Below are 230,686 nucleotides of genomic sequence, written 5' to 3'. Positions count from 1 at the left end.
CATTTCCAGCGTGCGCCGAAGCCTGACGCCAAGATCGTCCGCTGCAGCGCCGGCTTGATCCACGACGTCATCGTCGACATCAGGCCGGAGTCTGCGACGCGCGGCGAGGTCTATGCCTGTGAGCTCGGTCCCTCGACGGCGCGGATGCTCTACGTCCCCGCGGGCTTTGCCCATGGATTCCAGACGCTGACCGACGACGTGACGGTCGAGTATCTGATGGGCGAGGATTATGTCGAGGAGCTCTCGGACGGTTTCCGGCACGACGATCCGATGATCGGCATCCGATGGCCGCAGCCGGTGACGGTGTTGTCGGCCAAGGATGCTGCCTGGCCCTCGCTTGCCGAACGGGGGCTGTGGTGAAGCAGCACGGCGGCAGCGAGGTGTCTTGGGGGAGGAATCTGGCGGCTCCGGAGCGGCCCGATCGCCTCGAAGGTTCTGACGATTTGTCGAGGAGGATCACGGAATGACGAACATTTTCGTTGATGCCATCATGCCCGATGACGAGCGGCGCCAGAAACTGTACGAGGGTGCGCTGTTCCTGTACTCGCCGACGCCTTCGCTCGATGCGCTGGTGGCGTTCGCCAGGGAGCTGATCGAGGAGGCGTTTCATCCTTACGATCCGCGGACGGCGCAATTCGAGCTTCCTGTCGAGCGCTACGTCGAGATTCTCGTCAGGCTGAAGCCATTCTTCATTCATCACGCCCGGTCGAAGGAGCTGGTGCAGGGAGCGCTCCGCGAGCTTGGCTGCGATCCCGAGCTGACCTATTTCGACGTGCCGCGGCTGCGGTCGGCAACGAGCGACGACTATCTCACCACCGGGATCGCATTCGCATTCCACCCTCATCGCGACACCTGGTACTCGGCGCCGCCGTGCCAGCTCAATTGGTGGCTGCCGGTGTATGACATTGCGCCGGACAACGGCCTTGCATTCCACCCGCGCTATTTCGACGAAGCGATCAAGAACGGCTCCAGAAACTATAACTATTACGAGTGGAACCGGACCTCACGCGCATCGGCGGCGCGGCACATCAAGACTGATACACGGGTGCAGCCGAAGCCGGAGCAGGAGATTGCACTGGATCCACAGATCCGGGTGATCGCGCCGAGCGGCGGCGTCACGATCTTCTCCGGAGCGCATCTGCATTCGTCGGTGCCGAACACCTCGGGCGTGACGCGGTTCAGCATCGATTTCCGCACCGTGCATTTTGCCGACGTCAGCGTCCGGCGCGGCGCCATCAACGTCGATTCGGAGTCGACAGGCACGAGCCTGCGCGACTTCCTGCGGGTGACCGATCTTGCGCGGCTGCCTGAGGAGGTCGTCGCGCCATACGATCAGGTGGAAGCTCCCGCGGAGTATCTGGTCTACCAGCCGACGATCGTGCCGCTGCCGACCGGCGATCTCGCAGCCGATGCCGCCCAGGCGTCGGCCTGAATGATGGTGTAGGGTCGACGCGCCATGTTGGACATCCTCAAATCCACGGCTGGTCCGAGAATGCCGGCGATCGATCTCCACGATCTGGTCGCTGAGCTGTTTCCGATCAATCGCAGCCTCACCGGGGCGGGTGTCCGGCAGACGCTCGGCATTGTCGCGCGTCATGTGGGTCTTACGATTCACGAGGTACCCTCCGGGACGCCCGTCCTGGACTGGCATGTGCCGGCGGAGTGGAACATTCGTCGCGCGACGATCTCGACCCTGTCGGGCCGCGTTCTCGTCGACTTCGCCGACAACAATCTGCACGTGATGGGCTACAGCAAGCCGGTCCAGGCGGTGCTCAGCCGTGCCGAGCTTGCCAAGCACGTCCATAGCTTGCCGGATCAGCCTGATCTCATTCCATACCGGACCGGCTACTATGCCGACGATTGGGGCTTCTGCCTGCCGGACCGTCTGTGGCGGGAAATGACGGAGGACAGCTACCGCGTCGAGATCGACAGCGAGCTCTCGCAGGGATCGTTGACCTATGGCGAATTCTTCGTCCCTGGACAGACGGACAAGGAAGTCCTGATCACCTGTCACATCTGTCACCCGAGTCTCGCCAACGACAATCTCTCAGGGATTGCCGTCATGGCGGCGCTGGCGATGCGGCAGGCGCAGCGGACACACCGGCTCGGGTACCGATTTCTGTTCCTGCCGGCAACGATCGGCGCGCTCGCATGGCTCGACCGCAACGAGCGGAATCTCGGCCATGTCGAACACGGCCTCGTCCTCACCTGTCTCGGCGATCCCAGTGGATTTCACTACAAGCAGAGCCGGAGCGGAGCGAGCATCGATCGCGCCGTCGCCCATGTCCTGAAGCACGCCGGCCATCCGCATGAGATTCTGCCATTCAGCCCCTATGGATATGACGAGCGGCAGTTCTGCTCACCGGGATTCGATCTGCCGGTCGGGTGCCTGATGCGCGGCGTGCACGGCACGTTCCCCGAATATCACACCTCGGCCGACAATCTGAATTTCGTCAAGCCGGACTGTCTCGACCAATCCTACGCGGTCATCGAGGAGGTGCTGGATCTGCTCGATCGCGACTGCATCTATGAGCGCGTCGATGGGCGAGGGGAGCCGCAACTGGGACGGCGCGGCCTGTATCGCGCGATTGCCGGCCAGCGCGAGGCAGGCGGTGCGACGCAAATGGACCTCCTGTGGGTCCTCAACCTTGCGGATGGCAAGCACAGCCTGCTCGACATGGCGATCCGGGCCGACGTTCCGTTCGCGCGCATCGATGCCGCCGCACGGATCGCGCTGGACGCGGGTCTCATCCAAACGCCGGTTTCATCGTCGTGACGTCGCCGCCTTCTCCGCACAGCACCGTGCAAGTGATCCAACAACACCAGAGTGAGGCGTCATGAGTTCGCAGCCGGGCAAGCCCCGCATCGCCGTCTTCTCACTTCGAAACATCTTCGGCAAAGCCCTCAATCGCGGTCCTCACGTCGAGTTCGAGGACATCATCTGCGAGGTCGATTCAGCCGAGATGTTTGCGCCCGTGCTCGACCCGTCGAGCCGACGGGCGAGCTTCGCCACCCGGCTGGGCTACCACGCGCCCGTGCTGTTGAATCCCGGGCTGGCGCGGATCGAGCCGCAACAGCAATACGACGTTCTGTTCGCGATCTGCGGATTCCCGCAGGACCTGATCATGTTCGATGCGATCGAGGATCTGAGAGGCGCGTGCAGGACCTCGGTGTGTCTGCTGGATGAGCTCTGGGTGAAGGAGATCGCCAAGCACCGGCATTTCCTGAAGATCCTCGCCAAGTTCGACGTCGTGATGCCGTTCCAGATCAGTACGGTGAAGCCGCTCAGCGAGGAGATCGGCAAGGCATGCGCGCATCTTCCGCTCGCCATCGATGCGATCCGGTTTTGTCCCTATCCCGATCCGCCCGCAAGGGTCATCGACGTCTTTAGCATGGGACGCCGCTCCCGTGTCACGCACCAATCACTGCTCGCGATGGCGCGGGACAGCGGCCTGTTCTATCTCCACGACACGATCGGCGGCAGCCAGGCCATCGATCTCCGGGAGCACCGGACGCAGATGGCAAACCTCGCCAAGAGGAGCAGGTATTTTCTGGTCAATCCCGGCAAGTTCGACGAGCCGCAGGAGACCGGGCGGCAGGTCGAGTTCGGCTATCGGTATTTCGAGGGCGCGGCGGCGGGAGCCATCATGCTCGGCGAGCGTCCCGACAACGAGCTGTTTCCGCGGCTGTTCGATTGGCCCGAGGTGATGATCGACGTGCCGCATACATCGCCCGACATCGACCGGGTCATCAGGGAACTGGACGACGATCCGGTCCGCCAGGACCGGATGCGGCGAACCGGCATGGTCCAGACGTTGATGCGGCATGACTGGGTGTATCGGTGGGAGACGATCCTGGAGGCCACGGGTCTGCAGCCGATGCCGGGCCTCGCTGCCCGCAAGGATCGGCTGAAGAGGCTGGCCGCGATGGCGGCCGGTCCGGCGATCACGCGCGAGCAGGAGTTAAATCGCAAGCCGGTATTGTTGGCGCAGTGACGTTTCAATCCTTTTCTCCGCCACAAGGAGACGTCATCGCTCCCCGCGGCCTCCGATCTCGGCCGCGAACGATTCTATACCGGCTGCATTTTCGATGGTCGGATTTTCATGGCCCTGGACGGATCTGTTTGGCCCGTGACTGGGAATCGGAAGGTTGGTTACGATGATTGAAAGCGATTGAACGGATGTCGGAAGCCGTCGCCGCCTATTTCGAGGAACATCGGGAGTCGAGCGATCTCGGACGCCGCGCGCTGCGCGGCGGCCTGATTTCCATCGTCATCCAATACGGCAATTCCGTGCTTCAGATCGGAGCGGCCATCGTTCTGGCCCGGCTGCTTGCGCCGGAGGATTTCGGGCTCGTCGCCATCGTCACCGTGCTGACGAGCTTCGCGCCGCTGCTGATCGACTTCGGCCTGCTCGATGCCACCGCCCAGCGCAGCAGGATCACTCCGGCCCAGGTCAGCGGTCTGTTCTGGGTCAGCACCGGCATCGGCGTTGCGGTGGCGATCGTCGTCGCGGCATCCAGCCCACTGATTGCCTGGATCTACGGTGATCCGCGACTGGAGCCGATCGCGCTCTGCGTCGCGATCACCTTCGTGCTGTCCGGGCTGACCAACCAGCACATGGCGCTGCTCCGGCGCACGCTGCAGTTCGGCCGCATCGGCCGGATCCAGCTGTTCGGCACGCTGGCCGGGACGGTTGCCGCCGTGGCCATGGCGTTCGAGGGCTACGGCTATTGGGCGCTGGTCATTCGCCCCGTCGTGACATCGATTTGCGTCGTGGTCGCCGCGTGGTCGGCCTGCCGTTGGCGGCCCAGCGCGCCGGTGTTCGACGCCGAGGTGCGATCGATGGTGCGTTTTGGCCTCCACGTCGTCGGATTCACGGTGGCCTATACGTTGTCGCGGGCGGTGGACCGGATCGCGCTCGGTCTGCTCTACCGGCCCGATCAGGTCGGGTACTACCAGAATGCGATGAACCTCTACGACAACTCGATCTATGCGGCGCTCAATCAGACGCATGCGGTGGGAAGCTCGGCGCTGAGCAAGTTCCAGGCAAATCCGGCCGCGCTTCGGCAGAAGTATGAGGCGGCACTGTCGATCCTGGCCTTCTTCCTGATGCCGGCGGCGGCGATCCTCTCCGTCACGGCGGAGGACCTCACCGTCGTGCTGTTGGGGCAGAAGTGGCAGGCTGCGGGAGCGCTGCTCAGCATCATCGCGCTGCGCGGCATTTCGCACGTCGTCGAGGGCTCGCAGGGCTGGCTGCATCTGTCGCTCGGGAGGGCGGACCGCTGGCAGACCTGGGGCATCATCTCTCTGGTCGCGCAGGTCGTCGCGGTGCTGGCCGGGCTGCCGTTTGGTCCGGTCGGCGTGGCCTGGGGCGTCGTGGCCGGATACTCGCTGATCGCTTTGCCGTCGGTGATGTATGCCGGACGTCCGATCGGGATCGGTGCGGAGCTCGTGGTCCGGGCCGTCGGAGCGCAGACCATCGGCGCCGTCGCGACCGCAGCGACCGGCTGGTGGCTGCAAGCGACGTTTCTCGGAGCCTACCCCGCGCTCGTGCGCATGATCCTGTCCGGCTGCTTCTGCGGCTGTCTCTATCTCGCGATCGTCGTCGGCGTGTTCCGGGTCCGCGAGCCGCTCAGGATCGCAGGTACGATCGTCCGGGACTTCATCGGCAAGCGTTGAGAGGGAGCGAAAGGAGCCCGGAACCCCGCCCTCGTGCCGCGATTAACTATCGCGATCGTTAAATGTTACATATAAAATATCCCGTGATTTAAATGTTTTAAATGGTCATGACCAGCGACAACCACCCAGGCTTGGATGTGATGGAGGCGGAGCCTGCGCCGTCGGCGCAGCGCGACCCCGAATGGTCCGCGTCCGGTTTCGCCGATCGCCGGCGGCTCAGCATCCTCAGCGTCTCGCACATGCCGGCGAGCCCGCCGCGGTTCGGGGCACAGGCGCGCATGCACGGGCTGATGACCCAGCTCGCGCGCCGCCACGACCTCACGGCGGTGATGATGGTCGATGACGCCTTCGACATCGAGGAGTGCCGGCGGGCCATGCAGGCCTATTGCCGCGACGTGGTGCTCGTGCCGAACCCTTACGGCCGTGACGGTCTTGCGAAGCGGCTGCTGCAACTGCGCTCGCTGGTCTCGGTGCGGAGCTTCGACCGGCTGCGCGTGGCCCTGCCGGAATTGCAGCGGGTGCTGGATCGGGTGCTGCGGACCACGCGGTTCGACGTCGTCAATCTCGAATTTCCCTATCTGGGCCACTGCCTGTTCCGTCAGGCGCCGGCCGGCGCGATGCCGCCGCGGCTGATCATCGACTCGCATGAGATCGCCTACGATCTGGCGCGGCAGTTCGCCGCCACGGGCGCAAGCCTGGGCCGTCGGCTCTACGCCGGTGCGAACTGGCGCAAGCTGCGCCGCGAGGAGATCGCGGCCTATCGAAAAGCCGATGGCGTCTATCTCTGCAGCGCGGACGACGAGAAGCGTCTGCATGACGACATTCCGAACGCCCGCACTGCGGTCATCCCCAACGCCGCCGATGTCGAGTTCTATCAGCCGCGCAGCACCGACCCCGCGCCCGACGGCCGTACGCTGGTCTATTTCGGCCTGCTGTCGACGGTGCCCAACATCGATGCGGTCACGCATTTCGTACACGACATCTGGCCTCGTATCGCCGCCCGGCACCCGGATGCGCGCTGCAAGATCATCGGCGGCCGGCCGCCGCCGGCGTTGACGGCGCTGGCCGGGCCGCGGATCGAACTGACCGGCTTCGTGCCGGACCTGCGGCCGCACCTCGCCGCGGCAGCGGCGGTGATCGTCCCGCTGCGGCTCGGTGGCGGCACGCGGCTGAAGATCGTCGAGGCCATGGCGATGGGCAAGGCGATCGTCTCGACCAGCCTGGGTGCCGAGGGCATCGAGGCGATGCCCGGACGCGACATCCTCATCGCAGACGAGCCCGACGCCTTTGCAGATGCGGTCAACGGGCTGCTCGCCGAGCCCGATCTTGCGGTGCGGATCGGCGGCGCGGCGCGGCAGGTCGCGGTCGAGAAATATGCCTGGAGCGCGGCCGCACAAGCGCTCGAAGACTTCTATTGCGAGATCCTGGAGACCCGTTCGTGATGAAGGCCGTGCTCATCGGGGCAGGGCAGATCGCCCGCCAGCATCTCGCCTGCCTCAACACCTTGCCGGGCGTTCAACTGGCCGGCATCTGCGACCTGTCGCCGGCAACGGCGGAGGCCGCGGCCGAGCGTTACGCGATCCCGTCCTGGTTCACCGATCATCGCACGATGCTGCAGACGGTGCGGCCCGATGTGGTGCACGTGACGACGCCACCGACCTCGCATTTTCGACTCGCGATGGACGCGCTCGAGGCCGGCGCGCATGTGATCGTCGAGAAGCCCGCGACCTCGACCTTCGACGAGCTGCAGACCCTGACCTTGCGCGCCAAGCAGACCGGCCGCCATGTCGTCGAGGACTACAACTACGTCTTCAACCGGGCGCCGCAGGAGATACTCCGTCGCATCGAGACCGGCGAGTTCGGTGCCGTGACCCATGTCGACGTGCTGATCTGCCTCGACATCCTCGGCCCCGACGGCTTTGCCGATCCGAATTCGCCGCATCCGGCGCTCAAATTGGCGGGTGGTGCGATCGCCGACTTCCTGCCGCATCTCGCCTCGCTGTCGCATGCCTTCGTCGGCCCACACCGCAAGGCGGAGACGGTCTGGAGCAAGCGCAAGGCCTCGCCGCTGCCGTTCGACGAGTTTCGCTGTGTGGTCGAGGCCGAGCGCGGCACGGCGACGCTCGGCTTCAGCGCGAGCGCGCAGCCCGATGCGTTCTGGCTGCGGGTCTATGGCGAGCGGATGCAGGCGACCGCCAATCTGTTCGAAACGCGGTTGACCTTCGATGGCCCGCGCAACGTGCCGAAGCCGCTGCGCCCGTTCTTCAGCGGACTGGAGGAGGGCCGCGACATCCGCCGCGCGGCGCTTTCGACCTTGCTGCGCAAGTTCAAGGGCCCAGGCGCCTATGAGGGGCTGTGGGAGTGCCTGGCGCGCACCTATCAGGCGCTCGGCTCGGGAACGGCCTTGCCGATCACGATCGAGGACGTCCTGGCCGTCAATCGGATGGTCGAAGCGATGAAGCCGACGGAGCAGGCGGACATGAGGAAGCTGGCGATATGAAAGCCCTGGTCACTGGCGCCAACGGGTTTCTCGGCCGGCATGTCGTCGATGCGCTGCTGGCCCGCGGCATCGAGGTTCGCGCCATGGTGCGTCCGGCGACGCGCGTTGACGCCCTTGGCTGGCCGTCGTCGGTCGACATCGTCAGGGCCGACCTGCGCACCTCGCGCGACCTTGCTCGCGCGTTCGAGAATGTGGATGTGCTGATCCATCTGGCGGCCGTGGTCGCCGGCGGCGAGGACGCGCAATTCGCCGGCACGGTAGGCGGCACCGAGCGGCTGCTCGAGGCGATGGCAGGCAGCGCCTGTCGCAGGCTCGTGCTGTGCAGCAGCTTCTCGGTCTACGACTACACTGCGACCCGCGACGTCCTCGACGAAAGCGCGCCGCTGCAGCAGACGCCCGACGTCTACACCCGTGGCGGCTACACCGTCGCCAAATGGTGGCAGGAGCGGGTGACGCGCCGCTACGTCGAGAAGAACGGCTGGGATCTCACCGTGCTGCGTCCCGGCTTCATCTGGGGACGCGGCCACGGCTATCTCGCCGCGCTCGGCCAGCAGATCGGACGCCACCACGTCGTCATCGGGCCGCTGACCCGCATCCCCATGACCCATGTCGAGAACTGCGCCGACGTCTTCGCGCTGGCGGCGACGGATTCGCGGGCGATCGGCCAGACGCTGAACATCGTCGACGGTCCCGGCGAGCGGGTCTGGACTTATCTGTCGGACTACATGCGCGGCACCGGCGAGCGCGGCCTCCGGTTGCCCATCCCGCATTGGCTCGCCAGCAGCATCGTACGGCTGGCGTTTGCGACCGTGTTCAGGCGGGCGACCAAAGTGCCGGCGATCCTGACGCCCAAGAAGTTCGACGCGATGCTCAAGCCGCTGCGCTTCGACAACCGCAAGCTGAGGGAGACGCTTGGCTGGACGCCGCCGCTCGACTACGAACAATGCCTGGCGCGGACCTACGGTCCGCTGCCGGCTGCGGCGCCAGCGCCGGCGTCCTGGTCGTCCGGAACGGCTGCTTCCATTTGAGGGCCGAGATGGTCCTGCGATGCCCGAGGTCTGGTCGCACGCGATCTCGCGCGCGAGGCCGTTCCGTGTCGTCGGTCATTTTGACGTCGCGCGTCTCAAACGGAATGTTCTGATGTGTGGCATCGCTGGGATCATCGGACGGGTTGACGACCACAACCGCGCAGCGCTGCAGCGGATGAACGATGCCATGCTCCATCGCGGTCCGGATGCCGGGGGAGTCTGGACCTCGCCCGCGGACGAGCGTGGCTGGGGCGCGCTGCTGGCGCACCGCCGGCTCGCGATCCTCGATCTGTCGCCCGCCGGTGTGCAGCCGATGACCGATCCGGTCACCGGGCATGTCATCGTCTTCAACGGCGAGATCTACAATTTTGCCGACCTGCGGCAGCGCCTCGTCGCCGGCGGCCAGCAGTTCAGCTCGACCGGCGATACGGCGGTGATGCTGCGCGCGCTCGGCCTGCATGGGCCGGAGGCGGTGGCATGGTTGCGCGGCATGTTCGCGTTCGCCTGCTGGGATCCGAAGGAGCGCCGGCTGCTGCTGGCGCGCGATCCCCTCGGCATCAAGCCGCTGTACGTCGCCCGCGCGTCGAAACCCGACGCGGGCTGGTCGGTGGCCTTCGCATCCGAGCTGCGTGCTCTCCTGGCATCCGGCCTTCTGGGCAGGGCCCAGCTCGATCCGCAGGCCGTCGCCAGCGGCGTCTGGAACGGCTTCGTGGTCGGTCCCGGCACGGCGGTGAAGGGCGTCGAACTGCTGCCTCCAGGCCATCTCACCACGTTCGACGGCGTCGGCAACATCATCCGCGATGAGGATTTCTGGTCGATCCCGGAGCGGGCTCCGGACCCGACGATGGACGAGGATCATCTTGCCGAGATCCTCGAGGAGGGGCTGAGGCTGCATCTCGCCAGCGACGTGCCGCTCGCAGTGTTTCTCTCGGGCGGCATCGATTCCTCGGTCATGGCCAATCTGGCGCAGCGCGCGGCCACGGGTCCGATCCACACCTTCACGCTTGCTTTCGAGGAGCAGGAGCTGAACGAGGGGCCGATCGCGCGCCAGATCGCCGCCGCCATCGGCACCGAGCATCACGAGGTGGTGCTGACGGAGCAGCACTTCGTCGACAACCTCGATGCCGCGCTCGACAGCCTGGACCAGCCGACCTTCGACGGCCTGAACTCATACTTCATGTCGCACGCCATCCGCGGCGCAGGCTTCACGGTGGCACTGTCGGGGACCGGCGGCGACGAGCTGTTCGGCGGCTATACGTCGTTTCGCGACCTGCCGATCCTGCAGCGATGGTCGGAGCGCACGGCCTGGGTGCCGGCCGGCGTCAAAGCCGCTGCGGCGAAGCTGGCCGCGCAGATGCTGTCGCCGTCGCGCGGAACGGTGGCGCCGCAGACGCGCTGGGCCAAGCTTCCGGAGATGGTTCGACGCGGCGACGATCTTCTGGCGCTCTACCAGATGGCCTATGCGCTGTTCCTGCCCGGTTTTCAGCGCGAGCTGCTCGCGCCTGATCTCGTCGATACGCTGACAGATGGGCTGCCGGCCGCGATGAGAGCGAAGATCACCGCGGAGACGCGCGCGCGCACTCCGCTGTCGGCGATCAGCGTCATGGAGCAGCGCCTGTTTCTCGGCGAGCGCCTGCTGCGCGACAATGACGTGGCGAGCATGGCGGCCTCGCTGGAGCAGCGGGTGCCGCTGGTCGATCAGGTGCTGTTCGAAAGCGTCGACCGGCTGCCCGATGCGACGCGCTACGCGCCGCTGCGAAGCAAGGCGATGCTCAGGCGGATCGGCCTGCGTGGCCTCGATCCGTCGCTGTTCGACCGGCCGAAGAGCGGCTTCGTGCTGCCGCTCGATCGCTGGATTCGGCGCGGCCTGCAGGATGCAATGGACCGGACCCTGCGGGACCCGCAGGCCGTTGCGCCGGTGGGGCTGGACCCCACGGCCGTGGAGCGCCTCTGGCGCGCCTTCCTCGATGGGGCGCCGGGGATCTATTGGTCGCGCATATGGTCGATCTACGTGTTCGTGCGTTGGTGCCACCGTCATCGCGTCTTCCGCTGACGCGCGATCGACATCACGAGAATCGGCCGCATCGAGGCGCGCGTGCTCAGGCCTCCGGCATGACGACTCCGCCGCACACCGGCACGCGAACGCCGGTCACGAAACCGGCGAGGTCCGAGGCCAGAAACGCGATCATGTTGGCGACGTCCTGATCGTAGCCGCGCCGTCCGAGCGGCACGGACCGCTCGTAGAGCGGCTGCACCTCGTCACGGTCACGACGGTCCTTGTCGGAGACGACCCAGCCCGGGGCGACCTGATTGACCGTGATGCCATGCGGTCCGAGCTCCCGCGCCAGGGACCGCAGCATGCCGTCCATGGCGCATTTGGCCGCCGTGTAGGGCGCGCGATTGGGCAAGGCCAGGCTCGTCATCTCCGTGCCGAGAGAAATCAGGCGTCCCCATTTTCGCTCGATCATCGGGCCGGAAAACACCCGCGCGGTCGCCCAGGCCTGCAGGACCGAGGAGCGAAACACCTTGTCGAACTGGTCGGGCGTCTGCTCGACGACGGGACGTTCGTCGTACCATGTCACCGCATTGTTCACGACGATGTCGACGGGGCCGAGCACACCCTCGGTGACGCGGCGCATGGCCTGCACATCCTCGAGCTCGGCAACGTCACCCGAAATGGTGCAGGCGTGCTGCGGCTGGAGCTCGTTCAGCTCCTCGCACAGCCTCTCCGCAGCAGCGCGCGCCGTCAGATAATGGATGGCGACCTTTGCACCACAGGCCGCCAGTGTCCGGGCGATCGGGCGGCCGAGCTCTCCCGCCGCTCCCGTGACCAGCGCGACCTTGCCCGAGAGATTGATCTGGAGCGGGGACCTCAACGGTCGCAGTGCCGGATCGTCCGGCAGGGGACCGAGCGTATGTCGTCGAATTCGTCGTGCAACTGCGCTCGCGATCCGCATCCACCCGTCCCCGAAAGTATTCATTGGTCGGGGTCGCAGTATTAAATGCGGGACTAATTATTTAAACTGCACAATTTGACGCATTTGTGCAGCAGGCGATGGAGCGGTGAAGGGGTGCCGATGCGCTCAGGATGCGCGCGGCGTCGGACTCTCGGCGAGACGGTTGCCGAGCCGCCAGTCTGCGCCGGACGCGTCCTGCGCTGCTCTCGCAGCAGGCGCCGGCCTGAACTTGCGCCGGAGCTGTCTGAAATACGGCTCGATGAAGCGCTCGATCGCCGCCGCGTAGATGACAGAGATCAGGAGCGCGAGCGGAAACAGCAGATAGGGCTTGGCAGCGATCGCGGGCAGGTTCTTGTCGATCGTCCGGATCACGACGTTGTGGATCAGATAGATCGCATAGGAATAGGTGCCGAGCGTCATCACCCAGGAGCGGTTGAGATGACGAAACAGCGGCGCGTCGGCGAAGCGGACTGCGAAGTAGAACAACGGCATCAGCGCCAGCCCCTGAAGGCTGTAGCGGGCGGTCTCCCGGAACACCGCATCACGGTAGACGAGCGAGACCAGCAGCGCCGCCGCGGCGACGGCCAGCAGCGCCCATTGCGCCGCCGACATCCGCCCCGAGGCAGAGCGCTGCCGCACCGGGTTCATGACCAGCGCCAGAATGCAGCCATAGGCGATCGAGTCGATGCGGGTGTCCGAGGCGTAATAGGTGCGGTCGGAGAAGAACCCAGGGGCATGCACGAGATGGATGCGCCAGGCGAGGACGCCGAGGCAGACGAGCCCGAGCAGCGCGCCGATGGTGCGCGGCCGCAGCGCCGATCCGAGCAGCAGCGTCATCAGCAGGGGATAGACGATGTAGAAGTGCTCCTCGACCGCGAGCGACCAGAGAATGCCGGTGCCGTCGGGCACCGTATTGCCGGGATCGAAGAACAGACCGTAATAGTTGGCGAAATACAGCACCTGGGCCGCCAGGCCCTTGACGGTCATTCCGCCGTCCAGCAGGCCGGCGGCGGTGAGGCCGTAGGCGATCGCCAACGACAGCAGCAGAGGCGGCATCAGCCGGAACACGCGCCGCGCATAGAAGCTGGGAACGTCGAGCGCGCCGGTGCGCTGATGCTCGGCCAGCATCAGCGTGGAGATCAGGAAGCCGCTCAGGAAGAAGAAGATGGTGACGCCGAAGCCGCCGGGGACCATGGCCTGAAGCCCGGAATGACCCAGGACCACGATCAGCACCGACAGCGCGCGGATGCCGTCGAGTGATGGAATGAGCGGGGATGCGCTGCCATGGGCGTTCGTGCTGCGGGACGCTGCCGGCGCGGTCGCCTCGCCGCCAGGCGCCGTTATCGGCGGCACGGCGGAAGCGGCACGAAAGCGGCTGAGCTCGAGAATCTTGGCCATGTTGTCCAGACGGGGTCGGAGAAACACGTAGCTTCGTCGTCGTCGTGTCAATGCCGCGGCGATCGGCCGCCGAGCGTCATCGCGTGTCGGCCGCGGCGTGGCTGGCGCGCCAGAGTTGGGCCCGCTCCGCGTTGATCCGGGCCGTGGCGGCGCGCTTGCCCAGGCGCAGGCAGGCATGCTGATAGGCGCGGAGGAAGCGGCGGAATTCGAGATCGTCGTAGCGCGGCAGGCCCGTCAGCCAGCTCCGGAAATAGCCCCACAGCATCGCGGTGCTGCCGATCAGGGCGGGATAGGCCGGCAGGTGATAGACCGCCACCGCGAGCTGATACAGCGGCGACGTTCCCATGAAGTACTGGCCGAAACCCTTGCGCAGCCGTCCGGTCCAGATGCCCTTGTGACTGGCGCCCTGCGGCCGCAAATGGATGAAGCGCAGCGCTTCGGTGTCGATGCTCTCGGCGATCCAGCCGAGCATGCGGCAGCGGTGGCAGTCGATGCCGTCCCACATGACCTGGCGCACGAAGCCGCCGATCTCCTGGAAGCAGGCGACGCGGTAGAACTTGGTCATCCCGACCGACATCTCGTCGCCGCAGACCTCCGGCTCCAAGGCGCCGGTCTGCGGGTGGACGAACCACGGCTTGCCCGAGGTGGTCCCGACCCGCGGATCGCTCTCCATCCGCTCCATCAGCAGCTCGAAGTAGCGCGCGGGCAGATCGAGGTCCATGTCGAGCTTGCAGAGATAGTCGAAATCCTCCAGCCGCACGCTCTCCAGGCCGGCATAGAATGCCTCGATCACGCCGGGTCCGACCTTGCGTCCGCCGCGGTCGGCGCGGCGGATCACGCGCAGATAGGGCAGGCGCTGGGCGTACTCGTCGAGAATGGCCGGGGTGTCATCGGTCGATCCGTCATCCACCACGATCCACAGCGCCGGCGGCACCGATTGCGCAGCGACGCTGTCGAGAGTCCGGCGGAGATATTGGGCCTCGTCCCGGCAGGGCGAGATGAGCAGGTAGCGGCGCGATGGCGTCACGTATCAAATCCCTTGCCGAAGGCGGAAGATTGGGACGAAGCTCTGCCGAGCAGGGCGTCGCCGGCCGCCTTTCAATAAATTAAATCGTGATTTAATATTATGTCATGGCGCGTGTCAAAGTCATGGTGTTTTTAAATCGGCGCCCGTTTTGGCTGTGTGACCGGTCCTGCGAGAGGTTCTCATGGATGACATCGGCCTCGTGATCCCCGGCTGCACCCAGGCTTCGTCCCGGCCGGTCGCGCGCGTGACGCGCCGGATCGACGCCGCCTGCATCCGTGCGCTGTTCACGGCAGCGCTTGCCCTGCTGTTCCTTCGCGGCGTTGCCGCGGCCGCCGAGCCGACCGCGTCCACCGGGCCGTCACTGGCCGGCAATCTGCTGCCGGTGGAGCGTCTCGCCGCCTGGAATCCCGGGCTGATGTCAGCCGGCGGTATTCCGAACCGGACCATCATTTACCGCACGCTGTCTCCGAGTGGGAGAGACGACAGCAGCGCGATTCAGGCTGCCTTGACCGCTGCACCCGCCGGCCAGGTGGTGATGCTCGGCCCCGGGACGTTCATCGTCAACGAGCCGCTCCTGATCAGCCGGCCAGTGACGCTGCGCGGCGCCGGCGCAGGCGCGACCAGGCTGGTGAAAACCAACGGTGCGCGGGCACGAACGCCGGTCGTGATTGCCGGCACCAAGGGAATCCTGACGCCGGTCGACCCGAGCTCGTACAGCTACGACGCCAAGCCTGTCATCATCGTCGGACCTTCGCGCTGGAACAATGGCCCCGACAGCAGCGCGTCGCAGGACCTGTTGGCGGACGGCGATCAGGGGACGTCGACCGTCGCCCTCGCCAGTGCCGCGGCCTTGAAGCCGGGCGATTTCGTTCTGCTCGACGAGGTCTCAGGCGCATCGTGGCAGGCGACGCCGGCGGGTTTTCCAGCGGGAGCGAAGGTCTGGCAAGGCGACCGCGTCGCCTGGAACATGCACTATCCGGTTCAGCCGGGCGACGACAATGCCGGTGCCAATGCCGGAGGTCCCTATGACCAGGCTCCCGGCGTGTTGCCGAAGTCGATGTCGTGGTTTGCCCGGACCGACCGGGCGACCGCCGAGATCAAGGAGATCGCCTCGGTGACCGGCAGCACGGTGACATTCACCTCGCCGCTCACGATCAGCTATCGCCGGGATCACCAAGCGCAGCTCACGCCTTATAGCACCGACCCGAACAGCGGTCGCCACGCCGCCAACAATCGCGACATCCACGTTGCCAAGGTGGGCGTCGAAGATCTGAGCATCGTCGGCGGGGCGGACGGCGCGTTGCGGTTCGAAGCCGCTGCTTATTCCTGGGCCAGATCCGTCGAGGTGACGCAATGGCTCGGCGAGGGCGTGGCGATCGACAATTCGTTCCGGGTCGAGCTCCGCGACTCCTACATCCACGCCGGCTCGTGGCCGCAGCCGGGCGGCGCCGGATACGCGATCAGCCTGGCGACGGGCTCCTCGGAGGTCCTGATCGAGAACAACATCCTCGTCGACGTCTGCAAGAACATGGTGTTCCGGTCGTCCGGCGCCGGCAGCGTCGTCGGCTATAACTATGCCGACGACTCGTTCGATTTCGACAATCCCGGCTGGGTCGAGGTCGGCATCAACGCGTCGCACATGGCCGGCGCCCATCACGTCCTGTTCGAAGGCAATCTGTCCCACAATGCCGACAGCGACTACACCCATGGCAACGCGATCTATCTGACCTTTTTCCGCAACCATCTCACCGGCCAGCGCCAGCGCTTCGTCGATCGTTCGGGCGTTCGAGCCGTCGGTCTCGCCTATGGCTCGTGGTGGGATTCGTTCGCCGGCAATGTGCTGGGCCGACCTGGACGCATGAGCGGTTGGAGCTACGACGATCCATCGATGCGGGCCGGAACGGCGGTTTGGGGGCAGGGCGGTGTCGGCAACGTCTGGGTGCTTGGCTACGACCCGGAGCGATGGACCATGGCGCCTGATCCGAAGACGCTGGCCACGGTGATCCGCGGCGGCAATTTCGACTATCTCACCGGCAAGGTGGTCTGGACGGACGCTCTCGCGGCGCAGCCGCTGCCGGCGTCGCTGTATCTGAGAGCCAAGCCCGGCTTTTTCGGCAGTCATCCGTGGCCCTGGGTGGACCCAACCGGGGATACCAAGCTGCATACGTTACCGGCCAAGGCGAGATTCGATGCGGGCGCGCCATTCGCGGCGGCGCCGGGATCAACGCAATAGCGCTGGCGTGACGCTTCAACGGGCCTCCCGTCAGGTGCGGACGCCGAGCCGTGGCCGCCAAGCCGGCCGTGTACGGCTCCAACGAGCCGACCGCCTGTTCGCCGGCTGAGCGGCGGGCATGCTCTGTTGCGACCTCCGCCAGTATCGCGCGGCCTCGACCGTGACGAGCACGAATACCACCCAGGTCACGTCGAACGCGCGCAGCCACAGGGTTTCGAGCAGGTTATAGAGCATGACGAACAGCGCGACGGACAGCAGGATCCACGCCCGCTTGTAGTCGTGCTTCATCACGCGGCCGATGACGTGAACGGTGGCCGCCAGAAACACGAGGAGAAAGGCAAAACCGACATAGCCAAGTTCCAGCATCGCATCGTAGTAGCCGTTGTGGGAGTTCGGCATGGCCTTCACCCAGCCGGGTGCATCGGTGATGCTTGGTGCGTCGGCACCGACCAGCCAGAAGCTCTGATAGCCCCATCCCAGGAGCGGCCTCTTCGCGATCTCCAAGTTAGAGAAGGCCCATATGGTGGTTCGGCCGGTGAAGCTGGAATCACCCGTCAGCAGATAGGCGATGCGGCTGGTCGTGAAGCCCGCGAGCTCGCCGACCACGAAGTAGCCGAGGATGATCGCCACCAGGATCAGAAGCGGTGCAACCCGCAGCGTTCTCGCAAGCGCCAGCGTCAGGATGGCCAGGATCGGGGCGACCAGAGCGAGGCCGAGCGCGGTCTTCGAGCTCGAGAAGAAGATCAGGACGATGGCACCGACGGCAACGACGATCCCGAGCGCGCGGCGCGTTCCGGGATAGAGCAACTCGTGAACCGAGAGCAGGAACGCAATGGCGGCAAACTCGCCCAGCAGGTTCTTGCCCGAGAAGTAGCCCTGGTAACCGATGTCGACCAGCGCGTTGCCGTACTGCGCGTAGGTCGCGTAACCGCCGGGGATCAGCAGAACATTGAGGATCACCCCTGCTGCAAAGCAGAGGAACACGCCGCGCAGGATGTCGGCGCTCGGCCTCGATAGCAGGGCGGGCAGCACGATGGCGGTGAGGACCATCGCTTCCTGGACGAAACGGACGAAGGCGAATTCGGGTTTGAATGCCCACGCGATGCTGGCGCCGGCCAATCCAAAATAGACGCAGAGACTGATGATGTTGGGCGCAGCGGCAAGCCGCTCGCCGCGGGCGAGGCGTTGCATCGCAACGACGATGGCGATGGCCGCGAGGACAGGCCAGAAGATCCGGTTCTCGATCCGGCTCTCGAGCAGGCCCTGGAGCCCGGGCGACGGCGGGAAGCCAAAATAGATCAGCGGCTGAATGAGGGACGAGTAGGCGAAGGCGAGGACCGGAATCAGCGCGCAGACATCGAACGTCCCCGCGGAGGCGCGCGGCCCGGCCGACATCGACGTCGTCGCTGAAATTCTCGGCATCGATCTCACCAGGATATTCGAACGGCGCGGCCCCGGCAGCCGCCGGGAATACCGTCCGTGAACATTATCCGGAGATGCAATTAAATAAAAGGACTTCGACGTGCGCCGGGAAGATATTGCTGCAGCCGCGCCGCAAATCTGCCCTGGCATTTACAAATAAACCGTATTAAATAAATGGTATGATTTAAAATTAAATGGTGGCTTTTGGGTCGCACGTTATTCGGTCGGGGAGGTGCGGCAGGGATCCGCAACCCGGAATCCTCGTGCGGCGGGCAGATTGAGGGAGAGCGGCGGATGCTGACCACGCATGAATTGCAGGAGCCGGGATCCCCCCTTTATCGCGTGGGGCGCTCCGGGGCGGGTCGCGATCGGCCGGAGGTCGATGCTGCCGCCCTGGCCGACGCCGCGATTCCCGACGACCTCGCGCGCGACGTCTATTGCGTCCTCGGAATACCGGTCGATGCCATCGGCATGCGCGGCGTACTGCGCCGCATCCGCGACGCTGCCCGACGCAGGAGCCGGCTTCTCATCTCGACTCCCAATCTCAACTTCCTGGTCGCCAGCCAGTCGAACAGGAGCTTCAGGGAGTCGCTGATCCTGAGCGATCTTTGCACGGTGGACGGCATGCCGGTGGTCTGGATCGCTAGGCTGCTTGGGATTCCGATCAAGAGCCGGACGGCCGGCGCCGATATCTTCGACGCGCTGAAGTCGGAGGCCGCGCCGGCAAACGCGCTGAAGCTCTTTCTTTTCGGTGGCCCGGAGGGGGCCGCCGAACGGGCCGCCCGGACGCTGAACGGCCAGTCGGCGGGATTGCAGTGCGTGGGCTGGTTGAACCCCGGCTATTTGTCGGCCGAGGAGTTGAGCCGGGATCACATCATCGACGAGATCAATGCCAGCGGGGCGGACTTCCTGGTTGCCTCGCTCAGCAGCGTGAAGGGACAATCATGGCTGCAGCGCAATCATGAGTGCCTCGAGATTCCAGTTCGCGCCCACCTCGGCGCCGCGCTCAACTTCCAGGCCGGGACGGTGAAGCGCGCACCGGCGATCCTGCGCCAATCAGGCTTCGAGTGGCTGTGGCGCATCAAGGAGGAGCCCTATCTCTGGCGCCGCTATTGGAACGATGGCACGGCGATGCTCGGCCTCATGCTCACCCACGTGTTGCCGTTCGTGGTGTGGACCTGGTGGATGCGCCGCACGCATGAGCGGGGTGAGGCGCTGACCATCACGCAGGACTATGGGACGCGCGCGGTCACGCTCAGCCTGTCGGGGCCCGCCGATGCGCGCCACGTAGACCGGGCCATTCCGGTGTTCCGCGCCGCTTCGGCGTCCCGCAAGCCGGTCACGATCGATTTCTCGAACGTCTGCGCCATGGATGCGCGCTTCCTCGGATTGCTGCTGATGCTGAGGAAGCAATTGGAAGCCCAGGGCTGTACCGCGACCTTCGTGGGCGTTTCGCCGCTGATGGCCCGCATCTTCCGCTTCGGCGGTCTGGACCAGCAATGAGAGGGGGAGGCCTGTCATCGGTCGCATCACGGCTTCAGCAGTCGGTGGTTCGATGATCGCCGCCGCGACGCTTGCCCGCGTTGCGAAGGATTGCCTGAGCCGTCAGTCCGACCGGCGCCCATCGGCTGACCGTCGCCCATGGAGCGACGTGTATTCGGAGATTGAGCGGTGAGCGCAGCAGGCCAGAAGAGGCGCGAGCTTCTGATCGACTTCTATCGAAGCTGCGCGATGTTGTTCGTATTCTATCATCACACGGCCAACGTCTTTCCGGACTCCGTCGATCTGTTCACGAAATTCAACCCCTTCGCCGAACTGTTCGTCGTGATCTCGGGGTTCATGGTCGGGTACGTCTATCTGCACAAGGAGAGGCACGGAGAGCTCCTCGCCCGCGGCTTGAAGGTGCTCGCCGCCTATTTCGTCATCTCGGTGCCGGTCGCGGTCGGCATGGCTGTTCTGGGGAACAAGCGAGAGCCGGTGGGGCAGGCGATTTTCGACGTGCTGACGTTTCAGTCCGAGCCGACCGCCATCACAATCCTCAAGTTCTACGGGCTGATGTTCCTGCTGCTGCCGGTGATCCTGCCGATGTTCAAGCGCGGCAGGCTCCTGGTGCTCGCGTCGTCGGCTGCGATCTTCGTGGCCTCCACCTGGTTCAGCAACACGAGCACGGCAGCCAAGCTCGAGAGTCCCGCCATCATTCTGTTGCTGTTCTCGCTCCAAGCGCAGATGTTCTTCGTGATCGGTATCTGGCTCGGAGATCTCCATCGGTCCAACCGCTTGATCGGACCCGCGTTCTATACGGCGCTGGCGGGGATCTTCACCTTCGGGCTGCTGCTCGATTACAGCCTCGGCTTTCCCAGCAACGGCGAAAAATACCCCTATCGGTTCGACAAGCTCCTCAACCTGCTTTGGACATTGCCGCTGCTGTTGGCGCTGCTGTGGGCGGTGTTCGCGCGCACCCGGCGATCGCCGGCGGTCTCGCTCATCCTCAACGTCGGCCAGAACTCGCTGATCGCGTTCCTCGGGTCGGAGGTGGTGCGGCAATCGGTCAAGCTCGCGCTCCTCCTGGGCGGCGTCCACCCGCAGGTTTACGGCCAGACCGTGATGGGCCTGTTCGATGTCGTCCTGGTCACCGCGGTGCTTTGGCTCTACCGGGCGCACTGGCTGAACCGCCAGACAATGCTGCACCCGCTCAGCGGGCCGTAGCCGCATCTTTCGCCTGAAAGTGTTGCCCTGATGCGCTTGTTCGAATCCTCCCGGGCGGCTTAGCTCATCGCTAACCAATGGCCGCTAGCCTCTCGAAACGCCCGAGGAGGCATGAACTGATGTGGGTGATCGCGCTTCATTTTACAGCCGGGGTGGTTGCCGGGACGATGTTCACGGTTCGCACGCTGCTGGCGCTCGCCGCGATCGTCTTCATGGAGTGCATCGCGGCGTCGATCATCAGCGGGCTGCCGGCCGTGCTCTATGCCGGCGCCGGTCTGATTGCAGTCCAGGTGGGCTATCTCTCGGGCGTCTATGTCCGCAGCGCTCTGGAGCGTGCCGGCATCGCCCATCCCTCCATTCGCCCCGAGCACCAGCGCTGACCGTCGATCGATTTCCGTTGCCGGCCGCGGCCCATGGCGCGCACCGGCCGGCGCGCGCTGATCGACCTACTCGGCCATCACGCTCCCGTAACGGGCGTAATATTTGTGGTTGTAGTAGTCGCCGAAATGATTGGCGTAGCGCTTCAGCGCCTTCATGTTCGTCTTGTTGAGCACGACGCCGAACAGAGCATCGTAGACGTTGGGAGCCGTGTTCAGCGCGTGCTCGACCACCTCGGCCGGCGTGCGCCCCCATTCCACGACGAGGACGAAGCTGTCGAGCAGCGCGGAGATGGCGCGCGCGTCGACAACGGGCGCGAGCGGCGGAAGATCGACGATGACGTAGTCATAGGCTGCCCGCAGCTGCTCGAACAGCTTGCGCATCTGCTCGTTGCCGAGGATGTCGCTGGTGTCGCGCTGCATGGCACCCGTTCCCGGCAGGAAATCCAGGCGCGTCAGCGGGTCGGTCCAGACTGCGTCTGCGAGCTGGCATCCTCCCAGGACGATGTCGGCGATCCCAGTGCTGGCATCGGGGGCCAGCATGGCGGAAAGCGACGGATTCCTGAGGTCGCAATCGACCACGATCACACGCTTGCCTGAATTTGCGATGAGCTGAGCCAGCGACGCGGCGATGATCGACTTGCCTTCGTTGGGCAGGGCGGACGTCAGTCCGAAGACCTTCCGCGACGTCGGGCTTGGATCCTGGTCGATGGCGACTTTCAACGAGCGGATGGATTCGGCGAAGCGCGATGTGGGCATGGCGGATGCGGCCCAGCAGGTTCCGGGGCCTCTCGTCACCATTCGCGGGCTGGAATCGGGTTCGACCTTGGAAACGGCGTTGACTGTCGCCTTCTTGGTGAACCGGTCGACCTCGCCTCGTTTGAGCAGAGGGACGACCGAGAGGCAGGGCAGGCGCAGGCGATCCTCGACCTGGTCGGTCGTCCGAAAGCTGCGGTCCTTGACTTCTGCGAGCAGGCCGAGGCCGCCGCCGAGCGCCAGGCCCCCGAACAGGCCGAGCGCCATCAGCACGATGGACTTCGGCTTGATCTTCTTCTTCGGCGGCGTGGCCGCTGAGATCACCCGCGCCTTCGCAATCGGGAAGGAGCCCTGCTGGACTGAGCCCATGTAGCGCTGAAGAAAGGTGTCGTAGAGCGTGCGATAGCTCTTGGCGCTGGTCTCCAGCTCGCGGAGGCTGAGCTCGGCCGCCCTGGTATCCTGCGACCGGACAACGGCCTGTGCAAGCTGCTTCTCGATCTCCTGCTGCTGCTGCTTGGACTCCTCGTAATCGTGCTTGGCGACGTCGGCAAGGCGCCGCACCTCGTCGACGATAGCCTGGCGGATGCTCTTCATCGTCGCGCGAATATTGACGACCGCGATATGATCCTTGCCATATTTGGCGGAATACTCGTACTCGCGCTTGGCGTTATCGAGGTATTGCTGACGCAAGCTGTTGATGATGAGCGTGCTGTTCGAATTGCTCAAGGAGAGACCGTCGGGCGGATTGACATTGCCGCTGAGCTCTGCCGGGGAGAAGTCGGAGACCGCGGCTACGCGGTCGATCGTCATATCGGCACTGCTCGTCGCGAGCATGTCGTCGAACCGATTGAGCCGGGTCATCAGCGAGGCGGTACGCGTGCGCACTGCCACCAGACGGTTGGTGAGCTCGGTGACCTGCTGCTGGTCCATGAACCTGCCGTCGGCCGAGACGATGTTGTACCGGCTTTTCAGCTCGTTCACGGAACGTTCGGTCGCGGTCGCGTCGTTGCCGAGATCCTGCAGGCGGTCGTGAAGCCAGGCGGTGATTGTGCGGTGCTCGTTCGCGTCCGCCTTCAACTGCTGATCGAAATACTCCTTGACGATGGCGTTGGCGATCATCGCCGCCCGATTGGGGTCGCTGGCGCTGAAATCGACCTCGACGACCGTGCTCGTGCCAATTCTGAAGGCGTTCATTCTGCGCTGGAATTCGTCGAGGAGATCGTCCATCGAGGGCGCGTTCGGCTGCGGCGCCGAACCCACGAGACGGCGAACCGCATCAACCGCACCATGCAGCGGGCTGGCTTTGCCGTTGAAGTCGGGATCGTCCGCCAGATTGAGCTTGTCGATGACCGCTGTCGCGATCGACTTCGATTTGAGAATCTCGATCTGCGATTCCATGTCGAGCGGCGGCTCGTCCTGAACGGGCGGTTGCGGCTGGACGACTGCGGCCTTCGAGGTGGTGCCCAGCATGATCTTGACGTCGGCCGAGTAGGTGGGCGGCAGGATTTTCAGCAGGGCGAAGCTCGCCAGGAGCGAAAGCACGGTGGTGATCGCAATCACCAGATAGTGCCGGCGCAGGAATCCCAGCGCCATGTCGAACGGTCCGGGTCCGCTACGTTCCCAACCTTGCTCCTGTGGGGAGGGGTAGGTAACCGTGCTCGCGTTGGGATTGTGCAGCATGTTTGTGGGGCTTTTCAGTTGCGCTTCGGACGTCAGAGCCGCCCGGTTTGCCTGCGAGAACGAGGATCTTGTTTTATAACCATTAAATGATCTGGGAGTGCCGCGCGATTTAATTTATATTAAATCTGATTTTGCTCAGCAAGTGGCTCTGCAAAATTAAATGTCGCCGGCGTGCAGGACATGCCTTGCGCCTGCGGCGGCCTTCTCGGCCGGCCAATGCCGGCGCCGCGGTCGGCCGCATACCGGTATTTAGCTGCCGCGTAACGGCTTGTAACAGTCGCTCCCGGCCCATTGCCAAGCTACGGGTTTTGGGCATCAGTCCTGGCGATGAGCATGCCTGCGGCCACGCTTTTGATGGTGGAGGACGACCCGGAGATCAGCCGGCTCGTCAGCGATTTCATGCGCCGGGAAGGGTTCGAGATCGAGGTCGCCGCCACGGCGCCGGCGATGGATGCCGTGCTGCGGCGGCTGCGGCCCGATCTCATCATTCTCGACCTGATGCTGCCGGGAGAGGACGGGCTTTCGATCTGCCGCCGGCTGCGGCAGAGCGACGACATTCCCATCCTGATGCTGTCGGCCAAGAGCGACGAGATCGATCGCGTGGTCGGGCTGGAGCTCGGCGCCGATGATTACATGGTCAAGCCGTTCGGGCCGCGCGAGCTATTGGCCCGCGTTCGGGCGCTGCTGCGGCGCACCCAGGCGAGCCCACCGCGTGACGCGAGCCGGCGTTTCGGTTTCGACCGGTTCGTACTCGACGTCGATGCCCGCAGCATCGAGATCGTGGATGCGCAGGCCGCGCCGATCCAGCTGACCTCGGCGGAGTTCGACCTGCTCGCCTGCTTCGTGCAGCGGCCACGGCGGGTGTTGAGCCGCGACCAGATCCTGGACTGGACGCGCGGCCGCTCCGCCGAGCCGTTCGACCGCACCGTCGACATGCTGATCTCGCGGCTGCGGCGCAAGCTCGATGCCGCAAGCCCGGGAACGAACCTGATCACCACCGTCCGCAACGGCGGATACCTGTTCACGGCGACGGTGAGGCCGGTGGCGTGATGATGCGGCTGACGCTTGCGATGCGTATCGGCCTCATCGTCATCATTGGTCTGCTCGCGATCTGGATCGTCACCCTGGCGCGATTCTACCGCGCCCGGACCGCGGACCTCGAAGGCGCGACGCCGCCGCCGACGCGGCTGGCCGCGCTCGCCGAACTGATCGAACGAACACCCGGGGCTGAGCGGGGCAGGGTCGTCGATGCCGTGTCCTCTGACCGCTTCGAGGTCCGGCTGGTCGGACCCGACGCGGCGGTCCGCCTTCCGCGCACCGAGCCCGCGCCGGTCCGGTCCGGATTGCGCGACGCCTATGCCGGTGCGCTCGGTGCGCGCCCGCTGACAATCACCTTCGTGCCGGAGCCGGAGGGACGGTGGTTGCCCAGGCTCGCGCGGACGCCGCAGAATGCCCTGGAGTTTCGCATTGGCCTGAACGGCGGCGATGTTCTCGTCGTGGACTCGCGCGCGTCGCTGGTGCTGACCCAGCAGGGGCTGCCGATCGGCTTCGGCGCGGGCCTGTTCGGTACGCTGGTCGCGCTGTTTGCGCTCCTGATCATGCAGCGTGAGACGCGGCCGCTGGCGCGCTTGGCGGCCGCCGTCGACCGGGTCGACCCCGGCGGGGCGGCGGTGCCGCTGCCGGACGTTCGCCGCAATGCGCCCGAGGTTCGCGCCGTGGTGACGGCGTTCGGGCGACTGCAGGACCGGCTTGCCGATCTGATGCAGGCGCGCATGGCGCTGGTCGGCGGCATTGCTCACGACGTTCGCACCTTTGCCACGCGGCTGCGGCTGCGCGTCGACCAGATCCCGGATGACGCCGAGCGGCAGCGCGCCGTGATCGATATCTCCGACATGATCCGCCTGCTCGACGACGCGCTGCTTGCGAGCCGGGCGGGTGCCGGCGAACTGCCGCAGGAGCTCGTTGCCTTCGACGAACTGGTGCGCGCGGAGGTCGAGGATCGCCGCGCGCATCAGGCGCGGGTGCGCTTCGACCATGCAGGCGACGGGCGCGAGCAGCTGATGCTGGGCGACCGCGTCGCGCTGCGTCGTATCGTCGCCAACATCATCGACAACGCGCTCAAATATGGCGAGGCGGCGCATGTCTCGCTGCAACGCCAGCCGGAGCACGCCGTGCTGACGGTCGACGACGAAGGGCCGGGGATTCCCCGCGACCAGCGCAAGGCCATGCTGGAGCCGTTCACGCGCCTGGACACGTCGCGCAATCGCGGCACCGGCGGAGCCGGGCTCGGACTGGCGGTGGTGCGGACGCTGGTGGAGGCCCATCGCGGCAGCATCGCGATCACCGACGCGCCGCGCGGCGCCCGCATCGTCGTGCGGCTGCCGCTGTTTCTCGACGGGCCCGGCGACGTGCATTCCGATCTGACGTGATCGACGGCAGCGTCGCGATCGGGGCGCTGTCTTTAAGCGGTGGCAGCCCGTCGTTCTTCTCGTAAAAGTTGAGACGACGACGTAGCCGGTGGGAACGATGCGGCGGCCTCGTCTTCGCCTGACGCGATGTCGACGATGCGCCCGCTTGATGATCGCGTGGAGATTGTGATAGGTATTCGATGCATCCTCATTCCATCGCCACGCGGATTGAACTGGGCGTGGCGCCGATTTTGTAAACCCATAGTACCGAATGTCATTCAACCGCACGGGCCGCGCGGATCGCGGACCCGTGCGCCGATGGACGACGTCGTTCCGGCTCGCCCGGGCGAGAACGTCCGAGGTCAGGGGATCATCGACATGGCAGCAACAAAGACCCGCGTGGCGATATTGGGCGGCGGCATCGGCGCGTTGAGCGCGGCCTTCGCCTTGAGCGAGATCGATCCGCGCGGCGAGCGCTACGAGATCACTCTCTATCAGCTCGGTTGGCGTCTCGGGGGCAAGACCGCCAGCGGACGCAACGCCAAGCAGGGCCAGCGCATCGAGGAGCACGGACTGCATATCTGGGCCGGCTTCTACGAGAATGCCTTCACCATCCTGCGTGCCGCGCTGAAGGCACTCGATGCACCGCCGAGCGATCCGATCAGGACGATCGATGATGCGTTCAAGCGGCAGAACGAGATCTTCTACGCCGAGTACACCGACGGCCAATGGCTGCCCTGGCCGTTCTGGTTTCAGCCGGATGTCGATGAATCGGTCTATCCCGGCAGGGATAGCCTGTGGGCGCCCGCCGACAACATCGTGCCACCGCTCTCGACCCTGCTGCTGCGGACCATCGCGAGCATCATCTTCAACCTGAACTACTATCTCGAGGACTGGCCGGGCGACCAGAATGCCGAGCTGGCGAAGGCGATCGCCGCCATGCCCGCCGAGCGGCAGGTCCGGCTGGCGGCCGTCTCGCCTGATGGCAAGGGCCATCCGCTGCTGCTGCTGGCCCACCGCGTCGGCGAGAAGCTGCACAGTGACGTCGAAGCGATCCGCCGCGATGCCCAGGGCGACATGGCGGCGCTGCTCCATGCGTTCCGCGGCATCGTCAAGGAGCACCAGACGATCGACGGCCTCGAGGAGGGCCTGCGCCGGCTGTTGATCCTCGCCAATCTCGGCATCTGCATGCTGCTCGGCATCATCGAGAACGACTGCCTGACGGACGGGCTGGAGGTTCTCGACAGATACGAATTCCGCAGCTTTCTGGCGCAGCAGGATGAAGAGGCCGCCAACAACGCCATCGTGACCGCTCTCTACGAATACATCTTCGCCTTTCGCAACGGCTCCCGCGAGCCGTCGCAGCAGCAGGTGTCGGCCTGCTCGGCCGTTCAGGGACTGCTGCGGCTGTTCTTCACCTACAAGGGGGCGTTCTTCTATAAATCCGTCGTCGGAATGGGGGATACGATCTGCACTCCCATCTACCAGCTCCTGGCGCGGCGCGGCGTGAACTTCAAGTTCTTTCACAAGGTCACGAGTCTCGAGCCGACCAAGGACGGCAGCAACATCGCGACCATCCACATCGACAAGCAGGTCGAGTTCGTCGATGGCAGATATGATCCCCTGGTCCTGGTGAAGGACTACTGGTGCTGGCCGTCCGAGCCCAAATGGCAGGAGATCGAGAACGGCGAGTACTACGCGCTGAAGGGCTACAATTTCGAGAACGCCTATGGTCCCCCCAACCCGCCGCAGCCGCCCCCGGCGGCCCGGCTCAGCCTGCAGCTCGGCGAGGATTTCGACCAGGTGGTCCTCGGCATCTCGGTCGGCGCGCTCGATGAGATCTGCCGGCCATTGATGCAGCAGAAGCCGGCCTGGGCCGACATGGTTGGCAATCTCCCCACCGTGCGCACGATGGCGCTGCAACTCTGGCTCGACTGCGCGGTCGGAGATCTCGGAGGTCCCTATGTGGCGCCTGGACCGTCGCTCGAGACGATGGGACCGATCGTCACCACCTGCAAGCCGCCGCTCGACACCTATTCCGACATGTCGCAATTGCTGCCGGCCGAGGACTGGCCGGCGCCGGGGCCACGTTCGATCGCTTATTACTGCGCCATCATGAGTGACGACAGCGCGCCGAACGACGAGCAGCTTGCCGCGGACTATGTGAAGAACGCATCCAAGGACTGGATGACGTCCTGGCTCGATACGCTGTGGACCAACATCGGCAGCGGCAGCACGTTCCGCTGGGATCTCCTGCACGCGCCGAGCGACATCAGCGGATCGGCGCGGCTCGACTTCCAGTTCTGGCGTGCCAACATCAATCCGAGCGAGCGCTATGTGCTGAGCCTGCCGGGCACGCTGCGGCATCGCATGGAGCCCGGCAAGTCCGGCTACGACAATCTCTTCCTCGCCGGCGACTGGACCCGTGTGCCCGAGATCAACGCCGGATGCGTGGAGGTCGCGGCGATGTCCGGCCTCGCCGCCGCCTCGGCACTGTCCGGCGTCTACATTCCGATCGTCTCGACCAGTGCGGAACCCTACATCACGAACGCCTACGTCAACTACGCCGGATGGATCACGCTTCCGCCGGCGCCCTATATCTGCAACGACTCGACCTTCTACGGCTTCGCCATACCGGCCGACCTCGGCGCCTGCCAGCGGTTCCTCGACCGCTCCTTCAACCGCGTCGCGGGCCGCGACCAGTTCCGCGTGATGCTGGACATGGCCTTCGTCAACGTCATCCAGGTGCGCAAGAGCCAGGCGGCCACGCCGCCCTTCGCGGAGCAGGGCACGATGTCCGAGACCGATGTCGGGCTGTGGCTCCTGGTCGGCAGCTATGAGCGCGGCGCGGTGCTGCCGAAAACGATCGGCTTCGTGCCGGCCTATCTGTTCGTCGACAATGCCTGGTCGGTCGTTGCGGGGCAGGAGGTCTGGGGCTTTCCCAAATATCACGCGACGATCGCCCAGCCCGCCAGCGCGCCATCGAACGATCCGTTCGACGTCTCGGGACTGGCGATTGCCAGCTACGGGCCGGAGGCCCATGCCTCCCAGCAGCGCATCATCCGAATCGAAGGCACGGCGGGATCGACCCCGACCGCGGCGGCCTCTCCGGCGGATGCATTCCGGCAGCTCTGTGCCGGGGCCGACCAAGAGCGAATGAAGCAGCTCACGACCGGGCCGGGCATGGCGTCGTTCCTGGGCGGCGTCTGGGGCCTGCCGATCCCCGTGTTCTATCTCAAGCAGGCGCGGTCGGCGGACAGTCTCACCGCGGCGAGCTACAAGACGCTGTTGAACGGCGCGCTCGACCTGACGGGGCTGCGCACCTGGCAATTGCAGTCGGGCAACTGGTCGATCGAGATGAGCGCGCTCGATAGCCTGCCGTTCATTCGCGATCTCGGGCTCGGCACGCCCGTCGACGGCAAGCTCGTGCTGACCGCGACCACGCGCATCTGGGCCGAGATCGATTTCACCGTCGCCAGGGCCAGCCCCGTGGCCTGAGCAGGTCGTCACGCCGATTGTCGCCTCGGCGCGTCATCGTCGATGGCGGCGAGCCGCGCCGCCGCCCGGCGCAGGAACGCCGACGCGCCCTGCGCCTCGGCGACCGCGACGGCCTCGCGTAGCGCGGCCGTCACCTGGCCGGGTGCGGTGTCGGGGAGGGCGGCCAGGATCTCGGCGCGCCGCCGATGCAGCGGCGACAGGAAATAGCCGTCGCCATAGCGCCGCGCGGCGTCGATCGCCGCGTCGATCGTCTGCATCGCCTCGGCCGTCTTGCCGACGATCAGTTGCAGACCGGCGACCTCGCCGAGATAGAAGCAGGAGAAATGCATCATGCCGAGCGTCTGGAACGCCGGCAACGCCTCAGATGCCGCCGCCAGCGCCTCGTCTGGAGTCCTGCCGAGATGGCCGCGGGCATGCGCCTGCAGGCTGCCCGCCACCAGCTGATAGAGCGGATAGCCATGGTCACGGCAGATGCGCAGGGCCTCCTCGGTGGCGAGGAGGACATCCTCGTAGTCGCCGCGTGCGAGCTGATAGAAGGCGAGCCACGACAGCGCCCAGGCGAGGTCGAACGGACGTCCGAGCCGGCGCGCATGCGCGATGAGATCGCTGGCGACGGCGGCCGCGCCGGCATCGTCGCCCATCGCATGCAGCACCTGCAGCAGCGAGGCCTGGCCGGCGACCAGCGGATCCTGGGAGGACAGTTGCGGCAGCCGCGCGCCGTCCGACGCCTGATAGAGCTGCACCGCGGCGGCCAGCAGCCGGCGCGCGGCGGGGAGGTCGCCTCTGGCGAAGAGAATGTAGCCCAACGCAACGCCGCTCTCGATGCGATGCTCGGGAAGGCCGGTCTGCTCGCCGATTCCCAGGCACAGATGCGCCATCTCCTCGGCGCCATCGAGATCGCCCGCGATGATCAGGAAACTGCAGATGCCGCGCAGCACGGCAAACAGGCCGGCGGTGTTGCCGAGTGCGTCGCAAATCGCCCGTGCCTCGGACAGCGCCTTGCCGACCTCGGGCACGGTGTAGCCGCGCGAGGCAGCGAGGCTGACGGCAAGCCCGATCAGGAGCTCGAGCTCCAAGTCGGCGCGCTCGCCGTCGGCGGATTGATGACGCAGCAGGTCGAGCGCCGTTTGCAGATGTCGCGCCGCTTCGACATGCGCGGCGCGCGAGGCGGCGCGCCGGCCCGCGTCCGCCCATAGCGGGATGGCTTCGGCGATCGCGCCACTCTCGGTGAAATGGTAGGCCAGCAACTCCGGCTCGGTGTCCCGCGTCTCGGGAAAGCGATCGCGCAGCACCGCGGCGATCCTGCCGTGCAATGTCTGGCGTTCGCGCCGGAGCAGGGACTCGTAGGCGGCGTCGCGGATCAACGCGTGCTTGAACGTGTAGAGGCTGTCGGGCGGTGCGCCGCTGCTCTCCACGAGGCCGGACTTGACGAGCTGATCCAGGCTCTCGCCGAGCCTGGCTTCGGGCTCCGCCACGATGGCCGACAACAGATCGTAGCTGAAGCGGCGGCCGATGGCGGCACCGAGATTGGCAATCCGGCGCGCCGGCCCCAATCGGTCGAGCCGCGCAACCAGGGAGTCCTGCAGCGAGGCGGGAATGGCCACGCTCGCATGGCCGTCCCGTGCGGGCGCCGCGGAGGCTTCGACGACGTACTTCGCCAGCTCTTCCAGGAACAGCGGAATGCCTTCGCCACGGTTGACGATCTGGCGTAGCGTCGCTGCCGGCAGCGCGGCCGAAGCGGCCACATGGGTGCAGATCCGCTCGGCGTCGCCGTGACTCAATCGCCCGAGCGGGAGCCGCGTGACCTTCGGGCTCGCGGCCCAGGGCGGCTCATATTCGAGCCGGGCCGTGACCACGATCAGCCAGCGGCGTTGTGCGGCGCGCTGGATCGCCCGATCGAGCAGCTCGAGCGTGGTCGTGTCGCTCCAATGCGCGTCTTCCAGCACCAGCAGCGCAGGCCCGGTCGGCACCATCATGTCGATCAGCCGGAGCAGCGTCTCCCGCGTGACCTCCGAGCGCTTCTCGACGGTCATCGTCTGCAGCGGATTGTCCGGTTCGGGCGCGACGCCAAGGACGTCGGCGAGCACGGCGCGCGCGGTGGTGTCGGTGACGCCGTGCGCGTTCATGAAGCGATCGAGCTTGTCGCGGCGCGTCGCTGCGCCGTCGGTGCGGTCGAAGCCGGCGATGAGCGCGAGCTGTTCCGAGATCGGATACAGCACGCTGTCACAACGGGTGGGGCTGCAGTGCCAGATCATCTGCAGCTGGGAGACGTCGGCCACGCGCCGCCGCAGCTCCTCGACCAGCCGCGACTTGCCGATGCCCGGCTCGCCATGGAGCAGCACCACCTGTCCGCTGCCGAACCGCGCCGCCGCCCAGCAATCGAACAGACGCGCCAGCTCCTGGTCGCGCCCGACCAGGGGGGAGCTTTCGCCGCGAATGCGGGCGTGGAAACGGCTCGCGACGGCGGCTTCTTCCAGCACCTCGAACGCCTCGACCGGTGCGGCGAATCCCTTCAGCGCGAACGTGCCGAGATCGCGGAAGTCGAACATGCCGCGCGCGATGCGCTCGGTCGTCCGGGCCACGACGATGCTGTCGGGGGCGGCGATCGATTGCAGCCGCGCCGCGAGATTCGGCGTCTCGCCGACGATGTCGACCGGGCGGCCGTCGGCGCGGGGCATGAGGTCGCTGACCACGACGAGGCCGGTGGCAATGCCGATGCGCAGACGCAGTGGCTGGCCTTGCGGGGCATCGAGCCGGCCGACGGCGTCGCGCAGCGCGATGGCGGCGCGGATCGTGGTGGCCGCATCGTCTTCCCCCGCACGCGGATAGCCGAAATAAGCGAGCACGCCGTCGCCGGCATATTGCGTGATGGCGCCGCCATGGCGGCCGATGACGTTTTCGCAGGTCGTCAGGAAGGCGTCGATGACGCTGGTCATATCTTCCGGATCGAGCCTGACGGTGAGCGAGACGGAGCCGACGAGATCGCAGATCAGCGCCGTCACCTGCCGCCGCTCGGCGCGATGCATGCCGAGCAGGCGCGAACTCGTCGTCGTATCGGATGACGGCTGTCGCAACACCCCGCCACACCCGCCGCAGACATCCGAGCCCGGTGGATTGGGCCGGCCACAGGTTTCACAATCCATCTGCGTTCGGGCTCCCGGACACGGCTACGGAATGCGAATGAGCGCGAAGCGCGGAGCTGGCGATATGGGCGCGATCGCGGCGCCCGTATCGACCGACGTCGCGCGCCGAGCGCGAAGCATCGGTTTGCGGTACTGGCATTTCGCGTGCGACCAGGACCGGCTGATCATGTTCAACTCATAGCGCATTCGTGGCAGGGTAGCAACGGTGCCGCCATACTCGCGATGGCTCCGGGGAGCGGGGACGATATCGGACGGCTCCCCCGGGTGTCCTCGATGCTGGCGGGACCGTTCAAGCCTGCGACGATTTGACATCAATGTGAAACATCAGGTCGTCTCCCTTGCGGACAGGCGCGCGTGATCGCGCCATCCCGCGGCGGGCGACCCGTCCGGGTGATGCATCGTGAAGCCCTCGCGAAGCGTGAGGGCGCAGGGAAGGCCGGACCTCGACTGAGGCCCGTGGCCCGCCTGCGAAAAAAATGCAGGCGGCAGGTACCACAGGTCAGCCGGAAACCCGGCCCTCCCTGCGCGATGGCTGAACGGCTGCTTCGCGTTCTCCCTGGTGCGCCGGGCTTTCTGGCCACCATCCCCACGCGAAGCGAAGCCTCAACGTGAGTTGACATCAGCATCGGGATATCAGGACCGCGCGACTTGACCGTGCGTGGCGAATTGTTCGTCGGCGCGGGCAACCCGCGCTGCAATCCACCACGCCCATCGCTCCCCGCCTCGCGTCTCGTGACGACCGCGATACGCCCCTCATCTCGAGACGGGATGTGGGAATAGAACCATGATTTCCGAAAAAACGAAATAGGAATATTTTCGGCGCGGGGACTGGACAGGCCAAATCAGCTTGATCGCGCAGCGGAAATCAGTTTCCCGGCGCATTGAGCATCCAGGGTTGCGCCGCCCGTGCGAACTCGGGATTTGCTGGTCCGACGCTGACACGTCGTCCTGGACTGTCAAAGAGGACGACCGAGGCGCTTGGCTGCGCCGCGCCGTCACGGCCAGTCGGCGAAGTTGAGCATGGTCCGTGACTGGCCTTTGGTCCGCTGCGACGAAACACCCTTGCGCCAGGCGCCCGGTGATTGACCGGTGTGCCTGACGAAGAAACGGTTGAAATAGGCGCTGTCCTTGAAGCCGAGCGCGAAGGCGATCTGCTTGATCGTCGCGGTGGTGGTTTCGAGCCGGGTCGCCGCCTCCTGAATGACGCGCTGCTGAATCAGCGCGCTCGGTGACCGCTGCAGCACCCGGGTGCACAGCGCGTGCAGGCGATCCGGCGTGACGCCGAGCAACGCAGCATAGTCGGCGACCCGCAACTGCTGATGAAAGCGTTCCTCGACGAGCCGGCGAAAGCGGCTCAGGATCTCGGCGCTGGAGCCTTGCGCCTCGCCGGCGCTCTCGTCGGCAAACAGCCGCCAGAAGCGCAGCACGCACAGGGTCAGCTCCGATGACATGATCGAGGCCGCGCCGCGCCGTGAGGGATTTTCGATCTCGGCTGCAATCGCCGCCATCGAGCGCGCTATGACCGCGGCGAACTCAGCCGTGACGGAGAAGGCCAGGACGGCCTCGGTGCCTGCGAGGTCGAGATAGGCGGGCTCGGCCGAGGAGGGCAGGTGGCGGTGCCAGAGCCCGGAGCGCAGCCGCAGGAGATGCCCGGCGGAACCTGCCGCGACGTCGAGATGCTCGGCCCCTCCCGCCGGTACCCAGACCAGCGCCGCACCGGCCCAGATCTGGATTTCTTCTTCGGCGAAGCGCACCGAGGCCGTTCCGGCGGTCAGGCAGAGCAGGTGGACGAACGGCCGCGCGGCATCCGAGCGCAGGGCCCAGCGCCGTGCCTCGAAATGCGAGGGAATGGCTTCGGCCCCGAGCGCTGCCGGGGTGCCACGGGCCGCCGGCGGCAGCGTCCGAGGCGCGGCATTACGCGCGGTCGTCACCCCAGAAAAGTGCACTCTTTTACCGGAACTGTCCATTGCGCCACCCAAGCCTGCGGTGTTTCCCTCGTCAAGTCCCGACGACCGCAAACAAAAAACCGCGGACGACGCCGGGGCAGAGGAACGTCACCGATTCACCCGCGCGGTCCGCGCGCGTGAACATGGGAGGAGGACAGAGAGATGACTTCGACCAACCGTCGTCAGGTGTTGCGGATCGCGGGGGCGGCGATCGCAGCCGGCTTTGCCGTATCGGCCGCCCAGGCCCAGCAGGACAAGATCCGCATCGGTTATGCGATCTCGAAGACCGGCCCCTATGCCGGCGGCGCCGGCATCACGACGCTGCCCAACTATCAGCTCTGGGTGAAGGACGTGAACGCGGCCGGTGGCATCAAGCTCGGCGACAAGCGGCTGCCGATCGAGATCGTCGAATATGACGACCGCAGCTCGTCGGAAGAGGCGGTGAAGGCGATCGAGCGCCTCGCCAACCAGGACAAGGTCGACTTCATCCTGCCGCCCTGGGGCACCGGTCTCAACCTTGCGGTCGGTCCGACCTTGAACCGGCTCGGCTATCCGCATCTCGCGGTGACGTCGGTGACCGACAAGGCGCCAGAACTCGCCAAGCGCTGGGCCAATGCCACCTTCTGGCTCGGCACGTCGGCGCAGATCTCCAATGGGCTCGCCGAACTGCTCGGCAAGCTGAAGAGCGAGGGCAAGATCGGCGGCACCGTCGCGATGGTCAGCGTGGCCGACCAGTTCGGCATCGAGCTGGCCGCCGCCGGGCGCGAGGCCTTCAAGAAGGCCGGACTGACCGTCGCCTACGACAAGACCTATCCGATGGGCTCGCAGGATCTGCAGCCGCTGCTCAAGGATGCGATCGCGAGCAAAGCCGATGCCTTCGTCGCCTTCAGCTATCCGCCGGATACGATCGGGCTGACCGAGCAGGCGCAACTGCTCAAGTACAATCCGAAGGTCTTCTATGTCGGCGTCGGCACGGCGTTCCCGCTGTTCAAAGGCAAGTTCGGCGCAGGCAGCGACGGCGTGATGGGCATCGGCGGCTGGAACGCCGACTCGCCCGCGCTCAAGGACTATCTCGCCCGCCACAAGGCGGCGACCGGGCAGGAGCCGGATCGCTGGGCGAGCCCGATCACCTATGCCAGCCTGCAGGTGCTGCAGCAGGCGATCGAGAAGGTCGGCAAGGTCGACCGTGCCGCGGTCGCCAAGGAGATCCGCGAGGGCTCTTTCGACACCATCATCGGCAAGGTGAAGCTGAAGGACGGCCTGCTGCAGGAGGTCTGGAGCGTCGGCCAGTGGCAGAACGGCGAGTTCTACGCCGTGGCGCCGGCCTCGCTGCCCGGCGCACGCGCCGCGGTCGTGCCGAAGCCCGAGTGGAAATAGCCGGAACGAGGTCGTGAGCTTGCGGACGCGCGTCAAGGCGCGCGCGTCCGCGGGCCTCGCGCAAGAGGCACCATCCCATGCTGCTGTTCGACATCCTGCTGCCCGGTCTGGTGCTGGGGGGCATGTATGCCCTGATCGCGCTCGGCCTGACGCTGCAATATGGCGTGGCGCGCATCATGAACCTGTCCTATGGCGAGTCGCTTGTCGCGGCCGCGTTCGGCACGCTGTCGCTCTATTCCGGGCTGCAACTGAGTCCGCTGCTGGCGCTGCTGCTGGCGATGCCCGCCGCGGGACTGCTGAACTGGCTGCTCTACAGGCTGTTGCTGCAGCGCCTGATCCGCCGCGGCAAGGACGCCGGCGCCCAGGAGGTCGACAGCATCCTCGTCACCTTCGGCGTGCTGTTCGTGATCCAGGGCATCATGCTGGTCGCTTTCGGCGGGCAGTATTACAGCTACAGCTATCTCTCCATTCCCGTGACAGTGCTCGGCTCGACGCTCGCGGTGAACCGGCTGGTCGCGCTTGGTTTCGCCGCACTGATCGGCACCGGCGTCTATCTCGCGCTGACGCGGACAAGGATCGGCACGGCCGTGCGCGCCGTCGCGGTCGATGCCAATGCCGCGCGGCTGGTCGGCATCGATGTCGCTTGGCTCGCAGGATTGGCGTTTGCGTTCGGCGGTGGCCTGGTCGCGGCCGGCGGCGTGCTGGTCAGCATGTTCCTCACCTTCAACGCCTCGATGGGCGTCGTATTCACGATGAAGGCGCTGGTGGTCGTGATCATGGGGGGCGTCGGCAACGTCATGGGCGCGCTGGCCGCAGGGCTGCTGCTCGGCGTCGTCGAGACCGCGGTGGCGCGGCTGGTCGATCCCGGGCTGACCTTGGCCGCGACGTTTGCGATGTTTCTCGCCGTGCTGCTGATCCGGCCGACCGGACTGTTCGGAAAGGCGGCGTCGTGATCAGCCCCGGCAAGATTCTGGCCTGGTGCATCGGGCTCGTCGGCGTTGCCGCCGCGGTGACGCTGCCGCTCTATGCCAACGGCTACTATCTCGCGCTCGGCATCAGCATTCTCTATTTCACCGTGCTGGCAACCGCATGGGCCATGTTCTCCGGGCCGACCCGCTACGTCTCGCTGGCGACGGCTGCGTTCTTCGGCATCGGCGCCTATACGGCGGCGGTGACGGGCGAGACGCTGAGCTGGCCGCTGCAACTGATGACCGCTGCGGGTGTCGGCGCTGTCGTCGCGGCCATCACCGGCCTGTCGACGCTGCGGCTGTCCGGCATCTACTTCATCATCTTCTCGTTCGGCCTGGCCGAGCTGATCCGCCAGCTCGTGATCTGGTACGAGGTCAACATCCACAAATCGGTCGGCCGCTATCTGTTCAGCGACATCACCCAGGAGATGCTATACTGGCAACTCTGCGCGCTGACGGCGCTGGTCTTCCTCGCCGGCTTTCTGCTGACGCGCTCGCGCTATGGCCTCGCGCTGCGCGCGATCGGCGCCGACGAGACCGCCGCGCGCCATTCCGGCATCGATGCGACCGCGGTGAAGCTCGGGGTCTTCATCCTCAGCGCGGTGTTCATGTCGGTGACCGGCGCGATCATGGCGCCGCGCTGGACCTATATCGATCCGGCGATCGCGTTCAACCCGATGATCTCGTTCCAGGTCGTGATCATGGCGCTGCTCGGCGGTGCCGGCTCGCTGATCGGCCCGGTGCTCGGCGTCATCCCGCTTGTGCTGCTGTTCGAGGTGCTGACAGCCGCGCTGCCCAACCATTTCAGCATCGTGCTCGGCCTCATCTTCATCGGCATCGTGATGGTGCTCCCGAGGGGCGTGATCGGGTTGGTCGATCGGGTCGGGCGGCGCGAGTCCAAGGTGGTCGGCGCCAAACCGGAGCAGGGCGGAACCCTGCTCACGGCCGAGACTGTCGGCAAATCCTTCGGCGGCCTGCGCGCCGTCGACAAGGTCAGCCTGGACGTCCGCGCCGGCGAGATCCTCGGCGTCATCGGCCCCAACGGCTCCGGCAAGACGACGCTGCTCAACATGCTCTCGGGCGCGCTCGTGCCCTCGGCCGGCACGATCCGCTTCGGCGGCACCGTCATCAGCGGCCTCGCGGCGCACCGGATCGCGCGGCTCGGGCTTGCCCGCACCTTCCAGTTGGTGCGGGTGATGCCGGACCTGACGGTCGCCGAGAATGTCGCGGCGGCGGCGTTGTTCCGCACGCGCCAGACCGGTGCGGCCGCAGAATCGATCCATGAGCTGCTCGCCCTGGTCGGCCTCGATGGCATGGCGGAGATGCCGGCGGGCGATCTCACTTACATCGACCAGAAGCGGCTGGAGCTCGCCCGCGCGCTGGCGCTGCACCCGCGTCTTGTGCTGCTCGACGAATGGCTGGCTGGGCTCAATCCGACCGAGCTGGAGACCGGCATCAGGCTGATCGCCTCGCTGCGCGACCGCGGCATCACCATCGTGATGGTCGAGCATGTGATGGATGCGATCCGCGCGCTGTGCGACCGCTGCGTGGTCATGAGCGCGGGCGTCGTGATCGCGCGCGGCACGCCGGACGAGGTGCTCGCCGATCCCGCGGTGATCACAGCCTATCTCGGAGAGCCCGATGCTTGAGATCAAGCGGCTGTCGCACGCCTATGGCAAGCACCAGGCGCTCACCGATGTCGCGCTCGAGGTCGCGCGCGGCGAGATCGTCGCCATCCTCGGCGCCAATGGCGCCGGCAAGTCGACGTTGCTGAAGGCGATCGCGGGACTGATCCAGCCGTCGCCCGGAGCCGTGATCCGGCTCGGCGGGACGGACATCGGCTCGCTCGCGCCGCATCTGATCGTCGAGCGCGGCATCGCGCTGGTGCCGGAAGGCCGCGGCGTGTTCGGCGATCTCACCGTCGCCGAGAACCTCCAGCTCGGCGCCTATCCTTCGCGCGCCCGCGACGGCGAGGCCGCGCGGCTGGCGCACGTGCTCGCGCTGTTTCCGCGTCTCACCGAGCGCATGGGGCAGGCGGTGCGCACCATGAGCGGCGGCGAGCAGCAGATGGTCGCGATCGGCCGCGCGCTGATGTCGCGGCCCGACCTGCTGCTGCTCGACGAGCCGTCGCTCGGCCTGTCGCCGCTCTTGAGCCGCGAGGTGTTCCGGGCGCTGAGAACGATACGCGGCGACGGCGTCGGCATCCTGATGGTCGAGCAGAACGCCCGCGCCAGCCTCGACATCGCCGACCGCGTCTACCTGATCGAGCAGGGACGCAATGCCGGCGAGGGGCCGGCGCCCGAGATGAAGAACAATCCCGACATCCAGCGCGCCTATCTCGGCCAGTCGCGCGCGCCGGCTTCCGCAACCGCAACAACCCCATCGACCTAGGAGCGCCCCATGAACGCGATCAATCTCCTGATTGGCGGCAAGGACCAGTCCGCCACCAATCAGCGCACCTTCCAGCGGCTCAATCCGATCAGCGGCGAGATCGCAACCATCGTTGCGGCGGCGTCGATCGATGACGCGCTGCGCGCCGCCGATGCCGCCGCGGCGGCGTTTCCGGCGTGGTCCCGGCTCGGCCCGGGCGAGCGCCGCAAGCGGCTCAATGCGGCTGCGGATGCGCTGGCGCGCAACGCCCCGGAGTTCATCGCGCTGATGATGGCCGAGACCGGCGCCACGGCGGGCTGGGCCGGCTTCAACGTGCATCTCGCCGAGGGCATGCTGCGCGAGGCCGCGGCGATGACGACGCAGATCGCGGGCGAGGTGATCCCGACCGACGTGCCCGACAACATTGCGCTGGCGCATCGCCAGCCGGTCGGCGTCGTGCTCGGCATCGCGCCGTGGAATGCGCCGGTCATCCTCGGTGTCCGCTCGGTGGCGATGCCGCTCGCCTGCGGCAACACCGTGGTGCTGAAGGCCTCGGAGATGAGCCCGGGCGTGCACCGGCTGATCGGCGCGTGCCTGGCCGAAGGCGGTCTCGGTGACGGCGTCGTCAACGTCGTGACCAACGCGCCCGAGGATGCGCAGGCCGTGGTCGAGGCGCTGATCGCCCATCCCGCGATCCGGCGCGTCAACTTCACCGGCTCGACCCGCGTCGGCCGTCTCATCGCCATGGCCTGTGCCAGGCAATTGAAGCGCGCGCTGCTCGAGCTCGGCGGCAAGGCGCCGCTGGTCATTCTCGACGATGCCGATCTCGACGCCGCGGTGAATGCCGCCGCGTTCGGCGCCTTCATGAACCAGGGCCAGATCTGCATGTCGACCGAGCGCATCGTGGTCGACGACAAGGTGGCGGATGAATTCGTCGCAAAGTTCGCGGCCAAGGCCAACAGCCTGCCTTACGGAGATCCGCGCAAGGGCGATGTGGTGCTGGGCTCGCTGGTCAGCGCCGCCGCCTGCGACCGTGTCGGCGGCCTGATCGAGGACGCGGTGGCCAAGGGTGCCGTGTTGGCCGCCGGCGGCCGCGGCAGCGGGACGATCATGCCCGCGACCATCGTCGATCACGTCACGCCGGCGATGCGCATCTATGGCGAGGAGAGCTTCGGTCCCGTCGTCACCATCGTGCGCGTCAGCGGCGTCGACGAGGCCGTGCGCGTCGCCAACGACACCGAATATGGCCTGTCGTCGGCGGTGTTCGGCCGCGACATCGCCCGCGCGCTCGCTGTCGCCAAGCGAATCGAGTCCGGCATCTGCCACGTCAACGCGCCGACGGTGCATGATGAGCCGCAGATGCCGTTCGGCGGCGTCAAGGCCTCGGGCTATGGCCGCTTCGGCGGCAAGGCCGCGATCGACGAGTTCACCGAGCTGCGCTGGATCACGGTGCAGACCGGCGAACGGCACTATCCATTCTGAGACGGCGTTTGCGGCCCGGCCCTGGCGCATCGTCGGATGCAGCCAGAGCCGGTCGTATTCCGCGCGGCCACGCGGAAGCGATTCCATATGTATCCGGGCATCGCGCAAGGGCGGCTTCGGCGCGCGCCCTCACGGCGGCGACACGCGCCGTCCGTGAGCACCGACGGTGCGAGGTGCGATCGAAATTCACGTTGCAGCTCCGCTGGTTGCGGCGGACAGGCGCGCTACCTTAAAGAAATTCCAACGGCTTTAGATCGATTCAGTTTGCTGCGGCCCTTCTCTTGCCGGACGTTCGGCTCATCACGTGCAACGTCGATGACGAAGGGTGGGTTCGGGCGCATGCGGCTGTGGGTTCAGGTTCACACGTGGACGTCGCTGATCAGCATGATCTTTCTGCTGATGCTGTGCCTGACCGGGCTTCCGCTGATCTTCCATGAGGAGATCGATCATCTCTTCGAGGATGAGATCGCCGCGCCGGCGATGCCGGCCGACACGCCGCTGTTGCCGCTCGACCGCCTGATCGCGGCGGCCAAGCAGCAGTTGCCGGAGCAGCATGCGCTGTTCGTGAGCCTGAAGCAGGCGGAGCCGCTGATCGTGGTCGCGATGTCGCCGACCGCCATTCCGGTGCCTGGGCAGTTTCATCGGCTCACCGTGGATGCGCGCACCGGCGTCGTTCTCGGCGAGGAAGCGCCGCATCAGGACGTCATGGACGTGATCCTGCGCATCCACCGCGACATGTTCACCGGCCTGCCGGGCGAGCTCTTTCTCGGACTGATGGGACTGGTGTTCTCAGCGTCCATCGTCTCGGGCGTCGTCGTATACTGGCCGTTCATGCGTCGCCTGCAGTTCGGCACGGTGCGGGATCGCTCGGCGCGGCTCAAATGGCTCGACCTGCACAATCTGCTCGGTATCGTCACGGTGAGCTGGGCGCTCGCGGTCGGCTTGACCGGCACCATCAACACGCTGGCGGTGCCGCTGTTCGACCTCTGGCGCGCGAAGACCATGCCGGCACTGCTCGCGCCCTATCAGGGCAAGCCGCTGGCGGAAGCGAAATCGGTCGAGGCCGCCGTTGGCGCCGTCCGCACCGCGTTTCCGGACCGGCTGGTGACGTCCATCACCTTGCCGACGACGACGCGGTTCGGCAGCCCGCAGCATCTGATGATCTGGACCAAGGGCCGCACGCCGTTTACTGCGCGCATGTTCAAGCCGGTCCTGGTCGATGCCCAGGACAGCAGCAAGATGGTCGCGCCCGAGCTCGCCTGGTATCTCACCGCGTTGCAGGTATCGCGGCCGCTGCATTTCGGTGACTACGGCGGGTTGCCGCTGAAGATCATCTGGGCCGTTCTCGATCTCATCACGATCGTCGTGCTGTGCAGCGGACTCTATCTGTGGGCCGCCAAGCGGCGGGGCTTCCGCAGGAAGGTGTCCGGCGTCGTGACATCGGCAGCGCCTGCGGTGGTGTCGCCATGAGCTCCTCCGCGGCATCGGCGAGGCCATCTGCCCGCGCCGCGCAACTCTCGACCTGGCAGGTGTTTCGTGCGCCGCTGCTGATCGGTCTGGTTGCCGCAGCCGGGCTCGCCTTCGGACTGTTCGGCGACGGGCTCTGGGACGGCCTGTGCTGGCTCGGGCTGTCGATTCCGATTCTGCTGTCGCTCGCCTACGGGACGAGACGGAGCCGCGGCGCGAAGGCCGAAGCGCAAGGCGCTCGGGCCGGGACGCAGGATAGGCCGCTCTGAGCGCTGACGTCCGCCGCCGGTCGGCGGAAGATAGCCCGCATCATTGATCTCGATCCGCGCTGCTGGACTACGCGCTCGGCCAGCCAACGATCCCACGCATCTCTTGTCTTACGTGTCTTCTCTCGCGCGACGCGTCATCGCGATGGCAGCACGCTGCGTCGGCTGCGCGCGATCGATCTCGCGCAGCGAGCGCCGACGCGAGCGGCGTCGCTCCGGCCTGGAAACAAGCAGATACAAATGTCTCGATGCCTTCTCCGATCTGCGCGTGGCGCGGCGGAGATGTGGCGCATTTGAAAGCAAAGATTGATTCAAAAGTGGCAATGTGATTAGTTATCATCGTACGATTGATCGAAATTATTTCGATGAGTTCGAGACGATCGGTGTCGTGGGTTGTATCAGCCGACGCGATCGCATCGCTCTTCCCCGCGACATGCGCTTCTTTTGAAGGCTTCAAAGAAGCGGAGGGAAAAGAATCTCGTAGTAGCGACAACCTATTGAGCTGATCGATTCGGCGAAGCTGTCGCTCGTTAGACGAGTTCTACGTCGCGCGACGCCGTCCTCAAATACCTGTGTGTTAGGACCACCGACGAGCCGAGTTGGAACTTGGAATGATCGGGGTGTCAGGATGGTCTGTCGCATTTGGGATAAAGACATTGGATTGACGATGTCGTTGGGACTTGTGAGCTCATTGGCGCTCACGCTGAATGTCGGAGGCGTTCAATCGGCCTCTGCGCAGACCAAGCTCCCCGATGTGACCGTCGACGCGCCGAAGCCGAAAGTCCGGCAGACCGCCTCGAGACCGCAGACGACCGCGACGCGGACCGCTCAGCAGCGCCGCGTCGCTCCGCGCAACCTGCCGCCGACCGCCCCGGTGGCCTATGTGACGCCGTCGACAGGAACGGTCGGCGCGCCGCCGTCGCCCTATGCCGGCGGCCAGGTCGCGAGCGGCGGCGGCCTCGGGCTGCTGGGCAACCGCGGCGTCATGAACACGCCCTTCAACCAGACGAGCTTCACCTCGCAGCTGATCCAGAACCAGCAGGCGCGCACGATCCGCGACGTGCTGATCAATGATCCCTCGGTGCGCACGATCCAAGCCGCCGGCGGCGGCGCCGACAGCCTGTTCATCCGCGGCTTCTACTACGACAGCGGCGACTACGCCCTGAATGGCCTCGCCGGCATCGCGCCATATTATTCGACGGGCGCCAATTTCATCGAGCGGGTCGAATTGCTGAAGGGGCCGGCGGCTCTGCTCAACGGCATGACGGTCGGCGGCACTGGCGCCTCAAGCGGCGGCGCGGTCGGCGGTAGCGTCAATCTCGTCACCAAGCACGCGCTCGACACCGACATCACGCAGCTAACGGCGACCTATGCGTCCAAGACGCAATTCGGCGAGCAGATCGACGTCGGCCGCCGCTATGGCGAGCACAAGGAGTGGGGCGTACGGCTGAACAGCAAGTATTCGAACGGCGATACCCCCTGGAACCGGCAGACCGACGAGTTCGGCAACGCCCACCTCGCCGTCGACTATCATGGCGAGAATGTCCGAATCGATGCCGATGTCGGCTATCAGGCGGACAAGCTGAATCCGCCGCTGCGATTCTTCGGCGTGGGTACTGCTGTCACCAGCATTCCGTCGCCACCGTCGTCCGGCACCAATTTCCAGGTGCCGTGGGCGTATTATGCGCCGACCGATTTCTTCTCGACGGTGAAAGGCGAAGTCGATCTCAACGATCGTATCACCGCCTATGCCGGATTCGGCTATCACGACAGCAACATCAACTACCGTTATCCGTCGCCGGTCCTCTCGAGCAACGCTGGCCTGTTGTCCGGGACTCCTGGAACGGGAAGCGAGACGTACAAGACGTACGCCGGGGAGGCTGGCCTGCGCATGACCGCCGATACCGGCCCGATCAACCATGCCGTCAATGTCGGCTACTCCATCACCGACCGCACCTATACCCAGCAGGTGGTCTCCGGCAAGATGCCCAACTGGAGCCTTTACAGCGAGCCGACCAACATCGCGTTGCCAAGCTTTCCGACGCTCCAGGCCAATCAGACCGTCGGCGCAAATCTCTGGAGCATCGGCGTCTCCGACACGATGTCGCTGCTGAACAAGCGGATTCAACTGACCGTCGGTGTGCGCAGACAAACGGCGGGAACGGAAGTCACGAATCTCGTTACTCCAGCATCGAGCCGCCCGTTCGAGGACACCTCGGTGTGGACGCCAGCCTATGCGCTCGTGGTCAAGCCCGTCGAGTTTGTGTCGCTGTATGCCAACTACATCGAGGGCCTGCAGACCCCGACCGTCGTTGCCGCCGGCTATGCCAACAGCGGCACGGTCTTCCCGCCAGGGCAGACCAAGCAGGTCGAGACCGGCATCAAGGTCGACTTCGGCCGAATCACGACCACGGTCAGCGCATTCGATATCTCACGCCCGAGCGTGATTACCACGAGTTCAGGGGGAGTGCTGACTCAAGAGCTGAATGGCCGGCAGCGAAATACGGGCGCCGAGTTCAACGTATTCGGCGAGGTCACGCCGACGCTGCGGCTGTTGGGGGGCGTGGCGTATATTCACGGCGTGCAGGAGAAGACTTCGGGCGGCCTGACGGACGGCAAGCGGGCGATCGGCGTGCCCGAGCTCACCGTGAATCTCGGCGCCGAGTGGGATACACCGTTCGTGCGGGATCTGACGCTGACGGGGCGAGTCGTCTACACCGGTGCACAATATGTCGACGCGGCCAACAAACTCTCGCTGCCGGATTGGACACGCGTCGACCTGGGCGCCCGCTACACCTTCACCTCGCCCTGGAACGGCAAGCCGATCGTTCTGCGGGCGAGCGTCGAGAATGTATTCGACAAGGCGTATTGGGCGTCGGCCTATAGCGGTGTGATCACCCTGGGGGCGCCGCGCACCTATCTCGTTTCCACGACGTTCAATTTCTAGGACGTCGATACGCGTTGGCGATGATGAGGCCGCCGCATGACCATTGTGCGGCGGCCTTGTTAGTCTGAGCGATGCGGACGGCGTTCAATTCCAATCTGATAAAGATTTGCGTAACTCATCGATCGCGTTGAGGCGTGATCATATCCGCGGTTACAACGCGATCGGGTCAGCAAATCATCTCGTTGGAGCCGATGCATCCTGATGTTGAATCGTCACCTACGTGTCACCTTGGAGAGATTAAAAACTTCGATCGGCGGTATCCTTTTGACTGTCATTATCAACTGCATTACTCGTAGTTCATCAACGTCGTTTGTTAGTAGGAGTAGCCGGGCATGATGGTCTTCGACAGAGATGACGTCACCTTCACCGTCGTCGTGAATCACGAAGAGCAATATTCGATCTGGCCAACGTTCAAGGACATCCCGAACGGGTGGACGGCCGTCGGCGTGACCGGGAGCAAGAAGGAGTGTCTGGACCATATCGAACAGGTGTGGACCGACATGCGGCCGCTCTCGCTGCGGAAATTCATGCAGGAGAACGCCCAGGCCTCTGCCGAATCCTGAAGCGAAGGAGGCTGGATGCCATGCGGCTGATCTGTTTGCCCTATGCCGGCGGCAGCGCCATGGTCTATGCGCGCTGGAGGAGAGCTCTTCCGTCCTGGATCGAAATCGTGCCGCTGGAGCTGCCCGGACGGGGCGCGCGGATGGACGAGCCGCTGCAAACGGACGCGGCAGCATTGGCCGATCAGCTCGCGTCCGAACTGATCGGGACGCCGTTGGCGGAGCCTTACGTCCTGTTCGGGCACAGCCTCGGCGGCTTGCTCGCCTTCGAGCTGGCGCACAGGCTGCTCGCGCTCGGCGCGCCAAAGCCGCAGATGCTGCTCGTGTCCGGAACGGAGGCGCCGGCCGTGCGCGACGGCAGCCGCTGGCGCGAGCCGCTCGGTGACGACGCATTGCGCGAAGAGCTTCTCAGGCTGAACGGCACGCCGCCGGAGGCGTTGCAGAGCATGGAGATCATGCGCGGCACGCTGCCGATCCTGCGGGCCGATTTCCTGATGTGCGGGAACTACGTCTATCGGCGGCGTCGGCCCTTGCCGTGTCCGCTGCACGTGTTTGGCGGAGATTTCGACGAGACGCGTGCCGAGGCACTGGAGGCGTGGCGGGCCGAGACCTCCGGCGCGTTCGGTCGCGACATGCTGCCGGGCGACCACTTCTTCATCCATAGCCGACAGGCGGATCTGCTGAAGCTCGTTGCCGCATTGCTGGCACGTCGGGCATGGCCGGGACTCGCCGTTGCTCGCGCGGGGCCTTGAGCGGCGTGCCGAAAGCACGACCCAGCCGGAAAAGCCGGCCGGTGAAGAAACTTCGATGCTGAAATCGACGGGAGACGGGGAGAAGTCATGTTCGCAATACAATCTAAAATAGAACAAGAATCGCTACCGTTCCTTCTGCGGGCCAGCCGCAGGCAGCAGCCGCTGATGGAGGCCGTCAGCGAGGTCCGCGACATGATCGAGCGCCAGCTCTATGCGTGCGGCGGAATTCTCTTCCGTGGCTTCCATCTCGACGGCGCCGAGGCGTTCAGGAGCTTCGCCGCGAGCTTCGGCCATCCGCTGCTGTCCTATGATTTCGGCTCGACGCCCCGATCGCAGGTCAGCGCCGGCGTCTACACCTCGACCGAATATCCGCCGCACCAGAGCATCCCGCTGCACAACGAGCAGGCCTATACGCGCGACTGGCCGATGAAGATCTGGTTCTATTGCGAGCAGGCGGCACAGCAGGGCGGTGAGACGCCGGTCGCCGACAGCCGGTCGATCCATCGCGACATGCCGGCCGCGATCCGTAACCGCTTCGCCGAGCGGGGCGTCATGTATGTCCGCAACTACGGCAGTGGACTCGATGTCGACTGGCGACAGGTGTTCGGCACGGAGTCGAAGGCCGAGGTCGAGGCCTATTGCGCCTCCCATGCAATCGCCTGCGAATGGAAGGATGGCGACGAGCTACGGACGCGGCAGGTCTGCCAGGGGACGGCGGTGCATCCCGTGACCGGGGACATGGTGTGGTTCAATCAGGCGCATCTGTTCCACGTCTCCAGCCTCGCGCCCGAGGTTCGGGAAAGTCTTCTCGACATCGTCGGCGATCCGCTCGAGCTGCCGCGCAATGCGTTCTACGGCGACGGCGCGCCGATCGAGGACGAGACGCTGGCCACGGTCAGAGCCGTGCTCGACCGGCACAAGATCGTCTTTCCCTGGCAGACCGGCGACGTCGTCATGCTCGACAACATGCTGACGGCGCACGCGCGCGAGCCATTCAAGGGGCCGCGCAGGGTGATCGTCGCGATGGCGCAAGCCCATCGCGTCAATTGAGCCTGCGGCATCGATCCTCACGTTGTCATCGGACCTTTGGAAAATGCCGACACAGACCCTCGTCGAACGACTCCGCGAGCATGCCGCCTCGCGTGCTGACCATCCGGCGCTGCGCTTCATCGAAGGCGACGATGTCGTCCACGAGCTGAAATTCGCTGCGCTGGACCGGCGCATCCGCGCGCTTGCGGCGCATCTGCAGGAGCTCGCGCGTGCCGGCGAGCGCGCCGTGATTCTGCTGCCGAACGGTCCGGATTATGCCGTCGCATTCTACGCCTGCCTCTATGCCGGGGTCATTGCCGTGCCGGCCTATCCGCCGGAGACCGGCAAGGAGCGCTACGCCAGCCGCCTCGATGGCATCCTGCGCGATGCGGCGCCACGACTCATTCTCACCCAGGCGCGGCTTCGCGACGTCGTCGTCGCTTCGGTCGGCGAGACCGATGCTCATGTTGTTGCCGTCGACGAGGTGCCGGTCGATGCCGCCGCATCCTGGCGCGAGACGGACTTGCACGGCGATGCGATCGCCTTCCTCCAATATACGTCGGGTTCGACGTCGCAGCCGAAGGGAGTCTGCGTCACTCACCGGAACCTGGTCGCCAATGAGATCGCAATCGAAGCGGCGCTCGGCGGGACCAGGGACGACGTCTTCGTCAGCTGGCTGCCGCTCTATCACGACATGGGATTGATGGGCGGATTGCTGAATCCGCTGTTCACGGGCTTCACGGCGGTGCTGATGTCGCCGCGCAATTTCCTCGAGCAGCCGCGACGCTGGCTCGACGCCATCCACCGCCACGGCGGCACCTGCAGCGGCGGGCCGGACTTCGCGTTCGCGCTCTGTGCGGACCGGATCTCGGACGAAGCGATCGCGCGCCTGGACCTCAGCCGATGGCGGTTCGCGTTCTCCGGCTCGGAGTTCGTGCGCCGCGCGACGCTGGATCGATTTGCCGCGCGCTTCCGGCCGGCGGGCCTCGATCCTCGCGCGCTGACGCCGTGCTACGGCCTGGCCGAGGCGACCTTGTTGGTGACGGCGGGCGACCGCGCGAGCCGGGCGGTTTGTCACACGCTCGATCCCGCGGCGCTCGCGGGTGGCCGCGTTGCGGAGGCCGGCGAGGGCACGGACCTGATGGCGTGCGGCGCCGTGGCGGACGGCCATGCCGTGCGCATCATGAGGGTCGATGCGTCCGCCGACGCCGGGACGAATGAGGTCGGCGAAATCTGGGTCGCAGGTCCGAGCGTCGCGCAGGGCTATTGGAACAATCCCGAGGCGACGCAGCAGACATTCGTCCTTCGCGATGGCGCGCGCTGGCTGCGGACGGGCGACCTCGGCTTCGTCCGCGACGGCGATCTCGTCGTCACCGGCAGGCTCAAGGATCTGCTGATCGTCCGCGGCCAGAACATCTATCCGTTCGATCTGGAGCAGGCCGTCGAGACCGAGGTGGCCTCGGTGCGGAAGGGACGTGTCGCGGCCTTCCCGGTCGAGATCGATGGCGTCGAAGGCATCGGCGTCGCCGTCGAGTTCGGCAGGGCGGTACTGCGGCGAACGCCGGCCGACGTGCTGATCAAGGCGATCGGCGATTCGGTCATGCGGCAGACGCAGGAATATCCGGCGGTGGTCGTGCTGCTGAACCCGCAAGGCATGCCGCTGACCACCAGCGGCAAGCTGCAGCGGTCCGCCTGCCGCGCCAGGTGGGCGCAGGGCACGCTCGACAGCTTCATGGTGTTCGAACGGCGACGCGAGGCGACGGACCCCTCGCCGTCACCGGAGCTTGCGACGGCGACCGAACGCCGTCTTGCGCTGATCTGGCGGGATGTGCTGCGGCGCGCGACCGTCGACCGCAACGACGACTTTTTCATGCTCGGCGGCAATTCGGTCGCGGCCGCTCAGATCGCGGCGATGGTGCGCGAGCAGTTCGGGGTCGAGCTCGCGCTGCGCGGCTTCTTCGATGCGCCGACGCTCGTCGCGCTCGCAGCGCTCATCGATGCGGCCGGCGCGGACGCGACAATGCTCCCGCCGCTGCAGCCCGCACCGGCGGGGCTGCGCGAGCTACTGTCACCCGCGCAGGAGCGGCTGTGGTTTCTCTGGAGCATGGATCCGGCCGGCACGGCCTACACCATCGCTTGCACGGTTCATTTCGACGGCCCGCTCGATCAAGCACGGCTGGTGCAGGCGCTGACCGAAATCGTCGCCCGCCACGAGACGCTGCGCACCACCTTCTCTGCCCCGGATGGCCGCGTCGTGCAGGTCATCCATGCGTCGCCGGACATTCCCGTCGCGGTCGAGGATCTGCGGCGCAGCCCGGCGGCGGAGCGCGCGTCGCGCGTCGCGGCGCGGACACGCGAGGAGCTGGCGCGGCCGTTCGATCTCGTCAATGGCCCGCTGCTGCGCGCCGTGCTGATGCAGCTCGCGGACGACCGCCACGAACTGCTGCTGTCGGCGCATCACATCGTCGCCGACGGGCTCTCGCTCGACGTGCTGCTGGCCGAGATCGCCGCGCTCTATGACGGGCTCCGGCGCGGGGCAGGGGCGCTGCCGCCGCCGTCCGCGATCCAATATGCCGACTACGCCGCATGGCAGCGGGATTGGCTCTCCGGCCCCGAGGCCGCGCAGCAGCTCTCCTACTGGCGCGAGCGGCTCGGTGATGCGGATACGCCGCTTGCATTGCCGTTCGACCGGCCGCGGCCGCCCGTACAGAGCTATCGCGGCGACACCATCCACGTGGAGATCGCGCCAGATCTGGTGCTGAGGCTCCGCGCGCTCGCCAGGGAGCATCGCGTCAGCATGTTCATGCTGCTGCTCGCCGCCTATCAGCTGCTGCTGTTCCGCTACTCCGGCCGCTCCGACCTGCGCGTCGGTGTGCCCGTCGCCGGGCGCCGCCAGGCCGAGCTGGCGTCGCTGATCGGCTGCTTCGTCAATACGCTGGTGCTGCGGGCCGACGTGACCGACGGCATGAGCTTCGCCGAGCTGCTGGCGCGGGCGAAGGAGGAGGTGATTTCCGGGCTGGCGCATCAGGATCTGCCGTTCGACCGTCTCGTCGACGCGCTGAAGCCGACTCGCTCCGGCGGCCACAATCCGCTGTTCCAGGTCAAGTTCAACTACATGGCCGCGCCTGACGGACTTGCGCTCGGCGATGGCCTGCACGCCCAGCCACGCATCGTCGATCTCGCCGGCTCGCATTTTGATCTCGCGCTCGACATCGTCGACGGCCCGACGGGCATGAATGCGAGCCTGAATTTCGCAACCGATCTGTTCGACGTGACGACGGTCGAGCGGATCGGGAACCAGCTCGTCGATTTCCTGCGGCAGATCGCGGCCGCCACCGACCGGCCGCTGCGCGACTTCGCGATCGCGCGCGGCGTCGAGCAGACCGTCGTGGCGGAGGCGACGAGCTTCCCCGCGACCGACATCCTCGATCTGATCGGTGTTGCGCTCGCGCGCCGCGATGATCGGATCGCGCTGCGCCAGGGACGGGACACCGTCAGCGCAGCCGAGCTCGTGCGCTGGTCGGACCACATCGCGGGTGTGCTCGTCGCGGCCGGCATCACGCGCGAGGCGCCGGTGGCGCTGTGGATCGAGCGGTCGCCGGCCTTCGTCGCGGCGCTGCTCGGCGTCCTCAAGGCGGGCGGCTCCGCAGTGCCGCTCGATCCGGCATGGCCGGTGGCGCGCGTCGATCGCATCCTTCGTGGCGGCGGCATCGGCACGCTGGTCGCAACCGGCGAGCACTTGGCTGCGGCGAGGGCGCTGGAGTGTCATACGCTCGACGGTGAACTGCGCGGCGATGCGTCCTCCGGCGCGTTCGATGCCCCGCGGCCGCATCCAGCGCAGACCGCCTACATCATCTACACGTCGGGCTCGACCGGTGCGCCCAAGGGCGTCGCCGTGTCGCACGGCGCGCTCGCCAACTACGTTCAGGCGCTGTTGTCCCGGCTGCAGCCGCGCGCCGGCGCCGGCATGGCGATGGTCTCGACGGTCGCCGCCGATCTCGGCCATACCGTGCTGTTTGGCGCGCTTGCGAGCGGCGTGACCTTGAATCTGCTGCCGGCCGATGCCGCCTTCGATGCGGATGCGTTTGCGCAAGCGATGCGCGACGGCGAGGTCGGCGTCCTCAAGATCGTGCCGAGCCATCTGCGCGGCCTGTTGCGGGCACGGCGCTCGGCCGACGTTCTGCCGCGCGACGTGCTGATCCTTGGCGGCGAGGCCTGCGATCCCGGCTTGATCGAAGAGGTCCGCCGGCTGCGGCCGCACTGCCGGATCGTCAATCACTACGGCCCGACCGAGACGACGGTCGGCGTGACGACCCATGAGTGGACGGACGCCGAAGCCAAAGGTGTGCTGCCGGTCGGATTGCCGCTTGCGAACCTGCGCGCCTACGTTCTCGACGATGCGTTGAATATCGTCCCGGCCGGAGTCGCCGGTGAACTCTATCTGGGCGGCGCCGGGCTGGCGCGCGGCTATCGCGGTGCGCCTGGACAGGCGGCCGAGCGCTTCATTCCCGATCCGTTCGGACCTGCAGGCGAACGCCTCTACCGGACCGGCGATTTGGTGCGCTGTGATCGAGCGGGCCGGATCGTGTTCCTGGGCCGGCGCGATGATCAGGTGAAGCTGCGCGGCTACCGCGTCGAACCCGCCGAGATCAGCCGCGCCGTCTCCTCGTTGAACGGCGTCGCCGATGCCGCCGTCGTGGCGCGCGCCGTCGACGCCGAGCAGGAACGCCAGGAGCTCGTGGCTTATTGCGTCGCCGCGGCCGGCGTCGTGTTGCAGCCGGAGGCGCTGCGGCAGCAACTCTCGGCGATGCTGCCGGACTACATGGTGCCGTCGCGCATCGTCGTGCTCGAGCGGCTGCCGCTGACCGCCAATGGCAAGCTCGACCGCGCGGCGCTGCCGCAGCCGGACGATGACGCCGTGCTGTCGTATGTCGCCCCGGTCGGCGCGGTGGAGCAGGCCATCGCCGCTGTCTGGCAGGACGTGCTGGGCCGCGAGCGGATCGGCCGCAATGACAATTTCTTCGAGCTCGGCGGCGACTCCATCCTCAGCCTGCAGATCATTGCACGGCTGCGCAAGCGCGGCGTCATGCTGACGCCGAAGCAGATGTTCGCGCAGCAGACGATAGCGGCGCTGGCCGGTGTGGTTGCGACCACCTCCGCGCCGGCCATGACGCCGCCGGCAGCAGCACGCAACGCAATGAACGCCTGCGCTGCGGAGCTGCTGCCGATCCAATTGCGCTTCTTTGCCGAGGCAATCTCCAACCGCGATCACTTCAACCAGGCGGTGCTGCTGATCCCGCGGGACCGGATCGACTGGAGCGTGCTGCAGCGGGCGCTCGCTGCCGTCGTGAGGCATCACGATGCGCTTCGCATGACGTATCGGCGGATCGCGGGTGAATGGCAGGCGGTGCCGTCCGACCTGCCTGCTGCGCCTGAGCTGCTTTGGCTCCGCACGGCAGTCGAGCCGTCCGACGTCAGCGCGATCGCGTCGGGGGCGCAGGCGAGCCTGTCATTGGCATCGGGATCTCTGCTGCGCGCCGTCGGATTCGACATGCGCGACGGCAGCCAGCGGCTGCTGGTCGCCATCCATCATCTCGCCGTCGATGGCGTGTCATGGCGGATCCTGCTCGAGGACATCGCGTCGGCCTACGAACAGGCGGCGGGGCAGGAGGCCGCCGTCAGCCTGCCGCCCACGAGCTCCGCGCCGTCTTCCTGGGCGCAGCGACTGCGCGCGCATGCGGCCTCCGATCGGCTCGCAGGCGAACTGCCGTTCTGGCTCGCGTCCTCCCGCGGCAGCGAGTTGCCCTGTGACGACGCTCATGGTGGCACCGACGTCGAGGCCGACGCCGAGGAGGTCGTGCTGAACCTCGAGGCGGAGCTGACCGAACGGCTGCTCGATGCCGCGCCTGCGGCCTATCGCACGCAGGTCAACGACCTGCTGCTGGCCGCGCTGGCACGCGCGCTCTGGAGCTGGAGCGGGATCGAAGGCGTCGTGATCGAGCTGGAGGGCCACGGCCGCGAGGATGTCTTCGCGGACGTCGATCTCACGCGGACGGTGGGCTGGTTCACGAGCGCATTCCCGGTGCGTCTCGACGGCGGCAGCGAGACCGATCGTGCGCTCATCACCCGCGTCAAGGAGACGCTGCGCGCCATGCCCGATCGCGGGCTCGGCTATGGCGTCCTGCGTTATCTCGGCGCGAAAGAGCATCGCGACGCGCTGGCGGCGACGCCGAACCCGCGTATCGTCTTCAACTATCTCGGCCGCTTCGACGGCCAGCTCGGTGCGGCCGCGCCGTACCGGATCGCGGCGGAGAATCCGGGATCGATGCGGGCCGCCGACACGCCGTTGCGGGCCTGGCTCAGCATCAACGGCGAGGTGCGTGACGGGCGGCTGCGGCTCGGCTTCCGCTATGGAAGCCGGCGGTATCGGCGCGCGACCGTGGAACGGCTCGCCGAGCTCTATCGCGCGGCGCTGCATGGTCTCGTCGATCATTGCCTCCGCGGCGCCGGCGGTCTCACGCCGTCCGACGTTCCGCTCGCGGGGCTCGATCAGGCGGCGCTCGACCGGCTCTGCGCGACCGTTGACTGTCGCTCCGTCGAGGACATCTACCCGCTGTCGCCGATGCAGCAGGGCTTGCTGTTCCATGCGCTGCGCGACGGCGCTGATGACGTCTATGTCAACCAGCTCTCGATCGAGCTTCGAGGTGTGACGCCGGCGCGGTTGCGTGCGGCATGGCAGACGGCGAGTGCGCGGCATGCGGTGCTGCGGACCGGGTTCGCCTGGCAACAATTGTCCGGAGCAGCCCAGCAGATCGTCTACCGGCAGCTCGACGTGCCCGTCGTCGACGAGGATTGGCGCAGCCGTATCACGGGCGGGGCTGCGGCGGCGGAGATCGATGCGGCGCTTGCGGAGGCGGCACGGCGCGAGCGCGAACTCGGCTTCGACATTACCCGGCCGCCGCTGCAGCGGCTGCGGCTGATCCGGCTCGGCGAAGACAGGCTGTGGCTGATCTGGACGCATCATCACATCGTGATCGACGGCTGGAGCTCGGCGCGGCTGCTCGCCGATGTGCTGCAGCAGATCAGCGGCGCCGCGCCGTCGGCGGCGCAAGGCGGCTACCGCGACTACATCGCCTGGCTGCAGACGCGCGACCAGGCGGCAGCCGCTGATTTCTGGCGCGAGACGCTGCGCGATTTCGAGCCCACGCCGCTCGCCGACGCCTTGCGTGCGAGCCGCGCGATCGACGCTGCGAGCGGCCATGGCCGGCTGACGCTGCGCGTGGACGGTGATCTCGCGGCTCGCCTGCGGCGGTTCGCGACGCAGCAGCGCATCACGATGAATACGCTGCTGCAGGGGACCTGGGCCCAATTGCTGCGGCAATATACCGGGCAAAGCGCGGTCTGCTTTGGCGTCACGGTCTCGGGCCGTCCGGCCGAGCTTGCCGGCGCCGAGAACATGGTCGGCCTCTTCATCAACACGCTGCCGCTGATCGATCGCGCGCATCCGCAGACCGCGACCGGCGACTGGCTGCGCGCCCTTCAGGCGCAGAGCGTCGCGGCGCGCGACTATGAGTGGCTGCCGCTGCACGAGATCCAGCGTCTGGCCGGCAGGGCCGGGCAGCCGCTGTTCGACAGCCTGATGGTATTCGAGAACTATCCGATCGATCAGTCGCTCACCGCGCGCGACGGTGCCGGGCCGCAGATCGGGCGGGTCGAACACGTGACGCCGACCAACTATCCGATCGCGGTCATCGTGTTCGATGGACCCGAGGGCCTGCGCCTCGACTTCAACTACGATCGCGCGCAACTGGACAACCATGCGGTTCGCCGGGTGAGCGCGTCGTTGCGAGACTGGCTGACGCGGATTTCGGCGGATGCCACCCGTCCGACCGGCAGCCTTCGCATGGTCGACGGAGAGGCGCTGGCGTGCGTCCTGCGCTGGAGCGGAGCTGCGATCGGCGAGACGTCACGCCGACCGTCGTCGATCGGCGCGGCGCCTGGCCTCGTGGCGCAGATCGAGGCGCGGGCGAAGGCCGTCCCGGACGCGGTTGCGATCGTCTGCGGCGACCGCCGAATCAGCTACGGCGAACTGAATGCGCGGGCAAACCGGCTGGCGCGGCGACTGCGCGCGCGCGCGATCGGCGCCGATGTCGTGGTTGGACTGGCGCTGGAGCGCGACGCCGAGATGATTGTGGCGCTGCTCGCCGTGCTGAAGGCCGGCGCCGCCTACCTGCCGCTCGATCCGGACTATCCGGCCGAGCGTCTTGCCCACATGCTCGGCGACAGCGGCGCAAGACTGCTGCTCACGCAAGCCGAGCTGCAAGATCGGTTCACGCCCGCGCTGGCCGACAGCGGAGCCGAAGCCTGGCTGCTCGATCGCATCGACGATGGAGGCGACGCCGGCAACCTCGACCTCGCCATTCATCCGGAGAGCCTCGCCTACGTCATCTATACCTCGGGCTCGACCGGCCTGCCCAAGGGCGTGATGGTGCGTCACGGCGCAGTGACGAATTTTCTGGCGACGATGGCCGAGCAGCCGGGGATCGCATCGGACGACCGCGTGCTGGCATTGACCTCGCTGTCGTTCGACATCGCGGTGCTGGAGCTGTGGCTGCCGCTGACCCGGGGGGCCCGTATCGTGCTGGCCGACCGCGCCTCCGCGCAGGATCCGACGGCGCTGAAGGCGATCGTGGCCAGGCACGGCGTGACCTTGATCCAGGCGACACCGTCGAGCTGGCGCATGCTGCTCGATCATGACGGGGCCGCCGCGCTGCCTCGTCGCTGTCGCGTGCTCAGCGGCGGCGAGGCGCTGGCTCCCGATCTGGCACGGCGGCTCGTCGCGCTGAGCGGCGAGGTCTGGAACATGTATGGGCCGACCGAGACCACGGTGTGGTCTGCGCGCCACCGGCTCGATTGCAATGATCCCATGCCGGTGCTCGGTGGTCCGATCGGCAATACCACGCTCTACGTGCTCGACGCCAATCTCAATCTGGCGCCGCCCGGGGTGGCCGGCGAACTGTTCATCGGCGGCGAGGGGTTGGCGCGCGGCTATTGGAAGCGGCCCGGGCTCAGCGCGGAGCGGTTCATTCCGGATCCGTTCGGCGGCCCCGGTGCGCGGCTGTACCGGACCGGCGACCTGGCGCGCTGGCGTGCCGATGGCGCGCTCGACTATGTCGGCCGCGCCGATCACCAGGTCAAGATACGGGGGCATCGCATCGAGCTCGGCGAGATCGAGGCGCGGCTGCGCGCGCTGCCCGGCGTCCGCGACAGCGTCGTGGTCGCGCAGGATGTCGGTGGCGGTAGCAACCTGATCGGCTATGTCGGCAGTGAGTGCGCGCTCGATGGCGGCGAGCTGCGCGCGGCGCTCGCGACGGCGCTGCCGGACTACATGGTGCCGTTGCGCGTCATCGTGCTGCCGCGGCTGCCGCTGACGCCGAACGGCAAGGTCGACCGCAAGGCGCTGCCGCTGGCCTCACAAGGCGACGCGGGGGCCCACTATCAAGCTCCGGTCGGCGAGATCGAGATCACGCTGGCCGGCATCTGGGCGGAGCTGCTCGGCCTCGACCGGGTCGGGCGGGGCGATCACTTCTTCAATCTCGGCGGCCACTCTCTGCTGGCGGTACGGCTGCTCAGCCGTGTCGCGCAGGAGTTCGGCACATCGATGCGATTGTCCGAGCTGTTCGTTCATCCGGAATTGGCGGAGTTCGCGCGCGTCCTCTCCATCAGACTGATCGAGCAGCAGTTCGCCGAAGGTGAACTCGAGGACCTGATGACAGCGGAGCTATCATGAGCGGACAATCAGGACAGCCTCTTCTGCACAACCTCGATCCGGAGGCGCTGCGCCGGTTGGCATCGCGCGCGCGACAGCGCGGCCGCAATGTCCCCAGACGCGATACAAACACGATCCCGATCGCCGATCGCGGGGGCTCGCTGCCGCTCTCCTTCGCGCAGCAGCAGCTCTGGCTGCTGGCCCAGCTCGAGAATGGAAGTACCAACTATCACATCGATGTGGCGCTGCGGCTGCGCGGCCGGCTCGACATCGGCGCATGGCGCCGCAGCCTCGACCGGCTGTTCTCCCGCCACGAGGCGCTGCGGACGGTCTTCGTCGCCGAGCAGGGCGAGCCGCGGGTCGCGCTGTTGCCGCCGGACACCAGCCTGCCGCTGGAGGTGCACGATCTTCGCGGGCGGCCGGACCGCGAAACGCGGCTGGCCGATCTGCTGAATGAGTGTACGCGCGCGCCGTTCGATCTTGCGCGGGGTCCATTGATCCGCAGCCATTTGATCGACCTGGGCGATGATGATCATGTCCTTCTGCTCAGCCAGCATCACATCATCTCCGACGGATGGTCGATGGGCGTCATCGTCCGCGAGCTCTCGGCGCTGTATGCCGCCTTCGTTGCAGGCGGCAATGATCCGTTGCCGCCGCTGGCGATTCAGTATCCGGACTATGCAGCATGGCAGCGCCATTCGCTGACGGCAGATCGGCTGCAGCGGCAGCTCGATCATTGGATCGCCGTGCTGCGCGACGCGCCGTCCTTGCTGGCACTGCCGACGGACCGGGCGCGATCTGCACCGCGATCCAACGCCGGCGCCGCGGTGCCTGTCGAGATCGACGACGGTCTTTCGGCCGATATCAGGCAATTGAGCATCGCGCTCGGCGCCACCCCGTTCGTCATCGTGCTGGCCGCCTGGGCCCTCGTGCTGTCGCGGTTGGCCGGCCAGCAGGATCTCGTCATCGGCACGCCGACCGCCAATCGGATGCGTTCGGAGCTCGAAGGCCTGGCCGGCTTCTTCGTCAACATGCTGGCGCTGCGGCTCGACCTCTCGGGCGGTCCTGCTGTGGCCGAGTTGATCGAGCGGGTGAAGACGGCCGTCCTTGCGGCGCAGGATCATCAGGACCTGCCGTTCGAGCATCTTGTCGAGGCGCTCCAACCCCCGCGGCATCCGGAATACACGCCCGTGTTCCAGGTGGTGTTCGCATGGCAGAGCGATGATATCGGCTCATTGGCGCTGCCCGGCCTGGCGGTCGAGCGCCTTGCGACCGAGCAGCACAAGATCAAGTTCGATCTCGAGCTCGATCTCAGTGAGAGCGGTGGACGCATCTCCGGCAAGATCAACTACGCGACGGCGCTGTTCGACGCCGAGACCGTGCAGCGCTATCGCACCTATCTGCTGGCGGTGCTGCGCGCCATGGTCGCCGACACCAGCCAGCCGGTCGATCGCATCGAGCTGCTGCCAGCCGAGGAACGTGCGCTGCTGCTGGATGACTGGAATCGCACGCGCTCGTTCACGCCGCCTGACTGCTGCATTCAGGATCTCGTTGCCGAGCAGGCGCGCCGCCGGCCGTCGGCGGTGGCGCTGGTCCATGACGAGGTCAACCTGACCTATCGCGAGCTCGAGCTGCGCGCCAATCGCCTCGCGCATCATCTCGTCGCGCTGGGCGCTGGTCCGGACCGGCTGATCGCGATCTGCCAGCAGCGCGGCATCGATGCGATCGTCAGCGTGCTCGCGGTCCTCAAAGCGGGAGCGGCCTATCTGCCGCTGGATCCCACCTATCCGCCGCAGCGGCTGCGCGAGACCGTGGCCGATGCCCGGCCGACGCTGCTGCTCTGTGACGGCGCGAGCGCCAGTACGCTCGGCAGCGTGGCATGTCCGGTCGTGGATGTGGAGAGCGATGCGCCGGCCTGGAGCGGGCTGCCGGAGGGCGCACCGGATGTTGTTGCCCGTGGCCTGACGCCGCGCAGCCTCGCCTATGTCATCTATACCTCGGGCTCGACCGGACAGCCGAAGGGCGTGATGATCGAGCACCACGGCCTGGTCAATCTCGCGCAGGCCCAGATCGGGCTGTTCGACACCGGTCCGCACAGCCGGATCGCCCAATTCGCCTCCTTCAGCTTCGACGCGAGCGTGTGGGACATCGTCATGGCGCTTTGCGCCGGCGCCGAACTGCATCTGCTCGGAAGCCGCGAGCACCGCGATGCGGCGGAGCTGGTGAACTATCTCGCCGAACATCGCATCACCCATGCCACGTTGCCGCCGGCGATGCTGCAGGGCCGCTCGGACCTCGCGCGGCTCTCCGGGCTCGACGTGCTCGTTCTCGCTGGCGAGTTGCCAAAGCCGGAGCTGTTCGAGGCCCTGCCGTCGGAGATCGCGGTCTTCAACGCCTACGGCCCGACGGAAACAACCGTCTGCGCCACCGCATGGCGCCGTCCGCCCGGCTTCGCCGGCGGTGTCGTCCCAATCGGTCGCCCGATCGCCAACGCGCGGATCTATCTGCTCGACGCCCAGGGCATGCCGGTGCCGCGCGGTGCCGTCGGCGAGATCTGGATCGGCGGGGCAGGGGTTGCCCGCGGCTATCTCAACCGTCCCGATTTGTCGGCGCAGCGCTTTGCCGTGGATCCGTTCGGGCTGTCGTCCGACGCGCGGATGTATCGAACCGGTGACCTCGGCCGCCATCTCGCCGACGGCAACATCGAATTCCTGGGCCGCAACGACCATCAGGTGAAGATCCGCGGCTTCCGCATCGAGCTCGGCGAGATCGAGCATCGGCTGAATGCGCAGGCCGGAGTGCGGGACTCGGCGGTGCTGGCGCGGCGCGATGCGCAGGGCGATCTCACGCTCGTCGCCTATGTGGTGCCGGCGGACGATGCAGGTGATCCCAGCGCATGGGCTGCGCGCCTGCGCACGCATTTGCAGGCGTGTCTTCCGGACTACATGGTTCCCTCGGCGATCGTTCGCCTCGATGCGTTTCCGCTGACACCCAACGGCAAGGTCGACCGGCAGGCGCTGCCGGCGCCGGACGACGAGGCGTTCGGCCGTGGCGCCTATGATCCGCCCCACGGCGAGATCGAGCAGGTCCTCGCTGCTATCTGGCGCGAGCTGCTGGGCATCGAGCGCGTCGGTCGCAACGATCATTTCTTCGAGCTCGGCGGCCATTCGCTGCTCGTCGTCCGCATGCTGGACCGGCTGAAGCGCCATGCGCTGACGATCGATGCGCAGATGGTGTTCGCCAAGCCGGTGCTGCGCGATCTCGCGGCCAGCCTGCGGCAAAGCGAGGAGACCGCAATTCCTGACAACCCGATCACGGCGCAGAGCCCGGTCATCACGCCGGACATGCTGCCGCTGATCGCGCTGAGCCAGGGCGAGATCGACCGCGTGGTGGGCCGTGTGCCGGGCGGCGTCGCCAACGTCCAGGACATCTACGCGCTGTCGCCGTTGCAGGAGGGAATCCTGTTCCATCATCTGCTCGCGACCGAGGGCGACCCCTACGTGCTGGTCGCGCAGATGGCATTTGCGGGCCGTGATCTGCTGGATCGCTATCTTGCGGCCGTTCAGGACGTGATCGACCGGCATGACGTCCTGCGGACGTCGTTCCTCTGGGATGGGCTGTCGGTGCCGGCGCAGGTGGTCTGGCGCCAGGCACCGCTAAGCGTCACCGAAGTTGAGCTCGAAGGCAACGAGCCGGCCCAGGTCGAACTGGCGCGCCGCTTCGATCCGAGGTCCTGCCGGCTCGACCTGACCCAGGCGCCATTGCTGCGTCTCATTGTCGCCCGCGACCCACGAAATGATCGCCTGCTGCTGCTGGTCCTGCTGCATCACATGGTCGGCGACCATACCACTCTGCAGGCGCTGCACGAGGAAGTGCAACTGATCCTGGCGGGCCGCCGCAGCGCTCTCCCTCCACCGATTCCGTTCCGCAACCTCGTGGCCGAGACCCGCAAGGCCGGAGGGCAGGATGCGCAGCAGCGCTTCTTCCGCAGCATGCTCGGCGACATCGATGCGCCGACGGCACCATTCGGATTGATGGAGGTCCGCAGCAACGGCGACGGCGCGCGCGAGGCAAGGCTGCCCGTGCCGGCTACGCTCGACGCGCGGCTGCGCGCGCAGGCGCGGCGCCTTGGCGCGAGCCTCGCCAGCCTCTGTCATGTCGCCTGGGGCCAGGTGCTGGCGCGCAGCAGCGGACGTGATCAGGTCGTGTTCGGCACCGTGCTGCTCGGCCGCATGCAGGCCGGCCACGATACCGGCCGCAGCCTGGGCCTGTTCATCAACACGCTGCCGTTGCGGCTCGATCTCGACGGCACGTCCGTTGAGGAAAGCGTTCGCGCAGCGCACGGGCGGCTGGCGGAGCTGATGGCGCATGAGCATGCCTCGCTGGCAATGGCCCAGCGCTGCAGCGGCGTCGCGCCGCCGACGCCGCTGTTCTCTGCGATCCTGAACTATCGGCACGGCAGGAGACAGGATGCGCGGACAGATGCAGAGTCCCTGCAAGGCGTCGAATGGCTCGGTGGCGAGGAGCGTACCAATTATCCGCTGATGCTGGCGGTAGACGACGACGGCCATGGGCTTCACCTGACGGTCCAGGCCGTGGCGCCGGTCGCGCCCGAGCGGGTCGGCGCGATGATGCAGCACTCGCTCGAGCAGCTGGCGCTTGCGCTGGAAGCGGCGCCGCACACGCCGGTGCGCCGGATCGACGTCGTTCCAGTGGATGATCGCGCGAGGCTGCTGCGGGCCTGGAACGCGACGGCGACCAACGATGCAAATGTGCTCTGCGTGCACCGGCAGTTCGAGGCCCATGTGGCGCGAGCTCCCGATGCGGTCGCACTGGTGCATGGGCAGGAGATGATCAGCTACGGCGCGCTGAATGCACGGGCGAACCGGCTGGCGCGGCGGCTCCGGGATCGTGGTGTCGGGCCGGACGTGGTGGTCGGGCTGGCGCTGGAGCGCGGCGTCACGATGATGGTGGCGCTGCTCGCGGTGCTCAAGGCGGGCGCGGCCTATCTGCCGCTCGATCCGGACTATCCGTCCGAGCGTCTCACGCACATGCTGAACGACAGCGGCGCCAAACTGCTGCTGACACAGGCCACGCTGCATGACCGGTTCGCGCCGGTGCTGGCCCGGAGCGATGCCGAGGCCTGGCTGCTCGACGTGGCGGCCGGCGATGGCCTCGGCCAGACCGATGATCTTTCCGTCGACGTGCACCCCGAGAACCTCGCCTACGTCATCTACACCTCCGGCTCGACCGGGCTCCCCAAGGGCGTGATGGTGCGCCACGCCGCGGTGACGAACTTCCTGGCGACGATGGCCGAACAGCCGGGCATCGCGGCCGACGACCGCGTGCTGGCGCTGACCTCGTTGTCCTTCGACATCGCCGTGCTGGAGCTGTGGCTGCCGCTGGCCCATGGCGCCCGGATCGTGCTCGCCGACCGCGCCGCGGCCCATGATCCGGCGGCGCTCAAGGCGCTGGTCGCACGGCACGGCGTGACCATGATCCAGGCGACGCCGTCGAGCTGGCGCATGCTGCTCGATCACGATGCGGCCAATACCAGCGAAACCGCTCCATGGCTTCCGAAAGGCTGCCGCCTGCTGTGCGGCGGGGAGGCGCTGGCCTCGGATCTGGCGCGGCGGCTCAGCGCGCTGAGCAGCGAGGTCTGGAACCTGTATGGGCCGACCGAGACCACGGTATGGTCGGCGCGTCGCCGCCTCGATGCGACGAATCCGGTGCCGTTGCTCGGCAGCCCGATCGGCAACACCCGGCTGTACGTGCTCGACGGCGAACTCAACCTGGCGCCGGTCGGCGTCACCGGCGAGCTCTTCATCGGCGGTGACGGACTCGCGCGCGGCTATTGGAAACGCGTTGCGCTGAGTGCCGAGCGCTTCATTCCGGATCCGTTCGGCAGCGACGGTGCGCGGCTGTACCGGACCGGCGACCTCGCGCGCTGGCGAGCCGACGGTGTGCTCGACTATGTCGGCCGCGCCGATCATCAGGTGAAGATCCGCGGACATCGGATCGAGCTCGGCGAGATCGAGGTGCGGCTGCGGGAGCTGCCGGGCGTGCGCGACAGCGTCGTCGTCGCGCAGGAGCTCGGCGGCGGCCGTCAGTTGGTCGGTTATGTCAGCGGCGAGGCATCGCTCGATGGCAGTGACCTCCGCGCCGCGCTCGCAACGGCGCTGCCGGACTACATGGTGCCGTCGCGCGTGATCGTGCTGCCGGAACTGCCGCTGAACCCGAACGGCAAGATCGACCGCAAGGCGCTGCCGCGGCCGGACGCGAAGCCGCCGGGGGCGCACCGAGTCGGCCCGCGCAATCCGACCGAGGCGGCGCTCGCGACGATCTGGGCCGAGCTGCTGCACAGGCCGGAGGTCGGCGTCACCGACAACTTCTTCGAGCTCGGCGGCGACTCGCTGGTGGCCGTCCAGCTCGTCGGCCGCATCAAGCGCGATCTTGCGCGGGAGCTGCCGCTGAAGCGGTTGTTCGAGCTGACCACGGTCGAGGCCATGGCGTCCGCGCTCGCCGCGGAACCGCCGACGAGCAGGCGCAGCGACGACATCGCCGCCATGTTCGATCTGCTTGAGGAAGTCGAGTTCGCCAATGAATGATCAGTCGGGACTTCAGACCCAGCAGCTCAGCGAGATCGCGCGCCGGTTGGCGCGTCTCGATGCGCCGAAGCAGCGCGCCTTCCTCACGCAGTTGGCGGCCAAGGGCATCGATCTGTCGATTTTGCCGATCGCGCGCCAGCATCTGCAGCGCGCGCCGTTGTCGTTCGCGCAGGCCCGCCTCTGGTTCCTGTGGCGGATGGATCCGGGCGGCTCCGCCTACAACATGCCGGTCGCGATCCGCCTGCGGGGTCGTCTCGACGCCGCTGCGCTCCACAAGGCGCTCGACGGACTCGTCATGCGCCATGCCGCGCTCCGCACCACGTTCCGGCAGGACGGCGGCGAGCCGGAGCAGATCGTAGGCAAGCCGGCGCCGGTCGCGCTTCGCCGTATCGAGATTGCGGGCGACGATCGCGAGCAGCAGGCGCGCCGGCTGCTGCGTGAGGAAGCGGCGCTGCCGTTCGATCTCGAATCCGGACCGCTGCTGCGCGCGGCGCTGCTCGGGCTCGGCGAGCACGAGCATATCCTCTCGGTCACGCTGCACCACATCGTCGCCGATGGCTGGTCGATGCAGGTTCTCACCGAGGAGTTCTGGCAGCTCTATCGCGCTGCCGTCCGCGGCGAGACCGCCTCACTGCCGGCGCTCGAGATCGACTACGCCGATTTCGCCGCCTGGCAGCGACTGCGGCTCGGTGCCGTCGAGGAGGAGCGGCAACTCCGGTACTGGACCGACCGGCTGCACGACACGGCCATGCTACAACTGCCGTTCGATCGCCCCCGATCGGCCCAGACCGACCAATCCGGCGATGCCATACGCCAGTCGCTCGGCGCCGAGCTTTCCGATCGTCTGCGCGGGCTCGCCCGACAGCATCACACGACGCTGTTCGTCGTGCTGCTCGCGGCGCTGAAGCTGGTGCTCTATCGTTACAGTGGGCAGGGCGACATCTGCGTCGGCGTTCCGCTCGCCAATCGCGACCGGTCGGAAACGCGGCGGCTGATCGGGCTGCTGGTCAACACCCAGGTGCTGCGCACGCGCATCGACAGCCGGAGCACGATCGCCGACGTCATTCACGCCCTGCGCGAGGCCTCGCTCGAGGCCCAGGATCACCGGGATCTTCCGTTCGAGCGGCTGCTGGACGTGCTGCAGCCGCAGCGCAGCCAGAGCCAGACGCCCCTGTTCCAGGTGCTCTACAACCATCAGCATCGGCGCGAGGCGGCACATGCGCCGGCTGCGTCCGAACTGCAGATCGAGACGATCGCGGCAGAGATCGAGACGGTGAAATTCGACCTCGCGCTCGATAGCGAGGAAGCGCCGTCGGGAGACGTCTCGGCGCTGTTCTCCTTTGCCACCGCGCTGTTCGACCGGTCGACCATCGCACGGCTCGCCGGGCATTGGCTGACGATCCTGCGGGCAACGGTTGCGGATCCCATGCAGCGGATCGCGGCGCTGGAGCTGTTGTCGGACCGGCAGTGCGACGACGTCAGGCAGTGGAATGCCTGCGCGCCCGCACTCGCGGGGTTCCAGCCGGTGCACCGGATGCTCGCGCGGCACGCAAAGGAGAGGCCGGGCGCGACAGCTCTGGTATTCGGGACCGAGACGATCACCTATCAGGCGCTCGATCGCCACGCCAACGCGATCGCGCAGCATCTGTTGGCGCTCGGCGTTCGTCCCGGCAATCTCGTCGGACTCTCGATGCAGCGCTCGCCCGATCTCGTCGCAAGTCTTATTGCCGTCCTGAAGGCCGGCGCGGCCTATCTGCCGCTCGATCCCGATCATCCGCCGGCGCGGCTCGCCGCCACCGTTCGGGATGCCGGCGCGCGCGTCGTGCTTGTCGATGCGGCGGGACGATCGCAATGGCCGCCGATGCCGGGCATCGCGGTCGTCGATCTCACCGCGATGCCGGCCGAGACGACGGCGACCGACCCGACGGTCGATGTCCATCCGCAGAGCCTTGCCTATGTGATTTATACGTCCGGCTCCACCGGCGTGCCGAAGGGCGTCGCGGTCGCGCACGGACCGTTCGCGATGCATTGCGACGCCACCGCAGGTCTCTACGAGATGGACCGGCAGTCGCGCGAGCTGCACTTCCTCTCCTTCACCTTCGACGGCGCGCATGAGCGGTTGTGGACCGCGCTGAGCTGCGGCGCGACCTTGGTGATGCGTGACGCCGATCTCTGGTCGGCGGAGAAGACGCTCGACGTGATGGGCGCGGAGCGCGTGACCAATGCCGGCTTTCCGCCGGCCTATCTGCAGCAACTCGCCGACTTCGCGGCGTGGCGCGGCGATCCGCCGCCCGTGTCGCTGTATTCGTTCGGCGGCGAGGCCATGCCCAAATCGGGCTTCGACAAGGTCAGGCAGGCGCTGCGGCCGCGCAAGCTGATCAACGGCTATGGTCCGACGGAGACAGTGGTCACGCCGCTGGTCTGGAAGGTCGACGTCGATGCCGAGATCGACTGCGCCTATGCGCCGATCGGCCGTCCGGTCGGCCGGCGCTCGGCCTATGTTCTCGACGGCGATCTCAACATCGTTCCGGTCGGCGTCACCGGCGAGCTTCACATCGGCGGCGAGGGGCTCGCGGCCGGCTATTGGAATCGGCCGGCGTTGACGGCGGAGCGCTTCATCCCCGATCCGTTCGGCGCACCGGGCACGCGGCTGTATCGCACCGGCGATCTGGCGCGCTGGCGCGCCGATGGCGTCATCGACTATGTCGGCCGGTCCGACCACCAGCTCAAGATCCGCGGCTTCCGCATCGAGCCGGGCGAGGTCGAGGCGCGGCTGACGCGGCAGGCGGGTGTTCAGTCGGCGGTGGTGGTGGCACGCGAGATCGGCGGACGCCAGCAGCTCATCGGCTACGCCTGCGGCGAGGATGGCCTCGACGAGACCGGGCTGCGCGCGGCGTTGTCCGAGGAACTGCCGGACTACATGGTTCCGGCGCGCATCGTACTGATGTCGCGGATGCCGCTCACGGCGCATGGCAAGGTCGATCGCGACGCCTTGCCGGCGCCCGAGCAGTTGTCTGCTGAGGCCGACTACGTCGCACCGCAATCCCCGGCTGAGCTGGAGCTGGCGGCGATCTGGGCTGAATTGCTCGGCCATTCGCGGGTCGGGCTGACCGATAACTTCTTTGAGCTCGGCGGCGATTCCATCATTTCATTGCAGGTGGTCGGACGTGCGCGCCAGCGCGGGCTTGCCATCGAGCCGCGCGACCTGTTCCGGCATCAGACGCTGCAAGGGCTGGCGCAGGTCGCGCGCCGCGATCGGGCGGCGGTCGTCTTCGCCGAGCCGCTCGCGCGCGATGGTGATCCGGTGCCGCTGTTGCCGATCCAGCGCCGCTTCTTTGCCGAGGACGCCGGCGAACGGCATCACTGGAATCAGGCGTTGATGCTGGTGCCGTCGGCACGGCTCGACTGGCGGGTGTTGGCGCCGGCGGTCGAGGCCGTGGTGGCGCATCACGAGTCCCTGCGACTGCAATTCCTCCAGAGCGACGGCGCTTGGCAGGCGAGATATGGCGCGATGCCGGCGAGCGCCGATCTGCTCTGGACCCGCGCTGTTCAGGATGCGGCGGAGATCACCTCGGTTGCCGCCGCCGCGCAGGCAAGCCTGTCCCTGCAGGGGCCGTTGCTGCGCTTCGTCGGCATGGACGTCGCGGACGGCAGCCAGAGGCTTCTCATCGTCGTGCATCACCTCGTCGTCGACGGCGTATCCTGGCGTGTGCTGCTCGAAGACATCATGTCGGCGCATCGACAGGCGGCGCAGGGCGCGGTTGCGATTGCGTTGCCCCCCAAGAGCCAGTCCATGGCGTCGTGGAGCAGGAGGCTTGAAGACTACGCGGCGAGCGAGGAGCTGGCCGATCAGCTCGACTATTGGAGACAGCGCAGTGCCGCCGGCGGCCTGCCATGCGACGACGATCACGGTGAGACCGATCGTGTCGCCGATGGCGAAGACGTCGTCGTGTCGTTCGATGCCGACATGACCGGGCAACTGCTCAAGCAGGCGCCCGCTGCCTACAGGACCCAGGTCAATGATCTGCTGTTGGCGGCGCTGGCCCGCGCCGTCAACCGCTGGTGCGGACTCGATGAATGCCTGGTCGAGCTCGAAGGCCATGGCCGTGAGGATCTGTTCGAAGGCATCGACCTGTCGCGCACGGTCGGCTGGTTCACGACTGCATTTCCGCTTCGCCTCTCCGGTGGCGCGGGCGACGATGCCACGCTCATCAAGTCGATCAAGGAGGAATTACGGACCATCCCGGCGCGTGGGCTCGGCTATGGCGTGCTGCGCTACTGCGGCAGCCCTGAGCAGCGCGCCGCCCTGGCGGGCGGAGCCGAGCCGCGGATCGTCTTCAACTATCTCGGCCAGTTCGGCGCCGGCCCTGACCCTGCCTTCGCGCTCGCGCCGGAAGGCGCGGGGCCGTCACGCAGCGCCAGCGCGCCGCTCGGGCGCTGGCTCAGCATCAACGGCCAGGTGCTCGACGGCCAGCTGAGGCTGACATTCAGCTTCGGCCGCCGACGCTATCGCCGCGCGAGGATCGAGCGGCTGGCCGCGTGCTATTCCGCGGCGCTGCGCGAACTCCTCGCGCATTGCACGAGCGGCGTACATGGCCTCACGCCGTCGGACGTTCCGCTGTCGGGCCTCAGCCAGCCGGAGCTCGACCTGCTCGGAGCCTCGCGCGATTGGCGCGATATCGAGGACATCTATCCGCTGTCGCCGATGCAGCAGGGCATGCTGTTCCACGCGCTGCGCGATGGTGACAGCGGCAACTATGTCAGTCAGATCGCCGTCGACGTCAGCGGCGCCGATGCGGCGCGTTTACGCGCGGCGTGGCAGGCGGTGACGGCGAGACACGCGGTGCTGCGGACCGCGTTCGTGTGGAAAGAATTGTCGGGCGCACCGCAGCAGGTCGTCCATCGGCAGGCTCCTGTTCCCTTCGTCGAGGAGGATTGGCGCGACCGTGTGGACTCGATGGATCAGGCCGCGCGTGACGCGGCGCTGGCCGAGGTGGCGGCAGCCGAATGGCGCGCCGGTTTCGACCTGTCACGGCTGCCGCTGCAGCGGGTCCGTCTCATCGATCTCGACGGCGGCGTTTTCCGCCTGATCTGGACCCATCATCACATCCTGCTCGACGGCTGGAGCGCAGCAAGGCTCATCGGCGAGATCATGCAGCATGTCGGCGGCGCGTCGCTGGGCGCACCGCGCGGCCGCTATCGTGATTACATTGCCTGGCTGCAGCGACAGGATCGCGAGGCGTCGGGCATGTTCTGGTCGCGCTCGCTCTCGACGCTCGGCGAGCCGAGCCTGCTGGCCGATGCGCTGGGCGGGCCGGCCGCACCTGCCGACGGCCATGCCTCGATCGATCTCGTGATCGATGCGGTGGAGACCGAGCGGCTGCAGGTCGCGGCACGGCGCGAGCGGGTGACGTTGAACACGCTTCTGCAGGGGGCGTGGGGCCAGTTGCTGCGGCGCTTGACCGGCCAGGATGTCGTCTGCTTCGGCGCCACGATCTCCGGCCGGCCGCCCGAGATCGCGGGCGTGGAAGAGGCGGTCGGCCTGTTCATCAACACCGTGCCCGTGCTCGAGGACGCGAGACCTCAAACGCCGGTTGGCGAGTGGCTGCGCAGCTTGCAGGATCGCAACGTCGACCTGCGTGAGCACGGCTGGATGCCGCTCCACGAGATCCAGCGCCTTGCCGGGCGCGGCGGCAGGCCGCTGTTCGACACCATCTTCGTGTTCGAGAACTATCCGGTCGACGCGGCGCTGCGCGATCAGGCCGGCGGGGGGCCGCGCGCCAGCCGCGCCGAGCAGATCTCGATCACCAACTATGCGCTGACGGTCGCGGTGTTCGTGACCGACGCCGGCATCCGGCTCGGCTTCCGTTACGATCGCAGCCGGTTCGACCAGGTGCAGATCGAGCGGATACAGGCGGCGTTCGCCTGTCTGCTCGGGCGCATCGCCGACGACAGCAGCCGCCCGGTCGCGGAGCTGCATGGCTTGGATGCCGCCGCTTTGCAACGGGTGCTCGGCTGGAGCTCGGGACCCACCGCGCCGACGGTGAAGGACGGCTTCGTCGACGTCGTGACGCAGATCGAACAGCAGGTCGCACGGTCGCCTGCGGCCATGGCCGTGATCTCCGATCAGGAGAGGATCAGCTACGCCGAACTGAATGCGCGGGCGAACCGACTGGCGCGACAGATCACGCAGGCCGGCGTCGCTCTGGATGCCCCGGTCGGCTTGGCATTCGAGCGCAGCGCCGACCTGGTCGTGGCTGTGTTGGCCGCTCTGAAGGCCGGGGCCGGCTACCTGCCGCTCGATCCGGATTATCCCAGCCAGCGGCTCGCGGCGATGCTGGGCGACAGCGGCGCGCGGCTGGTGCTGACGCAGCCGCAGTTGCGTGATCGGCTGATGGAGATCACGGCAGGGGCGGGCGCCGAGTTGATCGCCGTCGGCGACAGACGCGCCTCGCAGGACACGGGCACCGGCAGCTTGGATCTCCAGAGTCCGACCCACGCCGAGAGCCTCGCCTATGTGATCTACACGTCCGGCTCGACCGGCGTGCCTAAGGGCGTGGCCTGCACGCGTGGCGCGCTGGCAGCGCGGCTCGCCTGGATGCAGCGGGAGTACGGGCTCGATCCCGGCGAAACGCTGTTGCAGAAGACGCCGTTCAGCTTCGACGTCGCGGTGTGGGAAATCCTGTGGCCGTTGACGGTCGGTGCGCGGCTTGCGATCGCGGCGCCGGGGGCCCATCGCGAGCCGAAGCGGCTGGTCGATGCGGTCACTGCGCATGGCGTGACCACGCTGCATTTCGTGCCGCAGATGCTCGCGCAATTCGTGGCTGAGCCGGAGGCTCAGCGATGCGTGACGTTGAAGCGCCTGTTCTCCGGTGGCGAGGCCCTGCCGGTCCCGCTGAAGGACCAAGTCTACGCGGTATTCCCAGCAATCCGGTTCGACAACCGCTATGGGCCGACCGAAGCGCTGATCAATGCCAGCTTCTGGAACTGCCGCACGGCGAGTGGGGCGCGCGTGCCGATCGGCTTTCCGATTCCAGGCACGATCCTGCGCATTCTCGACACCGACCTCAATCCGGTCGCCGAGGGTACGACGGGCGAACTCCATATCGGCGGGGACGGGCTGGCGCGCGGCTATCTCGGGCGCGCCGGGCTGACGGCCGAGCGCTTCATCCCCGATCCGTTCGGACCTCCCGGTGCCCGGCTGTACCGGAGCGGCGACCTGGCGCGCTGGCGCAGCGACGGCGCCATCGACTATGTCGGCCGGGCCGATCACCAGGTGAAGGTTCGCGGCTTCCGCATCGAGCTCGGCGAGATCGAGGCGCGGCTGCTGCAGCAGCCATCGGTCACTGCGGCCGTCGTCATCGCGAGGGAGTTCGGGGCTGGCCGGCAACTGGTCGGCTATGTCTGCGGTGACGGCACGCTCGATGGCGAGGTGCTGCGCGACGCGTTGTCCGCGACGTTGCCGGACTACATGGTGCCGGCGCGGATCGTGGTCCTCGACCGCCTGCCGCTGATGGTGAATGGCAAGGTCGATCGCAACGCGCTGCCCGCGCCGGAGGCGCCCGCTGCAACGATGCGGATTGCGCCGCGGACGACGGCCGAGGCTGCGTTGGCAACCATCTGGGCCGAGCTGCTGCATCAGCCCGATGTCGGCATGACCGACAATTTCTTCGAGCTCGGCGGCGATTCGATCATCTCGCTGCAGATGGTCAGTCGTGCGCGGCGGGCCGGCCTTCTGATCGAGCCACGAGATGTGTTCAAGCATCAGACGCTGGAAGCCCTGGCGCGCGACGCGCGGCAGGTCGTCCGGCTGGAGACGACGGCGGAGCAGGGTCTCCTCTCCGGGCCACTCCCGTTGCTGCCGATTCAGCTCCGTTTCTTCGAGCAGGAGCTGGAGGCGCCCGATCACTGGAACCAGGCCTTGCTGCTGCGGCCGCAGCAGCGGCTCGACTGGGACGTGCTGCGGCGCGCGGCAGTGGCCGTCGTCACTCATCACGATGCGCTGAGACTGCGCTTCGAACGCATCGACGGCATCTGGCGCGCCGAGCACGGGCCGGCGCCGGCGGTCTCCGACCTGTTTCGGTCGTGCGAGCTGGCCGATGGCGAGGCGGTCACCGCGCTCGCCGCTGAGGTCCAGGCGAGCCTTTCGCTCGCGGAGGGACGTCTGGTGCGGCTGGTCGGCATCGATCTGCCGGAGGGCGGGCAGCGCCTCCTGATCGTGATTCATCACCTCGTGACCGACGGCGTGTCGTGGCGTGTGCTGCTGGAGGATCTCGCGGCTGCCTATGAGCAGCTCATGCGTAGACAAGAGGCGACGCTGCCGCCCAAGACGCACGCCTATGCCCAATGGGGCGCAGCGCTGCGCGCGCACGCGGCCTCGGATGTGCCGGCTGCAGAGTGGGATCATTGGTCCGGTCTCCGGCAGACGGAGGACGTGCCGTGCGATTTCGATCATGCGGATCGGGATACGATTGCGGACGCCGACGACGTACCGCTCGCGATCGACGCCGAGCTGACCGCGCGTCTGCTGGGCACGGCGCACGGGGCGTACAGAACCCAGGTCAATGATCTGCTGCTGTCGGCGCTCGCGCGTGCGCTGTGGCTGTGGTCGGGCCGGGAGATCATGGCAATCGAACTCGAGGGTCACGGCCGCGAGGATCTCGGTGGCGGGCTCGACCTGTCGCGAACCATCGGCTGGTTCACGACCGCGTTTCCGGTACGACTGGCGGCTGGATCGCAGCCGCCTGCGGTGCTGATCAAGACGACCAAGGAGATGCTGCGGTCCGTCCCCAGCCGGGGACTTGGCTACGGTGTCCTGCGCTACCTGGGGTCTGATGCCCAGCGCGCGGCGCTGACGACGGGCGTGCAGCCGCGCATCGGGTTCAATTATCTCGGACAGGTCGATGGCAGCGCGGACGAGACGGCGCTGTTCTCGATCGCGCCCGAGAGCGCCGGCCCGTCGCGCGCCGCATCGAGCCCGTTGCGCCACCATATCGCGATCAATGCGAGGGTGCTCGACGGTCGTCTGGAGCTGTCGTTCGGCTTCAGCGGGAAGCGTCAACGCCGCGAAACGATTGCGCGCCTGGCGGACTGTTTTGAGGCGGCGCTGCGTGAGCTGGTCGATCACTGCACGAGCGGCGTCCATGGCGTGACGCCGTCCGATGTGCCGTTGTCGAAGCTGAGCCAGGCCGAGCTCGATGCGCTGGCGCTGGATTGGCGCGAGGTCGAGGACATCTATCCGCTGTCGCCGATGCAGCAGGGCATGCTGTTCCACGCGTTGCACGACGACGGCACCGGGGTCTACGTCAACCAGGTTGCCGCCGAGACCCGCGGTCTCGACGCCGGCAAGCTGCAAGCCGCGTGGCAGGCGGTCAGCAATCGCCATACCGTGCTTCGCACCGGTTTCCTGTGGCGTGAATTGCCGGGACCACCGCAGCAGGTCGTCCATCGCAGTGCCGACGTTCCCTTCGTCGCGGAAGATTGGCGGGAACGTGCGGCGCAGCTCGCTCCGGCCGCTTTGGATGCTGCGCTCATGGCGGCGGCAGACCGCGAGCGCGCCGACGGCTTCGATCTCTCGCGGCCGCCGCTGCAGCGCGTAAGGCTGATCCGGATCGCCGACGACCGGCATTGGCTGATCTGGACTCATCATCACATTCTGATGGACGGCTGGAGCTCGGCCCGATTCATCGCCGAGGTGATGCAGCACGAGGGGCAGGGGGCGCTGCAAGGACAGCCGCCGCGCTACCGCGACTACATCGCATGGCTGCAGGCGCAGGACCACGGTGCTGCGGCCGAGTTCTGGCGAGCGGCGTTGGCCCGCCTCGACGAGCCGAGCCTGCTGTCGCGGCCTGCGGTCGACGCTCGCGTCGGCCATGGCTCGCTCACCATGGCGGTGGACGCCGATCTCAGCGAGCGGCTGCAACGCTTCGCGACCCGCGAACGGGTAACGCTGAATACGGTGGTGCAGGCGGCATGGGCGCAATTGCTCCGTCGGTTCACCGGGCAGGATACGGTCTGCTTCGGCGTGACGGTGTCGGACCGGCCCGCTGGGCTCGCTGGCGCCGAGGAGATGGTCGGCCTGTTCATCAACACCTTGCCCGTGGTCGATGCCGAGGATCCGCAGCGGCGGGTTGGTGCGTGGCTGCGCGACCTGCAGGATCGCAATCTCGCCCTGCGGGATCATGGCTGGATGCCGCTGGCCGACATTCAGCGGATCGCGGGTCAGGCAGGGCGTCCGCTGTTCGACAGCATCCTGGTGTTCGAGAACTATCCGGTGGACGAAGCCTTGAAGACCCGAGACGGCCGCGTGAGCGTCAGCCGGACGAGGATCCTCGAAACGAGCAACTACCCGCTGTTCGTGAGCGTCGGTCTCGAAGCAGAGCTGCGGCTGGTGTTCAATTTCCAGCAGCAACATTTCGACGAAGCCCAGATTCGGCGGCTGCAGAGGGCGTTCGTGCAACTGCTCGCGGCCATCACTGGCGATGCCGAGCAGGCGGTCGGCTGCCTTGCGGCTGATGATCCCGCGGACATCGCGCTGCTGGCGCGGGTCAACGCAACGGCCGGGGCCGTGATAGCGCCGGGTGTCGTCGCTCAGTTCGAGGCCCAAGCAGGGCGCGCGCCCGATGCGATTGCGCTCGTGCACAATGAGGAGACGATCAGTTACGGAGCGCTGAATGCGCGCGCGAACCGGCTGGGCCATAGGCTCAGGGAGCACGGCGTCGGTCCCGATGTGGTGGTGGGACTGGCGCTGGAGCGCAGTGTCACGATGATGGTGGCGCTGCTCGCGGTGCTCAAGGCGGGCGGAGCCTATCTGCCGCTCGATCCGGACTATCCGGCCGAGCGTCTCGCGCACATGCTGTCCGACAGCGGCGCGAAGCTGCTGCTGACGCAGGCGACGCTCCACGACCAGCTCGCGCCTGTGCTGGCGGACGGCCACGCCCAGGCCTGGCTGCTGGACGAGGAGTTTGGAGAAGATTCGGTCGGCGTCGGCAATCTCGACGTCGCCATCCATCCAGACAACCTGGCTTACGTCATCTACACCTCCGGTTCCACCGGCCTTCCCAAGGGCGTGATGGTGCGCCATGGCGCCGTGACGAATTTCCTGGCGACGATGGCTGAGCAACCGGGCATCGCGCGCGATGACCGCGTGCTCGCTTTGACCTCGCTGTCATTCGACATCGCGGTGCTTGAGCTCTGGCTACCGCTCATTCATGGCGCGCGGATCGTGCTGGCGGATCGCGCCTCGGCCCATGATCCGGCGAGATTGAAGGCGATCGTCGCCCGTCATGGCGTGACCATGATCCAGGCCACGCCGTCGAGCTGGCGCATGCTGCTCGATCATGACGATGGTGCGCGCGGCTGGCTGCCTCAAGGCTGCCGCTTGCTGAGCGGCGGCGAGGCGCTGGCGCCCGACCTGGCGCTTCGGCTGCTCGCGCTCGGAGGCGAGGCCTGGAACCTGTTCGGGCCGACCGAAACCACGGTGTGGTCGGCGCGCCATCGGCTCGACGCACGCGATCCCGCACCCGTCCTGGGCGGCCCGATCGGCAGCACCACGCTGCATGTGCTCGACGGCAATCTCAAACCCGCCCCCGTCGGCGTGACAGGCGAGCTCTTCATCGGCGGCGAGGGCCTGGCCCGCGGCTATTGGCGGCGAGCGGCGCTCAGCGCCGAGCGCTTCATTCCCGATCCATTCGGCGATCCCGGTGCGCGGCTGTACCGCACCGGCGATCTGGCGCGGTGGCGCGCCGACGGTTTGCTCGACTATGTCGGCCGTGCCGACCATCAGGTGAAGATCCGCGGCCACCGCATCGAGCTCGGCGAGATCGAGGCGCGGCTGCGCACGCAGACCGGCGTGCGCGACAGCGTCGTGGTGGCGCAAGAGCTCGGCGGCGGCCGGCAGCTCGTCGGCTATGTCAGCGGCGACGATGCGCTCGACGGAGCCGAGCTGCGCGCGACTCTCGCGTCAACGCTGCCGGACTACATGGTGCCGTCGCGCGTGATGGTGCTGCCGCGGCTGCCGCTGACACCGAACGGCAAGATCGATCGCAAGGCGTTGCCGTTGCCCGATACGCGGCTTGGGCAGGGACAGCGCGTCGCGCCACGCAATCCGACCGAGGCCGCACTTGCTGCGATCTGGGCCGAGCTGCTGCACCAGCCGGACGTCGGCGTCACCGACAATTTCTTCGAGCTCGGCGGCGACTCGATCATCTCGCTGCAGATGGTCAGTCGCGCACGCCGGGCTGGTCTCGAGCTGGAGCCGAGAGACGTGTTCCGGCTGCAGACGATCGAGCTGCTCGCGCCGGCCTGCGTGGCGGCGCGGAACGACCAGCCCGCAATCACTCGCGCGCGCGGCGCATTGTCCGGGCTGACGAGCGAGGAGCTCGCGCGGCTCGGTGTCGACTGGGACCGCATCGAGGACGTCTACCCGCTCTCGCCGATGCAGCAGGGCATGCTGTTCCATAGCCTGCGCGATGCCGGAAGTGGCGTCTATGTCAACCAAGTCAGCGTCGAGATCCGCGGGCTGGACGTCGAGCGGCTGCGCACCGCGTGGCAGGAGGTCTCTGCCTGTCATCCGATGCTGCGTACCGGATTTCTCTGGCGCGAGCTGTCCGGCGCACCGCTGCAGGCCGTCCATCGCGCGGCCAGTGTGCCGTTCGCAACGGAAGACTGGTGTGGGCAAGCTGTCGATGAGGCGCGGCTGTCGTCAGCGCTGGCCGCGGAGCGTGATGCCGAGTTCGATCTCGCGGTGCCGCCACTGCAGCGTGTCCGCTTGTTGCAGCTCGACCACGATCGTCATCGCCTGATCTGGACCTACCATCATATCCTGATGGATGGCTGGAGCTCGGCCCGCTTCATCGGCGAAATCCTAGGGTGCTATGCCGGGCGGGCGCTCCCGGCTCTTTCGGCGCACTATCGCGATTATGTTGCCTGGCTGCTGGCCCAGGACGCGCAGGCCGCCGAGCGCTTCTGGCGAGGACAACTCACGGCCTTCGACCAGCCGACGCAACTGGCCGATGCCTTCGGCGCGCGGCGCTACGACGCGCACGGACACCGGCGCTGCTACACCCGGCTCGACAAGGATGCGACCGCGGCATTGAAGGCGTTCGCCCGGCACGAGCGCATCACCCTGAACACGCTCATCCAGGGCGTCTGGGCGCTGCTGCTGCAACGCTACACCGGCCAGCAGACCGTTACATTTGGAGTCACCGTCGCCGGCCGTCCGGCTGGTCTCGACGGGGCCGAGCAGATGATCGGCCTGTTCATCAATACGCTGCCCGTGATCGAGACGCCTTCGCCGGCCGCAACGGTCGGTGACTGGCTGCGCGCCATGCAGGACCGCAACGCGGCGATGCGCAACTTCGAGCAGACGCCGCTCTACGACATCCAGAGCTGGGCCGGGCGTGCCGGCGAGACCATGTTCGACAGCATCATCGTGTTCGAGAACTATCCCGTCGACCGAGGCCTGCTGCAGGGGGACGGCTCGCTTCAATTCGGCGAGCTGCGCAACGTCGACGTCACGAACTATCCGATGGACCTGTCCGTCATGGTTGAGGATACGCTGCAGGTCGAATTCACCTATATGCCGAGCCACTTCACGCCGGAACAGGCGGAGCAGGTGAGGGCGCAATTCGAACATCTGCTCGCGGCCATGCTACGAGGTCCGGAAGCCAGGCTTGGCGCGATCGATGCGTCCACCGCTCAGGATGTGCAGCGCGCTGATGCCTGCAATGGCCGAGCGGCGTTTGCCGCGATGCGTCCACTCGTCCACGAGATGATCCGCGATCATGCAAAGCGCGATCCGGAACGTGTCGCCCTGACGATCGGCGGCCGGAACCTGTCCTACGGTGAGCTCGATCGTCGCGCCAACCGGATCGCGCACCACCTCGTCGAGGCCGGGCTCGGGCCCGACCAGCGCGTCGGCGTCGTCGTCGAGCGCAATGAAGCGACGATGGCCGCGCTGCTTGCCGTGCTGAAGGCGGGCGGAGCCTATGTCCCGCTCGATCCCGAGCTGCCGCCGGACCGCGTTGCTCATGTGATGCGCGATTCCGGGATGAGGATGCTGCTGTCCGGCGCGCGTGACATCTCTGTTATCGAAGGCGTTCAGGCGATCGATCTGGCCTCGTTCGATTTCGCCAGCGGTCCGAACCATGCGCCGGATCCACGCCTGCATCCGGAGAGTCTCGCTTATGTGATCTACACGTCCGGTTCGACCGGGCGGCCGAAAGGCGTCGCCGTCGCGCATGGACCGCTGGCGATGCATTGCCGAGCGACCGCTGCGCTCTACGAGCTCGACGAGCACGCAAGCGAGCTGCATTTCCTGTCGCTGGCCTTCGACGGCGCGCATGAACGGTGGCTCACGGTGCTGTCGCAGGGCGCTCGGCTGGTCATGCGCGATGCGGAGCTGTGGACGCCCGAACAGACCGTCGCCGAGCTTCATGCGCAGCGGATCACGCATATCGGCCTGCCGCCGGCCTATCTGCAGCAGGTCGCAGAGTGGGTGGAGCAGGCTGGCAATCCGCCGCCCGTTAGGCTGTATTCGTTCGGCGGCGAGGCGATGCCCAAGGCCGGCTTCGACAAGGTCAGGCGGACGCTGAAGCCGCAAATCCTGATCAACGGCTATGGACCGACCGAGACCGTCGTGACACCGCTCGTGTGGAAGGTCGACGGCAACACGGCGTGCGACAAGGCCTATGCGCCGATCGGGATTCCCGTCGGCCGCCGCACCGCCTACATCCTCGATGGCTCGCTGAATCTCGTTCCGGCAGGCGCAGCCGGCGAGCTCTACATCGGCGGGTTCGGGCTTGCGCGCGGGTACCACGCCAAGCCAGGCATGACGGCGGAACGCTTCGTGCCGGATCCATTTTCGGCGGACGAGGGCGCACGCCTCTACCGCACCGGCGACCTTGCGCGATGGGATGCGAGCGGCACGATCGAATATCTCGGACGCAGCGACGATCAGGTCAAGGTCAGCGGCTTCCGGATCGAGCTTGGCGAAATCCAATCGGCTCTGCTGAGCGACCCAGCGATCGCGCAGGCTGCCGTGCTCGCCGTGGTGGGTGCGGGAGGAAATCAGCTCGTGGCCTATGTGGCGCCACGGGCGCCAGGCGACGCCGCCGCAGCTGCGGCCGAGCGGCTGTCTGCAACGCTGACTGCCGCGCTGCGCCGGACTTTGCCGGCCTACATGATTCCATCCCGCATCATCGTGCTCGAGCGTCTGCCGACGCTGTCGAGCGGCAAGGTCGATCGCAAGGCGTTGCCCGCACCTGATATCGCAGCCGGGCGCGCGTTCATCGCCCCGGAAAGTCCCGCCGAGGTCGCGATGGCGAAGCTGTGGGCGGAGATCCTCGGTGTTGCGCAAGTCGGCGTCACCGACAACTTCTTCGAGCTCGGCGGCAACTCGATCCTGAGCCTCAATGTGATCGCGCGCCTTCGCCGTGCCCCGATCCTCGATGGCGAGATCAAGCTGCGGGATCTTCTCCAGAAGCCGACCATTCGCGCCTTGCTCGGCACGCCCGCAGCATCATCCATGCGGCCGTCGGCGCTGCTGCCCCTGAGTTCGCCGATCGATGGCACGCCGCCGGTGTTCTGTCTTCACGGCGGCTTCGGCACGGTGTTCGACTACGCGCCGCTGGCGCGGCGTCTGGAGGGACGGAGGCAACTGATCGGACTGCAGTGCCGGACGCTGATCGAACCGTCCTTCACCGACGAGTCGCTGACGGCAATGGCCGTGGACTATGTTGATGAGATCGCGCGGAAGCAAAGCAAGGGACCCTATCATCTGATTGGCTGGTCGCTTGGCGGACTGGTCGCGTGCCTGGTTGCTGCCGAACTTGAGCGGCGCGGTGAGCGGGTCGAGCGCCTGGCGCTGATCGACAGCTTCGTTCCGCATGGTGACGAGCAGCCGTCGCCCGGGCGGCATTGGACCGACGACTTGCTGGCGCTGCTGTCGGTCGCGGCGCCGGGCGTGCAGCCTTCAGCCATTGCGTCGCAGGTGACGGCGATTCGTTCGGGCGATGCGCCGGTGACGGACGAGGTGATCCGGCGCCTGGTCGTCGATGCAATCGGCACGGCGCCGCTGCAGCCGCGCGACGGTCTTCTCGGCGTCGACGACATCGTCTCGGCCTTCAGGGTCGGGCGCCACCTCGCGCAACTGGCTCGGGCGGCCGAATGGCCGGCCGATCTCGTTGCAGCGCCCGGCTGCTGGTGGACCTCCGGCCGGCTTCGACAGCGCGATCGGCTCGCGGCGGGACTGCCGCAGGCGGCAGATTTGGGCGTGGTCGGCGACGACCACTTCTCGATCCTTGGCAACGAATCCTTCCTGGCGGCGCTCGGCGTGTGGCTGGAGCCGGACCAGGCGGCGCAGACATCACCGGCTCTGCAGCCGGAACCGGCTGAATGAGGTGACCATGGGCCTTCATCCTGATATCGCGGCACTGCTCGAGATGATCCAGCTCGGAACGGAATCGGGCGCGCGCATTCCGTTTCCGCAACTGACGCCAGCGCAGGCGCGTGCCGATTTCGACGCCTCCTCGCCGCTGCTGGATGTCGATCCGCCGCCGCTCGCCTTCGAGAGGCAGCTTGCGCTGCCGATGCGCGACGCGACGGAGATCGCCGGGCGCCTCTATGCAGCGCGGCCGTTGGACGTCGCCGATCCGATGCCCGTGCTGCTCTACATGCATGGCGGCGGCTTCGTCGTCGGCAGCCTCGACTCGCACCAGCCGTTGTGCCGGGGCCTTGCCGATGACAGCGGCGCGGCAGTGCTGTCGATCGCCTACCGGCTGGCGCCGGAGCACCGGTTTCCGACGGCATTCGAGGACTGCGTCGATGCCCTCGCCTGGATCGGGCGCGAGGGGCCTGCACTTGGCCTCGACCCGCGGCGGGTCGCGATCGGCGGCGACAGTGCGGGGGGCACGCTGGCCGCGGCGCTGGCGATCGCCGCGCGCGACGACCGGGCCTTACCGCAGCCTGTCCTTCAGGTCCTCGCCTATCCCGGGCTCAGCCCGCAGCAGGTCTCGGACTCCTACGAGAAATACGGTTCGGGTTATCTGCTTGAGCGCGAGACCGTGGACTGGTTCTTCGACCACTATCTCCGCCATGACGCCGATCGCCACGACTGGCGATTTGCGCCGCTGGCCGCGTCCGATCTCACGCGCGTCGCGCCCGCGCTGATCGTGCTCCCCGAGTTCGATCCGCTGGCGGACGAGGGAAGGGCCTATGCCGCACGCTTGCGCGCGGCCGGCGCCGCCGTGGATCTGAAGGTCTATCCCGGCATGATCCACGAGTTCCTGCGCATGGGCAACGTCGTTCCGGACGCTTTGCACGCCCGCGCCGACATCGGCGCCAAGCTCGCCGCTGTCTTCGCCACGCGAATGGGAGCCGGCAATCCATGATGACGCCATCCAATCCAGGCGTTGCCAGCGTCGGAAGCCTGCTGCGGCCCTATTGGCTGCTGCTCGCCGCAGCCATTCTGCTCGGTCTCCTCGGCGGCGCCAGCGTTGCGGGCCTGCTCGCCGTGGTGAACCGCGGCCTCTACGCAGGGGCAGGCGACGTCGGTGGCCTCGTCGCCTCGTTCGCGGGTCTCTGCATTCTGATCGTGATCGGGTCGGTCGGCTCTGACATCAGCGCGAATGTCGTCGGCCAGCGGATCGTGGCCTCGTTGCGCAAGTCGCTGGCCGCCAAGATACTGATGGCGCCGATCGACCAGCTCGAATCCTATCGGTCGCACCGCCTCATCCCGGTCTTGACCAAGGATGTCGACGCCATCAGCGATTTCGCGTTCTTCTTTCCGGCCTTCCTGGTGTCGGGCGTCATCGTCGCCGGCTGCCTGATCTACTTGGCGGTGCTATCGTGGCCGCTGTTCCTGGTCACGGCAGCCTTGATCGCGCTCGGGTCGTTCGTCCATTATCTCGCCCGCAAGCGCGGAATGATGGGCTTCACTCTCGCGCGCCAATACGAAGACGACCTGCAGAAGCATTACCGCGCGATCTCCGAAGGCGCCAAGGAGTTGCGCCTGCATCGCCCGCGCCGGCGCCACGTCCATGTCGATCTGATCGGGCGGACGGTCGACCGGATCGGCAACGTGCAGATCAAGGCCATCAATCTGCTCGTGACGGCGCGTGCGCTCGGAACGGTTCTCCTGTTCCTGGTGATCGGGACCGCTCTGGTGCTGCGTCCACTGCTGTGGCCCGACAGCCCGGCCTCGGTGTCCAGCGGCTTCGTTCTGGTGCTGCTGTTCATGCGCGGACCGATCGACCAGTTGATCGGCATGCTGCCGTCGCTCGGCCGCGCGCAGGTCGCGATGCGCCGGATCGCCGAGCTGTCGGACCGTTTCACCGCCGCAGAGGCGGGCCTGCTCGATGATCCGCAGGATCGAACCGCCGACCAGATCGAATCGATCGAACTGCGCGGCGTCTCCTACGCCTTCCCGGCGTCGTCGTCCGAACGCCCCTTCACCATCGGACCGATCGACCTTCGCATTCGCCGCGGCGAGATCGTCTTCATCGTCGGTGAAAACGGCAGCGGCAAGACGACGCTGATCAAGCTGCTGCTCGGCCTCTATGTGCCCGACCGCGGCGTGCTGCTGCGCGACGGCAGCCCGGTCGTCAACGAGACCCGCGACGACTATCGGCAGCTCTTCACCACAATATTCTCGGACTATTTCCTGTTCGACACCTTGGCGCAGCAGAGCAGTCAGCGGCCGGAGCTCGCGCAGCGCTATCTCGACCGTCTCGAGCTCGCCCACAAGGTCTCGATCGATGGCGGCGCATTCTCAACCACCGACCTGTCGACGGGCCAGCGCAAGCGGCTCGCCCTGATCAATGCCTGGATCGAGGGACGCCCGGTGCTGGTGTTCGACGAATGGGCGGCCGATCAGGACCCGGCGTTCCGTCAAATCTTCTACACCGAGCTGCTCGCCGACCTCAAACGTCTGGGCAAGACGATCATCGTGATCTCACACGACGATCGCTACTTCCACTGCGCCGATCGGATCGTGCGCCTGCGCGACGGTCGGATTGACGCCAGCGACGCCGCTGAACGCCGCGAGCCGGCACAAAGGCCACGCACGCTCACGACCGTTATGCAGGAGCCCGCTCCGTCGCTTGGAGCATCGAATCCGTGAGCCGCATCTTTGTAGTTAATCTAAAGACAGCGCTACAGACTTTGTTGTCTTCGTCGTGCCGGCCGATCTACATCCTGAGCGGGAGTGGACAGAGATGGCGCCCGTGCAGATCAATGAGAGGGAAGGAGTTCGCATGAGCGCGACTGCGAGCGCTAGGGGTAGTGTCCGGACATTCCCCGTCGCAACCGATGCGACAATGTCGGTCGTTCGCGACGATGACGGGCTCCGGGTGATCGCGGACGGCGCGCCGTTGCTGTCGCTTCGGCCGGATGGCGAACTGACGCGTCTGATCGTGCACGACGGGATCGATGATTGGCGCCGGGTGTCGCGCGGAGTGGCGGCAATGGCCGAAGCGGTCTTCGGCTGGGCGCCGTCGCTCGAGAGGCTCGTCATCACGCCTGACGACAACCCGGCAGCAGCATCGGCGTTGGCGAAAGACGGCGTTGCGGTCGTGACCGACGGCAGGCTGACGCTGTATCCGGACATGGTGATGCAGCTTCGCGAGAACTGGCTGACGGGCGCCGCGCGCCCGGCGTTTCCGCTGTCCTACGCGATGACCGACGGCAGGCGGCATCCGCGGCGGCCGCCCAAGCCGGTCGGCACCGTCTACGCCCGCTTCATTCCCTGGCTGTCCGACGTCGTCAGTTTTCGCGTCGTCGACATCGCTCACGATCTCCTGCTGGTCCACCGCTGGCTCAACGATCCGCGGGTGGACTCGTTCTGGAACGAAGCGGGGGACATCGACAAGCACCGACAGTATCTGTCGCGGATCATGTCGGACCCGCACATGGTGCCGCTGATCGGCTCCTTCGGTGATCAGCCGTTCGGCTATTTCGAGCTCTATTGGGCGAAGGAAAATCGCATCGCGCCGTTCTACGATGCGGCGGACTATGATCGCGGCTGGCACGTGATCGTTGGCGAGGACGGCTTCCGGGGCCGCCGCTTCATCACGGCCTGGCTTCCCTCGCTCATGCACTACATGTTCCTCGACGATTGCCGCACCGAGCGTATCGTCGGCGAGCCGGCGGCGGCGCATTCGCAGCAGCTGCGCAACCTGGATCTGGCTGGGTTTGCCCGGCTCAAGAACTTCGATTTCCCACACAAGCGGGCAACCCTGGTCATGTTGCTGCGCGAGCGCTTCTTCGGCGACCGGCTGTGGCAGCCGGCGACCAAGGAAGCACCCACAGAAGCCTAGCGCGGACGGAGCATCACCATGTCGTATCATCCTGCCCCTGACTATGATGTCGTCGGCATTGGCTTCGGGCCATCGAACCTCGCACTGGCGATCGCGCTCGACGATTGCGCGAGACAGCAGCGCTTGAAATGTCGGTCCCTGTTCCTGGAGAAGCAGCAGGACTTCAAGTGGCATGGCGGCATGCTGCTGCCCGGCAGCAACATGCAGATCTCCTTCCTCAAGGACCTCGTATCGCTTCGCGATCCGACCAGTCCGTTCACCTTCGTCAACTACCTGCACAAATCCGGGCGGCTGCTCGACTTCACCAACTGCAAGACGTTCTATCCGAGCCGGATCGAGTTCAACGACTACCTCCGTTGGGTCGCCGGTCAGTTCAGCGGCATGGTTGCGTATGGAGAGACGGTCGAGGCTGTCGAGCCCGTGCACGCCGGCCAGTCCGTCACCGCGCTCCGCGTGCTCACGCGCATGGCTGACGGGAAAGAACGGTCACGCGTCACGCGGCACCTCGTGGCCGCCGTCGGCGGCGTGCCGCACATCCCGTCGGTATTTCGAGCGGTCGCGATCGATCCGCGGGTCGTGCACACCAGCGGCTATCTCGGCTCGTCGCTTGCGGCAGGATCGAACAGCCGGTCGCCGCGGGTGGCGGTCGTCGGCGGCGGGCAAAGTGCGGCTGAAGTCACGCTCGATCTCAGCGAACGGGTTCCCGACGCCCACATCGATCTGGTCTTCCGCGGGCACGCCCTCAAGCCGGCCGATAGCAGCCCGTTCGTGAACGAGATCTTCAACCCGGACTACACCGATTATTTCCATTCGCGGTCCGACAGCCAGCGCGAGAAAATCGTCCGCAGCTTCCGCAATACCAATTATGCGGTGGTCGACCCCGACCTGCTCGATCAGCTCTACCGGATGACGTACCAACAGCGTGTCGCCGGGGCTCGGAAGCTGACGCTCCATCCGCGTAGCGAGATCGTCGCAGCTCATGCCGTCCCGGAGGGGATAGAGCTCGAGTTCGTCAACAAGGACGAGGAGGTCCGCCGCCGGGCAGTGTACGATGCCGTCGTGCTCGCCACCGGCTACGAGCGATCTCCGGTCCCGGCGTGTCTCGATCCGATCAGCCGCTACATCGAGTCGGCGTCGCTCGATCGCGACTATCGTCTGCGGACAAGCCCGGCGTTTTGTCCACAAGTCTATGTCCAAGGCTGCGCCGAAACCTCGCACGGCCTGAGCGACACGCTGCTCTCGGTGTTGCCGATGCGGGCTCAGGAGATCACGAAGTCGCTCGTGTCGACAACGGGGAGAGACCAGGATGCAGCGCCGTCTCGCGACCGGGCGGAGCGCGTGTACTCGTGATGGAAAGTCGAGTGCAGAGCGACGATGAGCGCGCCGCGCGCGGCGTCGTGGAATGAGGCGAAAGGATATCGTCGCGGCGACCGGGCCGTCCCTGGCGTGTCACGGTCGAATTGTGATCGGGGGGCGCCGTGCCTGCATTTGCCGGATTGCCGACCTTTCGGGTCGGCCGGCGGGCACGGTGGAGTGCAGGATTGGAAATGGGTGAGCCGCATCTGCCTGAGCGGGTCGTAACCTTGCTGGTATCGAGTGAATACGCGCGGCTCGTCGGCCGGACCATGTCGGAGCGGCTCGACTACATCGTCGACATCGCCTCGCTGCATACGCGTGAAGAGCTGGTGCGGCGGCTGGACCTCGGCCGCGTGGTCGTGCGGCAGGTCGAGAAATGGCTCGCGTTCCACGGGCGCCGCGTTCGGCGCCCGAATGAAAGCATCGATATCGTCATGTGCGGGTTGGAATTCCGGAAGCGGCGCGTCCGTCGCTCCCGGGTGACGGTACGATCGCGACGACTGAACGCCAAGACGAATCCGAGGGAGCCGGGCCGAGGCAGTTGAGTTGCTCGGGCTCTGCAGCGGGGCGAGGTCGCCGACCGCGCCTGCCGGGGACTGACGGGACCGCGACGCACGCGGAATGCATCACGCCCTTATCGCGTCGCATCATGGAAAATGAGACTCGTCGTCAAGGTCGAGGCCAGGCGGGTTGCACGCGCGCTCGGCTCATCCGGTAGCCTCCGCGGTCGATGGGGACTGACCGTCGCTCGTCAGAGATGACGCGAGGCGCCGGGAAGGTCCGCTGCCAACATGGCCAGAAAAACAGTGGCCGGCACACGCTCGTGTGCCCCGGCAATGGGCGACAAGGGAGGAGTTCGATGCACATGCGAAGTGTAGGTATCGCCGTGTTCACGGCGCTTTTGCTGTCCGGCACGGCATTCGCGCAGGAAAAGATCAAGGTCGGCGTCACGGCGACGCTGGAGGGCACCTATACCGTGCTCGGTGAGGACGGGATGCGCGGACACGTCACCGCGCTGAACGTGCTCGGCAAGAAGGTCGGCGACAAGGAGCTGGAATTCGTCGTCGCGTCGACCGACGCCACGCCGGACTCGGCCGTCCGTGCCGTGCGCAAGCTGATCGAGCAGGACAAGGTACAGATCCTGCTGTCGCCGCTGTCGGGCGACGAGGGCATCGCCGTCAAGAACTTCGCCAAGACACACCCTGAGCTGACCTTCGTGAACGCCGCGTCCGGCGCACAGGAGACGACCTATGTCGATCCCGCGCCGAACTTCTTCCGCTTCAACATGGACGGCGCCCAATGGCAGGTCGGCCTCGGCAAATATGCCTACGAGACCAAGGGCTATCGCAAGATCGCGACCGTCGGCGAAGACTATTCCTTCATCTACACCCAGGTGTTCGGCCTGGCGCTGGAGTTCTGCGGCCTGGGCGGCAAGATCACCAGCCGGCAATGGGTCCCGCTCGGCACCAAGGATTTCGCGTCGGTGATTGCGGCGCTGCCCGATGACGTCGATGCGATCTATCTCGGTCTCGGCGGCGCCGATGCCGTCAACTTCCTCAACCAGTATCAGCAGGCCGGCGGCAAGGCGCACCTGATGGGCGGCTCGATCATGATCGACCAGACCATCCTGTCGTCCAAGGGAAATGCCAAGAACGCCCTGATCGGTACGATTGCGGCGTCGGGTCAGGCCGATACCTGGGAGGATCCGCGCTGGCAGAAGTTCGTGAAGGCCTATCAGGACTCGTTCCCGCCGGAGAAGCGCTTCCCGAGCCCGTCGCTGCTCGCCACCAACTACTATGGCTCGACCATGGCGTTGATCCTGGCGCTGCGCGAGGTCAATGGCGATCTGTCGAACAACCAGGCCAAGCTCAAGGCGGCGCTGGCGAAGATCGAGATCGATGCCCCCAACGGCAAGATCAAGCTCGACGCCAACCGCCAAGCCATCGGCACCAACTTCGTCACCGAGGTCGTCGACGACGGCAAGGGCGCGCTGTTCAGCAAGGTGGTGAAGGTGATTCCCGACGTCAACCAGACGCTGGGATATGATGCCGCCACCTTCGCCAAGATCGGCCTGCCGAGCCGCACCGTGCCTGAATGTAAGAAGTACTGACCTTTCTGCAGAGGGCGACGCGGCTCGAGCGGGCTCGGGCCGCGTCGTCGCGTCCCTTGCTTTCTGCCAAGCGATGATCGACGCTGACGAATAATAAGAACCATTTCGGTGAGGAAGTGATGAGTAGGGCGCTCGCCGTCTTTCATGCTCGCTTCGGCCGTGCGACGGTTTATCAGCTCAATCGGCCATTCAATGTGCATGCCCATCGCGAGGGACATCTGATCTTTCACGTTGGCGGGACGCCGGCCGATATTGACGTCTGCGATCAGCATTATCAGATCGGCGAGAACTGGATCGTCGCGGTCAATCCGTGGGAACCGCATAATTTCCTGCCGAACGATGTCGGCAACGGCGCCATCTTCTTCGTGCTCTACGTCAATGCGGAGTGGTTCACGCCATCGGCCGCGCGCGAGCAGGGCTTGCGGTTTGGTCGTACCTGCTTCCGGCGGACCGCCGCGCTCGATCGCTGCATTCGCCGCGCCGCAGCGTTGGTATGTGGCGCGCCATCGCTCGGTTGCCTCGACGGCGAGCTGCGGCAGCTGATCGACAGTTGCTACGAGGAAAGCTGGCGCGTTTCGGAGCAGATGCCCGAACGGCCATGCGCGGAAGTGACGGATTTTCGTGTTCGCAAGTGCATCAAGCTGATGTCGGACAGTCCATGCGCCGAGATCGAGCTCGATCAGATCGCCCGCGAATCCGGACTATCGCGGCCGCATTTCTATCGGCTGTTCCGCAGCCAGACCGGAGTGACGCCCAATCTCTATCTGAATACGCTGCTGATGGAGCGGGCGCTCGATGCCGTCGTGGCAACGGAAGCACCGATTGCCGACATTGGGTTCGATCTCGGATTCACCTCCCAGAGCGGCTTCACGCGCTTCTTCGCCGGCAATGTCGGCATGGCGCCGACCGACTATCGCCGCGCTGCAAAGGTGCTGCGCGCCTGATGTGCTGCTGCGCGTCGCGCGAAAAGAGACTGTCGATCAAGTGCGCACTCTCGTCTGCCGCTACACTCTGGGCAACGTGATCCGCAAAAGGATCCGACGAGGGAGGACGAGCGATGGCCGGCAGACCCGGCGATCTTCGGCTGAATGCGCCTTTCCGCTGTGACGACGGATCCGTCCCTCTTGTCGTGAGGGAGGGACGATGAGCCGCTTCATCGAGCGTCACCCGATCTGGTCCCTCATCATTCTTCTCGTCTTGGCGCTGCTGGCGTGGCTGATTTTCGCCGTCTGGCCGCCGGGGCTCGAGGAGGCGATCGGCCGCAAGAAGGTGTTCCTGAGTGCGGTGTTCAACGGCATCACGCTGGGCGGGCTGTATTTCCTGGTCGCGAGCGGGTTCACGTTGATCTTCGGCCTGATGCGAAACGTCAACCTTGCGCACGGCTCGCTCTATCTGCTCGGCGGCTATGTGGGCTACGGCGTGTCCGCCGCGACCGGGTCATGGATCCTCGCCTTCGTCGCCGCCTTCATTGTCGTCGCGGCCATCGGCGTTCTCCTGCAGCTGCTCGTCTTTCGCCGCATGGAGGGCCAGGACCTGCGCCAGACCATGGTGACGATCGGCCTCTCGATCGTGTTCGCCGATCTGATGCTGTGGGCGTTCGGCGGCGACTTCTATCAGATCCAGACGCCAGCCTGGCTGATCGGGCCGGTACAGCTGCCGCTGATGACGGCGATGAAATCGTCGGGCGAGGCTGTGTTCCTGCAGTATCCGCTGGTGCGGCTGGTGATCTTCTGCGGCTCCGTCGTGATCGGCGTCGCGATGTGGCTCGCGCTCAACCGCACCCGCGTCGGCATGATCGTGCGCGCCGGCGTGGATGATCGCGAGATCCTGGCGGCGACCGGTGTGCAGATTCAGCTCGTCTTCGTGCTGGTGTTCGCACTGGGCGCGGGGCTGGCCGGCATTGCCGGCGTGGTCGGCGGAACCTTCCAGTCGATCTCACCCGGCGAGGACACGCGCTTTTTGCTGGCCTCGCTGGTCGTCGTCATCGTCGGCGGCATGGGATCGATCCCGGGAGCCGCGCTCGGCGCGCTGATCATTGGGCTTGCCGAGCAGCTCGGCTCGGTCTACATCCCGACCTATGCGATCGTCGTGACCTTCCTGATCATGGTGCTGGTGCTCGCGCTGCGGCCCCAGGGCCTCCTGGCGAGGCGATGAGATGTCGCTGATCCAGGAGGCACGTGCGCGGGAGAGCATGCTGGCAGGCGGCGCCGCACGGCAGCCGGCCGCATGGTCGGCCACCGAGCAGCCCTGGGCCTGGGCGGTCTCCGCGCTGCTGCTGATCATGCCGCTGATCGCCAACGGCTTCTTCCTGATCGAGATCTTCGGCACGACCCTGATCCTCGGAACCATCGCGTTGAGCCTGATGTTCCTCGCCGGCTATGGCGGCATGGTCAGCCTGATGCAGCTGACGATCGCGGGCTTTGCCGGCTACATGGTCGCCGTGTTCGGCGTCAGCGGCAACGCCAATATCAGCCTCGGATGGCCGTGGTGGTTGGCGCCGCCGATGGCCCTGGTGCTCGCGGTGCTGTTCGGCACGCTGGGCGGCGCGCTGGCGGTACGCACCGAGGGCATCTACACCATCATGATCACGCTCGCGATCGGCGCGGCGTTCTATTATTTCACCAATCAGAACTGGGCGATATTCAACGGCCACACCGGCATCAACACGATCGCCACGCCACATTTTCTCGGCGTCGATTGGCGCATGGACGTCGCGTTCTATTACCTGACGCTGGCGGTGGCCGCACTGTGCTATTTCGCTGTGCTCTATCTGTCGCGCGCGCCGTTCGGCCTGGCGCTGCAGGGCGTGCGCGACAATCCCAGGCGCATGGCCGCGCTCGGCTTCAACGTCAATGCACATCGCATCGCCGCCTATGCGTTCGCGGCCCTGATCGCCGGCATGGGCGGTGTGCTCCAGGTCTGGAACTATCGGCAGATCTCGCCCGGATCTGTCGCGGTCGAGCGCTGCATCGACATTCTCATCGTCGCCGTCGTCGGCGGCATCACCCGGCCGGTTGGGCCCTATATCGGCGCCTTCATCTTCGTCATCCTGCGCACTTTCGCGCTCGACTTCCTGGTGAAGGTCGGGCTCGACGGCAACCGGTTCCGGCTGCTGATCGGGCTCGGCTTTCTCGCTATCGTGTTCTGGTCCTCCGACGGAGTCATCGGCCTCTATGAGCGGTGGCGCCGTCGCAGCGAGGCTTCGGAGCCGCGGTCGCGCCCCGGAGGTCACGGCCATGGATAGGGTCGCTGACCGGCTCTCGGCGCTCGGCTCGACTGCAGCCCTCGAATTGCGCGGTGTCACGCGGATGTTCGGTGCGCTCGCCGCGCTGACCGACATCACGATCACGGTGCGGCCCGGCGAGCGGCGCGCGGTGCTCGGCTCGAACGGCGCCGGCAAGACCACCCTGTTCAACTGCGTGACCGGCGACTTCCTGCCGACCTCAGGCACGATCCGCTTCTTCGGCGAGGACATCACCGCCTTTCCGCCCTACGAGCGGATCCGCCGCGGGCTGCGCCGCACCTACCAGATCTCGGCGCTGTTCCTCGGCCTGTCGGTGCGCGACAATGTCTATCTGGCATGCCGTGGCGTCTCGCGAGCGCGCTTCTCGATGCTGCGTCCCAGCGCCAATGACGCCCTGATGCAGGCGGCCGAGCGCCTGATCGAGGCCGTGCATCTGACGTCCGTGCGTGATCAACTGGTTTCGGAGCTCGCCCATGGCCAGCAGCGGCAGCTCGAGATCGCGCTGGCGCTGGCCGGCGCGCCCCGATTCATCCTGTTCGACGAGCCGGCGGCGGGTCTGTCGCCGACCGAGCGGCGCGAGCTGGTCGAGATCCTGACGTCGCTGCCGCCGCACATCGGTTACATCATCATCGAGCACGACATGGACGTGGCGCTGCGCGTCGTCGAGAGCGTGACGATGATGCACAACGGCCGCATCTTCAAGGAAGGCGCACCGCAGGAGATCGAATCCGATCCGGAGGTGCAGGAGCTCTATCTCGGAGGCGGCCATGAATGACGTCCGCCGCTCCGCGCCTGCGCTCGAGGTCCGCGGCCTCGACGTGTACTACGGCCATTCGCATGCGCTGCAGGGCGTCGATCTCCGGCTCGACAGCGGCGTCTTCTCGCTGGTCGGCCGCAACGGCATGGGCAAGACGACGCTGTGCAAGGCCATCATGGGCCTGCTGCGGCCGTCCGCCGGCACGGTGCGTCTGCGCGGCAATGATATCACCGGGCTCAATCCGGCGCGCATCGCGCGGCTCGGCGTCGGCTATGTGCCGCAGGGGCGGCGTCTGTGGCGCTCGCTCAGCGTCGACGAGCATCTGCGACTCGCCGCCGGCCTGCGCCGCGGCGCCTGGACCGTCGAGCGCGTCTACGAAACATTTCCGCGGCTCGCCGAGCGCCGCAACAATGGCGGCGGCCAGTTGTCGGGCGGCGAGCAGCAGATGCTGGCGATCTCGCGCGCGCTGCTGACCAATCCGCAGCTCCTGATCATGGATGAGCCGACAGAGGGCTTGGCGCCGGTCATCGTCGCCCAGGTCGAGGAGATGCTGATCCGGCTCAGCCAGGACGGCGACATGGCGGTGCTCGTGATCGAGCAGAACATCGGCGTTGCGACCGCGATCTCGTCCCGCGTCGCGATCATGGTCAATGGCCGCATCAACCGTATCATCGACTCGGCCCGGCTCGCCGCCGACCGCGAACTGCAGCAGCGCCTGCTCGGTGTCGGCCAGCATGCCGGCGACGAGACCGATCTCGGGACGGGCGAAGTTCAGGAGAGGCCCGCCGCACGTGCGGCGGTGTCAACGACGCCGAAAGCTGCGCCCGTCAAGGTTTACGTCTCTAATCCCGTGCTGCCGACGCGCTGGTCGCAGCCGGTGCCGATCGCGCAGATCGAGGCCAAGGCGCGCACGCTCTCCACCAGCGTCAGCCGACTTGACGAGGCCGCGCGCCAGGGCCGCGAGCGCGCCGCGCCGATCACGTCAGGTCCGCCCGCGGTGATCGTCGCCGGCACGCTCGACACCAAGGGTGACGAACTGCGCTTCATCCGCGATCTCGTCGCGAGCCACGGGCTGCGCACCCGGCTGGTCGACCTCTCCACCAGCGGACGCCATACGAGCTGCGACGTCTCGGCCCAGGAGATCGCGCTCAATCATCCGCGCGGCGGTCCCGCCGTGTTCGGTGCCGACCGCGGCGCATCCGTCACCGCGATGGCGGAGGCGTTCGGGCGCTGGCTGCGCCGGCAGGACAATGTCGCAGGTATCATCTCGGCGGGCGGCTCCGGCGGAACGTCGCTGGTCGCGCCGGGCATGCGCGAGCTCCCCGTCGGCGTGCCCAAGCTGATCATCTCCTCTGTCGCATCCGGCGACGTCGGCGCCTATGTCGGGCCGGCCGACATCGCGATGATGTACTCGGTCACCGACGTCCAAGGACTCAATTCGATTTCGCGCGCGGTGCTGAGCAATGGCGCGCATGCGCTTGCCGGCATGGTGATGGCCCGCCAGCGGAAGCCCGCTATCGCTGACAGCACCCGACCGCAACGTCCCGCGATCGGCATCACCATGTTCGGCGTGACCACGCCGGCGGTGCAGAAGCTCACGGCCGAGCTGCGCGACGACTACGAGTGCCTCGTCTTCCACGCCACCGGCGTCGGCGGCCGCTCGATGGAGAAGCTGGTCGATTCCGGCATGCTCGCCGGCGTGATCGATCTCACCACGACCGAGGTCTGCGACCTGCTGATGGGCGGTGTGTTTCCGGCAACCGAGGATCGCTTCGGCGCGATCATCCGCAGCCGCGTGCCCTATGTCGGCTCGGTCGGCGCGCTCGACATGGTGAATTTCGGCGCGCCCGAGACCATTCCCGAGCGCTACCGCGGCCGCAAATTCCACGTGCACAATCCGCAGGTCACGCTGATGCGGACGACGGCCGCGGAGAACGCGCAGATGGGGCGCTGGATCGGCGAGCGGCTCAATCGCATGGATGGATCGGTCCGGTTTCTCCTGCCGGAAAAGGGCGTCTCCGCGCTCGATGCGCCCGGGCAGCCGTTCTTCGATCGCGAGGCGGATGAGGCGCTGTTCCGCAGTCTCGAGCAGACCGTACGGCAGACCTCGAGCCGGCGCCTGATCCGCGTGCCGCATCACATCAACGACAATGAGTTCGCAGCAGTGGTCGTCGGCGCCATCCGGCCGATGCTTGGGCGGCTGCCGGCGCGGCGCAGACAGGCGAGGTGATGGTCATGCCGAGATATGAGCGCGCACCGCTGCTGAAGAAGTTTCGCGACATGGTGCGCCGTGGCGTGCCGATCATCGGCGGCGGCGCCGGCACCGGCCTGTCGGCCAAATGCGAGGAGGCCGGCGGCATCGACCTGATCGTGATCTACAATTCCGGCCGTTATCGCATGGCCGGCCGCGGCTCGCTCGCCGGACTGATGGCCTATGGCGACGCCAATGCCATCGTGGTCGAGATGGCCAGCGAGGTGCTGCCGGTGGTGAAGTCGACCCCGGTGCTCGCGGGCGTCAACGGCACCGACCCGTTCCGCGACATGGATGTGTTCCTCGATGAGCTGAAGGCGCTCGGCTTCTCCGGTGTGCAGAACTTCCCGACCGTCGGCCTGATCGACGGCACTTTCCGCGCCAATCTCGAGGAGACGGGCATTTCCTACGCGCTGGAGATCGACATGATCGGGCGCGCGCATGACAAGGACCTGCTGACGACGCCTTACGTCTTCAATGAAGCCCAGGCCGCGGGCATGGCGATCGCGGGTGCGGACATCATCGTCTGCCATCTCGGTCTGACAACCGGCGGCTCGATCGGCGCGCAGACCGCGCCCAAGCTCGAAGACTGTCCCGGCCTGATCGACAGCTGGGCCTCGGCCGCGCTCAGTGTCAACCCCGAGATTCTAGTTCTGGCGCATGGCGGCCCGATCGCGGAGCCGTCCGACGCCGACTTCATCATGAAGCACACCAAGAACTGCCATGGCTTCTACGGCGCCTCCTCGATGGAGCGGCTGCCGGTGGAGCGCGCACTGACGGAGCAGGTACGACATTTCAAGGCAATCAGCGCGCGGCCACGCCGCGTCTGAGGCGACAACACGAGATCCGGCAGCAGCGGCGCTGAGGCGCCGCATTCGCCGGACGAGAGACTGAGGGAGAAATGAGATGTCCGGGGCTCTGATCGGTGAGCTGATTCTTTGGCTGATCATTGCGATCATCGTCATCGTGGTCGCGGTCTACATCGTCAACTGGCTGTATCACCGCTCCTCGAAGGAGGTGTCCTTCGTCCGCACGGGCTTCCTCGGGGAGCGCGTCGTGATCAATGGCGGCGCCTTCGTGCTGCCCTTCATTCACGACTATACGCCGGTGAACATGAACGTGCTGCCGATGGGTATCACGCGCGCGCGGCAGGACGCCGTCATCACGCGCGACCGCATGCGGGTCGACGTCGAGGCCGACTTCTACGTTCGTGTCCAGCCGACGCGCGAGGCGGTGTCGATCGCGGCGGCGACGCTCGGCCGTCGCACCCTCGAGCCGGAGCGGCTGCATGCGCTGCTGTCCGGCAAGTTCATCTCGGCCATGCGCTCGGTTGCCGCTGAAATGACCATGGAGCAGATGCACGAGCAGCGCGGTGACTACGTGTCCCGTCTCAAGGCGGCCGCGGCCGAGGCGCTGGCCCAGAACGGCCTGGAGCTGGAATCGGTGGCGATCACCGATTTGGACCAGACAGATCTCGAATTTTTCAACCCCTCGAACCGGTTCGATGCCGAGGGCCTGACGCGGCTGATGGAGGACATCGAGAGCAAGCGCAAGCTGCGCAACGATATCGAGCAGGACTCGATGATCAAGATTCGGACCCGCAACCTCGAAGCCGAGCGCGAGGCGCTCGATATCGAGCGCGAGAGCGAGACGGCGCGGCTGGAGCAGGAGCGCGACATCGAGATGCGCCGCGCCCTGCAGCGGACGGAGGTGGCGCGCGAGCGGGCGCTGCGCGAGACCGAGGCCGAGCAGGCACAGATCATGGCGCGCGAGGCGATCGAGAAGGCGCGGATCGCGAACGAACTGACGATTGCCGAGGCCCGAATCGCTGCCGAGCGCGACACGCGGCAGCGCGAGATCGAGCGGACGCGTGCCGTCGAAGAGAGGGAGCTGCTGGCGCGCGAGGACATCGAGAAGGCGCGGATCGCCAACCAGCGCGCGATCGACGCCGCGCGCATCGAATCTGAGCGCGAGGTGCGCCAACGCGATATCGAGCGGACCCGCACCATCGAGGAAGCCGAGATCGCCGCGCGCGAGGCGGTGGAGAAGGCCAGGATTCAGCAGGACCGCGTCGTCTCCGATGCGCGCATCGCCAATGACGAGGAGACACGCCGCCGCGAGATCGAACGCACCCGCGCGATCGAGCAGGCGGAGATCGCCGCGCGCGAGGCGACAGAGAAGGCGCGCATCGCGCAGACCATGATCGTCAATCTGGAGCGCATCAGCTCCGACGAGCGCACCCGCGCCACCGAGATTGCCCAAGTGCGCAACATCCAGGAGGCTGAGATCGAGGCGCAGAAAGCGGTCGAGGCCGCCCGGATCGCGCGCGAGCAGGCATTGTCGGCGGAACGGATCGCCGCCGAGCACGCCACGCGCAGGCTGGAGATTGAGCGCAACCAGGGCATCGAGATCGCCGGCATCGCCGCGCGCGAGGCCACCGAGGCCAGCCGCATCGCCCAGGAGGAACGCGTGCGTGCACTGGAGATCGCGCGCGTCAGGACCATCGAGGAGGCCGATATCGCCTCGCGCGAGGCGATCGAAGCGGCCCGCATCGCCCAGGAGCTGGCTGTAGCAGCCAAGCGGATCCAGTCGGAGAAGGAGACGCGTAGCCTGGAGATCGAGCGCACGGAGGCCGTCGAGGCCGCCGATCTGAAGCGTCGGGAGGCGGTCGAGCGGCGCCGCATCGAGGTCGAGCTGGCGCTGGAGGCCGAGCGCATTGCTTCGTCGCGGACGCGCGAGGTGCTCAACATCGACCACAAGAAGGCGATCGAGCTCGCCGACGAAACCCGCGTCATCGAGCTCGCCGCCAAGCGAGCCGAGCGCATCGATGCGGATCGTCAGGTCAAGGAAGCCGAGATCGTCGCGCGCAGGCAGGTCGAGACCGCCGATGTCTCGCGCGAGCAGGCGCTGGAGGCCGTCCGGTTGGAGCGTCGCCGGGCGATCGAGCAGCTCGAGGTCGCGCGCGTCCAGTCGCTGCAGGAGGCCGAGATCGCGGCCCGTGAGGAGGTCGAACGCGCCCGCATCGCCTCGGATCGTGGTCTCGACGAGGCCCGCATCGGCCGCGAGCGCGAGCTGCGTAAGCTCGAAGTGAACCGCGAGAAGGACGTCGAGACTGCGCTGATGGAGAAGGCCATCGCGCTGTATCAAAAATCGCTGGAGGAATCCGCGGCCAAGGTCGCGGCCGAAGAGGCGCGCTCGCGTGCAACGGAAGCGGCGGAGAAAGTCGTCACGGCGCGCGAGAGCGAGATTGCCCGCCGCCGTAAGACGGTCGAGGTGCTGCTGGCCGAGAAGCAGGCCGAGGAGACGCGGATCGCCGCAGAGGCCGAGCGGGTTCGTGCCGCGGTCGAAGCGGAGGCGCAGAAGCTGCTCAACGAGGCCGAGAACGTCCTGACCGACCAGGCACGCTACTCGCTGTTCCGGCGCAAGCTGCTCGACCGCATCGAGGGCATCGTGCGCGAGAGCGTCAAGCCGATGGAGAAGATCGAGGGCATCCGCATCCTGCAGGTCGACGGCTTGAACGGAAATGGCGGCAACGGCAATGGCGGCCGCAGCGCGACCGACGAGGTGATCGACTCCGCGCTGCGCTACCGCGTCCAGGCGCCGCTGATCGACTCCATTCTCTCCGATATCGGCGTCGAGGGCGGCAGCCTTGCCAAGATGCCGGGCCTGATCCGCGAGGCCAGGGACATGCAGGGAATCCGGAAAGAAACCTCGGCGCGCAAGGAGACAGGCGGCGGCGCCGGATCGGGCGAGGGCAGCCCGTCCGAGCCGCCGACCGATCGCGGTCCGCGCAAGAAGGGTTGATGCGAGATGGCGAGGGTTTACGTCTCCACCGTCGTGAGTGCCCGCAACGATCGGGTGTGGGCGCGCGTCCGCGACTTCAACGGCCTGCCGAACTGGCATCCGGCGATCGCCGAAAGCCGGATCGAGGGCGGCGAGCCCGCCGACAAGATCGGCTGCGTCAGGGATTTCCGGCTTCGCAACGGCGACCGCATTCGCGAGAAGCTGCTCGGCCTGTCGGACTACGACATGTTCTGCACCTACTCGATCCTGGAATCGCCGATGGGCGTATCGAACTACGTCGCGACCCTCAGGCTGACACCGGTCACGGACGGCGACAAGACGTTTCTGGAGTGGACCGCCGAGTTCGACTGCGCGCCGGAGCGCGAGGCTGATCTGGTGGCTTCGATCGGCGGCGGCGTGTTCCAGGGCGGCTTCGATGCGCTCAAGCGCGCGTTTGGGGGCTGACGCCGTGCCGCACGTGGTCAAGAGCACCATCATCGATGCGCCGACCGAGGCCGTGTGGGAGGTGCTGCGCGACTTCAACGGTCATGATCGCTGGCACCCGGCGGTGGCGACCTCTGCGATCGAGCGTTCGCAGACGTCCGACAAGATCGGTTGTGTCAGGCGCTTTCGTCTGAAGGACGGCTCCGAGCTGCGCGAGCAGTTGCTGGCGCTGTCCGATCTCGAGCAGAGCTTCAGCTACTGTCTGCTCGATACGCCGGTCCAGCTGTTCAACTACGTCGCCCATGTCCGGCTGCTGCCGGTCACCGATGGTGATCGCACCTTCTGGCACTGGGAGAGCCGCTTCACGACGCGGCCCGAGCTGGCCGAGGCGCTGTCGCGCATGGTGGCAGAAGACATCTACCAGGCCGGCTTTGAGGCGATCCGATCGCATCTGAAGCAGGCGGCATGAGGACGAGGTGAATCGATGCCAGTCACGGTGAAGACGTTTCAGGCCGCGAGCGAAGCTGCGTCTGCGCTGTCGTCGGACCGCGCGGCGCGCTACCTGGGCGGCGGCACGCTGGTCATGCGCGATCTCAATGAGGGCGACGTCTCGATTGCGACGGTCATCCGCGCCACCGACCGGACCTTGCAGGGCATCGATGCGGCAGGCGCGCGCATCAGGATCGGCGCCGGCGTCACCTTCGCCCGCGTGCTGGCCGAGCGCGATCTCGCCTTCCTGCATCCGGCGGCGCGCTCGATCGGCGGCCCGGCGGTGCGCAACATGGGGACCGTCGGTGGCAATCTGTTCGCTCCGGCGCCGTTCGGCGACTTCACGGTGGCGCTGCTGGCGCTCGACGGCATCGTCTCGCTGCAGGGCAGCTTCGGCGTCAGGGACATGCCGATCGAGGAGTTCCTGCAATCGCGCGACCGCCAGGCCGGTGCGCTGGTGGTCGGCGTGTCGTGCATCCGTCCTGCGTCGGCGGATGCGTTCCGCTATCGCAAGATCGCCCGGATCAAGCCGAAGGGCGGATCGGTGATCACGCTTGCGGCGCATCTTCCACAGAGTGGCGGCCGCGTGACCGGCGCGCGGATCGCGCTGGGATCGATGGCCCCGACCGCCATCCGCGCCAAGGCGGCCGAGCGCGCGCTCGAAGGGCGGCCGTTCGACGCCGGCGCGATCAGTGCCGCCGCTGCTGCGGCGGCCGAGGGAACGGCACCCACCGACAATTCGCTGGCCAGCGCGTGGTATCGCCGCGAAGTGGTCGGCGTCCATCTGCGGCGGCTGTTGTCGGGACAGGAGAGCTAGAGCATGGCCAAGACCCCACTTCAGTTCCGGCACAATGGTCGCGATGTCGCGCTGTTCGTCGACGGCGGCACCAATCTGCTGGTCGTGCTGCGCGAGATGATCGGCGACCTCACGCCGAAATTCGGTTGCGGCCAGGGCGGCTGCGGCGCGTGCACGGTCCTCATCGATGGCGACGCGCACCTGTCTTGTCTGACGCTCGCCGAAGCCGTCGAGGGCCGCGCGGTCGAGACGCTCGACGGCATCAAGAGCGGTCCGAATTTGCATCCGCTGCAGCGCGCCTTCGCCGAGGGTTTTGCCGCGCAATGCGGCTATTGCACGCCGGGCATGCTGATGGCGGCGAAGGCGCTGCTCGACAAGATCCCGCAGCCAAGCCGCGAGCAGGTGGTAGAGGCGATTTCGGGCAACATCTGCCGGTGTACCGGCTACGAGCCGATCATCAATGCGGTGCTGGCGGCGGCCGCGTCGCTGCGCGCGAGTGCGTGAGGAGAGATCGCCATGCTGGAACTGCGCAAGGACATCTTCGCCGACGAGCGCGACGACAATCTCAACGAGGTCGGCAAGGGCACCCAACGCCAGGACATGCTCGGCCATGTCACGGGGACCTCGACCTATTTCAACGATCACAAGCTGCAGGGCATGCTGCATCTGAAGGTCGTGAGGTCGACGCAGCCGCATGCCCGGCTGCGCCGCATCGAGACCAGCGAGGCCGAACGGAGCGAGGGCGTGCGGCGGATCATCCGCGGCAGCGACGTGCCGCGCAATCTCAACACGCTGCTCAGCCTGATCAATTTTGGCAAGGACGATGAGCCGACGCTTGCCGTCGACAAGGTACGCTACCGCGGCGAGCCGATCGTCGCCGTCGTCGCCGAGACGCCGCGCGCGGCGGCCGAGGCGGCGGCCAGGGTACGCGTCGACTATGAGATCTTGCCGGCGGTGTTCGACGTCGAGGAGGCGCTGAAGCCGGGCGCGCCCACCGTCAACGAGACCTATCCGAAGAATACGTTCACCTATCACGACCGCTACGACCACCAGAAGTTGCGCTTTGGCGACGTCGAGCGCGGCTTTGCCGGCGCCGATCATGTCTTGGAACAGCGCTACCAGATGTCGCCGATCGAGCACGCGCCGGTCGAAACCAACGGCTCGATCGCCGCGCCCGACACCAACGGCCGCTACGTGGTCTATACCTCGACCCAGGCGCTGTTCTTCTCGCTCGACACCTGCGCCAAGATCCTCGATCTGCCGTCGAACACATTCCACTTCATCGGCGGCACGGTCGGCGGCGGCTTCGGCGGCAAGGTCGACACGCTGACCGAGCCGCTCGCCATTCTCGCTGCGATGTTGACGGGGCGCCCGGTGCGCTACGTGCTCGGACGAGAGGAGGAGATGCAGTTCGGGCCGCCCCGCGGTGCCGAGCGCATCTACATCAAGGACGGAGTCATGCGTGACGGCCGCATCGTGGCGCGCCAGATCCGCGGCTATTTCGACTCTGGCGCTTATACGCGGCTGTCGAGCTACGCGGTGGTCAAATGCGCCGCGCACCTGCCGGGGCCCTACACGATCCCGAACGTCCATGGCGACATCTACTGCATCTTCACCAACCGCACGCCGGCCACCGCGATGCGCGGCTTCGGCATCACCGGCATGGACTTCGCGCTCGAATGCCAGATGGACAAGCTCGCGCATCTGATCGGCATGGACCCGATGGAGTTTCGTATCCTCAACGCCTATCGCGACGGCGACATGAAGGCGCATCGCCGCGAGGCCAAGAACACCGCGCTGATCGAATGCGTCCAGGTCGCGGCCGAGAAGGCCAAATGGCCGATCCGCGAGGAGTTCCGGCGCATGTCCTCGCGCAAGGATGGCGGCGGGGCGCGGGCGGCTGTTCCCTCCACGCCACGAGAGCCGGTGAGCGCGCGGCCTGCGCCGGCGCAGCAACGCACCAGCTACGATCGTGGTCTCTCGGCGCCGCCACAACCCGAGCCGCCACCACCTCCGCCAACGAGCCCGGCGCCTTCGCCGGGGCACGGCGCGACGCGGTTCTCGTCGGTGTTCGGCACGAGGAGGCGCTGACATGACGAGGCACCGCGGCCGCGGCATGGCGGCGATCAACTATCCCATCGGCATGAATCTCGGCGGCGATCCGAGCCAGGCGCTGGTGCATTCCAACCCCAGCGGCAAGTTCACGGTGGCGCTGTCGTCGATCGATCTCGGGCAGGGCATGAAGTCGGTGACGCGGCAGATCTGTGCCGAGACGCTCGGCGTGCCGGTCGAGGACGTCTATGTCGACACCGCCGATTCCGACACCGGCCCGCATTGCATGGGCTCGTTCGCTTCGCGCGGCACCCATCGCGTCGGCAATGCCGTGATGGCGGCGGCCAAGGAGGCGCGTGGCGTCATGATGGAGGCCGCGGCCGAGGAGCTCGAGGTCAACGCCAGCGATCTCGAAACGGATGGTCGCGGCAACATCCACGTCAAGGGCGCGCCGCATCGCTCGATCTCGGTGAAGGACGTCGCCATCGCCGCGCAGTTCCGCCAGGGCAAGACCATCTCCGGCCGTGGCATCTTCCTGGTGCCGCTGTCGGAGGTGGATCCCGAGACTGGCGAAATGTCCCCGGCGACCTGCTACGCGCATGCCTGTCTCGTCGCCGAGGTCGAGGTCGATGACGAGACCGGCGAGGTCGGCGTGGTCAGGATGGACAGCGCCTATGAGCTGGGACGCGCGCTCAATCCCCGCCTCGTCGAGCAGCAGCTGGTCGGCGGCGCCTGGATGGGCATGAGCCACGCGCTCTACGAGACGACGGAGCCGTACTACCCGGACCCGAAGCAAGGACCGCGCGACTTCGTGGAATACCTGATGCCGGGACCTGGCGACATCTGTCCGCACGACATCGCCGTGCTGGAGCGGCCGGCGCCCGACGGACCGTTCGGCGGCAAGGGCCCTGGCGAGATGTGCGCCAATCCTGTGCTTCCTGCCATCGCGAATGCGATTTTCAACGCCGTCGGCGTGCGCCTCGACGAACTGCCGATCACGCCAGAGAAAGTGCTGCGCGCGATCAAGGCCCAGGGCGGCGCCCGGCCGCAGACGCGGCGGTGACGCAGCATGGTGGTCCGCAGCAACATCGTCGGCATCGACTCGCCGCAGGCGCTGGAAAAGGCACTGCGCGCGGCGTACTATCTCGCCGATGACGGGCTCTCCACCGCGGCCTATCTCGCGCTCGCGCTGGGCAAGCCATTGCTCTTGGAAGGCGCGCCCGGCGTCGGAAAAACCGAGGCGGCGAAGGCAATCGCCGCGGTGCTCGGCCGCAAGCTGATCCGCCTGCAATGCTACGAAGGTATCGACGCTGCTGCGGCGCTCTACGAGTGGAACTATCCGCGCCAGATGCTCGCGATCCGCCAAGCCGGCGAGGAGAGCATCGACATCTATGGCGAGAGCTTTCTGATCGAGCGGCCGATGCTGGCCTGCCTGCGCGCGCCCGATGCGACCGTGCTGCTGATCGACGAGATCGATCGGGCCGACCAGGAGTTCGAGGCGTTCCTGCTCGAATTTCTCTCCGATTTCCAGATATCGATCCCCGAGCGCGGCACGGTGCGCGCCGCGGAGCGGCCGATCGTGGTGCTGACCTCGAATCGGACCCGTGACCTGCACGAAGCGCTGCGCCGACGCTGTGTCTATCATTGGATCGACTATCCCGATGCGGAGCGCGAGGCGCGCATCGTGATGATGCGGGCCTCCAGTGTTGCCGAAGCGACCGCGCGGGCCGTGGTGGCTGCAGTGGCGAAGCTGCGGCGCGAGCCGCTGAGCAAGGCGCCCGGGATTGCCGAGGCGGTCGATTGGGCGGAGGCGGCGACGCTGCTCAACCAGACCGGCGCGCGCTGGCCCGATGCGTTCAAGCGCGCGATTGGCGTCGCGCTGAAGGATGAGGAGGATCTGTCCTTCATCGCGCCGCGGCTCGACGCGCTGCTCGCGGAGGCGATGACATGAGCGAGCCCCGCCTGCCGCAGGCGACCGAGATCTTCGTGACATTCGCTGCGCTGTTGCGGCGAAACGGCTTCGCAATTGCGCCGGAGCAGACCACCGCCTTCCTCGCTGCGATCGAACTGCTGGGGCCTGTCAGCATCGAGGATATCCGTCGTGCCGGGACGGCGACCCTCGCGCCGCCTCCGGAGCGGCTCGCGACCTACAATCTGCTGTTCGACGTCCATTTTGGTGTCGCCGAGGCAACGGCCTTCAGCGAGAGCGACAGGCAGGACGATGTCGTGCGTCTCCAGGAGGAAGGGGACGGCGCTGTCGGTCCCGATCTCGCCGAGGAGCAGAACGAGTCAGGTCTGGCTGCGACGCGCGTTGAAGCGCTGGTCGCCCGCCGCTTGGCTGCGACGACGGGCGGCCATGCCCTGCAGCGCCTCGCGCGTCAGGCGCGTGCAAAACTGCCGAAACGGCGTGGCCACCGGCGCATGCGCGCGCGGCGCGGCAGCTTCGTGGACCTGCGCCGGACCCTGCGCGAGAGCATAAGGCGCGACGGTGAGGTGCTGTCGCTGCGGCGGCTGAAGCGGCGACCTCGATTGCGACGATTGCTGCTGCTGATCGACGTCTCCGGCTCGATGAAGGCGCGGACCGAGGATAACATGCGGCTCGCCCACGTGCTGGTGCAGGCCGTACCCCAGGCCGAGGTGTTCACGCTTGGCACACGGCTGACACGCGTGACGCGGCCCTTGCGGCTGAAGCGGCGCGAACAGGCGCTGCTCGCTGCCTCGCATCTCGTCAGCGACTGGGACGGTGGCACGCGCATCGGCGAGGCGCTGCAGGCCTTCCTCGCGGTGCCGCGGTTCTCGACCTACGCGCGGGGCGCCGTCGTGCTGGTCATCTCGGATGGGCTCGAGCGTGGTGACCATCATGTGCTCCGTGACGCCGTGTGGAGGCTGTCGCTGCGCGCCTGGCGCCTGAGCTGGCTGACGCCGCTCGCGACGGGGCCCGGCTTCAAGCCGCAGACCGAGGCGTTGCAGGCGATCGCGCCATTCGTCGACGACATCGCAGCCGGCGGGTCGGACGAGACCATCGTCGCGCATGTTCTGTCGCTGGCACAGAGGAGGGCGGCATGACCGGTTATGTCGATGCGCATCACCACATCTGGCGTCAGGCCGATCTGCCCTGGCTGGTCGGGCCGATGCAGCCGCGGATTTTCGGCCCCTATGAGCCGATCAGGCGCGACTACACGATCGAGGAGTATCTCGACGACATCGCCGGCAGCGGCGTCACGCAATCGGTCTACGTCCAGACCAACTGGGCCAAGGACGGCTTCGAGGACGAAGCCGCCTGGGTGCAGCGAACTTCTGAGCAGCACGGCTTTCCGCACGGGATCGTCGCCTATGCCGATCTGAGCGTCGAAGATGCGCGGCCGCAGTTCAACCGGCTGGCGCGCTATCCCCTGCTGCGCGGGGTCCGGATGCAGCTGCACTGGCATGAGAACCCGCTCTATCGTTTCGCTTCGTCCCCAGACCTTTGCAGAGATACCCATATCCGCGCCAACATCGCGCGGCTCGCCGACTACGGCTGGTCCTTCGACCTGCAGGTCTTCGGGCCGCAGATGGCGGGCGCCGCAGCGCTCGCCGAGAGCTGTCCGTCCGTGACCTTCATCCTCCAGCATGCCGGCATGCTGGAGGATCTGTCCACGCGCGGTCGCGATCGATGGCGAGCCGGCATGCAGCGGCTGGCGAGCTGCAGCAATGTCGTCAGCAAGCTCTCGGGCCTCGGCACCTTCATTCGCCGCAACGATCCGGCGCATGTCGCCGACGTGGTGCGGGAGACGGTCGGAATGTTCGGCCCCGAGCGCTGCCTGTTCGGCTCGAACTTTCCGATCGAGAAGCTCTGGACCGACTACCGCGTACTGGTGGGGGCCTATGAGGCTGCCATCCGGGACCTCGACGAGCATGCGCGCGCGCAGGTCATGGGAGGGACGGCGCAGCGCGTCTATCGGCTGGGATGATACCGCCTGCAACGACAACAAAAGCAACAGGGAACGCTCATGGCGCTGGAAATCAAGGTTCTCGACTATGGTGATATCGAATTGGAATCGAGCTTCCTTGTGCTCGGCCGTGATTGCGGCCGCACCCGCCGGGTGCTGACGCTCGGCTTCCTGATCCTGGGCGGGCCGTATCCGGTCGTGGTCGATACCGGCTACCGCTCCAACCAGATCATGGAGACGCTGGGCATGCGCGGGCTGCAGTACCATGAGAACATGATCGAGAACCAATTGGCGCGGCACGGCGTGCGCATGGGCGATGTCCGCTACGTCTGCCACACCCATCTGCACATCGATCACGCCGGGAAGGACGATCTGTTCCCGATGAACACGACGGTCGTGCTCAACCGCCGCGAGCTCGAATACTCGGTTTCCGGGCTGATGCATCCGCAATATCCGGCGCCCGACATCAAGCATCTGATCGACCGGCTGCACACCAAGAGTGCGCTGCGTTTCCTCGACCTCGAGCTCACCGGCCCGGTCGAGCTGATGCCGGGCGTCTATTGCGACGCTGCGAATGCCCATACCGAAGGCTCGATGAACATCCACGTCCACACTGCCGATGGCATCGCTACCATCTGCGGCGACGTCATCTACGACTTCAACGACCAGATCGTGACGCCGTTCAACGAGATCCAGGATGGCGAGCCGCGCACCACCGGCAATCACGGCACGACAAAACGCGCCGAGAAGGCAGCGATCAAGAAGCTGCTGTCAAGTTCGCGCTATCTGCTGCCGGTGCACGATCGTCCCGCCAAGATCGAAGGCGGTGTGGTGGTGGGACGGCTGCACGACCAAGTGCCGGGGCCGCTGGTGCAGTCGCTGCCGCAGCGGCACTGGTTTCCGGCGTGAGCAGCACAAGGTGCCCCCATGACCCACGTGACGTTGCGCAGTGAGTTCGAAACTCTGATCGATCCGTATGCGCCGGTGGCGCAGGTCGCGACCGGCTTCGAGTTCACCGAGGGGCCGATCTGGCATCCCGTCGAGCAGTTCCTGCTGTTCTCCGACATGCCGGCTGATGTCCGCCGCCGCTGGGACGCGAAGCGCGGCGTGGTGGAGATGCGGCGGCCGTCGAACAAGTGCAACGGCATGACCTATGATGCCGAGCTCAATCTGATCGTCTGCGAACACGCGACGTCGTCGCTGGTGCGCGAGCGTCCCGACGGCCGCCGCGAGATCCTGGCATCGCATTTCGAGAACCAGGAGCTGAACAGCCCCAACGACGTGTGCGTCCATTCCAGCGGGACGATCTACTTCTCCGACCCGTGGTATGGCCGCATGCCGGTCTACGGCGTGGAGCGGCCGCGCCAGCTCGGCTTCCAGGGCGTGTACCGGGTGCCGCCGGGCGGCGGTCCGCCGCGGCTGCTGGTTGACCGCCATCTGTTCGACCAGCCCAACGGGCTGTGCTTTTCCCCGGACGAGAAGCTGCTTTACGTCAACGATACGGTGCAGGCGGTGATCCGCGTGTTCGACGTCGGCGGCGATGGTGCGCTGGCGAACGGGCGCGTCTTTGCCAGCGGCATCCGCTCCGAGCTCGAGCCAGGCGTGCCCGACGGCATGAAATGCGACCAGCGCGGCAATGTCTGGGTCACCGCACCCGGTGGCGTCTGGGTCTATGCGCCTACGGGCGAACTGCTCGGCAAGGTGCGCGTGCCGGAGCTCGTCGCCAATCTCGCCTGGGGCGGTCCCGAGTTTCGCACGCTCTATCTCACCGCGACCCATTCGGTCTATGCGATCGCGACCAAGGTCGGTCCGCGCCACGAGCCGTATATGAGCGCGCGAAGTCGAGGGGCGTCAACGGCAGGTCTGGCGATGTCCAGCGCGACGTCCGCGCCATCGGCGCCGCAGCTGGCATCTGGTGACATGCAGCTCGATCCGCGCCGCTGCGCGATGATCATCCAGGATCTGCAGAACGACGTCATCATGGACGGTGGCGCCTTCGCGGATTCCGGCGCGCCCGGTCATGCCAAGCAGCAGCGCGTGGTCGACAATGTCCGGCGGCTCGCCGAGGTCGCGCGTGCGCGCGGCGTCGTCATCATTCATGTCTGGTTCGTGGTCGAGCCGGGCGCGCCCGGCGTGACCTTGAACGCACCGCTGTTCGAGGGGCTGGTCGACAGCAAGGCGATGGTGCGCGGCAGCTGGGGCGCGGCGCCTGTCGCCGGCCTGGAGCCGCGCAGCGGCGACTTCGTGGTCGAGAAGATGCGCATGAGCGCGTGGGAAGGCACGCGGCTCGAGACGATTCTCAAGGCCACCGGGCGCGACGTCCTCATCAATACCGGCGCCTGGACGAACATGTCGGTGGAGCACACCGCGCGCACCGGGGCCGACAAGGGCTATTTCATCGTGGTGCCGGAGGATTGCTGCTCGACCATGAACGCGGACTGGCACAATGCGTCGATCAACTTCGCCATGCAGAATGTTGCTGTCGTGACCACGGCCGACGCGGTGATCAGGGCGCTGGGGTGAGGCATGCCAAAGCTGCTGCATCTCGTCGCCTCGCCGCGGGCAGATTCGGAATCCAGCGCCGGCGCGCGCGCCTTCCTGGACCGCTTCAGGCAGGCGCGGCCGGGTTGGGACGTCGACGAGATGAATCTGTGGCGCGAGAGTCTGCCCGAGTTCGACGGCGAGATCCTGCAGGCGAAATATGCCCGCATGGGCGGCCGCGCCTTCACCGACGGCCAGCGCCGGGCGTTCGCTGTGGCCGAGCGCATGGCGGTGCGGCTCGATCTGGCCGAGCGCGTCGTGATCTCGACGCCGATGTGGAATTTCGGCGTTCCCTACAAACTCAAGCACTGGCTCGACATCATCAATCAGCCGGGCCTCACCTTTCGCTTCGATCCGTCGCGTGGCTACCTGCCGCTTCTGAAGGATCGTCCGACGCTGGTGATCCTCGCCAGCGGCGGCGACTTCACCACCGGCATCAGCCGGGGGCGTACTGACCTCGCGACGCCCTATTTGCGCGAGGCGCTGCGCTTCATGGGCCTTCGCGACCTGCACTTCGTGGCGATCGGGCCGACCAGCGGGCCGGCGGCGCACACCGGCGTGGCGCGTGAGCGGGCGCACAGGCGGCTCGTCGAGATGGCCGCGCGATTTTGACGAGGCAGCCGCGCGGCGCGCATCAGGTCCTAGCAGCAAGCGGTGCGGCCTTCGACCGGCGACCGTCGTCCTCTAGCCGCGCTCTCGACTGATTCGGCCGCGAATTCAAGCGACAAGCTCGACTGTCGCTCCGGTCGCGTCGATCAGGTGAACACGTTCGACCTCGGTGCGGGGCAGCAGGGCACGAATCTCAGGCTCCGACATCAGGCTGAAGGCGGTCGAGAGCGCGTCTGCCGCCGTTGCATTGCCGGCGACCGTGGTCACGCTGCGATAGCGCTGCGCACAGCCGCCGTCGTGCGGATCGAACAGATGATTGAAGCGGCCTCGCGGATCGAAGCGGAAGCCATAGGCGCCCGATGTCGATACGGCGCGATCGATGATCGGAAGCAGTGCAGCGGTCCGGTCGGGAATGTCCGGATCGGCGATTGCGATCTCCCAGGGCCGTGCATCCGGCCGTGCGCCGATGGCGCGGGCTTCGCCCATGTCGACCAGGCTGTGCTGCACGCCCTCGCTGCGCAGGAGCTCGACGATCCGGTCCGTGACATAGCCCTGCGCGATGCCATTGAGGGTGAGCGCCATGCCGCGCGGCATGACGATGCGATCGCGGCTGACGCTGAGCCGCTGATGGCCGACCCGCGCCAGCGCCTCTTGCACGGCCGCTTGCGGCGGCCCGTCGGGATTGGCATGCGGGCGCGAAAAATGATCGGCATAGAGCGTCCACAGCGGTTGCACCGTCGGGTCGAAGCGGCCGTCGGTCATCGCGGCGTAGCGCTGCGAGCGTGTGAGGATGTCGACCAGCTCGGGCGCGGGGTCCACCAGCACACCGGTGCGGTTCAGCGTCACCAGCGCCGATTGCTCCAGATACAGGCTGAACAGGCGCTCGAGCCGCCGGGCTTCGCCGATCGACACCGTGATCAGCCGTTCGGCTTCCTGCCGGTCGCGGTGATGAAGCTTGATCGTGGCGACGGCGCCGAGCAGCGTGCCGCGCCATTCGACCGATCCGCTTGTGCTGTCGGCCGCCTGCGCCCAGGAAGGAGCAACCGCGAGACCCGCCAATGCGGCGCTGATGCGGATGAAGCGCCGGCGCGAGAGGTAAAGTGTCATCGCTGGACTCCCGTGGTTTGCTTCGAACCCGGCTCGGCCAGACCGGCGTTGTCGTCGGCGGAGCTCAGCACGTAGTCGCGGGGCACCTCGGTGAAGCCGACGATGCGGCCGCCGTGCTCGGCAGCGAACCGCTCGGCCGCGGTCCGATCCGAGAACGGCACCGCCTCGTCGCTGCCCATGCCGCTCCTGACCCGGCTGCCGATCACGAACACCGCCTTGCGCGCCTCGACCCAATTGTCGGCGCCCGGATTGTCCCAGCTCGCGGCTTTGCCCATGTCGGAGACGTAGATCGCCTGGATGTCCTTGGGCTCGTCGGGCAGCATCGTGAAGGCGATGGCGTCACGCGCGGAGGAGAACCAGACCGGTTCGATCAGGCTGGCGGCGAAGATCTGTCCCTTGGGGCCAGAATGCTCGAGCAGATTCATGCCGCAATAATGCCCGATCGCCTCCGCCGTCAGCTTGATCGGCGGCGGCGGCGCGGCCGCCTGCCTGTCGTTGCAGGCGGCAAGCGCAAAGGCGGCGATGAGCAAGCCGGCGAAAGCGAGGCGTTTCATAGCTCCCTCCGGGAGAAGGCCAGCGCGGCGCCGGCGAGCGGCACCAACGTCCAAAGCACCAGCGCTGTGAGCAACACCTGCACCGACAGCGTGCTGCTGCCGGCGAGCCCGGCCATGCCGGAGAACAGGCTGACATTGGCGAAGCCGGTCAGGTTGAACAGCCGGTAGGCGTCGGTCGGGTTGAGCAGCAGCAGCGCGCTGAGCACGCCGCCGGAAACGTTGCGGCCCTGATCGATCACGAGAAGGCCGAGCAGCGCCATGTCGTAGATCAGGACGAGCACGAGCCACAGGCCGATGCTGACCCCCGCTGCGGTGCCGCGGTCGCGCACCACTGCACTGACGAGATAGCCGATCGCGACGAACACCGCGCCAAGCAGAACGGAGGAGCCGATCATCGCGGCGAAGGCCGCGAGCCCGTCACTGTCGAAGTGACTGCCGGCGATCAGCAGCGCTACGGCAGCGGCGCCATAGCCGAGGCAGGTCGCGAAGGCGAGCACCGCGAGATGACCGAGGAACTTGCCGAGCAGCACCTGCCAGCGCGCCACGGGATAGCTGAGCAGCAGCAGCATGGTGCCGCGCTCCATGTCTCCGACGATGGCGTCGTGCGAGATCAGAAGCGCGATCAGCGGGATCAGGAAGATGGTCAGGCTCGACAGGCTGACGATGACGACGTCGAGCGCGCGCGCGCCCACGGTGCCGGTCGGTGCGCTGCCGAGAAAGGTCAGCGACAGCGCGAGCCCCGCCAGCAGCAGGGTCGACGCCAGCACCCAGCGATTGCGGATCGCCTGCTGGATTTCCTTCGCGGCGATGGTGATCACGGCATTCATTGCGAACGCTCCGCGTGGCGCAGGAAATGCGCGTAGAGCTCGTCGAGATTGGGCGGGATGAGCTCGAGATCCTGCACGGCGGTGCCGTCGGCCGTCGCACGGCGCAGCAGAGCGATCTTCTCGTCCTGCGCTGCGTCGATCTCGACGATGTGGCCATTGACCCGACGATAGGAGGTCGCCTCCGGCAGCCAGGAGGGCCGGCCGGATGGCGGCAGCTCAGCGACCTTTACCCGGATCCGGGTCGGCAGTCGCGCGAGGCGGCGCAACTCGTCGAGCGTGCCGTCGGCGACCTTGAGTCCCTTGTTCATGATGATGACACGGCCGGCCCGCTCCTCCAGCTCGGTCAGCGCATGCGATGACAGCAGCACCGTCGTGCCCTCGGCGGCGAGCTTCTGGATCACCTCGTAGAACGTCTGGCGCAGCTCGGGATCGAGACCGGTGGTCGGCTCGTCCAGCAGCAGCACGCGTGGCCGGCCGATCAGCGCCTGTGCCAAGCCGAGGCGCTGGCGCATGCCCTTCGAGTAGGTATTGACGCGGCGTCCGGCAGCGTCGCCCAGCCCGACGACATCGAGCAGCGCCAGCGCGCCCTTCACAGGCTCGCGCTTGAGGCGGGCGTAGAAGCTCTGCGTCTCGCGGCCGGTGAGCGCGGCATCGAAGGCGACGTTCTCCGGCAGATAGCCGAGCCGACGCCGCGAGGAGAACTCGCCCGCGGCCGGGTTTTCGCCGAGCAGCGCGATCGCGCCCTTGGTCGGTCGGATCAGGCCGAGCATCATCTTCATCAGCGTGGTCTTGCCGGCGCCGTTGTGGCCGATCAGGGCCACCATCTCCCCGGCCGCGAGATCGAACGACACGCCCTTGACGGCTTCGACCTTGCCGTAGTGCTTGATCACGTCGGCGATATGGACGGTCGCGCTCATCGGGCGCTGCTCCTAGCGGCAGTGCGGCGCGCCGGCGGTGGCGACATCAGCGGATGGCTGTCGACCACGCCGCCGGGCAGGATCGCCGGGAACTGCGCCTGTGCCCAGCGGATCACCTGCACGGCCGGACTGTTGATCAGGACCTTGGCGGCCGGCGCGGTCCACAGCACGCGGTCGATCAGATCATTCGGCCGGTAGGCGGTGTCGGCAACGCCGTCGCCGTTGAGGTCGAAGCCCGGGTTGTCGCTCCAATAATTGCCGCGGCCGTCTTTCGACCAGTCGAGATGGCGGGTGCCGACATACTTGATCTGGCTGGCATTGTTGACGAAGGCATTGCCCCTGATGTCGTTGCCCTCGGAGCCGGCGGTAAAGTGAACGCCGATCTCGCACCCTTCGAACCAGTTGTCAGTGATATGGTTGTTGTTGGTGTTGTAGATGAACACGCATTTCTCGGGACCGGGACGGGCGCCGGCGGTCGGCGTGGCCGTGCTCGCATCGGCCTGCGGCACGCCTTCGTCGGTGCCGCGGTTCTCCGCGGTGGCCCAGCGCTCTGCCGGCTGCAGCCCACCGATCACGCTGTTGCCGGCGATCTGCGAGCCGTTGGCCGCGTTGAACAGCAAGCCGCGGTCGCGGTCGTGATCCGAGACGTTATCCCTCACGACGAGCGCCTTGGAGAACATCATCGCATAGCCGATGATGTTGCGGGTCGAGACGTTGCCGGAGATTTCGCTGTCGTTGGTGTACATGAAGTGGACCGCGAAGCGCAGGTCGCTGAAGCGATTGCCGCTGAAGACGTTGTTGCGGCTGGTGATGGCGAACACGCCATCGCGGCCGTACCGGAATTGGTTGTCGATCACCTTGGCGCCCGGCGCGTTCCAGACGGAGACGCCGTTGCCGGTGACGCCGCCGCGCGTCGCGCGCAGGCCGATGATGCTGTTGTGACGGACCATGGCGTTGGCTGATCCGTGCAGATAGACGCCGAACAGATTGCCCTCCATCTGGTTGTTCTCGATCAGCGTGTCGTGCGCGCCCTGGTCGACGAAGATGCCGGAATCCATCTGCTCAAGCGAGCGGCCGGAGCCTTTGATGACGAAACCTCGAATGACGGTACCCGGTGCCATGACGGTGATGACGCTCCCACGGCCGTCGCCGGTGATCACGGCGCCATGCGCGCCGGTCAGTGTCAGGCGACGGGTGATCCGCAGCGGCCCGTGATAGGTGCCTGCGGCCAGCGCGATCTCATCGCCCTCGGCCGCGCGATCGAGCACGTCCTGCAAGTCGGCAATGTCGGCCGCGACCGCTCGTGTCGCCGCTGTTGCGCGGAAGGGCAGGCTGGCGACGACGAGCGCCGCCAGCCCCAGAGTCTTGATATGGCGCATGCGCCGCATCGCTCACGCGTTCCGCGGCGAGACCAGCATGCGTCCGCGCATTTCCATGTGCATGGCGTGGCAGAACCATGTGCAGAAATACCAGTACACGCCGGGCTTGTCGGCGATGAACGTCACCGACGAGGTCTGCTGCGGATCGATCTCCATGTTGACGCCGTAGTTGACGATGCAGAAGCCGTGCACCAGATCCTCGACGTCGTCGATGTTGGTGACATAGACCGTCACCTCGTCGCCCTGCTTGACCTCGAACTTTTCGAGCGCGTAGGCGGGCGCGCTGGACCACATGTAGACGCGCACCTTGTTGCCGTCGCGGATCACCTTGGCGTCGCTCTCCAGCGTGACGCCGTCGGCTGCGGCCTGCTTGCGGGCGTCGGCGAAGAACGGGTCGTCGCGTTTCCAGATCGAGGTCACGCGGCCCTCGAGCTTGGAGCGGTGCACGATCACGGCGTCATGCGGCTCAGCGAAGCTCGGGCCGTCATGCACCAGCTCCATCTTGTCGCCGGAGATGTCGATCAGCTGGTCGTTCTCCGGCTTGAGCGGGCCGACATTCAGGAAGCGATCCTTGGAGAACTTGTTCAGCGACAGCAGCCATTTGCCGTCGGCTTCCTTGGTCTCGCCCATCGAGGCGTGGTTGTGGCCCGGCTGATAGTGGACGTCGAGCTTCTGGATGATGGGGTTGACCTTCTCGCCCTTGAAGGCGCGCTTGGCGAGATCGAGGCTCCATTTGCAGACCTGGCTGTCAAGGAACAGCGTGGTGTAGGCGTTGCCCCGGCCGTCGAAGGCGGTGTGCAGCGGCCCGAGGCCGAGCTCCGGCTCGGCCACGACGACGTCGCGCGGCTTGATCTTGTCGTCGAACAGGTTGTCGATCAGGCGGACGTCGATCACCGTGACCGTCGGCGCCAGCTTGCCATTGGCGACGACGTGGATGCCATCGGGGGCCGTGTTGAGGCCATGCGGACTGTTGGAGACCGGCACGTAGCGCGTGTAAGGCGATCCTTTGCGGCCGTCGATCACGGGAACGCCGTTCATCTCCTTGAAGTCGCCCTTCTTGACGGCCTCCTCGATGCGCTTGATGTTGAAGATCGTGACCCAGTCCTGTTCGCTTGCCGTCATCTCGGCCAGGGTGACGCCCTTCTCCGAGTTGTAGCAGGTCGAGAACGCATATTTGCCCTGGTAGTCGCAGTCGGTGTTGTCGAGATTGCCGTCGACGATCACCTGCCAGGCGACCTTCATGGTGTCGCCGTCGACGGCCGAGAACATCGACCAGTATTTCGACTTGTCGTCGAGCACCTTGCCGTCGTTCGGCAGCGGCACCTCATATTCGCCGTTGCAGAAAACGTAACCGGTGCGCGGGAACTTCTGCGGACGCATGCCGTGGATGGTGTACTGGTTCGGCAGCTCGATGATCTTGTCGCATTTCATCACGTCGGTGCGAATGCGGGCGAGCCGGGTGTTGGCCTTGTCGTTGATGAAGATGTAGCGGCCGTCATATGTGCCGTTGGTGAACGACATGTGCGGATGGTGGCAGTCGCCGTTCATCCAGATGCCGAGCCGGTCCTTGAGCCGTTCGCGCGTCTCGGGCAGCAGCCCCTCGGTCATGATCTTGCGGCTCTCGTTGGTCTGGCCCCAGCCGGTGGCGCTGCACCGGTTGAAGACCGGAATGCGCATCAGCTCGCGCATCGAGGGCATGCCAACGATCCGCAACTCGCCGGTCTGGCCGCTGGAGAAGAATACATAGTACTCGTCGAGCTGGCCGGGCGCGACCTCCGCCTTGCCGGCGCCTTGCGCCGGTCGCGACTGTGCGGCGGCCGGCGTGGTCTCGACGCTCTTGCCGAGGCCGATGCTGCCGGCAACGCCGGCCGCGCCGAGCGCGGCGGTGCCGACGATTTGTCGGCGGCTGAGTTTCGTCTGGTCGTCGTCGTGCGCCATCGTCGTCTCCTTATGATGGATGAGTGAGATCGTTGGATTGAGCCGGCGCCGTCGTCGGCCGACCGGCATGGGTGATCACGGTCTTTGGACCGGATTTGGCGGCGCGCATCGACGGCGATGACATCGCCTCGAACTTCTCGCGCTTGAGCCGGACCTGGATCATGTGCGGACAGCGCTGATCGTCGTAGTAGAGCTCCTGGCAATGCATGCAGTAGATGCATTCATTGACATTGATGTGTCCCTCGGGATGGATCGACTGCACCGGACATTCCTTGGCGCAGCGCTGGCAGGGCGAGCCGCACTCCTTCCAGCGACGCAGCCATTCGAAGGTGCGGATGCGTCCGGGAATCGCCAGCGCGGCGCCCAGCGGGCAGAGATAGCGGCAGAAGAAGCGTTCGATGAACAGGCCGATGCCGAGCAGCGCCGCGGCATACAGCACGAACGGCCAGCTGCGCGAGAATTTCAGGATGATCGCGGTCTTGAACGGCTCGACCTCCGCGACCTGCTCGGCGAGCGCGACCGAATACAGCGACAGCCCGAACAGGCCGAGGAAGATGATGTATTTGATCGGCCACAGCCGCTCATGCAGCCCCCAGGGCACCGTGATCTGCGGCACCTTGAGCCATTTTGCCACTGTGTTGGTCAGCTCCTGCAGCGCGCCGAACGGACAGAGCCAGCCGCAGAACGGCCCGCGGCCCCAGAACAGCAGTCCAGCCGCCGTTGCCGCCCACAGGATGAAGATCAAGGGCGCCGCGAGGAAGAACTCCCAATGGAAGCCGGTCAGCAGCGCGTTGACGAAGGTGACGACGTTGACGACCGAGAGCTGGGCGTTGGCGTACCAGCCGAGCCAGACCAGCACGAACAGCAGATAGGTGCGGCGCACCCAGGTGTAGAGCCGGGGACGGCGCACCAGAACGTTCTGGAAGAAGAAGATCCCTGTGAGCGCGGCCAGCGCCAGCGCGGTGATGCCGATGGAGACCGTCTGCGAGCGCCAGATGCGCATCCATAACGGCTCCTCGGTGTCGTCGGCGACCGGTTGCGCCGTGGTCGGGGCGGGACGCGCGGACGTCGCCTTCGCTGCCGACACAGCGGGGCGCGTCTGCTGCTTCAAGTAGGCGTCGGGCACCGTGTAGTCGACATCGAATGTCAGGAACGCCTTGTCGTGGCTGCCTGTGCTTCGTTGCACCAGGAGCTGGAGCTGCCATGGCTCGGTCGGGTCGAACGTGAATTCGGGCGGCGTGATGAACAGTCCGATCTCGCGCAGGGCAGGGGCGCCGGCGGCGGTCAGCGCACCGAGTCGCATGTGGTTCTTGTCGCGGAACCGTGTGCTTCCGCCCTCCTGCAGCACCTCGATACGGTCGAAGATGCCGCCTCGGACATAAGCGGAGCCCTTGAACGAGTAGACGCCGTCGCCGGCGACGACGATCGCCTGCTGTCCGGGCTGCAATCGCTGCTTGAGTCGCTGATAGCCCTCGTCGCCGAGCAGGCTGCGGCCGATCGTGGGCACGCTGGCCATGGCCACATAGAGATCGATGAAGGTGTCGCCGGCATCGCCGGGCTCCGGATTCTGCGCGGCCGCCGCATTGCCCGACTTGGCGAACGCGTCGTTGACGTCGCCGATGCTGAGATGCAGGCGCCGCACCGAGCCGTCGCCGAGCAGACTGCTCCAGTCGCGGATCTCGCTCTTGTCGGGATCGACCGTCTTGGTCACGCCGGGCTGCGCTGCGGCGGCGGTCGCCGCTGAGCCGGCGCCGATGCGGCCGCTGCGGATCAGGCGCGTGGCGGCGCGCACGATGCTGTCGTGCATCACCAGCACGGTGACCGTGGCACCTGAGACGATGTCGGCCTGCGGCGCATGTTCCGCGCCTTGCGCAATCGGCATCATGTCCTTGCCGAGCAGGCCGTTGAGTGCGGCAACGATGCGTGGCTGGGGAATGCCGATCAGCACGATGGGCTCTTTGTGATCGACCAGCTTCAGCCCGGTGATGACGCCCTTGGGATCGATGCCGACGAGGATGTGGATCGGCTTGCCCGAATAGCCGACGGAATTGGCGAAATCGGAGTTGAGATAGACGTAACCCTTGAGCTGATCGCCGCGATACACCGGCATGATCGGCGGCTCGCCTTGCGGCTCGCCGAAACGATCCGCATCCGGGAACAGCTCACCCGGCGTGATCTTCGAGAGGTAGGTTGCGAGATCGCCGGCCGCATGTGCTGCGCGCGGGGCCGCGATCGCGCAGAACCCGATGAGGATTGCTACCAGGATAGCAGGCATGCGCCACCGATTGGTGGCGACATCACTCGCAACCATGATCACCTCAAGCGGAACGGACGGCCCGCGAAGGGGCCGTATTCCAGTCAGGACTGTTTCGGGGAAGGAAGGATCGTCGCCATTGACAATCCCTGAGCAAATAGAGTCGGGTTAAATTGACTCCTTATCGTGCCGGTTGTCTAGTGGGTCGCAATCCGACGGACGTTGCGCTGGATCAAACAAGCCAGGACAATCAGGCGGACCATCATATGTTGTTGACACGCACGCTCTCGCTCAAGTCGGAACCGGCCGGGAACCTGCATTCGATCGACGAGCTGTTCGCGCTCGCCAATGCGATGGAGCAGGAGGCGGCCGATCGCTACGACGAGCTGTCCGGAGAGATGCAGCGTCAAGGCCGGCTCGATCTGGCCGCTGTCTTCGCGAGGCTGGCCGCGGCCGAGCGCGAGCATGTCGACAGTGTCGCGCAATGGTCGCAAGCGCGAACGGGGCGTGCCCCCGATGCGTCGCTGGTGCGCTGGCAACCACCGGAGACCTTTGAGCCCGGCGTGGCACGCGAAATCCAGGACTCGCGGCTGATGACGCCGTACCGCGCGCTGTCGATGGCGGTGCGCAACGAGGAGCGGGCCTTTGCGTTCTGGTCCTATCTTGCGGCATTTGCCGATGATCCCGAGGTCAAGAGGGCGTCCGAGGCGATGGCGCGAGAGGAACTCGGTCATGTCGCGACGCTGCGCAAGGAGCGGCGCCGTGCCTATCATCTTGAGACCGACGCCAGGCGCGCGGCGTCGGTGGCGTCGGACGCCGGCACGATCGACGCCGGCCGGCTGGAGCGTCGACTCGCCGAGTTGCTCGACGCGATGGCTGTGCGCGCCGCTGGCCGCCCGGCGGATCGCGTGCGCGAGCTTGCGCAGGAAGCCGCGGCAATGGCATCGGAGGTTGCGGACCTGTTGCGCCTGCCGGCTGGGCTCGCGCAAGCCGATGCGGCCGTGCTGGCGGAGGCGCTCGCGGACGCGTATCTGGAGCATGCGGAGCGAGCGACCGAACCGGACCGGCTCGATCTGATGCAGCGGCTGGCGTCGCAGGCGATCGCCCGGCTGGCCTGGCTGCGGTCGCTCGGTTGAGTCCGACTCCAGAACTCCGCGAAAGAGGCGAAAGACAAGGGTCGCCCAGCCAAGCTGGACGACCCGATCATCATGAGGCTCAGTTGCGGGTCGGCGCCGGCACGGCGGTGCGGTTCGCTGGCACCGTGACGGGCTGGAAGGAGAACACGTCGCGACTGCGCGGATCGACGGTCACCTTGAGCCAGCGCACGTCGTTGTTGCCGTTGCCCTGATTGTCGCCGAACGTTTCGACGCGAACGAAGTTCTCAAGCCGCTGGCCGGCACTGTTGAGGAAGGGCTGGTCGATCCGGAAGTAATGGGAATCGCCGTGGACGTAGGCGACCGGCTTGCGGAACGCCTCGACTTCGGTGCGCAAGGCGGTCAGAAAGCTGACGAAGCCATCGGGCTGCCCGTCGGCTTCGGCGAGCGTCCTGGGATCGCGCAGCGGCGCGCGCGTCGGATCGGCCTGGTCCCAGCCCGGGTTGCCCTGGGTGATGAACATCACCGCGGCGGAGTTGCGCCTCTTGGCTTCCGCGAAGGTCTGTTGCATCCACAGAATCACGGCCGCGTTGCGCGCGTTGTATTCGTCCGGATCGGGATTTGTGTCGCAGAGATTGTTGCAGGATCCCTGGATGTTGAGGGTCGCGTAGGTGACCCGGCCAACGGTCCAGCGGCGATTCTCGACGCAGCCGACCTTGGTGCCGTTGGCGCTCAGACACAGCGGATCGGTCTGCACCTCCTGGCGCAGCTTGCGCTGGCCGAGCGAAAACGGCGTCGAGAAGAACACCTTGCGCTCGTAATCGAGCCGGTCGCGCGAGTTGAAGCCGCCATTCGAGGGGCGATCGCAATCGACCCAGTCATTGTCGCCCGGGGTGAACATCGCGGGCGCCTCGAGGCTGTTGAAGAAGGCGAGCGCCTGGGCGTAGAGGCCGGCGTCGCAGGCGGAATTGGAGCCCTGCTTCAGGTCGCCATCGTGCGCCGTGAATTTCAGCCGATGGGCGTTCATGTCGGCGATCAGGTTGGGGACGCCGACGGTGGCCTGCAGCGTGGAGTAGGGCAGGTCGCCCCACAGGCCGATGGCGTAGCTGTCGTCATCGTCGTCGAAGCCATGGTCGTGCGCAAGGCTCGGCGCGGCAGAGGAAAACGCCAGCAAAGACACCGTGACGGACAATGTGAGCAATTCATGAAAGGCAGATTTGAACGATGATCGAAGTGACATTCTGCAAGATCCCCCAAGACCTCGGTTGCAACGCGCCGCTTCGTTCAAGCGGCGGCGGGACGATGCGGAGGCTCGATAACGGGGGCGTGACGATCGGCTGACAATCCGCTGACGGCGTCACGATGTTGCAAATCGGTACACCATCAATCTCGTCGCCGCGCACAATGCGCAGATGGCCCGCCGCAACGTGTGCGGCGGGCTGTTCTTGACAGCGGCAGACTCCCGGTCGATCAGCGGTCGTCGCCGTATCCGTGCTCACCGTGGTCGTGATGATGCCAGCCGCCGTCGTGATCGTGATCGCCATCGTTATCGCCGAAGGCGAACAGATTCATCAGGTCGCCGATCGCAGGACGGTTCTTCGGCACATAGCGGTTGCCGTCCCGGTCATGGATCGGATTGGGGAGTCGGTCGCGGCTGACGGCGGAGATCGTGGGCAGCCGCCAGTTGCGCTCGATGAATTTCAGCAGCGAGACGTGATCGTAATAGGTGTGGTCGACATGACCCTTCTTGGCCAGCGGCGAGACCAGGATGAAGGGAATGCGGGTGCCGTCGCCGAGGAAGTCCACCGGCTGGACATAGCCGGAGTCATAGTAGCCACCGCCCTCGTCCGTCGTGATGAAGATCGCGGTCTTGGCCCAGAGCTGCGGGTTGGCCTTGACGCGATTGATCAGGGCCTCGAGGAATTTTTCGTAGAGGTCGGTGGTCGAATCGGCGGGATGCCCGGCGAGCGCCTCGAACGGACGCACGAATGACACTGCGGGCAGCGTGTTGTTCTGCACGTCCTTCACGAAGGCGCCGTAGTTCTGCAGCTTGGCTTCCTCGGCGGGGTTCTTCATGATGTTGTTGAAGCCGGTGAGCGGGTCGCAGATGCCGCAATAGGAGTGGAACAGCAGCGGCACGCCGTCGACGCTCTTGGCGAAGGTGGTGGCATCGTCACCGCGGTCGGCGCTGTAGTATTTCCAGGACACGCCTTTTGCGGTCATCACGTCGGCGATGGTCGGCGCGCTCTGCGGCGGCAGCACGAATTTGTCCGAGCCGAGGGCATTCGGCTTGGCGCTGGTCTGGTTCCAGAACATGCTGTAGTTGTTGACGAGATAATAGTGGTTCGGCGCGCAGTTGTTGCTATAGACGCCGTTCTTGAAAAGCTGCTCGTTGACGGCGGCGACGCCGGGCGCGCTGGGGTCCGAGCAATTGACGTAGGAGCCGCCGCTGTAACCGTCCTGCTTGTAGTAGTTGTTGGTGCCGGGAACCGGATCCGGATTCTCGATCTGGTTGGCGTAGGGCACGGCGGGGGCGCCGTTCAGCGTCTCGGGATTGGTGAAGAACGCGGCGTGGCCGGTCACGAGCGCCTGGAAGTTGGCTCCGGTGCCGCCCATGATCGCCTGATGATAGTTGTCGCTGATCGCATACTCGTCGGCGAGCTGCTTGAAGAACGCTGCGTCACCGGGCTGGGCCTTGCCGGCGGCGTCGGTGAACGGGTTCATATTGTAGAAGCCCATCGAGATGGCGCCTTCCATCGGGTTGAACCCGCCGGCCGGATAGGGCTGACCGTTCGAGCCGGTGCCGATGGTCTGCTCGACCCATACGAATTTGTCGTGCTTGCCGCCGTCGATGTCCTGCCACATCTGGAAGAAGCGGTGCACTGGATCTCCGGTGTAGGCCGCATAGGAGACGTATTTCGAAATCTGGTACGGGCCGTTGGGAAGATTGGCCGGGAAGCGGGTGTCGAGGACGTTCTGCGGCAGGCCGATCCCGTAGGTGGTGTAGGGCTGCGGTAGTGTCGCATAGGCGCCGGTGGACGCGGTCTCGGCAGTGTAGCGAACCTCGTCGCGGCCGATCCGCTGCTCCGCCTTCTTGAAATGCCGGCCCGGCGTGCCGTCTTCGTTGACGATGCCCTTGCTGAGCAGATTGTCGATCGTCTGACCCGCCTTCGGCTTGTAGGTGCCGAACAGATTGTCGAAGGTGTGGTTCTCGCCGACGATGATGATGACATGCTCGATCGGCGTACTCGTCGCCGGTTCGGCGAAGGCTGGCGCGACGCTGGTCGCGGTGAAGACGGCGGTGGTCGCAAGGGCGAGCGCCTTGGACCGTGTGACTGTTCTGGTCATGAGATCTCCGGACGGAGGAGGGTGGTGGCGCGCGCATGCTGATGGCCGCTTGCCTGCGACGATCTATCGCGGCAACAAATTGCAACGTGGTGTCGGTCTTGCTTCGGTTTTGTGAAATGCGCCGAGCAGCGCGGATACTGGACACGCACGTCACAGCACCAGCTTGGCAGCGCGTGTGCCGCCGGGGGCTTGACTCCATTGCTGTCGGGAGCCAGCGCTCGCCGGGCTATGGACCGGTGATACTGGTCAGAGCTGGCCGGGCACCCAGCTCAGCGCGAGGGCTTGGCCTTGCGCGATCTGGCTGGCCGACATCTTGGATGCGACGGCGTTGCGAAGCCGCAGGAAGTAGCTGCGCTGGGTCGACTTGGCATGTCCGGCAGCAAGGTTCAGCCATTTGTAGGCGAGCACGACGTCCTGTGGAACGCCATGACCCTTGTCGTACATCAGGCCGAGCATCGCTTGGCCGAACGGATTGCCGGCTGCGGCGGCCTGGCAATAGAGATCGCTCGCGACCTCGTAGGCCTGCGGGGTTCCAAAGCCGTTTTCATACATGAAGCCGAGCATCGCCTGAGCGCGTGGATCGCCGCGCAAGGCAGGCGGGGTCAGCACGCGCACGGCGCGGACGAAGTCGCCGCGCGCATAGGCGATGCGTGCGGTGCTGACCGAATCGGCGCGAACGGGCGAGGCGAGTGCTCCCAGCAGCAGGATGGCTGCGGTGCAGGCGATGGTGAGGCGCCCCATCGTCGGCCGGATCACGTGGCTGGGGTCAACGGGTGGTGCGGACACGCAAATCATCCGTGATGCTCGCTCCGACTGATCCGCGGAGCTTGGAACGGAGTTCTTCTGCCACCTGATGCGCATCGCTGCCGTCGCGAATGATCTGCGGCCGGATGAAGATGATGAGCTCGGTGCGTGTGCCCTTCTTGCCCTGATGCGAGAACGCATCGCCAAGAACCGGAATCTCGTCGAAGCCCGGAATGCCGTTGCGATTGCCGGTCTGCTGCTCGCTGATCAGGCCCGCCAGCAGCACGGTCTGGCCGTTGGCGACCGAGATGGCGCTCTTGACCTTGCGCTGCGACACCGTCGGCGTGAGACTCGTGGCGGTCTGGGCCGCGACGTTGCTGATCTCCTGCTCGACCTCGAGCCGCACATTGCCGTTGGCGGCGATGCGCGGCACGACGCGCAGGATGATGCCGGTGTTGCGATAGTCGATGGTGTTGACGACAGTATTGCTCGACGACAGTACGGTCGCGCTGCCGGTCGATACCGGCACGACGTCGCCGACCTGCAGGGTGGCGGTCTGGTTGTTGATCACGACCAGCGAGGGATTGGAGAGCACCTTGACGCTGGTGACAGTATGGAGTGCGTCGAGGATCATGTTGGGCGAGGCTTCGTGTCCGATCAGGAAGTTGAAGCCGGGCAGAGCGCGGTTGATCAAGGCCGTCGTCGCCGCGGATGTCGTCGCTGTGGCGACCGACGTGGCTTGCGTATTGGTGATCGATCCTTTGTCGGTCCCGAGGCCGAGCACCTTGCTCGAAAGATAGGCCTGCACGCCGTAGGACAGCTCGTTGGTGAGCGTCACTTCGGCAATCGTGGCGTCGATCCCGACCTGCAGCACCGGCTGGTCGAGCTGCTGCAGCGTGCTGGAGATGATGCGGTAGTTCTCGCGGTCGGCATAGATGAGCAGCGAGTTGTTCACCGTGTCCGGGGTGATCCGGACATTCGGCATGATGGCCTGGCCTCCGCCAGCACCACTGCTGCGTGGCTCCAGCCCGGTCGAGGACGGCGTACTGCTGGAGGACGATGTGCTCGAAGATGACATGCTCGAGAGACCACCGGCTTGGGACCGGCTCGTCGGATTGGCGCTCGAACCCGATGATCCCGCTGCATTTGTGTTGAAGGAGAGCCGATCGGCGACCGATGTCGTCGTGCCGTCGGACCCCGGCGCGGTCTGGCCGTCGGCGCCGTCGGTGGAGGACGAGCCGGCGCCGCCGAACATGTCGGTGAGCACCTTGGCGAGCTGGCGCGCGTCGCCGTAGCGGACCCGGTAGACGTGGACGCTGGTGCGCCCGGAGTCGGCCTGATCGAGCCGGCGGATCCAGGTTGCCGCGCTCTGCAGCAGCGCTGGCTTGCGCGTCACGACCATGATCGCGTTCAGGCGATTGACGACCTGCAGCTTGACGAGATTCTGGCTCAATCCGTTCTCACCGGAGTCCATGATCTTCTCCAGCTCCGCCATCAAAGGCTCTGGCGCCGAATTGCTGACCGGGAAGATGCCGACGGACTGGCCGCGCATCCAGTCGACGTCGAAGCTCATCACCGTTTCGATCGCGGAGCGTCGCTCGGCTCCTGTGCCCTGGATCAGAAGCAAGTTCCGGGTAGTGTCGGCGCGCACGCTGCCGGCGCGAGTCGCGAAGCTGTCCATCAGCTTGAGGATCGTCTGCGCACCGACATATTGCAGCGGCACGACGGAGACGCCGTAGCCGGGCTCGGCGCGGCCGGCCTCGCCGTCGACGCGTCCGGCGCCGATGGCGTCGCCGAGCGGGGTCAGCTTGTAGCCGCCGCCTTCGCGGACTAGCACGACGCCGGACAGGCGCAGCGCGCTCTCCAGCACGAACAGGATGTCGGATTTCGGCACCGGCCGCGCCGACACCAGGCTGACGCTGCCCTGCACGCGGGGATCGATCGAGTAGCCCGCGCCGAGGATGTCGCCGATCACGACCTTCGCAACCACTGCGATCGGCGTGTTCTCGAAATTGAGGTCATAGCCCTTGCCATCGGCCGCCGGAAGCGGCCTGACCTCGGCGACCTCCTGAACCGTGGTCCCCTGATATGTCCGCGCGCTCGCGCGCTCGACCTCGGGGCGTCCCTGGATCGATGCGACCGGTCCACTGTCGCGCGGCAGGATATCGAGCGAGCGCACCTTGTCGATGACGTCGACATCGGCCGGCGCGCTGGCCTGGGAATTGAGCGTTGCCATGTTGCAGGAGGCGAGCAGCACCGCAATCGCCAGCAGCGAGGCAGGTCTGACAACCGCAGCGGACTGGCTTCGATTGCCGATACGAAACATGGACTTACCGATCTACTCGTGTTGACCGGCCGAAACGCAGCAGCGCCTCGTTTAGACCGCGCAGCCTGCATAGCGGTCCAATATGACACTTATGTATAATTGGCGGCTGCCGCCCGACCTTTGCGCCGCATGTGTGTCGGAAATGTCGGCGCCTCCGGCATTCGTACAGCCGTCATGTTCGCGATCAATAACGTGGGTCACCAGTAGCGGCGTGCCGAGACGTTGGGCCCGGCACGGGCGCCACCCGGATCACGCCATGAGCGGTACACTGTCGACCCAATTTCATGCCTATCTTCGCGAGCGCCATCCCCAGCTGGCGGGCGAAGGCGGAGCTGCGGGCGAAACGCAGATCGCGCTCTGGGACAGGTTCGGCCTGACCGCTGACGTTTTCGCGGAGGAGGTCGCCGGCTTCACCGGACTGGAGCGCGTCGCGCTGCGCGAACTGATGGCGGCACTGCCCGCGGTGAGCGAGTTCTCCGACCGCTTCCTCCGCGAGGTGCTCGGCTATCCATACAAAGATTCTGACGGCGCCGCCGTGTTCGCGATGGCCGATCCGACCGATCAGGCGGTGCGGCGGGCCGCCGAACTGGTGCTCGGCCCGCAGACTCTCTTCAAGGTCGCCTCGCATGAGGATATCGCCGTCGTCCTCGACCAGCGGCTTGGCGATTCCGACGACGCCGAGATCTCGCCGGCACAGGAGATCCGTGACGACGACATCGAAAGTCTGCGCGATCTCGCCAGCGGCGCGCCGGTCGTCCGCGCGGTGAACGATCTGATCGAGAAGGCGGTGGAGATGCGCGCCAGCGACATCCACATCGAGCCGTTCTCGACCGGCCTCGTGGTCAGGCTGCGTGTCGACGGCCTGTTGCGTCCGATCGCGGCGCCCTCAGGCGTGCTGCCGCAGGCAGTGATCTCGCGCATCAAGATCGTCGCCGGTCTGAACATCGCCGAGCGGCGCCTGCCGCAGGACGGCGCGGCGCGCATTCGCGCCGGCCGGGCCGAGATCGACGTCCGCGTCGCGGTCATGCCGACCCAGCACGGGGAATCGGCGGTGCTGCGCATCCTGCCGAAGGATCGCTCGCAGCTGGTTGCGAGCCGCCTCGGCCTCGCGACCCGCGACGACGCTGCACTCCGGCGCCTGATCACGCTGCCGCACGGCATGATCGTGATCACGGGGCCCACCGGCAGCGGCAAGACCACGACCCTGGCGACGATCCTGTCCATGCTCAACACGCCGGAGCGCAAGATCCTCACTGTCGAGGATCCGGTGGAATATGAGATCCCCGGCATCAATCAGTCACAGATCAAGCCGGCGATCGGGCTGACATTTGCGAGCGCGCTGCGCTCCTTCGTGCGTCAGGATCCCGACGTCATCATGGTCGGCGAAATCCGAGACAGCGAGACGGCGCATGTCGCCGTCCATGCTGCGCTGACCGGCCATCTGGTGCTGACGACGCTGCACACGGAAACCGCCGCGGCGGCGGTGCCGCGCCTGCTCGACCTCGGCGTCGAAGGCTTCTTGTTGCGGTCGACCCTGCGCGCGGTGATCGCGCAGCGGTTGGTGCGCCAGCTCTGCGATCACTGCAAGACGCCGAAGCCGCTCGATGACGAGGCGTGTCGCGATGACCCGCGCTTCGGTCATCTCGGCCTCGTCCCCGGCGACATCACCTGGCACCCGAGGGGATGCGAGCGATGCGGCCAGAGCGGCTATCGCGGCCGGGTCGGCGTATTCGAGCTGCTCGAGCTGACAAGCAGCCTGCGCGAGCTGATCGCTGACAGTGCCGACGGCCTCGCGATCGATCGGCTGGCGATCCGGGAAGGCATGACGACCATGCTCGATGACGGTGTCGCCAAGTGCCGTGCGGGTGTCACGTCGGCCTCCGAGCTGCTTCGTGTCCTCGTGGCGCGGTGAGGTGGATCGTGCCGAGCTACCGCTATCGCGCCCTGACGCAGTCCGGTGAGATCGTCGTCGGCTCCCTCGTCGCGCCGTCGCGCGGCGAGGTCGAGCGGCGCATCTCCTATCTGCAACTGCTGCCGATCGAAACCGTGGAGGAGAAGGAGCGGACGGGGGCTGCGTCCGGGCTCTCGTTCGGCGCTCCGTCCGCGGCTGAAGTGACCACGTTCACGCGCGACCTGGCCCTGCTGCTCAAGGCCGGCGCGCGGCTCGACGACGCGCTCGACCTGCTGTCCGGCGACTCCGACGTCGGCCGCCTCCGTCCCGTGGTGGCGCGGCTGCGCGCGGCGATCATGGCCGGCGAAAGCTTCGCGGACGCGGCGGCTGCCCAGCCGCGGCTGTTCTCGCCGATGTATGTCGCGCTGATGCGCGTCGGCGAAGCGTCGGGAACGCTCGACCACGTGCTGACTGCGCTGGCCGGCGAACGCGAGCGTTCCGAGGCGACGCGACGCAAACTGACCGACGCGATGCAATACCCCGCCTTCGTCTTCCTCGCGGCGATCGGCGTGATGCTGTTCTTTCTCGTGGCCGTGCTGCCGAACTTCTCTGCCGTGCTGCGCGACTTCGGCGGCCGTGCCGATACCGCGCTCGGCTTCTTCATGACGATGTCGGATCTGCTGCGCGCCAATGCAGTTGCGATCGCGCTCGGCTGTGCGGCGCTGCTTGCGGCAGGCTGGTGGCTGTTGCGTCAGCCCGCGGTTCGCGCCGGCCTGACCAGTGTGCTGGCGGTGACGCCCGGCATCGGCAGCCTCCTGCTGTTCTATCGGACCAGCCTGTTCTGTCGCAATCTCGGCCTGCTGCTCGGCTGCGGCGTCAATCTGAGCGCGGCCCTGCGCATCCTCGTTGACGTGATGGCGGTGACGTCGTCGCGCGCGCCATGGTCGGCGGCGGCGGATCGCGTCCGTCACGGTGGCAAGCTGTCCCAGGCGCTGTCGGCCGACAACATGCTGCCGCCGATGGCGCTGCGCATGCTGCGGCTCGGCGAGGAGACCGGCCAGTTGCCGACGCTGTCGACCCGGATCGCCGAATTCTACGAAGCCAAGCTGCAGCGGGGACTCGACCGTGTCGTCGGCATCGTCGGTCCCGCCGCCATTCTGCTGATCAGCGTGGTCGTCGGTGGCCTGATCGTCTCGATCATGACGGCCCTGCTTTCGGTGACGCAACTGGTCGGCTGACCGACATCAAGGAGAACGATATGAGATCAGATACGCAGATCGAGCCGGCCACGAGGGCCGGGCGCGAGCAGGAGCGCGGCTTCACGCTGGTCGAGATGCTGGTCGTGATCACGATCATCGGACTGATCATGGGGCTGATCGGTCCGCGCGTTCTGAACTATCTCAGTGAATCCAAGACCAAGGCGGCGCGGATCCAACTGCAGAGCTTCTCGGCGGCGCTCGATCTGTTCTATCTCGATGCCGGCCGCTACCCCTCGACCTCGGAAGGTCTCGGTGCGCTGGCGCAACGGCCGGCCGGACTGAGCGCCTGGAACGGCCCCTATCTCAAGGGCGGTGCCGTGCCGAAGGATCCGTGGAATACGGCCTATGTCTACCGCGCGCCGGGCGACCACGGCCCGTATGACATCCTGTCCTACGGTGCCGATGGCCAGGAGGGCGGCAGCGGAACGGCGGCGGACATCGTCCTGGGAACGCCGACGCAGACGAGCGCGCGCAGTGAGTGACGACGGCCAGCGCGGCTTCACGCTGCTCGAGATGGTCTGCGTGCTCGCGATCGTCGCGCTGCTGGCGTCCGTCGCGCTGCCTTATCTGCCGCGACAGACGTCGCGACCGCGGCTGCAGGCCTATGCGCTGCAGGCGGCGACGCTGTTGAAGTCGGATCGTGCCTCGTCGATGCGGACAGGTACGCGCGTCGACACTGAGATCGACACGTCGCGCCGCTTGATCCGCTCCGGTAGCGGCGCGGCTGCGTTGAAGCTGCCCGACGACGTCGCGTTCCTGGCGACGTTGCCGCGCAGCTGCCAGCATCGGCCGGTGCTGGCGACGATCAGCTTCTTTCCTGATGGCCTGTCCTGCGGCGGCGCGATTACCTTGTCGCGCGCCGATCTGAGCCTGGAGATCAGGGTGAACTGGCTGACGGGGAGGATCGACATTGTCTCGCGCGCGCTTGCCAATGGTTGATATAGGCGACCGGAGTGACGCAGGCTTCACGCTGATCGAGGTGCTCGTCGCGCTTGCCATCGTCAGCGTGTCGATCATCGCCATCGGCGCCGTGGTGTCGCGCAACGCGGCCAGTGTTCGCAAGCTCGAACAGCATGTCACCCTGGTCACCGACATGAGGCTGGCATTGGCAACGGTGCTGGCTGATCGCAGCCGGCTGCAGCCGGGCAGGATCGATCAGCGCTCCGGCTCTGGGGCGGTGGTGCTGCAAGTCAGGCCGCTCGGTGGTGATTGGAATGAGCCGGCCGGGCAGACCGGGTGGATTCCGGAGGCAGTGACCTTGCGTGTGAAGACCGGCTCGGGCGCCGTCGCCGATGTGCAGACGGTTCGCCTCGCGCGAGGAGCGCGCTGATGCGCGTCCCACCCGATCGACCGAAACAGCAGGGCTTTGCGCTGATCGAGGCGCTGGGCGCGCTCGCGATTGCCGGAATCGTGTTGTCGGCGCTGGCTGCGGTGACGTCGCAATGGCTGCCGGCATGGAAGCGCGGACTGGATCGCGTGCAGCGCGCCGAGATGGTGGCCGCCGCGCTGCGGCGGGTCGGCGATGATTTCGCTGCCGTGCAGTTTGTTTCGGCCAATCGCGAGCAGAAGGGACCGCTGTTCGTGGGCGACGAGGTCTCGGCGATGTTCGTGCGCGCCGAGTTTGGTCCGAATGCGGGACATGGCCTCGATATCGTGCGCATCGGCGAGGAAGGGGGCAGGGGCGAGCGCGCTCTGCGGCGATCGCGTGCCGCGTTCGAGCCCGTGTCGGTCGGCCAGCCCGTGACCGAGCATTTCAAATTCGTCGATCCCGTGGTGCTGCTGTCGGCGCCGTTCCGGATGTCGTTCGCCTATGCCGACAGGACGATGGCCTGGACGACGGAATGGCGCGATGCGACCAAGCTGCCGTCCGCCGTCCGCATGACGATCTACGACGACAGCCGTGGCGGCGCGGCCGTACTGGTCAGCGCAGTCCGTATTCAGGTCGATGCGCCGGGGGGCGGTTTTGCCGATACGGGAGCGGGCGGCACCGCGAACCAGCCAGCCGTGGCCGAGCCGGCCCAACCGAACAAGAGCGAGCCGGTCGACTGATGCCCGTTCGCTTCTTCAGCAATGGCTCTGCCGACCGGCGCGGCGCGCAGGATGGCTTCATCCTGATCGCTGCGCTGTGGATGCTCGCGGCGCTGGCGGCCCTCGTCGTGGTCGTCTCGCAGCAGCTGGGCAGCTCGGCGCGGTTGCTGCGGCTCGAAGACGAGGCGGTCGAGGCCGATGCGCTGATCTCGGCGGCCATCGAACTGTCGGCCTATCGTTTGCTGCTGTCCAAGGATGAGGAGCGGCCGCGGCAGGGCGGTTTCCGCCTGGCCCTTGCAGGCAACGACATCGCAGTCTCGTTCGTCAACGAAGCGGCGCGGATCGATCTCAACACGGCCTCGAAGGACATGCTCGAAAACCTCTTCGTCACGCTGGGCGTCGACCGGGATGCTGCCAAGGATCATGCCGAGCGGGTGGTCGCGTGGCGCTCCAAGCCGTCCGATGCAGCCAGGGCCCAGGCGGAGGAGGCGCGCTATGCGGCGGCCGGTCTCAAGCGTGTCCCGCGCCTGGCGCCGTTCGCACATGTCGGCGAGCTGTCGCTCGTCCTCGGCATTCCCGCATCGCTCGTCGATCGGGTCCTTCCGCTGGTGACCGTCTTCAACGGCTCTCCCGGAATCGATCCGACGATCGCTGCGCCGGAGGTCGTTGCAGCGTTGCCGGGAATGACGCCGCTGATCTTGAAGGATTTCCTCAACGCAAGGGCGTCGCTGTCACAGGATGCCGATACGCTGGCCCAGACGCTCGGTCCTGTTGCGAAGGATGCCGCCAAGGGCAAGAGCAAGGCCTATCGGCTGCGCATCGTCGTCAGTCCGGCGGGCGGGCTTCGTCATGCGGCGACGGCGGTGATCGTTCCCGGCGAAGGCGAGGAGCCTTATCGGCTGCTGGCGCGCCAGGACGAGGGGCCGCAACCGAGGGGAGCGCTTCAGGCGCGGAGGATGCCATGAAGCTGACCGAAGCGATCGAGCGCGGACTGACGGCATGGACGGCCAGCGTCGCGACAGCGATCGAAGCCGTGGCCGATCGGCAGCTCAGACGTCCGCAGGTCCAGGTCCGCCATGACCGAACAGAAAGCGTCGTCTTGACGATTCAGGCGCGACCGAAGGCGAAGCCGATGCCGGCGCCGGCAAGGGTGAATCCGGCGGCCGGCGCTGCGCAGGCCGGGCTCTCGCCGGAGTGGCTGCGAACGTTGCGCGGCGCCGCGCTGGAAATCCATCTGGCCGCCGAGAGCGTCCTGGTCCGCCCGCTCGACTTTCCGAAGCAGGCCGAGCCGTTTCTCGACGGCATGATCCGGACGCAGATCGGCAGGTTGACGCCGTGGAATCTCGATCAGGTCCTCTACGGTTGCAGCGCCCCGCGCGCAGTCGGGGATCGGATCGCGCTGACGCTCGCGGCGACGCCGCGCGCTCTGGTCCAGCCCTTGCTTGCCTTGGCCGATCAGGTCGGCGCCGCCAGGCTCGTCATCACCGCCGATGTCGGCTCAGCCGATGGCGGCCAGATCCAGATCTTCAAGACGTCGCTGCGCTCGTCGCTTGCCGGCGGGCGCGATCTCGGGCGCGTGCTCAAGCTCGGCTGGCTGTCGGTTGCTGCGACCACGGCCGTGCTGCTGATCGCGACGACATTGATCGGCGGATATCTCGATGGCGAGCTCGAAGATGCGCAGGCGCAGGTCACGCGGCTGCGCGCGGCGCTGCGGCCCGCGATGGGCGCCACCGCCGCCGACGGGCTGCTCGCCAAGCGCAAGCAGACCAGTCCCGCCAGCGTCATCGTGCTCGACACGCTGTCGAAGATTCTGCCCGACGGGACGTATGTCGTCGAGATGCATGTCGAGAACGATCGGCTGCAGATCTCCGGCCTGACCCAGGACGCCCCCGCGCTGATCCGGCTGATCGAGCAGTCGCCGCAGTTCAGCCGCGCCACCTTCTATGCGCCGACGACGCGCACCGCCGGGGAAGCGGGCGAGCGTTTCCATATCGAGGCGCGCATCAACGCCTATTTCGGGGACCGGGCATGAACTGGTCGACATCGCTGCGCCGGATCTTCGTGAACTCGCCGGCCGCTTCTGCGATCCTCTATGCGACGACCATCGTCGCGCTGCTCTGGCTTGGTGCTGCAGCGGTCGCCGATCTCGTCGCCAAGCGCGACCAGCTCAATGACACCAACGCGCAACTGGCGCAGTTTTCGGGACGCAAACGGCCGGCCAGCAGTTCCTCCTCGGACAGCGCGACGGCTCCGGGCGGATCGGTGTTCGTCGAGGGACGAACGGTCACCATCGCGGGCGCGGCGCTGGTGCAGCGCCTCACGGAGGCGATCAGCAAGGCCGGCGGCAGCGTGCTGTCGACCCAGGTCGAGCTACCGGCGGCGCGCGGCAACGAGAACCTGATCAGCGTCGTCGCCAGCTGCGAGCTCGAACAGCCGGCGCTGCAGCAGTTGCTCTATGATCTCGAAGCGGGATTGCCGTTTCTCTTCGTCGATCAGCTGCACGTGCAGCAACCGCTGGCGGCCGCGGCCGGCGGTGTGGGGCGGCTGACGGTGCTGGTCACCGTGTCGGGCCAATGGCAGGGAAAAATGTGATGCGATCGTTCGTCGGTTCAGGTCTCGTCACCGTTGCGACCGTATGCGTGCTTGCAGCTTCGCTCGGCCGTGCCTGGGGTGAGACGGCGGATGGTCTCGAGCCCGCTGCGCCCGCGCAGGCCGCGCCCGGCGCCTCCGACCCGCCGGCCGTTTCCGAGGCGCCCAGCGCGCAAGTCCCGGGGCGCAGGAGTGCCAACCCGCTGTGGGATGTTCCGATCAGTGCTCTCTCGGCGACGCGCGACCGTCCGATCTTCTCGGCCTCGCGCCGGCCGCCACCGGTTGCCGCACCCGTCATGGTCATGCGAGCGCCGCCGCCTCCGCCGCAGCAAGAGCCGGAACGACCAAACCTGCAGCTCGTCGGCACGGTGATCGGCGACGAGGAGAGCTTCGGCATCTTCGTCGATGCCTCGTCGCAGGCGTCGCTGCGCTTGCGGGTCGGCGCCTCGCATGAGGGATGGGTGCTGCAGTCGCTGCGACCGCGTGAGGCCTCGCTGCTGAAGGCGCCGGAGACCGTCACGCTGCAAATGCCGCAGCTCGGCACAGCCGGCAGCGGCGACGTGCAGGCGGGACCGATGACCCCGCCTGCGCCGCCGGGCGGACGCGAGCGGATGGCGCGGCGGGCGCGTTGAGGTCACGGCTTACCGCATTCAGAAGGTCACGAGCAATTCGCTCCCGGTGGCCTGCAGAGCGAGTACGGCAAGCAGGCCGAGGACGAGGAACGGGCCGAACGGCAGCGCCGTTTGGCCTGTCAGCCGGCGGCCCATGATGAAGAGGACGAGCGCTGCGGCGAGTGCCGTCGTCGCGGCGATGAGCAGCAGGATCGGCATATTTGGCAGGCCGGCCCAAAGCGTCGCAGCCATCAGAAACTTGACGTCGCCGAGGCCCAATCCTTGGCGGCCGCGGGCCATTGCGTAGAGCAGCCGCAGCAGCAGCAGCGCCGAGCCGAGGGCGAGGGCTGCGGCGCAATTCCACAGTGCCTCGGGGAGATCGACAAGCGTCGCCAGTCTTGCGAAGCCGCTGGCGGCGACCAGTGCATTCATCCAGTCCGGCAGCAGCCCGCTGCGCAGATCTGTCCAGATCAGTCCGGCGCAGGTCAGGAGCAGCACGACGATCGTAACGATGTTGATGGCGTCGGTCACGCAGCCCTGGAATTCGCGGGGTCGGATCGCCCGAGCATAGGCCAGCTCAGGCTGCGAGCGATAGTCCCGCCATCATCAGGCCGATTGCGGCGACCCAGCCACCGACTGCGCGCACCGCGATCCCGCGCCAGCTCGATACCGGCTCGGTCTCGGGACGCCTGAAGGTGACCGCCAGCGCCATCACGAGGGTGATGGTGACGTAGCCCGCACTGGCGAGACCGGCGGCATAGAGGAGGCGGTCGGTCTGCGGCACGAGCTCGCCGGCATTGGCGGCGCCGCGCATCACGCCGAGCACGAATGCAATCATGCTCAGCAGGACCACGGGAATGCGCAAGGCCGCCGCCAGCAGCAGCCCGAGAATCAGAATGGTCGCGGCATCGCCGAGTGGAGACACCGCCGTTGCGCCAGAGCCGGCGGCGAGTGCAAGCCCCGTGCACAAGCCGAGCGGGAACACCACGACGAGCCAGCGTCCGCTCGCCGTACCGAGCGAGCCGGCCAGCAACCCGAGGGCGACCCAGACCACGACGTCCTGCAGCGCGAGCAGCGGGTGCAGGGCGCCGGCGTAGAAGTCGCCGAGCCGGGCCGACACGATATGGGCATCAGCGAGCTGCGCTTGCGTCAGCAGCAGCGCCGATGCGAGCAGGGCGGTCCGGCGGTACGTGCTCATGCCGCGACTCCGAGGCTCGCGACCAGGAAGTAGCCGCCGAGCGCGGCGATGGCTGCTCCGACGCCTTGGATGATGCGCTCGCCGCCGGGCCAGCGCGCGAGCGCGCCGATGGTGATGCCGCAGGCGTGGAGAAGACCGGTCGCGACCACGAAGCCGCAGCCATAGGCCAGGGGATTAGCCGCCGTCGGAAGCTCGACGCCGTGCGCGTGGCCGTGAAAGATGGCGAAGATCGCAACGATGATGGCCGCAACTGCAAACGGGACACGGATGCGGATCGCGACCGCGAGCCCGAGCACCAGCGCCGACAGCGCGATGATGAGCTCCGGGACGGGCAATCCGACCTTCAGGATTCCCAGGACGGCCCCGAACGCCATCACCAGCGGGAAGACGACCGGCAGGATCCAGATCGCCGCGCCGCCGAGCTGCGCGCCCCAGATGCCGACTGCAACCATCGCGATCAGATGATCCAGCCCCGTCAAGGGATGCAGCAGGCCGCTGGCGAGCCCGCCGCCGACGCCCGTCTGCTCGTGGGCAAGGCTCGGATTCGCTGTCAGCAGCGAGAGCAGCGCCGCACCCAACACGGCGTGCAGGAGTTTGCGCGCGATCATGTTCGTCCCATTCGTCATCATGCGGCCGCCAGAACCCGCACCAGGCGGCCCAGGAACCAGAACATCGATACCGAGCCGATTGCATAGGCCGGCAGCTCGGCGCCCCAGCGCGGCAGCGCCGCGCCGAGGCGGCGATGTGCCCAGATCAGCGCCAGCACCAGCAGCACGAACAGGACCTGTCCGATCTCGACGCCGACATTGAAGAAGAGCAATGCCGCAGGCAGGATCCGTCGTTCGAGCCCGAGGCCTGCGAGCGCACTGGCGAAGCCGATGCCGTGCACCAGACCGAAGCTGAAAGCGACAGCCCATGGGTAGCGGGCGGTCAGCCCGGTCTCGCCGCGCTGCTGTTTGACGATCTCGACGCCGACAAACACGATGCTGAGCGCGATGCAGGCGTTGAGCGGCCCTTCGGCGACGCCGATCCATCCGAACGCCGTTGCGGCCAGCGAGGCGCTATGGCCGATCGTGAAAGCCGTGATCGTCTTGAGCAGGCGCCAGCCGCCCTGGACGATCCAGATCAGCCCGAGCACGAACAGCAGATGATCGGCGCCGAGCAGGATGTGGTCAATGCCGAGATTGACGTATGTCTTGGCGAGCTCGAGCCAGGTGTCGAGCGTCGGCGCATCGGTGCCCAGCACGGTCACGACCGGATTGGCCGCAGAGATCGTGTAGCTGCGCGTCTCTCCAGCGAGCGACGTCACGCGGATGATGGCGGCCGACATGTCCTCGCCGAGATTGGCGATCGTCATCTGCCCGACGAGGCCCTTGTCGCCGCAATTGAGCTCCGGCAGGCGCAGGTAGCAATGCGGAGGCATCTTGAGATCGATGCGGTTGACGCCATCCTTCGGCAAGGTCGTCCATCGCCCGATATACGCGCCGGGGCGCATCTCGCGAAACTCGAGCACGGCGATCGTCGCCTGATGCGCAGCCGCCGGCCGCCCGGGCAGCAGCGCTGCGAGCGCGAGCACGATGGCGATCAGGGCGCGCGCGCCGGTCACGGCTCGTACCTGATCGTGTAGTTGGCCTTGAGCCGGCTCACCGCCTCCCAGGCCCGTTTCCGTGTCTCTTCGGTGTGCCAGATCTTGGCCGCCTCGGCGCGGATGTCCTCGAGCTTCGCCGGAGCGCCCGGCTTCCGGGCGTCGAGACGAACCACGTGCCACCCGTCCTTCGACTGCAGCAGGGTCCATTCCTGGAGGGGCGCCTTGAGCAGGCCGTCGCTGAAGCCGTCGCCGAAGCCGGCGGCCAGGCTCGGCACCGGTCGGTCGAGAATCGCGCGCGTCTGATCGCGCAGCTCCTCGGATTCGCGCTGCTCGCGAATGTCGTCCAGATAGCGCCGCGCCGTCGCCTCGTCGCTGGGTGGCGTCATGAAGAAGCTGACACGCTCGGGCTCGTCGAACCGGGCATGATTGTCGGCGAACCAGGCGCGCAACTGCTCCTCGCTCGGCTGTGGCACGCGCACCTGATCGAAGATCAGATATTGCAGCTTGAACGCGACACGGTCGCGGATCATCTCGTCGCCGCGGTCGACGCCGAGCGTCTTGCCTTCCCGATAGAGGATTTCGCTGGCGACCCAGGCCTCGACCATCTTCTGCAGCTCGGCCTCGCTCGGGGTCCGCTGCTTGTCCTCGTCGAACGTGTCGATGAAGGACTGGCGCAGGGCCTTGGTCACGGTGATGACCTTCTCGTCCTTCGCCGGCGGGTGGATGATGGCATCGGCCGCGAAGATCAGGCCACCGAGAACGAGGAAGTGCAGGAGTGGCTCCCTGCTGAGCCGGCGCAGGGCGGTCACGGATGATGATCGCGCAGGGGAAGAGCTGTTGCCATCTTGCTGATTGGAGCGTGCAGAGGCGCTCTCGAAGGTCTGCGCCGCATTCGACATGGCAGGGGCTGACATACGTTCTTTACAACTCGGACCGCGCTCGTTGCGCGGCGCGTATATGCAACGGCACACTTGCCGTTGTCACCGGGCAAACGTCAGTGTCACAAAAATTTCGCAACGACGGCCGACCGCGATGTTCGTGGGGAAGACGCCAGCAAAAATAAATCCTTCAACAAACTGTCTCCGAGTTTTGGTTTGGTCGCGCCGCGAATGACGACGGCGCATCGGTCGCGTTGTCATCTCGGTTTGGAGATCGATCGAATTCTTTAGGGGCGACGATAATGGTTCCATCTACCAAGACAATCCTGCTGACAGCGGCCTCGGTCTCGCTGGCCCTGTCACAGAGCGCCGACGCTGGGGAGCGTTGGGGGGAAACGACCAAGAACAATCCGTATGTCGCGGGCGACATGCACAACCACAACACCTGCACCGACGGTTCGGTTGCTGCCGGCTATGCGATCGACCGCTCGGTCGGCAAGGGCACCGCGGCGGCTGGCGGCAACAATTTCGATCTCGACTGGTTCACGCTCGGCAACCACGGCGGTTCGGGCAACCGCGATTGCCGCTTCAGCGATGCGAGCGCCAACATCCCGGGCGACAATACGACGACGTATTGGAGCCAGACGCTCGGGAAGACCATCGACGGCATTACGATCACCAGCCTGAAGGGCACGCCGAACGGCACCGATACCGGCGCCAAGATGTGGCGCTGGCAGTCGATCAAAGAGATCGAGTACCCAACCATCGTCAATCGCACCGCGACCTACAACAAGGTGCTGGTCGAGGGCCTGGAGTGGATCCTGCCCGGTCACGAGCATGGCGACGTCGCCGTGATCGCCGGCCAGAACCCGCGCGGTTACGGCAATGCCGACAAGATGGCCGAGTTCGAATATCGCTTCGACCGCGCCGACACCGACGCCATCGGTCCGGTCGATGCCAGCAACAACCCGGTCTGGGCCGGCAAGGACAATGTCAACAATTCCGGCACGGCCGGTCACCAGAAGGCCGTCGCCGGCATCGCCTGGCTGCAGGCGAACCACCCGCTGCAATCCTATGCTGTGCCGACCCATACCGAGCGGCAGGGACCGTTCAATCCGAACGGCTCGGCCGGCTACAACATCGAGCACTTCCGTGACTTCAACAACGCCGGCCCGACGGTCGCGTTCGGCATCGAAGCCCCGGGTCACATGGCCGAGGGCGGCGTGAACGGCGGCTCGGGCTCCTATGGCTCGGGCGCAGTCGGCGGCGGCACCTACGGCATGCAGGGCGTCTACACCGCCAAGGTTGGCGGGCTGTGGGACGGTCTGCTCGGCGAAGGCCGCAACTTCTTCCTGTTCCAGAGTTCGGACTGGCACAGCCGCGGCGTCTATGGCGCGCGCGATCCCGGCACGACGGCGGACTTCATCCCCGGCGAGTACACCAGGCTGTACGTGCCGAACGAGCGGCGCTTCTCCCAGCAGTCGATCATCGACGGCATGCGCTCGGGTAATTCCTACTCGGTCAACGCCGACATCATCGGCTCCGACATGGAGTTCCGTGCGAAGGGTGAGTGGGACGACGACTGGAAGACGATGGGCGAGACGCTCGTCGTGCGCCCGGGCGAGAAGGTCACGCTCGAGATGGAGATGACCGTTCCGGCCTCCAACAACAGCCCGTACGGCTTCAACAACCCGCTGCTGCTGCCGGTCGGCATCAAGCAGCCGTTGAACAAGCCCTATCTCGACCACGTCGATCTGATTACCGGCGACATCACCGGTCCGATCGCGCCGGGCGCCCCTGGCTATGCGGTGGCCAATGCCAAGGGTGTCGATGGTGCGGCCATCGTCTACAACACGTCGGCCAAGATCGCGAAGCAGATCCCGGCGACCAAGATGCGGAGCCACAAGCTGCGCGACGGTTCGACCCGCCTCAGCTTCACGACCACCTTCATCGCCGGCCAGACACCGTTCTACATCCGCGCCCGCGGCACCAACATCCCGCCGGCGACTCCGAACGTGTCCGACAGCGCCGGCAATCCGCTGCTCGATGCCAACAACGCCACCGTCAGTTGCACAGATCCGGCATGTCCCTCGCACCTCGGCACGGTCGGCGGCGTCAAGAAGGTGACCAACGACGTGCAGGCCTGGTCGAACGTCTGGTTCTACGCGAACCCGATCTTCGTCCGAACCTACAGCACGCCCAAGCTGCTGGTCGAAAAGAATCAGGAGCTGGCCCGCAAGCTGGCTCACGAGCATCACCACTGGCACGATTGGGACCACTGGGGTCACTGGGGCCACTGGGGTCGCTGGGCGTTCAACCGCGACTGATTGATCGGCACCAATCCGGCGGGACATATCGTCCCGTCGGATCCTGCTCACTCCGAGCGCCAGTTTGCGAACCGGCGCTTCGTCTTTGAAACCTGCTTTTCCCTGGGGTTCGTCGAGGTGATGTCGCGTTTGTCCGCCGTGAGTCTCGCCGTTCTAGTCCTCACGATCGCAGTCGCATCGGCGCATGACGAGGAGCCGACGCAGGAGGTCTGCGACGCCGCAGTGGCGGAGGCCCGCGCACAGGCGGCGACCCTGCCGGCGGACGACGTGTCGCGTTATTTCGCCGAGCGGGACATTCAGCAGGCGCTGGTCGAGGCCGGCAATGGCGAGTTCGATGATTGTGTCGAGAAGGCCGAGAGGGCCGTGCTGGAAGTGCGCGACCGGCCCCACAGCCTGAGGCCCGGCGAGCGGCTCAACATTCTCAGTGCCGACGAAATGCCGACGCGCTGACGGGCGCGCACCGCGTCTCCACTCTCGTCATCCGGCTGTCATGCAAGTCGGCAAATTGTCGGTCCCGTTGCGGCGCGTGCAAGGCCTTGAGACATGGACCAGATCGAAGCTCTTTTTCCGATACCGTTGTTGCGTTCGCCTGGGCTCTTGAGCGCCGAGCTCAAGGACGCGGCGGTGGCAGCCATCCGCCATTCGAAGATCGAGAACAACCTGCGGTCCGGACAACTGTTCCACACCGAGGTCGCCGATCCCCGCGCCAATAATCTGTTTCAGACCATCGCCGAGCTCGCCGTGCCCAAGCTGATCGATTTCGGCGAGCTGCTGTTCGGCGAGAAGCTGCGCTGGACGGTCAAGGAGATGTGGACGAACATGCTGGAGACCGGCGGCAACCAGACCCTGCACGCCCACGCCAACAGCTTCATCTCCGGCATCTTCTATCTGACGCCGTCTCACCCCGGCAGCCGCACCGTGTTCGTGCGGCCGCCCGGCGGCAGCGACTTCTCGTTCCGCCATCACACGCGCAGCGCCGCGGTCGGCCCGTTCAATGCCGGCAAATACGTGCTGCCGGAGGCGGAGCCCGGCGATCTCGTGCTGTTCCCAAGCTATCTCTACCACGAGGTGCCGCGCAATCAGGGCGACCAACGCATCACGATCGCTTTCAACGCGATTCCTGATCATCTGGATTGCTGGGGCTACCGCGTCAGCTTCGCGTCCTGACGCTCTATCGTTCGAACTCGCGCGACAGCAGGTCGCGCGCTTCGCGTCGCGACGGCGCGGCGGAGTCGATTGCCCGAAGCAGGCGTTCAGCAGCCGCGCGATCCGATGCAAGCAGCGCTTTTGCCATGCTCATCAGCGGCGCATAGGCCGGCTCGAACTCGGCGCTGGCGCGAATGGAATCGAGGAGACCGGGCGCGGCGGCTGCGATGAGCGCCGGCCCGCGCGGTTCGCCGGTCAGCGCCGCGCCGACCTGGATGAATTGGTTGCGGGCCCGCCAATAGGCGCCGAGTCGTTGCTCCCACATTCCGCGTTTCGAGTCTTCCAGCAAATCGGCCGCGTCGGTCTTTGTCTGGCTCAGGACCGTCAGCAGCAATTGCCATGGGGCCGCCGAGAGAGCGTGGACGTTGCTGCGCGCGTCGAACGTGACGAATGGGAAATCGTCGGTGTTGCGCGGTCCCGGACCGGCGAAGCTCGCGAGTGCTTTCGCGCCGGCGACATACTGGCCCAGAAGGTCGATCGGCTGATCGAAGCCGAGAGGTTGAATGATCGGGTGAAGCTTCCGGTCGGAGAACCGTGCGGCGACGAGTTCGGGGGCGATCGGGCTCGGGGCGCCTGATCCGATCAGAGCCAGCATCGGCGTGCGCACGCTGTAATGGTTCAGCCAGGCGGACCCTTGTGGAAAGACTGCGAGAAAGCTCCTGATGATCGCGCGCAGCGACGGCGCATCGAGCTGATAGAGCGGCAGCCACTGGCAGAACACGCCCTCGGCCGCCAGTCGCCGCTTGACGGCCGCGAAATGTTCGACCGTGTACAGCGCGCCGCTGCCATCGAGCGCCGGGTGGAACAGGTCGGCCACGATCACGTCGTAGCGTCCGTCATCGGCGATGATGAAGCGCCGGGCATCGGCAACGGAGATCGGCGGCCTTTCCTTCTCGGCCGCGGGGTTGTCGAACCAGGGCAGCAGCGCGACGACTTCGGAAGAGAGTTCGACCGCGCGCACGTCGAGATCCGGCATCTGCGCGGCGCCGAGCACGGTCGCGCCGGTGCCGACACCGAGGAAGAGGGCCTTGCGCGGCGCTGGATGCAAGAGCAACGGCAGCATGGCCTGGCGGAAATCGGATCGGACCGAACTGGTGCCGCCCATGCGAAAGTGGCCGTTGACCTCGAGATAGCGTGCTCCTGAGGCGTCGTCGACGACGCTCGCGGTCGCCATCGGTCCCTCGCGCACGGCCAGAAGCTTGCCGCCCGGCGGGACCCTGATGAGCAGCGGGGCGGGAAGCCACAACAGCGCGAGTGCAAGCAGAGCGGGCGCCGCCGCCCAGCGCAGCGCAGCGCGTCGGGGCTGCAGCAGCAGAAGATATCCGACGGCAACGAGGACCAATGCTCTCCAAGTGCCGAAAGCGGGAATCAGCAGCTGTGCCGCGACCAGCGGCGCAATGGCTGCGCCGAGGCTGTTGATGCCGACGGCCCAGCCGACCGATCCCCTGACGTTGCGGACATCCTGCATGAGCTGGCCGAACAAGGCGCCCATCGCCATCGCAGGCAACAGGAACAGCGCCAGCGCAATGCCGAGCTCGCCGACGACGCCGAGGCTCGCAGCGCTGTCAGCGAGGCCGCCCAGCAAGGGCGTCACGAGCGCCGTGCCGAGGCAGACGAGCGCGGTGCCGCTGATCAACGCGGTTCTGCCGCGCGCAACCGTGTGCCCCACGCGCTGCCAGATCATGCCGCCCATCGCAGTGCCCAGCAGGTAGGCGGCCAACAGACAGGCGAAGCTGTAGACCGTGTCCTGCATCATCTGCGCGGCCAGGCGCACGACCAGCACTTCGAACACGATGCCGAGCAGGCCGGTGACGAACAGGGTTCCTGTCAGGCGGAGGCCGGCGACAGCACGCCTGCGATCGTCGCGCGCGCGAGCGTCGACCTGCGGGGCTCGGCCGAGGCGAAGCGCTGCGAGCGCGCAGGCCGCGTTGACGGCTGCCAGGCAAAGCAGCGTCGCCGACAATCCGAGCGCGGGGATCAGCACGAAGGTGGACAGCAGCGTGCCGGCGACGGCGCCGGCGGTGTTCGCGGCGTAGACGCCGGCGCTGACGGGCCGCGTGCCATGCGCCGCGGACGTCATGCGTTCCAGCGCGGTCAGCGTGCCGCCCATCGCCACCGTCGCCGGCAACAGCACCAGCGTCGGCAGCAGGAAGCTCGCGCTCCACAACAACACGTTGGAAGGCGCCGTGCCGAGCAGCGGCGCGAGGGCGCGCGCGCACGCGGGAAGCAGCCAGACCGCACACAGCCCCCACACGCCGATGACCGTTTCGAGGACGGCATACACCCGGTGCGGATTGGCGGCGCGGCGGATCCGGCCATCGAGGACGAAGGCGCCCACCGCCAGCCCGGCGAAGAATCCTGCGATGGCGCCGAGCACGGCCATCATCTCCGTGCCCAAGGCGAGGGCGAGCTGGCGCGTCCAGACGATCTCATAGCCCAGCCCGGCGAGGCCGGATGCTGCAATCAGCAGCTTCAGCGTTCTCAGCTGAGCCATGCTCTGGCGGGCGACGAGATCGACGCCGGAAGACCGGGCGCCTTGCTTCTCCGCGACCAGATCATTGTCGCGCGGGTCTGCGTGGCGTGCCTCGGTCAAGATTTGGTACCTGCAATTCCCGTGATCGGTCTTCGGATGCAGCGCGCCGTGCGGGATACTGCTCCGGGCGCGGGATCAAGCTCGGCTGCATGGGCCGCCAAGGTCGAGATCGTTTCCTTGTGTTCGTGTTTCGTGACGGTGGTTTGACAGAAGCTGTGGGAGCACGCGGCTCGGCGCAGATGGTTGTATCGCATGAGACCCGTCAGGGAGCGATGACCAGACGCAGCCGCGATCTGCGGAACGTTGTGGTTGAATTCGGTAAACCATCGATCCTCTCCGATCCGACATTGTTGTGCTGCGCACGAAAAACGGGTCGAAATCGGTGGAAACCGGTGTAAATGCGCGGTGATCGGGTGGCTCTGGTACACTTCCAATGGCTGATGTCTCGAATAAAACAGTGGAATCAACGACTTGGCGCTTCTCCGTGGCGCCGATGATGGATTGGACAGAGAGCTTTTTGAAATCAAATAGTTAGGTGAAGGGCGTGTGCAAATCCTGTGCACGCATGTTCTACTATTCTTTCGCTTTCGTTCTCACGAAATTGCCGCCGGCGCTCGCCGAAAACTGTCGGTCCTGCATTGAAGCTTTGTCGGGACGCTGCTCTTGGCCGTCATGGTGTCGCGGAAATGCCGAGTGGCTGGCGATGTGAACGAACGCCTTGTTCGTCTGCACATCCGTTTGCGACGTCGAGGGTCGCCGGCGGGGTTGTTGTGCATGAGCGCAACGGCGCAGCTAAATAACTGACAGAACGAGAACTTTGGAAGATGCCCCATCAACGGGGGACGGAGAGTGGGGACGGTAGCGCGCGACAAATCGTGATCATCACGCCTGATCATGCCCAGTCACCGGCGACCGTCCTGGCGCACGGCAGGACACCGTGTTTCTCTTGTCCCACGCGTCGAGTTCACCAATCGGATATAGGACCGCTTTCCCGATTTTGACGAAGGCCGGCCCAACGCGCATTGCTCGCCAGTTCCGGAGTGTTCCGACGCTCACTGCGCCACGGTAGCGATCCGAGACTTCCTCCGGTGTCAGGTATTTTCGATCCTCCATTGCATCACTCCCGATCACGCGACCATGAATGCAGTATTTTCCGGTCCCAGCGGCGCTCGATAGCCAGACGTACTCGTGGATAGTGAAAGAGAAAGCGAACGGCGGTACAAAGGCGTATCGTCCACTTCGATCTAGCGTCGCGATGTCCGGTGTGCTCAAGAAACCGCATCTCATTTCGATGAGTGATATCGTCAGCTTCAGGCCAGAAGCACACCTCAGCGATCGATTGACGGGTCGTAAAGCTGCGCTCTCACTCCGGCAGGCCCGCCAGCCGCAGCCCCTTCTTGAACGTAGCCCGATGCTCAGGCCGCTGGATCGGTATCCAATTCTCCAGATTGGACATCCGAAACGCGGGATGCAGCTTGAGCAAATGCGCGGCTGCGTCTTTCGCCTGCTCCATCCGCCCGGCAAGCGCGTGCGACGCGATGATGATCAGCACGACGAACCCTGAACTCGGCAATTGCCGGAACGATCGTTCGGCCCAGGACAGAGCCAGCTCGAAGCGCTCCGCGAACAAATGCGCCATCGCCATCCCGGCCTGCATCCGGAACATCTCTGGATCGAGCGGGCTGAATCGCATCGCACGTGTGAAGAAATCGATAGCGCTCTCGGGATCACCGCGCAAAACCCGCAGGAAGCCGCCCAAGAACCAGGCCGCCGCCAGATTGGGGTTGAGCAGCAGCGCCCTGTCGAGCAATGCAACCGCGCCCTCCAGATCACCGTCCAGATGGGCCAGCGTATGCCCCGCGCGGGTCAGCGCGACGGCGTCATCCCTGCCCAATTCGATCGCCGAACGAGCCAGCCGGATCCCTTCGGCGAACTCCAGGGACTGATCGGTCATCCAGCCGTTGATCTTTCGCAGGCAATAGCACCACGCCGCCATCGCATGGGCCGAGGCAAAACTGGGATCGAGCGAAAGCGCTTTCTGAAACAGAAGCGAAGCCTCGTCGATCGCGTCGCGCGTCCCGCGGTGCAAATGCGGCATCGCGCGCAAATAGTGATCATACGCGCTCAGATTCCCCGTCGGCTTTCGCCGGGCGCGGTCGATTTCCGCGCGCTCGAGTTGTGAGGCGATCACGCCGACGATGCTGGTTGCGATCTGGTCCTGAAGCTCGAAAAGGTCGTCGATCGTCTCTTCAAACCTATCCGCCCACAGATGAGTGCCGGTGGTCGCGTCCACGAGTTGCCCGGTGATGCGTACCCGGTTCGCGGACTGCCGCACACTGCCTTCGACGACGTAGCGCACGCCGAGCTCGCGGCCGACCTGCTGCTCATTCACGGTGCGTCCCTTGTAGGTGAAGCTCGAATTGCGGGCGATCACGAACAGCCAGCCGATCCGCGACAACGCAGTGATGATGTCTTCGACGACGCCGTCCGCAAAATAGTCCTGCCCGGGATCGCCGCTGAGGTTACGAAACGGCAGCACCGCGACGGAGGGAGCATCCGGGAGTGACAGCGTCGGCCGCTGGTCGCCCGCCGAAGAATGCGATCGGGCGTCTACGGCGGTGGCGGACACCTCGTCCTGCCGGACCTGCCCGATGAAGCGCATTCCCTTGCGCGAAATCGTCCGGATCAGGCGCTGCTCCTTGCCGCTATCTCCGACTGCCCGGCGCACGGCGTTGACGTGACTCGTCAATGTCGATTCGGAGACGATGCGACCCTGCCAGACGGCGGTCAGCAGATCGTCCCGTGTCACCACCTGATCCCTGTTGCGGACCAGGTAGAGCAGAAGGTCGAAAACTTTCGGCCCGACCGCGACGAGCTGCGAGCCACGGGTCAGCTCGCGCCGCTCCGCATCCAGGCAAAAATCTTCGAACAGGAAACGCAAAGCCGCTCCGCTTGGACGAAAATCCAATGAGAATTGAAGGCCGATTCAGCCCGTCCGCAAGGCTTTCCTGCCCGCATCAGCTCATCCTCGCCGTCGCAATAAGGCCGTCTCCGGCTGGAAAAGTCGAGGAAAATCAGCATGAAGATCGTTGTCGTCGGGGGCACAGGCCGGATCGGGACCAAGCTTGCCGGCTTGCTGCGCCGCAAGGGGCACGATGTCGTTCAGGCCTCCCCCCGCACGGGTGTCGACGCCGTCACCGGTGACGGGCTCGACTTCGCGCTGTCGGGCGCGGACGTTGTCGTCGATGTCGCCAATTCACCGTCGTTCGAGGACGGCGCGGTTCTGGAATTCTTCACGAGGTCCACCCGCAATGTCCTTGCGGCCGAAATCGCCGCGCGCTTACAGCACCACGTCGCACTGTCCATCGTCGGGACCGATCGCCTTCCGGATTGCGGTTACTTCCGCGGCAAGCTCGCCCAAGAGCGTCTGATCCGGAATTCGGGGCGTCGTTACAGCATCCTCCGCGCCACACAGTTTTACGAATTTGCCGACGATATCGTCGCGACCTCCACGCATGGACAAGTCGCCCGGCTGTCGCCGGCGCTGTTTCAGCCGGTCGCCGCGGACGATGTCGCTGCCGCGCTGGCCGCCGTGACGCTGGCCCCGCCGATCGACGGCATCATCGAACTGGCCGGCCCGGAGCAGCTCAGCCTCGACGACTTCGGCCGCAGATACCTCGCCGCGATCAACGACCCGCGCAAGGTCGTCGCCGATATCCACGCCCGCTATTTCGGCGCGGAGCTGGACGACCGATCGCTCACGCCGGGCGACCATCCGCGCCTCGGCGTCATCCGCTTCGCCGATTGGCTTTCCTCCCTTCGCCAGTAACGCAGCGCGGCCGGCGGAGCTCTCCGGCAACCGCCACGCCGTCCTCGTGCGAGATGAACATGACCAAGGCCGTTCCACACGATCTTGAGGGAGAGGAGACGGCGGCAGCGCCCGAACCGCGCGAAGCCGTTCGCCCGTCGGCCAACCGCCCTCTCGCGGACGCCGAGATGGCCCGCGTGCTCGGCACCGAGCCATTTCGCATGGCACTGGACGCGACCGGCGGCGGGGTGACGCACTGGAAGCACGACCCGCTCCACGACGTCGTCGAGCCGATGACCCACCACGTCATCATGGCCTACAACGGCGTGGTTCAGCGCATGGAGCGGCGGTCGGGACGTTTCGTCTCGGCGGGCACGTTTCGTCCCGGCGTCGTGATCATCATTCCCGAGGGCGCGAGCTCGCGATGGGACATCCCGAAGCCGGTCGATGTCGTGCAGCTCTATCTTCCGCACAGCACGCTGGTTCGTGTGGCCGACGAAGCCGAAACCAACAGGCCGGCCGATCTCCTGGAACGGACCGCGCATCCCGACCCGATCACGTCCCGCCTGCTGCTGAGCGCGGCGGACGTCCTGGAAGGCAGCGAGGCCCTGGATTCGCTGTTCAGACAGCAACTCACCGACCTCCTCGCCACGCGTCTGCTGGCCGCGCACACCGGGGCGCCGACCGCGGTCCAGCCCATCGTCGGCGGTCTGGCGCCGAGAGTGCTGATGCGCGCCATCGAGCGGCTTCGCTCCGAGAGCGACGCGGACGTCTCGCTTGCGGCGCTCGCCGCGGACGCCGGCCTGTCGCGCTTCCATTTCTGCCGCGCCTTCAAGGAAAGCACCGGGCTCTCGCCGCACGCCTGGCTTCGCCAGCGCCGGCTCGAGCAGGCGATGCAGATGCTGCGCGACCCGGACGTGTCCGTCGTCACGGTCGCGGCCGCGCTCGGCTACGCCTCGCAGACCGCGTTTGCTGCTGCATTCAAGCGGCTGACCGGGGACACCCCTACCGATTGGCGCCGGCGGGCGCGTTAGCAGCAATTGCTCTTTAGTCGCCGCAACCGCGCTGGGGCACCAGCACACAGGGTTCGTTAGATCATCATCGTGTCCAAGCCCACCAATCGGAGATGACCAATGCCCTTGAACAAGCCGCTCAATCGGATTGTGAACACCACGCGCCGGAAGATCCTCGCGACCTCGGTGATGTCCGCGGTCTCGCTCAGCGTCCGTTCCACGACCGCGATCGGCGAGGAGTCAAGAAGCTCGACCTTCGCCGCGCAAGCGGTGGATCCGACGGCGTTCGTAACGACCAAAGACGGCGTGAAGATCTTCTACAAGGACTGGGGGCCGAAATCGGGTCAGCCGATCGTCTTCCATCACGGCTGGCCGCTCTCGTCCGACGACTGGGACACTCAGATACTGCATTTCGTCGGCAAGGGGTTTCGCGTGATCGCCCATGACCGCCGCGGTCACGGCCGTTCGAGCCAAGTCGGCGAAGGCCACGACATGGATCACTACGCGGCCGATGCTGCCGCGGTCGTCGACCATCTGGACCTGCGAAATGCGGTCCATGTCGGACATTCCACCGGCGGCGGCGAAGCCGCCCGCTACGTCGCGCGTCACGGCCGCGGCCGTGTCGCGAAGCTCGTGCTGATCAGCGCCGTGCCGCCGCTGATGGTCAAGACGGAGAACAATCCCGGCGGCTTGCCGATCGCCGTTCTCGACGATGTGCGCCGGCAGCTCGCCGCCGGCCGGGCGCAGTTCTATCTGGAATTCGCGAGCGGTCCGTTCTTTGGCTACAACCGCCCCGGTGCCACGGCGTCGCAGGCCGTGATCTGGAACTGGTGGCGTCAGGCCATGAGCGGCGGCGCCAAGGCGCATCTGGACGGCATCAAGGCGTTCTCCGAAACCGACTTCACCGAAGACCTCAAGGCCATCGCGGTGCCGACCCTCGTCCTGCACGGCAGCGACGACCAGATCGTGCCCGTCGCGGACTCGGCGCCGCTTTCGGCGAAATTGCTGAAGAACAGCTCGCTGAAAATCTACGACGGCCTGCCGCACGGCATCTGTACCACCCATGCAGCGATCGTGAATGCCGACCTGTCGGCCTTCATCGCCGGCTGATCCTCTGCATCGATCCAATCCAATCACAGGAGACACAAAATGCGACTGGTCGTCATCGGTGCCGGCTTCGCCGGTATGTATGCGGCATTGTCCGCCGCCCGGCTGCGCGACATCCACGGCGTTTCGCCCGAGGCGCTGGAGATCGCGCTGATCGCCCCGGAGTCGACCTTGGTTGTCCGTCCGCGGCTCTACGAACCAAACCCCGAAACGCTGACGGCGCCGCTGCTGGATGTGCTCAAGGCGATCGACGTGGTCTATGTGCAGGGCACCGCCGAGGCGATCGATGCTGCGGCGCGCGAAGTGAGCATAGCGGCACCCGGGGGCAGACGAACGCGGCTCGCCTACGATCGTCTGGTCGTGGCCACCGGCAGCCGGCTGTTTCGTCCGAGCATTCCCGGCCTTGCCGAGTACGGTTTCAGCGTCGACTCGCTGGACGACGCGGTGGCCCTCGACAGGCACCTGCACGGACTGGCCGGCCGGCCGGCCGGGAATGGCCGCGACACGGTCGTCGTCGCCGGCGGCGGGTTCACGGGCATCGAGGCAGCTACCGAGATGCCCGCGCGGCTCCGCGCCATTCTCGGCCCCGATGCGCGGCCGCGCGTCGTCATCGTCGAGCGCAATCCGGTCATCGCCCCCGACATGGGCGAAACCGCGCGTCCCGTCATCGAGAACGCATTGAAGCGGATCGGCGTGGAGACATGGCTGGGAGTCGGCGTTGCGTCGCTCGACCAGTCCGGCGTGACCTTGTCGGGTGGCGAGCGCATCGCAGCCGAGACCGTGATCTGGGCTGCCGGCATGCGTGCCGCGCCCCTGACCGCGCAGATTCCAGCCGAGCGCGACAGTTTCGGCCGGCTGCTGGTCGACCGCGACTTGCGCGTGCCGAGCGCGGCGGGCATCTTCGCGACCGGCGACGCTGCGCGTGCCGCCTGTGATGATGCCGGCAACTACGCGCTAATGTCGTGCCAGCACGCCACGCGGATGGGCGCTTTCGCCGGCAATAACGCCGCCGCCGAACTGCTCGGCGTTCCGACCGCGCCTTATCACCAGGCGGCCTACGTCACCTGCCTCGATCTCGGCGAGGCCGGCGCTTTGTTTACACGCGGCTGGGATCGGACGATCGAGATGGTCGGCGACCAGGCGAAGAAGACCAAACGCGAGATCAACACCGCCTGGATCTACCCGCCGCTTGCCGAACGTGCCGCCGCGCTCGCCTCCGCCGATCCGGAACGCGTCACCGATCTCTGACCGCCTCACCGAACGAGCCGGACGTCTTCAGGGATGAAACCAGCCTTCAATAACCTGCAACAGGAGACCAACATGAATCTGCAAAACACCTCACACCTCGTCACACCGAAGCCGGATGAACTGGTGCCGTCGCGCTATGCCCTGAAGGTCGGCGAGATCGACGTGCTGGTGATCAGCGACGGGGTGCTCCCGCTGCCGACCACGATGCTCGGGCACAACGCTGCGCCGTCGGCGCGGGCCGCTTGGTTCAAGGACATGTTCCTGCCGACCGACGCCTTCGATTGGGCCCTGAATGCCGTCGTCGTCCGGAGCGGCGGCAAGACCATCCTGATCGACGCAGGGCTCGGGTCGGATCCCGACCTGAACCTGCCGCGGGCCGGACAGCTGATCAAACGCCTCGACGCCGCCGGCATCGATCTCGCGTCCGTCACCGACGTCGTGCTGACCCATATGCACATGGATCACGTCGGCGGCCTGCTGGTCGAGGGCGTGAAAGACCGGCTGCGGCCGGACCTGCAGATCCATGTTGCGGCCGCCGAAGTCGAATTCTGGCGGGCGCCGGATTTCTCGCGAACGGCGATGCCGGAAGGCTTCCCGGACGCGCTGCGCGCAGCCGCGAAGCGCTTCGCGAGGGAGTACCACAACCAGATCCGGCAGTTCGACGAGGAGCACGAAGTCGCGCCGGGCGTCGTCGTCCGCCGCACCGGCGGTCACACCCCGGGACACAGCATCGTCCGCCTGACGTCCGGCGGCGAAGCGATGACCTTCGCGGGCGATGCCGTGTTCACGGTCGGCTTCGACCATCCCGACTGGCACAACGGCTTCGAGCACGACCCGGACGAGGCAACGCGCGTTCGCGAGGGATTGCTGCGGGACTTGGCGAAGACGGGCGAGCTACTGGTCGCCACCCATATGCCGTTCCCGTCCATCGGACGCGTCGGGCGCGAAGGTAACGTGTTTCGGTTCGTGCCGATCTACTGGGACTACTAATCGTTCACCGGATTGAAGCCGGGCTGCGGCGCAGGACATCACCAACGGAGTGTGCCTGCGCCGCAGTTTGCAAGGCTGGTCAGCCGGCTTCGCCGATCGCGCTTAGGCGCGAGCTCTAACTGGTTCCGGTGATCCGGCAGCGGTCCTCCATGGGCTCACGGCTAGGTCTTCCCAATTTTGCGAACCGGTTCGCTAGGCTGCGATTGGTGCCATCCGGCACGTTGATCTCTCAGGTCTTTCTTCTTCTAGCAACACTGTGGGTGTCGGAGCAGTGCCATACTGCAATAAGTGAGCAACAGAACTTACGACCGCCGAATCTACGCCGCGGAGAGGCGCTTTTATCTTGCCGGAGTAATCGGGCGTCTCTCCGCCTTCTTCTTCGACATGATCGTCTCCTCTGCTTCATACTATACGGCTGCACCCGAGCGGTCGACAACATGACAATGGTCCGGCTTTCGTCGTGATCTTGCGGTGATGACATCTGGTGGTCCATGCAGGAGTCCGTGCTCAGCCCCGCTCGCCATGCGGGCGCACATGTCGTCGTCAGGATCGCGGGGCAACACAGGCACTCACGCGCGCTCGCAGCCTCGATCGGGCTGTCGTCGCCGGCAAGATAGCGTGCTCTCCACATCCGCTTCGATCCACCAAACGCCTTTCCGCCGATCAGCGGAAACTCAGCCATTCTTCTGTCGTCGAGCTGTCTGCCAGACGGCGCTCGCCAGAGCTCTCACATTGCGGCGGCGAGCGCCGTCGGGTTGCTTAAATCCGGTTCAGCGGGGCTTTTATCTTCGGCTGCGAACCGGAACACAGATCCGTCGATCCACATGCGATGCATCACCACTGCCAGCTTGCGTGCAACGGCCACCACCGCGCGCTTGTGGCCTCGCTTAGCTGCGACCCGGACACCCCAGGCCTTGATGCCGCACCATTGCTTGGAGCGCACCAGCATCGCGCTCGCCGCCTCGTAGAGCACGGTGCGCACCTCCCCGTCGCCGCACTTCGAAATGTGCCCTTCGATGTCGATGGATGTGCCCGTCTGGATACGCCTGGATGTCAGTCCGAAATGCGCGCCGACGGTCTTCGACTTGCTGAACCTGTGCGGATCATCGATGGCCGCCTTGAAGGTCAGTGCCGTCACCGGGCCGACGCCGGGAATGGCGCAAAAGCGTCGACAGAGTTCGTCCCGGCCGACCATCTGCACCAGCAGATCATGCAGCTTTTTGTACTCGGCCCACAGTGCTTCCCACGCTCTCAACACGCAGTCTGTCACGCCGGCGATAAGCCGGTCACAAGCCACCAACTCGTGCACTCGCGCTACAAATGTCGCGCGCTGGACCCGCGGTCCGACCATCAATCCGAAGACCTTCAGGGACTGTCTGATCTCGTTCTCTATGTCGAGCAATTTTCGCTTCAGCGTTCGCCGGTGTCCCAGCAGAAGCCGTATCTTGTGACTCTCCTGACTCTTGACATGAACCGGTCGATACCAGCCCGCACGCACGAGGTGCGCCAATCCTCGCGCGTCATTTTTGTCAGTCTTGTTGCGCTGGGCTTCCAGCGCAGCCGCGGCCTGCCGCGTTTCCAACAGGACCATGGGCAGGCCAAGAGACACGAGCTCGCGGTGCAGCCACGGTGCTACACTTCCTGCTTCATGGCCGACCTTGTCGAGCCGTGGCAGGTACGGTGACAACGCTTCGAAGATGATCGCAGGATCGGTCGCCACGCTGGCTTCGAACACGACGGCGCCGTCACGGCTGTTCACAACGCAGATTGCGGTCTTGGTGCTGGATGTGTCGAGTGCTGCTGAGAGTTTCATCGGCGGACGTCCTCTTCGGCGAATCATTTTTGATTCCCCGCGATGCTGCGCCTTTGTTGCCGCGACTGTCTCATCTCGCACTCGCCCGATTACGCCGCCAGTCGAACCCGCTCTACGCTCGCTCCTCTCAAATCCAAGTCTGAACTGCGCTCAGACACCGTGCGGTGGCTACACGAGGAGTGAGTCTCAGGCAGCATCTCTGCTGCGGCTCTGGTCTGACCGTTGGCATACGGCCGCGGGGTCTTGGCGATCTATCGACAGAAACCAGAGCGATCGAACTGCATCGGCGATGCAATTCGTCCGCAGATCCGAGATGGAAAGTCGGACGGCCCGCTAGCATCAGTTCAACACGGACCGGTCCAGCATCGAGGAAAACTGGTGTTAAAGCCGCACGCAAATCGCCCACACGGATGGACCAGACTGAGTGTCGAGCGGCGGCAGCTCGGCAGCAACGGCGCGCATCGTGGCCGTTAAGGGCAGGGCTGTAGCGTGCGACGTCGCGCAATTCGGCCGTTCCGCTCTGGCCTCGGACGTGCCACCTTTGCGGGACACCTGCGCGGAGGGCGGGGCTCGCGAGCCTTGATCCGCTTTCGCCAACCGTCGGGCAGAATCGTCCGCCATCCGGCACCGCTACGCCCAGGCCTCTCCGTATTCTCTCCACGGGGCGAGCAGAAGAGATGACCGATCCCGGTCCGGGCAGGCAGCTCCCCGTTCCGGCCACTGAGTTCTGCGTTATCGTTTTGGAGCAGCCGGCCTTTGGCGTGCCTCCGAACGCGCGGGGCCGAGACGCAAGGAGCAGCATCTGATCATGACCGAGTCCGTTCCGCCCCATCCATTCGATGATATGGAGGCGCTGGCTTGGCTGCGCTCTCAGCCCGACGGACGCGTGACGGTCAGCGCCGCGGAGCTCGGACGTCAGTGGGGCTGGAACAGGATGCGGACCAGTCGTCGCCTGAAAGCCTGGGAGCACGCGGGCCTGATCAGTCGTAACGCTGAAGCGATCAATGTAACGGGGACCGCGACGTCGATCGTTACAGATGGTACTGCCGTCGCTACGGACGCCGCCGGCGTTACAGGGATGTCCGGAGCGGAGGAAGGCCGTCGTTCCCTGACACGCGTCAAGCTCGCTGCTTTGATTGTGGCTCTGGCGCTGGCTTGTGTATCGGCTGCCTTTTCTATCGACGGCCTGACCGCGATCTTCGCCGGGGCTTTCTGGCCTGTCATCATGATGGGCGCCGTGCTGGAGGCCGGAAAGCTCGTGGCGGCGGCCTGGCTGACGGAGCATTGGACGTCTGCGCCGTCCCTCTTGAGGTTCGTCCTCGTCCTGATGATTGGTGTGTTGATGGGCCTGAACGCCATTGGCGTATTCGGCTTCCTCACCCGCGCTCACCTCGACCATATGGCATCCAGAGATCTCACCCTTGCCGACAGAACCGCAGACGTCGAGGCCCGCCTCGGGATGCAGAGCCGAGTGGTCACCGACATTGACCGGTGTATTGCCCAGATCGACGCGGCCGTCGACGAGGCGACGCGCCTTGGCAGGCCAGTCGGAGCGATGACGATTGTTGACCAGAGGCGTCGCGAACGTGCCGACATCGCTGCGGAACGGCAGCGTGAGTCCCAGGCTCTCGCCAATCTACAGATCGAAAAAGCCAAGATTGACGCGCAGCGCCGGCGCGCCGAGGCTGAGGTCGGACCGATACGCTATCTCGCCGAGCTGATTGGCATACCCGCCACGGACTTCGAGCGAGCGGTCCGGCTGCTCACGCTGGCGCTGGTTGCCGTCCTTGATCCGATGGCAGTGGCGCTGCTGCTCGCTGCCGGAGTTCACAGCAGGCGCGCTGGTTCATTCTGACTTTGCCGTTTCGTCTAAGCAAGCTCATTGCGCGATACGGGTCTGCCCCAAATCGGTGAGCAGCAAACCTGCGTACGCGCAGACTTCCAGCCGAAGGCCAGAAGAACAAAGCAAGGCCTTCTCACACCCTATGCACCTGTGGTGCTGACGCTTCGCGGGCCGCATGCGGCTATCTCATTGGGTGAAGCCAGCAATTCCGCTGAACACGTATTTACATAAGACATCCTGAGTGAATACAGCAGTCTTGCCGATTGATCGACAAATCGAATATCGTCAATAACTTGCCGGCGTTTGGGCGCGCATACGAATGGAATTGCCCGTCTCGTTCTCGATCGGTGGTGAGTTTGCGTCGGTTTAGGGGCCCCGAAAGCTGTCGGCTCTCGCGATCTGAATTGAAGTTCTCGCTTCCTGAGGGCTGCAGATTCATTGCGAGGCGCGCAGGGGCTCTGCCAGCCGGCAATCCCGTTGCGCGATCCTTCGGCCTCCGCAGGCCCAGGAAGCAACGTCCACGCGGCATAGGCGGCTCAATTCCGTCTGATATTTCTCAAGCTCAAGGGCCGATGACAGGCCGGGTCCGTTTGGACGCATCGATCCGCGCGTGGTTCGTGCGGCTGATACCGCCCGGCCGGATTGAACGATGCGCATCCTGGTCACGGGAGCCGAGGGCCCGACGACCCCCGCTGCCGCTTCGCATCATGGCGGTTATCATCAGGCGTTGCTGACACAACGGGGCGGTGTGAGCTTACGCAGGTTGTTCGCGAATGATGAGGTGTTCGCAGCAGCTTATTTAGAACGCAACGGCAAAGCCGCATTGTCCTCGGTGAGATACGGACCGCGGTGGGGCCGGATGCGGCAAAGGTGGTTGGTGGCATGTGCTGCCATTCATCATGGGCAGTTCAGGCTCACTGTGGGCGCCGGCTCCAGACATGTCCCTTGCGCAATGTTTGTTTCGCATTGGTCACGACGGTCTCGGCCGCCACGATATCGATGCCCAGCACCCGCAGGATGGCCTGGGCCGCCATTGCTGGAATCGAGTCGTCTCTTTTGACCAATGCTTCGCGCATCGAGGCGCTGACGATGGCCAACAGCATCGCATACAGGGCCGGCGAATCGACCGTCTTAAAATAACCCTGGCGGATGCCGATGCCGACATCCTTGCGAATGCCCGCAAAGATCTGCTCACGAAATTCTCCGAGATCGGAGAGTGCGTGGACGATCAGGCGCCCCCATATCGGATCCTGCAGACCGCGTTCGATGAACAGCATCGTTGCGAGCGCAACCCGCTCGGTGCCCTGCTCAATTCCAGAAATCGCCTCGTCGACCTCGCGGACCAATGCGGCCGCGACGGCGCCGGCAACGGCCTCGACCAGCTCCGTCTTGTTTCGGAAGTGATAATAGAAGCTTCCGTTGGAGAGCCCGGCCTGCTCGGCGACTTCCATGACGGACGTGCGTTCGATTCCTTTTTTGGCCATGACCGCGATAGCCGTGTCCAGGATCAACGCTCGAGTCCGCAGGCGCTTGGTGTCGTCCTGACTTGCGTCCTGAAAGTGACGGCTCTTCTTCGTCCGGGGCGAGTACGTGCTCATGTCACGGCAATAGCACGGTCAGGCTGCGGCGGCACCGATTATCCCATCCAATGAGCGCTGAATCATCTCCGTATATTCCGCCGCAGACGGGTGGTAGCGTGCGGTCTGGTTGAAGGGGCTCGCATGTGCGCGCGAACCCAAAGCTGAGACGTCGGCCCCCCGGTAACCAAGTTCGGCCAAGGTCGCCGGCAGGTTCAAGGTCCGCATCAACACGGCGATTGCCGCGGAAAGCGACGCTCCGGGGGAGAGTCCCATCGCCCCCGCAATAGCCGCGGCCCGATCGGAGGCGTGACAGCAGACGGAGTCCAACGAGCAGACCAGGCCAATGCCGCTCAACAGTCCATGATGGAAGCCCTGGTCGCCGCAGGTGATCGCGATGGCGTGCGCCGGTCCTAGGCCCATGCTGATGGCTACGCCGCCTGCATAGGCCGCGGCCATCATCTCCGATCGTGCGCGAAGGTCGCCGCCGCGTTGGGTTGCGTCTCGGATGGCCGCCATTGCTCGTCGGATGCCGTCCAATGCAAGCGCGTCGGCAAAGGGTAACATTCGGCTGGAAAGATAACCTTCCACGCAGTGTGAGATCGCATCGATTCCGGTGGCCGCGGTGAGCCGGGGCGGCAGCGTCAACGACAGCTCCGGATCGAGCATCGCAAAATGCGGCACGATGGCGGGCGAACTCATTCCCGTCGAGGCGGTCGTGGCGTCCGGGTGGATGCCGGCATCGGGCGATGCCTCGCTTCCTGTCCCGGCAGTGGTCGGAATCACTGCAAGCGGGGCGCATCGCCGAGGCTTGGCCGTGGGATTGCCGGCATAGTTGGTTACGCTTCCAGGGTTGGTTGCGAGCAGCGCGATGTATTTGGCCGTGTCGATCACCGAGCCGCCGCCGAGCGCGATCACGCCATCGCAATTGCTTGTTCTGTAGAGCGCCGCACCCCGGTCAGCGTCCGAGAACAGGGGATTTTCGGTCACGTCGTTCAGGATCGCCGCGGCCGGGCCCCGTTTGAGCGCAGCGGTGACGCGATCGACCAGGCCGACCGTCGTGATCCCGTGGTCGGTCACCAGCATCGGCCGCCTCATGCCCAGACGATCGAGCTCCTCGTCGAGGCAGGACAGTGCACCGGCGCCGAACACGGTGCGGGGAAGTTGCAGTGATGCGACCATCTGCAATCCTGTGATCATTTTCCGGCGAGGACCATGCGCAATGCTCTCACAACGAGAGCCCAGCTCAGAAACCTGTAGCCGGCCCGCAGCTCGTTGCCGCGAAGGACGCCCTTCATCGGCATGGCGCCCATGATCGTGCCGCCGATGACAAGCCCGTCCTCCGTTGCATCGACGCTGGTGATCGTCATCAGCTCGGTCCCTTCCGGTGTGAAGATCCGCATCGCCTCACCCGATCAAGCTGTCGAAGTTGATCTTCAGATCCTGGCATGCCCTGATCGCGGTCGCGCGGCCTGCGCCGCTGACGCTCGATACGTTGATCGCGGTCCCCGTGAGATAGAGGTTCTCGATCCCCGGTATCTTCAGTTTCGCGAGCTCGGGATTGGGACGGTGGCCCCCGATCTGGTGCAGATATTCGCCGGCCCCGCTCACGTCGCCCTTCTGGAACATCGATGAATGCCGTGACACTTCCAATGGCGTATCGAACCGGCGGCCGATGATGTTCTCATGGGTGACGTTGGGCGCATATTCGCGGTAACGCTCCAGCAGCCAGTCGCCGATTTCCCATTGGCGCTCGTCCCAGGATGCCGCACCGGTCCGCAGGTCGAACGGACCGAAGCCATAGACGGTGATCGCGGCCTTGCCCGGGGGACATTGGGTCTCATCGAACTGGCACTGCATATGCGAGGCAAGAATGGTGTCGGTCGATCCTTCGCTCCACATATCGCCGTAGCGATAATTGTCGAAGACGCGCAGAAATCGCTCGAGCGTGGGCGGTGCATAATTGGCGAGGATCACCCGGCCGGCCTCGGCGCCGGCCTTGTATTTTGGGGGTTCGTTAAGCGCGAGATGCTGGGGCATGATGGAGAAGGCGCCGGTCTTGACTCGCCTGGCACGGGCGACGACATCCGGCGCCACTTTCTCGACCATATCGCCGATCAGCCAAGGATGAATTTGGCCGATAACAGCTGCACGCGCCTTGATCTCTTCGCCGGACGCCAGACGGACCGAGGTGGCGCGGCCGTTTTGGACCAGTACCTTTTCGACCGGTGCTTCCGTCCGAAGCTCCGCGCCATGATCCTCAAGGCAGGCGACCAATGCGTCGACCAGTGCGCCGCTGCCGCCGACCGGGACGCCGATCGGATACGTGTGAACCATCCCAGGCATGGTGTAGAGGATGAATCCAGTGCCCATGTCCTCTGGCGCGGTCAGCGTCTCCGCTGCGAACTTGAGCAGGTGAATGATCAGCTTGTCGCTCTCGAACCACTCGCGGCAGATGTCGAGCTTGCTCATCTGCAGAGCGCGGAAAATCTCCTGTCCCTCCACGCTCTGGTCGAGCAGGGCGTAAAACGGCCCTTGCTGCGGCGCGGGCGTGAACAGGCTCTGCGTCACCATCGGCACGATCTTCATGCTCATCGCCGCAAAGCGGCGGTAGGCCTCGGCGTCGCTGGGCGAAATCCTGGCAATGCTCTCGCAGGTCCGGTCAACATCCTTATAGGTGACGAGGGAGGAGCCGTCCTCGAACATCGTCGAATAGACGGCGTCCGGGTAAAGATATTTCAAGCCGTATTTGGACTGAAGCTTCAGCTCGTCATTCCTGATCAGTGGATTGGCCTGGATGTTGACGTGCAGCGACGAATGCAGGTCGAACTTGAAGCCGGGCGCCAAGATTTCCTTGGTCACCACGCCACCGCCGAGCCAGTCATTCTTTTCCAGTACGAGCACGCTCAGGCCTGCCTTGGCCAGATAGGCTGCGGTCGTCAGGCCGTTATGGCCGGACCCGATGACCACGATGTCGTAGCTCTTGGACATTGGATGTTCCTCGCGATCGCGGCAAAACGGTCAGATCGGATAGTGCTGGTTGGGATCCTCGACGGAGATCCACTGCACGTCGGTGAATTCATGGATGCCCGGGGCACCGCCGAACCGGCCATACCCGCTTGCCTTCATGCCGCCGAGCGGCATCTGAGCCTCGTCGTTGACGGTCGGTCCGTTGATATGGCAGCAGCCAAAATCGAGCCGCTGCGCGATCACCATCGCAAGACCGACATCCCTGGTGAAGATCGCGGAGGAAAGACCATATTCCGTGTCGTTGGCGACACGGATGGCGTCCTCGATGTCATTGACGCGCACAATCGTCGTGACCGGTCCAAAGGACTCCTCGTAGTAGATGTTCATGCCGGGCCTGACGTGATCGAGCAGCGCCGCATTCATGAGCGCGCCGTCCGCGTCGCCGCCGGCAAGCAGCTTTGCGCCTTTTCCAACCGCGTCCGCGATCAGTTCCTGCACGCGATGAACGGACTGGACGGAGATCAATCCGCCGAGCGGAACATCGCTGGTCAACGGATTGCCAGCGACCAGAGTCCTGGCCTTCGCCGCCAGCTTGTTGGCGAACTCGTCGGCGACGGCATGATCGATAACCACGCGCTCGGTCGACATGCAGATTTGACCCTGGTGCATGTAGGCGCCGAACGCGGTCGCTGCGACCGCGGCGTCGATATCAGCATCTCTCAACACCAGAATCGGAGCTTTGCCACCGAGTTCGAGCAGCGCCGGCTTCAGATAGCGGGCACAAGTTCCGGCGACGATCCTGCCCGTTCGCGTCGAACCGGTGAAGTTGACGCGGCGGACGGCCGGATGAGCGATCATCGCCTCGGCGACGGCTCCGGCATCCTGCGGCTTGTGAGTGATGAAGTTGAGGACGCCCGGTGGCAGCCCCGCATCGTGCATCACCTGCGCGAGCTTGAACTGGGTCCCGGGGCTAAGCTCGGAGGCCTTGAGAATTACCGTGTTGCCGCAAGCAATGGCCGTGCAGAACGCCCGCACGGCCAGGATCACGGGTGCATTCCACGGCGCAATCGCCAACACCACGCCAGCCGGGCGTCGTACCGCCATCGAGAACATTCCCGGCTTGTTGCTCGGAATGATCTCTCCCTTCACCTGGGTGGTAAGACCGGCGGCTTCCCGCAACATGCCGGCGGCAAGTTTCGCGTTGAATACATACCAGGGCTTCGATGCTCCGGTCTCGCCGATCATGACGTCCCTGAACTCGTCAGTGCGCGCTTCGAGCAAAGCGGCAGCTCGTAGGAGAATGTCGCGCTTGGCGGCGGGGGCCGTCGCGGCCCAGGCGGGAAAAGCCGCCGCGCAGGACTCGACCGCCTTGACGGCTTGTTCGGGTGTCGCTGCGGCTGCTTCCGTGACCAGATCGCCGCTGATGGGGCTGCGCCTTTCGAACCGTCCGGCGGCGCCGGGCCACTCCACGCCGTCGATGATCAATGATGCCTCGAGCACGCATTCCTCCCAAAACCGTCGGATGCCCTGGTTCAGTCCCCGGGCCCGCGCTTGTTGTTTTTCGAGACTACTCTCGAAATTGTCCGCAAGTCAAACTGAACATCGCATGAAGCGAAGAGCACGGACCGGATCTTTGATCCGAAGAGGAGGCAGAGGACCGCCGCACTGCGCGACGGGTGGGTATCGACAACGTCGATACATCTCATCGATACAATCTGTTATGTGATTTGAGGGCCCATCCATAAAGTACATATTCGGAAAATCAAAAAAAGAGTGGTTGATGGAGGGATGCTTCGCGTGGGTGGTGTCGACGCCGCTATCGCCAGCTCAACTGATGGGCTTTCGATTGCCGTCCTCAGGAGTTATCTCCCGCACGAGGGGCGGATAGACTTCGCGAAACCCAGCACTGCATTTCCACCGTGTTTGAGGGCCGGCCGTCCAGCCGTGCATCGGAAATCGCTCGCCCGATCATGGAGCGACGCCGGTTTCGATGATCCCATCGTGTCGTTCTCGTTGTGAAAGGAAATCGAAATGAACGAACATGTCGGGCCGGCGGAGGGGATGCAGTTTCCGGATGATATCGTCTTCCAGGGACACGCCGCACCCGTTCGCATCGAAGGCAGCGTTCACGACCTGGAAGTGGTCGGTGCCATTCCTCCCGAACTCGAAGGCGTCTATTACCGCAACAGCGCGGACCATGCCTATCCGCCGCTGCACGGCCGCGACATTTTCCTGAATGGCGACGGCATGGTGCACATGGTGCGGTTCGAGCGCGGGCACGCCGACCTCACCACGCGCTACGTGCGCACGCGCAAGTTCGAGTTGGAGCGGGCGGCCAGGCGAGCGTTATTCGGTGCATACCGCAATTCGTTTACCGACTCCTCCGAAGTTGCGGGCGAGGACGCCAACACGGCGAACACATCCGTGATGTGGCACCACGGCAAGCTGTACGCCTTGAAGGAATCCGGCAGGCCGTACGAACTGGATCCGATCACCCTGGAGACTCGCGGGCAGAGCGACTTTGGCGGCCAGTTGAAGAGCCGTACCTTCACGGCTCACCCGAAGTTCGATCCTTTGACCGGCGAATGTATCGCGTTCGCCTACAATTGCGAGGGCGTGGCCAGCGACGAAATCGAGCTCTACCGAGTCGACCGCGAGGGCTGTTTCACTCGGACCGAACGCTTCAAGGCGCCGTACTGCTCCATGGTGCACGATTTCCTGGTCTCGCGAAACTACATCGCTTTCGTCATCTGTCCGATGGTTTGCGATTGGGAACGCGTCAAGCGCGGCGAGCCGTATTGGCATTGGGACAGCTATCGCAAGACCTATATCGGCGTGATTCCGCGTGAGCAGGGCGTCGACGCTATCCGCTGGTTCACCGCGCCCAAGCTGGCGATGCAGACGCACACGTTCAACGCCTGGGAAGACGGCAGCAGGCTGGTGCTCGATCATTTCGTGACGGAGTCGGGCTGGCTGAGCCAGTTTCCTGATCTGCACAATCCCAACGCCCATGAAATGCCGCCATTCGGCGAGCGCTGGATCGTGGATCTCGCAAGGGAAGCCGATCACGTCGAGATCAGGCGGTTCATCTCGCATATCGGCGAGATGCCGGTGATCGATCCGCGCTTTGCGATGGGCCGCGCCCGGCATTACTGGTTCGGGACCAACAATCCGAAGCTGGGACCCATGCTGCCGTCCGGCCCGAAGGGGCCGCCCTTTACCTGCTTAGGCCACTTCGACGAGAGGACCGGAGCCCTGGATTTCTATTACGCCGGCCCCGACTCGTCCCCCGAGGAGCCGTACTTCGTTCCCCGAAGCGCCGACGCAGCCGAAGGCGACGGATGGCTGCTGTCAATGGTCGGCCGGAGAGCCGAGAACCGGACCGACCTCGTGATCCTCGATGCTCTGCATCTGAGCCGTGGGCCCGGTGCCGTCGTGAAGTTTCCATGCCGGGTGCACGAGGGCTTTCACGGTACCTGGGTCAGCCAAAAAGTACTTGAGCGGTCGCTGTGATGCGCTCGCACCGATCTCAGCACGACGGAGGAATCTGGCAGTGATAAAGCTCTACGGATCGCTGCATTCGCGCGCCCTTCGGAATGGGTGGATGCTCAGAGAACTCGGGTTGGAATGGGAGAACGTGCCGACCAATTTTCAGGATGGCAGCACGCGTACACCGGAGTTTCTCGCCATCAACCCCAATGGCCGTGTCCCTGCGCTCGAGGACGACGGCCTGCGACTGTGCGAGTCGCTTGCGATCAATCTCTATCTCGCTCGCAAGTATGGCGGACCGCTCGCGCCGCGCACGAGGGAGGAGGAAGCGCTCGCAACCCAATGGAGCTTCTGGGTGATCGCCGAAATCGAGAAGCCCCTGCTGCTGGCTGCGGCCAACCGAGTTCTGTTCGAGCCCGCGAGTGCGCGACGCGAGGCTGAGGTCGATATCGCGCTCGGCAAGCTCGCGCGGCCCTGGGGCGTCCTCGACGCTCATCTACAGAAGCAGGCTTATCTAGTGAATGAGGACTTCACCGTCGCCGACCTGAACGTTGCATCGGTCATGACGCTTCTACCGCTCGCCGGGATCGATATTGAGGCGTGGCCGGCCATGCGACGTTGGTTGCTTGAATGTTTGGAGCGCCCTGCGATCGCAGACTGGAAGGATGTCAGCTTCAGGATCCCTCGTTCGGAAACGCCGCTCGAGATGCTGCGGATGTTCGTTTGACGCGTGATGCTGCACTGGGCCGGTGAAACGCGGTCGTCACAGCGCCGTTCCGATCTGACTTGCGAGCTCTGACTTGCAAGACAGGGCGGGTCTCCGGGATCGGATGCGTGATCCCTGGAGATCAATGCAGATACATAAAAGCGATCGGGGAGCGAAAGATGAGAAGGGACCGGTGAGCAGGACGAGATCGTTGCGCTCAGTGCTGTGGCAACCCTGACTTAGGCCGAATCTCATCGACGATCCTGCGTTCGAATCACAACCGACCAGTTGTTGATTGCGCGTATCGCCTGTGCGACGCCTTGCAGGCGATCGCCTGCTGCAATCGAACAGAGGCGGGAGCAATCCGAAGCGCTACTATCAAAAACGACGATAGCTGATATCGATTGATTTTGTTTGTTTAGGAAGCGTCTGCTCTCCAGGATCGCGATGTTTGCGCCAAGCTCTTGAGAGAGCCCGTTCGGCCAAGGTTCCGAAGAGGATCGCAAGCCGCGGAAAACAAAGGGGGGATACATGGCATTTCGTTGCCACTTGCTTGCGTCTGTCATCATCGTTCAACTGAGCGCCGTTGCCAATGCCGCGGACTTGGCCGTCAAGGCCAATCCGCCGCCGGATCAGCCGTTCTTCTTCGTGGTCGACGATCGCGCGACTGTCTCATGGATGCCGAGCGGGACGACACCCGGCCAGTTCAGTGTCGGCCCCAATGGGACGGTCAACGGCACGACCGCCAAGCAGGTCTATGCGCTCACGCACTTCGACGCGTGGGCCTACGGTACCAACTTCGTCAATATCATGATGCTCAAGTCGGGTCACAATGACCCGGCGTCGCCCTGCATCAACGCGGGCGTCACGGTCAATTTCACAGCAGGAGATTGTGCGGGGGCGACCGAGTTCTACGGACTGTTTCGAAGCACCTTCGGATGGAATCAGATCTTCAACACCAATGCATTCAGCGCCGGGCCGTTGCATAACGTTTCCTTCGAAATCGGCGCGGATGCCGAGACCGCCAACATCTTTCTTGCGCCGGCCAAGCGACAGGTCGTCGCCGGCCTGCAATTTGCGTTTGACCTGCCGTACAAGGGATACTTCAACGTCGCGCCCCTGGTGTCCTGGGAGTTCTCCAACCACAACGCATTCACTCAATGCGGAACCGCTTTCGCAGGCGGGCCGATCGCGGGCGTTAGCTGTAACGCCAGCGGAAACATCAGCTTTCGGCCGACATGGGCAGTCGAGGTGAACTACTACATGGACCTGGGCGTCCTGCCTCTGTCCCTGCAATTCTTCTCGATCAGCGGACGCGCCGGATGGTATGGGGCCAAAGGGGACTCGAATGGCTTGCCCGCTCTCTCAGGCACGGGACGGTTCAGCACCGCGAGCGCGGTCGAGTTCAACAGCGAGCCCATCCGGCTGACGTTCGACGCCAGTAAGGCGGTGATGGGTCCTAAATACTCGCATCTTGTGGACGTCTGGGTTGCCTACCGATATTGGCAGAACAAGTTCGGCCTTGATCACAACGCGGCGCCTGGGGTGTGCACCATCGCCGCGACTGGCCAAAGCACGAATTCCTGCACGGAAAAGACCGTCTATAGCGGTATCACCGTGAAGTTCTAGCTGATCGCCCGTATGCATGGCCTCGAAGCGGCGGTGCGATGCTCGCGTAGCGCCGCTCAGGACAGGGGGAGGCCGACAGGTTCCGAAACGGACCATCGTGCCTCCACCTCGGCTGCCGACGCCTGGATCATGTCGCGCAGCCACATGTTGGCGGGATCCTTGTCGAGATGCACAGGCCACTGCAGCCTTTCGGTGATGGTCGGGAGCTCGAAATCAGTCCGCAGAATACGAAGCGGCAGGCGCTGCGCGCGAGACAGGACCAGGCGCAGCGGGAGAATCGCCATATATGGCGTGCCGACGATGAACTCGGGCACCAGGAGGAGGCTCTGTAGCCGGATCGTCTTGGTCCGGCTGATACCCATGGACTGAAAGAACTGATCGACGATCCGGACGTTCAGTCGCTCGTCGAGCGCAACGGAAACGTGGGTGAAGGTCGCAATCGTGTTCAGCGAGACAGCGGCCGACGCCGCCGTATTGCCGGACCAGACAACAGGAACGAACCGCTCCTCCCACAGCATGCTAGTATTGACGGCGGTATCGAAGGGAACGTTGGAGCCTATGAAGACATCGAATTGGGCGACCGAGGCACGCTCGCGCGACTCCGGAAGCGGCAGCTGGGAAATTGAAATACCAGGCGCCACCTGGGCGACCCGCCTGATGAGATTGGACAGGAGAAGGCCTGCCACGTAATCCAGTGCGACCACGGAAAAATCGTGCTCTGCGGTTTCCGGCGTGAACTCGGTGCGGGCCAGCGCGATCGTGCGGGCGCGCGCCACGAACTGATCAACCGGTTCCGCAATCTGAGCGGCGAACGGCGTCGTCAGCATCTCACGGCCGGATTGAATCAAGAGGTCGTCATCGAAGTGATTGCGCAATCGCGCCAGCGCGCTGCTGATCGTTGATTGTGTCAGGTTGAGCGTCTCGGCAACCCGGCTGACGTTCCTCATCTTGAGCAGCAGGTCCAGCACCAGCAGTAGGTTCAGGTCCAGTCTATGGCACCGCATGGGCCCTCCGGCGAAGACGCCGCATCGCGCGACATGTCTCGTGGGGTGGCGGCCAGCCGAGGTGCGTGGCCGATCCGCTCAGGACAGCGCAAACAGGCGCTCGGCGTTCTGGTATGCAATTAGTTCGCGCTCGCGCTGCGTGAGCGCAGCTTCCTCGAGGAAGCGAACGGCTTCGGCATCATCCTCGTAAGGAAAATCGGCGGCGAACAGGATGCGTTCAGCGCCGAGCACGTCGATCGAGAGGCGAAGTGCGGGCATCGAGGTGACGCCGGCCGTGGTGATCACGAAGTTGTCCAGGAAATATTCGCTCGGAAGTCGGGGCAGTTGTTCGACGGCGCCGATTTTCACCTGCAGCAGATAGCGGTTGTCGATGCGCTGCAGCCAGAACGGGATGCCTTCGCCCATATGGCCAAGAATGATCTTGAGCTTCGGATAGCGGGCAAAGGTGCCGGACATGATCAGCCGCATGGCGTGCAGTCCGGTCTCCGCCGCAAAGCCCCAGCCGGCGAAATACAGGCCATAGTCGAGAAACGGCTGGACCATTCCGGGTCCAGGTTCCCGCGGGTGCAAGTACATCGGCAGGCCGGTCGCCTCCATTGCCTCGAAGATCGGGGCGTAGCGGGACGCATCGAGATATTCGCCGAACGTGTGGGAATTGACGATCAGGCCGCGCAGGCCGAGCGCCTTGATCCGTTCTATCTCGCGCGCGGCAGCAACCGGATCCTGGGGCGCAACGGCGCCCAGCCCGGCCAGCCTTGTCGGTGCAGCGCGCACTGCTTCAGCCAGCGCATCGTTGGCTTCGGCGGCGAGCCGTACCGCGAGATCCGGCGCGAACACCTGGACGCCGGGGGACGTCAAGGAGAGCACCTGCACGTCGATACCGACTTTGTCCATATGGGCGATCCGGCCCTTGCCGATATCGATCAGGCGTCCGTGCAGCAGCGCGTTGCCGGGCGTGTCGGCCAGGATGCTTTCGCCCATCTTGGCAAAGCCCGGCTCGACGTCGGAGCGCGCCAGCACCTTTTTCCATTCCGCGGCGATCTCGGCGGTGACGAAAGCTTCCTCGACCGCAATCTTCTTCATTTCGATCTCCTTGCGGCCGTCGGCCGCTCACTCTTCAGTCCCGAAGTAAAGATGACGCAGCCGCTCGTCCGCACGCAGGACGGCAGGCGGCCCGGATAGGGTAATCCGTCCCTTGTTGATGATATGCGCGACGTCGGCAAGGTCGAGCGCGCGCTCGATATCCTGCTCCACCACGAGCATGGTGAGGCCCTCGCGCTTGAGCTCGGCGAGTGCCGCGTACAGGCGGTCCATCATGACCGGTGCGAGGCCGAGGCTGATCTCGTCGAAGATGACGAGCCGCGGCCTGGCCATCAGCGCGCGACCGATCGCCAAGGCCTGCTGCTGGCCGCCGGACATCGAGGTGCCCGGCGCGTTGCGGCGGTCGGCAAGCACCGGAAACAGGGCGTAGACGTGCGCCAGACGCGCCTTGCGCTCTGCTGCATCGGCGTGGCGTGCAGCGACGAGTAGATTTTCCTCAACCGATAGCGAGCTGAAGATGCGCCGCCCCTCCATGCAATGGGCGAGGCCGCGTGTCGCCACCGCATGCGCCGGCAAACGCGTGATGTCCTCGCCGTCAAATCGGATCCGGCCAGCGGTGATCGGCAAGGCGCGGCTGATGACATGGGCGACAGTAGTCTTGCCAGCACCGTTGCTGCCGAGAAGCCCGACGACCTGGCCCTGCATGACCGACAGGCTGAGGTCGTGGAGCACGCGGGCTTGGCCGTAGCCCGCGGACACGCCGTCAAGTGCAAGCAGCGGCTCGGTGCTTGCTATCGACGAAACGACATCGGCGCGCGGCGCAACTGAAGTGGAGGTCCTGGCCGCGGCGCCATGGCTGGTGCCGAGATAGATTGCAGCGACCTCGTCGCTCCCCAGCACGGCGGTCGTCGGCCCCGTGGCGAGCACCTTGCCGAAGTTGATGACCATGAGGTCCTCGCAGCACTCCTTCACGATCCGGATCACATGTTCGATGATGATGATCGAGCGTTCCGCGTCCTTCAGCGACTGGATCAGGGCGATCAATTCGCTGACTTCGCTGTCGATGAGACCGGCGCCGACCTCGTCGAGCAGCAACAGTTTGGGCTTGAGCGCAAGGGCGCGGGCGACTTCGAGGCGCTTGCGCCGGAGCAGCGGCAGATCGCGCGCCGTGACGTGTGCAGCATCGCCGAGGCCGCAGCGATCGAGGATCTCGCGCCGTTCAGCGGCGGCGGTGCCCGAGGCGATGAAGGGAGACAGCGAGAATTGCGCGACGGCCAGATTTTCTTCAACGGTCATGTCGAGGAAGGGGCGAGGAATCTGATAGGTCCGGCCAATGCCGCTGCGCGCCCGCTCGGAAGCGGGCAGGCTGGTGATGTCGTGGCCGTCGAAATGGATCCGTCCTGCGCTTGCGGAAATGGCGCCGCCGAGCAGGCCTATCAGGGTCGATTTGCCGGCGCCATTCGGTCCGATGACGCCGAGCACGCGGCCCTTGTCGAGGCGGATATCGAGGCTTTCGACTGCGACAAGGCCGCCATAGCGCTTGCCGAGGCCGACGGCGTCGAGCAGGGGAGGCGCGTCAGCGGCGATCATGAGCTCGCAACCTTGGTGAGGCCGGCGCGCCGAAGCGCGGTTTCCAGCAAGCCGCAAAGTCCGCGCGGGGCACAACGGATCAGGATGATGAGAATGACCCCGGTGATCGCGACATGAAGCTCGGGATAATCGGCGAGCAGCTCGCCGATCGCGACGAAGAAGATCGCGCCGACGATGGCGCCGAAGCGCATACCGAGGCCGCCGATGATCACGATCGCGAGCGGATCGACCGACCATTGCAGGCCGAAGCTGCCATAGGGCTCGATGGCGCCGAGCTTGATCGCCTGGAGGCCGCCCGCGATCGCGATCAATGCGCTGGCGACCATGAAGGCCGCAAGCTTCACCCGGAACGCGCGCACGCCGACTTGGCTTGCGGCGTCCTCGTCGTCGCGCACCGCTCGCAGCAGCACTGAGAACCGCGAGCCCGTGGTCAAGGTCATGACCAGCGAGGCGACGACGAGCAGCAGAGCGGCGTCCCGAAACAGCTCTGTGACGTCGGGCAAGTCGGCGCTGACGAACAGGCCGGTGGCGCCGCCGAACCAGGGCACGTTGACGACGAGCAGCCGCAGCGCTTCGGCGAGCGCCAGGGTCCCGACGGTGAAATAGAGCCCGCGCAGTCGAAACAGACCGCGCGACATCACAAGCGCCAGCGTCATAGCCACAAGCGCCGAGGCAGCCAGCGCCAAGCCGATGCCGCTATCCGTGTGATTGAGCAGCCCGACCGTGACATAGGCGCCGAGGCCGAAGAAGGAGGAACTGCCCAGCGAAACCAGCCCGCAATAGCCGGCGAGCAGATTCCACGCTTCCGCCAGCACGATATAGAGCAGGAGCTTGAATCCGATCTCGACGAAATAGGCCGGAAGAAACGAAGGCGCCGCCATCAGCGCCGCAAAGGAGATGCCGGCAACCGCGACGCGGACGAACGGATGATACAGCAACAGGCTGCGTTCGGGGACGGACGTTGTCAGCACGGTCATGCGCGGCTCCCGAGGAAGCCCTGCGGCCTGAGCTGCAGCATCGCCAGGAACAGCACGAGGCCGACGAGGTCGCGATAGCCGTCCCCGAGGGTGAGCCCGCCGACGCTCTGCAGCACCCCGAGCACGACGCCTCCGACCAGCGTCCCCAGCACATTGCCGAGCCCGCCAAGCACGATCACCGCGAAATCCGTCAGCAGATAGGTGGCCCCGCTGGTAGGCGTGAACGACAACGCCACACCGATCAGCGTGCCGCCGATTCCGGCACAGGCGGTGCCGAGGCAGAAGGTCAGGGCGTAGACCCGGTTGACATTGATGCCGATAATCGCAGCGGCAAGGGGCTGGTCGGCGCTCGCGCGCAACTCGCTACCGAACCGGCTGCGTGCGATCAACACGTGCACGGCGATGATCAGCGCGACCGAGATGGCAAAGCCGATCAAATAGATCTGCGGCATGCTGATAGGGCCGAGCGTCAGGGGAACTGTGGCGTAGTCCCGCTCGATGGCGCGGGTATCGGCGCTGAACAGCAGCACGAACAGGTTCTGCAGGATGATCGAGAGACCGAACATGGTCATCATCGCTGCTTCGGATCCCTTGCCTGCGAGCGGCGCCAGCAGGAAGCGATAGATCGGATACCCGATCAGCGCGAGAATGAGGCCGATCAGCAGGAGTCCAACGAGCGGATCGATGCCGGTTCGTTGCAGCAGAAAGAGACCGGCGTAGGCACCCGCAACGAGGAATTCGCCATGCGCGAGGTTCACCAGACGCATGACGCCCAGGATGATCGAGAGGCCGAGCGCCGTCAGCGCCAGCATGCCGCCGAGCAGCAGGCCAGAGATCAGTGCATTGACGATCACATCGAGACCGGGCATTCGCGTTCGCTCCGCATGAGATCATTGAAGACCGGCGCGATCGGCGCCGGCCTTGGGTCTGCGGTCAGGGCACCGGGAACAGGATCTTGCCGGTGGCGCGGTCCGCCGGCCAGACGATGCTCGTCTTGCCGCCCTGCCATTGCAGCATCGCCAGCGGCAGTTTGGCGGTATGGCTCTCGTCGAACTTGATGGGCCCGACCACATAGGTCTTGTCGGTCTTGGCTACCGCGGCATTTATCTTTTCGTGATCGAGCGAGCCGGCTGACGCGATCGCGTCGAGCAGGATCTGCGCCGCCGCATAACTGTCGGCGATGTGCTGGCTGAAGGTGAGCTTGGTCTCGCTTTCGAACGCGGTCGCGAGATCCTTGGCATCGGGATAGGGGAAGCTTGGATCCCAGTAGCCGCCAACCAGCACGCCGTCGGCGAGCTTGCCGAGCGCTTCGGCGAACTGCACCGGCTCGGCGCCCTTTTCGATGACGAGGAGCTTCGGCGTATAGCCTGCCGAGGCAATCTGCTTGCGGATCGAGACCGCCTGCGGCGTGATGGCATCGACCAGCACGACCTCGGCGCCCTTTGCTTTCGCCTCCGCAACTAGTGAGGTGAACTGGGTGTTGTCGACTGGGAATGATGCGTTCTGCACGACCTCGTAGCCGGCGGCCTTGGCCATCTGCGGCCACAGCGTGCCGCCGACGACTTGGCCGTCCGGGCCGTTGTCGTGGAAGATCGCGACCTTCTTGTTGGTCTCGAGCTTGAGATCGTCCAGCACCTTGAACGGAATCGCGGCGAGCTCGGGCTCGTGGAAGAACAGATCCCAGGCGTAATTCCATTTGCGAACCGACTTGAACGCTTCGAGCGGATTGCAGCCGGTGACCAGCGGGATCTTCTTGCGTTCGGCGACCAGCGCCCCGGCATTGACCAATGCCGGCGTGCAGGAGCCGAGCAGGGCTCGCGCCTGATCGCGCGACAGCAGGCTCTCCGTATTGGCCGCTGTGACATTGGGATCGGTCTTGTCGTCACGCAGCACGAGTCGGACCGGCATCTTCCTGCCGTCGATGGTGATGCCGCCGGCCTTGTTGACCTCGTCGACCGCCCGGCTGTAGCCCCATTTCTGGAAGCTGCCGAAACCAGCGAGCGGTCCGCTCAGCGGGATCGACGCGCCGATGACGATCTCGTCTGCTGCTTTGGCCGATGTTGATGTCCAGGCTGCTGCGATCGTGAGCAGCGCGACGGGAAGAAGTCGCTTCAGGACGGGAAGCGGCGCTGATAACGCCGCCTGCGACGTGCGAGTTGCCATGTTTTCCTCCATGATGGGTGAGGCCGTTTCGCCTCGTTTTATTGACGGTCGCTCCGTCGGGTCGGAGCGTTCCGCAGATGCGTCAGAACGCGTTGTCGCCGGTATAGCGCCGGTACAGCACCGGCAGGATCTCGGCGAGATAGCCCATCTCCTCGGTGGCGTGCTGATGCAGGCGGCGGGTAAAATCGTCATTGAGCTGACGCTTGCGCCCTTCGACCGCGATGTGCTCAGGCACCGGCTCGCGTGTCTTCTTGTCGGCGAGAATGCCGAGCCAGAACCGCGAGCGCATCTCGCAGCCATAATCGGTGTCGCGCACGAAGTGGCACATCCGGCCGACATGGACGGGCGCGCCCTGATCGCCGATCCGCGCGCACACCGCGACCGCGCCGGAGGCGTCATAGCGTGTAGCGTCGAAGATCTCGTGCGGATGATGGAAGTCGATGGTCAGGTCATAGACGGGGCCTGTGGGACCAGCAAGATATTCGCTGACCACGTGGGAGGCGCCGATGTAATTCCCGTCGACGCGGTTGAGCCAGGCGCTCGCGACATGATCGCGCGGATGCCAGAGCTTGTATTGTTCGATGCCGCCGAGCCATCCGAACCACCAATGGACCATCTTGGCGCGGCAGCCCGGCATGCGGGTCAAGGCGGCGACCAGCTTCTTGCCGCCGGCGAGGTCCTTGTACCCCGACTCGAACGGAAGATAGCCGGGATCAAGCAGCTGATTGCAGTCCTCGAATTCCACCATTTCCTCCCGATGTAGTTATCGTCGATCTTGATTATTGTCTTCGTCTCAAGCGCAAGATGCCGCTGCTACGCGGCGTGAGATGGTCGCCCCGAAAGGTTGAGAATCTCCCGCGCGCCGGGTGCGGTTGCAACGCTCCCGTTTGCCTCGCGAACGAGACGTGCAGCACGGGCAACAAACTCAGCATTGTTCTTGGCAAGGCGGCCCTTGGCGTAGAGGACGTTGTCCTCCATGCCGACCCTGATATGGCCTCCTAGCGAAAGGGTCGCGAACAAGATTGGCAGATGTCCAGCGCCGATGCCGAAAGCCGACCATTGCGCGTGAGGTGGCAAGAGGCTCTTGAGGAACACAAGGTTTTCGACCGTAGCGGCTATGCCTCCGGCTGCGCCAAGTACGAACTGAAAATAGCCGGGCCCGCGCAATACGTTTTTCTTCATGTAGTGGATGGCGTTGTAGAGCATGCCCGGATCGAATACCTCGATCTCCGGCCTGACGCCGTTCTCGTTCATAACGCCAGCAAGCCTCTCAAGGAATGCCGGATGATTGATGAACAGCGTCGAATGCATCCAATTCATAGAGCCTGCATCGAAGGAAGCGAGCTCGGGTTTCAGTTCGATCAAATGCGCCATGCGGGTCTCATCGGTCGCATTCAGGTCGCCGGACGTGGTGAGGTTCAGCACAATGTCGCAGCGTTGGCGGATGCGTCCGACGGTCTCGATAAATCGGCCTTTGTCCATCGTGCCCTTTCCGGCATCGTCGCGCATATGCAGATGCGCGATTGCTGCGCCTGCCTGCCAGCATTCATAGACGTCCTCGGCGATTTCGCGCGGCGTCAGCGGAACCGCGGGATTGTGCTCCTTGGTGGGCCAGGCGCCGGTTGGTGCGACGGTGATGATGGTATCGGCCATGGCTGTCGTTCCTCTTCTTACGGCGGCCCGCGTCTTTGCGCGTCCTGCAATCGTCAGGGATAGGTGCGTGATGCCTTCAGTTGCGTGATCAGCCGGCCGAGAAATGCGCGGCGCACCGATGAGGTCGATGTCGGGTCGTATTGATAGAAACCCTCGCCGCTCTTCACGCCGAGCTTGCCTTCGGCCACCTTGCGGCGGAGCAGGGCGCTTGCCTGTTTTGAAGCATCCATGACGGCGAGCAGATTGTCGCCGACCGTCAGCCAGATATCGAGGCCGCCGAAATCGGAGACTTCGAGCTGGCCGGTCGTGGCATAGCGAAACGCCGGACCGAATTTCAGCGCGGTGTCGATGTCGACGGCATCGGCGACGCCCTGCTCGATCAACGAGAATACCTCGCGTGCGATCGCCTGCTGAATGCGATTGGCGATCAGGCCAGGGACGTCCTTCGCCACCTTGGCGACGCGCTTGCCGATCTGCCGATGCAGGGTTACGACCTCTTCGAGCAGATCGGAAGGCATGTTGCCGAACGCGGAGATCTCGACGAGCGGCATCAGCAGCGGCGGATTGTACCAATGCGTCACCAGGGTGCGGACCTGTCGCGCCTCCGGCAAGGCCGCGACCATCGGAGCAAGCGGCAGGCTCGACGTGTTGGTGGCGAAGATGGCATCAGCTGGCGCCAGACCGTCGATCTCTGCCAACAGCGCCTGCTTCAGCTCCATCTTCTCGGGCGCGGCCTCCACGATAAAGTCGCGGTCTTGCACCGCCGGCGCCAGTGCTTCGAATAGAGCGATACGATCGAAGGCGGTCACAGCCGTGTCCGCGTCGACGAAGTTCTCATCCACCAGAAGTCGAAATCCGTCTGCGACCTCGGACCTGATGGTTGCGCGCTGTGCGGCCGAAGGTTCGACCAGATTCACCGAAAAACCGTGCAGCGCAAAGCAGGCCGCGATCCCGCGCCCCATCGTGCCGCCACCGATGACGCCAATCCGCTGCAACATTCCTTTCTCCAGATGTTAGGAGCTAGGCGGCGGGATCATCCCGCCGTATAGCCGCCGTCGGCGTCGAGGATGTGGCCGGTGTAGAAATCCGACGCCTTCGAGACCAGGAAGAGCAGGGGGCCTGCGAGATCCTGCGGCTCGCCCAGTCGTCCCTTGGGGACGCGGGCGAGGAAACCCTTGCGGACCTCGCGCGCCCGCTCGGTGTCCTCGAACATCCAGGCCGTCAGCGGCGAGCGGAAGACCGTCGGCGCGATCGCATTGACGGTGATTCCGGTATCGCCCCATTCGCAGCCCAGCGCACGGGTGATGCCGTCGATCGCCGATTTCGAGGCGCAATAGGCCGAATAGCCGGCAGGATGGCCGAGCTTGCCGCGCGCCGACGACATCAGCACGATCTTGCCGCCACGGCCTTGCGCCAGCATCTGCTTGCCGACGGCCTTGGCCATCAGCCAGGACTGCGTCACATTGGCGTCCATTACGTCGAGAAAACGCTCCGGCGCCATGTCGACGATCTTCGACACGTCGTTCTTGCCGGAGGCGACGACGAGGATATCGACGCCGTCGAACGCCGCGACGGTCTTTGCAACGATATCGTCGCAGGTCTTCTCATCGCTCGGGCGCGCCTGGATGCTCAGCATCTCGGCGCCGAGCGCCTTGGCGTCCGCGGCCGTTTTCTCCAGCGCCTCGAGATTGCCGGCGACGGCTGCGACCTTGGCGCCGGCACCGGCCAGCACCTGCACAGCCAGTGCGCCAAACGCACCTGAGGCGCCGGTTACGATCGCGACTTTGCCGCTAATGTCGAACAGAGACAGGGGATTTTTCAGGAAGTTTGCCCTCTCGCTCATGGTGTGACACCCGGCGGATAGGGGATGACGACCAGCATCGTGCAGACATCATTGCGACGATTGACGATCTCGCGAATCTCGTTCGGCGCGATGGTGCAGCTGTCGTAAGGCCCGAGCACGGTCTCCTTCCCGTCGACCATGACCGTCATCTCGCCGGCAAGGACGACATAGACCTTCTCGAACGGCGTCGAGTCCGGACCGGCGCCGCCGCCTGGCAGGAATTGCGAGAGGCCGACCCATTGGTTGGTCGGGCCGCCCGGCTCAAAGCCCTGCAGCCGCAAGCCAACCACGCCGCGGTGGTTGGGCGCGTCATAGGGCTTGGCTTCATGGAAGCGTTTCACACGCATCAGAACGCCTCGCCCTTCTCGATGCGGTAAGCTTGGTTCGGATCGGTGATGGCAACCAAGCGGATGATGCAGCCGTCGCCACGATCCCAATTCCAGGGGAAGAACGCGAATGTGCAGCGCTTGCCGGTGACCTCGTCGAGATCGCCGCCGACATTCTCGATGCCAAGGATGCCATGCTTGAACAGCTTGTTGTGCACCGGCTCCCATTCCGGGAAGTCCTCGGTCCAGTCGCGACCGCCCGACCAGGCACGATATTCCTCCCTCAGATGCGGCAGCAGCGGGCCATTGCGATGCTGGCCGATCGCGGTGGCGAGCGGGTGATCATTGGCCTGGGTATCGTGACCGACTACCTTCACCTGCTTGTCGACCATCCAATCTGCCGCTGACGGGACCAGCCCCGGGCAATAGGCGAAATAGTCGCCGTCCTCATAGACCTTGTGCCAGCCGGTGTTGATGATCAGAACGTCGTGGGGTCGGATAGCATGGCCACAGGCCCTTTCCAGATCATCTGCGGTGATGGATTCCCATTTCTTCTTCGGCAGCGAGACGACGAGGCCCGAGCCGAAGAAATGCGGCAGCGGCACTTCGTCGATGAAAGGCGTGCCCTGCACCACATGGGCCGGCGCATCGATATGTGTCGTTGAATGCATCGAGGTCGTGATGCGCTGCGACAGCACACCAGACTTTGCCATGTAGTGGATGCGCTCGATCTTGACGTCTTCGAAATAGGGCCAGTTCGGGCACTGGAAGCCCCAGCGATGGGAGAGGTTGGTGAACCTCAGGCCCATGGCGTTGTCAGTATTGCTCTGAAAATCGATGCCCCGAATCTTGATGGACATGCGCATCCTTCCCTTCTGAAACCGTTTTTCCTGGAGGCAAGTGATCCCGCTTGCCCCACGTTGCGATACACATGTACCATATAATGGAAAGCGTCAATCGAAATTCGGAATGGACAACAGTTCACGCGAGGCGGCTACGTCCGTCGGTCAGGTGCATCGGTGTGATCCGCATACCCGACGTCGTCGGGCATCGGCCGCTGCGCTAAAGTGTTAGCGAAGAGATTCCGATCTCATGATCGATCAATGGAGGACAGGAGACTGATGTCGAAAGCCGCAGCGCGGGCGTTGAAAACGAGAGCCTCCGCGCCGCCACCGTCTGACGACCGTGGTGGCAATGGCATTCAAGTGCTGGCGCGAGCTGGCAGCATTCTGCGCACGCTTGAGAGCCATCCGAACGGCTTGAGCCTTGGCCAGATCGCGAAGTCGGTGGGGCTCGCCCGTTCGACCGTGCAACGAATCGTGGCGGCGCTGATGGCCGAGGACTTCGTCACGTCGAGCGGGCCTGGACAGGTCAGGATCGGCATGGGTCTGTTGCGGATCGCGGCTTCCATTGGTGCGAATTCCAGCGAGATGATCCGTCCGCACCTTCTCGCCTTGGGCGAGGAGGTCGGCGAAACCGTCGACCTGTCAGTTCTGGCGGGCGGCTCGGTGGTGTTTGTCGACCAGGTGCCGGGGCGGCGTCGACTAACGGCGTTGTCGGCCGTCGGCGAACGCTTCCCGCTGCATTGCACTGCCAACGGCAAGGCGGTGCTGTCCTGCTTTTCGCCTGAAGAAAGCGAGGAACTGATCGAGAAGAGCCTTGCCGAACATCCCGACTTTCCGCTGGCGAACCGCAGGCGCCTGATCGATGAACTCAACGACATCCGCCGCACCCATCTCGCTTATGATCTCGAAGAGCACGGTGCCGGCATCAGCGCGATCGGCACGGCCGTCATCGATCATTTTGGCCGACCCGTCGCCGTATCGATTCCGGTGCCGACCCAGCGCTTTCTCGAAAACCGCGACGCCTTTGCCGAAAAGCTGCTCGGCTTCCGGCGGAGGGTGGAAGGCATTCTGTCGCGCTGAGCGGTCGGAGCTGGCCCTTGCAGACGCAACCGTGATACGATACAGCTGAACCGAATAACAATACAGCGACAGAAGGTGTCCGATCGAGACACCCGCGCTGCAGCACTGGGGCGAACAAGCTCCGGGCGCAGGAGGCCAGGAGGGAAACGCCATGATCACACGTCGTTCGGCTCTGCTTGGAGCCATCTCGGGGGCTGCGATTGGGATGGTCGGCTCACGGTCCGCAAGGGCAGAGCCCATCGGGCTGAAGGTCTCGCATTATCTGCCGCCCAACCACACCTTCCACCGCGAGCTGACAAAATGGGGTGAGAGCCTTGCCGAGAAGTCGCAAGGGCAGCTCGCGCTCAATATCTTCCCGGCGTCGCAGCTGGGGCCGGTCAACCGCCAATTCGATCTGGTGCGCAACGGCGTCGTGGACATCGCGGTCGGTCTCCATGGCGCTACCCCCGGCCGTTTCCCAATGGCGGATCTGGTGGCGCTGCCCTATTCGGCGCCGAAGGCGGGCAACAATAGCGCCGTGACGTCACGCAGGCTCACGGAATTGGCGCCGACCTATCTCTATCCAGAACATCCGGGCATGAAGGTGTTATGGATGGCGGTGACCAATCCGCTCATGGTCCACACCAGCAAGCGTCCTGTCGCCAAGCTTGAAGATTTCAAGGGCTTGCGGGTGCGCTATGCAGGCGAACAGTTCGCGCAGATCATTCCGCTGCTCGGTGCAACGCCGCTCGCGGTGCCGCCGGCGGAGACGGCAGACAGCCTCTCCAAGGGCATCATCGATGCCGCCACATTTCCATATGAAGCGTGCCAGAGCTTCGATCTGGGCACCGTGATCAAATATTCGCTGGAGCCGGGCGTCAGCACGGCGACCTTCGCGGTGGCCATGAATCCAAATAAGTTCAAGTCGCTGCCGGCCGATCTGCAACAGCTGATCGACAAGACCACGGGGCCTGCAATGGCCGAACGTTTCGGCGCCGCGTTCGACGCCAGCGAGAAGGCGGGCCGTGCCTACATGACCGGCAAGGGCGTGCAGATTTCGCAGCTCGCCGATGCTGAGCTGTCCCGCGTGAAGGAGATTCTTGCGCCGCTGCGCGACAAGGCCCTTGGCGAGCTCGAAGGGGCAGGCAAACCGGGCAAGGCGTTTCTCGACGCCTACACGGCCTGAAGCGGAAGCCACCTGACACCTGCCGGAAGCTCGGCAGTGTCCTGCGACAGGATATCAGCATGGCCGCCGCGCCTCTCGAAACCTTCACCGCACGTCTGAAGACAACTCAGCTCCGGCTTGCGATGATCGCACTGGTCATCATGATGCTCAGCACATGCGTCGACGTGACCTTGCGTTTCCTCTTCAACCGCCCGATCCGCGGGGCCTATGACATCGTCGAGGCCTGCCTCGTCGTCTTTGTCTTTCACGGCATGTCGGCAAGTTTCTTTGCCCGCAAGAACATCGTGATCGACATCATCGATTCCTTGGTGAGCTCGCGGGTCGAGCGCGTGCTGGTGCGCCTCTCAGACATTATCTCGGTTGCGCTCCTCATCCTCGTCACCGCGGCGATGATCGCGCCCGCCCTGCAGGCCTATGATTACGGCGATCGCAAGCTGGAGCTGGGCCTGCAGCTCTGGGTGCTCTGGATTTTTGCGATCGTCGGCCTGATCGGCACGCTGCTGTGTGCGCTCGGACCCTTAGTGAGACCAGTGCCGACCTCGCGCAGGATATCTCATGCCGAAGGCGGGGAGGGGGCATGAGCGTCCAGTGGATCGGTGCGATCGGCGTTCTCGCGCTGTTTGCGCTGCTGTTCTTTCGCATTCCGGTCTGGGCGGCGTTGATCATCGTCGGCCTGACCGGCAACACCATCATAAATGGCTGGGCCGCGGCTTTCACCACTCTGGGCACGACGCCGTTCGACGTCGCGAATTCCTACCCGTTGTCGGTGATTCCGCTGTTCATCCTGATGGGGGACGTTGCTTCGAGCACGCGGCTGTCGGCCGATCTGTTCAACGCCGCGCGCCTGCTGTTGTCGGGCGTGCGCGGTGGCCTCGCGGTCGCGGCGATCGGGGCGTCCGCCTGTTTCGGCGCGGTCTGCGGTTCATCAATCGCGACCGCGGCCACCATGTCGCGTATTGCGCTGCCGGAGATGCGCAAGGCGGACTATGATGATGGTCTTGCCGCGGGCGCGATTGCGGCGGGAGGATCGATCGGCATTCTGGTCCCGCCATCGATCATCCTGGTGATCTACGGCGCCATCGCCGAGCAGTCGGTGCCAAAGCTGTTCGCAGCCGCGCTGTTTCCGGCGATCATCCTCACCGTGTCCTATGTCGCGCTGGCGCTGCTTGCGGCGAAGCTGAACCCGAAGCTGGCTCCGCTTGGCAAGCCCGTCAGTTGGCGCGAGCGTCTCGACGCGCTGCGTCAGCCCTGGCAATTCGTGCTGCTGTTCACGCTGACCATCGGCGGCATCTATGGCGGCATTTTCAGTCCGACCGAAGCCGCAGCGCTTGGTGCATTCGGCGCGATCGTGCTCGGAGTGATCGGCCGCAGGCTGTCGGCGGCCCAGCTGTTTCAGGCGGTCGAGGGCGCGGTTTCGACCTCGGCCTTGCTTTTCGCCATCATCATCGGTGCGACCTATTTCGCAAATTTCGTCGTCCAGACGCAATTGCCGCAGCTGCTTGCCACGGCCGCGCAGTCGCTGCACCTGCCTGGCCTTGCGGTGATGGGCATCATCATCGTCGCCTATGTCGTGATCGGCTGCTTCCTCGAAGGCATCGGCATGGTCCTGATCACGGTCCCGGTGTTCCTGCCGTTGGTCACGCAGTATGGCTACGATCCGGTATGGTTCTCGATCATCGTGGTGATCGTGGTCGAGCTCGGCCTGATCCATCCGCCGGTTGGCATGAACCTGTTCGTCATCCAGGCGCAGGTGCCTGACATCAGCCTCGGCGCCATCTATCGCGGCATCCTGCCGTTCCTGATCGCGCCCTTCGTGCTGCTCGCTCTGCTCCTGATCTTTCCTGAACTCGCACTCTGGCTGCCGAGGATCCTGTATGGCTGATCGTCCTCTTGAGATCGTCGTTATCACGCACGACGTGCCGCGTCTGGCGGCCGGTCTCGCCGAGGCCTGTCCGGAGGTCATCATCCATGCCGGTGAGTCCGCGTCGGAGGTGCTGGCGCACGCAGCCTCGGCACAGGTACTCATGGGCCTCGCGCAGTCGATTACGCCCGGTCTCGTCGCGGCGACTCCGCAGCTGCGATGGATTCAGGCCTTCACCACCGGGGTCGATCCCTTGCTGGCGCTTGGCTTGCCTCGCGACATCCTCGTCACCTCCGCGCGTGGCATCCACGGGCCGCAGATGTCGGAAATGGCGTTCATGCACATGCTGGCGCTGGGACGGGGATTGCCACGGATGGTCGGCAATCAGCATCGCGCGACATGGGAGCGCTGGCCACAGCGGCTTCTGCTCGGAAAGACCGCTGTATTGGTCGGTATCGGGACGATCAGCGAGGAGCTCGCGCTGCGCTGTCAGGCGTTCGGCATGCGCGTGATCGGCATCAGCGACGCGCGCAATGAGGCGGTTGGATTTGACGCGATCCGCCCCCGCGGCGAGCTGGTGCGCACAGCGCGCGAGGCGGATTTCCTGATCGTACTTGCAGCCTCTACGCCGGAGACGCGGCACCTGATCGACGGAGCGGTGCTCGACGCGCTGCCATCCCACGGCTTCCTGATCAATCTGGCGCGCGGGCCGGTCGTGGACGAGGCCGCGCTGATCGAAAGGTTGCAGCGGCGGACATTCGCCGGGGCAGGGCTCGATGTCTTCAACGCTGAACCGCTACCTGCCAGCAGCGCCCTCTGGCAGTTGGACAATGTGCTGATCACGCCGCATCTCGGCGGCATGAGCGACTGCTATGACGAGCAGCTTCTTCCGCTTGTCGTCGAGAACGTAAGGGCATTCGTGACCGGGGATCATGCGCGGATGCGCAACCGGATCATACTGGGTCAAGCTGGAGCTGCCGCATGAGCATGCACGAACGAGTCCCGGTCCGCATCAGCGACGCGGAGCTCTCCCGGCGCTGGGCAGCGATGCGGACAGCGATGAAGCAGCACGACATCGACGTCGTCATCGTCCAGGCGACCAATGATTGGCTCGGTGGAAATGTCAAATGGCTCACCGACATTCCCGCCAATAACGGCTATCCTCGGACGGTCTTGTTCTATGCTGACGACCTGATGACCGTGATCGAAATGGGCGTCTTCGATGGCCGGCGATCGCTCAAGGGCGAAGACTCTGTTCATCGCGGTGTCGGCACCATTCTGACGACGCCATCGTTTCCGTCGATCGACTACACAGTGCGCTATGATGCTGATCTGGCCGTGAGGGATCTGCTGGCGCGGAATGTGCGGCGGGTCGGGCTCGCCAATGCCGGCGGATTTCTCGCGGGGTTCAGCGATACTCTGCGCGGGGGACTTGCTAATATTGAGATCATCGACGTCACCGCGGATCTCGACGCGCTGAAGGCGATCAAGAGCGAGGAGGAGCAGGGCCTGATCCGGCGTACTGCGGCGCTGCAGGATGAGGTGTTCGCGCATGTCTGCCGCGTGACCCGTCCTGGCCTGCGCGACATCGATGTCACCTCGGCCGCGCAGATGAAGGCCCAGCAGCTCGGCAGCGAGCAGGGCATCTTCCTGGGCGCGTCAGCCAAGATCGGCATCCGCTCGCCCTTCATGGGCCGGCACTTCCAGGGCCGCACCCTGGCCGAGGGCGATCATCTGTCGCTGCTGATCGAGGTCAATGGTCCCGGCGGCTTCTTTTGCGAGATTGCGCGCACCTTGGCGCTGGGCAAGGCGAGTGCGCAATTGCGTGACGGCTTTGCGGCCGTGAAGGCGGCACAGGAGCATACGCTGTCGCTGCTCAAGCCGGGAATGTCGGCGCAGTCTATTGCGGCGGCTCACGATGCGTACATGACCTCACGCGGCCTGCCGCCGGAGGTGAGGCTCTATGCGCACAGTCAGGGCTACGACATGGTGGAACGCCCGCTGATCCGGCGCGACGAGACGATGGCGGTCGCTTCAGGAATGAACCTCGCCGTGCATCCGGGATATGAGACCGAAGCGATCTTTGCGGTGATCTGCGATAACTACATCATCGGTCCCGAAGGACCGGGGGCATGCCTGCACCGGACCGCGAAGAGGATATTCGAGCTATAACGGTTTCGCAGTGCCTAACGCTTGGGCGGCTTAGGTCGTCAAAGCTCAAAGGTTCCGCTGTCTTTGTTTGATGCCGACGCTGCACTTGAACCCAGACAGCTCTTCGTCGCAATCAACGGTGCGCCAGCGAACGGCTCAAGGATTCAACTGTGTGCCTGTTGCCCTAGAAGGCTTGAGGACCCGCGGCTCTGTTTGGGTGACTCTCTAGAATGACCTTGTAAAACACGGAGCAATCTTTCCCCAAACGATGTTCTAGTCCGTTGATTTTGTTGGGGTTGCCCGCTTCCCTAGGGAGTGCCAGCCTGGGTGTCGTTCAAACGCAGCGCTGTTTTCTGACTTATGGCTCTCGGATGCTTAAGGGCGTGCTTGCGACGTTGCATATGGCTTCAATGAGCAGACGCACCGCTCGTCCTTCCCAACCTATTTGATCGATTGGGGCTTCCCAGTACTCCGACAGAACGTAGGCCAAGTGACGGGCCTTCACACTCCAATTTAGGCGAGAGTACAATTCGTGATTTCGAAAAAGGCCGCCGTATTCCGTCAATCAACAATCTGGCGGCTGTCAGGCGCGCTCTTGAGGCCGCGGGCGTACAATTCATCGACGGCGATCATCCTGGAGTTCGCTTAGTGCGATGACAGACTGCTTCACGCGTTGGCACTCACTTACAGTTCAGGACGATTGCCGCGCCACCACGGGCTGCCTCTGGAGCCGAGCCTGAATTAAGACGGTTGACGACTTCGGCTGCTTCGTTCTGAATCGTGCTCTAGCCTGTTGAAGTTCAGAACCGGTGAATTCTGGCATACGTCAACGTCATGCCAAGCCAATTCCCATATCTACGATGCTCGTTGAGACTTCTTGACGAACCGTCGTGGGTCAGCCTTTTCAGCTGTCGATTGAGGCAAGATCGGTGCGCGGTCCGTCCGTTCGTGCATTGAGGCTATCCATTTTAGGCCCCTCGCAAACGGTTCCAGCTGCTGGAATTCGCTTGATGCTGGCCCCTTAATGCTCGGACTAGGTATCCTCTCCAACGAAAACGTCGCCTGATCGACATGATCTGGGCGGAGGGACGGAGCCGATTTCATGCCAGCAGTCACACCCGTTCGCGTTGCTGTGCTCGACGATTTTCAGAACGTCGCGCGGTCGCTCGCCGACTGGAGCTCACTCGAACCCCGTGCCACGACGACGTTTTTCAATGACAACGTCACGGGGGACGCGCTCCTGGCGCGATTGCTGCCGTTCGACGTGATCATGCTCATCCGCGAGCGCACGAAATTGCCGGCGTCGCTGATCGGCGGTCTGCCAAACCTTAAGCTCGTGGTCACCGCGGGGATGCGCAATCTGGGCATCGACGTGGCCGCGTGCGCGGCGCGCGGGATCCCGGTCTGCGGCACCGATACCGGGAGCAGCTCGACCGCCGAGCTGGCCTTCGGGATGCTTTTGGCGCTGTCGCGAAATATTGTGGTGGAGGACCGCGCGCTGCGCGAGGGACGCTGGCAGACGCGCATGGGCGTTGCCGTGAGGGGCTTAACGCTCGGCATCCTCGGGCTCGGCCGGCTCGGCGCTCAGATGGCCGGTTACGGCAGGGCATTTGGCATGGACGTCATCGCCTGGAGCCAGAACTTGACCCCGCAGGATGCGGCAATGGCGGGCGCCGACTTTGTCGAAAAGGACGAGCTATTTTGGCGCTCGGACTTCATCAGTCTGCATGTCGTGTTGAGCGAGCGGACTCGCAACATCGTGGGCGCTGCGGAATTGGGGCAGATGAAGCCGTCGGCTTGTCTGATCAATACTTCGCGGGCCGGCCTTGTCGACGAGGTCGCCCTGATTGCCGCGCTGAGGGACGGGCGGATTGCCGGCGCAGCGCTTGATGTGTTCGACGTCGAGCCGTTGCCGCGGGATGCGCCGATCCTGTCGGCGCCCAACACTTTGCTGACGCCGCATCTCGGCTATGCCGCGCGCGACAGCTACAAGACCTATTTCAGCCAAGCCGTAGAGGACATCGCCGCCTGGCTCGACGGCAAGCCGATCCGGGTCCTGACCGCATGATCTCTGGACCCGCGCTATCCTCGAGCCTGATACGTCTCCGTGGGCGACACCGCCGGCGGCGCTATCCGTTCCGGCTCGTGGCTTGAACCCTTGTCCGGCCGGCGCCGCGCCAGCAGCCCCGACACGATCTGCCAAGCGAAGATCATGGCGACGATCCCGAGAATGGCCCCGCTGATCGGATGCTCGACGAACGTCATGAAGCTGCCGTGGCTGAGCAGCATCGCGCGCCGGAAATTTTCTTCCAGGATCGGTCCAAGGATGAAGCCAAGCATCAACGGCGCAGGATCCAGGCTGAGCCGGAAGAAGATGTAGCCAAGCACGCCGAAGAAGGCCGTGGTGTAGATGTCGTCCAGGCTGTTGTTCACGCTGTAGGTGCCGACGCAGCAGAAGAACAGGATGGAAGGGAACAGCGCGCTGTAGGGAATCTTGAAGACCGTCAGCCAGTATCTGACCAGCGGAACGTTCAGGACGACTAGGAAAAGATTTCCGATCCACATGCTCGCGACCAGCCCCCAGAACAGATCCGGATGGTCCGCAATCATCGTGGGCCCTGGCTTGATGCCGTTGATGATGAAGGCCGCCATCATCAGCGCCATCACGGCATTCTCCGGAATACCGATGCTCATCAGCGGAATGAAGCTTGTTCGCGCGGCTGCTTCGTCTGCCGCCGCCTGGCCTGCAACGCCCTCGATCGCGCCCTGACTAATCTCGTCGCGGTACTTGCTGAATTTCTTGTCGATGGCGTAGGCCGCGAATTGAGCGATGACGGGACCGCCGCCCGGCAGAAGTCCGAGGAGCGATCCGGCGGCGCTGCCGCGGAGCGCGCTTGGAATGATGCGCTTGAACTCGGTCCAGTTGGGTATCAGCTTGATCTCACCGCGAAACGGCGACGTCTGCCGGTCCTTGTCCAGGTTCTTGGTGATCTCGGCAATGCCGAAGCAGCCGAGCGACAGGCTGACAAGCGCGATCCCGTCGTACAGCGACGGGAGGCCCATCGTGAATCGGAGCGTTCCGGTATTGACGTCGGTGCCGACGAGGCCGAGGAGGACGCCAACGAGGCACATCGACAGGCCGTCGAGCACGCTCCCGGTCGTCACGAGGCTAACGCAGAGGAAGCCGAGCAGCACGAGCGCGCAGTATTCGGTCGGGCCGAACATCAGGGCGACCTGGCTCAAGGGCGGCGCGAGCGATGCCAGAACGATCGTCGCGATCGTGCCGCCGATAAAGCTCGAAATGCCCGCCGTGAACAGCGCGAGGCCGGTCTTGCCCTTGAGCGTCATCTCATAGCCGTCGATGCAGGCGATGATGCTGGACGCGTGCGGCATCCTCATCGTAATGGCGCTGACATTGTCGCCGTACTGGGCGCCGTAATAGATCCCGGCCAGCACAATCAGCGCGCCGTCTGTCGGCAATGAGTAGGTGAGAGGCAGCAGAAGACTGATCGTCGCCAGCGGCCCCAGCCCCGGGAGCAGGCCCACCAGCGTGCCAATGGTGCAGCCCGCGGCGCAGAACAGCAGGTTGTTGAGCGTCAGGGCGTGACTGAAGCCGAACGAGAGGTTCGACAGGATATCCATGGTGACGCCTCAATAGAGCGGGAGCTGCAGTCCGAGGCCGAGCTTCATCGCCAGCGCGACGGACGCGAGCACGGCGCTCAGCGCCAGAGCGCGCGACAGCTTGAAGTCGGAGGCTGCGTAGGAGGTGATGAGCACCATCACGACGAGGCCGACCAGCATGTTCACGTGTTCGGAGAGCAGCACGAAGCTGAGCAGGCCGGCGGCCACCAGTGCGATGTTCCTCGCCTTGAATGCGAGTGCGTCGCCATTGATGATGCGGGCGCGCACGACGATCGCGAGGCCCACGAGGAAGAGCAGGGCAGAAACGACGAGCGGAAACATGCCAGGTCCCGCACGGCCCAGCGTACCCAAGGAATAGCCGCGGGCCTGCAGGCCGAAGAACAGGGCTATAGCGAGCAGGCTCAGCCCTTTTGCCAGATCTCGGTTGATTGTCATGTTTCCTCCGGGGGGCGTGCACTTGAGATCGGCACATTGTCCCATGAGGAGGCAGCCCAGCCTGTGACGGACTTAGTCACGCGCATAGTCGTCTGGTCGGCTTCGATTTAGTCAGAGCCGAGCCGGAACAGACTTGATGGGCTTCCTCCACTCGCATCCAGGATAGCTGCCGTGCTAGGGTCGAGATGCACCCGAATTCCATCTGCTGGAACGCGAGAAAATGGCGGCGGACCACAGCTACGACAGCCTGAATCGCTCGCTGGAGCGAGGCATCGCGATATTGCGGGCGTTCAAGCCGGGGGTTGCCGATCTCGGCAACGCCGAGATCGCGGAACGCACGGGGCTTGCCAAGGCGACCGTCAGCCGGCTGACGCAGACGCTGGTGAGCGGAGGGCTGCTACAGAGGGATGCGGGCCGCCGGGTCTACAGGCTGGCGCCGGCGGTCCTCAGTCTGGCGCACGCCATGCGCCTCAGCTCGCCGATGCTGTCGGTGGTTGCGCCCTTGATGCGGACCGAAGCATCGCGGCGTCGCGTCAATGTCGGGCTGGCCGCGGCGGACCAGGATATGATGGTTTACCTGGAGTCGTTTCGCTATCACCCACGATTGACCCATCGAACGGTGGTATCGGGCCAGCGTATTCCTGTCGAGCTCACCTCGCTGGGCCGCGCCTATCTATGGGCGCTAGAGCCCTCCGCCCGCGAACGGGAGTATGCCGCGATCGCAAAGCGGCGTCCAAAAACGTACAAGCGGCTCATTCGCGAGATCGAGCGATCCTTCACCGAACTGGACAAGCTCGGCTATTGCGCGGTCGGCTGGCAGCCCGGAGTGGTGGCCGTTGCGACGACACTGCCTTACGGCGCTGGTGAGCCGCATCTGATGAACATGAGCATCGGGAGCGTCGAGCCACTCGAAGAGGCCTCGCACAGGCTGGCGCCATGGCTGCTCGATCTGAAACGCCGCTGCCTCAATCGGCTCGAGCATGCAGCGACATCCGAGCTGAGCTGAGCTCGCGTCCCGCGCAGCTCAATTCCAATAGGTGGAATTGGGGTCGTCCCGGACGCGCCGTCGCATCGTAGTCTCCTCTGCAACAAGGTTCGGCGGCCTACGCCGGATGCGACGGAGGAAACCTGCAATGGCAGATCATCGCGTAGGACGACAAGTCATAATGCTGGCGAGCCTGGGCTTGGCCATCGTCGGCGCAATCCCGGGGGCGGCCCGGGCCGAGTATCCCGATCGACCGATCAAGCTCGTGGTTCCCTTCTCGCCCGGCGGCGGGACGGATCTGATCGCGCGAACGCTGGCGAAGCCGATGGCTGCGAAGCTCGGGCAATCGATCGTGGTGGAGAACAAGGCCGGCGCGGGCACCATCATCGGCTCGGATGCCGTCGCTCGAAGCCAGCCGGATGGCTACACGTTCCTGATCGCGACGCTCGCCCATTCAGTCAATCCGAGCCTTCACGCCAAGTTGCCCTACGACACGGAGAAGGCGTTCGCCCCGGTCACGCTCATCGGCACCTACCAGAACATTCTGGTCGTCAAGCCGGAGAGCCCGTTCAAGACCGTCGAAGACGTTATCAAGGCAGCCAAGGCAAGTCCTGGGAAGTACACCTATGCCTCGCAGGGCATTGGGACGTCGGCGCATCTGGCGGGCGAGCTTTTGAACAATCTTGCTCATATCGAGCTGACCCACATCCCCTACAAGGGCGCGGGCCCAGCACTGACCGATGTGCTCGGCGGTCAGGTCGATATGATGTTCGCGAGCAGCGCCGCAGTGTCCGGCTTCATCGCGAGCAAGAGCCTGCGGCCGATTGCCGTGACGGGCGCCAAGGGGCAGACCCAAGTGCCGGGCGTTCCCAGCGTCGAGGAGACCGTGCCCGGCTATGTGTTCGACAGCTGGTACGGCCTGTACGTGCCCGCGAAGACGCCGAAGCCCGTCGTCGACAAGCTGCTCGAGGCCGTCAAGTTCGCCGCGCAGGATCCGGACTTTCTCAAGCGGGCGCAGGATGAAGGCCTCCTGATGCGGGTCGGGACTCCCGAAGAACTCGACGCCTACGTCAAGGCGGACACCGTTCGCTGGCGCAAGGTCGTGACCGAAAACAAGATCAAACCGGAATAGGCACTATGGGCTCGGATATCGTTCTGAAGACTGTCAGCAGCGGCATTGCGACCGTGACGCTGAACCGCCCCGACAAGCGCAATGCCATGAGCGACGAGATGCGCTCGTTGCTGATCGAGGTGCTCGAGGAGATCGCTGCAGACAAATCGGTTCGCGCGCTCGTGCTCACCGGGGCCGGCAAGGGGTTCTGTGCCGGCGGCGATGTCGCCGGCATGAAGCGACGGATGGAGGCGCCGGCCGGGGAGGTTGGGTTCAATGGCTGGGCGCGTCAGCAGCGGGTGCACCAAGCCCAGATGTTGCTCCATACCATGCCCAAGCCGACCATCGCTGCCGTGAACGGGGCGGCGGCGGGGCTCGGAGCGGACACCGCGCTGGCGTGCGACTTCATCATCGCGAGCCCGTTTGCGAAGTTCGCGTGGTCATACATCCTGCGAGGTCTCATCCCGGACGGCGGAGGCATGTACTTCCTGCCGCGACGCGTCGGGCTTCCGAAGGCGAAGGAACTGATCTTCACCGGTCGGCAGGTCGGTGCCGACGAGGCCGTTCAACTCGGCCTCGTCGATCGCATGAGTTCGCCCGAGACGTTGCTTCAGGATGCGCAAGCTTGGGCACGCGAACTCTCCGCCGGGTCGAGCACTGCGATCGCTCTCGGAAAAGCCATTCTCAATCGGTCGTTCGAGACTGAGGCCAACAACATCTTTGCGAGCGGAAGCCAGGCGCAGGGTATCTGCTATACCAGCACCGAGCATCGCGAGTCGGTCCTCGCATTCCTCGCCAAGTCGAGCAACTGACGAGCGCAGCCGATGTCCCTGGATGCTTTGTTCAATCCCCGCAGCATTGCCATCGTCGGCGCCTCCGCGGACGCCACCAAGACGGCCGGTCTGCCGGTCCGGTTCTTGCGGCAGCAGACGTACGAGGGTGAGATTTTCCCGGTCAATCCGCGCGTGGCCGAAATCGACGGTCTTCGGTGTTACAAAAACATCGAGGCTCTGCCGGTCTCGCCTGATGTCGCGATGGTGCTGCTGGGGTCGGCTCACGCGGTGCAGGCGGTGCGCGAACTGGCCGCCAAGGGGACGAAGTACGCGATCGTCCTGGCAGGCGGATTTGGCGAGAGCGGAGAAGACGGACTTGAGCGCCAGCAGCAGCTTCGTGATGCGGCAGGCGACATGCGCATTCTCGGACCGAACACGATTGGCCTCGTGAACGTCTCGAACGCCGTGCCACTGTCGGCAAGCGGTGCGCTGTCGGCCGGCACGCTGCTGAAGGGCTCCGTCAGCGTAGTCTCCCAGAGCGGCGGAATTCTCGGCGCATTGCTCTCGCGGTTGACCGCGAATGGCGTCGGGCTTTCCAAGCTGATTGCGACCGGCAACGAGGCGGATCTCGAAATTTCCGACTTTGTGGAGCATCTTGCCCATGACCCGGACACAAGGGTGATCGCTCTCTACATCGAGGCGATCCGGCATCCCGCGAAGTTCCGTCGCGCGGCGCGCCGGGCGCGAGAGGCGGGCAAGACGATCGTTGCCTTGAAGATCGGCCGGTCGGCAGCCGGCGCACGCGCCGCCGCCTCGCACACCGGCGCGATGGCCGGCACGGACCGGACCTATGATGCGTTCTTCCGTGATCTCGGCATCATCCGAGCGCAGACCTTCGGCGACCTTGTCGACATCCCCGCTGCGTTGGCGACGCAGCCGGCATTGAGGGGACGCCGTGTCGCGATCCTGACGTCGACCGGCGGGGCAGGGACCCTCATCGTCGACAGCTTAGGCCTGAACGGATTCGAAGCGCCTGATCCGGACACGAGGACCGCGGCGCAGCTCGCCGCCCTCATGCCCGATGGTCCATTGTCATTGAGGACCAATCCGATCGACGTCACCCTCGCAGGACTGCAGCCGGCGATCCTGAAGGGCTGCATCGAAACGCTGCTGGACAGCGCTGCCTACGACGCCCTGGTGGTGATCGTCGGGGCTACGAGCGTGCGCAATCCCGAGTTGATCAGCAACGCCATCCGCGAAGCAAAGTCGGTGGGCCTGAAGCCTTTGCTGGCCTATGTGAGCCCGCATGCGCCGGAAGCCGCGTCGCGATTGACCGCCCAGGGCGTTCCGACCTTCAGCACGCCCGAAGCGGTCACCGTTGCTCTCAATGCGCTGTGGACCGTTGGACGCCCGCTCCGTCGGCTTGAAGGAGCTCAGCCGCGCCCGGCCGTCGACATTCCCCACGATTGGATTGGTTCGCTCGACGAGCATAGGGCCAAAGCGCTGTTCGCAAGGTTTGGCATTCCCGTCGTGCGCGAAAAGATCGTCGCAAATGAGTCCGAGGCCCGGGAGGCGGCGCAAGCGTTTGGTGGCTCTGTCGTCCTGAAGATTCTCTCATCGACGATCACCCACAAGAGCGATGTCGGGGGCGTGGCCGTCGGGCTCGATGCCGCCACGGTCGGGGCTGCTCTCGATCGGATGCGGGAGGTCGTCACGGCCAAAGCGGGACGCGCGCCGGAAGCGTTCATTGTGCAGGAGATGGTCCAAGACGGCGGATTGGAGCTGATCCTCGGCTGCCACCGCGATCCACTCGGTCCGGTCTTGCTGCTCGGTATGGGAGGCGTCACGGCCGAGCTCATGAACGACACGGTCATCCGGCTGCTGACCTCCGAGGCTTCGTTTTCGCACGACCTCGCGCTGGAGATGGTTCAAGAACTCAGGTGCTGGCCCTTGCTCGATGGATATCGAGGCCGCCTCAAACTCGACGTCGATGCGCTGGTCAGCGCGGTCGTCAATTTCGCCGCGATGGCCGTCGCGCTCGACGGGCGCATCGTCGAGGCCGAAATCAATCCAGTGTTTGTTCTTCCGGCAGGCGCGGGCGTTCGCGCCGCCGACGCGGTGGCCGTATTGACGGGCCGTCGGAAGTCGCAAGAATGATCTTTCCGAGGGGATTCCTTGTTTGGAAATGCCTGTTAAGCAATTGATATTACTAGAGGTTAATTCAGCCATTTTTGCAGGCTGAAATCACTCCATGATCAAGCATGTTGCGATTCCGCCATTCGTAGGACTGATCCCGCCCGTGCATGCGCACAACCGAAGGGCGCCGCGGCCGGCCTGATTTCGGGATTTTGTCTGGATCAGAGATATGGGACTGAGGCAGCGATATCAGGCGGATTTTCTTTTCCTCTCGAATGATAATGAATAGATCTCGGGGGGAGGGGGAGACGCGTGAATCGCCCCCCCGCTACCAACGGTCACCCCCCCACCCGAACGTTTCAGCAACGGTCCCGGCAACGTCAAATCAGACAAGGATGTCTTGATCTCGATTGCGAGTTCGTCGGTCCCCGGAGGTGCAAAAACCGTAACGGCTTGGACCAGTTGGCGCAGCGTTGTCACGAGTTCGGGCTATTTCCGCCTATCTGCTGACTATCACAGCTATGAACGTCGCTGTCGGAACTGCGACTGCCGTTGCGACATATTTATGTGGGCTTGGAGACCCCTTGTTGTGGGGCGCCGCCGCTTTCCTGCTCAACTACGTGCCAATTCTGGGGCCGCTGTTGGGCACGCTCATATTCCTACTGGTCGGGATATTGAGCTTCGACAGCTTGTGGTGGGCCTTGCTGCCGGCGACCCTCTACTTCCTTATCCACCTCGCCGAAGGCGAAACCCTGACCCCTATGCTGCTTGCGCGTCGCTTCACCCTGAACCCCGTGCTCGTGATCTTGTCCCTGGTGTTCTGGTTCTGGATGTGGGGCGTGCCGGGTGCGATCCTGGCCGTTCCGATGCTGGCCATCCTGAAGATCGTGAGCGATCGCGTGCGTCCGCTCAAGGCCTTGGGTCACGTGCTCGAAGGATGGTCGGTCGCAAATCCGGTGTAATCGAAGATTTCAGGAAGGCCGCTTGGCGTCGGCCGCGCTGGCTTGCAGGGGAACGCTGGAGGCATCGAAGGCTTGCATTGCATGCAAGTCTACGCTGACGCGCACCATGCGTGAATGGCTCACGAAGGGCGACGTTACGGTCGTCTGACGGCCGGAGCAACGCGTCTAAGGCGCTAGGCGGTCATCTCGTCCGTCCACACTTTGAAGCTGATCAAGGTATTGATGAAGCGAGCCGCGAATCCCAAGCTGCGGACGGCTTGAAGCATCAGGACCGCAAAGTCCCGACACGTGCCTTTCCCCAGTTGAAGTGTTGTGGTGGGAGGCTGGGCCCAGGCGCGGTGCTGCGGTCGTAAGCGAAGCCATCAGAAGCGAGCTCGCATTTCGAAGGACGGCTGGTCAGCCGTCCTTCGGTGTCTCGTAATCGCCTGCCCTGCGGCCGGCCAAATCGCTCAATCTTCGATGATATAGACGATCTCGTGGGTGCGCGGGCGCAGAACGATGTACTTGCCGTGCACCAAAATGAAATCATATCCACGCCATTCCGGATAGATTTCGACGATCCGTGTTGGCATAGGGTGATAACGGACACCCGCAGGTACAGCCGTTCCGATCGAGATATTGAAGTTTACGTTTGTTACCTCGTCGACCTTCTCTTGCTTCATCGCCGAGGTAATCTGAGTACGCTTTTCCGCAGGAGGCGCTGCTGTCGCCGAGGTTGCCGCATTGCCGGTCGTTCGATTGTCCGAGCTTGAGGGCTTGGTCTCGGCAGTCGGCGACGTAGAGGCCTTCGAGCTCGCAGCCGAATCGGAGGAGTTCGTCTTGCTGTCGGCCTTCTCGCTCGCCGTCTTGTTGGTGGGACGCGATGTCGTTTCAGTGGTCGGACTCTTCATGTCCTTTGACGTCGTGGCCGGCGCTATGGCCTCCGAGGCCTTCGAACGGCCATCAGCTTTCATCTCGCCAGTCGTCTTTGCATCCGGTTTGCCTTGCGCATGCTGAGGCGTCAACTCTTTTGACCCCGCCCCGGAGGGGGGCGTCTCGGCGCCCTTTACAGGAGGTGCATTCATCGTCCCGGCGGCGTCAGTTTTCGGCGAAGCAGCCGTCGGAGAGTCCTTCGGTGCTGCTTGACCGGCGCCTTGTGCTGACGCAAGCCCGGTCGTAGCCAAGAGGGCCGCAACGGCCGCAGAGACCATTAATGACTTCCTCATTTGATTTTTTCCAATGCAAATTCAAGATATGCCGACGACGGTCGGCCATAGAGTGCAACGACCCCAACACTCTATAGTTCCGAATCCTACAAGTTGGATCCAAGACTGGAAAATGGCTCGAGTGAAAGCGCATTGCTCTACAATGATCACTTTCAGCTTCGACCCTCACGTCGCCAGGACCTGCAATGCAGAGGGGGCGTCTGCCTTCAAGTCCCGAATCCCCCCTGTTCGTCATCTGCGGCGAGCGATGGCGATTCCCAGCAGGAAGGCGACGAGTAACGATCCAAGAGGGGCTTCGCGCGCTATATTGCTCAAGATGCTAAGCGGCATCCCTGGTTTCCGGCCTGCTTCGATCGCGCCTTCAACCCGATTGGCGGCGCCTTTCACAGCTTCGGAGACCTCCGCCATGGTGGACTTCTGCTCCACAGCAGGATCCACGCCGGCTTGGGGAGGTGGGGCAAGCGGGATATCATCACTCATGATTCAATCTCCAAACCAACATTCAGGCGTGAGCTGAGCGAATGCGGTCGCTTTGGCAGCCGCGCGGGCAAGAACCATCAATGGGTGGAGACCTAACAGGCAGGATCGGGCGTTGTTCCGGCCCTGTATGAAAGCTCGATGTGCGATCGTAACGGGCGAGCCAAGGGAGGCCACCTTGAAAGGGCGCGGGCTGAAGTTTCATCAGCAGGGGCTCGCGCAGCGCTCACGACTCCCTGGTAGAGGCCCAGTCGGAGCGACATCCTAAGCGTCTTACTGCCCCGAGGTTGGTGGCACCACGTTTTACGCAGGCGGAGCGCCTGTTTTGGTACCACGCTCCTGCGTTCCTGAATTCGGACCTGCAGGACCGTCATCCGGTGCTGCAGTCCGCAAATACGACCCGGCGTCGAGGGATGAGCTAAACCGATCCCTAGGCGCGCCGGCGAGAAAATGGTTTTCAAGTTCGATTTCGATCGGCTTTGCCGCGCCGGCCGGATAGATCTTGCCAAGGAGATGGAGTGGCCCGCCGATCGCGGTGAAGACCATCGGGGTTATGACATTCGGTCACTCGAAACGGACGGCGAGGAGCGACTGATGGAGATCAAAACCACCAACGGCACGCGCGGAGTCGATTCTGGTTGTCACGTAATCAGTACGAAGTTGCCGCTCAGAACCCGTCGAATTACCGCGTCCGGAAAGTCTTCCATTTCCAAAACGGCGCTCAGATGTTTGAAATCAAACCACCGCTCGACGCCAGCCGACGACTCATCCCGGACAAGTACGTGGCTATGCCCAGGTAAACTATTTCGCGGTGCCGTAGGCTCGAACCTGTTTGGACAAGCCGTCAGCCAATGGAGCTATGGCTCTCTGCCCCCGGAGGTTGTCAGAGAAGGCTATTCATTCAGGAAATTCATTGAGTCTGCTTCTCTCGCATGCTCTCAGACCGCCCCTCGGCTACGTTGATCGGCAACTGTCACGATCAAGAGATCGCATGCCAATGCTTTGGCATGCTCTGCGGCCACATCAATTGCGCGACATGCGCCCCCGGGATCGGTTGCCACTATGATGTTCGTCATCAGAGTGTTCCCTGGGCAATTTCACGATTCCGCCGGCGATGAACGACTCAGTGATCTGACCCAGGCATGCTGGGCAACAGGACAGGCCCCGGGTGAAAGTCTTAGGGCACATTCGGCCGGTAGCGATCGGCGTCTCGCACGCGACTATCTATGATACAGGCCGACCAGGGTGGCCTCGGCAAGGGTGAACTTGCGCGCCTCGCGTTCGACGTCGCGGCACGAAGCATTCGTCCGTACATTCAGATGATCCGTCGAGAGCGCAAGGAGCCGGAAATGATAGTGGTGGACACCGTGTCCCGGCGGAGGACACGGTCCTCCATATCCAATCTTCCGGAAATCGTTGGTGGCCTGCTTCAGCCTTGCGCTCTGAGCTGCGCCGTCCACAAGCCCGGTCTGCGTGGGTGGAATGTCGTAGGCCGCCCAGTGATGCCAGGTACCGCCGGGGGCATCGGGATCGTCGCAGAGCAGGACATAACTCCGGGTTCCCTCGGGGGCGTTGGCCCACTGCAGGTGTGGGGAGAGGTTTTCGCCGTCACAGGTGAAGCGTCGCGGAATGATCGATCGATCGACAAAAGCGCCGGATAGGAGTTCCATGGTTCTCTCCTAGCTTGAGGTGGGGATAGGCGCCGCGGTGCGCAGATATCGGCCGAACCACTGGCCGGCATAGTCGATGACAGCGTTCATCGCGCCCGGCTCTGGAAACAGGTGCGTTGCGCCAGGAATGATTTCCAGCGCCGTTGGCCCGCCAAGCCGGGTGAGCGCCCCCTCGTTCAGCTCGATCACGCCGGAGTCGGCGCCGCCCACGATCAGCAGGGTTGGCGCATGGATATGGAGCAAGGCCTCGCCAGCCAAATCCGGACGGCCGCCGCGGGAGACCACGGCGGCAATTCGATGAGGCAATTGAGCCGCTGCGACAAGGGCGGCCGCGGCGCCGGTGCTGGCGCCGAACAATCCGATCGGGAGGCCGGCAATCGCTGGTTTAAGGCCTTGAAGCCAGTCGACGGCTGCGACCAGCCGTTTTCCAAGCATTCCGATATCGAAAACGTTCGAGCGGTCATGCTCTTCTTCCGGCGTGAGAAGATCGAATAGCAGCGTCGCAAAGCCGCGCTCGTTCAGCCCCTGCGCGACTGCAATGTTCCGGATACTGAATCGGCTTGAGCCGCTGCCGTGTGCAAAGACGACCAGACCACGTGCATTTTCCGGCAGGGTCAGCGTCCCTGCCAGCCCATACGGCGGAATGACAACGTCGAACGCCTGATCGATCTTCATGACGCGTCCGCTCTGGGTCAACCCTGGAGGTTTCTGAGTTGGGCCGGAAAATGGGCCATCAATTTCTCGAATTCGCCGGGATCCAGCTTTTCCCATAGCACTTCGTAGATTCCACGCGCGGCCGCGAGAGGATCGATGGGAAACCGCGGTGGAAGCTCTCTGCCAACATGCGCGACAAATTCGTCGAGGTGCCGTTCCTTGGTCGGAGTCGTCGCCATATGCCAGCCCTCGTAGTAAATGCCGCGCACTATGATCGGTAGCTGCGCGCCGAGCTTAGCTGCGACCTCCGGCGGCAGGCGGTCGCGCAGTGCGTGCAGGACGGCTCGCAACGCATTGTAGGCATGGTGGCGGCTTTCCAGAGCCAACTGCTCATCGATCGCTTTGAGCCATACATTGGTTTCCTGAACCGAATGATCCAACGCAGTCACACCCATTGATGTGCTCATGGTGTTGCTCCCGGGACAGAGACGAATGGTCGATTAGTGGCAGCCTGACCTGGGCCTGCTTTGACGTGCCGCAAAGTTCCCCGCGGGCGGGCAACAAAATGAGCGCCACCGGGCGTTCAGGACTGGCGGTTGAAGTGAAGGCATCGGGCGGGTTGATTTCGCTCAAGGCCGTGCGCGCGCGGCGGGCTCAGATTGGCCACCTTTCGAGAACCTGACGCCGTCTCCGGAGCTGCAGCACATTTCCGAGCTGGAGAGGCGCTTCGGTCGAGCAACCGCAGGGCGCGTCATCGTGCGAGGCCCTGGCGAGCATCACAGGACGGGTGGTCAGTACAGGTAGGCATCCGGCTCGCTCTTCCCGACGGGCGCGAAGTCAACGTGGGACGGACGCCCAAGGAGGATGAAAGGTATGCCGACCCCGACCGTTGCAGTGGACGACGCATTCAAGCGGGCGCGGCAGCAACTGCAGGATCGGGTGCTTTTGATGCAGACGAAGCACCACCAAGGAGAGCCGGTCGGCACCGTGCTACGGATCGATCCTGGCGGTGAATCCGGGTTCCTTGAGGCGGATGACGGCCACGAGATTTATTTCAATTGCAACAGTGTTCTGGAAGGCCGCGCTAACATCGCCGTCGGTGCGCGTGTCAGCTATGTCGAGGAGATCGGAGACAAGGGGCCTCAGGCCAGCACGGTCAAGCTCTTAAGCAAACACGGCATGCGGACGTAGGTGGTACCTCATCTCAATTGGTGGGGCGCCAATAATGGAGAGTAGCTTTCCTATCGCATTGACGCGGAGCGATCGGTTGCGCCTGTTTGCCTTGAATGGCAGCACGGAGCTGGGCGAGCAGATTGCGTCGTCATTGGGCTGCAAGCTGCCGGCCCAGGAAGAGCGCAGCTTTGAAGACGCCGGGCAGCGCTATCTCGTTCGGTTAGTCCCAGCCTAAATGGAGAGCACCTTCTGCCAGAAATTCCTGACAATTGCAGTCTTTGGCTTCCGGCGGTACAATCCAACTACCCAGCCGAGGGTTTGCGCGATGGAGCGTTTCATTCACAATGAGAATATCCGCCTTTACCGAAAGCTCCTCGAAGAAGAAAAGAACGAGGACAAGCGGGCCATCATTCGAAAGCTCTTAGCCGAGGAAGAAGCCAAAGACGTGCCGGCGAGCCAGAGAGGCCAGAACGACAAGTCAAAACACACATAGTGTCACACGCCCGCCTCATCAACGGACGCCATTCTTCCATCGCTGGCGCGCGCAGCAGGGTCTCCTGCACCAGATCATCGGCGCGGTCGGCATTTCGGCACAGTGAAATTGCGAAAGCACGAAGACTTGGGATTGCAGCCAGCATTGGATCGTGGGACGCCGACACTGGACTTGGAGGGACGCTGTTTCGCCGGTCGAGCTGCAGAGCTAAGAAAACCGGTCGCGGGATGGAGGGGATAGACAAGGCGGGTGCTGGTTGAGTTACGACGAGGCCGATTGCGAGCAACTCCGCAGAGCCGGTCGAACGAACGGCAATCATAAAATATGCTCCAGGTGTCCTCATCCGGCGGGCACCGCGTCTTTTTGGCAGGTAGTTGATTGAGTTCCCGTAGGGTACGCCGACCCCAAATAACCATGCGTAAGCTCAGGCACGTCGGTAGACACTCGATGTGGCGGCTCAGCAATACCGATAGCCGATGACTAGGCCGGGCGATCGTGTCCCCAAGCGTGGTGTAGCTGGCGGCCCACCGCGTTCGCCGGCTGGAGCCGGGCCTGTCAGCTGGCGATAGCCGTGAGGCTGACGTTCGGATCATCGCTCAATGGCGCGATGGTTTCCAGCGTCATGTAGCGGGCGCGTTGGACCGCCCATTCATCGTTCTGTTCGAGCAGGACAGCTCCGATGAGGCGGACGATAGCGTCCTCATTGGGGAAGATGCCGACCACCTCGGTGCGCCGTTTGATCTCGCCGTTGAGGCGTTCGATCGGATTGGTGGAGTGCAACTTGGTCCGATGCTGCGGCGGGAACGTCATGTAGGCAAGCACGTCGGTCTCGGCCTCGTCGAGGAAGCCGGCAAGCTTGGGCAGCTTGGGACGGAGCTGATCGGCGACCTTGCGCCATTGGGTGCGAGCGGCCTCGGCATCGTCCTGGGCAAAGGCCGTGGCGATGAAGGCGGAGACCACGCGCCGTCCGCTCTTGCCGGCATGAGCCAGCACGTTCCGCATGAAGTGGACGCGGCAGCGTTGCCAGCTGGCGTTGAGCACCTTGGTCACGGTGGCCTTGATGCCCTCGTGGGCGTCGGACACCACCAGCTTGACGCCGCGCAAGCCGCGGCGGGCCAGCTTGCGCAGGAAGGCGGTCCAGAACGTCTCGGCCTCGGACGGCCCGATGTCCATGCCGAGAACCTCGCGCCGGCCGTCGCTGTTGACGCCGACTGCAACGATCACCGCGACGGAGACGATGCGCCCCTGCTGGCGCACCTTCACATAGGTGGCGTCGATCCAAAGATAGGGCCAGTCACCCTCGATTGGACGGCCGAGGAAGGCCTTCACTTTGTCGTCGATCTCGCCGCACAACCGACTGACCTGGCTCTTGGAGATGCCGGTCATGCCCATCGCCTGCACCAGATCGTCGACCGAACGGGTCGAGACGCCCTGAACGTAAGCCTCCTGAACCACGGCGGTGAGCGCCTTCTCGGCCATGCGCCGCGGCTCCAGGAAGCCGGGGAAATAGGAGCCCTTGCGCAGCTTTGGGATGCGCAGCTCCACCGCACCGGCGCGGGTCTCCCAGATCCGGTCGCGGTAGCCATTGCGCTGGGCCAGACGTTCGGGGCTCTTCTCGCCATAGGCAGCCCCGGTCTGGCTCTCGACCTCCAGCTCCATCAGGCGCTGGGCCGCAAAGCCGATCATCTCGCGCAGCAGATCGGCGTCCGGGGTCTTCTCTACCAGCGTGCGCAGGTTCATCATGTCTTCGGTCATCGGTGGTTCCTCGGTTGCGTTGGCGTGTCGCAACCCGATCCTACCGGAGAACTGCCGGTGACCACCGCAAAGCCGCCCGCCCGCTACGGCGCTATTTGGGAGCGCGCGTCCGGGCGGCTTTGCTCCACCGAGCTACACCACCTCCGGGGACACGACCGGCCGGGCTTAGCGCCCCCGTCGGCACGTTCAATTCAGTCGAAGGCGATTGCAGCGCCGGCAGCATCCTTGAACGCCCAACTCAAACGGTGGCGGCGAGCTCGTGACGGTGACACACACAGAGCCGATTGACCCAGATCCATATTGCATCTTCAGATTGCCGATCTGATCTCGATGCCTCGAAGCGGGTCAAGTCCGCGGTCGTCAGAGATGGAGCGCAGCGATGAATTTCGTGCCGGCTTCGTTGCCGCAGCAACGTCAGCGCTCGCGGCCGATGTCACCGATGCAGGCGCAACGTTTCCGTTTCCGCTGTATTCCAAATGGGCCGACGCCTATCACAAGGAGACCGGAAACAATCTTAACTACCAGTCGATCGGGTCCGGCGGTGGTATCAAGCAGATCCAGGCCAAGACCGTTACATTTGGCGCCACCGACATGCCACTAAAGGCGGAGCAGCTTGAGAAGGATGGGCTGACGCAGTAGCCGATGGTGATGGGGGCAATCGTTCCCGTGGTCAATCTCGAGTCTGTAAAGCCTAGTGAGCTGGTGTTCAACGGCGAAACGCTGGCCGGCATCTATATCGGCAAAATCACGAAGTGGAATGACCCGGCGATCAAAAAGCTCAATCCCAATCTGAAGTCGCCGAACAAAGCCATCGCGGTGGTGCATCGTTCGGATGGTTCGGGCACGACCTTCAATTTCACCAACTACCTGTCCAAGGTCAGCGCGGACTGGAAGTCCAAGGTGGGCGAGGGGGCCGCCGTTGAGTGGCCGATCGGCGTCGGCGCCAAGGATAACGAGGGTGTCTCCGGGAACGTAGGCCAAACCAGGAATTCGATCGGCTATGTGGAGTACGCCTATGCCAAGCAGAATGGGATGACCTACACCGGAATGGTCCATTGGGCTGGCGCTGTCGCGCAGCCGAACATGGAATCCGTCCAAGCTGCCGCCTCAAATGCCGACTGGACCAGGGCCCAAGGCTACTACCTCGTCCTCACGGACCAGCCTGGCGAGAAGTCGTGGCCCATTACCGCATCCATCTTCATCCTAATGCGCAAGGAACCGTTTGACAAAATGGCTTCTGCGGAGGTCATCAAGTTCTTTAGATGGGCATTCGCGAAGAGCTCCAAGACCGCCGAGGACCTCGACTATATTCCTATGCCTGACAATGTGATAAAGTTAATCGAGCAGACTTGGTTGGTCGATATCAGGAGTTGAATGCAATCGCCGTCGGTCCCAAATGCGTCAAATACGACGCATTGATCAAGTCCGAATTGAACGCTATCCGAGCCCGCCGATCGACGGACGACCGTGACGACTAAGACTACTGCCTTCTCTTGTTGAGAACAATCCGGCAGATACACAGGGCCGACGACCCGAATGCATTGCTGCGGGACGTCGATAGGCAGTTGGATCGCGTAGCCGTCGCTCGCCATATCCACTTGCGAGACCAACGAGCAATCACCATATGCAGTCTATCGAGTTTCGCCGAACGACTTGGCCTCGCCGCTTAAAGCGCGCCTGACTGACGACCCTCCCTCCAGATCTCGAGTTCGCATGCTGCGCCAGTGCGCGGCACTAAACATCTATCTTAAAGGACGATCACCCATGAATACGGGAACTGTGAAGTGGTTTAACGGCCAAAAAGGCTTCGGCTTCATTCAGCCAGACCAAGGAAGCCAGGATGTCTTCGTTCATATCAGCGCGGTCGAACGTGCCGGCATGAGCACCCTTGATGAGGGACAGAAGGTTTCTTTCGACGTCGTTGCTGACCGCCGGACCGGCAAGTCTGCCGCAGAAAACCTGCGCGCTGCCTAAGCTCGCAACCGATGCTATCCTGCTTTGACCACGGATGTAATGGCAGAGCCTCTGGTTTCGCAACCCCGCGACCGGTTTCCGGCCGCGGGGTTTCTATTGATACCCTTCTATAAACGCGGCCCCATTGGCGCTTGATCCATTCTGTAGTGCGACCGTCGGTCAATGCGGCCGGAAGAGCGTTTGCCGACGTTGATCCAGGTCAGGAACACGAGCGCATCGTCTGCCCGCAGCCTGCAGTGATTGCGATGTGCGTTGTTCTGTATTGATTGCATATATTCGCGATCATTGCCGGGTATCATGTTCATGAAATAGAGCAAACAACTGTTGGTCGGTTCGCTCAAGAGCATCGCGCTGGCGATCAGACGGACCGGTGCAGTCGCGCCTAATCGATCTACATCTTCGTAGGACGTCGTGCATCTCGAGGGTGAGCAAAAAAGTGGCATTCGCCGTGAGCGCCCCCATATAAGATGGATGGCAAAATGGCAAAAATCGAGCGCGCGGCAACCGCACAAGACGAAGGCTGAGCTTCGTGAGATGCTAACCGATGCGGTCCGCAATACGCCCAGTTCGGGCCGGCGACCGGAGCCCCTGGTTAAACGCAACGGCATTGCGGATCGGGCGCCGGCTTGCGTCGATTAGTCGAACGCGGTCGCCGCAATAGTCCGTTCAACCGAGCAGAGTCTTTCGAAAATCCGCAAAGGAAAGGATCAGAATGCGCAAGCTGCCCGAACCCACCCAACAGGAGACCGGCGAGGGATCCCAAGAAGTTTTCTTTCAGATCGCGAATGGGAACGCGCGCCAGACTTGCGTTTTGCAAACCGCTTTTCCGACCAAATTGCAGGCGCATAAGTACCCTATGGCGAACTGGCCGACCATCGGAAAGATGGCGCGCGACGCTCTCGCGGCCGGGGCTATTGAAGACGGCGAGATCAGGCTCTTGGCGAGCTGAGCAGTCTGAAACGGAAGTGCGCGACGTCATATCTCAGAAGAAGACGCGGCGCTGTCGCTGGCTTCATTGAAGAGCGCTCTCAGCAAGCGCCACAGCTCGCGGTGGCCGGCGGTTTGGCCGCCTTGCATTAGATAGTCCGCAATATCCATGGTCGCTGTTTGGTACTCGACAGTACTCCCGGAGCCCGTGTCCGAATGCGCCACCTCTCGCTCGACATACAAGCGTTTGGTGTCTGTATCGAACACAAGGCTACAACGATCCTCCTGCGTGGTTTCGGGATCGGTTAGGCGACGATAAAGTAGTCTTCTTAGGAAGGCCATTTGCTGCTCCCGATGAGGACGGTGGGATAGTTGAGTGTCTTAGCCCAATAATGTTCGGTTCCCGTAAGGGCGTCACAAATCTCGATCTTGAGCATCGGGCAAGTGGATTTGAGTTTAAGACCCGATGTTTCGGCAGCTTCAGCTGTGTCGAACTCAGAGTTGAAGTGCCCGTCGACAATGATCACAGATCCTACCATCGGCGGCCTGTCCGCACGTGGCGCCGTTCGCTCGGGCTCGTCAATCAAGTGAACTGGCTTTTCACCCTCATCGTATCGCGGAAGTGCAGCAGGCGGCTCTTTCAGAGCCGACAGCGCAATCAGCCGCGGGATCTCATCACCGCGTCGGAAGAACGGGAATGACAAAACCCGGAGGCCGCAACCAGCTCCCCTGGTCCGGCTCTCCGGTTTGTCGCGAAGACTGTACAGGACTAGGCGGCCTTGCCGGCCGCGGTAGTCTTATCCGATAGGCTCGCGCTCGGTGGCCGCGACCTTCTCCGTCGGAGCGGTAGCGCCGCTTGCGCTTGTCCTGGTCTCGCCGTCCAATGTGTTGATACCGGCCGTCGCTGCGGGGGCGTTGCTCTTTCTCTCACTGCTCGGCGCGATCGGTGCCAAGGCAGGAGGCGCCGGCCTGTTGAAGCCAACGATACGAGTGGCATTCTGGGGCGCCTGCGATGGCACTGGCGGCCGGAATTGGTGCGGTTGTTGGCAAGGTTGCGTAAGCGCCCCTTTGCGGAGCCTTTGCCACAGCGGGGCAGCGCCCTGCGAAGCCTCTTGGCCTGCGTGCGGCGAAACCATGTGGTCCTGGTCGTCGTTGCTAGGGTCAAGCCTTGGCGAAGGCCTCAATCGCGTCAACCGGCGCGCGAAGCGAGTATTTCCGCGAGGCGCATCACATATCGCGCGTTCGAACCCGGGAAGCTTGCAGTCGTAGACATGGTCGTCTCCAAAAAGCCTTGCAGAATAATGATGCCGTTTCTCCCCAAACGGTTCTCATCCCGGTGATTTTTTTTGGCCTTCCCACTTCCCTAGCGACTGCGACCAACCAGCAGAGCCTGGCTACCAGGATGCGGAGCTCGCGAGTTGGGGCGGCACGCACCCGGCTCGACCTAGGCGAAGGATTGGATGAGATATCGTATGTTTAATTGGTGTGGGGAAAGGCGGTAGCGTTCCCCTGACTCGAACCACCGATACCTCAGGATGGCGGCTCCTAATGTTGGATCGCAGGCGCGCCGACCTGCAGCGAGTTTTCAGCAGAGAAACTAAATCCAACCCGTGGGTGAGGGAGTGATCTTTGGGCCCGCTTCAAGTCGGACAGTCCAGAAAAGCGATTTCAGTTCAATCACGCCTGGAGCTGCCGTTGTTCGAACCCGCCTTTAAGTGTTCAACTGTCGAAACCCTTCGAAGCTGATTACCGTGTTCGCCCCACTCCAGATGAACTTATCACTTTCTTTTTTGTTTTCGGTTCCTGTCAGGCAACCCGCACCGAACGAATGGAATGAAGAGTTTCTGGCTTTAGATGCGTGTAGCGACGCAGCATTTTCCAATCTTTGTGCCCGGTGACAAGTGCAACCTGTTCAATGGAAAACCCTGCCTCGAAAAGACGACTCGTTCCCTCATGGCGCAGATCGTGAAAATGTAGGTCATCGATCTTCAATTGTTGGCACTGGCGGCGAAATGCCGTCCAACGGATCGTCCGTTGTAAGGAAAAATCCGGCCTTCTCGACTGTTCGAGAAGCGACCTTGCTCCTCAAGAATTTTGCACGCGTCATAGCCTGAGACATCTAGCAGGGGAATTCGCTGATCGTTGCCATTCTTCCTTCGGGGATATTTCCGATTTCGAATGAGGAGCATTCGATTGTCGGCGTCGAAGTCGCGCCATTCGACTCTCGCAATCTCATCTTGCCGCATAGCCGTTGCGATCGCGAATCGGATTACACGACCGACTGGAATTTGTTGCCGATTGTTTGATTCGAACGCTGAGATGATACGATCGAGTTCGTCTTGCGTGGGACGGCGGTTGCGCTCATCGCCTTTTCCGACGAGCCCGAGACGTCGAAGAGCTATCCGGGCGTGGTCGAGTGGTTCGGTTGACACAATGATGCCGTGTACTGCGGCGGCGTGAGACAGAATCGTTTTGATATATCCGAGATCGATCCCGACCGTCACCGGGCCGGCCCCCTCCAGCGCGCGCTCCTTTCCAAATTTGATGAACCGCTCTCGATCAAGCTCTGAAAGACGAAGATGCCCAAGTCTTTCGTCCAGGGAGATGAGGCTCGCAGTCTTGGAGCGACCAATGTTCTTTCCCACCTCGGCTAGATCTTGACGATGAAGCGTGACGAGATCGCCGAAGAGTTGGACGTCGCGGGACCTTTGCGTCGATGTCGGTTCTTGGCGGTCGATCCGGCGCTCGATATCGATGGCCCATTCGTCGGCGTCCTTTCGGCGGAGAAACGTCCCGTTGACATATTTTCCCTTTCGTCGGACTTGGGCTCTCCAAGAGCCGGATTTCAGTCTGGTGAAAGTTGCCACGTGTGTGCGCTCCGTGTGCACTGAGGCGGCGAAAAGCCGGAAAAAACATCGCGCTGTGGCGTAGGATAGAGTGCACACAAGGCGACCTAACGAATTGAATATGCTCGAAAAATGAAGCGATATCAATTACATAGATTTGCCGTGGCGCCGATGATGGATTGGACCGACCGGCATTGCCGGGTGTTCCATCGGCTGCTGTCGCGCCGGGCGCTGCTCTATACCGAGATGGTCACGACCGGTGCCGTGATACATGGCGACCGCCAGCGGCTGCTCGGCTTCGATCGAAGCGAGCATCCGGTGGCGCTGCAGCTCGGCGGCTCCGATCCCGGCGATCTCGCGACGTCAGCCAAGATCGGCGAGGAGTTCGGCTACGATGAGATCAATCTCAATGTCGGCTGCCCGTCGGACCGGGTGAAGGACGGCCGCTTCGGGGCCTGTTTGATGGCCGAGCCTGCGCTCGTCGGCGCCTGCGTCGCCGCGATGAAGCACGCCGTTCGCATTCCCGTCACGGTGAAGTGCCGCATCGGCATCGACGATCAGGATCCGGAAATCGCACTCGATATGCTGGCGGACGCGGTCGTCGACAGCGGCGCAGACGCGCTGATCGTGCACGCGCGCAAGGCGTGGCTGGACGGCTTGTCGCCGAAGGAGAACCGTGACGTCCCGCCGCTCGACTACGACAGGGTGTACCGGCTGAAGGCGAGGCTGCCGCACGTGCCCGTCATCATCAATGGTGGCATCGGCAGCATCGAAGCTGCGCAAGGTCATCTCGCGCATGTCGATGGCGTGATGCTCGGGCGAGCGGCCTATCAGGAGCCGTGGCGGCTGCTCGATGTCGATCCCGTCCTGTTCGGCGACGTCGCGCCGCATCGAACCATGAAGGGCGCATTGGCGGCGTTCGAGCCGTACATCGCGCGCCAGCTCGGGCAGGGCACGCGGCTGCACGCGATCACGCGGCATCTCGTCGGCGCCTATCACGCGGTGCCCGGCGCACGCGCGTTCCGCCGCCATCTCGCCGAGCGCGGCGTCAAGCCGGGCGCCGGCATCGAGGTGCTGCGCGAGGCGGTCGCGATGGTCGAGGAGCGCCCTGCGGTTGCTGCGCTGGCCTGAGCGGCTCAGGCCAGCGGCGGCAGTTCGACAACGGCCTGTCGCGCGACCGGATTGCAGGCTGCCACGAGGCTCAGCCCCTCAGCTGCGATCGGGAAAGCCGTGCAGCATCAGCCGGTCGGAGCGCACTTCCCAGCGCTCCAGCCGGTCGAGGAAGCTCATGCCGAGCAAGTTGGTCTTCATCTGGCCGTGCGGCACCACCAGCGCCGGAACCGAGCGTTCCACCAGTTTGCCGATCGCGAGCCGGTCCAAGGTCAATCGCGCCGCCTTGGTGTGGCCGCCAGCGGTCTCGACGTCGACGTCGTAGGCGAGCAGTTCGAGCGGCAGGCCTGCGGCCTTGGCGGTCTCGTAGGTCAGAACCACCGATGTGGCGCCGGTGTCGACCACCATCGGCGCGGTGACGCCGTTGATCTTGGCGCGCAACGCGAACTCGCCGCCTCTGGTGCGCTCGATCTCGACCGCGTTGGTCGGAGGACTCGCCTTGGCCCTGAGCGCGCGGCTGCGCAGAACCTCCGACACTGTGTCGCTCGCGAGCGCCGCCTGCTCGGGATCCTTGTAGACGATCACGGCGCCCGCGGTGAGCACCATGGTGACGAAAACGAGCACGACCTTGTTCATGCCGCGCCTCCCGTCGGCACGGAGGCGCTCAGTCGCGCCGACGCGCCAGCGCGGGCAGACCGGCGTCGTGCATGCGGGACGGCAGCCCGTCCATCAGCGCGAGCCGCTCGTCGGTCGACATGCGGCCCCAGCGGGCGATCTCCGGCAGCGTGCGTCCGCAGCCGAAGCAGAGTTTCGTCTTGGGGTCGATCATGCAGACGGCGATGCAGGGCGTATCCTGGCTCATGGCGCGAGTTTGAAAGGTTCTGACACTGTCGTGCAAGTGCAATCATCTCACAGTCCCGTTCCGGCATTCATGATCGGCTTGCGCACCCGGCGCTTCTCCTGAGCGGGGGCGATCGCATGCTCCGGCTGCAATGGCGGTGCCTCGTCCGACAGCGGAGCGAGCGCCGACATCACCCGCTCCGGCGGGAAGGTGACGATCACCTCGGTGCCGATGCGGACCTTCGATTTCAGCGTGAACGTGCCACCATGCATCTCGATCAGATTCTTGGCGATGGGCAAGCCTAATCCCGCGCCCTGTTCGGCCGACTTGATCGAGTTGGAGCCCTGGCCGAACGACGCGAGCACGATCGGAATCTCGTTCTCGGGGATGCCCGAGCCGGTGTCCTTGACGCTGAGATATTGTCCGCCCGAGGCCGTCCAGCCAGCCTTCAGCCAGATGTCGCCACCCTGCGGCGTGAACTTGATGGCGTTGGAGAGCAGGTTGAGCACGACCTGGCGGATCGCGCGCTCGTCGGCCCACAGCCGCGGCATCTTCTGCTCGAACACCTCGTGAATGGTGATGCCGCGGCTCGTTGCGCGCAGCTTCAGCAAATGGTGGCAGTCGGCGATCACGTGCACCAGCGCCACGGCTTCCTCGTTCAGCTCGTAGCGGCCGGCCTCGATGCGCGAGAGATCGAGGATCTCGTTGATGAGGTTGAGCAGGTGAACGCCCGAATTGTGGATGTCGGCCGAATATTCCTTGTAGACCGGCACCGCATGGACGCCGAAGATCTCGCTCTTCATCACCTCGGAAAAGCCGAGGATGGCGTTCAGCGGCGTCCGCAGCTCATGGCTCATCTGCGCAAGGAAGCGCGACTTGGCGACGTTGGCGGCCTCCGCGCGGTAGCGTGCCTCGTCGGAGATCGCCTTGGCCTGCTCGAGTTCGCCGATCAAGGCGTCCTTCTCGGCGCGCGCTTCGAGCGTGGCCAGCGTCGTCGCATGCAGCTGATGGGCGAGCAGCACGAAGTAGCCTTCGGCGGCGACGGCGAACCCGGCGAGCAGGTAGTTGTCGAACGTGCCCGACAGCGCGAGGCTGAGGGTGATGGCGACCGTCATCGGTGCGGTGACGGCGACGGCGGCGACGGGCAGGTTGGCGGCGAGCATGCTCGAGACCGCGATCACCAGCAGCATCAGGAACATCATCAGCGTGCCCGACACCGCCGCGAGCGCCGGATGGATCAGGATCGCCATCCAGCAAACGCCGTAGAGCAAGTCGAGCAGCACGAAGCGCGTGCGCCAGCGCCGCGTCGCCGCCAGCGACGGCTGGTCGGCGAGGAAGTTCGAGCAGTTGCGCACGATCGCGGCATGAATGCAGAGCACGCCGAGCGTCCATGCGCCAGCCGCGATCGTATGCAGCCAGACGCTGAGCATCAGGCCGGTTGCGACCACCAGCAGCACGACGATGTAGGAGGCGGAGATGCGGGTCTGTGCGTATTGGCGCAGCAGCTCGCGATCGAAGGCCGGACGTGTTCCCGACGTCGACGTTAACCGGTCGCGCGCCTCGCGCACCCGCTGCTGCGCGGCCCGGCGCTGGCTTGCTGGTGCAAGCGCCGGCGGATCTGCCGGAAGCTCGACGACCTCAGGCTTTTCAGCGGGTTTACTCATCAAACAACACAAATCCTGCCCGCGAGGTACGGGCTGCTTTCTGCATTGTCTATAACTGGGCCCAAATCCTTAAGACGGATTATAGACAACGAAAAATTTGCGTTAACCGCGCGTTAAATTAACGATTGTGGCGAGGCTCAGCGGAGCTGCATTCGCAGGCGGCGCCAGCCGATCACCACGCCCGTGACGCTGAAGACGAGGCCGATCGCGCAGAGGCCGACGATGAAAACCGTGCGCAGCGCCGCATGGGCGAGCAGGGCCGGAAAGTCGAGCGTGTGCAGCGCCTGATAGAGCCACCGATAGGCGCGTCGGGACGGATCGAGCTTCTCGAGCACCGCGCCGGACGCGGCGTCGACATGATACCAGGTGTCGCCGCAGATCACGCGATGGACCGGCGCGCCCGGCACATCGGAGACGAACGGATAGTCGTCGCCCGGCTCGACTTCGGTCGAGCGCGCGCAATCGCCGCGCAGGCGCGACACCGCGGTATTGACGTCGGCCGGCTGCAGGAAACGGCCGACGATGCGTGCTGATGCGCCGTCCAGCACCGAAATCTGCTGCTGGCTCGGCGCGCGCCGGATGCGCTGATAGAGGCGGCCGCCGAAGGCGAACCACTCGATCTCGCGGACCTCGCCATGCGCCGCCGCGAGCGCCGCCGTCGCCAGGCCGGTCCAATCCGGTGCGCCGACGAGAATGGCTTGTTCGGACGGCGTCAGATGGCCGGTCGCAAACAGCCTGCCATGGTCCATCGACAGCCAGCCGCTGACCATCCAGGTCAGCACGAACTGCATGCAGATCAGGCCGGCCCAATGATGCCAGAGGTGCCAGCCGTGGTAGCGCGAGCACAGCCGCGCCTTCCGATATCTCAGCCGCATCGGGCCGAGCAGCGCGCCGCTCACGGCGGCGATGACCGCCGCGAGCGACAGCCACCACACGACGGCGTTCCAGGCCGCCCAGTCCTTGCGCAGGACGGTCGGATAGATCCAATGGACGACGCTGCCGACGTAGTTCCAGGCGCGTTCGGACCGTGTCGTGTCGAGCACGACCTCGCCGGTGATCGAGGACACGTAGAGTTCGGTGCCATTGGGATCGTTGAGCGCGATCCGGTGCAGCGGACGATGCACGTCGAAACGGTTCGGCACCGTCCATTGGTCGTAGTGCTCCAGTGAGGCGATGGTGGCGCCATCGGCGTCGAGCCCGCGCCGCCGGGCTGCCGTGCGCGCGATCGACAGCACGAGGTCGGGGGCGCTCACATCGGCCGCGGCCAGCGTGTCTGCACGAATGGCCGCGCTGCGGCCGGCGGCCGAGATGACATAGACCGGACCATCCACGCGCTGCATCAGCCGGATGCGGTCGGGATGATCGATGCCACCTGCGACGAGGGCCTCCGCGGGACCGTGCAGCGACAGGGCGGTGTCGAGCACGGGCAGCGCGGCGAAGCGCTCGCTCTCGGTCTGCGCCGGGAACGGCACGTAGTGCATCACGATCCCGGTCGCGAACCACAGCACGAACAGCGGACCCAGCGGGATGCTCAGCCAGCGGTGCGTGAGGATCAGCGCCCGGATCATGCGGCCATCAGAACTTGAACGAGGCTTCGACCTCGTAGGTGCGGGGCGCGCCGAGGAAGATCTGGTCGGGATAGAACGGATCGCTCCAAGCCGCATAACGTTTGTCGGCAACGTTGCGGACGCGGAAGGCGAGCCGCGTGCTGGTCGCGGTGGCGAACAGCGGCACCCTCGGCAGGTCGACGAACGCGAACAGATCGGCGGTGGTGTAGGCGAGCAGTTTCACCGTGTTGGCATCGGTGCTCCAGCGATCGCCCACGTGGCGCACGGAGAAACCAAGCTCGACCGGCCACCAGCCGGGATTGAGGAAGCGGTAGGAGCCGCCGCCATTGACGATGACGGCGGGAATGTTGGGCGGCGTGTTGCCCGAGAACGAGCCGCCGCCGGCGAGATCATAATCGGCATAGCGGGCGCGGACATAGGCGACGTTGCCCCAGAGCCTGCTCTCGGGTGTCGGCCGCACGGCGGCTGCGACCTCGATGCCCTGAGATTTCACCTTGCCGGCCAGGTTGAGCTGCTGGCCGGCCTGGGCGCTGTAGACGTTTTTGCGTTCGATGTCGAAGGCGGAGAAGGTCCACTCCGCACGGCCGTTCCACGCGAGCTGCTTGACGCCGGTCTCATAGCTGCGGGAGTCCGAGAGCGTGAGGTTCTGGGTCGGACTCAGCAGGAAGATGCTGTCGGCGGAGATGTCGGTGGCGGTCGCATATTGGCTGTAGAAGGTGGTGCCCGGGAACACTTCCCAGGTGTAGCCGATGCGGCCCGTGACCGGCTGCCAGCTCTTCGAGTAGGGGAAGCTGCTCTTCACGACGCCGTTCTTGTCGATCGAGTTGCGGTCGAGCGAGAACGGGTTGTAGCGCAGGCCGCCGACCAGCGCGAAATTGTTGGTGAGCTTCAGCCGGTCTTCGAGATTGAGTGCCACGCTGTCGATGGTGGCGGTCTGCAACTGCGTTCCGAGCGGGCCGTAGACGCCTCGGTCGAAGCCGGTCAGCGGAATGCTGTCACCCGGGAAGATCGCCGCGCCAGGCCGCGTGAAGTCGGTATGCGAGCTTTCCACCGCTGTCACGAGCCGGTTGGCCAGACCGAACAGGTTGGCGTTCCAGGTGAGGTCGGTGGTGTTGCCGACCATGTTGTGGTTGTGGTGGACGAAGAACCGCTCGCGATCGACGGTGTTGGTGGTCGCGTTGAACGCCGAGACCTCGTTGTTGTACCAGTCGCGGCTGGCGTTGTAGTTGTAGACTTGGCTCCGCAGCCTGACGTCGTTGCTCAGGTCCCATTCGAACCCGCTGCGGACCCACGATTCCTTGATCGTCTTGTGGCCGTCGACCACGTTGTAGTTGGTCGACAGCGTGCGGCCGTCGATCGTGACGGCGCCGAGATCGGTGCCGTTGTAGGCCGACACCTTGGTGCCTGAGACGATGCCGCTGGTCGCGTTGGCGCCGCTGAAGGTGACCGGCACCAGCGGCGTGCCCTCATAGGGCTTGGCCTTGTAGTCCTTGAACTCGGCGGCAAAGAAGGTCTTGAAGCTGTCGGACAGCCGGTAGTCGAGCTGGCCTGAGACATGGATATTCTTGAACTCGGTGTCGTCGATGAAGCCGACCTCCCTGGTCCGGCTGATGTCGAAGCGATAGTCCAGGCCCTTGACGGTCGTGCTGCCGCCCGAGCCGAAGCCGCTGCGGAACGTGCCGCGCTGGTCGAAGCCGACGAAGGCTTCGCTCTCGATCGGGCCGGTGTGCGGGGTCTTGGTCACGAAATTGACGGTGCCGCCGACCGCGCCCTGGCCCGAGATCAGCGAGGAGGGGCCCTTGAGAAACTCGACCCGGTCGAGGTTGAACGTCTCCATCGTCAGCGCGGTGAAGCCGGTCGGGCCGATGTTGATGCCGTTGTAGAGCACGTTGACCTGATTGCCCTGGAAGCCGCGCATCGCGAAGCCGACATCGTTCGGGGCATCACCCGCGCTGACGCCGGCGGCGCCTTTCACCGCGTCGACGGTCGTGTGGTAGCCCTGCTCACGCAGCGTCTCGGCGCCGACCACCTCGATCGAGGCCGGCAGCTCGCGTACGGTGAGGCCGAGCCGGCTGCCGCTCGCGGGCGTCGCATTGCCGTTGAGCGGCGTGGTGGCCGCCGTGTTGGACGAAGGCCGCGTCGGCGCTGCTGCGGGCGTGGGCGCGGCCATGCGCCGGGACGCCGGAGGTGTGGTCCGACGGGCGGCTTGGGTCGAGGAGGGCGCGCGGCCGGCCGCCGGGCGCTGCCGCGGCGCATCGACCGTCACGTCCGGCAGCAGGGTGTCTGCGGCGGCCTGCCTCCCGTCCGGAGGGGAGGTCTGTTGGGCATAAGCCGCCGGCACCGCCGACCAGCCTGCCACCAGCAGCCCCGCAAGCGATATCGAACCCCAGACGTCGCGCACGCTCATTCCGCTCCCCATCGCAGCAGCCGGCTTTCCGGCCATCTGCGCCCCCAGCCAACGTTCATGATCACCACGACGAGAGTTAGCCCAGCCCAACGGATATGTAATGTTATAACATTACATATCCATTTTTCTCTGAGTGGGTGTCTCGACGATCGGGCAACACATGCGAACGATTAGCGATTGCAAGGGGTATCAGCGAGTCGCAGATGGCGCAATGGCGCCCGTCCGCGGCGGACGTATCCCGCCGCGTGTCTGCGGCAATACATGGGGGAAGGCAGATGAGCCGGGGCCTGCCAAGGTCCCGGATCGGAAATCTGCCGCCGCAGCACACGCGCAGCGGCAGATCGATCAGTCGGAGAGCGGCGGAATCACTTCTCCAGCCGGGCCAGCAGGCTCGACGTGTCCCAGCGCTTGCCGCCGAGCTTCTCGACCTCGGAATAGAACTGGTCGACCAGCGCGGTCACCGGCAGATGGGCGCCGTTGCGGCGCGCTTCGCTGAGGCAGATCGACAGGTCCTTGCGCATCCATTCCACCGCAAAACCAAAGTCGTATTTGCCGTCGTTCATGGTCTTGTAGCGGTTCTCCATCTGCCAGGACTGGGCGGCGCCCTTGGAGATGGTCTCGATGACAGCGGGAACGTCGAGGCCGGACTTCTTCGCGAAATGGATACCCTCGGACAGGCCCTGCACGAGGCCGGCGATGCAGATCTGGTTGACCATCTTGGTCAGCTGGCCGCTGCCGGCCGGTCCCAGCAGCTTGCACATCCGGGCATAGGCCGCGATCACCGGCTCGGCGCCGGCATAGGCGTCGGCGGTGCCGCCGCACATCACCGTCAGCACGCCGTTCTCGGCGCCGGCCTGGCCGCCGGACACTGGCGCGTCGATGAATTTGAAGCCGGCCTTGGTGGCTGCGGCGTCGAGCTCACGTGCCACTTCAGCCGAGGCGGTGGTGTGGTCGACGAAGGTCGCGCCCTTCGCCATGCCGGCAAATGCGCCGTCCGGGCCGATCGTGACCGCGCGCAGGTCGTTGTCGTTGCCGACGCAGCACATCACGAAGTCCTGGCCTTCCGCGGCCTGCTTCGGCGTGGGGGCTGCCTTGCCGCCGAACTTGTCGGCCCATTCCTTCGCCTTGGCCGCGGTACGGTTGTAGACCGTGACCTCGTGACCGCCCTTCTTCACGAGATGTCCTGCCATGGGGAAACCCATGACGCCGAGACCGATGAAAGCGACTTTAGCCATATGAGCTACCTTGACCTTGGGGTTCTGCCGACAGCCTTGAGAGGGCCGGGCTGTTCTTGAAAGGAACACATCAGCATCCGGCGCGGGTCGCGGCGGTGCTGGACGCCGCACCATAACGGCTTGAGAGGCGGGGGCAACGGCTTCGTGACGGATGCGAAAGCGGCGCCGCGTGCTAAAGAGGCATCATCATGACGGCTTGCAAAGCCGTCATTGCGCAACGAAATCCAGTCAACCAACGAACCAGCCAGGGGAGTGTCTCGCATGGGCGTCAGCGTCGGCGTGCTCGATCATTTCAACATCCGGACCCGCAACCTCGCCGAGACGGTCCGCTTCTATGAAGACGTGCTCGGGCTGGAGAACGGCGCCCGGCCGAACTTCGCCTTTCCTGGCGCCTGGATGTACAGCGAGGGGCGCCCGGTGGTGCACCTCGTCGACATCTCGCCGACCTCAGAGGCACAGAAGCCGGACTCCGGCGTCGTCCACCACGTCGCCTTCGTCAGCCGCGGCTTCGCCGGCATGAAGGCGCGGCTCGCCGCCAAGGGCATGCCGTTCGAGGCGCGGCAGGTGCCGGGCGGGGAGCTGTGGCAGATCTTCGTGCGCGACCCCAACGGCGTGATGATCGAGCTCAATTACGAGGCAGCGAAGGAGCGGGCCGAGGATGCGCCGGTCGAGACCGCCTCCGACATCGGAACCATGGTGGCGTTTTGAGCCGGTCGGCCTTATGAAGCAGCGCAACGCAGGGCCGGAGCGGTGCCGTCGCAGACGACGGAAGATCATGTCCGGCCAACGGGATAGGGCGCGACGATGTGGCGCGTTCTGAACTTCTTCAGGAGACGCGCCGTGAGCGTGACGCAGCAGCAGGTTATCGAGGCACTCAAGCGGGTCCGCTCGCCACGTGGCGTGGCGCTGCCGGACGCCGGCGTGCTGTCGCCGATCACGGCCAATGACGGCAAGGTGTTCTTCTCGATCAATGTCGAGGCCAGCGAGGCCCGCGCCTGGGAAGACACCCGCGCGAAAGCCGAAGCCGCCGTGCGCGCCATACCCGGCGTGACCATGGCGATGATCGCGCTGACCGCGGAGCGCAAGGCGGGCGCTGCCGCCCCGCCGCCGCGACAGGGCGGCGTGCAGCCGGTCGCGGCGCATCGTCCGCATCAGCACCAGCATCCGGCGGACTCGCCGATGTCCCGGCAGGCCGCGATCCCGGGTATCGCGGCCGTCATCGCGGTGGCCTCGGGCAAGGGCGGTGTCGGCAAGTCGACCACCGCGATCAATCTCGCGCTGGGCTTGCGCGATCTCGGCCTCAAGGTCGGGCTGCTCGACGCCGACATCTACGGCCCGTCGGTGCCGCGGCTGACCGGGCTGCAGGAAAAGCCCAAGCTCACCGACGACAAGAAGATGATTCCGCTGTCGCGGTTCGGCCTATCGATCATGTCCATCGGCTTTCTCGTCGACGAGGACAGCCCGATGATCTGGCGCGGCCCGATGGTGATGTCGGCGATCAACCAGATGCTGCGCGACGTCGCGTGGGGCACGCTCGACGTGCTCGTCGTCGACATGCCGCCGGGCACCGGCGACGCCCAGCTGACCTTGGCGCAGAACGTGCCGCTGAAGGGCGCCGTGATCGTGTCGACGCCGCAGGACCTGTCGCTGATCGACGCCCGCCGCGGGCTTGCGATGTTCCGCAAGGTCAACGTGCCCGTGCTCGGCATCATCGAGAACATGAGCTACTTCCAGTGCCCGCAATGCGGCACCCGCTCCGACATCTTCGGTCATGGCGGCGCGCGCCACGAGGCCGAGCGGCTCGGCGTGCCGTTCCTCGGCGAAATCCCGCTGCACATGGACATCCGCTCGACGTCGGACGCCGGCAACCCGGTGGTCGAGAGCGAGCCGAAGGGTCCACATGCCGCGATCTACCGGGCCATCGCCGCGTCGGTGCGGGATCAGCTCAAGGATGCGATCGCCGCTGCTTGATGCACTGCAGCGAAGCGTGTGCGACTATTGGACCGTTTGTCATTCCAACGTCGCGTTTTCGCTTAACCGGTTCCGTGCTAAAGCCCGGCCCGGATCGCCTTCGACCGTGTGCGGCCAATCGCATCGGCGGATAAATGCTTTTTCAACGGGAAAACGCCCCCAACAAGGAGATGCCTTAATATGAAGCGTCGTGATTTTCTGAAGGTCTCGGCCGCCGGTGCCGCCGCGTCGGCAGCGGTGGCCTCGCCTGCGATCGCGCAGTCGATGCCCGAGATCAAATGGCGGTTGACCTCCAGCTTCCCGAAGTCGCTCGACACGATCTATGGCGGCGCCGAATATATGGCGAAGCAGGTTGCCGAGATGACGGACAACAAGTTCCAGATCCAGGTCTTCCAGGCTGGTGAGCTGGTGCCGGGCCTGCAGGCGCTCGACGCGACCTCCAAGAACACCGTCGAGATGTCCCATACGGTGTCGTATTATTACGTCGGCAAGGACCCGACCTTCGCGATCTTCGCCTCGGTGCCGTTCGGCCTGAACGCCCGGCAGCAGAACTCCTGGCTATATCAGGGCGGCGGCAACGAGCTCGCCAACGAGTTCTTCAAGAAGGCCGCCAATGTCATCGGCTTCCCCTGCGGCAACACCGGCACCCAGATGGGCGGCTGGTTCCGCAAGGAGATCAAGACCGTCGCCGACCTTTCGGGCTTGAAGTTCCGCATCGGCGGCATCGCCGGCCAGGTGCTGCAGAAGCTCGGCGTCGTGCCGCAGCAGCTCGCGGGCGGCGACATCTACCCGTCGCTCGAGAAGGGCACCATCGACGCCGCCGAGTGGGTCGGTCCGTATGACGACGAGAAGCTCGGCTTCCAGAAGGTGGCGAAGTACTACTACTACCCGGGCTTCTGGGAGGGCGGTCCGACCGTCCACGCCTTCGCCAATCTCGACAAGTGGAACGAGCTGCCGAAGCACTATCAGTCGATCCTCGCCAACGCGACGGTCAATGCCAACACCTGGATGGCCGCGCGCTACGACCAGGTGAACCCGGCGGCGCTGAAGCGCCTGGTCGCCGGCGGCACGCAGCTGCGGCCGTTCACCAACGAGGTGCTCGAGGCCTGCCTCAAGGCGACCAACGAGCTGTGGGGCGAGATCTCGGCCAAGAACGCCGACTTCAAGAAGGTCATCGACGCGATGCAGGCCTACCGCTCGGATGAATATCTGTGGTGGCAGGTTGCCGAGTATACCTACGACAGCTTCATGATCCGCTCGCGTACCCGCGGCTGATCGCAAACTTCAGATCGGCGGATCGACGTCAGCCCGGCCTCGCGAGAGGCCGGGCTTTTGCGTTGCGACAACGTTTCGCAATGGCACTCCGACGCACTTTGATCCACACTGGAACTGAAGCCTCACAAAGAAGGCTGCTCAGGAAACGAACACAATGACCCCCAGGGAGGGAAGAACTATGAAGCGGAGAGACTTCATCAAGGTGACCGGGCTTGGCGCCGCTGGCGCGGCCGCGATCGCAGCGCCGGCCATCGCACAATCGATGCCGGAGCTGAAATGGCGCATGCCGACGAGCTGGCCGAAATCGCTCGACACCTTGTATGGCGGCGCCGAGATCATGGCCAAGGTGGTCGGTGAGGCCACCGACAACAAATTCCAGATCCAGCCCTTCGCCGCCGGCGAAATCGTGCCCGGCCTGCAGGTCCTCGACGCCGTGCAGAACGGCACCGTCGAAATCGGCCACACTGCGTCGTACTACTATTTCGGCAAGGACCCGACGTTCACCTTCGGCTCGTCGGTCCCGTTCGGGCCGAACATGCGCATCAACCAGGCCTGGTACATGCTCGGCGGAGGACGTGAGATCCTCAACGAGTTCTACGCGAAGTACAATGTCGTCTCGCTGCTTGCCGGCAACACCGGTTGCCAGATGGGCGGCTGGTTCCGCAAGGAGCTCACCGGCGTCAACGATCTCAAGGGGCTGAAATTCCGCGTCGGTGGCTTTGCCGGCCGCGTGCTGCAGAAGCTCGGCGCGGTGCCGCAGCAGATCGCCGGCGGCGACATCTATCCGGCGTTGGAGAAGGGCACGATCGATGCGGCCGAGTGGGTCGGACCCTACGACGACGAGAAGCTCGGCTTCGTCAAGGTCGCGCCCCACTACTACTATCCGGGCTGGTGGGAGGGCGGACCGATACTGCTTTCCTTCGTCAACCAGGATCGTTGGAATGCGCTGCCCAAGAACTATCAGAAGATCCTCGAGCATGCCGGCCATTATGCCAACAACTGGATGATGGCGAAGTACGACCAGAGCAATCCGGCGGCGCTGCGCCGGCTGCTCGCCGCCGGTGCCAAGCTGCATGCGTTCTCGCCGGAGATCATGCAGGCCTGCCTGAAGGCTGCCCGCGAGCTGCACAACGAGGTCGCGGCCACCAACCCCGACTTCAAGAAGACCTATGAGTCGCTGTCGGCCTTCGCCGGCAATGGCTACTCCTGGTTCCAGGTCGCCGAGATCGGCTACGACGCCTTCATGGCGCGCAATCCGCTGAGCTGAGACCGGCGCCGTATCGCGTCAGGAGCCAGCGACAAAACAAAACCCCGGCGCGTTGCGCCGGGGTTTTTCGTGGGCGGAGCGATTGCGCGTCGCGGCCATCACTGCTTCGGCGGTCCGACATCGATCTGAGGCGGGCCGAAATCGAGCGGCGGCGCGTCGATCTGCGGGATATCGATCTTGATCGAGTTCGGATCGACCGTCGACGCCGCGCCCTTGTAGTGCATGACCATCGATGGGAACAGGATCACCAGCATCACCATGATCATCTGGATCACCACGAACGGCACCGCGCCCCAATAGATCTGCCCCGTCGTGACCGGCTCCATCCTCTTGCCGGTGACGCGGTCGAGATAGGAATCCTTCGGCGCCACCGAACGCAGATAGAACAGCGCGAAGCCGAACGGCGGGTGCATGAACGAGGTCTGCATGTTGACGCCGAGGATGACGCCGAACCAGATCAGGTCGATGCCGAGCTTTTCGGCTGCGGGTCCCAGCAGCGGGATGATGATGAAGGCGAGCTCGAAGAAGTCGAGGAAGAAGGCCAGCACGAACACGAAGGCGTTGACGAAGATCAGGAAGCCGATCTGACCGCCGGGCAGCGAAGTCAGCAGGTGCTCGACCCAGACATGGCCGTTGACGCCGTAGAAGGTCAGCGAGAACACGCGCGCGCCGACCAGGATGAAGACCACGAAGGCCGACAGCTTGGCAGTGGATTCCACCGCCTGGCGGACCAGGTCGAAGCTGAGCCGCCGCTTGATCGCACCAAGGATGATCGCGCCGGCCGCGCCCATCGCGCCGCCTTCCGTCGGGGTCGCCAGACCGATGAAGATCGTGCCCAGCACCAGGAAGATGAGGAACAGCGGCGGCACCATCACGAAGGTGGTCTGCTGCGCCATGCGGGACAGGAAGCGGTATCCGGTGGTGCGCTCCAGCACCCAGTTCACGACGGCGACGGCGAAGGCGAACACGATGCCGTAGAACATGCTCAGCACGACGAAGTCGGCGCCGTGATATTCCGAGCCGCGCATCATGAACCAGCCGAACACACAGCTCGCCAGAAACAGCACGCCCAGCGATTTCAGGCCGCGGTCGCCTGAGTCCTCCCGAAAGCCGATCGCATCGGCCGGCAGGCCGGGGGCCGATTTCGGGAAGATCATGCTGGTGAGGAAGGCATAGGCTGCATAGATCGCCGACAGCACGAGGCCAGGGATGAAGGCGCCTTCGTACATGTCGCCGACGGACTTGCCGAGCTGGTCGGCCATGACGATCAGGACCAGCGACGGCGGGATGATCTGCGCAAGCGTGCCGGAGGCGGCGATGATGCCCGAGGCAAGCCGGCGGTCGTAGCCGTAGCGCAGCATGATCGGCAGCGAGATCAGGCCCATCGAGATCACCGAGGCGGCGACCACGCCGGTGGTGGCCGCGAGCAGCGCGCCGACGAACACGACCGCATAAGCGAGGCCGCCGCGGATGGTGCCGAACAGCTGTCCGATGGTGTCGAGCAGATCCTCGGCCATGCCGGATCGTTCCAGCACCAGGCCCATGAAGGTGAAGAACGGAATCGCCAGCAGCGTGTCGTTGTTCATCACGCCGTAGACACGTTCCGGTAGCGCCTGCAGGAAGTCCGGCCGGAATTCGCCGAGCCCGATGCCGACGAGGGCGTAGAACAGGCCGACGGCGCCGAGCGAGAACGCTGCCGGATAGCCGAGCAGCAGCATCACGACCAGCGACCCGAACATGATCGGCGCCATATTGGCGATCAGAAACGCTTCCATTGGATGATCCCCCAGCCCGCCGCTTACTTCTTCTCGATCGCTTCGACGAGGTGCTCGACCTCGGCCTCGATGCCGTGGGGCTTCGAAGCGTGGGGATCCGGGATCAGCCCGCGCATGACCGCGATGCGCTTGATCAGCTCGGACACGCCCTGCGCCAGCAGGAAGGCGAAGCCGAGCATGATGAGGGACTTCGCCGGCCATTGCGGCAGGCCGCCAGCGTTGCTCGATTGCTCGTTGATCTCGATGGAGCGCAGGAAGAAGGGCACGCTGGTGATGATCATCACGATGCAGAGCGGGATGAGGAAGAGCACGTGACCGACGACGTCGATGGTGTCACGCAGCCATTTGGGCATCATGGCGTTGACGATGTCGATGCGGATGTGCTCGTTGTCGAGCAGGGTCCAGGGGGAGCACAGCAGGAAGACGGCTGAGAACAGCACCCATTGCAGCTCGAGCCAGGAATTCGACGAGGTGTCGAGCGTCTTGCGGACGATGGCGTTGATCGTCGAGATGATGACGGCGAGCAGGATCAGCCACGCCAGCCGCTTGCCGGTCCAGGTCGTGAACGCATCGATCCCACGGCTCAATTTCAGCAACGCTTGCAACGCAATCCTCCCCCAAATGTCTTGCGACGTCCCATGGCCCGTTCTGGCTGCGCAGCACATGGCGCAACGGCCTATCCGGCCCGGCAGGCTCAAAAACGGGGGCACCATTTCAGCGCCTCGTGTTGCCGTCAATCGGAAAAATGGGCAAAAATGAGCGTTGCCGCAACATGTTGCAGCAGTGGCGACGCCGCGCCACAGCTGTCGCAGGTCGCCGGGGCCTGGCGATCGCCGGCCGGCGAATGAAGGTCAACGGGCCGAGCGTGAGGGCGGGGGACTCTCGGGTGCGGCCGACGGACCACGTCCGGTGCGCAGCGGTCTTACAGCACCACCACGCCGGAATGCTTGGCCTTGTTTTCGGGTTCGACGTGGATAGTGATCCAGCTGTGCTCGTCGTCCTCGCGCAAGGCTGCCTCGATCCGGTCGCAGATTTCGTGCGCCTGGTTGACCGACATCTCGCCGGGCACCACGAGGTGGAACTCGATGAAGGTCAGCTTGCCGGCATGGCGGGTCCGGACATCATGCGCCTCCAGCGCGCCGCCGGCATGCTGACTGATGATCAGGCGAATGCGCGCCAGCGTGGCGTCCGGGACCGCTTCATCCATCAGCCCGCTGGTGGATTCCTTCAGCACCTGCCATCCCGACCACAGGATGTTCACGGCGACCAGCACGGCCAGTGCCGGATCGAGGATCGGCAGCTGCAACATCACCGCGAGGCCGAGGCCGACCACGACGCCGCCCGAGGACACGACGTCCGTCAGCAGGTGCCGGCCGTCTGCCGCCAGCGCCGGCGACCGCAACCGCTTGCCCCGCGTGATCAACAGCCAGCACCAGACCGCATTGATCGCGCTCGCCAGCGCATTCACCGCGAGCCCCTCGACGGGTGCGGAAAACGCCCGCGGATCGAAGAAATTCCCGTAGGCCTCATGGATGATGAGCAGCGCCGCCACGACGATCATGACGCCCTCGATCACCGCGCTGAAATACTCGACCTTGTGGTGACCGAACGGATGGTTGGCATCCGCGGGCTTGGCGGCGATGCGCACCGCGACGAGCGCGACCACGGCGGTGACGACGTTGACGATGCTCTCGACGGCATCGGAGTAGAGCGCGACCGAGCCGGTGATCCAATAGGCGAGATACTTCAGGCCGAGCACGATCGTTCCGACCACGAGGCTGCCGATGGCGAGCTTGAGCGATTGCGAGGCCATGATGTCCTGATCCGATCCCGCGCTGGGGTACCCAACGCTGCGGCGGAACGCAACCAGGGTGGACGCGGTTCGGTGTCGGGAAGGGACTGATAACCCCGGTTTTCTGTGGCCGCCGCGACTGCGTCTATCGGCGGCGTGGCCCCGATCGAAAACTGATCTGTGGACAACAGAAAGTCGCGCCCACGGACATGGGCGCGACCGTGTCGCGGCAAACGCCGATCGCAATGACGCCGCCGACTACTTCTCTTTGATGACCGTGGTGGTGCTGGTCGAGCTGCCGACCGTGCCTTCGTCCTCACAGACCTTGGTCTGGCGGATGCGGTCCTCGGCTTCCACGCGGCTGGTGAACGCCATCGGTCCGATTTGCGTGACGACCTCGCGGTCGGCGGGGCGCGTGGTGGTGATGGTGCAGCGATGGCTCGGTCCCTGCACGATGTAGTATTCGTCAGCGAGCACTGGCGCGACCGATCCGATGATCACTGCGCCGGCAAGAAGAAGGGGTGCTTTCATCGTCGCCTCTCTTTTCAAGAACAGCCAAAAGGGGAGCGGGATTGATGAGGAGTTTTCTGCCTCGTCGTTCGATGCTCCGTGTTTGCAACTCGGCCGGCTGGTCGCAGTTCCGGCGGTTCAAGCGGAGCCTGTATTGACGCGGTGCGGTGTCGGCGGCGATGGACGCGAGATCTCGTCAGGGCGCAGCGACACGCGCGCGGTGGCGCGCTTGCCACGGCCCCAAGCGGTCGCGCCGCGGTTGGCAGGCGAACCGCCGATCATGACCTCGTCTCCGCCTGGTGGCGTCGGCGGTTCAGAGCAGCCTGACGGTCACCTTCGCCTTGCCGGTGTTGTTCGGATAGAATGCATCGTACACCCAGGGCAGCCCGATCACCGCGTCATTGACATAGAGGAACAGCTCACCGCCGCGCTCGGCCTTGAAGCGCGCTTTGTAGGCTTGAGGTGTCGTGTTGGGGGCGGGAACGGGGTCGAGGAAATATTCGTCGACGCCGGTCTCGCCGACCCTGGCGATCAGCCGATACCAGGGACGGAAGAGAACGCGGCGCAGCAGGATGCCTGCGCGGAACGTCCAGCGGGCGTAGCCCCGGACCGTCGAGGTGCGATAGCCCGCGGGCGTGACCGGACGCCCGGCATCCTCCCACGGGTCGGTCATGGTGACGACGATCTCGTAGGAGAAGCCGGGACGGACGCTCAACCCGGTGGGAGCGCAAACCGCATCGGTCGAGAAATCCCTGGCATCCTGCGGAATGCCCTTGTCGACTGCGACGAGCTCGCGGGCAGGGGTGCCATGGCAAAAGGCGCCCATCGAATCCGCGGCGTTGAACAGGAAATGGCTGATCAGCGTGGCTGCGAGCCAGACGGTGCCGATAGCGAGCAAGAACGGGCCGACATGCCGCTTGCCGTTCCTGATGGCAAACTGATAGGCGCGATTGGTCCGGAGCGCGTAGATGGCCCGATGCAGCGGGCCGGACGGCATCGGGGGCGATGCCCGTTCGCGCCAGATCACGCGCATCCGGTCGCCGATGCGGTCGCTGAGGAATGTCCCGAGCGCGGTCAGCATGACAAGGATGATGATCCCGCCGGCGAACCATTCGGGGTTGGCGGCGTACCAGTCCGTCCACCAGTGCAGCGATGTCGGCAGGAACGATTCGATCAGCCTGACTGCTTCGGAGACCATCCTGATGCGCGAGTCGTATTCGTGCGTGCGATCGAGGTCGTGGAACAGCCAGAAGGCCGCGAGGTGCAGCGAGGCCGCCAGGGTTGCGAAATAGGCGAGGCGCCTGAACCACACCAGATTCCACAGCTTCTCCTGGGCCGCGAACCGGGCGGCCGCGCCGGCCGGCGTTTCGAACGTGGTCGGCCCGAGCGGCGTCAGCGTGCCGTCGTAGTGGACGATCATGTAGTTGTCGGGCAGCCCGATGGGCGCATAGGCATTGCAGCCGCTGTCGATGCGGTCGAAGACGCTTTCGTGAATCTTCGGCATCGACACCTGGACGCCCGCCGCCGGGTCGTTGCAGAGCTCCGACACCTTGCGCGGGCCGTATCGATAATAGGACCCGAGCCCGGAGCGCGAGTTGTAGAGGCGTCCGTCCTTGTCCTGCGATGTGACGATCGACTTGATCGCATCCGGATCGGCCTCGGGCTCGGTCTTGAAGATCAAGCCCCGTTTGACGGCCTCGCCGACGAGCCAGGTCAGGGGGACGTAGGAGACGGAATCGTCCGGATAGCCGCCGCCGACATTGGCGTGCATGCCGACGAACCAGACCTGCACCAGCCTCTCGTCATCGATCGTCCTGGCATCCTGCGGCTTGGTCTCGCCCGCCTCGGTCCAGAGCACCGGGTGGAAGGTCGTCCTCTCGTCGTCGAGCGCGAGCGCGTGGCGCGCGCATGTCACCCGCGGACTGAGCACGCGATTGGGAAGCTCGAGCGGCCACACCCAGTTGGAGATGCCCCGCGTCATCTCGTCGATCGGTAGCCCATAGGCTGCGACGGTGTCCCACAGCCCGATGAACTCGATCGCCGGGAGGCTTTTTCGCTCGATGAGGTCGAGAGATTTACGGCCCATGATGCGGTCGATCACCGGCACCAGCACATGATCGCGAATCCAGCGGAGCGGCACTTCGATCCGCCAGATCGAATGGTACCCCTTGGCGCGATAGGCGCGATAGGCCTTCACGGCGCCGTCGTGCAGCTCAGCCTCGGTGTCGGCAACGATCAGCCCCTGATCGAGCATCAGCGCGGCGAGCACCCGCACGGTGAACGCGCCGCGGCTGAAGCCGAACAGATAGATCTTCGAGCCGTTCGCGTGGTCGTAGTTGCGGCAGACGAACTTATAGGCATCCAGGATGTTGCGCTTGAGGCCGAAGCCGAACGCGCCGCCGAGCAGGGCGAGCGGAACGAACGACGATGTGCCGACGCCGTCGTCATACTTGGCCGCCTGGGCGTTGCCCTGCAGGTCGAGCGCCTGGAACATGCGCCAGACGTTGGTTCGCCACACGCTCGAGGCGGCGTTGCCGGTCCCGTCGGACAGGATGATGATCTTGGGACTCGCCATGCAAAGGACCCCGCTCGACATTGAGAGCCGAGGAGCGGAAGGGTAAACTGAAGGAGAGAGAAATCAACCTGAGATGGTGTGAGGCTTTCGGCGGCGTGGCCGGATGATGCGGAGGGCGCCGCTGCAGCGACGCGGCGACTCGAGGACGAGAAATGCACTGTCCTGCTACCGAAATGCCGCCGTCACCGAAATGCGGTTGCCGTGGCCGTTCGTCGCCCTTCAGGCCGAGTTGATGCGCTCGACGAGATGCGCGCGCGAGGGCGCTGGGTCGAAGCGATCGCCGAAATATTGGGTCTCGTGCGCTACTCCGCCGTCCCGGAATTCCATGACGCTCACCACGTAAGACGGCACGCCATCATAGGTCAGGACCAGTTCGGTCACCCACAGATCGCCGCTCCCGATGATTCGGCGCACTGCGAAGCGCTTCCTGCTGGGCTGCACGAAGCGGCTCTCCTGAATGTTGCGCCGGCCCTGGATGCGTTCGCCCGATTGCGGATAATCCAGCACGGCATCGTCGCGATAGATGTCGTGCTCGGCTTCGAAATCATTCACGTCCGATGCATCCCAATGGTGCTGCAAGGCAGCGCGCTTCGCTCTGTCATCCATGGCAATTCTCCCATTCAGGGGCGCGCCCTCATTGCATAGCGTGCCCCTGGCCACTACGGTCTACAAGCCGGAGAATGGAGCATCCCTCGTCGCCGCCGACGCATCATAGGACGAGGTCCGACGCGTCACTACGCTGATCCAAACGGGCGTGGAGAATATCAGCGCTGGTAGTACAGCCGGTGGAGAAAGTTCTCAGGACAGAGAGCTCCGCGCGCGACGAGGCGCAATCACGCCGGCCGCGTCGCGATCCAGATCACGTGACGGGAGCCGCCGCCGCGGCCGGTGGCGCGGATGTTGATCTCCTCGGCGGCGAAGCCTGCCTTGCGCAGGCGCGGGGCAAAGCGATCGTCGGGGTGGGACGACCATACCGCCAGCACGCCGCCGGGGCGCAGGGCGGTGAAGGCGGTGCGCAAACCCGAGGGGTCATACAGCGCGTCGTTGGATTGCCGCGTCAGTCCCTGCGGACCGTTGTCGACATCGAGCAGGATCGCATCATAGGTGCCGCGCCCTGCGGCGATCAGCTTCACGACGTCGCCCTCGTGGATGTCGACGCGCGGATCGGAAAGGCTTGCGCCGGACAATTCGGCCATCGGCCCGCGCGCCCAGGCGATCACCGCCGGCACCAGCTCGGCGACGGTGATACGGGCCTGCGAACCCAGCACCTTCAGTGCCGCCCGCAAGGTGAAGCCCATGCCGAGGCCGCCGATCAGCAGCCGTGGAGCCGGCTCGGCCTTGATGCGGGCGCAGCTCAGGGTTGCCAGCGCCTCCTCGGATCCGTGCAGCCGGCTGTTCATCAGCTCGTTCGAACCGAGCTTGATCGAGAACTCCTTGCCGCGCTGCATCAGCCGCAGCGGCTCACCGCCGCCGGGCACGTCTGCGGTGTCGATCAGCTTCCAGGGAATCACGGGCGTCTCGCGTCAGTTCGGTTGCGGCATTCCAGGCGACAGAGTCACCACGCTGGAGCCTGCTTACCATGTTGCCCGCATCCCATGCCAAGGGGCAGTCGCCACTCTCGCGACGACCTGCATCGCGTCGTTGCGCGTCATTGCGGTGGGGACACCAGCATCCAGGCGCCCGCGGCACTGCAAGCAATGCCGGCCGCGCGCGCGATCCATCGTCCGACCGGAGTCAGTTTCTCAAACAGCACGAGCAGGGTCAGAATGGCAATCCACATCACGCTCATCACCCCGCCGACGAACAGCAGCGCCATCAGAGCCCAGCAGCAGCCCATGCAATAGCCGCCGTGTCGAAGCCCCAGCAGCACGCAGCCCTGCAGGTCGCCGCGAAAGCCGCCGTGACGCATCAGGAACAGAAGCGGCGACTGGCATTGGGCAAGGCAGGCGCTCTTCAGCGGCGTCCACTGATAGATGCCTGCCGCGATCAGCACGATGGCGCCGAGCAGATGGTTGTCGATCGCCATCCGCGAATCCAGCAGCGCAGTCCGCTCCACAACCCATTGCAGGCCGGTCGCCACGAGCGAAAAGCCGCTCCAGGCGAGCAGATAGCCGGCCGCAAACCAGCCGGTCGCCGCGAACGGCTGGCCCTGCGCGCGGCCGTGCCGACCCACACGGGCGTACATCAGGACCATGGGCGCGGCCGAAGGCGCCATCATCCCGACCATCATCACAGCCCACATCAGGAACACATAGGCGAACTCGATCGCGCGCCACGGCTCGCTGGCCGGCAACATGATTCCGATGCCGGCCGGGATCATGCGGAAGCCGGTCATGTCCATGCCGCCCATGTCCATGTCGTTGGCAAGCCAGAGAACATAGGCCCACGACAGGGCGACCATGATCGTGATCGCGCCGCCGACGATCCAGCGATCGCGCCGCAGCACGGCTTCCAGGGCGCTGCCGGTCATCTGCAAGGCGGGTTGCCGGCCTTGCGCCACGTCGAATTAGGCCTGGTTGGACCAACTGATCGACGCGTACAGGCCGTTCTTGCCGGAATTGTCCCAACGCATGCCGTGATCGTTGTAGGTGTTGCCCGCGGCGCCGACGGCGAGCGCCATCCTGTCCGGGCTGACGGGATGGCCGATGTTCACCCACATCTCTCCGCTCGGGTGCATGGTCGGCAGCGGATCGACGGACATGTGCAGAATGTCGGCGATGTCGGCGGACCGCGTCTTGCCGTCGATCCGGAAGGTGATGGCGACTTTGCGCACGCCGAGATTGGTGCTGATCAGCGGCGTGAACGCAGCCATCGGGCCGCCGGCAGCTCCGGTGAAGATCGCGGCCATCGCCTCCGTCTGCGGATCGTCGGCGCGCTGATCGACATAGGCGGCGATCGACCAGTCTCCATCCGCCATCACGCCGGGCGCATGCAGCATCACCGCCGCGTTGAGGCCATCGAGCGCGACATCGCCATAGCGGCCGGTTTCGATGTGGAACAGCAATGGTACGTTGCAGAACCCCTCGGTCGGTTGCGCGGTCAGGGGAGGGGCGGCCGACATGAGGCACGGACACAGCAGGCTGCAGCTGCAATTCTCGAAATAGTCACCGGACAGGTGCCATGCGACTGGGTCTGCCATCGCTGTCTCCCGCTAGGCCGAACCGACAAATTGCTTTCGAATGCGCGATCTGCAGCTGAAAGCTACGCCGCATGGGGACGTGCCGCAAGCCGATAAATGATCAGTCTCCGCGTCGTGACTGCGCCTCGGGCCGATCCGCTCATACGGTATGCGTGATCGTCGGCTGAATGGCCGGCCAACAGGCCGGCTCCGATTGCGATTGATCGCAGGGCCCGATGGTTATGGACTCCGACTACCCGCCCGTCACGCTCATGTGCCGGCTGACGCTCGGACGGTTGTGGCGGCGGTCGATGATGAAGTCGTGGCCCTTCGGCTTGAGGCCGATGGCGCGGTCGATCGCGGCGCTGAGCTCCTCGTCGCTCGCCGAGGCACGCAGCGGCTTGCGCAGGTCGGAGGCGTCCTCGTGGCCGAGGCAGGTGTGCAGGGTGCCGGTGCAGGTGACGCGGACGCGATTGCAGCTCTCGCAGAAATTATGCGTCATCGGCGTGATGAAGCCGATCGTGCCGCCGGTCTCGGCGACGCGGACGTAGCGGGCCGGGCCGCCGGTGGTCTCGTCGAGGTCGGTCATGGTGTAGGTCTGCGCCAGACGCGCGCGCAGCAGCGACAACGGCAGATACTGGTCGATGCGGCCCTCGCCGATCTCGCCCATCGGCATCACCTCGATCAAGGTCAACGCCATGCCCTTGCCGTGCGCCCAGTCGATCAGCGAGGGGATCTCGTCCTCGTTCATGTTCTTCAGCGCGACGGCGTTGATCTTCACGGCGAGACCTGCGGCGCGCGCCGCCTCGATACCGGCCAGCACGCGCTCGAGATCGCCCCAG

Annotated in this window: 170 protein-coding genes and 5 pseudogenes (2 of these 175 only partly in view); 102 read left to right on the top strand and 73 right to left on the bottom strand. The window is 65.2% G+C overall.

Annotation, left to right across the window (positions count from 1 at the left end):
• From QW887_RS25445 to asnB, 9 genes are all read left to right on the top strand, one after another.
• Positions 1–360 carry the 3' portion of a dTDP-4-dehydrorhamnose 3,5-epimerase gene (locus QW887_RS25445; RefSeq protein WP_315752493.1) on the top strand. It extends 183 nt beyond the left edge of the window, so the window shows 360 of its 543 coding nt (coding positions 184–543); its start codon lies off the left edge, out of view; its stop codon occupies positions 358–360.
• Positions 361–463: 103 nt separating this feature from the next.
• Positions 464–1,432, top strand: a complete 969-nt coding sequence (locus QW887_RS25440) for a phytanoyl-CoA dioxygenase family protein (RefSeq protein ID WP_316175886.1) — start codon at positions 464–466, stop codon at positions 1,430–1,432.
• Between the two features lie 24 nt (positions 1,433–1,456).
• On the top strand, positions 1,457–2,776 hold the full coding sequence (locus QW887_RS25435; RefSeq protein WP_316175885.1) for a DUF4910 domain-containing protein: 1,320 nt from the start codon (positions 1,457–1,459) through the stop codon (positions 2,774–2,776).
• 61 nt (positions 2,777–2,837) lie between these two features.
• Positions 2,838–3,995, top strand: a complete 1,158-nt coding sequence (locus QW887_RS25430) for a glycosyltransferase (protein WP_316164861.1) — start codon at positions 2,838–2,840, stop codon at positions 3,993–3,995.
• Between the two features lie 185 nt (positions 3,996–4,180).
• Entirely contained in the window at positions 4,181–5,680 is a 1,500-nt protein-coding gene (locus QW887_RS25425; protein ID WP_315752497.1) for a lipopolysaccharide biosynthesis protein, read from the top strand.
• Positions 5,681–5,781: 101 nt separating this feature from the next.
• Positions 5,782–7,122 carry a glycosyltransferase family 4 protein gene (locus tag QW887_RS25420; protein ID WP_316175884.1) on the top strand — a complete coding sequence of 447 codons (1,341 nt, stop codon included), beginning with the start codon at positions 5,782–5,784 and terminating at the stop codon, positions 7,120–7,122.
• Entirely contained in the window at positions 7,122–8,180 is a 1,059-nt protein-coding gene (locus QW887_RS25415) for a Gfo/Idh/MocA family oxidoreductase (protein WP_315717398.1), read from the top strand. The genes QW887_RS25420 and QW887_RS25415 overlap by 1 nt, the downstream gene beginning before the upstream one ends.
• Positions 8,177–9,208, top strand: a complete 1,032-nt coding sequence (locus tag QW887_RS25410; protein WP_315717399.1) for an NAD(P)-dependent oxidoreductase — start codon at positions 8,177–8,179, stop codon at positions 9,206–9,208. The genes QW887_RS25415 and QW887_RS25410 overlap by 4 nt, the downstream gene beginning before the upstream one ends.
• 112 nt (positions 9,209–9,320) lie before the next feature.
• Entirely contained in the window at positions 9,321–11,261 is a 1,941-nt protein-coding gene (gene asnB, locus QW887_RS25405; protein ID WP_315717400.1) for an asparagine synthase (glutamine-hydrolyzing), read from the top strand.
• Positions 11,262–11,307: 46 nt separating this feature from the next.
• Here asnB and QW887_RS25400 read toward each other — a convergent pair whose 3' ends face one another.
• The 3 genes from QW887_RS25400 to QW887_RS25390 form a co-directional block, all read right to left on the bottom strand.
• A complete protein-coding gene (locus QW887_RS25400; RefSeq protein ID WP_315717401.1) occupies positions 11,308–12,084 on the bottom strand; it encodes an SDR family NAD(P)-dependent oxidoreductase in 777 nt (258 codons plus the stop codon).
• Positions 12,085–12,291: 207 nt separating this feature from the next.
• Complete coding sequence (locus QW887_RS25395; protein WP_315717402.1) at positions 12,292–13,563, bottom strand: acyltransferase; 1,272 nt, start codon at positions 13,561–13,563, stop codon at positions 12,292–12,294.
• A 76-nt stretch (positions 13,564–13,639) separates the two neighbouring features.
• Entirely contained in the window at positions 13,640–14,590 is a 951-nt protein-coding gene (locus tag QW887_RS25390; RefSeq protein ID WP_315717403.1) for a glycosyltransferase, read from the bottom strand.
• A 181-nt stretch (positions 14,591–14,771) separates the two neighbouring features.
• Here QW887_RS25390 and QW887_RS25385 point away from each other — a divergent pair, with 181 nt between their 5' ends.
• Positions 14,772–16,823 (top strand): glycosyl hydrolase family 28-related protein, encoded by a 2,052-nt coding sequence (locus QW887_RS25385; RefSeq protein ID WP_315717404.1) that lies wholly within the window; start codon positions 14,772–14,774, stop codon positions 16,821–16,823.
• Positions 16,824–16,853: 30 nt separating this feature from the next.
• On the opposite strand, the gene QW887_RS25380 is transcribed toward QW887_RS25385, so the two are convergent.
• Positions 16,854–18,395: an O-antigen ligase family protein gene (locus QW887_RS25380; protein WP_315717405.1), complete on the bottom strand. Its 1,542-nt coding sequence runs from the start codon at positions 18,393–18,395 to the stop codon at positions 16,854–16,856.
• 144 nt (positions 18,396–18,539) lie between these two features.
• Here QW887_RS25380 and QW887_RS25375 point away from each other — a divergent pair, with 144 nt between their 5' ends.
• From QW887_RS25375 to QW887_RS25365, 3 genes are all read left to right on the top strand, one after another.
• Entirely contained in the window at positions 18,540–19,748 is a 1,209-nt protein-coding gene (locus QW887_RS25375; RefSeq protein WP_315717406.1) for a WecB/TagA/CpsF family glycosyltransferase, read from the top strand.
• Between the two features lie 168 nt (positions 19,749–19,916).
• The gene (gene opgC / locus QW887_RS25370; protein ID WP_315717407.1) at positions 19,917–20,951 is read left to right on the top strand and encodes an OpgC domain-containing protein; all 1,035 of its coding nucleotides are present in this window, start codon (positions 19,917–19,919) and stop codon (positions 20,949–20,951) included.
• 119 nt (positions 20,952–21,070) lie between these two features.
• Complete coding sequence (locus tag QW887_RS25365) at positions 21,071–21,331, top strand: hypothetical protein (RefSeq protein WP_315717408.1); 261 nt, start codon at positions 21,071–21,073, stop codon at positions 21,329–21,331.
• A gap of 66 nt (positions 21,332–21,397) precedes the next feature.
• Here the strand turns inward: QW887_RS25365 and QW887_RS25360 are convergent, their stop codons facing one another.
• Positions 21,398–23,677: a polysaccharide biosynthesis tyrosine autokinase gene (locus QW887_RS25360; protein WP_315717409.1), complete on the bottom strand. Its 2,280-nt coding sequence runs from the start codon at positions 23,675–23,677 to the stop codon at positions 21,398–21,400.
• Positions 23,678–24,091: 414 nt separating this feature from the next.
• Here QW887_RS25360 and QW887_RS25355 point away from each other — a divergent pair, with 414 nt between their 5' ends.
• The 3 genes from QW887_RS25355 to QW887_RS25345 all read left to right on the top strand — a co-directional run bounded on the left by QW887_RS25355 (position 24,092) and on the right by QW887_RS25345 (position 29,670).
• Positions 24,092–24,814, top strand: coding sequence for a response regulator transcription factor (locus QW887_RS25355; protein WP_315752505.1), 723 nt, complete (start codon positions 24,092–24,094; stop codon positions 24,812–24,814).
• Positions 24,814–26,193 carry an ATP-binding protein gene (locus QW887_RS25350; RefSeq protein ID WP_315752601.1) on the top strand — a complete coding sequence of 460 codons (1,380 nt, stop codon included), beginning with the start codon at positions 24,814–24,816 and terminating at the stop codon, positions 26,191–26,193. Before QW887_RS25355 ends, QW887_RS25350 begins: the two co-directional genes overlap by 1 nt.
• Before the next feature lie 357 nt (positions 26,194–26,550).
• Positions 26,551–29,670, top strand: a complete 3,120-nt coding sequence (locus QW887_RS25345; protein WP_316195256.1) for an NAD(P)-binding protein — start codon at positions 26,551–26,553, stop codon at positions 29,668–29,670.
• A gap of 8 nt (positions 29,671–29,678) precedes the next feature.
• Here QW887_RS25345 and QW887_RS25340 read toward each other — a convergent pair whose 3' ends face one another.
• Together QW887_RS25340 and QW887_RS25335 are read right to left on the bottom strand one after the other, a co-directional pair.
• A complete protein-coding gene (locus tag QW887_RS25340; protein WP_316195254.1) occupies positions 29,679–32,747 on the bottom strand; it encodes an ATP-binding protein in 3,069 nt (1,022 codons plus the stop codon).
• Between the two features lie 1,061 nt (positions 32,748–33,808).
• Positions 33,809–34,744, bottom strand: coding sequence for a helix-turn-helix domain-containing protein (locus QW887_RS25335; protein ID WP_316195252.1), 936 nt, complete (start codon positions 34,742–34,744; stop codon positions 33,809–33,811).
• 177 nt (positions 34,745–34,921) lie between these two features.
• Here QW887_RS25335 and QW887_RS25330 point away from each other — a divergent pair, with 177 nt between their 5' ends.
• From QW887_RS25330 to QW887_RS25140, 39 genes are all read left to right on the top strand, one after another.
• A complete protein-coding gene (locus QW887_RS25330) occupies positions 34,922–36,136 on the top strand; it encodes an amino acid ABC transporter substrate-binding protein (RefSeq protein WP_315752510.1) in 1,215 nt (404 codons plus the stop codon).
• A 77-nt stretch (positions 36,137–36,213) separates the two neighbouring features.
• Positions 36,214–37,089 (top strand): branched-chain amino acid ABC transporter permease, encoded by an 876-nt coding sequence (locus QW887_RS25325; RefSeq protein ID WP_315752511.1) that lies wholly within the window; start codon positions 36,214–36,216, stop codon positions 37,087–37,089.
• Positions 37,086–38,753 (top strand): branched-chain amino acid ABC transporter ATP-binding protein/permease, encoded by a 1,668-nt coding sequence (locus QW887_RS25320; protein WP_316195250.1) that lies wholly within the window; start codon positions 37,086–37,088, stop codon positions 38,751–38,753. The genes QW887_RS25325 and QW887_RS25320 overlap by 4 nt, the downstream gene beginning before the upstream one ends.
• Entirely contained in the window at positions 38,746–39,495 is a 750-nt protein-coding gene (locus QW887_RS25315) for an ABC transporter ATP-binding protein (RefSeq protein WP_315717418.1), read from the top strand. Before QW887_RS25320 ends, QW887_RS25315 begins: the two co-directional genes overlap by 8 nt.
• A gap of 9 nt (positions 39,496–39,504) precedes the next feature.
• Entirely contained in the window at positions 39,505–40,956 is a 1,452-nt protein-coding gene (locus tag QW887_RS25310) for an aldehyde dehydrogenase (RefSeq protein ID WP_316164874.1), read from the top strand.
• A 339-nt stretch (positions 40,957–41,295) separates the two neighbouring features.
• Positions 41,296–42,426 carry a PepSY-associated TM helix domain-containing protein gene (locus QW887_RS25305; protein WP_316195268.1) on the top strand — a complete coding sequence of 377 codons (1,131 nt, stop codon included), beginning with the start codon at positions 41,296–41,298 and terminating at the stop codon, positions 42,424–42,426.
• On the top strand, positions 42,423–42,692 hold the full coding sequence (locus tag QW887_RS25300) for a hypothetical protein (RefSeq protein WP_316195248.1): 270 nt from the start codon (positions 42,423–42,425) through the stop codon (positions 42,690–42,692). The genes QW887_RS25305 and QW887_RS25300 overlap by 4 nt, the downstream gene beginning before the upstream one ends.
• Before the next feature lie 664 nt (positions 42,693–43,356).
• Positions 43,357–45,636 (top strand): TonB-dependent receptor, encoded by a 2,280-nt coding sequence (locus QW887_RS25295; protein WP_316195245.1) that lies wholly within the window; start codon positions 43,357–43,359, stop codon positions 45,634–45,636.
• 332 nt (positions 45,637–45,968) lie between these two features.
• Positions 45,969–46,199: an MbtH family protein gene (locus QW887_RS25290; RefSeq protein ID WP_315717422.1), complete on the top strand. Its 231-nt coding sequence runs from the start codon at positions 45,969–45,971 to the stop codon at positions 46,197–46,199.
• A gap of 20 nt (positions 46,200–46,219) precedes the next feature.
• A complete protein-coding gene (locus tag QW887_RS25285) occupies positions 46,220–46,948 on the top strand; it encodes a thioesterase II family protein (RefSeq protein ID WP_316195243.1) in 729 nt (242 codons plus the stop codon).
• 165 nt (positions 46,949–47,113) lie between these two features.
• On the top strand, positions 47,114–47,998 hold the full coding sequence (locus QW887_RS25280; protein WP_316195241.1) for a TauD/TfdA family dioxygenase: 885 nt from the start codon (positions 47,114–47,116) through the stop codon (positions 47,996–47,998).
• 43 nt (positions 47,999–48,041) lie between these two features.
• Positions 48,042–57,767, top strand: coding sequence for a non-ribosomal peptide synthetase (locus QW887_RS25275; RefSeq protein WP_316195239.1), 9,726 nt, complete (start codon positions 48,042–48,044; stop codon positions 57,765–57,767).
• Positions 57,764–64,354 (top strand): non-ribosomal peptide synthetase, encoded by a 6,591-nt coding sequence (locus QW887_RS25270; protein WP_316195237.1) that lies wholly within the window; start codon positions 57,764–57,766, stop codon positions 64,352–64,354. Before QW887_RS25275 ends, QW887_RS25270 begins: the two co-directional genes overlap by 4 nt.
• Positions 64,347–80,753 (top strand): non-ribosomal peptide synthase/polyketide synthase, encoded by a 16,407-nt coding sequence (locus QW887_RS25265; RefSeq protein WP_316195235.1) that lies wholly within the window; start codon positions 64,347–64,349, stop codon positions 80,751–80,753. The genes QW887_RS25270 and QW887_RS25265 overlap by 8 nt, the downstream gene beginning before the upstream one ends.
• Positions 80,754–80,760: 7 nt before the next feature.
• Positions 80,761–81,744, top strand: a complete 984-nt coding sequence (locus QW887_RS25260; RefSeq protein WP_316164880.1) for an alpha/beta hydrolase — start codon at positions 80,761–80,763, stop codon at positions 81,742–81,744.
• Positions 81,741–83,474: a cyclic peptide export ABC transporter gene (locus tag QW887_RS25255; protein ID WP_316175869.1), complete on the top strand. Its 1,734-nt coding sequence runs from the start codon at positions 81,741–81,743 to the stop codon at positions 83,472–83,474. Before QW887_RS25260 ends, QW887_RS25255 begins: the two co-directional genes overlap by 4 nt.
• A 133-nt stretch (positions 83,475–83,607) precedes the next feature.
• Entirely contained in the window at positions 83,608–84,669 is a 1,062-nt protein-coding gene (locus tag QW887_RS25250) for a GNAT family N-acetyltransferase (protein ID WP_410052619.1), read from the top strand.
• An 18-nt stretch (positions 84,670–84,687) separates the two neighbouring features.
• A complete protein-coding gene (locus tag QW887_RS25245; protein WP_316175867.1) occupies positions 84,688–86,019 on the top strand; it encodes a lysine N(6)-hydroxylase/L-ornithine N(5)-oxygenase family protein in 1,332 nt (443 codons plus the stop codon).
• Between the two features lie 197 nt (positions 86,020–86,216).
• Positions 86,217–86,570 carry a hypothetical protein gene (locus QW887_RS25240; protein ID WP_316175866.1) on the top strand — a complete coding sequence of 118 codons (354 nt, stop codon included), beginning with the start codon at positions 86,217–86,219 and terminating at the stop codon, positions 86,568–86,570.
• 314 nt (positions 86,571–86,884) lie between these two features.
• Positions 86,885–88,135: an ABC transporter substrate-binding protein gene (locus QW887_RS25235; RefSeq protein WP_315752524.1), complete on the top strand. Its 1,251-nt coding sequence runs from the start codon at positions 86,885–86,887 to the stop codon at positions 88,133–88,135.
• Between the two features lie 119 nt (positions 88,136–88,254).
• The gene (locus QW887_RS25230; protein WP_315827785.1) at positions 88,255–89,079 is read left to right on the top strand and encodes an AraC family transcriptional regulator; all 825 of its coding nucleotides are present in this window, start codon (positions 88,255–88,257) and stop codon (positions 89,077–89,079) included.
• 199 nt (positions 89,080–89,278) lie between these two features.
• Entirely contained in the window at positions 89,279–90,289 is a 1,011-nt protein-coding gene (locus tag QW887_RS25225) for a branched-chain amino acid ABC transporter permease (RefSeq protein ID WP_316175865.1), read from the top strand.
• A 1-nt stretch (position 90,290) separates the two neighbouring features.
• Complete coding sequence (locus QW887_RS25220; RefSeq protein ID WP_315717436.1) at positions 90,291–91,379, top strand: branched-chain amino acid ABC transporter permease; 1,089 nt, start codon at positions 90,291–90,293, stop codon at positions 91,377–91,379.
• Positions 91,372–92,154, top strand: a complete 783-nt coding sequence (locus QW887_RS25215; protein ID WP_315717437.1) for an ABC transporter ATP-binding protein — start codon at positions 91,372–91,374, stop codon at positions 92,152–92,154. Before QW887_RS25220 ends, QW887_RS25215 begins: the two co-directional genes overlap by 8 nt.
• Positions 92,147–94,366 carry an ABC transporter permease gene (locus tag QW887_RS25210; protein ID WP_315717438.1) on the top strand — a complete coding sequence of 740 codons (2,220 nt, stop codon included), beginning with the start codon at positions 92,147–92,149 and terminating at the stop codon, positions 94,364–94,366. Before QW887_RS25215 ends, QW887_RS25210 begins: the two co-directional genes overlap by 8 nt.
• Positions 94,367–94,371: 5 nt before the next feature.
• On the top strand, positions 94,372–95,217 hold the full coding sequence (locus QW887_RS25205; protein ID WP_315717439.1) for a phosphoenolpyruvate hydrolase family protein: 846 nt from the start codon (positions 94,372–94,374) through the stop codon (positions 95,215–95,217).
• Positions 95,218–95,293: 76 nt separating this feature from the next.
• Positions 95,294–98,191 carry a flotillin family protein gene (locus tag QW887_RS25200; protein WP_315717440.1) on the top strand — a complete coding sequence of 966 codons (2,898 nt, stop codon included), beginning with the start codon at positions 95,294–95,296 and terminating at the stop codon, positions 98,189–98,191.
• A 6-nt stretch (positions 98,192–98,197) separates the two neighbouring features.
• Positions 98,198–98,635 carry an SRPBCC family protein gene (locus QW887_RS25195; RefSeq protein ID WP_315717441.1) on the top strand — a complete coding sequence of 146 codons (438 nt, stop codon included), beginning with the start codon at positions 98,198–98,200 and terminating at the stop codon, positions 98,633–98,635.
• A 4-nt stretch (positions 98,636–98,639) separates the two neighbouring features.
• Entirely contained in the window at positions 98,640–99,083 is a 444-nt protein-coding gene (locus QW887_RS25190; protein WP_315717442.1) for an SRPBCC family protein, read from the top strand.
• A gap of 15 nt (positions 99,084–99,098) precedes the next feature.
• Positions 99,099–99,920, top strand: coding sequence for an FAD binding domain-containing protein (locus tag QW887_RS25185; RefSeq protein ID WP_315717443.1), 822 nt, complete (start codon positions 99,099–99,101; stop codon positions 99,918–99,920).
• A gap of 3 nt (positions 99,921–99,923) precedes the next feature.
• On the top strand, positions 99,924–100,403 hold the full coding sequence (locus QW887_RS25180; RefSeq protein ID WP_315717444.1) for a (2Fe-2S)-binding protein: 480 nt from the start codon (positions 99,924–99,926) through the stop codon (positions 100,401–100,403).
• 12 nt (positions 100,404–100,415) lie between these two features.
• The gene (locus QW887_RS25175) at positions 100,416–101,990 is read left to right on the top strand and encodes a xanthine dehydrogenase family protein molybdopterin-binding subunit (protein WP_315717445.1); all 1,575 of its coding nucleotides are present in this window, start codon (positions 100,416–100,418) and stop codon (positions 101,988–101,990) included.
• Position 101,991: 1 nt separating this feature from the next.
• Positions 101,992–103,014, top strand: coding sequence for a xanthine dehydrogenase family protein molybdopterin-binding subunit (locus tag QW887_RS25170; RefSeq protein WP_315717446.1), 1,023 nt, complete (start codon positions 101,992–101,994; stop codon positions 103,012–103,014).
• Positions 103,015–103,020: 6 nt separating this feature from the next.
• Positions 103,021–103,902: a MoxR family ATPase gene (locus QW887_RS25165; protein ID WP_315717447.1), complete on the top strand. Its 882-nt coding sequence runs from the start codon at positions 103,021–103,023 to the stop codon at positions 103,900–103,902.
• Entirely contained in the window at positions 103,899–105,017 is a 1,119-nt protein-coding gene (locus tag QW887_RS25160; protein ID WP_315717448.1) for a VWA domain-containing protein, read from the top strand. The genes QW887_RS25165 and QW887_RS25160 overlap by 4 nt, the downstream gene beginning before the upstream one ends.
• Positions 105,014–105,901, top strand: coding sequence for an amidohydrolase family protein (locus tag QW887_RS25155; protein ID WP_315717449.1), 888 nt, complete (start codon positions 105,014–105,016; stop codon positions 105,899–105,901). Before QW887_RS25160 ends, QW887_RS25155 begins: the two co-directional genes overlap by 4 nt.
• Before the next feature lie 39 nt (positions 105,902–105,940).
• The gene (locus tag QW887_RS25150) at positions 105,941–106,789 is read left to right on the top strand and encodes an MBL fold metallo-hydrolase (protein ID WP_315717450.1); all 849 of its coding nucleotides are present in this window, start codon (positions 105,941–105,943) and stop codon (positions 106,787–106,789) included.
• A gap of 18 nt (positions 106,790–106,807) precedes the next feature.
• Entirely contained in the window at positions 106,808–108,403 is a 1,596-nt protein-coding gene (locus QW887_RS25145) for an isochorismatase family protein (RefSeq protein ID WP_315717451.1), read from the top strand.
• 3 nt (positions 108,404–108,406) lie between these two features.
• Positions 108,407–109,033 (top strand): NAD(P)H-dependent oxidoreductase, encoded by a 627-nt coding sequence (locus QW887_RS25140; RefSeq protein WP_315717452.1) that lies wholly within the window; start codon positions 108,407–108,409, stop codon positions 109,031–109,033.
• Positions 109,034–109,138: 105 nt separating this feature from the next.
• Here the strand turns inward: QW887_RS25140 and QW887_RS25135 are convergent, their stop codons facing one another.
• From QW887_RS25135 to QW887_RS25105, 7 genes are read right to left on the bottom strand one after another with little or no spacing between them, the layout of a single operon-like run.
• Positions 109,139–110,137, bottom strand: a complete 999-nt coding sequence (locus QW887_RS25135) for an FAD:protein FMN transferase (RefSeq protein WP_315717453.1) — start codon at positions 110,135–110,137, stop codon at positions 109,139–109,141.
• Entirely contained in the window at positions 110,134–110,691 is a 558-nt protein-coding gene (locus tag QW887_RS25130; protein ID WP_315717454.1) for a nitrous oxide reductase accessory protein NosL, read from the bottom strand. Before QW887_RS25130 ends, QW887_RS25135 begins: the two co-directional genes overlap by 4 nt.
• Entirely contained in the window at positions 110,688–111,518 is an 831-nt protein-coding gene (locus QW887_RS25125) for an ABC transporter permease (RefSeq protein ID WP_315717455.1), read from the bottom strand. The genes QW887_RS25130 and QW887_RS25125 overlap by 4 nt, the downstream gene beginning before the upstream one ends.
• Complete coding sequence (locus QW887_RS25120) at positions 111,515–112,435, bottom strand: ABC transporter ATP-binding protein (protein WP_315717456.1); 921 nt, start codon at positions 112,433–112,435, stop codon at positions 111,515–111,517. Before QW887_RS25120 ends, QW887_RS25125 begins: the two co-directional genes overlap by 4 nt.
• Positions 112,432–113,823 carry a nitrous oxide reductase family maturation protein NosD gene (locus tag QW887_RS25115; RefSeq protein WP_315717459.1) on the bottom strand — a complete coding sequence of 464 codons (1,392 nt, stop codon included), beginning with the start codon at positions 113,821–113,823 and terminating at the stop codon, positions 112,432–112,434. Before QW887_RS25115 ends, QW887_RS25120 begins: the two co-directional genes overlap by 4 nt.
• A gap of 3 nt (positions 113,824–113,826) precedes the next feature.
• A complete protein-coding gene (gene nosZ, locus QW887_RS25110; protein WP_315717460.1) occupies positions 113,827–115,752 on the bottom strand; it encodes a TAT-dependent nitrous-oxide reductase in 1,926 nt (641 codons plus the stop codon).
• 10 nt (positions 115,753–115,762) lie between these two features.
• On the bottom strand, positions 115,763–118,063 hold the full coding sequence (locus QW887_RS25105; RefSeq protein WP_409977964.1) for a 4Fe-4S binding protein: 2,301 nt from the start codon (positions 118,061–118,063) through the stop codon (positions 115,763–115,765).
• A 209-nt stretch (positions 118,064–118,272) separates the two neighbouring features.
• Between QW887_RS25105 and QW887_RS25100 the strand changes: the two genes are divergently transcribed.
• On the top strand, positions 118,273–119,142 hold the full coding sequence (locus tag QW887_RS25100) for a ferritin family protein (protein ID WP_315717461.1): 870 nt from the start codon (positions 118,273–118,275) through the stop codon (positions 119,140–119,142).
• A 79-nt stretch (positions 119,143–119,221) separates the two neighbouring features.
• On the opposite strand, the gene QW887_RS25095 is transcribed toward QW887_RS25100, so the two are convergent.
• The 4 genes from QW887_RS25095 to gspD form a co-directional block, all read right to left on the bottom strand.
• Entirely contained in the window at positions 119,222–120,340 is a 1,119-nt protein-coding gene (locus QW887_RS25095; RefSeq protein WP_315717462.1) for a hypothetical protein, read from the bottom strand.
• Between the two features lie 230 nt (positions 120,341–120,570).
• The gene (locus tag QW887_RS25090; protein WP_315717463.1) at positions 120,571–122,448 is read right to left on the bottom strand and encodes an alkaline phosphatase family protein; all 1,878 of its coding nucleotides are present in this window, start codon (positions 122,446–122,448) and stop codon (positions 120,571–120,573) included.
• 246 nt (positions 122,449–122,694) lie between these two features.
• Complete coding sequence (locus QW887_RS25085) at positions 122,695–123,243, bottom strand: tetratricopeptide repeat protein (protein WP_315717464.1); 549 nt, start codon at positions 123,241–123,243, stop codon at positions 122,695–122,697.
• On the bottom strand, positions 123,215–125,518 hold the full coding sequence (gene gspD, locus QW887_RS25080) for a type II secretion system secretin GspD (RefSeq protein ID WP_315717465.1): 2,304 nt from the start codon (positions 125,516–125,518) through the stop codon (positions 123,215–123,217). The genes QW887_RS25085 and gspD overlap by 29 nt, the downstream gene beginning before the upstream one ends.
• Positions 125,519–125,774: 256 nt before the next feature.
• Between gspD and QW887_RS25075 the strand changes: the two genes are divergently transcribed.
• From QW887_RS25075 to QW887_RS25030, 10 genes are read left to right on the top strand one after another with little or no spacing between them, the layout of a single operon-like run.
• Complete coding sequence (locus QW887_RS25075; RefSeq protein ID WP_316184403.1) at positions 125,775–127,430, top strand: GspE/PulE family protein; 1,656 nt, start codon at positions 125,775–125,777, stop codon at positions 127,428–127,430.
• An 8-nt stretch (positions 127,431–127,438) separates the two neighbouring features.
• A complete protein-coding gene (locus QW887_RS25070) occupies positions 127,439–128,647 on the top strand; it encodes a type II secretion system F family protein (RefSeq protein WP_316195231.1) in 1,209 nt (402 codons plus the stop codon).
• A gap of 20 nt (positions 128,648–128,667) precedes the next feature.
• Positions 128,668–129,150, top strand: a complete 483-nt coding sequence (gspG, locus tag QW887_RS25065; RefSeq protein ID WP_315717468.1) for a type II secretion system major pseudopilin GspG — start codon at positions 128,668–128,670, stop codon at positions 129,148–129,150.
• Positions 129,143–129,607, top strand: coding sequence for a prepilin-type N-terminal cleavage/methylation domain-containing protein (locus tag QW887_RS25060; protein WP_315717469.1), 465 nt, complete (start codon positions 129,143–129,145; stop codon positions 129,605–129,607). The genes gspG and QW887_RS25060 overlap by 8 nt, the downstream gene beginning before the upstream one ends.
• Positions 129,600–129,998 carry a type II secretion system protein J gene (locus tag QW887_RS25055; protein WP_315717470.1) on the top strand — a complete coding sequence of 133 codons (399 nt, stop codon included), beginning with the start codon at positions 129,600–129,602 and terminating at the stop codon, positions 129,996–129,998. The genes QW887_RS25060 and QW887_RS25055 overlap by 8 nt, the downstream gene beginning before the upstream one ends.
• Positions 129,998–130,717 (top strand): type II secretion system protein, encoded by a 720-nt coding sequence (locus tag QW887_RS25050; protein ID WP_315717471.1) that lies wholly within the window; start codon positions 129,998–130,000, stop codon positions 130,715–130,717. The genes QW887_RS25055 and QW887_RS25050 overlap by 1 nt, the downstream gene beginning before the upstream one ends.
• Positions 130,717–131,661 (top strand): type II secretion system protein GspK, encoded by a 945-nt coding sequence (locus QW887_RS25045; protein WP_315717472.1) that lies wholly within the window; start codon positions 130,717–130,719, stop codon positions 131,659–131,661. Before QW887_RS25050 ends, QW887_RS25045 begins: the two co-directional genes overlap by 1 nt.
• Positions 131,658–132,728, top strand: a complete 1,071-nt coding sequence (locus QW887_RS25040; RefSeq protein WP_315717473.1) for a PilN domain-containing protein — start codon at positions 131,658–131,660, stop codon at positions 132,726–132,728. The genes QW887_RS25045 and QW887_RS25040 overlap by 4 nt, the downstream gene beginning before the upstream one ends.
• On the top strand, positions 132,725–133,288 hold the full coding sequence (gene gspM / locus QW887_RS25035) for a type II secretion system protein GspM (RefSeq protein ID WP_315717474.1): 564 nt from the start codon (positions 132,725–132,727) through the stop codon (positions 133,286–133,288). The genes QW887_RS25040 and gspM overlap by 4 nt, the downstream gene beginning before the upstream one ends.
• Entirely contained in the window at positions 133,288–133,917 is a 630-nt protein-coding gene (locus QW887_RS25030) for a hypothetical protein (RefSeq protein WP_315717475.1), read from the top strand. Before gspM ends, QW887_RS25030 begins: the two co-directional genes overlap by 1 nt.
• 18 nt (positions 133,918–133,935) lie before the next feature.
• Here the strand turns inward: QW887_RS25030 and QW887_RS25025 are convergent, their stop codons facing one another.
• The 5 genes from QW887_RS25025 to QW887_RS25005 are packed head-to-tail and all read right to left on the bottom strand — an operon-like array spanning position 133,936 to position 137,581.
• Complete coding sequence (locus tag QW887_RS25025; protein WP_315717476.1) at positions 133,936–134,427, bottom strand: prepilin peptidase; 492 nt, start codon at positions 134,425–134,427, stop codon at positions 133,936–133,938.
• 46 nt (positions 134,428–134,473) lie between these two features.
• The gene (locus QW887_RS25020) at positions 134,474–135,094 is read right to left on the bottom strand and encodes a HupE/UreJ family protein (RefSeq protein WP_315717477.1); all 621 of its coding nucleotides are present in this window, start codon (positions 135,092–135,094) and stop codon (positions 134,474–134,476) included.
• A complete protein-coding gene (locus QW887_RS25015) occupies positions 135,091–135,702 on the bottom strand; it encodes a HupE/UreJ family protein (protein ID WP_316195227.1) in 612 nt (203 codons plus the stop codon). Before QW887_RS25015 ends, QW887_RS25020 begins: the two co-directional genes overlap by 4 nt.
• A 17-nt stretch (positions 135,703–135,719) precedes the next feature.
• Positions 135,720–136,700, bottom strand: coding sequence for a HupE/UreJ family protein (locus QW887_RS25010; protein ID WP_315752558.1), 981 nt, complete (start codon positions 136,698–136,700; stop codon positions 135,720–135,722).
• Positions 136,697–137,581: a peptidylprolyl isomerase gene (locus QW887_RS25005; RefSeq protein ID WP_315827891.1), complete on the bottom strand. Its 885-nt coding sequence runs from the start codon at positions 137,579–137,581 to the stop codon at positions 136,697–136,699. The genes QW887_RS25010 and QW887_RS25005 overlap by 4 nt, the downstream gene beginning before the upstream one ends.
• A 281-nt stretch (positions 137,582–137,862) precedes the next feature.
• Between QW887_RS25005 and QW887_RS25000 the strand changes: the two genes are divergently transcribed.
• The 3 genes from QW887_RS25000 to QW887_RS24990 all read left to right on the top strand — a co-directional run bounded on the left by QW887_RS25000 (position 137,863) and on the right by QW887_RS24990 (position 141,054).
• Positions 137,863–139,887 (top strand): hypothetical protein, encoded by a 2,025-nt coding sequence (locus QW887_RS25000; RefSeq protein WP_315827811.1) that lies wholly within the window; start codon positions 137,863–137,865, stop codon positions 139,885–139,887.
• A 120-nt stretch (positions 139,888–140,007) separates the two neighbouring features.
• Positions 140,008–140,337 carry a hypothetical protein gene (locus QW887_RS24995; RefSeq protein ID WP_315717488.1) on the top strand — a complete coding sequence of 110 codons (330 nt, stop codon included), beginning with the start codon at positions 140,008–140,010 and terminating at the stop codon, positions 140,335–140,337.
• Between the two features lie 93 nt (positions 140,338–140,430).
• Positions 140,431–141,054 (top strand): 2OG-Fe(II) oxygenase family protein, encoded by a 624-nt coding sequence (locus QW887_RS24990; protein WP_315827812.1) that lies wholly within the window; start codon positions 140,431–140,433, stop codon positions 141,052–141,054.
• A 4-nt stretch (positions 141,055–141,058) separates the two neighbouring features.
• Here QW887_RS24990 and QW887_RS24985 read toward each other — a convergent pair whose 3' ends face one another.
• The 3 genes from QW887_RS24985 to QW887_RS24975 form a co-directional block, all read right to left on the bottom strand.
• On the bottom strand, positions 141,059–143,686 hold the full coding sequence (locus tag QW887_RS24985; RefSeq protein WP_316195224.1) for a spermidine synthase: 2,628 nt from the start codon (positions 143,684–143,686) through the stop codon (positions 141,059–141,061).
• A gap of 822 nt (positions 143,687–144,508) precedes the next feature.
• The gene (locus QW887_RS24980; protein ID WP_315726599.1) at positions 144,509–144,739 is read right to left on the bottom strand and encodes a helix-turn-helix domain-containing protein; all 231 of its coding nucleotides are present in this window, start codon (positions 144,737–144,739) and stop codon (positions 144,509–144,511) included.
• Positions 144,740–144,989: 250 nt separating this feature from the next.
• Positions 144,990–146,567, bottom strand: a complete 1,578-nt coding sequence (locus QW887_RS24975; RefSeq protein WP_316164906.1) for a winged helix-turn-helix domain-containing tetratricopeptide repeat protein — start codon at positions 146,565–146,567, stop codon at positions 144,990–144,992.
• Between the two features lie 138 nt (positions 146,568–146,705).
• Between QW887_RS24975 and QW887_RS24970 the strand changes: the two genes are divergently transcribed.
• The 5 genes from QW887_RS24970 to QW887_RS24950 all read left to right on the top strand — a co-directional run bounded on the left by QW887_RS24970 (position 146,706) and on the right by QW887_RS24950 (position 151,792).
• Entirely contained in the window at positions 146,706–147,455 is a 750-nt protein-coding gene (locus QW887_RS24970; protein ID WP_316170891.1) for an SDR family oxidoreductase, read from the top strand.
• 59 nt (positions 147,456–147,514) lie between these two features.
• A complete protein-coding gene (locus QW887_RS24965; protein ID WP_316164908.1) occupies positions 147,515–148,468 on the top strand; it encodes an AraC family transcriptional regulator in 954 nt (317 codons plus the stop codon).
• Between the two features lie 99 nt (positions 148,469–148,567).
• Entirely contained in the window at positions 148,568–149,557 is a 990-nt protein-coding gene (locus QW887_RS24960; RefSeq protein ID WP_315724106.1) for an alpha/beta hydrolase, read from the top strand.
• Positions 149,558–149,596: 39 nt separating this feature from the next.
• Positions 149,597–150,802, top strand: a complete 1,206-nt coding sequence (locus tag QW887_RS24955) for an NAD(P)/FAD-dependent oxidoreductase (protein ID WP_316195223.1) — start codon at positions 149,597–149,599, stop codon at positions 150,800–150,802.
• Between the two features lie 72 nt (positions 150,803–150,874).
• On the top strand, positions 150,875–151,792 hold the full coding sequence (locus tag QW887_RS24950; RefSeq protein ID WP_315724110.1) for an MBL fold metallo-hydrolase: 918 nt from the start codon (positions 150,875–150,877) through the stop codon (positions 151,790–151,792).
• A gap of 727 nt (positions 151,793–152,519) precedes the next feature.
• On the opposite strand, the gene QW887_RS24945 is transcribed toward QW887_RS24950, so the two are convergent.
• Positions 152,520–153,605: an IS110 family transposase gene (locus tag QW887_RS24945; protein WP_316175860.1), complete on the bottom strand. Its 1,086-nt coding sequence runs from the start codon at positions 153,603–153,605 to the stop codon at positions 152,520–152,522.
• A gap of 808 nt (positions 153,606–154,413) precedes the next feature.
• Here QW887_RS24945 and QW887_RS24940 point away from each other — a divergent pair.
• Complete coding sequence (locus tag QW887_RS24940; protein WP_316175859.1) at positions 154,414–155,460, top strand: hypothetical protein; 1,047 nt, start codon at positions 154,414–154,416, stop codon at positions 155,458–155,460.
• 902 nt (positions 155,461–156,362) lie between these two features.
• Here the strand turns inward: QW887_RS24940 and QW887_RS24935 are convergent.
• The 5 genes from QW887_RS24935 to QW887_RS24915 form a co-directional block, all read right to left on the bottom strand.
• Positions 156,363–156,959: a helix-turn-helix domain-containing protein gene (locus QW887_RS24935; RefSeq protein ID WP_316164911.1), complete on the bottom strand. Its 597-nt coding sequence runs from the start codon at positions 156,957–156,959 to the stop codon at positions 156,363–156,365.
• 105 nt (positions 156,960–157,064) lie between these two features.
• Positions 157,065–158,207, bottom strand: a complete 1,143-nt coding sequence (locus QW887_RS24930; RefSeq protein WP_316164912.1) for an iron-containing alcohol dehydrogenase — start codon at positions 158,205–158,207, stop codon at positions 157,065–157,067.
• A gap of 14 nt (positions 158,208–158,221) precedes the next feature.
• Positions 158,222–158,428: a hypothetical protein gene (locus QW887_RS24925; protein WP_316170887.1), complete on the bottom strand. Its 207-nt coding sequence runs from the start codon at positions 158,426–158,428 to the stop codon at positions 158,222–158,224.
• Between the two features lie 4 nt (positions 158,429–158,432).
• Positions 158,433–159,995, bottom strand: a complete 1,563-nt coding sequence (locus QW887_RS24920) for an NAD(P)/FAD-dependent oxidoreductase (RefSeq protein ID WP_316195220.1) — start codon at positions 159,993–159,995, stop codon at positions 158,433–158,435.
• A gap of 51 nt (positions 159,996–160,046) precedes the next feature.
• Complete coding sequence (locus QW887_RS24915) at positions 160,047–161,495, bottom strand: aldehyde dehydrogenase family protein (protein ID WP_316164915.1); 1,449 nt, start codon at positions 161,493–161,495, stop codon at positions 160,047–160,049.
• A 531-nt stretch (positions 161,496–162,026) separates the two neighbouring features.
• On the opposite strand from QW887_RS24915, the gene QW887_RS24910 reads away from it, so the two are divergent.
• From QW887_RS24910 to QW887_RS24900, 3 genes are all read left to right on the top strand, one after another.
• Positions 162,027–163,508 (top strand): carotenoid oxygenase family protein, encoded by a 1,482-nt coding sequence (locus tag QW887_RS24910; protein WP_316195218.1) that lies wholly within the window; start codon positions 162,027–162,029, stop codon positions 163,506–163,508.
• Positions 163,509–163,599: 91 nt separating this feature from the next.
• Complete coding sequence (locus QW887_RS24905) at positions 163,600–164,211, top strand: glutathione S-transferase family protein (RefSeq protein WP_410051860.1); 612 nt, start codon at positions 163,600–163,602, stop codon at positions 164,209–164,211.
• 510 nt (positions 164,212–164,721) lie between these two features.
• Positions 164,722–165,819, top strand: coding sequence for a hypothetical protein (locus QW887_RS24900; RefSeq protein ID WP_316164917.1), 1,098 nt, complete (start codon positions 164,722–164,724; stop codon positions 165,817–165,819).
• 56 nt (positions 165,820–165,875) lie between these two features.
• Here QW887_RS24900 and QW887_RS24895 read toward each other — a convergent pair whose 3' ends face one another.
• From QW887_RS24895 to QW887_RS24840, 12 genes are all read right to left on the bottom strand, one after another.
• Entirely contained in the window at positions 165,876–166,823 is a 948-nt protein-coding gene (locus QW887_RS24895; RefSeq protein WP_316195215.1) for a LysR family transcriptional regulator, read from the bottom strand.
• A 78-nt stretch (positions 166,824–166,901) separates the two neighbouring features.
• Positions 166,902–167,906 (bottom strand): amidohydrolase family protein, encoded by a 1,005-nt coding sequence (locus QW887_RS24890; RefSeq protein WP_316195213.1) that lies wholly within the window; start codon positions 167,904–167,906, stop codon positions 166,902–166,904.
• 27 nt (positions 167,907–167,933) lie between these two features.
• The gene (locus QW887_RS24885; protein WP_316195264.1) at positions 167,934–169,454 is read right to left on the bottom strand and encodes an ATP-binding cassette domain-containing protein; all 1,521 of its coding nucleotides are present in this window, start codon (positions 169,452–169,454) and stop codon (positions 167,934–167,936) included.
• Positions 169,451–170,431 carry a branched-chain amino acid ABC transporter permease gene (locus QW887_RS24880; protein ID WP_316195211.1) on the bottom strand — a complete coding sequence of 327 codons (981 nt, stop codon included), beginning with the start codon at positions 170,429–170,431 and terminating at the stop codon, positions 169,451–169,453. Before QW887_RS24880 ends, QW887_RS24885 begins: the two co-directional genes overlap by 4 nt.
• Entirely contained in the window at positions 170,428–171,300 is an 873-nt protein-coding gene (locus tag QW887_RS24875; RefSeq protein ID WP_316195209.1) for a branched-chain amino acid ABC transporter permease, read from the bottom strand. Before QW887_RS24875 ends, QW887_RS24880 begins: the two co-directional genes overlap by 4 nt.
• 64 nt (positions 171,301–171,364) lie before the next feature.
• Entirely contained in the window at positions 171,365–172,594 is a 1,230-nt protein-coding gene (locus QW887_RS24870; protein ID WP_316195207.1) for an amino acid ABC transporter substrate-binding protein, read from the bottom strand.
• Between the two features lie 82 nt (positions 172,595–172,676).
• On the bottom strand, positions 172,677–173,339 hold the full coding sequence (locus tag QW887_RS24865; protein WP_316164924.1) for a DAPG hydrolase family protein: 663 nt from the start codon (positions 173,337–173,339) through the stop codon (positions 172,677–172,679).
• Between the two features lie 68 nt (positions 173,340–173,407).
• Positions 173,408–174,247, bottom strand: coding sequence for a 3-keto-5-aminohexanoate cleavage protein (locus QW887_RS24860; protein WP_316170876.1), 840 nt, complete (start codon positions 174,245–174,247; stop codon positions 173,408–173,410).
• A gap of 53 nt (positions 174,248–174,300) precedes the next feature.
• Positions 174,301–175,245, bottom strand: a complete 945-nt coding sequence (locus tag QW887_RS24855; protein ID WP_316170875.1) for a 3-hydroxyacyl-CoA dehydrogenase family protein — start codon at positions 175,243–175,245, stop codon at positions 174,301–174,303.
• Positions 175,246–175,280: 35 nt separating this feature from the next.
• A complete protein-coding gene (locus QW887_RS24850) occupies positions 175,281–176,090 on the bottom strand; it encodes an SDR family NAD(P)-dependent oxidoreductase (RefSeq protein WP_316164928.1) in 810 nt (269 codons plus the stop codon).
• The gene (locus QW887_RS24845; protein WP_315718701.1) at positions 176,087–176,437 is read right to left on the bottom strand and encodes a cupin domain-containing protein; all 351 of its coding nucleotides are present in this window, start codon (positions 176,435–176,437) and stop codon (positions 176,087–176,089) included. Before QW887_RS24845 ends, QW887_RS24850 begins: the two co-directional genes overlap by 4 nt.
• A complete protein-coding gene (locus QW887_RS24840) occupies positions 176,437–177,276 on the bottom strand; it encodes a cyclase family protein (RefSeq protein ID WP_316170874.1) in 840 nt (279 codons plus the stop codon). Before QW887_RS24840 ends, QW887_RS24845 begins: the two co-directional genes overlap by 1 nt.
• Before the next feature lie 261 nt (positions 177,277–177,537).
• On the opposite strand from QW887_RS24840, the gene QW887_RS24835 reads away from it, so the two are divergent.
• From QW887_RS24835 to QW887_RS24805, 7 genes are all read left to right on the top strand, one after another.
• Complete coding sequence (locus QW887_RS24835) at positions 177,538–178,341, top strand: IclR family transcriptional regulator (protein WP_316164930.1); 804 nt, start codon at positions 177,538–177,540, stop codon at positions 178,339–178,341.
• Between the two features lie 151 nt (positions 178,342–178,492).
• Entirely contained in the window at positions 178,493–179,506 is a 1,014-nt protein-coding gene (locus tag QW887_RS24830) for a TRAP transporter substrate-binding protein (protein ID WP_316170873.1), read from the top strand.
• A 59-nt stretch (positions 179,507–179,565) separates the two neighbouring features.
• Positions 179,566–180,087 carry a TRAP transporter small permease gene (locus tag QW887_RS24825; protein WP_316164932.1) on the top strand — a complete coding sequence of 174 codons (522 nt, stop codon included), beginning with the start codon at positions 179,566–179,568 and terminating at the stop codon, positions 180,085–180,087.
• Positions 180,084–181,388: a TRAP transporter large permease gene (locus QW887_RS24820; RefSeq protein WP_316170872.1), complete on the top strand. Its 1,305-nt coding sequence runs from the start codon at positions 180,084–180,086 to the stop codon at positions 181,386–181,388. The genes QW887_RS24825 and QW887_RS24820 overlap by 4 nt, the downstream gene beginning before the upstream one ends.
• Positions 181,381–182,352: a D-2-hydroxyacid dehydrogenase gene (locus QW887_RS24815; RefSeq protein ID WP_316170871.1), complete on the top strand. Its 972-nt coding sequence runs from the start codon at positions 181,381–181,383 to the stop codon at positions 182,350–182,352. Before QW887_RS24820 ends, QW887_RS24815 begins: the two co-directional genes overlap by 8 nt.
• Positions 182,349–183,539 (top strand): M24 family metallopeptidase, encoded by a 1,191-nt coding sequence (locus QW887_RS24810; protein WP_316170870.1) that lies wholly within the window; start codon positions 182,349–182,351, stop codon positions 183,537–183,539. Before QW887_RS24815 ends, QW887_RS24810 begins: the two co-directional genes overlap by 4 nt.
• 1,081 nt (positions 183,540–184,620) lie before the next feature.
• Positions 184,621–185,586, top strand: coding sequence for a D-2-hydroxyacid dehydrogenase family protein (locus QW887_RS24805; RefSeq protein WP_316170869.1), 966 nt, complete (start codon positions 184,621–184,623; stop codon positions 185,584–185,586).
• Between the two features lie 14 nt (positions 185,587–185,600).
• On the opposite strand, the gene QW887_RS24800 is transcribed toward QW887_RS24805, so the two are convergent.
• Entirely contained in the window at positions 185,601–187,160 is a 1,560-nt protein-coding gene (locus QW887_RS24800; RefSeq protein WP_316195203.1) for a tripartite tricarboxylate transporter permease, read from the bottom strand.
• 9 nt (positions 187,161–187,169) lie between these two features.
• Positions 187,170–187,595, bottom strand: coding sequence for a tripartite tricarboxylate transporter TctB family protein (locus QW887_RS24795; protein ID WP_316170867.1), 426 nt, complete (start codon positions 187,593–187,595; stop codon positions 187,170–187,172).
• 220 nt (positions 187,596–187,815) lie between these two features.
• Here QW887_RS24795 and QW887_RS24790 point away from each other — a divergent pair, with 220 nt between their 5' ends.
• The 5 genes and pseudogenes from QW887_RS24790 to QW887_RS24770 all read left to right on the top strand — a co-directional run.
• The gene (locus tag QW887_RS24790) at positions 187,816–188,601 is read left to right on the top strand and encodes an IclR family transcriptional regulator (protein WP_316164945.1); all 786 of its coding nucleotides are present in this window, start codon (positions 187,816–187,818) and stop codon (positions 188,599–188,601) included.
• A gap of 160 nt (positions 188,602–188,761) precedes the next feature.
• Entirely contained in the window at positions 188,762–189,712 is a 951-nt protein-coding gene (locus QW887_RS24785) for a tripartite tricarboxylate transporter substrate binding protein (protein WP_316164946.1), read from the top strand.
• A 5-nt stretch (positions 189,713–189,717) separates the two neighbouring features.
• Complete coding sequence (locus QW887_RS24780; RefSeq protein WP_316164947.1) at positions 189,718–190,503, top strand: enoyl-CoA hydratase/isomerase family protein; 786 nt, start codon at positions 189,718–189,720, stop codon at positions 190,501–190,503.
• 12 nt (positions 190,504–190,515) lie between these two features.
• Positions 190,516–192,621 (top strand): acetate--CoA ligase family protein, encoded by a 2,106-nt coding sequence (locus QW887_RS24775; RefSeq protein WP_316184370.1) that lies wholly within the window; start codon positions 190,516–190,518, stop codon positions 192,619–192,621.
• A gap of 470 nt (positions 192,622–193,091) precedes the next feature.
• A pseudogene (locus QW887_RS24770) lies at positions 193,092–193,562 on the top strand (AI-2E family transporter); the annotation flags it as partial.
• Between the two features lie 209 nt (positions 193,563–193,771).
• Here the strand turns inward: QW887_RS24770 and QW887_RS24765 are convergent.
• From QW887_RS24765 to QW887_RS24755, 3 genes and pseudogenes are all read right to left on the bottom strand, one after another.
• Positions 193,772–193,893: pseudogene (locus QW887_RS24765) on the bottom strand (transglutaminase domain-containing protein); the annotation flags it as partial.
• A gap of 118 nt (positions 193,894–194,011) precedes the next feature.
• Entirely contained in the window at positions 194,012–194,752 is a 741-nt protein-coding gene (locus tag QW887_RS24760; protein ID WP_316184368.1) for a DUF1236 domain-containing protein, read from the bottom strand.
• Positions 194,753–194,998: 246 nt separating this feature from the next.
• Positions 194,999–195,247: a hypothetical protein gene (locus tag QW887_RS24755; protein WP_316170864.1), complete on the bottom strand. Its 249-nt coding sequence runs from the start codon at positions 195,245–195,247 to the stop codon at positions 194,999–195,001.
• A 447-nt stretch (positions 195,248–195,694) separates the two neighbouring features.
• Here QW887_RS24755 and QW887_RS24750 point away from each other — a divergent pair, with 447 nt between their 5' ends.
• On the top strand, positions 195,695–196,207 hold the full coding sequence (locus QW887_RS24750) for a protein NO VEIN domain-containing protein (protein ID WP_316184366.1): 513 nt from the start codon (positions 195,695–195,697) through the stop codon (positions 196,205–196,207).
• A 257-nt stretch (positions 196,208–196,464) separates the two neighbouring features.
• Here the strand turns inward: QW887_RS24750 and QW887_RS24745 are convergent, their stop codons facing one another.
• From QW887_RS24745 to QW887_RS24735, 3 genes are read right to left on the bottom strand one after another with little or no spacing between them, the layout of a single operon-like run.
• Positions 196,465–196,914: a YbhB/YbcL family Raf kinase inhibitor-like protein gene (locus tag QW887_RS24745; protein WP_316164954.1), complete on the bottom strand. Its 450-nt coding sequence runs from the start codon at positions 196,912–196,914 to the stop codon at positions 196,465–196,467.
• Between the two features lie 9 nt (positions 196,915–196,923).
• Positions 196,924–197,589 (bottom strand): dienelactone hydrolase family protein, encoded by a 666-nt coding sequence (locus QW887_RS24740; RefSeq protein WP_316184365.1) that lies wholly within the window; start codon positions 197,587–197,589, stop codon positions 196,924–196,926.
• Between the two features lie 17 nt (positions 197,590–197,606).
• Complete coding sequence (locus QW887_RS24735; protein ID WP_316184363.1) at positions 197,607–198,035, bottom strand: DUF2267 domain-containing protein; 429 nt, start codon at positions 198,033–198,035, stop codon at positions 197,607–197,609.
• A 406-nt stretch (positions 198,036–198,441) separates the two neighbouring features.
• Here QW887_RS24735 and QW887_RS24730 point away from each other — a divergent pair, with 406 nt between their 5' ends.
• Both QW887_RS24730 and QW887_RS24725 read left to right on the top strand, forming a co-directional pair.
• Entirely contained in the window at positions 198,442–198,759 is a 318-nt protein-coding gene (locus QW887_RS24730; RefSeq protein ID WP_316184361.1) for a hypothetical protein, read from the top strand.
• Positions 198,760–198,976: 217 nt separating this feature from the next.
• Entirely contained in the window at positions 198,977–199,234 is a 258-nt protein-coding gene (locus tag QW887_RS24725) for a hypothetical protein (RefSeq protein ID WP_316164959.1), read from the top strand.
• 40 nt (positions 199,235–199,274) lie between these two features.
• Here the strand turns inward: QW887_RS24725 and QW887_RS24720 are convergent.
• Both QW887_RS24720 and QW887_RS24715 read right to left on the bottom strand, forming a co-directional pair.
• Positions 199,275–199,379 (bottom strand): annotated as a pseudogene (locus QW887_RS24720) (sigma factor); the annotation flags it as partial.
• A gap of 410 nt (positions 199,380–199,789) precedes the next feature.
• On the bottom strand, positions 199,790–200,989 hold the full coding sequence (locus QW887_RS24715) for an IS256 family transposase (RefSeq protein WP_315714240.1): 1,200 nt from the start codon (positions 200,987–200,989) through the stop codon (positions 199,790–199,792).
• 366 nt (positions 200,990–201,355) lie between these two features.
• On the opposite strand from QW887_RS24715, the pseudogene pstS reads away from it, so the two are divergent.
• The 3 genes and pseudogenes from pstS (at position 201,356) to QW887_RS24700 (ending at position 203,912) form a co-directional block, all read left to right on the top strand.
• Positions 201,356–202,363, top strand: a pseudogene (gene pstS / locus QW887_RS24710) (phosphate ABC transporter substrate-binding protein PstS).
• A 390-nt stretch (positions 202,364–202,753) separates the two neighbouring features.
• Positions 202,754–202,963, top strand: coding sequence for a cold-shock protein (locus QW887_RS24705; protein WP_271568181.1), 210 nt, complete (start codon positions 202,754–202,756; stop codon positions 202,961–202,963).
• Positions 202,964–203,675: 712 nt separating this feature from the next.
• On the top strand, positions 203,676–203,912 hold the full coding sequence (locus tag QW887_RS24700; protein WP_315758976.1) for a hypothetical protein: 237 nt from the start codon (positions 203,676–203,678) through the stop codon (positions 203,910–203,912).
• Between the two features lie 26 nt (positions 203,913–203,938).
• Here the strand turns inward: QW887_RS24700 and QW887_RS24695 are convergent, their stop codons facing one another.
• Positions 203,939–204,232 carry a hypothetical protein gene (locus tag QW887_RS24695; protein WP_316170862.1) on the bottom strand — a complete coding sequence of 98 codons (294 nt, stop codon included), beginning with the start codon at positions 204,230–204,232 and terminating at the stop codon, positions 203,939–203,941.
• A 480-nt stretch (positions 204,233–204,712) separates the two neighbouring features.
• On the opposite strand from QW887_RS24695, the pseudogene QW887_RS24690 reads away from it, so the two are divergent.
• A pseudogene (locus QW887_RS24690) lies at positions 204,713–204,950 on the top strand (VIT1/CCC1 transporter family protein); the annotation flags it as partial.
• Positions 204,951–205,696: 746 nt separating this feature from the next.
• Here QW887_RS24690 and QW887_RS24685 read toward each other — a convergent pair.
• Together QW887_RS24685 and QW887_RS24680 are read right to left on the bottom strand one after the other, a co-directional pair.
• The gene (locus QW887_RS24685) at positions 205,697–205,882 is read right to left on the bottom strand and encodes a tyrosine-type recombinase/integrase (protein WP_315776922.1); all 186 of its coding nucleotides are present in this window, start codon (positions 205,880–205,882) and stop codon (positions 205,697–205,699) included.
• Complete coding sequence (locus tag QW887_RS24680) at positions 205,879–206,757, bottom strand: tyrosine-type recombinase/integrase (RefSeq protein ID WP_316195200.1); 879 nt, start codon at positions 206,755–206,757, stop codon at positions 205,879–205,881. The genes QW887_RS24685 and QW887_RS24680 overlap by 4 nt, the downstream gene beginning before the upstream one ends.
• 111 nt (positions 206,758–206,868) lie before the next feature.
• On the opposite strand from QW887_RS24680, the gene dusA reads away from it, so the two are divergent.
• Positions 206,869–207,867 (top strand): tRNA dihydrouridine(20/20a) synthase DusA, encoded by a 999-nt coding sequence (dusA, locus tag QW887_RS24675; protein ID WP_316164991.1) that lies wholly within the window; start codon positions 206,869–206,871, stop codon positions 207,865–207,867.
• Positions 207,868–207,945: 78 nt separating this feature from the next.
• On the opposite strand, the gene QW887_RS24670 is transcribed toward dusA, so the two are convergent.
• From QW887_RS24670 to QW887_RS24645, 6 genes are all read right to left on the bottom strand, one after another.
• A complete protein-coding gene (locus QW887_RS24670; RefSeq protein WP_315717625.1) occupies positions 207,946–208,482 on the bottom strand; it encodes a TIGR02281 family clan AA aspartic protease in 537 nt (178 codons plus the stop codon).
• A gap of 28 nt (positions 208,483–208,510) precedes the next feature.
• Positions 208,511–208,708, bottom strand: a complete 198-nt coding sequence (locus tag QW887_RS24665) for a DUF1289 domain-containing protein (RefSeq protein WP_315717626.1) — start codon at positions 208,706–208,708, stop codon at positions 208,511–208,513.
• Positions 208,709–208,755: 47 nt separating this feature from the next.
• Positions 208,756–210,351, bottom strand: coding sequence for a HAMP domain-containing sensor histidine kinase (locus QW887_RS24660; RefSeq protein WP_315717627.1), 1,596 nt, complete (start codon positions 210,349–210,351; stop codon positions 208,756–208,758).
• Between the two features lie 137 nt (positions 210,352–210,488).
• Positions 210,489–211,919 carry a PepSY domain-containing protein gene (locus QW887_RS24655; RefSeq protein ID WP_315827815.1) on the bottom strand — a complete coding sequence of 477 codons (1,431 nt, stop codon included), beginning with the start codon at positions 211,917–211,919 and terminating at the stop codon, positions 210,489–210,491.
• Positions 211,920–211,926: 7 nt separating this feature from the next.
• A complete protein-coding gene (locus QW887_RS24650) occupies positions 211,927–214,326 on the bottom strand; it encodes a TonB-dependent receptor domain-containing protein (RefSeq protein ID WP_315827816.1) in 2,400 nt (799 codons plus the stop codon).
• Positions 214,327–214,691: 365 nt separating this feature from the next.
• The gene (locus tag QW887_RS24645; protein ID WP_315717630.1) at positions 214,692–215,561 is read right to left on the bottom strand and encodes an NAD(P)-dependent oxidoreductase; all 870 of its coding nucleotides are present in this window, start codon (positions 215,559–215,561) and stop codon (positions 214,692–214,694) included.
• A 261-nt stretch (positions 215,562–215,822) separates the two neighbouring features.
• On the opposite strand from QW887_RS24645, the gene QW887_RS24640 reads away from it, so the two are divergent.
• From QW887_RS24640 to QW887_RS24625, 4 genes are all read left to right on the top strand, one after another.
• Positions 215,823–216,269, top strand: coding sequence for a VOC family protein (locus QW887_RS24640; protein ID WP_315827817.1), 447 nt, complete (start codon positions 215,823–215,825; stop codon positions 216,267–216,269).
• A gap of 132 nt (positions 216,270–216,401) precedes the next feature.
• The gene (locus QW887_RS24635) at positions 216,402–217,532 is read left to right on the top strand and encodes an Mrp/NBP35 family ATP-binding protein (RefSeq protein ID WP_315752566.1); all 1,131 of its coding nucleotides are present in this window, start codon (positions 216,402–216,404) and stop codon (positions 217,530–217,532) included.
• Positions 217,533–217,712: 180 nt separating this feature from the next.
• Entirely contained in the window at positions 217,713–218,807 is a 1,095-nt protein-coding gene (locus QW887_RS24630) for a TRAP transporter substrate-binding protein (RefSeq protein WP_315752567.1), read from the top strand.
• 178 nt (positions 218,808–218,985) lie between these two features.
• Positions 218,986–220,074 carry a TRAP transporter substrate-binding protein gene (locus QW887_RS24625; protein ID WP_315752568.1) on the top strand — a complete coding sequence of 363 codons (1,089 nt, stop codon included), beginning with the start codon at positions 218,986–218,988 and terminating at the stop codon, positions 220,072–220,074.
• Between the two features lie 98 nt (positions 220,075–220,172).
• Here QW887_RS24625 and QW887_RS24620 read toward each other — a convergent pair whose 3' ends face one another.
• The 10 genes from QW887_RS24620 to moaA form a co-directional block, all read right to left on the bottom strand.
• Complete coding sequence (locus QW887_RS24620) at positions 220,173–221,849, bottom strand: TRAP transporter large permease subunit (protein WP_316195195.1); 1,677 nt, start codon at positions 221,847–221,849, stop codon at positions 220,173–220,175.
• A gap of 23 nt (positions 221,850–221,872) precedes the next feature.
• Complete coding sequence (locus QW887_RS24615; RefSeq protein WP_315752570.1) at positions 221,873–222,454, bottom strand: TRAP transporter small permease subunit; 582 nt, start codon at positions 222,452–222,454, stop codon at positions 221,873–221,875.
• Positions 222,455–222,771: 317 nt separating this feature from the next.
• Positions 222,772–223,662 (bottom strand): cation diffusion facilitator family transporter, encoded by an 891-nt coding sequence (locus QW887_RS24610; protein WP_316195193.1) that lies wholly within the window; start codon positions 223,660–223,662, stop codon positions 222,772–222,774.
• Between the two features lie 237 nt (positions 223,663–223,899).
• Positions 223,900–224,172: a hypothetical protein gene (locus QW887_RS24605; RefSeq protein ID WP_315717640.1), complete on the bottom strand. Its 273-nt coding sequence runs from the start codon at positions 224,170–224,172 to the stop codon at positions 223,900–223,902.
• Positions 224,173–224,464: 292 nt separating this feature from the next.
• Positions 224,465–226,726, bottom strand: a complete 2,262-nt coding sequence (locus QW887_RS24600; protein ID WP_316195191.1) for a DUF2235 domain-containing protein — start codon at positions 226,724–226,726, stop codon at positions 224,465–224,467.
• A 219-nt stretch (positions 226,727–226,945) separates the two neighbouring features.
• The gene (locus QW887_RS24595) at positions 226,946–227,332 is read right to left on the bottom strand and encodes a nuclear transport factor 2 family protein (protein ID WP_316165007.1); all 387 of its coding nucleotides are present in this window, start codon (positions 227,330–227,332) and stop codon (positions 226,946–226,948) included.
• A 227-nt stretch (positions 227,333–227,559) separates the two neighbouring features.
• Positions 227,560–228,237 carry a spermidine synthase gene (locus QW887_RS24590; RefSeq protein WP_316195189.1) on the bottom strand — a complete coding sequence of 226 codons (678 nt, stop codon included), beginning with the start codon at positions 228,235–228,237 and terminating at the stop codon, positions 227,560–227,562.
• 137 nt (positions 228,238–228,374) lie between these two features.
• Positions 228,375–229,196 carry a DUF2182 domain-containing protein gene (locus QW887_RS24585; RefSeq protein ID WP_316195187.1) on the bottom strand — a complete coding sequence of 274 codons (822 nt, stop codon included), beginning with the start codon at positions 229,194–229,196 and terminating at the stop codon, positions 228,375–228,377.
• Between the two features lie 36 nt (positions 229,197–229,232).
• Positions 229,233–229,865, bottom strand: coding sequence for a DUF1326 domain-containing protein (locus QW887_RS24580; RefSeq protein ID WP_316184340.1), 633 nt, complete (start codon positions 229,863–229,865; stop codon positions 229,233–229,235).
• A 232-nt stretch (positions 229,866–230,097) separates the two neighbouring features.
• Positions 230,098–230,686 carry the 3' portion of a GTP 3',8-cyclase MoaA gene (moaA, locus tag QW887_RS24575; protein ID WP_315717648.1) on the bottom strand. 443 nt of this gene lie beyond the right edge of the window, so 589 of the gene's 1,032 nt are visible here — the last part of the coding sequence; its start codon lies beyond the right edge, outside the window; its stop codon occupies positions 230,098–230,100.

Source organism: Bradyrhizobium sp. SZCCHNRI3052 (assembly GCF_032484895.1).
Classification (GTDB): Bacteria; Pseudomonadota; Alphaproteobacteria; order Rhizobiales; family Xanthobacteraceae; genus Bradyrhizobium.
The sequence above is the reverse complement of the archived record's forward strand: the minus strand, read 5'-3'. Positions and strand labels throughout refer to the sequence as shown.

Excerpts from the sequence above, each read along its gene's own strand:
- QW887_RS25440 (WP_316175886.1), top strand. The coding sequence starts at position 464 with ATGACGAACATTTTCGTTGATGCCATCATGCCCGATGACGAGCGGCGC.
- QW887_RS25435 (WP_316175885.1), top strand. The coding sequence starts at position 1,457 with ATGTTGGACATCCTCAAATCCACGGCTGGTCCGAGAATGCCGGCGATC.
- QW887_RS25430 (WP_316164861.1), top strand. The coding sequence starts at position 2,838 with ATGAGTTCGCAGCCGGGCAAGCCCCGCATCGCCGTCTTCTCACTTCGA.
- QW887_RS25425 (WP_315752497.1), top strand. The coding sequence starts at position 4,181 with ATGTCGGAAGCCGTCGCCGCCTATTTCGAGGAACATCGGGAGTCGAGC.
- QW887_RS25420 (WP_316175884.1), top strand. The coding sequence starts at position 5,782 with ATGGTCATGACCAGCGACAACCACCCAGGCTTGGATGTGATGGAGGCG.
- QW887_RS25415 (WP_315717398.1), top strand. The coding sequence starts at position 7,122 with ATGAAGGCCGTGCTCATCGGGGCAGGGCAGATCGCCCGCCAGCATCTC.
- QW887_RS25410 (WP_315717399.1), top strand. The coding sequence starts at position 8,177 with ATGAAAGCCCTGGTCACTGGCGCCAACGGGTTTCTCGGCCGGCATGTC.
- asnB (WP_315717400.1), top strand. The coding sequence starts at position 9,321 with ATGTGTGGCATCGCTGGGATCATCGGACGGGTTGACGACCACAACCGC.
- QW887_RS25395 (WP_315717402.1), bottom strand. The coding sequence starts at position 13,563 with ATGGCCAAGATTCTCGAGCTCAGCCGCTTTCGTGCCGCTTCCGCCGTG.
- QW887_RS25385 (WP_315717404.1), top strand. The coding sequence starts at position 14,772 with ATGGATGACATCGGCCTCGTGATCCCCGGCTGCACCCAGGCTTCGTCC.
- QW887_RS25380 (WP_315717405.1), bottom strand. The coding sequence starts at position 18,395 with ATGCCAGGGCAGATTTGCGGCGCGGCTGCAGCAATATCTTCCCGGCGC.
- QW887_RS25375 (WP_315717406.1), top strand. The coding sequence starts at position 18,540 with ATGCTGACCACGCATGAATTGCAGGAGCCGGGATCCCCCCTTTATCGC.
- QW887_RS25365 (WP_315717408.1), top strand. The coding sequence starts at position 21,071 with ATGTGGGTGATCGCGCTTCATTTTACAGCCGGGGTGGTTGCCGGGACG.
- QW887_RS25360 (WP_315717409.1), bottom strand. The coding sequence starts at position 23,677 with ATGGCGCTGGGATTCCTGCGCCGGCACTATCTGGTGATTGCGATCACC.
- QW887_RS25355 (WP_315752505.1), top strand. The coding sequence starts at position 24,092 with ATGAGCATGCCTGCGGCCACGCTTTTGATGGTGGAGGACGACCCGGAG.
- QW887_RS25350 (WP_315752601.1), top strand. The coding sequence starts at position 24,814 with ATGATGCGGCTGACGCTTGCGATGCGTATCGGCCTCATCGTCATCATT.
- QW887_RS25345 (WP_316195256.1), top strand. The coding sequence starts at position 26,551 with ATGGCAGCAACAAAGACCCGCGTGGCGATATTGGGCGGCGGCATCGGC.
- QW887_RS25330 (WP_315752510.1), top strand. The coding sequence starts at position 34,922 with ATGACTTCGACCAACCGTCGTCAGGTGTTGCGGATCGCGGGGGCGGCG.
- QW887_RS25325 (WP_315752511.1), top strand. The coding sequence starts at position 36,214 with ATGCTGCTGTTCGACATCCTGCTGCCCGGTCTGGTGCTGGGGGGCATG.
- QW887_RS25315 (WP_315717418.1), top strand. The coding sequence starts at position 38,746 with ATGCTTGAGATCAAGCGGCTGTCGCACGCCTATGGCAAGCACCAGGCG.
- QW887_RS25310 (WP_316164874.1), top strand. The coding sequence starts at position 39,505 with ATGAACGCGATCAATCTCCTGATTGGCGGCAAGGACCAGTCCGCCACC.
- QW887_RS25305 (WP_316195268.1), top strand. The coding sequence starts at position 41,296 with ATGCGGCTGTGGGTTCAGGTTCACACGTGGACGTCGCTGATCAGCATG.
- QW887_RS25300 (WP_316195248.1), top strand. The coding sequence starts at position 42,423 with ATGAGCTCCTCCGCGGCATCGGCGAGGCCATCTGCCCGCGCCGCGCAA.
- QW887_RS25295 (WP_316195245.1), top strand. The coding sequence starts at position 43,357 with ATGTCGTTGGGACTTGTGAGCTCATTGGCGCTCACGCTGAATGTCGGA.
- QW887_RS25290 (WP_315717422.1), top strand. The coding sequence starts at position 45,969 with ATGATGGTCTTCGACAGAGATGACGTCACCTTCACCGTCGTCGTGAAT.
- QW887_RS25285 (WP_316195243.1), top strand. The coding sequence starts at position 46,220 with ATGCGGCTGATCTGTTTGCCCTATGCCGGCGGCAGCGCCATGGTCTAT.
- QW887_RS25280 (WP_316195241.1), top strand. The coding sequence starts at position 47,114 with ATGGAGGCCGTCAGCGAGGTCCGCGACATGATCGAGCGCCAGCTCTAT.
- QW887_RS25275 (WP_316195239.1), top strand. The coding sequence starts at position 48,042 with ATGCCGACACAGACCCTCGTCGAACGACTCCGCGAGCATGCCGCCTCG.
- QW887_RS25270 (WP_316195237.1), top strand. The coding sequence starts at position 57,764 with ATGAGCGGACAATCAGGACAGCCTCTTCTGCACAACCTCGATCCGGAG.
- QW887_RS25265 (WP_316195235.1), top strand. The coding sequence starts at position 64,347 with ATGAATGATCAGTCGGGACTTCAGACCCAGCAGCTCAGCGAGATCGCG.
- QW887_RS25260 (WP_316164880.1), top strand. The coding sequence starts at position 80,761 with ATGGGCCTTCATCCTGATATCGCGGCACTGCTCGAGATGATCCAGCTC.
- QW887_RS25255 (WP_316175869.1), top strand. The coding sequence starts at position 81,741 with ATGATGACGCCATCCAATCCAGGCGTTGCCAGCGTCGGAAGCCTGCTG.
- QW887_RS25250 (WP_410052619.1), top strand. The coding sequence starts at position 83,608 with ATGAGCGCGACTGCGAGCGCTAGGGGTAGTGTCCGGACATTCCCCGTC.
- QW887_RS25245 (WP_316175867.1), top strand. The coding sequence starts at position 84,688 with ATGTCGTATCATCCTGCCCCTGACTATGATGTCGTCGGCATTGGCTTC.
- QW887_RS25240 (WP_316175866.1), top strand. The coding sequence starts at position 86,217 with ATGGGTGAGCCGCATCTGCCTGAGCGGGTCGTAACCTTGCTGGTATCG.
- QW887_RS25235 (WP_315752524.1), top strand. The coding sequence starts at position 86,885 with ATGCACATGCGAAGTGTAGGTATCGCCGTGTTCACGGCGCTTTTGCTG.
- QW887_RS25230 (WP_315827785.1), top strand. The coding sequence starts at position 88,255 with ATGAGTAGGGCGCTCGCCGTCTTTCATGCTCGCTTCGGCCGTGCGACG.
- QW887_RS25225 (WP_316175865.1), top strand. The coding sequence starts at position 89,279 with ATGAGCCGCTTCATCGAGCGTCACCCGATCTGGTCCCTCATCATTCTT.
- QW887_RS25220 (WP_315717436.1), top strand. The coding sequence starts at position 90,291 with ATGTCGCTGATCCAGGAGGCACGTGCGCGGGAGAGCATGCTGGCAGGC.
- QW887_RS25215 (WP_315717437.1), top strand. The coding sequence starts at position 91,372 with ATGGATAGGGTCGCTGACCGGCTCTCGGCGCTCGGCTCGACTGCAGCC.
- QW887_RS25210 (WP_315717438.1), top strand. The coding sequence starts at position 92,147 with ATGAATGACGTCCGCCGCTCCGCGCCTGCGCTCGAGGTCCGCGGCCTC.
- QW887_RS25205 (WP_315717439.1), top strand. The coding sequence starts at position 94,372 with ATGCCGAGATATGAGCGCGCACCGCTGCTGAAGAAGTTTCGCGACATG.
- QW887_RS25200 (WP_315717440.1), top strand. The coding sequence starts at position 95,294 with ATGTCCGGGGCTCTGATCGGTGAGCTGATTCTTTGGCTGATCATTGCG.
- QW887_RS25195 (WP_315717441.1), top strand. The coding sequence starts at position 98,198 with ATGGCGAGGGTTTACGTCTCCACCGTCGTGAGTGCCCGCAACGATCGG.
- QW887_RS25185 (WP_315717443.1), top strand. The coding sequence starts at position 99,099 with ATGCCAGTCACGGTGAAGACGTTTCAGGCCGCGAGCGAAGCTGCGTCT.
- QW887_RS25180 (WP_315717444.1), top strand. The coding sequence starts at position 99,924 with ATGGCCAAGACCCCACTTCAGTTCCGGCACAATGGTCGCGATGTCGCG.
- QW887_RS25175 (WP_315717445.1), top strand. The coding sequence starts at position 100,416 with ATGCTGGAACTGCGCAAGGACATCTTCGCCGACGAGCGCGACGACAAT.
- QW887_RS25170 (WP_315717446.1), top strand. The coding sequence starts at position 101,992 with ATGACGAGGCACCGCGGCCGCGGCATGGCGGCGATCAACTATCCCATC.
- QW887_RS25165 (WP_315717447.1), top strand. The coding sequence starts at position 103,021 with ATGGTGGTCCGCAGCAACATCGTCGGCATCGACTCGCCGCAGGCGCTG.
- QW887_RS25160 (WP_315717448.1), top strand. The coding sequence starts at position 103,899 with ATGAGCGAGCCCCGCCTGCCGCAGGCGACCGAGATCTTCGTGACATTC.
- QW887_RS25155 (WP_315717449.1), top strand. The coding sequence starts at position 105,014 with ATGACCGGTTATGTCGATGCGCATCACCACATCTGGCGTCAGGCCGAT.
- QW887_RS25150 (WP_315717450.1), top strand. The coding sequence starts at position 105,941 with ATGGCGCTGGAAATCAAGGTTCTCGACTATGGTGATATCGAATTGGAA.
- QW887_RS25145 (WP_315717451.1), top strand. The coding sequence starts at position 106,808 with ATGACCCACGTGACGTTGCGCAGTGAGTTCGAAACTCTGATCGATCCG.
- QW887_RS25140 (WP_315717452.1), top strand. The coding sequence starts at position 108,407 with ATGCCAAAGCTGCTGCATCTCGTCGCCTCGCCGCGGGCAGATTCGGAA.
- QW887_RS25135 (WP_315717453.1), bottom strand. The coding sequence starts at position 110,137 with ATGACACTTTACCTCTCGCGCCGGCGCTTCATCCGCATCAGCGCCGCA.
- QW887_RS25130 (WP_315717454.1), bottom strand. The coding sequence starts at position 110,691 with ATGAAACGCCTCGCTTTCGCCGGCTTGCTCATCGCCGCCTTTGCGCTT.
- QW887_RS25125 (WP_315717455.1), bottom strand. The coding sequence starts at position 111,518 with ATGAATGCCGTGATCACCATCGCCGCGAAGGAAATCCAGCAGGCGATC.
- QW887_RS25120 (WP_315717456.1), bottom strand. The coding sequence starts at position 112,435 with ATGAGCGCGACCGTCCATATCGCCGACGTGATCAAGCACTACGGCAAG.
- QW887_RS25115 (WP_315717459.1), bottom strand. The coding sequence starts at position 113,823 with ATGCGGCGCATGCGCCATATCAAGACTCTGGGGCTGGCGGCGCTCGTC.
- nosZ (WP_315717460.1), bottom strand. The coding sequence starts at position 115,752 with ATGGCGCACGACGACGACCAGACGAAACTCAGCCGCCGACAAATCGTC.
- QW887_RS25105 (WP_409977964.1), bottom strand. The coding sequence starts at position 118,063 with ATGGTTGCGAGTGATGTCGCCACCAATCGGTGGCGCATGCCTGCTATC.
- QW887_RS25100 (WP_315717461.1), top strand. The coding sequence starts at position 118,273 with ATGTTGTTGACACGCACGCTCTCGCTCAAGTCGGAACCGGCCGGGAAC.
- QW887_RS25095 (WP_315717462.1), bottom strand. The coding sequence starts at position 120,340 with ATGTCACTTCGATCATCGTTCAAATCTGCCTTTCATGAATTGCTCACA.
- QW887_RS25090 (WP_315717463.1), bottom strand. The coding sequence starts at position 122,448 with ATGACCAGAACAGTCACACGGTCCAAGGCGCTCGCCCTTGCGACCACC.
- QW887_RS25085 (WP_315717464.1), bottom strand. The coding sequence starts at position 123,243 with ATGATTTGCGTGTCCGCACCACCCGTTGACCCCAGCCACGTGATCCGG.
- gspD (WP_315717465.1), bottom strand. The coding sequence starts at position 125,518 with ATGTTTCGTATCGGCAATCGAAGCCAGTCCGCTGCGGTTGTCAGACCT.
- QW887_RS25075 (WP_316184403.1), top strand. The coding sequence starts at position 125,775 with ATGAGCGGTACACTGTCGACCCAATTTCATGCCTATCTTCGCGAGCGC.
- gspG (WP_315717468.1), top strand. The coding sequence starts at position 128,668 with ATGAGATCAGATACGCAGATCGAGCCGGCCACGAGGGCCGGGCGCGAG.
- QW887_RS25055 (WP_315717470.1), top strand. The coding sequence starts at position 129,600 with ATGGTTGATATAGGCGACCGGAGTGACGCAGGCTTCACGCTGATCGAG.
- QW887_RS25050 (WP_315717471.1), top strand. The coding sequence starts at position 129,998 with ATGCGCGTCCCACCCGATCGACCGAAACAGCAGGGCTTTGCGCTGATC.
- QW887_RS25045 (WP_315717472.1), top strand. The coding sequence starts at position 130,717 with ATGCCCGTTCGCTTCTTCAGCAATGGCTCTGCCGACCGGCGCGGCGCG.
- QW887_RS25040 (WP_315717473.1), top strand. The coding sequence starts at position 131,658 with ATGAAGCTGACCGAAGCGATCGAGCGCGGACTGACGGCATGGACGGCC.
- gspM (WP_315717474.1), top strand. The coding sequence starts at position 132,725 with ATGAACTGGTCGACATCGCTGCGCCGGATCTTCGTGAACTCGCCGGCC.
- QW887_RS25030 (WP_315717475.1), top strand. The coding sequence starts at position 133,288 with ATGCGATCGTTCGTCGGTTCAGGTCTCGTCACCGTTGCGACCGTATGC.
- QW887_RS25020 (WP_315717477.1), bottom strand. The coding sequence starts at position 135,094 with ATGAGCACGTACCGCCGGACCGCCCTGCTCGCATCGGCGCTGCTGCTG.
- QW887_RS25015 (WP_316195227.1), bottom strand. The coding sequence starts at position 135,702 with ATGATCGCGCGCAAACTCCTGCACGCCGTGTTGGGTGCGGCGCTGCTC.
- QW887_RS25005 (WP_315827891.1), bottom strand. The coding sequence starts at position 137,581 with ATGTCGAATGCGGCGCAGACCTTCGAGAGCGCCTCTGCACGCTCCAAT.
- QW887_RS25000 (WP_315827811.1), top strand. The coding sequence starts at position 137,863 with ATGGTTCCATCTACCAAGACAATCCTGCTGACAGCGGCCTCGGTCTCG.
- QW887_RS24995 (WP_315717488.1), top strand. The coding sequence starts at position 140,008 with ATGTCGCGTTTGTCCGCCGTGAGTCTCGCCGTTCTAGTCCTCACGATC.
- QW887_RS24990 (WP_315827812.1), top strand. The coding sequence starts at position 140,431 with ATGGACCAGATCGAAGCTCTTTTTCCGATACCGTTGTTGCGTTCGCCT.
- QW887_RS24980 (WP_315726599.1), bottom strand. The coding sequence starts at position 144,739 with ATGGAGGATCGAAAATACCTGACACCGGAGGAAGTCTCGGATCGCTAC.
- QW887_RS24970 (WP_316170891.1), top strand. The coding sequence starts at position 146,706 with ATGAAGATCGTTGTCGTCGGGGGCACAGGCCGGATCGGGACCAAGCTT.
- QW887_RS24965 (WP_316164908.1), top strand. The coding sequence starts at position 147,515 with ATGACCAAGGCCGTTCCACACGATCTTGAGGGAGAGGAGACGGCGGCA.
- QW887_RS24960 (WP_315724106.1), top strand. The coding sequence starts at position 148,568 with ATGCCCTTGAACAAGCCGCTCAATCGGATTGTGAACACCACGCGCCGG.
- QW887_RS24955 (WP_316195223.1), top strand. The coding sequence starts at position 149,597 with ATGCGACTGGTCGTCATCGGTGCCGGCTTCGCCGGTATGTATGCGGCA.
- QW887_RS24950 (WP_315724110.1), top strand. The coding sequence starts at position 150,875 with ATGAATCTGCAAAACACCTCACACCTCGTCACACCGAAGCCGGATGAA.
- QW887_RS24945 (WP_316175860.1), bottom strand. The coding sequence starts at position 153,605 with ATGAAACTCTCAGCAGCACTCGACACATCCAGCACCAAGACCGCAATC.
- QW887_RS24940 (WP_316175859.1), top strand. The coding sequence starts at position 154,414 with ATGACCGAGTCCGTTCCGCCCCATCCATTCGATGATATGGAGGCGCTG.
- QW887_RS24930 (WP_316164912.1), bottom strand. The coding sequence starts at position 158,207 with ATGGTCGCATCACTGCAACTTCCCCGCACCGTGTTCGGCGCCGGTGCA.
- QW887_RS24925 (WP_316170887.1), bottom strand. The coding sequence starts at position 158,428 with ATGCGGATCTTCACACCGGAAGGGACCGAGCTGATGACGATCACCAGC.
- QW887_RS24910 (WP_316195218.1), top strand. The coding sequence starts at position 162,027 with ATGAACGAACATGTCGGGCCGGCGGAGGGGATGCAGTTTCCGGATGAT.
- QW887_RS24905 (WP_410051860.1), top strand. The coding sequence starts at position 163,600 with ATGCTCAGAGAACTCGGGTTGGAATGGGAGAACGTGCCGACCAATTTT.
- QW887_RS24900 (WP_316164917.1), top strand. The coding sequence starts at position 164,722 with ATGGCATTTCGTTGCCACTTGCTTGCGTCTGTCATCATCGTTCAACTG.
- QW887_RS24895 (WP_316195215.1), bottom strand. The coding sequence starts at position 166,823 with ATGCGGTGCCATAGACTGGACCTGAACCTACTGCTGGTGCTGGACCTG.
- QW887_RS24890 (WP_316195213.1), bottom strand. The coding sequence starts at position 167,906 with ATGAAGAAGATTGCGGTCGAGGAAGCTTTCGTCACCGCCGAGATCGCC.
- QW887_RS24885 (WP_316195264.1), bottom strand. The coding sequence starts at position 169,454 with ATGATCGCCGCTGACGCGCCTCCCCTGCTCGACGCCGTCGGCCTCGGC.
- QW887_RS24880 (WP_316195211.1), bottom strand. The coding sequence starts at position 170,431 with ATGACCGTGCTGACAACGTCCGTCCCCGAACGCAGCCTGTTGCTGTAT.
- QW887_RS24875 (WP_316195209.1), bottom strand. The coding sequence starts at position 171,300 with ATGCCCGGTCTCGATGTGATCGTCAATGCACTGATCTCTGGCCTGCTG.
- QW887_RS24870 (WP_316195207.1), bottom strand. The coding sequence starts at position 172,594 with ATGGCAACTCGCACGTCGCAGGCGGCGTTATCAGCGCCGCTTCCCGTC.
- QW887_RS24860 (WP_316170876.1), bottom strand. The coding sequence starts at position 174,247 with ATGGCCGATACCATCATCACCGTCGCACCAACCGGCGCCTGGCCCACC.
- QW887_RS24855 (WP_316170875.1), bottom strand. The coding sequence starts at position 175,245 with ATGTTGCAGCGGATTGGCGTCATCGGTGGCGGCACGATGGGGCGCGGG.
- QW887_RS24850 (WP_316164928.1), bottom strand. The coding sequence starts at position 176,090 with ATGAGCGAGAGGGCAAACTTCCTGAAAAATCCCCTGTCTCTGTTCGAC.
- QW887_RS24845 (WP_315718701.1), bottom strand. The coding sequence starts at position 176,437 with ATGCGTGTGAAACGCTTCCATGAAGCCAAGCCCTATGACGCGCCCAAC.
- QW887_RS24840 (WP_316170874.1), bottom strand. The coding sequence starts at position 177,276 with ATGTCCATCAAGATTCGGGGCATCGATTTTCAGAGCAATACTGACAAC.
- QW887_RS24835 (WP_316164930.1), top strand. The coding sequence starts at position 177,538 with ATGTCGAAAGCCGCAGCGCGGGCGTTGAAAACGAGAGCCTCCGCGCCG.
- QW887_RS24830 (WP_316170873.1), top strand. The coding sequence starts at position 178,493 with ATGATCACACGTCGTTCGGCTCTGCTTGGAGCCATCTCGGGGGCTGCG.
- QW887_RS24825 (WP_316164932.1), top strand. The coding sequence starts at position 179,566 with ATGGCCGCCGCGCCTCTCGAAACCTTCACCGCACGTCTGAAGACAACT.
- QW887_RS24820 (WP_316170872.1), top strand. The coding sequence starts at position 180,084 with ATGAGCGTCCAGTGGATCGGTGCGATCGGCGTTCTCGCGCTGTTTGCG.
- QW887_RS24815 (WP_316170871.1), top strand. The coding sequence starts at position 181,381 with ATGGCTGATCGTCCTCTTGAGATCGTCGTTATCACGCACGACGTGCCG.
- QW887_RS24810 (WP_316170870.1), top strand. The coding sequence starts at position 182,349 with ATGAGCATGCACGAACGAGTCCCGGTCCGCATCAGCGACGCGGAGCTC.
- QW887_RS24805 (WP_316170869.1), top strand. The coding sequence starts at position 184,621 with ATGCCAGCAGTCACACCCGTTCGCGTTGCTGTGCTCGACGATTTTCAG.
- QW887_RS24800 (WP_316195203.1), bottom strand. The coding sequence starts at position 187,160 with ATGGATATCCTGTCGAACCTCTCGTTCGGCTTCAGTCACGCCCTGACG.
- QW887_RS24795 (WP_316170867.1), bottom strand. The coding sequence starts at position 187,595 with ATGACAATCAACCGAGATCTGGCAAAAGGGCTGAGCCTGCTCGCTATA.
- QW887_RS24790 (WP_316164945.1), top strand. The coding sequence starts at position 187,816 with ATGGCGGCGGACCACAGCTACGACAGCCTGAATCGCTCGCTGGAGCGA.
- QW887_RS24785 (WP_316164946.1), top strand. The coding sequence starts at position 188,762 with ATGCTGGCGAGCCTGGGCTTGGCCATCGTCGGCGCAATCCCGGGGGCG.
- QW887_RS24780 (WP_316164947.1), top strand. The coding sequence starts at position 189,718 with ATGGGCTCGGATATCGTTCTGAAGACTGTCAGCAGCGGCATTGCGACC.
- QW887_RS24775 (WP_316184370.1), top strand. The coding sequence starts at position 190,516 with ATGTCCCTGGATGCTTTGTTCAATCCCCGCAGCATTGCCATCGTCGGC.
- QW887_RS24760 (WP_316184368.1), bottom strand. The coding sequence starts at position 194,752 with ATGGTCTCTGCGGCCGTTGCGGCCCTCTTGGCTACGACCGGGCTTGCG.
- QW887_RS24755 (WP_316170864.1), bottom strand. The coding sequence starts at position 195,247 with ATGAGTGATGATATCCCGCTTGCCCCACCTCCCCAAGCCGGCGTGGAT.
- QW887_RS24750 (WP_316184366.1), top strand. The coding sequence starts at position 195,695 with ATGGTTTTCAAGTTCGATTTCGATCGGCTTTGCCGCGCCGGCCGGATA.
- QW887_RS24745 (WP_316164954.1), bottom strand. The coding sequence starts at position 196,914 with ATGGAACTCCTATCCGGCGCTTTTGTCGATCGATCGATCATTCCGCGA.
- QW887_RS24740 (WP_316184365.1), bottom strand. The coding sequence starts at position 197,589 with ATGAAGATCGATCAGGCGTTCGACGTTGTCATTCCGCCGTATGGGCTG.
- QW887_RS24735 (WP_316184363.1), bottom strand. The coding sequence starts at position 198,035 with ATGAGCACATCAATGGGTGTGACTGCGTTGGATCATTCGGTTCAGGAA.
- QW887_RS24730 (WP_316184361.1), top strand. The coding sequence starts at position 198,442 with ATGCCGACCCCGACCGTTGCAGTGGACGACGCATTCAAGCGGGCGCGG.
- QW887_RS24725 (WP_316164959.1), top strand. The coding sequence starts at position 198,977 with ATGGAGAGCACCTTCTGCCAGAAATTCCTGACAATTGCAGTCTTTGGC.
- QW887_RS24715 (WP_315714240.1), bottom strand. The coding sequence starts at position 200,989 with ATGACCGAAGACATGATGAACCTGCGCACGCTGGTAGAGAAGACCCCG.
- QW887_RS24705 (WP_271568181.1), top strand. The coding sequence starts at position 202,754 with ATGAATACGGGAACTGTGAAGTGGTTTAACGGCCAAAAAGGCTTCGGC.
- QW887_RS24700 (WP_315758976.1), top strand. The coding sequence starts at position 203,676 with ATGCGCAAGCTGCCCGAACCCACCCAACAGGAGACCGGCGAGGGATCC.
- QW887_RS24695 (WP_316170862.1), bottom strand. The coding sequence starts at position 204,232 with ATGGCCTTCCTAAGAAGACTACTTTATCGTCGCCTAACCGATCCCGAA.
- dusA (WP_316164991.1), top strand. The coding sequence starts at position 206,869 with ATGAAGCGATATCAATTACATAGATTTGCCGTGGCGCCGATGATGGAT.
- QW887_RS24670 (WP_315717625.1), bottom strand. The coding sequence starts at position 208,482 with ATGAACAAGGTCGTGCTCGTTTTCGTCACCATGGTGCTCACCGCGGGC.
- QW887_RS24665 (WP_315717626.1), bottom strand. The coding sequence starts at position 208,708 with ATGAGCCAGGATACGCCCTGCATCGCCGTCTGCATGATCGACCCCAAG.
- QW887_RS24660 (WP_315717627.1), bottom strand. The coding sequence starts at position 210,351 with ATGAGTAAACCCGCTGAAAAGCCTGAGGTCGTCGAGCTTCCGGCAGAT.
- QW887_RS24655 (WP_315827815.1), bottom strand. The coding sequence starts at position 211,919 with ATGATCCGGGCGCTGATCCTCACGCACCGCTGGCTGAGCATCCCGCTG.
- QW887_RS24650 (WP_315827816.1), bottom strand. The coding sequence starts at position 214,326 with ATGAGCGTGCGCGACGTCTGGGGTTCGATATCGCTTGCGGGGCTGCTG.
- QW887_RS24645 (WP_315717630.1), bottom strand. The coding sequence starts at position 215,561 with ATGGCTAAAGTCGCTTTCATCGGTCTCGGCGTCATGGGTTTCCCCATG.
- QW887_RS24640 (WP_315827817.1), top strand. The coding sequence starts at position 215,823 with ATGGGCGTCAGCGTCGGCGTGCTCGATCATTTCAACATCCGGACCCGC.
- QW887_RS24630 (WP_315752567.1), top strand. The coding sequence starts at position 217,713 with ATGAAGCGTCGTGATTTTCTGAAGGTCTCGGCCGCCGGTGCCGCCGCG.
- QW887_RS24625 (WP_315752568.1), top strand. The coding sequence starts at position 218,986 with ATGAAGCGGAGAGACTTCATCAAGGTGACCGGGCTTGGCGCCGCTGGC.
- QW887_RS24620 (WP_316195195.1), bottom strand. The coding sequence starts at position 221,849 with ATGGAAGCGTTTCTGATCGCCAATATGGCGCCGATCATGTTCGGGTCG.
- QW887_RS24610 (WP_316195193.1), bottom strand. The coding sequence starts at position 223,662 with ATGGCCTCGCAATCGCTCAAGCTCGCCATCGGCAGCCTCGTGGTCGGA.
- QW887_RS24605 (WP_315717640.1), bottom strand. The coding sequence starts at position 224,172 with ATGAAAGCACCCCTTCTTCTTGCCGGCGCAGTGATCATCGGATCGGTC.
- QW887_RS24600 (WP_316195191.1), bottom strand. The coding sequence starts at position 226,726 with ATGGCGAGTCCCAAGATCATCATCCTGTCCGACGGGACCGGCAACGCC.
- QW887_RS24595 (WP_316165007.1), bottom strand. The coding sequence starts at position 227,332 with ATGGATGACAGAGCGAAGCGCGCTGCCTTGCAGCACCATTGGGATGCA.
- QW887_RS24585 (WP_316195187.1), bottom strand. The coding sequence starts at position 229,196 with ATGACCGGCAGCGCCCTGGAAGCCGTGCTGCGGCGCGATCGCTGGATC.
- QW887_RS24580 (WP_316184340.1), bottom strand. The coding sequence starts at position 229,865 with ATGGCAGACCCAGTCGCATGGCACCTGTCCGGTGACTATTTCGAGAAT.